The organism is Acinetobacter higginsii, from assembly GCF_000369525.1.
Taxonomy (GTDB): domain Bacteria; phylum Pseudomonadota; class Gammaproteobacteria; order Pseudomonadales; family Moraxellaceae; genus Acinetobacter; species Acinetobacter higginsii.
This window is the reverse complement of sequence record NZ_KB850072.1, coordinates 2217948-2413376: the sequence shown is the minus strand read 5'-3', so window position 1 is coordinate 2413376 and position 195429 is coordinate 2217948. Positions and strand designations below refer to the sequence as shown.

General features: G+C 41.0%; 177 protein-coding genes, 3 tRNA genes, 2 other RNA genes and 6 pseudogenes (1 of these 188 cut by a window edge). 128 read left to right on the top strand and 60 right to left on the bottom strand.

Going from position 1 to position 195429, the window contains the following annotated elements; genetic code table 11:
• Positions 1-18: 18 nt before the first annotated feature.
• The 4 genes from F902_RS17470 to F902_RS17455 form a co-directional block, all read right to left on the bottom strand.
• A tRNA-Gln gene (locus tag F902_RS17470) sits at positions 19-93 on the bottom strand.
• A complete protein-coding gene (gene ispE / locus F902_RS17465) occupies positions 92-925 on the bottom strand; it encodes a 4-(cytidine 5'-diphospho)-2-C-methyl-D-erythritol kinase (protein WP_005205485.1) in 834 nt (277 codons plus the stop codon). Before ispE ends, F902_RS17470 begins: the two co-directional genes overlap by 2 nt.
• A 14-nt stretch (positions 926-939) precedes the next feature.
• Positions 940-1521 carry a lipoprotein insertase outer membrane protein LolB gene (gene lolB / locus F902_RS17460; protein WP_005205483.1) on the bottom strand — a complete coding sequence of 194 codons (582 nt, stop codon included), beginning with the start codon at positions 1519-1521 and terminating at the stop codon, positions 940-942.
• Between the two features lie 4 nt (positions 1522-1525).
• Complete coding sequence (locus F902_RS17455) at positions 1526-3244, bottom strand: tetratricopeptide repeat protein (protein ID WP_005205482.1); 1719 nt, start codon at positions 3242-3244, stop codon at positions 1526-1528.
• 79 nt (positions 3245-3323) lie between these two features.
• On the opposite strand from F902_RS17455, the gene hemA reads away from it, so the two are divergent.
• The gene (gene hemA, locus F902_RS17450; RefSeq protein WP_004804973.1) at positions 3324-4607 is read left to right on the top strand and encodes a glutamyl-tRNA reductase; all 1284 of its coding nucleotides are present in this window, start codon (positions 3324-3326) and stop codon (positions 4605-4607) included.
• A gap of 7 nt (positions 4608-4614) precedes the next feature.
• Here hemA and F902_RS17445 read toward each other — a convergent pair whose 3' ends face one another.
• Positions 4615-6507: a DNA primase gene (locus tag F902_RS17445; protein ID WP_005205480.1), complete on the bottom strand. Its 1893-nt coding sequence runs from the start codon at positions 6505-6507 to the stop codon at positions 4615-4617.
• A 128-nt stretch (positions 6508-6635) separates the two neighbouring features.
• Positions 6636-7733 (bottom strand): outer membrane protein assembly factor BamD, encoded by a 1098-nt coding sequence (locus F902_RS17440; RefSeq protein ID WP_005205478.1) that lies wholly within the window; start codon positions 7731-7733, stop codon positions 6636-6638.
• Positions 7734-7804: 71 nt separating this feature from the next.
• Between F902_RS17440 and rluD the strand changes: the two genes are divergently transcribed.
• The 3 genes from rluD to F902_RS17425 all read left to right on the top strand — a co-directional run bounded on the left by rluD (position 7805) and on the right by F902_RS17425 (position 10323).
• The gene (gene rluD / locus F902_RS17435; protein WP_026057564.1) at positions 7805-8854 is read left to right on the top strand and encodes a 23S rRNA pseudouridine(1911/1915/1917) synthase RluD; all 1050 of its coding nucleotides are present in this window, start codon (positions 7805-7807) and stop codon (positions 8852-8854) included.
• Positions 8855-8926: 72 nt separating this feature from the next.
• On the top strand, positions 8927-9667 hold the full coding sequence (gene pgeF / locus F902_RS17430; RefSeq protein ID WP_005205476.1) for a peptidoglycan editing factor PgeF: 741 nt from the start codon (positions 8927-8929) through the stop codon (positions 9665-9667).
• A gap of 83 nt (positions 9668-9750) precedes the next feature.
• The gene (locus F902_RS17425; protein WP_005205470.1) at positions 9751-10323 is read left to right on the top strand and encodes a flavodoxin family protein; all 573 of its coding nucleotides are present in this window, start codon (positions 9751-9753) and stop codon (positions 10321-10323) included.
• Between the two features lie 39 nt (positions 10324-10362).
• On the opposite strand, the gene smpB is transcribed toward F902_RS17425, so the two are convergent.
• Entirely contained in the window at positions 10363-10839 is a 477-nt protein-coding gene (gene smpB / locus F902_RS17420; RefSeq protein ID WP_005190982.1) for an SsrA-binding protein SmpB, read from the bottom strand.
• Between the two features lie 129 nt (positions 10840-10968).
• Between smpB and coaD the strand changes: the two genes are divergently transcribed.
• From coaD to F902_RS17400, 5 genes are all read left to right on the top strand, one after another.
• A complete protein-coding gene (gene coaD, locus F902_RS17415) occupies positions 10969-11460 on the top strand; it encodes a pantetheine-phosphate adenylyltransferase (RefSeq protein WP_004805114.1) in 492 nt (163 codons plus the stop codon).
• A gap of 1 nt (position 11461) precedes the next feature.
• On the top strand, positions 11462-11725 hold the full coding sequence (locus tag F902_RS17410; RefSeq protein ID WP_004805118.1) for a YfhL family 4Fe-4S dicluster ferredoxin: 264 nt from the start codon (positions 11462-11464) through the stop codon (positions 11723-11725).
• A 26-nt stretch (positions 11726-11751) separates the two neighbouring features.
• Positions 11752-12107, top strand: an RNA gene (gene rnpB / locus F902_RS21890) — RNase P RNA component class A.
• Positions 12108-12168: 61 nt separating this feature from the next.
• Positions 12169-12245, top strand: a tRNA-Met gene (locus tag F902_RS17405).
• A gap of 263 nt (positions 12246-12508) precedes the next feature.
• A tRNA-Met gene (locus F902_RS17400) sits at positions 12509-12585 on the top strand.
• A 112-nt stretch (positions 12586-12697) separates the two neighbouring features.
• Here F902_RS17400 and F902_RS17395 read toward each other — a convergent pair.
• Together F902_RS17395 and F902_RS17390 are read right to left on the bottom strand one after the other, a co-directional pair.
• Positions 12698-13729, bottom strand: coding sequence for a hypothetical protein (locus tag F902_RS17395; protein ID WP_005205467.1), 1032 nt, complete (start codon positions 13727-13729; stop codon positions 12698-12700).
• Positions 13722-15347, bottom strand: a complete 1626-nt coding sequence (locus F902_RS17390) for an NAD+ synthase (RefSeq protein WP_005205464.1) — start codon at positions 15345-15347, stop codon at positions 13722-13724. The genes F902_RS17395 and F902_RS17390 overlap by 8 nt, the downstream gene beginning before the upstream one ends.
• Before the next feature lie 722 nt (positions 15348-16069).
• Between F902_RS17390 and F902_RS22745 the strand changes: the two genes are divergently transcribed.
• A complete protein-coding gene (locus F902_RS22745) occupies positions 16070-16231 on the top strand; it encodes a hypothetical protein (protein ID WP_004805126.1) in 162 nt (53 codons plus the stop codon).
• A gap of 44 nt (positions 16232-16275) precedes the next feature.
• Here F902_RS22745 and F902_RS17385 read toward each other — a convergent pair whose 3' ends face one another.
• On the bottom strand, positions 16276-16812 hold the full coding sequence (locus F902_RS17385) for a hypothetical protein (protein WP_017402376.1): 537 nt from the start codon (positions 16810-16812) through the stop codon (positions 16276-16278).
• A gap of 77 nt (positions 16813-16889) precedes the next feature.
• Between F902_RS17385 and F902_RS17380 the strand changes: the two genes are divergently transcribed.
• Positions 16890-17639, top strand: coding sequence for a tetratricopeptide repeat protein (locus F902_RS17380; RefSeq protein WP_050553372.1), 750 nt, complete (start codon positions 16890-16892; stop codon positions 17637-17639).
• A 30-nt stretch (positions 17640-17669) separates the two neighbouring features.
• On the top strand, positions 17670-18065 hold the full coding sequence (locus F902_RS17375; RefSeq protein ID WP_005205457.1) for a hypothetical protein: 396 nt from the start codon (positions 17670-17672) through the stop codon (positions 18063-18065).
• A gap of 79 nt (positions 18066-18144) precedes the next feature.
• Here the strand turns inward: F902_RS17375 and hemJ are convergent, their stop codons facing one another.
• Together hemJ and F902_RS17365 are read right to left on the bottom strand one after the other, a co-directional pair.
• A complete protein-coding gene (hemJ, locus tag F902_RS17370) occupies positions 18145-18597 on the bottom strand; it encodes a protoporphyrinogen oxidase HemJ (RefSeq protein WP_004805133.1) in 453 nt (150 codons plus the stop codon).
• A 21-nt stretch (positions 18598-18618) separates the two neighbouring features.
• Entirely contained in the window at positions 18619-19848 is a 1230-nt protein-coding gene (locus tag F902_RS17365; RefSeq protein WP_004805136.1) for a beta-ketoacyl-ACP synthase II, read from the bottom strand.
• Positions 19849-20139: 291 nt separating this feature from the next.
• Between F902_RS17365 and F902_RS17360 the strand changes: the two genes are divergently transcribed.
• The 9 genes from F902_RS17360 (at position 20140) to rimI (ending at position 29711) form a co-directional block, all read left to right on the top strand.
• Positions 20140-21471 (top strand): EcsC family protein, encoded by a 1332-nt coding sequence (locus F902_RS17360; protein ID WP_005205456.1) that lies wholly within the window; start codon positions 20140-20142, stop codon positions 21469-21471.
• 160 nt (positions 21472-21631) lie between these two features.
• On the top strand, positions 21632-22006 hold the full coding sequence (rpsL, locus tag F902_RS17355; protein ID WP_004648013.1) for a 30S ribosomal protein S12: 375 nt from the start codon (positions 21632-21634) through the stop codon (positions 22004-22006).
• A 159-nt stretch (positions 22007-22165) separates the two neighbouring features.
• Entirely contained in the window at positions 22166-22636 is a 471-nt protein-coding gene (gene rpsG, locus F902_RS17350) for a 30S ribosomal protein S7 (protein WP_004655203.1), read from the top strand.
• Positions 22637-22813: 177 nt separating this feature from the next.
• The gene (fusA, locus tag F902_RS17345) at positions 22814-24952 is read left to right on the top strand and encodes an elongation factor G (RefSeq protein ID WP_005205454.1); all 2139 of its coding nucleotides are present in this window, start codon (positions 22814-22816) and stop codon (positions 24950-24952) included.
• A gap of 92 nt (positions 24953-25044) precedes the next feature.
• The gene (gene tuf, locus F902_RS17340) at positions 25045-26235 is read left to right on the top strand and encodes an elongation factor Tu (RefSeq protein ID WP_004802222.1); all 1191 of its coding nucleotides are present in this window, start codon (positions 25045-25047) and stop codon (positions 26233-26235) included.
• Positions 26236-26288: 53 nt separating this feature from the next.
• On the top strand, positions 26289-27014 hold the full coding sequence (locus F902_RS17335) for a hypothetical protein (RefSeq protein ID WP_005205452.1): 726 nt from the start codon (positions 26289-26291) through the stop codon (positions 27012-27014).
• A gap of 153 nt (positions 27015-27167) precedes the next feature.
• Entirely contained in the window at positions 27168-28049 is an 882-nt protein-coding gene (locus F902_RS17330; protein WP_005205449.1) for a metal-dependent hydrolase, read from the top strand.
• A gap of 222 nt (positions 28050-28271) precedes the next feature.
• Positions 28272-29156: a metal-dependent hydrolase gene (locus F902_RS17325; protein WP_005205446.1), complete on the top strand. Its 885-nt coding sequence runs from the start codon at positions 28272-28274 to the stop codon at positions 29154-29156.
• 93 nt (positions 29157-29249) lie between these two features.
• Positions 29250-29711 (top strand): ribosomal protein S18-alanine N-acetyltransferase, encoded by a 462-nt coding sequence (gene rimI, locus F902_RS17320; RefSeq protein ID WP_212749913.1) that lies wholly within the window; start codon positions 29250-29252, stop codon positions 29709-29711.
• Here the strand turns inward: rimI and F902_RS17315 are convergent.
• From F902_RS17315 to trxB, 4 genes are all read right to left on the bottom strand, one after another.
• Positions 29697-30512, bottom strand: coding sequence for an arginyltransferase (locus F902_RS17315; protein ID WP_005205443.1), 816 nt, complete (start codon positions 30510-30512; stop codon positions 29697-29699). The genes rimI and F902_RS17315 overlap by 15 nt on opposite strands.
• Before the next feature lie 28 nt (positions 30513-30540).
• Complete coding sequence (gene aat, locus F902_RS17310; RefSeq protein WP_005205442.1) at positions 30541-31275, bottom strand: leucyl/phenylalanyl-tRNA--protein transferase; 735 nt, start codon at positions 31273-31275, stop codon at positions 30541-30543.
• 86 nt (positions 31276-31361) lie between these two features.
• Entirely contained in the window at positions 31362-32918 is a 1557-nt protein-coding gene (locus F902_RS17305; RefSeq protein ID WP_005205441.1) for a methyltransferase regulatory domain-containing protein, read from the bottom strand.
• A gap of 116 nt (positions 32919-33034) precedes the next feature.
• The gene (gene trxB / locus F902_RS17300; protein WP_004805153.1) at positions 33035-33985 is read right to left on the bottom strand and encodes a thioredoxin-disulfide reductase; all 951 of its coding nucleotides are present in this window, start codon (positions 33983-33985) and stop codon (positions 33035-33037) included.
• Positions 33986-34237: 252 nt separating this feature from the next.
• Between trxB and F902_RS17295 the strand changes: the two genes are divergently transcribed.
• Entirely contained in the window at positions 34238-37327 is a 3090-nt protein-coding gene (locus F902_RS17295; RefSeq protein WP_005205439.1) for a DNA translocase FtsK, read from the top strand.
• Between the two features lie 65 nt (positions 37328-37392).
• Here F902_RS17295 and F902_RS17290 read toward each other — a convergent pair whose 3' ends face one another.
• The 7 genes from F902_RS17290 to F902_RS17260 form a co-directional block, all read right to left on the bottom strand.
• Positions 37393-37926 carry a hypothetical protein gene (locus F902_RS17290; RefSeq protein WP_026057513.1) on the bottom strand — a complete coding sequence of 178 codons (534 nt, stop codon included), beginning with the start codon at positions 37924-37926 and terminating at the stop codon, positions 37393-37395.
• A 148-nt stretch (positions 37927-38074) separates the two neighbouring features.
• A complete protein-coding gene (locus F902_RS17285; RefSeq protein ID WP_005150979.1) occupies positions 38075-38362 on the bottom strand; it encodes a PA4642 family protein in 288 nt (95 codons plus the stop codon).
• Positions 38363-38484: 122 nt separating this feature from the next.
• Positions 38485-38757, bottom strand: a complete 273-nt coding sequence (minE, locus tag F902_RS17280) for a cell division topological specificity factor MinE (protein WP_004655180.1) — start codon at positions 38755-38757, stop codon at positions 38485-38487.
• 2 nt (positions 38758-38759) lie between these two features.
• Complete coding sequence (gene minD, locus F902_RS17275; RefSeq protein WP_004805162.1) at positions 38760-39572, bottom strand: septum site-determining protein MinD; 813 nt, start codon at positions 39570-39572, stop codon at positions 38760-38762.
• A gap of 74 nt (positions 39573-39646) precedes the next feature.
• Positions 39647-40366: a septum site-determining protein MinC gene (gene minC / locus F902_RS17270; RefSeq protein WP_004805164.1), complete on the bottom strand. Its 720-nt coding sequence runs from the start codon at positions 40364-40366 to the stop codon at positions 39647-39649.
• A 117-nt stretch (positions 40367-40483) separates the two neighbouring features.
• Positions 40484-41542: a hypothetical protein gene (locus F902_RS17265; RefSeq protein ID WP_005205434.1), complete on the bottom strand. Its 1059-nt coding sequence runs from the start codon at positions 41540-41542 to the stop codon at positions 40484-40486.
• 27 nt (positions 41543-41569) lie between these two features.
• The gene (locus F902_RS17260; protein WP_005205432.1) at positions 41570-42484 is read right to left on the bottom strand and encodes an acyltransferase; all 915 of its coding nucleotides are present in this window, start codon (positions 42482-42484) and stop codon (positions 41570-41572) included.
• Positions 42485-42874: 390 nt separating this feature from the next.
• Here F902_RS17260 and F902_RS17255 point away from each other — a divergent pair, with 390 nt between their 5' ends.
• From F902_RS17255 to F902_RS17205, 11 genes are all read left to right on the top strand, one after another.
• Entirely contained in the window at positions 42875-43528 is a 654-nt protein-coding gene (locus tag F902_RS17255; protein ID WP_004805169.1) for a YiaD family glycine zipper/OmpA-like lipoprotein, read from the top strand.
• Positions 43529-43725: 197 nt separating this feature from the next.
• Positions 43726-45765 carry a DNA helicase Rep gene (gene rep, locus F902_RS17250; protein WP_004805171.1) on the top strand — a complete coding sequence of 680 codons (2040 nt, stop codon included), beginning with the start codon at positions 43726-43728 and terminating at the stop codon, positions 45763-45765.
• A 23-nt stretch (positions 45766-45788) separates the two neighbouring features.
• A complete protein-coding gene (dut, locus tag F902_RS17245) occupies positions 45789-46241 on the top strand; it encodes a dUTP diphosphatase (RefSeq protein WP_005205429.1) in 453 nt (150 codons plus the stop codon).
• Positions 46242-46436: 195 nt separating this feature from the next.
• Positions 46437-47858 (top strand): phosphomannomutase/phosphoglucomutase, encoded by a 1422-nt coding sequence (locus tag F902_RS17240; protein ID WP_005205428.1) that lies wholly within the window; start codon positions 46437-46439, stop codon positions 47856-47858.
• 12 nt (positions 47859-47870) lie between these two features.
• Positions 47871-48770 (top strand): acetylglutamate kinase, encoded by a 900-nt coding sequence (gene argB, locus F902_RS17235; RefSeq protein WP_004655163.1) that lies wholly within the window; start codon positions 47871-47873, stop codon positions 48768-48770.
• Positions 48771-48897: 127 nt separating this feature from the next.
• Positions 48898-49674 carry a GNAT family N-acetyltransferase gene (locus F902_RS17230; protein WP_005205426.1) on the top strand — a complete coding sequence of 259 codons (777 nt, stop codon included), beginning with the start codon at positions 48898-48900 and terminating at the stop codon, positions 49672-49674.
• Positions 49675-50037: 363 nt separating this feature from the next.
• Entirely contained in the window at positions 50038-50886 is an 849-nt protein-coding gene (locus F902_RS17225; RefSeq protein ID WP_026057514.1) for a class II glutamine amidotransferase, read from the top strand.
• A 9-nt stretch (positions 50887-50895) separates the two neighbouring features.
• The gene (locus F902_RS17220; protein WP_005205424.1) at positions 50896-51300 is read left to right on the top strand and encodes a hypothetical protein; all 405 of its coding nucleotides are present in this window, start codon (positions 50896-50898) and stop codon (positions 51298-51300) included.
• Positions 51301-51550: 250 nt separating this feature from the next.
• Positions 51551-52006 carry a bacteriohemerythrin gene (locus tag F902_RS17215; RefSeq protein ID WP_004655155.1) on the top strand — a complete coding sequence of 152 codons (456 nt, stop codon included), beginning with the start codon at positions 51551-51553 and terminating at the stop codon, positions 52004-52006.
• Between the two features lie 244 nt (positions 52007-52250).
• On the top strand, positions 52251-53333 hold the full coding sequence (locus F902_RS17210; RefSeq protein ID WP_005205421.1) for an SLC5/6 family protein: 1083 nt from the start codon (positions 52251-52253) through the stop codon (positions 53331-53333).
• Complete coding sequence (locus tag F902_RS17205; RefSeq protein WP_004805187.1) at positions 53333-53647, top strand: RnfH family protein; 315 nt, start codon at positions 53333-53335, stop codon at positions 53645-53647. The genes F902_RS17210 and F902_RS17205 overlap by 1 nt, the downstream gene beginning before the upstream one ends.
• A 62-nt stretch (positions 53648-53709) precedes the next feature.
• Here F902_RS17205 and F902_RS17200 read toward each other — a convergent pair whose 3' ends face one another.
• Positions 53710-54108 carry an outer membrane protein assembly factor BamE gene (locus tag F902_RS17200; protein WP_004805189.1) on the bottom strand — a complete coding sequence of 133 codons (399 nt, stop codon included), beginning with the start codon at positions 54106-54108 and terminating at the stop codon, positions 53710-53712.
• A 111-nt stretch (positions 54109-54219) separates the two neighbouring features.
• Between F902_RS17200 and fur the strand changes: the two genes are divergently transcribed.
• The gene (gene fur, locus F902_RS17195; RefSeq protein WP_004655147.1) at positions 54220-54657 is read left to right on the top strand and encodes a ferric iron uptake transcriptional regulator; all 438 of its coding nucleotides are present in this window, start codon (positions 54220-54222) and stop codon (positions 54655-54657) included.
• Between the two features lie 97 nt (positions 54658-54754).
• Here fur and F902_RS17190 read toward each other — a convergent pair whose 3' ends face one another.
• Both F902_RS17190 and F902_RS17185 read right to left on the bottom strand, forming a co-directional pair.
• Positions 54755-55873 (bottom strand): PilT/PilU family type 4a pilus ATPase, encoded by a 1119-nt coding sequence (locus F902_RS17190; RefSeq protein WP_004805191.1) that lies wholly within the window; start codon positions 55871-55873, stop codon positions 54755-54757.
• Between the two features lie 24 nt (positions 55874-55897).
• On the bottom strand, positions 55898-56935 hold the full coding sequence (locus F902_RS17185) for a type IV pilus twitching motility protein PilT (RefSeq protein WP_004770978.1): 1038 nt from the start codon (positions 56933-56935) through the stop codon (positions 55898-55900).
• A 125-nt stretch (positions 56936-57060) separates the two neighbouring features.
• Here F902_RS17185 and F902_RS17180 point away from each other — a divergent pair, with 125 nt between their 5' ends.
• Both F902_RS17180 and F902_RS17175 read left to right on the top strand, forming a co-directional pair.
• A complete protein-coding gene (locus F902_RS17180; protein ID WP_005205418.1) occupies positions 57061-57747 on the top strand; it encodes a YggS family pyridoxal phosphate-dependent enzyme in 687 nt (228 codons plus the stop codon).
• A gap of 188 nt (positions 57748-57935) precedes the next feature.
• Complete coding sequence (locus F902_RS17175) at positions 57936-58676, top strand: hypothetical protein (RefSeq protein ID WP_005205417.1); 741 nt, start codon at positions 57936-57938, stop codon at positions 58674-58676.
• A gap of 60 nt (positions 58677-58736) precedes the next feature.
• Here F902_RS17175 and F902_RS17170 read toward each other — a convergent pair whose 3' ends face one another.
• The 3 genes from F902_RS17170 to F902_RS17160 are packed head-to-tail and all read right to left on the bottom strand — an operon-like array spanning position 58737 to position 64301.
• Positions 58737-59405 (bottom strand): HAD family hydrolase, encoded by a 669-nt coding sequence (locus tag F902_RS17170; protein WP_005205416.1) that lies wholly within the window; start codon positions 59403-59405, stop codon positions 58737-58739.
• 39 nt (positions 59406-59444) lie between these two features.
• The gene (locus F902_RS17165) at positions 59445-63041 is read right to left on the bottom strand and encodes an AAA family ATPase (RefSeq protein ID WP_005205415.1); all 3597 of its coding nucleotides are present in this window, start codon (positions 63039-63041) and stop codon (positions 59445-59447) included.
• A 9-nt stretch (positions 63042-63050) separates the two neighbouring features.
• Entirely contained in the window at positions 63051-64301 is a 1251-nt protein-coding gene (locus tag F902_RS17160) for an exonuclease SbcCD subunit D (RefSeq protein WP_005205404.1), read from the bottom strand.
• 163 nt (positions 64302-64464) lie between these two features.
• On the opposite strand from F902_RS17160, the gene F902_RS17155 reads away from it, so the two are divergent.
• Positions 64465-65247 (top strand): crotonase/enoyl-CoA hydratase family protein, encoded by a 783-nt coding sequence (locus tag F902_RS17155; RefSeq protein ID WP_005205402.1) that lies wholly within the window; start codon positions 64465-64467, stop codon positions 65245-65247.
• A gap of 29 nt (positions 65248-65276) precedes the next feature.
• Here the strand turns inward: F902_RS17155 and F902_RS17150 are convergent, their stop codons facing one another.
• Entirely contained in the window at positions 65277-65654 is a 378-nt protein-coding gene (locus tag F902_RS17150) for a VOC family protein (RefSeq protein ID WP_005205400.1), read from the bottom strand.
• 157 nt (positions 65655-65811) lie between these two features.
• On the opposite strand from F902_RS17150, the gene F902_RS17145 reads away from it, so the two are divergent.
• From F902_RS17145 to F902_RS17135, 3 genes are all read left to right on the top strand, one after another.
• The gene (locus F902_RS17145; RefSeq protein ID WP_005205399.1) at positions 65812-66264 is read left to right on the top strand and encodes a GNAT family N-acetyltransferase; all 453 of its coding nucleotides are present in this window, start codon (positions 65812-65814) and stop codon (positions 66262-66264) included.
• Positions 66265-66554: 290 nt separating this feature from the next.
• Positions 66555-67001 (top strand): ABZJ_00895 family protein, encoded by a 447-nt coding sequence (locus F902_RS17140; protein WP_005205396.1) that lies wholly within the window; start codon positions 66555-66557, stop codon positions 66999-67001.
• A gap of 85 nt (positions 67002-67086) precedes the next feature.
• Entirely contained in the window at positions 67087-67992 is a 906-nt protein-coding gene (locus F902_RS17135; RefSeq protein ID WP_005205393.1) for a TIGR01777 family oxidoreductase, read from the top strand.
• Here the strand turns inward: F902_RS17135 and thiO are convergent.
• Both thiO and hemB read right to left on the bottom strand, forming a co-directional pair.
• A complete protein-coding gene (gene thiO / locus F902_RS17130) occupies positions 67978-69099 on the bottom strand; it encodes a glycine oxidase ThiO (RefSeq protein WP_005205391.1) in 1122 nt (373 codons plus the stop codon). The genes F902_RS17135 and thiO overlap by 15 nt on opposite strands.
• 283 nt (positions 69100-69382) lie before the next feature.
• Positions 69383-70396, bottom strand: coding sequence for a porphobilinogen synthase (gene hemB, locus F902_RS17125; protein ID WP_005205389.1), 1014 nt, complete (start codon positions 70394-70396; stop codon positions 69383-69385).
• A gap of 170 nt (positions 70397-70566) precedes the next feature.
• Between hemB and F902_RS17120 the strand changes: the two genes are divergently transcribed.
• From F902_RS17120 to F902_RS17095, 6 genes are all read left to right on the top strand, one after another.
• Positions 70567-71064: a thioesterase family protein gene (locus F902_RS17120; protein ID WP_005205387.1), complete on the top strand. Its 498-nt coding sequence runs from the start codon at positions 70567-70569 to the stop codon at positions 71062-71064.
• A 126-nt stretch (positions 71065-71190) separates the two neighbouring features.
• Positions 71191-71988, top strand: a complete 798-nt coding sequence (locus F902_RS17115) for a class I SAM-dependent methyltransferase (RefSeq protein WP_005205385.1) — start codon at positions 71191-71193, stop codon at positions 71986-71988.
• A 200-nt stretch (positions 71989-72188) separates the two neighbouring features.
• A complete protein-coding gene (antA, locus tag F902_RS17110) occupies positions 72189-73604 on the top strand; it encodes an anthranilate 1,2-dioxygenase large subunit (RefSeq protein WP_005205383.1) in 1416 nt (471 codons plus the stop codon).
• A 3-nt stretch (positions 73605-73607) separates the two neighbouring features.
• Positions 73608-74099 carry an anthranilate 1,2-dioxygenase small subunit gene (gene antB, locus F902_RS17105; protein ID WP_005205381.1) on the top strand — a complete coding sequence of 164 codons (492 nt, stop codon included), beginning with the start codon at positions 73608-73610 and terminating at the stop codon, positions 74097-74099.
• Positions 74100-74105: 6 nt separating this feature from the next.
• The gene (gene antC, locus F902_RS17100; protein WP_085942823.1) at positions 74106-75155 is read left to right on the top strand and encodes an anthranilate 1,2-dioxygenase electron transfer component AntC; all 1050 of its coding nucleotides are present in this window, start codon (positions 74106-74108) and stop codon (positions 75153-75155) included.
• Between the two features lie 183 nt (positions 75156-75338).
• Positions 75339-76673, top strand: coding sequence for an MFS transporter (locus F902_RS17095; protein ID WP_005205378.1), 1335 nt, complete (start codon positions 75339-75341; stop codon positions 76671-76673).
• Between the two features lie 48 nt (positions 76674-76721).
• On the opposite strand, the gene F902_RS17090 is transcribed toward F902_RS17095, so the two are convergent.
• Positions 76722-77708, bottom strand: coding sequence for an AraC family transcriptional regulator (locus F902_RS17090; RefSeq protein WP_005205376.1), 987 nt, complete (start codon positions 77706-77708; stop codon positions 76722-76724).
• A 474-nt stretch (positions 77709-78182) separates the two neighbouring features.
• Between F902_RS17090 and F902_RS17085 the strand changes: the two genes are divergently transcribed.
• The 5 genes and pseudogenes from F902_RS17085 to F902_RS17070 all read left to right on the top strand — a co-directional run.
• Positions 78183-79331 carry an HlyD family efflux transporter periplasmic adaptor subunit gene (locus F902_RS17085; RefSeq protein WP_005205374.1) on the top strand — a complete coding sequence of 383 codons (1149 nt, stop codon included), beginning with the start codon at positions 78183-78185 and terminating at the stop codon, positions 79329-79331.
• A 6-nt stretch (positions 79332-79337) separates the two neighbouring features.
• Positions 79338-80864: a DHA2 family efflux MFS transporter permease subunit gene (locus F902_RS17080; RefSeq protein ID WP_005205372.1), complete on the top strand. Its 1527-nt coding sequence runs from the start codon at positions 79338-79340 to the stop codon at positions 80862-80864.
• 307 nt (positions 80865-81171) lie between these two features.
• The gene (gene ggt / locus F902_RS17075) at positions 81172-83166 is read left to right on the top strand and encodes a gamma-glutamyltransferase (RefSeq protein WP_005205369.1); all 1995 of its coding nucleotides are present in this window, start codon (positions 81172-81174) and stop codon (positions 83164-83166) included.
• A gap of 158 nt (positions 83167-83324) precedes the next feature.
• Positions 83325-83683, top strand: a transfer-messenger RNA (tmRNA) gene (gene ssrA / locus F902_RS22215).
• 183 nt (positions 83684-83866) lie between these two features.
• Positions 83867-84286, top strand: a pseudogene (locus F902_RS17070) (Arm DNA-binding domain-containing protein); the annotation flags it as partial.
• Here F902_RS17070 and F902_RS17065 read toward each other — a convergent pair.
• Positions 84276-85178, bottom strand: coding sequence for a LysR substrate-binding domain-containing protein (locus tag F902_RS17065; RefSeq protein ID WP_005205366.1), 903 nt, complete (start codon positions 85176-85178; stop codon positions 84276-84278). The pseudogene F902_RS17070 and the gene F902_RS17065 overlap by 11 nt on opposite strands.
• 157 nt (positions 85179-85335) lie before the next feature.
• Between F902_RS17065 and F902_RS17060 the strand changes: the two genes are divergently transcribed.
• From F902_RS17060 to F902_RS17050, 3 genes are read left to right on the top strand one after another with little or no spacing between them, the layout of a single operon-like run.
• Positions 85336-86346: an aldo/keto reductase gene (locus F902_RS17060; RefSeq protein WP_005205364.1), complete on the top strand. Its 1011-nt coding sequence runs from the start codon at positions 85336-85338 to the stop codon at positions 86344-86346.
• A 42-nt stretch (positions 86347-86388) separates the two neighbouring features.
• Positions 86389-87183 carry an SDR family NAD(P)-dependent oxidoreductase gene (locus F902_RS17055; RefSeq protein ID WP_005205362.1) on the top strand — a complete coding sequence of 265 codons (795 nt, stop codon included), beginning with the start codon at positions 86389-86391 and terminating at the stop codon, positions 87181-87183.
• A 38-nt stretch (positions 87184-87221) separates the two neighbouring features.
• A complete protein-coding gene (locus F902_RS17050; protein ID WP_005205361.1) occupies positions 87222-87632 on the top strand; it encodes an SRPBCC family protein in 411 nt (136 codons plus the stop codon).
• A gap of 685 nt (positions 87633-88317) precedes the next feature.
• Here the strand turns inward: F902_RS17050 and F902_RS17045 are convergent.
• Both F902_RS17045 and F902_RS17040 read right to left on the bottom strand, forming a co-directional pair.
• Positions 88318-88923 carry a nitroreductase family protein gene (locus F902_RS17045; protein ID WP_005205358.1) on the bottom strand — a complete coding sequence of 202 codons (606 nt, stop codon included), beginning with the start codon at positions 88921-88923 and terminating at the stop codon, positions 88318-88320.
• Between the two features lie 29 nt (positions 88924-88952).
• Positions 88953-89738 (bottom strand): SDR family NAD(P)-dependent oxidoreductase, encoded by a 786-nt coding sequence (locus F902_RS17040; RefSeq protein WP_005205356.1) that lies wholly within the window; start codon positions 89736-89738, stop codon positions 88953-88955.
• Between the two features lie 106 nt (positions 89739-89844).
• On the opposite strand from F902_RS17040, the gene F902_RS17035 reads away from it, so the two are divergent.
• Positions 89845-90414, top strand: a complete 570-nt coding sequence (locus tag F902_RS17035; protein WP_004805236.1) for a TetR/AcrR family transcriptional regulator — start codon at positions 89845-89847, stop codon at positions 90412-90414.
• A gap of 1 nt (position 90415) precedes the next feature.
• The gene (locus F902_RS23075; protein WP_157188074.1) at positions 90416-90541 is read left to right on the top strand and encodes a YHYH domain-containing protein; all 126 of its coding nucleotides are present in this window, start codon (positions 90416-90418) and stop codon (positions 90539-90541) included.
• Positions 90542-90597: 56 nt separating this feature from the next.
• Here the strand turns inward: F902_RS23075 and chrA are convergent, their stop codons facing one another.
• Positions 90598-91950 (bottom strand): chromate efflux transporter, encoded by a 1353-nt coding sequence (gene chrA, locus F902_RS17030; RefSeq protein ID WP_005205353.1) that lies wholly within the window; start codon positions 91948-91950, stop codon positions 90598-90600.
• A 2-nt stretch (positions 91951-91952) separates the two neighbouring features.
• A complete protein-coding gene (locus tag F902_RS17025; protein WP_005205351.1) occupies positions 91953-92873 on the bottom strand; it encodes a chromate resistance protein ChrB domain-containing protein in 921 nt (306 codons plus the stop codon).
• Positions 92874-93146: 273 nt separating this feature from the next.
• Between F902_RS17025 and F902_RS17020 the strand changes: the two genes are divergently transcribed.
• From F902_RS17020 to F902_RS16995, 6 genes and pseudogenes are all read left to right on the top strand, one after another.
• Positions 93147-94208, top strand: coding sequence for an ABC transporter substrate-binding protein (locus tag F902_RS17020; RefSeq protein ID WP_005205350.1), 1062 nt, complete (start codon positions 93147-93149; stop codon positions 94206-94208).
• Between the two features lie 13 nt (positions 94209-94221).
• Entirely contained in the window at positions 94222-94932 is a 711-nt protein-coding gene (locus F902_RS17015) for a class II aldolase/adducin family protein (RefSeq protein ID WP_004805243.1), read from the top strand.
• Positions 94933-94965: 33 nt separating this feature from the next.
• Positions 94966-96159: an LLM class flavin-dependent oxidoreductase gene (locus F902_RS17010; RefSeq protein ID WP_005205349.1), complete on the top strand. Its 1194-nt coding sequence runs from the start codon at positions 94966-94968 to the stop codon at positions 96157-96159.
• A 10-nt stretch (positions 96160-96169) separates the two neighbouring features.
• Positions 96170-97744: an ABC transporter substrate-binding protein gene (locus F902_RS17005; protein ID WP_005205347.1), complete on the top strand. Its 1575-nt coding sequence runs from the start codon at positions 96170-96172 to the stop codon at positions 97742-97744.
• Between the two features lie 5 nt (positions 97745-97749).
• Positions 97750-98901 carry an ABC transporter permease gene (locus tag F902_RS17000; RefSeq protein ID WP_005205345.1) on the top strand — a complete coding sequence of 384 codons (1152 nt, stop codon included), beginning with the start codon at positions 97750-97752 and terminating at the stop codon, positions 98899-98901.
• Positions 98898-99251 (top strand): annotated as a pseudogene (locus F902_RS16995) (ABC transporter permease); the annotation flags it as partial. The gene F902_RS17000 and the pseudogene F902_RS16995, both read left to right, overlap by 4 nt.
• On the opposite strand, the pseudogene F902_RS22210 reads toward F902_RS16995, so the two are convergent.
• The 7 genes and pseudogenes from F902_RS22210 to F902_RS16965 form a co-directional block, all read right to left on the bottom strand.
• A pseudogene (locus tag F902_RS22210) lies at positions 99245-99382 on the bottom strand (twin-arginine translocase subunit TatC); the annotation flags it as partial. The pseudogenes F902_RS16995 and F902_RS22210 overlap by 7 nt on opposite strands.
• Positions 99379-99795: a Sec-independent protein translocase protein TatB gene (gene tatB, locus F902_RS16990; RefSeq protein ID WP_005205340.1), complete on the bottom strand. Its 417-nt coding sequence runs from the start codon at positions 99793-99795 to the stop codon at positions 99379-99381. The pseudogene F902_RS22210 and the gene tatB, both read right to left, overlap by 4 nt.
• Before the next feature lie 13 nt (positions 99796-99808).
• Positions 99809-100024 carry a Sec-independent protein translocase subunit TatA gene (locus tag F902_RS16985; protein WP_004655037.1) on the bottom strand — a complete coding sequence of 72 codons (216 nt, stop codon included), beginning with the start codon at positions 100022-100024 and terminating at the stop codon, positions 99809-99811.
• 95 nt (positions 100025-100119) lie between these two features.
• Entirely contained in the window at positions 100120-100875 is a 756-nt protein-coding gene (locus F902_RS16980) for an ABC transporter ATP-binding protein (RefSeq protein WP_005205339.1), read from the bottom strand.
• A 36-nt stretch (positions 100876-100911) separates the two neighbouring features.
• The gene (locus F902_RS16975) at positions 100912-101700 is read right to left on the bottom strand and encodes an ABC transporter permease (RefSeq protein ID WP_005205338.1); all 789 of its coding nucleotides are present in this window, start codon (positions 101698-101700) and stop codon (positions 100912-100914) included.
• The gene (locus F902_RS16970) at positions 101700-102539 is read right to left on the bottom strand and encodes an ABC transporter permease (RefSeq protein WP_005205337.1); all 840 of its coding nucleotides are present in this window, start codon (positions 102537-102539) and stop codon (positions 101700-101702) included. The genes F902_RS16975 and F902_RS16970 overlap by 1 nt, the downstream gene beginning before the upstream one ends.
• A gap of 3 nt (positions 102540-102542) precedes the next feature.
• On the bottom strand, positions 102543-103616 hold the full coding sequence (locus tag F902_RS16965; protein WP_005205336.1) for an ABC transporter substrate-binding protein: 1074 nt from the start codon (positions 103614-103616) through the stop codon (positions 102543-102545).
• 313 nt (positions 103617-103929) lie between these two features.
• On the opposite strand from F902_RS16965, the gene F902_RS16960 reads away from it, so the two are divergent.
• From F902_RS16960 to F902_RS16945, 4 genes are all read left to right on the top strand, one after another.
• The gene (locus F902_RS16960) at positions 103930-105063 is read left to right on the top strand and encodes an LLM class flavin-dependent oxidoreductase (RefSeq protein ID WP_005205335.1); all 1134 of its coding nucleotides are present in this window, start codon (positions 103930-103932) and stop codon (positions 105061-105063) included.
• 190 nt (positions 105064-105253) lie between these two features.
• Entirely contained in the window at positions 105254-106069 is an 816-nt protein-coding gene (locus F902_RS16955) for an energy transducer TonB (protein WP_005205334.1), read from the top strand.
• A 31-nt stretch (positions 106070-106100) separates the two neighbouring features.
• Positions 106101-106838, top strand: coding sequence for a MotA/TolQ/ExbB proton channel family protein (locus F902_RS16950; RefSeq protein ID WP_004660922.1), 738 nt, complete (start codon positions 106101-106103; stop codon positions 106836-106838).
• The gene (locus tag F902_RS16945) at positions 106838-107242 is read left to right on the top strand and encodes an ExbD/TolR family protein (protein ID WP_005205333.1); all 405 of its coding nucleotides are present in this window, start codon (positions 106838-106840) and stop codon (positions 107240-107242) included. The genes F902_RS16950 and F902_RS16945 overlap by 1 nt, the downstream gene beginning before the upstream one ends.
• A gap of 106 nt (positions 107243-107348) precedes the next feature.
• Here the strand turns inward: F902_RS16945 and F902_RS16940 are convergent, their stop codons facing one another.
• Positions 107349-108932 carry an ABC transporter substrate-binding protein gene (locus tag F902_RS16940; protein WP_005205332.1) on the bottom strand — a complete coding sequence of 528 codons (1584 nt, stop codon included), beginning with the start codon at positions 108930-108932 and terminating at the stop codon, positions 107349-107351.
• A gap of 275 nt (positions 108933-109207) precedes the next feature.
• On the opposite strand from F902_RS16940, the gene F902_RS16935 reads away from it, so the two are divergent.
• The 5 genes from F902_RS16935 to F902_RS16915 all read left to right on the top strand — a co-directional run bounded on the left by F902_RS16935 (position 109208) and on the right by F902_RS16915 (position 118920).
• Positions 109208-111820, top strand: a complete 2613-nt coding sequence (locus F902_RS16935) for a TonB-dependent receptor (protein ID WP_005205331.1) — start codon at positions 109208-109210, stop codon at positions 111818-111820.
• A gap of 239 nt (positions 111821-112059) precedes the next feature.
• Positions 112060-114393 (top strand): TonB-dependent receptor, encoded by a 2334-nt coding sequence (locus F902_RS16930; protein ID WP_005205329.1) that lies wholly within the window; start codon positions 112060-112062, stop codon positions 114391-114393.
• Between the two features lie 19 nt (positions 114394-114412).
• Complete coding sequence (locus F902_RS16925; protein WP_005205327.1) at positions 114413-115606, top strand: LLM class flavin-dependent oxidoreductase; 1194 nt, start codon at positions 114413-114415, stop codon at positions 115604-115606.
• 93 nt (positions 115607-115699) lie between these two features.
• Positions 115700-116422: an FMN reductase gene (msuE, locus tag F902_RS16920; RefSeq protein WP_004805290.1), complete on the top strand. Its 723-nt coding sequence runs from the start codon at positions 115700-115702 to the stop codon at positions 116420-116422.
• Between the two features lie 668 nt (positions 116423-117090).
• Positions 117091-118920: a GmrSD restriction endonuclease domain-containing protein gene (locus F902_RS16915; protein ID WP_005205324.1), complete on the top strand. Its 1830-nt coding sequence runs from the start codon at positions 117091-117093 to the stop codon at positions 118918-118920.
• 438 nt (positions 118921-119358) lie between these two features.
• Here F902_RS16915 and F902_RS16910 read toward each other — a convergent pair whose 3' ends face one another.
• Positions 119359-119820 carry a winged helix-turn-helix transcriptional regulator gene (locus tag F902_RS16910; protein WP_005205323.1) on the bottom strand — a complete coding sequence of 154 codons (462 nt, stop codon included), beginning with the start codon at positions 119818-119820 and terminating at the stop codon, positions 119359-119361.
• 164 nt (positions 119821-119984) lie between these two features.
• Between F902_RS16910 and F902_RS16905 the strand changes: the two genes are divergently transcribed.
• The 4 genes from F902_RS16905 (at position 119985) to F902_RS16890 (ending at position 123115) form a co-directional block, all read left to right on the top strand.
• Positions 119985-120851 (top strand): metal-dependent hydrolase, encoded by an 867-nt coding sequence (locus F902_RS16905; protein ID WP_005190682.1) that lies wholly within the window; start codon positions 119985-119987, stop codon positions 120849-120851.
• A gap of 128 nt (positions 120852-120979) precedes the next feature.
• Positions 120980-121660, top strand: coding sequence for a glutathione S-transferase family protein (locus F902_RS16900; protein WP_005205320.1), 681 nt, complete (start codon positions 120980-120982; stop codon positions 121658-121660).
• Positions 121657-122424 (top strand): SDR family NAD(P)-dependent oxidoreductase, encoded by a 768-nt coding sequence (locus F902_RS16895; RefSeq protein WP_005205318.1) that lies wholly within the window; start codon positions 121657-121659, stop codon positions 122422-122424. The genes F902_RS16900 and F902_RS16895 overlap by 4 nt, the downstream gene beginning before the upstream one ends.
• Position 122425: 1 nt before the next feature.
• Positions 122426-123115 carry an SDR family NAD(P)-dependent oxidoreductase gene (locus tag F902_RS16890; protein WP_005205316.1) on the top strand — a complete coding sequence of 230 codons (690 nt, stop codon included), beginning with the start codon at positions 122426-122428 and terminating at the stop codon, positions 123113-123115.
• A 12-nt stretch (positions 123116-123127) separates the two neighbouring features.
• Here F902_RS16890 and pdxR read toward each other — a convergent pair whose 3' ends face one another.
• Entirely contained in the window at positions 123128-124633 is a 1506-nt protein-coding gene (gene pdxR, locus F902_RS16885) for a MocR-like pyridoxine biosynthesis transcription factor PdxR (protein ID WP_005205314.1), read from the bottom strand.
• 38 nt (positions 124634-124671) lie between these two features.
• Between pdxR and F902_RS16880 the strand changes: the two genes are divergently transcribed.
• A complete protein-coding gene (locus F902_RS16880; RefSeq protein ID WP_005205311.1) occupies positions 124672-125451 on the top strand; it encodes an aldolase in 780 nt (259 codons plus the stop codon).
• Between the two features lie 5 nt (positions 125452-125456).
• Complete coding sequence (locus F902_RS16875) at positions 125457-126338, top strand: dihydrodipicolinate synthase family protein (protein ID WP_005205309.1); 882 nt, start codon at positions 125457-125459, stop codon at positions 126336-126338.
• 56 nt (positions 126339-126394) lie between these two features.
• On the opposite strand, the gene F902_RS16870 is transcribed toward F902_RS16875, so the two are convergent.
• Entirely contained in the window at positions 126395-127444 is a 1050-nt protein-coding gene (locus tag F902_RS16870) for a helix-turn-helix transcriptional regulator (RefSeq protein WP_005205307.1), read from the bottom strand.
• A 111-nt stretch (positions 127445-127555) separates the two neighbouring features.
• Between F902_RS16870 and F902_RS16865 the strand changes: the two genes are divergently transcribed.
• The 4 genes from F902_RS16865 to F902_RS16850 all read left to right on the top strand — a co-directional run bounded on the left by F902_RS16865 (position 127556) and on the right by F902_RS16850 (position 131335).
• Positions 127556-128359 (top strand): SDR family NAD(P)-dependent oxidoreductase, encoded by an 804-nt coding sequence (locus F902_RS16865; protein ID WP_005205305.1) that lies wholly within the window; start codon positions 127556-127558, stop codon positions 128357-128359.
• Positions 128356-129102: an acetoacetate decarboxylase family protein gene (locus F902_RS16860; RefSeq protein ID WP_005205302.1), complete on the top strand. Its 747-nt coding sequence runs from the start codon at positions 128356-128358 to the stop codon at positions 129100-129102. Before F902_RS16865 ends, F902_RS16860 begins: the two co-directional genes overlap by 4 nt.
• A 95-nt stretch (positions 129103-129197) precedes the next feature.
• Positions 129198-130427, top strand: coding sequence for an NADH:flavin oxidoreductase/NADH oxidase family protein (locus tag F902_RS16855; RefSeq protein WP_005205299.1), 1230 nt, complete (start codon positions 129198-129200; stop codon positions 130425-130427).
• A 32-nt stretch (positions 130428-130459) separates the two neighbouring features.
• A complete protein-coding gene (locus tag F902_RS16850) occupies positions 130460-131335 on the top strand; it encodes a metal-dependent hydrolase (RefSeq protein WP_005205296.1) in 876 nt (291 codons plus the stop codon).
• A 21-nt stretch (positions 131336-131356) separates the two neighbouring features.
• Here F902_RS16850 and F902_RS16845 read toward each other — a convergent pair whose 3' ends face one another.
• A complete protein-coding gene (locus F902_RS16845) occupies positions 131357-131983 on the bottom strand; it encodes a TetR/AcrR family transcriptional regulator (protein WP_004805327.1) in 627 nt (208 codons plus the stop codon).
• Between the two features lie 127 nt (positions 131984-132110).
• Here F902_RS16845 and F902_RS16840 point away from each other — a divergent pair, with 127 nt between their 5' ends.
• From F902_RS16840 to F902_RS16830, 3 genes are read left to right on the top strand one after another with little or no spacing between them, the layout of a single operon-like run.
• Entirely contained in the window at positions 132111-132950 is an 840-nt protein-coding gene (locus tag F902_RS16840; RefSeq protein WP_004805328.1) for an SDR family oxidoreductase, read from the top strand.
• Positions 132951-132962: 12 nt separating this feature from the next.
• Positions 132963-134450: a flavin-containing monooxygenase gene (locus tag F902_RS16835; RefSeq protein WP_005205294.1), complete on the top strand. Its 1488-nt coding sequence runs from the start codon at positions 132963-132965 to the stop codon at positions 134448-134450.
• Between the two features lie 36 nt (positions 134451-134486).
• A complete protein-coding gene (locus F902_RS16830; RefSeq protein ID WP_005205292.1) occupies positions 134487-135410 on the top strand; it encodes an alpha/beta hydrolase in 924 nt (307 codons plus the stop codon).
• A gap of 227 nt (positions 135411-135637) precedes the next feature.
• On the opposite strand, the gene adeC is transcribed toward F902_RS16830, so the two are convergent.
• From adeC to F902_RS16810, 4 genes are read right to left on the bottom strand one after another with little or no spacing between them, the layout of a single operon-like run.
• On the bottom strand, positions 135638-137071 hold the full coding sequence (gene adeC, locus F902_RS16825) for an AdeC/AdeK/OprM family multidrug efflux complex outer membrane factor (RefSeq protein ID WP_005205290.1): 1434 nt from the start codon (positions 137069-137071) through the stop codon (positions 135638-135640).
• Positions 137068-140151 carry a MexW/MexI family multidrug efflux RND transporter permease subunit gene (locus F902_RS16820; RefSeq protein WP_005205288.1) on the bottom strand — a complete coding sequence of 1028 codons (3084 nt, stop codon included), beginning with the start codon at positions 140149-140151 and terminating at the stop codon, positions 137068-137070. Before F902_RS16820 ends, adeC begins: the two co-directional genes overlap by 4 nt.
• A gap of 12 nt (positions 140152-140163) precedes the next feature.
• Positions 140164-141267 (bottom strand): efflux RND transporter periplasmic adaptor subunit, encoded by a 1104-nt coding sequence (locus tag F902_RS16815; protein WP_005205286.1) that lies wholly within the window; start codon positions 141265-141267, stop codon positions 140164-140166.
• Positions 141264-141692 carry a DoxX family protein gene (locus F902_RS16810; RefSeq protein WP_005205285.1) on the bottom strand — a complete coding sequence of 143 codons (429 nt, stop codon included), beginning with the start codon at positions 141690-141692 and terminating at the stop codon, positions 141264-141266. Before F902_RS16810 ends, F902_RS16815 begins: the two co-directional genes overlap by 4 nt.
• A gap of 319 nt (positions 141693-142011) precedes the next feature.
• Between F902_RS16810 and soxR the strand changes: the two genes are divergently transcribed.
• The 27 genes and pseudogenes from soxR (at position 142012) to F902_RS16680 (ending at position 165122) form a co-directional block, all read left to right on the top strand.
• Positions 142012-142494: a redox-sensitive transcriptional activator SoxR gene (gene soxR, locus F902_RS16805; RefSeq protein ID WP_005205283.1), complete on the top strand. Its 483-nt coding sequence runs from the start codon at positions 142012-142014 to the stop codon at positions 142492-142494.
• Between the two features lie 278 nt (positions 142495-142772).
• On the top strand, positions 142773-145013 hold the full coding sequence (locus tag F902_RS16795) for a TonB-dependent siderophore receptor (protein WP_005205282.1): 2241 nt from the start codon (positions 142773-142775) through the stop codon (positions 145011-145013).
• 311 nt (positions 145014-145324) lie between these two features.
• Positions 145325-148519 (top strand): type VI secretion system Vgr family protein, encoded by a 3195-nt coding sequence (locus F902_RS16790; protein ID WP_005205281.1) that lies wholly within the window; start codon positions 145325-145327, stop codon positions 148517-148519.
• Positions 148520-148538: 19 nt separating this feature from the next.
• Entirely contained in the window at positions 148539-153575 is a 5037-nt protein-coding gene (locus F902_RS16785; RefSeq protein WP_005205279.1) for an RHS repeat-associated core domain-containing protein, read from the top strand.
• Positions 153565-153981 carry a hypothetical protein gene (locus F902_RS16780; protein ID WP_004805350.1) on the top strand — a complete coding sequence of 139 codons (417 nt, stop codon included), beginning with the start codon at positions 153565-153567 and terminating at the stop codon, positions 153979-153981. Before F902_RS16785 ends, F902_RS16780 begins: the two co-directional genes overlap by 11 nt.
• Before the next feature lie 31 nt (positions 153982-154012).
• Positions 154013-155137, top strand: a pseudogene (locus F902_RS16775) (RHS repeat-associated core domain-containing protein); the annotation flags it as partial.
• Positions 155127-155558, top strand: a complete 432-nt coding sequence (locus F902_RS16770) for a hypothetical protein (RefSeq protein ID WP_005205275.1) — start codon at positions 155127-155129, stop codon at positions 155556-155558. The pseudogene F902_RS16775 and the gene F902_RS16770, both read left to right, overlap by 11 nt.
• Before the next feature lie 51 nt (positions 155559-155609).
• Positions 155610-156122 (top strand): RHS repeat-associated core domain-containing protein, encoded by a 513-nt coding sequence (locus F902_RS22200; protein WP_005205273.1) that lies wholly within the window; start codon positions 155610-155612, stop codon positions 156120-156122.
• The gene (locus F902_RS16760; protein ID WP_005205271.1) at positions 156122-156391 is read left to right on the top strand and encodes a DUF7660 family protein; all 270 of its coding nucleotides are present in this window, start codon (positions 156122-156124) and stop codon (positions 156389-156391) included. Before F902_RS22200 ends, F902_RS16760 begins: the two co-directional genes overlap by 1 nt.
• A gap of 177 nt (positions 156392-156568) precedes the next feature.
• Positions 156569-156884, top strand: a pseudogene (locus F902_RS23130) (RHS repeat-associated core domain-containing protein); the annotation flags it as partial.
• 302 nt (positions 156885-157186) lie between these two features.
• On the top strand, positions 157187-157525 hold the full coding sequence (locus F902_RS16750) for a hypothetical protein (RefSeq protein ID WP_005205268.1): 339 nt from the start codon (positions 157187-157189) through the stop codon (positions 157523-157525).
• Positions 157526-157790: 265 nt separating this feature from the next.
• A pseudogene (locus F902_RS22500) lies at positions 157791-158186 on the top strand (RHS repeat-associated core domain-containing protein); the annotation flags it as partial.
• Positions 158186-158551: a hypothetical protein gene (locus F902_RS16740; protein WP_005205263.1), complete on the top strand. Its 366-nt coding sequence runs from the start codon at positions 158186-158188 to the stop codon at positions 158549-158551. The pseudogene F902_RS22500 and the gene F902_RS16740, both read left to right, overlap by 1 nt.
• Before the next feature lie 12 nt (positions 158552-158563).
• The gene (locus tag F902_RS23005) at positions 158564-158695 is read left to right on the top strand and encodes a hypothetical protein (RefSeq protein WP_005205261.1); all 132 of its coding nucleotides are present in this window, start codon (positions 158564-158566) and stop codon (positions 158693-158695) included.
• A 26-nt stretch (positions 158696-158721) separates the two neighbouring features.
• A complete protein-coding gene (locus F902_RS22735) occupies positions 158722-158892 on the top strand; it encodes a hypothetical protein (protein ID WP_005205260.1) in 171 nt (56 codons plus the stop codon).
• A gap of 12 nt (positions 158893-158904) precedes the next feature.
• Positions 158905-159075, top strand: coding sequence for a hypothetical protein (locus F902_RS22920; RefSeq protein ID WP_228129746.1), 171 nt, complete (start codon positions 158905-158907; stop codon positions 159073-159075).
• A gap of 31 nt (positions 159076-159106) precedes the next feature.
• Complete coding sequence (locus F902_RS22915) at positions 159107-159280, top strand: hypothetical protein (RefSeq protein WP_228129745.1); 174 nt, start codon at positions 159107-159109, stop codon at positions 159278-159280.
• Between the two features lie 499 nt (positions 159281-159779).
• On the top strand, positions 159780-160217 hold the full coding sequence (locus F902_RS16725) for an SMI1/KNR4 family protein (RefSeq protein ID WP_017402145.1): 438 nt from the start codon (positions 159780-159782) through the stop codon (positions 160215-160217).
• 84 nt (positions 160218-160301) lie between these two features.
• Complete coding sequence (locus tag F902_RS16720) at positions 160302-160667, top strand: hypothetical protein (RefSeq protein WP_228129744.1); 366 nt, start codon at positions 160302-160304, stop codon at positions 160665-160667.
• Between the two features lie 311 nt (positions 160668-160978).
• Positions 160979-161599: a suppressor of fused domain protein gene (locus tag F902_RS16715; RefSeq protein WP_005205252.1), complete on the top strand. Its 621-nt coding sequence runs from the start codon at positions 160979-160981 to the stop codon at positions 161597-161599.
• A gap of 65 nt (positions 161600-161664) precedes the next feature.
• On the top strand, positions 161665-162138 hold the full coding sequence (locus F902_RS16710) for a DUF4265 domain-containing protein (RefSeq protein WP_005205250.1): 474 nt from the start codon (positions 161665-161667) through the stop codon (positions 162136-162138).
• A gap of 159 nt (positions 162139-162297) precedes the next feature.
• A complete protein-coding gene (locus F902_RS16705) occupies positions 162298-162933 on the top strand; it encodes a hypothetical protein (RefSeq protein WP_005205249.1) in 636 nt (211 codons plus the stop codon).
• 85 nt (positions 162934-163018) lie between these two features.
• Positions 163019-163621 carry a hypothetical protein gene (locus tag F902_RS16700; protein ID WP_005205246.1) on the top strand — a complete coding sequence of 201 codons (603 nt, stop codon included), beginning with the start codon at positions 163019-163021 and terminating at the stop codon, positions 163619-163621.
• 51 nt (positions 163622-163672) lie between these two features.
• On the top strand, positions 163673-163963 hold the full coding sequence (locus F902_RS16695; RefSeq protein WP_005205245.1) for a MafI2 family immunity protein: 291 nt from the start codon (positions 163673-163675) through the stop codon (positions 163961-163963).
• A gap of 22 nt (positions 163964-163985) precedes the next feature.
• On the top strand, positions 163986-164297 hold the full coding sequence (locus F902_RS16690) for a hypothetical protein (RefSeq protein WP_005205242.1): 312 nt from the start codon (positions 163986-163988) through the stop codon (positions 164295-164297).
• The gene (locus F902_RS16685; RefSeq protein WP_005205241.1) at positions 164287-164568 is read left to right on the top strand and encodes a hypothetical protein; all 282 of its coding nucleotides are present in this window, start codon (positions 164287-164289) and stop codon (positions 164566-164568) included. Before F902_RS16690 ends, F902_RS16685 begins: the two co-directional genes overlap by 11 nt.
• A gap of 44 nt (positions 164569-164612) precedes the next feature.
• Positions 164613-165122: an SMI1/KNR4 family protein gene (locus tag F902_RS16680; RefSeq protein ID WP_005205239.1), complete on the top strand. Its 510-nt coding sequence runs from the start codon at positions 164613-164615 to the stop codon at positions 165120-165122.
• A gap of 109 nt (positions 165123-165231) precedes the next feature.
• Here F902_RS16680 and F902_RS16675 read toward each other — a convergent pair whose 3' ends face one another.
• From F902_RS16675 to F902_RS16665, 3 genes are read right to left on the bottom strand one after another with little or no spacing between them, the layout of a single operon-like run.
• The gene (locus tag F902_RS16675) at positions 165232-166704 is read right to left on the bottom strand and encodes an efflux transporter outer membrane subunit (protein ID WP_005205235.1); all 1473 of its coding nucleotides are present in this window, start codon (positions 166702-166704) and stop codon (positions 165232-165234) included.
• A 10-nt stretch (positions 166705-166714) separates the two neighbouring features.
• Positions 166715-169894 carry a multidrug efflux RND transporter permease subunit AdeG gene (adeG, locus tag F902_RS16670; RefSeq protein ID WP_005205233.1) on the bottom strand — a complete coding sequence of 1060 codons (3180 nt, stop codon included), beginning with the start codon at positions 169892-169894 and terminating at the stop codon, positions 166715-166717.
• A 5-nt stretch (positions 169895-169899) separates the two neighbouring features.
• Positions 169900-171123 (bottom strand): efflux RND transporter periplasmic adaptor subunit, encoded by a 1224-nt coding sequence (locus tag F902_RS16665; RefSeq protein WP_005205230.1) that lies wholly within the window; start codon positions 171121-171123, stop codon positions 169900-169902.
• Between the two features lie 196 nt (positions 171124-171319).
• Here F902_RS16665 and F902_RS16660 point away from each other — a divergent pair, with 196 nt between their 5' ends.
• The 3 genes from F902_RS16660 (at position 171320) to F902_RS16650 (ending at position 177593) form a co-directional block, all read left to right on the top strand.
• On the top strand, positions 171320-172351 hold the full coding sequence (locus F902_RS16660) for a LysR family transcriptional regulator (RefSeq protein ID WP_004654891.1): 1032 nt from the start codon (positions 171320-171322) through the stop codon (positions 172349-172351).
• 196 nt (positions 172352-172547) lie between these two features.
• A complete protein-coding gene (locus F902_RS16655; RefSeq protein ID WP_005205227.1) occupies positions 172548-176054 on the top strand; it encodes a two-partner secretion domain-containing protein in 3507 nt (1168 codons plus the stop codon).
• A gap of 171 nt (positions 176055-176225) precedes the next feature.
• A complete protein-coding gene (locus F902_RS16650; protein ID WP_005205226.1) occupies positions 176226-177593 on the top strand; it encodes a PQQ-dependent sugar dehydrogenase in 1368 nt (455 codons plus the stop codon).
• A gap of 358 nt (positions 177594-177951) precedes the next feature.
• Here F902_RS16650 and F902_RS16645 read toward each other — a convergent pair whose 3' ends face one another.
• Positions 177952-178311, bottom strand: a complete 360-nt coding sequence (locus F902_RS16645; RefSeq protein ID WP_004805381.1) for a hypothetical protein — start codon at positions 178309-178311, stop codon at positions 177952-177954.
• Between the two features lie 367 nt (positions 178312-178678).
• Positions 178679-179071 (bottom strand): hypothetical protein, encoded by a 393-nt coding sequence (locus F902_RS16640; RefSeq protein ID WP_004805383.1) that lies wholly within the window; start codon positions 179069-179071, stop codon positions 178679-178681.
• Positions 179072-179442: 371 nt separating this feature from the next.
• Here F902_RS16640 and F902_RS16635 point away from each other — a divergent pair, with 371 nt between their 5' ends.
• The 4 genes from F902_RS16635 (at position 179443) to F902_RS16620 (ending at position 184068) form a co-directional block, all read left to right on the top strand.
• The gene (locus F902_RS16635) at positions 179443-180786 is read left to right on the top strand and encodes a spinster family MFS transporter (RefSeq protein WP_005205223.1); all 1344 of its coding nucleotides are present in this window, start codon (positions 179443-179445) and stop codon (positions 180784-180786) included.
• Positions 180787-180875: 89 nt separating this feature from the next.
• A complete protein-coding gene (locus F902_RS16630; RefSeq protein WP_005205220.1) occupies positions 180876-181886 on the top strand; it encodes an AraC family transcriptional regulator in 1011 nt (336 codons plus the stop codon).
• Between the two features lie 84 nt (positions 181887-181970).
• Positions 181971-183077, top strand: a complete 1107-nt coding sequence (locus tag F902_RS16625; protein ID WP_005205218.1) for an NAD/NADP-dependent octopine/nopaline dehydrogenase family protein — start codon at positions 181971-181973, stop codon at positions 183075-183077.
• A 1-nt stretch (position 183078) separates the two neighbouring features.
• Positions 183079-184068 carry a 3-hydroxybutyryl-CoA dehydrogenase gene (locus F902_RS16620; protein WP_005205215.1) on the top strand — a complete coding sequence of 330 codons (990 nt, stop codon included), beginning with the start codon at positions 183079-183081 and terminating at the stop codon, positions 184066-184068.
• Positions 184069-184125: 57 nt separating this feature from the next.
• On the opposite strand, the gene F902_RS16615 is transcribed toward F902_RS16620, so the two are convergent.
• Complete coding sequence (locus F902_RS16615; protein ID WP_032811936.1) at positions 184126-184593, bottom strand: MarR family winged helix-turn-helix transcriptional regulator; 468 nt, start codon at positions 184591-184593, stop codon at positions 184126-184128.
• Positions 184594-184741: 148 nt separating this feature from the next.
• Here F902_RS16615 and F902_RS16610 point away from each other — a divergent pair, with 148 nt between their 5' ends.
• From F902_RS16610 to tynA, 10 genes are all read left to right on the top strand, one after another.
• Entirely contained in the window at positions 184742-185854 is a 1113-nt protein-coding gene (locus tag F902_RS16610) for an amidase (protein ID WP_005205213.1), read from the top strand.
• An 18-nt stretch (positions 185855-185872) separates the two neighbouring features.
• Positions 185873-187039: an acyl-CoA dehydrogenase family protein gene (locus F902_RS16605; RefSeq protein WP_026057516.1), complete on the top strand. Its 1167-nt coding sequence runs from the start codon at positions 185873-185875 to the stop codon at positions 187037-187039.
• Positions 187040-187080: 41 nt separating this feature from the next.
• Positions 187081-187608: a nuclear transport factor 2 family protein gene (locus tag F902_RS16600; RefSeq protein ID WP_005205211.1), complete on the top strand. Its 528-nt coding sequence runs from the start codon at positions 187081-187083 to the stop codon at positions 187606-187608.
• 30 nt (positions 187609-187638) lie between these two features.
• Positions 187639-188916 carry an aromatic ring-hydroxylating oxygenase subunit alpha gene (locus tag F902_RS16595; RefSeq protein ID WP_005205210.1) on the top strand — a complete coding sequence of 426 codons (1278 nt, stop codon included), beginning with the start codon at positions 187639-187641 and terminating at the stop codon, positions 188914-188916.
• A 10-nt stretch (positions 188917-188926) separates the two neighbouring features.
• On the top strand, positions 188927-189412 hold the full coding sequence (locus F902_RS16590) for an aromatic-ring-hydroxylating dioxygenase subunit beta (RefSeq protein ID WP_005205209.1): 486 nt from the start codon (positions 188927-188929) through the stop codon (positions 189410-189412).
• 10 nt (positions 189413-189422) lie between these two features.
• The gene (locus tag F902_RS16585) at positions 189423-190160 is read left to right on the top strand and encodes an SDR family NAD(P)-dependent oxidoreductase (protein ID WP_005205208.1); all 738 of its coding nucleotides are present in this window, start codon (positions 189423-189425) and stop codon (positions 190158-190160) included.
• 34 nt (positions 190161-190194) lie between these two features.
• Complete coding sequence (locus F902_RS16580) at positions 190195-191148, top strand: PDR/VanB family oxidoreductase (protein WP_005205207.1); 954 nt, start codon at positions 190195-190197, stop codon at positions 191146-191148.
• 62 nt (positions 191149-191210) lie between these two features.
• A complete protein-coding gene (locus F902_RS16575) occupies positions 191211-192170 on the top strand; it encodes a p-hydroxyphenylacetate 3-hydroxylase reductase component (protein ID WP_171061097.1) in 960 nt (319 codons plus the stop codon).
• A gap of 198 nt (positions 192171-192368) precedes the next feature.
• Entirely contained in the window at positions 192369-193286 is a 918-nt protein-coding gene (feaR, locus tag F902_RS16570) for a transcriptional regulator FeaR (RefSeq protein ID WP_005205201.1), read from the top strand.
• 203 nt (positions 193287-193489) lie between these two features.
• On the top strand, positions 193490-195429 hold the 5' portion of the coding sequence (gene tynA / locus F902_RS16565) for a primary-amine oxidase (RefSeq protein ID WP_171061098.1). The gene runs 376 nt beyond the window's last position; the window shows 1940 of its 2316 coding nt (coding positions 1-1940); the start codon lies at positions 193490-193492; its stop codon lies off the right edge, out of view.

The window sequence follows — 195429 nt, the reverse complement described above, 5'->3', positions numbered from 1 at the left end:
GTATCTACAGATGAAAATTGGCAGGGGCGGCTGGATTCGAACCAACGGATGCCGAGATCAAAACCCGGTGCCTTACCACTTGGCGACGCCCCTAACAGGTAACTTCAAAATGTCTTAGAGGTGATTCTGCTAAACTGTTGACCAAGTAAGCTTTACAAGGCGCGTTTTGCAAAATTTGCTCTATATCCATTTCATCGGTTACTTCAGTAAAAACACAAGCACCTGTACCTGTAAGCTTTGCTAGACCAAATTGATCTAAATATTGCATTGCTTCATCTACTTCAGGGTATAACTGTCGAGCCAGAGGTTCAAAGTTATTTCCAAAATTAGAAGGTTGTAACTGATAGGCGCAAAATGTAGTGATCTTAGAATCTCTTGTCAATGTTTTTTGCGAAAAAAGCTGTTGAGTGCTGATAAAACAGTCAGGTTTTAAGATTATGAATTTTTTTTGAGCTAAGTCTATGAATGATAAATGTTCACCGATCCCTTCTGCCCATGCATTACGGCCTAAAACAAAGATCGGAACATCCGCCCCAAGCTGTACGCCATAATCGGCTAATTGCTGTTCATTTAAGCCGCATTGCCAGAGCTGATTCAGTACAATCAGTGTGGTTGCTGCATTGGATGAACCACCACCGAGACCAGCACCCATTGGAATATTTTTTTCAATGCTGATAGTTAGCCCACAGATTTTTTTTGCATGTGGGCGTAATAATTGTGCAGCACGATAGATTAAGTTTTGTTCAAGAGTGACTTCGTTCAGACCCTCAATTTGAATGATTTGCTCTGAGCATTGCTCAAAAGTCATCCAGTCATATAGATCAATCAGTTGAAAAATAGTCTGTAATTCATGATAACCATTGTCACGACGACCTGTAATATGCAGAAACAAGTTCAATTTTGCAGGGGAAGGCACTCTAATCATAAAAACAATCTAAATCATCGGTTTTGAATCACCATTGTAATACGGTTTTCTTTGTTATCGGCAAGTGCTTGCTTCAATAAAAGTTTATTGGGAAGGGTTTGCGCATCGTTATAGCTAAAATCAACCGTCCAGCCATCTTCAACTAACTGCTTTAGACGATTACTTTCATCTTTATTCACTTGTGCATTTTGAGTCGCGGGCTTAGCTTGTACCCAATAAGCGAGATGCATAATCGGTGCTTGCCAACCAGTTGCTTTCTCAAGTAACTCTTCAGGTGTTTCAGCCGTAATTAGACCTGTTTTGGCACTGTTTAATGTCACTTCACCCGGTTTACCTTCGATCTGGGTTTTACCAACTCCTAAAATTCCAGTGAGTTCAATATCAAACTGATCCTGTTGTTGAACCCATGTGAAAAAAGCACTGCCAGATTGTTGTGGTGTGCGGACACCGATTTTACCTTGTAAGCTAAAATTATTTTCATCTTGAACTTGTGGTGATGCAATCACTTTATTTGGCTGACTTAAATGTTGGCAACCAGTTAAAAATAGAACACTACTACTACAAACGGTGATGCATAATTTTGAAAACAAGCGCATGAATTTAACTCTTTTTTACGGTGATGGGTAAGATTAAGCTATCAAGTTGTTGTAATTGTGGGGCATTGGCATGTTTTTGTTTCAATTGCTGTAACACCTCGCTAAATTGCGTGAGTGCGCCTTGCATATATAGGGCTTTGGCATAACGAATACCAATATTGACATTCTCACTCAACGAATACGCTTGGCCCAAGACTTTGGATGCGGTATCAAAATCATTTTGTAAAAAGGCGATATAGCCTAAGGTGTCTAGGATAGATGCCTGTTCTGGGGCAAAATCTAGCGCTAGTTCTGCATATTTACGTGCTTCTTTAAGGCGACGGTTTTGTAGTGCCAGTGTATAGGCATAAGCATTGAGATAGGTTGGGCTGTTGGGCTCAATTATTAAGAGTTGCTTTAATGTTTTGTCTAATTTATCTCGATCGGTATATGGATCGAGTAATAATACTTCGGCATAGATCAATTCTGGATCATCAGGCAAACTCTTAATTGCTTCATCCAGTAAAGCAAGAGCTGCTTTTTTATTATCCATCTTCTTTAAAATATCGGCCTGTGCTTGATATAAGAAACTGGCATGTTGTGGATAATTCACCCGTTCTTGGGTCAAGAAGCGTAAGGCATCATTCAGTTGACCTTGTTTTTCAAAGATCGCAATCATATTGCGTCGAGAAACGATATATAAACTACCATCGACTAGGCGATAGTATGCTTTTGCAGTTTCATAATGTTGTTTTCGTTGTGCATTGATCGCAAGGTAATAATAAGCCTCATTTTGGTATTTTGCCGATGAGCGCAATTCAACCAGATATTGTTCGGCTTTTTCGTATTGCTTTAAGTCAATACTGGTCAAGCCTGCAATAAAAAGCGCTTCTTCTGCCTTGGGATGATCTTTAATAATATCTTCAAGTTTATCCAAGGCTTCTTGTTGCTGATTAATTTGAATGTAATAGCGCGCTTCCGCCATTCGTACATCAATATTATTCTTATTTTTGCGACTGGCTTGAGCAAACCATTTTTGAGTTTCCTCATCATTGCGCAAAGCCATCAATAAATTAGCTTTCATTAAAATGAAACTGGTTGATTTTGAACGTTTGCGTAATGCACGATTAATATTATTCAGTGCTTGTTCATACAAACCATCTTGCGCTTCTAAACCTGCAATTAAAGCGAGAATAGAGGGATTGTTGCGCTCCTCACTGGCACGGAGCGCATTGAGTAGAATCTCACGATCCTGTGCCTGTTCAGGTGCAATACCCGCCAGAATCTGTTCAAGATCGGCAGTAGGATCAATATTGAGAATCTTATCCAGCGTCTTGGCTGCTAACTCATATTCATGTGTTTTTAACGCGATATGAGACAAATAGAACAGGGCTGGAACATCTTTGGGTTCTTGTTCAACCCAATGTGTGGCAATATTTAAAGCAGCTTGTAAATCATTGTATTCTAAAGCAATGTCTAAGGCACGTTGTTTAATGGTGGTTGAGTTACTACGAATCGCAAGCACAGTATAATTATGTAGTGCCGTTGCAATATCGTCATAAGCAAGAGAAAATTCAGCAATCATGCTCTGTTGCAGTGCATGCTCAAAGCTCTTATCTGCATACATGTCGTGTATTGCTTGTGCAGAGACATAAGAGCTCATGCTACCTAACAACAAGATTGTGGTAGAATACCGTCTAATCGTCTTGCCGCTAAAAAGGGTACGGCGATATAGCTGACGCAATTTTTATTGATCCAAAGTAATGCTTTTTATGACACCGATGTTGCACAATAACATAAATTTAGCGAAATGATGATCTGATATGTCTTTCTTTGCATTGGGCGTCAACCATCAAACAGCCTCTGTTGAACTTCGCGAACAAATTGCTTTCAATGCAGAGCGATTAGCTGCGCTATTGCTTGAACAAAACCAACATGCATCACTGAATGATTTAGTGGTGGTGTCGACCTGCAATCGTACCGAAGTGTATGCCATGACTGAAGATGCGGATAGCGTCCTGAGTTGGCTGGCCCAAGTGAATAATATTGATGTAAAACAGTTAATTCATCATGTTTATCGTTACGAAAATGCCCAAGCGGTTACACATTTAATGCGTGTTGCCAGTGGTTTAGACTCACTGATGCTGGGTGAGCCGCAAATTTTAGGGCAAGTGAAAAGTGCATTGGCGCTGTCAAAAGATGCAGAAACTGTTTCGCCTGAATTGAATAGTGTCTTTGAATATGCCTTTTATGCAGCAAAGCGCGTCCGTTCTGAAACCTCGGTAGGAAGTCATGCTGTTTCGATGGGTTATGCGGTTGCGCAACTGGCCTCACAAGTGTTTAGCCACACCGAAAAACTCACCGTGATGGTGGTCGCGGCAGGCGAGATGAACACCTTGGTTGCCAAACATTTGGCCGAAATGGGGGTTGCTAAAATCCTGATTTGTAACCGTAGCCGCGAACGTGCAGATCTGTTGGCACAAGAAATTGCCCATCAAGTTGATGTGGAAATTATTCCCTTTGCTGAGCTTGCACAAAACTTGCATAGAGCGGATGTCGTCTCTAGCTGTACAGGTAGTTTGCATCAAGTGATTGAATATTCAGACGTTAAAGCTGCATTGAAAAAGCGTCGCTATCAACAGATGTTGATGGTCGATTTAGCCGTTCCACGTGATATTGATCCTAAAGTTGAATCATTGGATAACGTGTATTTGTATGGTGTTGATGATTTACAAAGCGTGATTGATGAGAACTTGGCGCAACGTCGTCAGGCCGCAGTTGAAGCTGAAATCATGGTCAATCAATTGGCGACCCAATTGATGACCCAACAAAAGGTTAAAGAGGCGAGTGGTACCATTCAAGCTTATCGTCAACATAGTGAAGAAGTCAGTCAAAAAGAATTGGCGCATGCTTTAGAATCGTTGCAACATGGAAATACTGCTGAACAGGTCTTACAAGAGTTTGCACATCGCTTGACCCAAAAGTTGATGCACCCAACCTCAATTTTACTTAGAGAAGCAGCTAAAGCTGAAAATCCAGATTACTTTGAATGGCTACAGCAACATCTACAAGATGTGTTTGAACATGAGCGTAAGCCACGCCAGTAATGGACAATTAAGACAATAAACGCAAACTAATCTGTTTGGTCAATTCATTCAGTTGTTGACGTAAATTACGCGATTCAATTAAAGAAATTGGCGATTTGAGCTTTAAGCGCAAATACTTCTCTTGTAGCCCTAGCGCATATTCTTTTGCAAGTTTATCGGCAACTTCAGGTGCTTGGGTTAAGGATTGGATATTGGTACGCTGCATAATATCCGCCAGTTCATGGCTATAACTACTACAAGCGCCCAGTACATAATAGGTTGCAAGTTCCTGATCATCAGGAAGATCATCAAATACAATATTCAGTGCCGCTAAAATCTTCGCCAAGAGTTCATTTTGATCAATCACCGCACGGAGCTCTTCAAAATGAATATACAGGAAGGGGTGATGCATTAAGATTGCAACCGCAAAGTCTTCATCTTTGGTCTGAATATTAAATGATAAAGAGGCATCATGGCTGATTTGTGGGGTGAAACGTTTTCCGAGACCAAGCTTTTCACGAAAAGACTGCGTTAACAAATAACGGAATGAGCCATGTTTAGGTAATAATTCAGTCAATTCGCGCAGTTCGCCCATGACCAGACTTTTGCCTTCAGGCGAACTGATATCATGTTGTCCAGTTAGATGTGCAAATACGAAGTCTGATAATAACGGTGCTTGCTGTAATAGTTTTTGGAAGTTTTCTAAGCCTTCGCGACGGATTAAAGAGTCAGGATCGTGTTCATTCGGAAGCACAAAGAATTTTAACTCACGACCATCATTGAGTAGCGGAAGCGCAATTTCTAAAGTACGTCGTGCTGCTTTCTGCCCTGCAGCATCACCATCAAAAGCGATGGTGATTCGAGAATTTTGTTTAAATAGCGTGGTTAAATGATCGGCATTACTGGCCGTTCCCAGTGTCGCCACTGCACCATTAATGCCATATTGCTGTAAGGCGATTACATCCATATAACCTTCAACCATCAACCAGTCATTGGCCTTGAGTTTACGGCCTTCATATAGGCCATAAAGCAATTGATTTTTATGGAATACTTCTGAATCAGGGGAGTTGATATATTTGGGTTTGATCTCATCGTTTAAAGCACGGCCGCCGAAGCCAACTACTCGACCTTTATGATCGCGAATTGGAAAGATCACTCGTTCACGCAATAAGTCAAAGTCTCGGCCACTGTCACTAGAACGAATAAGGCCGATTTGTTTTAAACCTTCAATATCTTGTGGGAAAGCTTTTTCTAAATGTTGCCAATCTTCTGGCGCATAACCTAAACGCCAAAATTGAATGGTCTGTGCAGATAAACCACGCTGTTTGAAATAGTTTTGTGCTTTCTGGCTATTGGGGAGTTGACGTTCATAAAATTGGGCAACATTTTCCAATAGGTCATAAAGGTTGCCTTCTTGTACCTGCTCTTCAATATTGAATGAAGGATCAAACTGTGCAAAAGGATCATCTATAAAGCGCTCCATATCGACAAAATGATCGTCCAGTGCTTCATGAATAGACTGGGACTGGGCTGGTGCGATTGGCTGCTCTTGCTGTGGTTGTGGTTTTTGCGGAGCTACAGCCTGTTGGGGACTACGCTTATAAGAAAGTTTTTTATTGTCGTGATTATCTTTGGGTAATTCGATGCCTGTCTGATTAGATAAATCTTTCATTACATCGACAAAGTTACGACTGTCAATGTCCATTAAAAAGCGAATGGCATTACCATTGGCTTGGCAACCGAAACAATGATAGTACTGCTTATCTCGATAAACATGGAATGAAGGGGACTTTTCCTGATGGAAAGGACAGCAACCCGAATAGGTTCGCCCAGTCTTTTTTAACTTCACACGCTGACCGATCAAATCGACAATGTCGGTCCGATCTAGGATTTGATCAATCGTATGTTGTGGAATAGCCATGCGTGTTTAACCATCTAAAACAGGGGGAGAACATCCTTGCTCGGCAAAAATGTCAGAAATCATTGTTGCATAAAATGAAAAACAGGCAAGGGGATACTTGCCTGTTTTGTGAATCAGAAGATTGCAAATTAATTTGCAGCATCATCCTCAGCCGTTTTTTCAGCTTCTGGTTTGTCTAATAGACCAAAGCTTAAACGGTTTTTCCAACTCGGTTTATTTTCCGTTGCTGCTGGTGCTTCAGGCGCTGCAACTGGGGCAGGTGTTGCTTGTTCCGTTTCAGGTTTATCAAACAAACCGAAGCTTAAGCGGTTGGTTAAGCTACGTTGTTCAGTATCGCTTTTCGCTTCGTCTTTGACTTGATTGGTTTTAGATTCACGACCCAGCAAACCTAAAGTTGCACGATTCACCCAGCTACCTTCTTTACGTGCAGCACGTAAATTCACTTCGCCATTCGATTTTACTAAGTTCGGATAGTTCAGTTTTAAGATATCAATATATTGTTGCGAGGTCGCTTTATCACCAAGCTGTTGATAGCTATAGGCTAGAGTCGCTAACGCTTCAGGGGTTTGTGGTGTTTGTGGATAATGTTCAATGACCCATTGCGCACGTTCAGCAGCAGCAAGCCATGCTTTACGTTGAATATTGAAACGTGCTGCATTCATTTCACTTTCTGCAAGTTCTTGACCAATAAACTTCATGCGCTGTGCTGCATCAACTGAATATTGGCTACTTGGGAAACGACGAATCAGATCAACAAAATTTTGATACGCGACTTTTACATAGCTCACATCACGGTGTGATTGCTGTAAAGATGTATAACGAATTAAGCTGTCGTAATTCATTTCCATATTCGCTACGCCACGGACATAGTAAGCGTAATCTACATTTGGATGCTGCGGATTTAAACGAATGAAACGATCTGCAAGCGCAATTGTGCCTTCATAATCTTTTTGTTTGAATTTCGCGTAAAGAAGCTCTAGTTGAGCTTGTTGTGTGTATTGCCCAGTCGGATAGTAAGTATCTAAAGCTTCAAGTGACTTTACAGCATCGGTATATTGATTGCGTTCAAGCGATTTTATTGCTTTTTCAAAATAAACTTGTTCACTTGATTGTGGTCCTTTATCCACCACATCTTTCTTACTTGGATTGCTGCTACAGCCCACAAATGCAGACGCTACACCTAAAGATAGTGCAAGCACCGTAATTTTATAACGTGGTAGCGACATAAAAACTCCTCTGTTATTCTGGGCAATGAGCTACAATGGTGCTATTAAACCATTTTTGTACCGATCATCAAATGACTTCAGCACAATCTTCCAATTCAAACATCTCTGAAACAGATTTCTTACTCGAAGATTCTGTGGATGCAGATAATCATAATTCCGACTCAACTGCAACACGTTTATCGTTGCAAATTCAACTTGATGAAAACTATTTAGGTCAACGTATTGATCAGGTTGCCGCATTGGTTTGGAGCGAGTTTTCTCGTGAAAAACTCAAGCAATGGATGAAAGACGGTCATCTGTTGGTAAATGGTAACATTGTTAAACCGAAGTACCGTTGTGAAGGCAATGAGCTGCTTACGCTTGAAGTTGAACTTGAGACACAAACTTCAAGCCAACCTGAAAATATTCCATTAAATATTGTCTATGAAGATGACGATATTATTGTAATCAATAAAGAAGTGGGGATGGTCGTTCATCCAGGCGCAGGCAATCCAACTGGAACCTTAGTGAATGCGTTACTTTATCATGCGCCAAAATTGGCAGAGCTGTCTCGTGCAGGCTTGGTACACCGTATTGATAAAGACACCAGTGGCCTATTGGTGGTTGCAAAAAATCTGGAAGCTCAATTTTCTCTGAGCAAGCAGTTAGCCAAGAAAACCGTTTATCGCGTTTATGATTTAGTTGTGTATGGTAATGTCATTGCGGGTGGCACCATTGATGAACCGATTAAGCGTCATCCTGTAGACCGTGTCAAAATGGCGATATTACCGGGCGGACGTGATGCAGTAACACATTATAATGTGAAAGAACGCTTCCGTGACTTTACCCGTATTCAGGCACAACTTGAAACAGGACGTACCCATCAAATCCGTGTGCACTTTAGCTATCTTGGGCATGGTTTGGTTGGCGATCCTGTTTATGTCAATCGTGTGCGTTTCCCAGCAGGTGCATCAGAAACATTAACCGATAAGTTACGTAGCTTTAAGCGTCAAGCGCTGCATGCAGCCAAACTTGGTTTGGTACATCCGCGTACGGGTGAAGAAATGATGTTTGAAGCACCTTGGCCTGAAGATTTTACTCAGTTGCTTGAAGTCCTCCGTAGTGAAAATGAAGCCTATTAAGTAAAGTTCCTTTTTAATAAAGGATGATTTGTTCAGCTCCTCCCTTTGAAAAGGGAGGTTGGGAGGGATTTTATGGAATTTGTAAAAGGTCTGCCTAATGGTGTTTATGTTGGGCAAACACGAATTGAACATGCTCAAACCATTGCAACAGCAAATGAAAATCTGTCTGGGTTTAATCTGGCGTTGCATGTCAATGATGATGCACAACGTGTTCAGCAGCATCGAATGGTCTTGTTGAATCAGTTATCTGCATTTGGTGTAGATAAAATTACATGGATGACGCAAACCCATAGCACGATTTGTCATACCGTAAATGAACAAATTCCATTTATTGCGCTTGAAGGCGATGGCTTGGTTACGCAAAAAGCAGGTCATGCTTTAATGATGATGACTGCTGATTGCCTACCTGTAGTCTTGGGTAATGCCGAAGGGACTGAGGTTGCCAATTTGCATGCCGGTTGGCGTGGTTTAGCCAATGGGATTATTGAAAATACTGTCACTGAAATGCAGTCTCAGCCTGCTTGGGCATGGCTAGGTGCAGCAATTAGCCAACCGTGTTTTGAAATAGGTGCCGAAGTTAAAGCCGTATTTTGTGAAAAATATCCTGAACTCGAAACTGCTTTTGTTGCGGGTCAAGTGGTGGGTAAATATCATGCGGATCTTTATGCGATTGCACGCTTTATTTTAAACCGTTTGGGCGTGGAAACTGTTTTAGGCGGAGATCAGTGCTCTTATCAACAAGCCGAAGATTATTTTTCTTATCGTCGTGATGCAAAAACAGGACGAATGGCAACTTTTGTATTCATGCAATAAATTGCATCCCTTGTGTTGTTGATTCGCCATGTCGTAGTGAAAATGTTAAACTTGATCTAATTCATTGGTTTTTAAAATTCTCCATGTCTGTTATTGAGCAAATTATTCCCCAAGTTAAAGTTTGTGTGGTTTATCACAGTCCTTATGGGCATACAGCCAAAGTTGCGCAATATATTACTCAGGGTGCCGAGCAGGCAGGTGCAGAGGTGCATCTCATTTCCGTGGCTGCGCCACAGTGGGACTTATTAGACCAAGCAGATGTGATCGTTATTGGTTGTCCAACCTATATGGGCAGTCTCACAGCTGCATTGAAACAGTTTATGGAAGATTCGTCTAAACGCTGGTTGGCGCGGGCATGGCAAGGCAAACTGGCTGCTGGTTTTACCAATGGGGGCGGTCTTAGTGGCGACAAATTGGCGGTATTGCAGCAGATTAATTTATTTGCGATGCAACATGGCATGGTGTGGGCTGGTTTGCCATTTATGCCGACGGGAAGAAGTGCTTTAGATATTAACCGTATGTCGAGCTTTCTGGGCTTAATGACCCAGTCGGATAATGCCAGTGTTGAAATTACTCCACCAGAAGGTGATCTGGAAACTGCACGTAAGTTTGGAAAATATTTAGCTGAATTAAGATTGACACATCTCCCAGTTTAATCTTGAGCGAAAAAAACCTCCAATTATTGGAGGTTTTTTTTATTTATATAGCAGACGAGATTTATCACGTTGCCAGTCACGGTCTTTTTCTGTAGCACGTTTGTCGTGTAATTGCTTACCTTTCACCAGTGCAATTTCTAACTTAACCAAGCGGCCTTTCCAGTAACAAGCCAATGGTACACATGAATAGCCTTTTTGGTTCACTGCACCCAAAAGTTTTTCTAGCTCACGACGAGAGAGTAGCAACTTACGCGTACGCGTTGCTTCTGGAACGACATGGGTCGATGCAGACAATAAAGGCTGAATTTGTGAGCCCAGTAAAAAAGCTTCGCCATTTTTAAAAACCACATAGCTTTCAGTGAGCGTCATACGTCCTGCACGCAAAGACTTTACTTCCCAGCCTTGGAGGGACATGCCTGCTTCAAATTTTTCTTCGATAAAGTAATCGTGACGCGCTCTTTTGTTTTGAGCAATCGTGCCACCATTATGTTTTTTTACAACTGTTGCTTGCGCCATAATTCAAACTTCCACAATTACAGCTATTGTGCCGTAAAACGCAACCTTTTTCCAATGTTTAGGAATTTCGCGTTTAGAGCCAAGATTTGTTAAAATACGCTCCTTATCTCATTAACTAGAGTACAACGCATGTCTAAAACACGTGTGATTTATCCGGGGACTTTTGATCCAATTACCAATGGACATGTTGATTTGGTTGCAAGAGCATCAAAAATGTTTGATGAAGTTGTGGTTGCAATCGCGATTGGTCATCATAAGAATCCTGTGTTTAGTTTAGAAGAGCGTGTTGAATTAGCCAAAGCATCATTGAGTCATTTGACCAATGTTGAGTTTGTTGGTTTTGATGGTTTACTGGTTAATTTCTTCCGTGAACAGCGTGCAACAGCCGTACTCCGTGGTTTAAGAGCAATTTCTGATTTTGAATATGAATTTCAACTGGCGAATATGAACCGTCAACTTGATCCACATTTTGAATCAGTCTTTTTAACTCCCTCTGAGCAATATTCATTTATCTCATCAACATTGGTAAGAGAAATTGCTCGTTTAAAAGGTGATGTGACCAAATTTGTGCCTGCCATTGTGGTTGAGGCCTTTGAACGTAAACATCAACAAGGTTGGTAGCGTGTCTTTATATATTACAGATGAATGCATTAACTGTGATGTCTGTGAACCTGTTTGTCCCAATGAAGCCATTTATATGGGTGAGCTGATTTATGAGATCGATCCTGCACTCTGTACAGAATGCATCGGTCATCATGATCAGCCACAGTGTCAGTTGTTTTGTCCCGTTGATTGTATTCCGCTCGATCCGCAACATGTCGAATCGCATGATGACTTGATGGCGAAATACAAAAAGTTAACTGGGCAAAAAAATGCGAGCAATTAACGTCGATCTTTGATAAGATGCGCCACGAAGTGGGCTGGACGGTCGCTGCTGTGGAGGTCTCCGTGACTGAAACAGGGGAGGAAAGTCCGGGCTTCATAGGGCAAGGTGCCAGGTAACGCCTGGGCGGCGAAAGCCGACGGCAAGTGCAGCAGAGAGTAGACCGCCTCATTCGTGAGGTAAGGGTGAAAGGGTGCGGTAAGAGCGCACCGCGTGTCTGGTAACAGTTCACGGCAAGGTAAACCCCACCAGAAGCAAGACCAAATAGGAATCCTGAGGCACGGCCCGTGCTGGATTCGGGTAGGTCGCTTGAGCGTATGAGTGATTGTACGCCTAGAGGAATGATCGTCCTCGACAGAACCCGGCTTATAGGCCCACTTCTCAAATTTTTTAAAATTGTGCTTGACGTGTGTATTGAAAGTTAAGATAATGCGCCCACAGTTTTCGGCTATGTAGCTCAGTTGGTTAGAGCACCGCACTCATAATGCGGGGGTCACAAGTTCAAGTCTCGTCATAGCCACCATTTTATAGACCACGCTCCTGCGTGGTCTCTTTTTGTCTGTAGTTTTTGTAATCTTCAAAACAATCTTTTGACACTAGGTTCTCTGGTTATTTTTAATTGAATAAAAGCTTATTCATGACTCAATTTTGTCGTTGACGCAGAGATCTGTTGAAATTTGATCAATTGATGGCTGATAGCATAAAAACTGTTCATATGTTCTATATTTTCAAGGTCATAGACTTGACCAACTGAATCGAAAACTAGATAATGCGCACACAGTTTACGGCTATGTAGCTCAGTTGGTTAGAGCACCGCACTCATAATGCGGGGGTCACAAGTTCAAGTCTCGTCATAGCCACCATTTTAAAAACCACGCTCCTGCGTGGTTTCTTTTTATCTGCTTATTACGTAAAAATAATTCATCAGATGTGCAAAAGCCTGTAAATAACTCATTTATTTACAGGCTTTGTTTTTTATAAATGTTTTTCGATGGTCGCTAAAGTTTGAGGACTTTCATAAAACGGTTTTAAAATGAGGGTAATGATCGGCTCGAGTACATCATGTTCATCTAAAGCCACCACGACTTTAGGATAGAAGCGTACCGCTTCATTGAGTAGATCTGTTTCTTCTATACCGATTGCAGCAAAAACATCTTCCAAACTTTCATCTTTATAGAAGTCATAAAACACTTTCACGCCGTATAAGATTAGATCTTGTATAAAAGAGGATTGGCGTAACTCTTTCCAATACTCATAGATCATCACAAAGAATTCTTCCACATCCAGTGGCGTGACTTGCTTGGTATATTCAGATAAAGGCTGGGCTTTGTTGTCGTCCCAGATATTGCGCGCAAGGCTCTCAAGGTCATCATTTGAAAGCAAGCTGAGATCAACTAGTTGTTCTTGAATGAATCGACCAATACTTTCTTCAATCTTTTGTTCAATACGCTGCTGTTGGCGATGCGAAAAGCTTTTTAGTTTTTGTTGCCATTCGTATTTGCTTTCAGAAATATGCGCTTCATCTGACTGAGCAAATAATTTTGGTAATTTGTTTTGTAGTGTTGTGGTGGCGATGTATTGGCACAACTGCTGAATCGAAGGGCTTTCTTTTAAAAACTGATTTAAATAATGGCGAATATTTTCCAGCTCTAAAAACTTGGATAGCCACATTTCAAACTGGTGATCTGAGAATACGTCTTGTAACTGTGCAGATGACTGTAAAGAAAAGACATGCAGTCTTTGTGCAATTTCTCCAATAAATTCTAATAGACCTGCACCGAGTTGCATTTCAAATGCATAGCGTTTTACAACCGCCTGAATTTGTTCTAATTCAACCACTTCCTTGAGCTGAATATTAGGTGCATGTTGGAGAAAAAGTTGAATAAATTGCTGGAAAAAATCAGCAGAAAGTTGAGTGGTGAGTTGATTTTTATAAAATGAAACTTGCTCAAGCATTAAAGCTTGAGCAAGTAATTGTGACTTTTCAGAAACAATTTTTTCAGTCATTCGCGGTCCATCCATTGACGATCGGGTAGCGTCGCTCACGACTGAAGGCACGTGAACTAATACGTGGTCCAATCGCGCCCTGACGACGCTTGTATTCATTACGATCTACCAAGCGAATGACTTTTTCGACCACTTCAGCTTCGTAGCCTTTGGCGATAATATCTGCTTGGCTGAGATCTTCTTCAATATAAGCATATAAGATGGCATCAAGTACATCATAAGCAGGTAATGAATCTTGATCTTTTTGATCTGGACGAAGTTCTGCTGATGGTGGACGAGTAATCACACGTTTTGGAATCACAGGTGTTTCTTCAAGCGTGTTACGGTATTTTGCTAATTCAAATACAATGGTTTTATACACGTCTTTCAGCACTGAAAAACCACCAACCATATCGCCATAGAGGGTGCAATAGCCTACCGAGATTTCAGACTTGTTGCCTGTAGATAGCACGAGATTACCAAATTTATTAGATAAACCCATCAGTAAAGTACCGCGAGTACGTGCTTGTAAATTTTCTTCAGTTGCATCAGCAGGGGTATTACCAAAGAATGGGAACAAGGTTTGCATGAAGCTATTTACGATTGGGTGAATCTCGGCAATACCAAAGGTGACGCCCATACGACGTGCTTGTTCAGTTGCGTCTTCTACACTCATTTGTGAGGTGTAGGTATAGGGCATCATCACAGCCTGTACTTTATCTGCACCAATGGCATCAACCGCAATGGCCAATGTTAAAGCTGAATCGATTCCGCCAGATAAGCCAAGAATCACACCTGGGAAGCCAGAGCGTTGCACGTAGTCACGTGTTGCCATCACTAAAGCTTGATAAATCTCGGCAAAAGTTTCTAATGTAGGAATCGCATCAGTTGCTTTGAACTGTTTTTGTTCTGCATCATATTCAGCGTAAGCAAGTGCTTCTTGAAAGCTTGGTACTTGCAGTGCAAGTTGGCCGCTATTATTGCTGACAAAGCTTGAACCATCAAAAATAAGGTCGTCTTGTCCACCCACTTGGTTGACATAGACAATATTTAGACTCAATTGTTTTGCAAGTTCATTGAGGGTTTGGATGCGGTGTTGTGGTTTGCCCACTTCATACGGTGAAGCATTTAAGACCAGAACTGTTTCAACATTCAATTGACTGAGTTGTTTAACGGTATTCAGTGACCAAACATCTTCACAAATCAAGACACCGAATTTATGGCCTAGATATTCAAAAACAAGATGTTGATGACCTTCTTGGAAATAGCGTTTCTCATCGAACACGCCATAATTTGGCAGGTTTTGTTTGTTGTAAACACCTAAAACTTGCCCGTCTTTCATGACAGCAGCAGAGTTATAGCGATGACCATCCTCAGTTTGGTGCACAAAACCGAATACCATCAAGATATCTTTTACTTCGCTTAATTGGGCAAACGCTTTTTGAGTGCGCTTTTGTAGATTTGGGCGGAGTAATAGGTCTTCAGCAGGGTAACCAAGCGTAGAAAGTTCAGGGAAGATGATCAAATCAGCCTGTTGTTGTTTCGCTAAATTTGCTTGCTCAACCATCTTTTGAGTATTTGCATCAATATTGCCAATGTGCGGAGAGAATTGAGCAAGGGCAACTTTAAAATTTTTCATTCAAACCTAATCCTAAGTCTTAACAAGTTCTGATATACAAGTTGTTGATTTATATGGGTATAATTATTTAAAACAAGTGTATATCATGGCGCCAAACATTTTATATCTTAAAGAAAAATGACAAGTTTACTAATATATACTAAATGCACATTTTTCTGCGTAAAAATAACAAGTTTTTCTGTATAAAACAGCAACATTTCTCAATGTTTGCGTGATTATGGTGCATGATTATAAATAAATTGAATAGAGTCATATAAAGTTTTTTTCATGTCATTTTCGCATGTAAGCATGACACCCTAATTACAAGATCTACAAACAATAAAAAATTGAGAAAAAAGAACAACTTTAGGCTTTTACTTTACATTTAAAAAATATTTAAAACAGTTGTACTTTTTTTAAAAATGTTATTTTTCAATAATTTAAAATTATATTGTGTGTTTTTTATACCGTTTGTCGGGAATATCTTTGCGACACTTGAGTGTACATTTGTGCACTGCTATTATCCTAATTAATGTGAACGGATGTGCACTTTGATACTCATCAAGTGTAACCAAGCACGTAAAATGAAGAGGTAACAACAATGTCAGTTTTATTATTTCCGGTAATTGCTTTTGGTTTAGCTGTGGTTGTTGGTCGTATTGGAACAGTAATGTTTCGCGAACAAGATCAGCAGGCCTAACCTAGTTTTTAAATAGTCATTTTAAATAAAGAGGTGCGAAATTATGACTTCAACAATTTTATTGCCTGTAATCGCCTTGGTATTCGCTATTGGTGTTGGGCGTATTGGTACCATTGTTAAGGATGCGATGCGTGTAGATTTTACGACTGATATGGATGATAGTCATGAACTTAATACTGAAACTCAAAAAGGCACTGCTGCATAATTTTTCTTGCACAATGCTTACTTAAAAAGCTCTGTAGTTAAAACTTACAGGGCTTTTTTATTTTTTAGAATAATGTTGGGGATTTTGTGGAAAAACACATCTCGTGCAATATCACCTTGTTGTTCGATGTTATAACTAGAAAAGGCTTTGTTTTTTATAAATTGATATCGATATGGATTGTATTGCTTAAAACTGAGGTAATAGCCAACTTGAAGGATTGCACCTTTAACAACCACATTGATTCCTTGCTGAAACTGTAAAATATGCGCTAGTTCGTGAATAAAGATTCCCTGCAAGGATGTGGAGCATGTTGAATAGTCAGGGCTAAAGTATTTCTGATGCACAAATAGATTGCCATTGGGTGCCATAAAAATATTAGTAGGTTGCCAAGGTAGGTAGGGAATATTAAAAATCTTTATTTGTGCATAATCGATAAGATCGCCAAAGACAGGGCGTGCCATTTCGATTTCACCAGACGTCAAACCACGATATTGAAATTGATTCATTTGGAGGTAAAAGATTAGGCTGGCAATGAATCGAGCTTTCAATTTTGGTAGAGCATGCTGTATTGGTTTGTTCATCTGAACTAGGCATCTGAAAAACGTGAAGATCTGGTTTATTCTAGAATAAAAGCAAACTAAACAGGGTGAATTTTGGTATGCGAAGCATTAAATTAATGGTTTTTTCACTCTGTTGGATGAGCTGCGCAGCTTTTGCAAATTTAGACATACAGCACTATACAAATTGTACGGGATCACCATTGAAAGCGTTACAAGCTAATAGCACGCTTTTTTTCTTAACTATTGATGCTTATAAAAATAATCAATATAACTATGCTGCAATCTTGGATGTATCTGAAACTGAAATGACGCAGTGTCTTATTGTTGATCAAAACCGAAACGTGATTTTAGATACCATACCCAGCATGATTTCTAACAGTTGCAGTGGACAATGGGATAAACAAAGTCATACACCGGTTTGGATGGCTGATATTGGTGGGGGAAAAGATGGGGTTAACTACTTTCACTACTTAGCTTCGGAACAGTTAAAGCAACTCAATAAAAGAGATGTTTCTGAGATACAGCAAATTGTTGGGAGCATTGATTGCCAATTATCTACCTATAGAAAACAGGATGCAGCAGAACTAAACGATTCTGCATTTTTCCTTTATCAATTGGGTTATTATGATGCTTCATTAAGATTGTTAAACCATGTCATAAAATTAGATCCGAATAGAACTGTGGCTTACTTAAATCGAGCGGATGCTTATTTAGCTTTAAAAAATATAGGTCAAGCCAGAAAAAATTACATGATTTATGCTGATCAAATGAAAAAGTTGGGCTTATCCAACAAAGTCCCGTTAAGAATAAAAAATATTTATGATCTGCTGGCGAGCGCAGAAATATAGATCAATCATTTGCAGCAAGAGATGAAATGAATGATGAAACAAACTTTATGGTTGTGCCTGTTTTTATCTGTGTGCGTACAGGCCTATGCAAGTAATGAATATTACTGTTTTGCTAATGGCAAAAAATCAATTTTATTGGTTTCACCACAATATCAAAAGACACAAACGATTAAGTATTATCCCTATCTCAAAGATATCAAGCTTTCTGAGCCAGTCTATATTGAAGAGGTTGAGATGGGTGAAGTCGCTCAGCCCGAAGTTTATAAGACCATGAATGAGCTGATTGATGGCAAAGTGACAGGGCAATATACCTTTGTGTCGCAAGGCTATATTCTTTATGGCGTAAGCTATCGTAATCTGAAAACAAAAAAAGAGACACATTTTGAGCAAGTGTCTTTGAATTTGACGGGGATAAGCTGTTTATAGTCTGGATGCCTAGATCGGAAACGAATGCTGTAATTGTTTTTGAAGAAAATTACAGCATTAGAAAACAAGACTTGTTGTCTTAGAACTGAGGTTTTACTACGACTAAAATCACCACTGCAAATAAGATCAAGGTCGGCATCTCATTAAAGAAGCGCCAAAACTTGTGTGATTTATAGTGAGCATTGCCAATCAGTTTTTTACGGTAATAACCACAAACAAAATGGTAAATCACCAATAAACCGACTAGACCGACTTTAAGGTAGAACCATAAAGCTTCATGATAATGTCGGGTTGCATCGCCCCAATCAACCAGAAAGTGGGCGGTAATAAGTGTGGCAATCATAGACGGCCACATAATACCGCGATACAACTTACGTTCCATGACTTCAAAGCGTTGATGGCTAACTGCATCTTCACTCATGGCATGGTAGACATAAAGGCGTGGTAAGTAGAACAATGCAGCGAACCAGCAAACCACAGCAATAATATGTAATGCTTTTACCCATAAGAAAGCATCAGAAGGTGCATCCATCGATAATCCTGCTAAATGGGATTATGCGTCCCACTTCTTGAAAATAAGGCAGGCGTTAACACCGCCAAAGCCAAAACTGTTACTCATGACAGTATTCAGTTTTGCATCACGTTTTTCAAGTACAATATCGAAACCTTGTGCGCCTTCATCAAGCTCAGTCACGTTGATGTTTGGCGCAATAAAGTCATTTTGCATCATCAAGACAGAATAAATTGCTTCCTGAACGCCCGCAGCACCTAAGCTATGACCCGTCATCGATTTGGTCGAGCTGAGTGGTGGAACTTGTCCTTCACCAAATGCACGTTCCATTGCTTTAAGCTCAGTTACGTCACCCGCTGGTGTTGAAGTACCGTGTGTGTTGACATAGTCAATTTGCTCTACACCATGCTGTTTTGCTTCATCCAATGCCATGATGATACAACGTGTTGCACCTTCACCACTTGGCGCAACCATGTCAGCACCATCACTGTTTGCAGCATAGCCAATCACTTCAGCGAGGATATTCGCGCCACGCGCTTGCGCATGTTCAAGTGATTCAAGCACCACGAAACCACCACCACCAGCAATGACGAAACCGTCACGGTCTTTTGAATATGGACGTGAAGCAGTTTCTGGTGTGTCATTATATTTTGAACATAATGCACCCATTGCATCAAACAATAAACTTTGTGACCAGTGATCTTCTTCACCACCGCCAGCAAGCATTAAATCTTGTTTACCCAATTGAATCAGGTTGTAGGCATAACCAATTGCATCGGCAGACGTTGCACATGCACTGGTAATCGAGTGCGCTACGCCTTGCAGTTTAAATGCAACACCAACATTGGCGGTAATGGTGTTACTCATATTACGAGGTACAAAGAAAGGACCGATTTTACGCGCGCCTTTTTCCTCTAATAGTTTGATCATTTCTGCAACAGATGCAGTTGAGTTACCACCAGAACCGCCAGCGATACCGTAACGTGGATTGTTTGCCAAATCTTCTTGTTTCAGTCCAGCATGTTCAACAGCTGCGACAGCTGCGTTATACGCATACATCGCACAGACGCCCATAAAGCGTTTCAGTTTGCGATCAATACCATCAAAATCCTGTTCAGCTGCAGCGCTGACATGGCTTTTGAAATTCAGTTCTGCATAAGTTGGATTTAAACGTGTGCCTGAGATTCCATTTTTTAAAGAATGAGTGACCTCTTCTAAAGAGTTACCGATACATGAGTTAATGCCCATACCAGTGATTACAACACGTTTCATTTACAGATCCCTTTTATGGTAATACTTAAGCCCTGTGCATCTCGCTATGAATACAGATCAGGAGAAAAATAACGATTAAAATGGCTTATGAGTGAATGACACCATGATAGCAGAAAGGTTTTTTATTTCTTATGGCAAATCTTATGCCTATTTCCAGTTGTGTAAATATTCGTAAATATTCGCGATGTTGTGACGAAACGTAAAGAAAGAACACAGATAAAAGTTGAGATAAATCTGCATTCAACCTAGTATTTACCTAGAAATGCACAGATTACACAACAGAGGTACTTGATGACAAAATCTAAAAACAAGCAATCTTCAGGTTTATTTGCACAAGCCTTTGGAGTGGCTAAAAAGCTCAGTTCAGAATTGCAGAAATTTCAAGTTGCCCCAACCACATCGGGTGCGGAACTCGCGAATTCATCCAATATTGTTGAAGGAAAAGCACGTTTCAAAAGTCCATTTGAGGTCGAAAAATACGAAAATCCTCAGCAAATGCTACGTCAACAATTTCCAAAACTATCTCATCAATTGTTAGGTCGTCATTATAACCGAGTGAATAGTGTGGCTTCGTTTGTATCACCAGATTTGGGCGATAAGGTCTCAGACTATTTATTCCAATGGTTAAATGAGTTTAGTTCAAATAGTTCTTTGACTGAAAAAATCCTTGAGGAAGCAGGGGTCAAAGATATTATGGAACTGACCACAGATACCGGACGTTCACAGCGCCTAAGTCAGGCATTAATTGAGCAAAATAAATTATTGGCTGCAGTACAAGGAGCGATTACAGGTGCAACGGGAGTCTGGGGTGCAGCGATCGATATTCCAGCATCTATTGTTTTGACCTTGAGAACGATTTATCAAACTGGTCGTTCACATGGTTTTGATTTATCTGAGGATACAGATCAAGAAATTGTTGCTTTCATCTTTAAAGAAATTGATTTGAGTTTAGTTGCGGAAAAACAAACCTTGTTAGTTGCGTTAAAAGCGTTGAAATCCATGTTGGAAACGCATGATTTGCAACAGTTTCAGCAATTGTTAGGTTCAAATAATGATATTGAGTTGGTGAAAAAATGGTTAGTGGATGAAAGTGGTGAGTTTAAATGGAACTGGCTCAATCGGATTCCTCAAGCTTCTGTGCTTAGTAAATTGACACCTGTTGCAGGTGCAGCGCTAGGTGGTTTCTATAGTTGGAGACTATTAGAGGATGTTGGGCACAAATCGCAATCTATTTTTGGTGCAGCTCGCTTCTATATTAATGAACATCCCCATGAAAAAATTTCGCCACTAGATGCATATTTTAAGGCGGAAGCTTTATTGAAAAAGGCGAGCCCACGTTTATTAAGTGCAGCGGCAGAAGCCAACAAAACCACAGCATCAGATGAACAGAATGATGTGATTACTAAAGTGACGGTTCAAGTGAAAGCAAATAAAGCTTCGACAGTCGCTGTGGGTGACAAGGTAGAAGAGGGAATTCAGCAGCTTGCAGAACAGCATGTGGTTGAACATCCCCATGCGGAACAACAGCCAGCATTAAAAGTACAGCAAGATGAAACTTTTGAGGATATTGAGGCTGAGCAAAAATCAATTGATATAGAACCTGCCTCAACAAAACATAGCTAAATCTGGCTGTAATGTTTTAGACATAAAAAACACAACAAACATCAGAAATGGTCGACACTTCAAATGTTGACCATTTTTACTTCTTAGCTTACAATTATGTGCCCTTAAAAAGAGGTTCTTTCCTTTTTTTAAGGTTGTTTAATAACGGGAGAATTGCCAAATGGCAACAACAAATCAGTTGATCCGTAAGGGTCGTACAACTTTGATTGAAAAATCTAAAGTTCCTGCGTTGAAGGCTTGTCCACAACGTCGTGGTGTATGTACACGTGTTTATACTACTACACCTAAAAAACCTAACTCAGCAATGCGTAAGGTTTGCCGTGTTCGCTTAACTTCAGGTTTTGAAGTATCTAGCTATATCGGTGGTGAAGGTCATAACCTACAAGAGCACAGTGTTGTTCTTATCCGTGGTGGTCGTGTTAAAGACTTACCAGGTGTACGTTACCATACCGTTCGTGGTTCTTTAGACTGTGCTGGCGTTAAAGATCGTAACCAGTCACGTTCTAAATACGGTACTAAGCGTCCTAAGAAGTAATTCTAGGAAACTAGTCCAAACAACCCTTTAGCGTTTCGCTTGTTTGAATTCTTCATAGTTTTGTAATTCAAGCGACGTATAGTAAGGCCAGCGAAAGTACATGACACTCGTACAAACTGCTGGATTATCCTGAAGTGTCATATTATTAGGTGTATTAAAATGCCAAGACGTCGCGTAGTCGCTGCTCGTGAGATCCTTCCAGATCCAAAATTTAGCAGCCAAACAATCGCTAAATTCATGAACCACGTAATGCAAGATGGTAAAAAATCTATTGCTGAAAGTATCGTTTACGGTGCTTTAGACCGCGTTCAAGAAAAAAACAAAGTAGACCCAGTTGAATTTTTCGAGACTACTCTTGAAAAAGTTCGTCCTATGGTTGAAGTAAAAGCACGCCGTGTTGGTGGTGCTACTTATCAAGTACCTATGGAAGTACGCCCATCCCGTCGTACTGCTCTAGCTATGCGTTGGTTAGTAGATGCTGCTGCTAAGCGTTCTGAAAAAACGATGGCTTTACGTCTTGCTGGTGAGTTGCTTGATGCAGCTGAAGGTAAAGGTGCAGCGATCAAAAAACGTGAAGACGTGCATCGTATGGCTGAAGCCAACAAAGCCTTCTCTCACTACCGTTTCTAAGCGGATAAAACAGTCCCTAATCAGGAGAATATTCATGCGTACCGCGGCTCGATTCAACATCGCTCTTTACCAAAGTGGGGGCTTTGCGGGTATTTAAGTTGCCTGCTTGGATATTCGTGCGCATCAATTTAATTGGTGCGTCCTGTTTTAAATATAACATTTAGGAATGTAGACATCATGGCTCGCCAAACCCCAATTAGTAATTACCGTAACATCGGTATTTCTGCGCACATTGACGCAGGTAAAACAACTACAACTGAACGTATTTTGTTCTACACAGGTGTATCTCACAAAATTGGTGAAGTACACGATGGTGCAGCAACAATGGACTGGATGGAACAAGAGCAAGAGCGTGGTATTACAATTACCTCTGCTGCTACAACTTGTTTCTGGTCTGGTATGGCTAACCAATTCCAACAACACCGTATCAACGTAATTGATACACCGGGACACGTAGACTTCACAATCGAAGTTGAACGTTCTATGCGTGTTCTTGACGGTGCGTGCATGGTTTACTGTGCAGTTGGTGGTGTACAGCCTCAGTCTGAAACTGTATGGCGTCAAGCGAACAAATATAAAGTGCCTCGTTTAGCATTCGTGAACAAGATGGACCGTACTGGTGCAAACTTCTTCCGTGCTGTTGAGCAAGTTAAAACTCGTTTAGGTGGTAATCCTGTGCCTATCGTTGTGCCAATCGGTGCAGAAGATACGTTCACAGGTGTTGTTGACCTTATCGAAATGAAAGCGATTATCTGGGATGAAGCATCTCAAGGTATGAAGTTCGAATACGGTGATATTCCTGCTGACCTCGTTGAGATTTCTCAAGAATGGCGTACTAAGATGGTTGAAGCTGCGGCTGAAGCATCTGAAGAGCTAATGGACAAGTACTTGGAAGAAGGTGATCTTTCTAAAGAAGAAATCATCGCTGGTCTTCGTACACGTACATTGGCTTCTGAAATCCAAGTTATGCTTTGTGGTTCAGCGTTCAAGAACAAAGGTGTTCAACGTATGTTGGATGCTGTAATTCAATTCTTGCCTTCTCCTACAGAAGTTAAAGCGATTGAAGGTATTCTTGACGACAAAGATGAAACTAAAGCATCTCGTGAAGCATCTGACGAAGCGCCGTTCTCTGCACTTGCGTTCAAAATCATGAACGATAAGTTCGTAGGTAACTTAACATTCGTACGTGTTTATTCTGGTGTTCTTAAACAAGGTGATCCGGTTTATAACCCAGTTAAATCTAAGCGTGAACGTATCGGTCGTATCGTGCAAATGCACGCGAACGAACGTCAAGATCTTGAAGAAATCCGTGCAGGTGATATCGCAGCGTGTGTAGGTCTTAAAGACGTTACTACGGGTGATACATTATGTGATGAGAAAAACATCATTACTCTTGAGCGTATGGAATTCCCAGAGCCAGTAATTTCATTGGCTGTTGAACCAAAAACTAAAGCTGACCAAGAAAAAATGTCAATTGCTTTAGGTCGTTTGGCGAAAGAAGATCCATCGTTCCGCGTTCGTACAGACGAAGAATCTGGTCAAACAATTATTGCTGGTATGGGTGAGCTTCACCTTGACATCATCGTTGACCGTATGAAGCGTGAATTCGGTGTTGAAGCGAACATTGGTAAACCAATGGTTGCTTACCGTGAAACGATCAAAAAGTCTGTTGAGCAAGAAGGTAAGTTTGTTCGTCAAACAGGTGGTAAAGGTAAATTCGGTCATGTATATGTTCGTTTAGAGCCTATGGATGTTGAAGAAGCTGGTAAAGAATACCAATTCGCTGAAGAAGTTGTCGGCGGTACAGTACCTAAAGAATTCTTTGGTGCGGTTGATAAAGGTATTCAAGAACGTATGAAGAATGGTGTATTGGCTGGTTACCCTGTTGTGGGTATCAAAGCGACATTATTTGATGGTTCTTACCACGATGTCGACTCTGACGAATTGTCGTTCAAAATGGCTGGTTCATACGCTTTCCGTGACGGTTTCATGAAAGCTGATCCTATCCTTCTTGAACCAATCATGAAAGTTGAAGTAGAAACTCCAGAAGACTACATGGGCGATATCATGGGTGACTTAAACCGTCGTCGTGGTATGGTTCAAGGTATGGACGATCTTCCTGGTGGAACAAAAGCAATTAAAGCAGAAGTTCCATTGGCTGAGATGTTTGGTTACGCGACTCAAATGCGTTCTATGTCTCAAGGTCGTGCGACTTATTCTATGGAATTCGCTAAATACGCTGAAACACCACGTAACGTGGCTGAAGGCATCATCGCTAAGTTCCAAGCTGGCGGTAAAAAAGGTGACGACGAGTAATCTTTCGATTACTATATTACCCAACTAAATTTAGTTAAAAAACCAAGTGCTCATGGGCGACCCTCATGAGCAGTTTATAAAGGAAGATCATCATGGCTAAAGCCAAGTTTGAACGTAATAAACCACACGTAAACGTGGGTACAATTGGTCACGTTGACCATGGTAAAACAACTTTAACTGCTGCGATTGCAACTATCTGTGCAAAAACTTACGGCGGTGAAGCGAAAGATTACTCACAAATCGACTCAGCTCCTGAAGAAAAAGCACGTGGTATTACAATTAATACTTCACACGTAGAATACGATTCTCCAATCCGTCACTACGCTCACGTAGACTGCCCGGGCCACGCCGATTATGTTAAAAACATGATTACTGGTGCTGCTCAGATGGACGGCGCGATCCTTGTATGTGCTGCGACTGATGGTCCAATGCCACAAACTCGTGAACACATCCTTCTTTCACGTCAGGTTGGTGTACCTTACATCATCGTATTCTTGAACAAGTGTGACCTTGTTGATGATGAAGAGTTACTTGAATTAGTAGAAATGGAAGTTCGTGAACTTCTTTCTACTTATGACTTCCCAGGTGATGACACTCCAATCATCCGTGGTTCAGCGCTTCAAGCATTAAACGGTAACGATGGTCCTTATGGCGAGAAAGCTGTAATTGACTTAGTTGCAGCACTTGACTCTTACATCCCAGAGCCAGAACGTGCTATCGATAAAGCATTCTTGATGCCAATCGAAGACGTATTCTCTATCTCAGGCCGTGGTACAGTTGTAACTGGTCGTGTAGAAGCTGGTATCGTAAAAGTTGGTGAAGAAGTTGAAATCGTAGGTATCAAAGATACGGTTAAGACTACTGTAACTGGCGTAGAAATGTTCCGTAAATTGCTTGACGAAGGTCGTGCAGGCGAGAACTGTGGTGTTCTTCTTCGTGGTACTAAGCGTGAAGACGTACAACGTGGTCAAGTACTTGCTAAGCCAGGTACAATCAAGCCGCACACTAAATTCGATGCAGAAGTATATGTACTTTCTAAAGAAGAAGGTGGTCGTCATACTCCATTCCTTAACGGTTACCGTCCACAGTTCTACTTCCGTACAACTGACGTAACTGGCGCGATCAAATTACAAGATGGCGTAGAAATGGTAATGCCTGGTGACAACGTTGAGATGTCAGTAGAGTTAATCCACCCGATCGCAATGGACCCAGGTCTACGTTTTGCGATCCGTGAAGGTGGTCGTACTGTAGGCGCTGGTGTTGTTGCTAAAGTAACTGCATAATCGCTTAGAGTGATAAAAAAACACCCCTCTGGGGTGTTTTTTTTGGAAAAAATATGAATACAGTAAAATCTATACCCAATAAGAAAATAACCTATTGTTTACGTGTAGTTTATTTCGTTTTATTTACATGTTTTATTAATATAATGATCATGTTGCCCATCATTTTTTATAAATCACATCAATGGCTTGAAACATATTTCTTACTTATTATCATATTGTCTTTTGGATTAAGTACTTTGATTTTGTGGTATGTTTTTAAAGTTGTAAGCGCAAGAATCCTCTTTAAGAACCAAATTTGCAGCTACTCAATTGATGATTTTGGGTTTCATTATCATTTATTCAGTGGAGGGAAAAGATCAATTTTATTCAGCCAACTAAGTCATGATTCAAATAGATCACATCCTGATATTTATCTTGTTAATTATTCCAACTTACCAATTTCGCTGTATGTTTATATCAATACTGCAAATACAAATAAAGTTATCGTCGAACAATTATATTTTCAATTAGGTGGATTTCTTGGCGAATATATAATTAAAAACTCACATGAACTTGCTTGTGAGTTCTTTAAGCGCGTGCGTCAACAGCGACCTGATATTACCGTCTCTCCAGAGATTTACTATCAACTTAATATACATCCCGAACAATTCAATTTTGATCACGATGTTGAACATCGGAAAAAGAGGAATAGAAGGTGGGTGTTTGGAATAGTGGCTATATTTTTGATTGGTATTTGTTTATTTATATACTATAAGCATCGTTTTATACACGGAGGTTAGATTGTCTGATAATTTTCGCTAAAAGCTGTCCCAAACTGATACTACGCTGTCCTAAACTGCACTTAATTGATTCGCATAAAACCGTAATATAAAACTCAAGAAAACGAACAAAAGTGCTCAGTGGAGATATTCCACTGAAAAGGAGTAGGCAGCATGAATGCTAAAGTGAATGTTTCAAATCGTGCAGGTGCAAGTTTCCCAGTACGTCGTATGAATTTTGATTTTAATGAAGTTCCTGAATATTGGGTCAGTGGTTCTGCTGGATTAACTCATTTTATGACAGGTTTATCTGCACTATTTCCAGATGGTGAAAAGCTCTTTATCGATTCAGTGCGTGCTGTACGTTATCACCCAGCCATTAAAGACAATGAAAAACTGCAAAAAGAAATCAGTGCTTTTATTGGTCAAGAGGCGATGCATACCCAAGAGCATGTCAACTTTAATGCTTCAGCTCAGAAATATGGTCATGATGTCGAAACACTTGAACGAAGAACAGGTGTCGTGATTCAAACAGGCCGTAAATTATTTGCTAAATTGGTTAAGCCATTTGGCATGACGCAAGAAATGGTCGATTTGACTGCAACTACAGCACTCGAACATTTTACTGCAACCATTGCATCAGAATTATTGCGTAATCCGCATATTCAAGAGTTAATGCAAGACAAGACCATGGAATATATGTGGTTATGGCATGCAGTAGAAGAAAATGAACATAAGGCGGTTGCTTATGATGTGTATGAAGAAATTTTTGGTCGTGGTGTAAAAGCCTACGCATTACGCAATACTGCACTGGTCGTTTCGATGGTTGCAATTTTCTTGACTCAATCTTCATTCGTATTGAAATTATTGAAAGATGATGGAAAATTAAATTTCAAAGAGCTCGGTATGATTTATGAATACGCCTATAGTCCGTCGAAAGGGATTATCTCTGGAATGGCGGGTGAAATGTTGGCCTACTTCAAGCCTGGTTTCCATCCAAATGATTTAGATACCGTACAATTATTGCAAGATTGGAAGGCAAAATTAGGTCTGTAAACGCTGTTTATTTTAGCCTCGTAATTCCTGAAAAGGGACAATAAGTATTGTCCCTTTTTTATTTTAATCTTTCATTTCATACAGAATTTTGAGCAAGCTGACATGTCCTAAGATGATGCTTTTCTGACCTTATCTGCACTTATTTCATGCACTGAAAAGGGCGTATAAATAAAGTATAGAAAATGATCGATAAAGCGTATTCATCGTATAGGAGAACAGGGTATGAATGCTAAAGTTAATATTTCAAACCGTGCTGGCGCCAGCTTTCCCGTACGCCGAATGGATTTTGAATTTGGTGAGGTACCACGTTATTGGGCCAATGGTGATGCTGCTTTAACTCATTTTATGACTGCGCTTTCGGCACTGTTTCCAGAAGGTGAGCAATTCTTTGTGAACAGCACCCGTGCAGTACGGAATGATCCCAAACTCGCAGATGAGCGACTTCAGAAAGAGATCAGTGCCTTTATTGGTCAAGAAGCCATGCATTCAAAAGAGCATCTTGCATTTAATGCTTCAGCAGAGGCCTATGGTTACGATGTTCGTAAAATGGAAGGGCAAACAGGTCGTTTAATCAACCGTACCATTGGAATGACAGCAAAACTCTTAAAACCTTTCGGTTTCACCAAAGAAATGATTGGTTTGACGGGAACCTGTGCCTTGGAGCACTTTACTTCAACCATTGCAGAAGAACTATTAAGTAATCCTGACATTCAAGCGATGTTTATGGATGAAACCATGTACCATTTATGGATGTGGCATGCAGTTGAAGAAAACGAGCATAAAGCGGTTGCTTTTGATGTCTATGAAGCGATGTATGGTCAAGGCCCTAAAGCGTATTTTATGCGTTCATTGGCCTTAGTTATTGCAATGGGGCTCATCTTTATTACCCAATCTTATTTTACCGCCAAGCTTCTACAAACAGATGGCAAATTGACATGGCGTGATACCAAATACATGATCAAATTTATGTATGGCTATAAAGGTTTTATGACCCGCCAAATCCCGACCTTGTTAGATTTTTTAAGACCGAAATTTCATCCGAATGATGAAGATACCACAGCACTTTTGAATAAATGGCGTGCTGAATTGGGTTTTAATCTAAGTTAACTTCAATGGGCAGTCAAAACTGCCCATTTTTTTATTCAAATTTTGCTTTAAATTGCTGATAATCTGCACCAGTATTTTATAGAGTGATAGATCGTGATTCGATTGATGCAAGAAAATGACTTAGAAAGTGTGGCGGGGATTGAGCGATTGGTGCAAACCCATCCCTGGTCAAAGCAGCAGTTTCAGGAGTCTTTCGCCTCGTATCAATGTACGGTGTATGAACAAGCCAATCAAGTAGTGGGATTCTGTATTCTGCAGCCCGTTTTGGATGAAGCAAATTTATTGTTGATGGCGATTCACCCAAGCCAACAGGGTAAAGGACTGGGTTATGAATTATTAGAAAGCTCAATCCAGCAATTAAAAAACAATCCAATTCAGATTTTTTTAGAAGTTCGTGAAAGTAATGCAGCTGCGATTCGTTTGTATGAAAAAACAGGTTTTCATCAAATTGACTTACGTAAAAATTATTATCCAAACCCCGATGGTTCAAGAGAGCATGCTGTGATTATGGTCAAAACATGCACTGATGATTTTGCAGCGTTATTTAATAATTAAATTATTCCACTCTGAAGGTAGCGTACTCATCAATGAATTTCCAAGCTGATGGATTTCATTTTCAGAGAGTGGACGATTAAGTCGACGCCATTGCCCATCAAGCAATAATTCGAGTGGCGTATATTGCGATTTATAATTCATTTTGGATGAATGCGGTACCCAATAACCGAGATAGAGATAATCCAGATTCAGTGTACGTACATATTCGATTTGTTTAAGGATCGCAAACACACCTAAAGAACGGCGTTGTTCATCTGGATCAAAGAAGGTATAGACTGCTGACAGCCCATCGTCCATCAAATCACAGGTTGAAACACCAATCAGTTTTTGGTCTTTCCAAAGTTCAATAAAGAAACTTTCTGTGCAGCTATGTACCAGAAATTTTTCAAACTGATCTAGACTGGCAGGGTACATATCACCATCTGAGTGACGTTCATTGATATAACGTTCATATAAGTCGTAGTGTTGTTGAGTGGCTTGCGAGGTCGGCAAAATACTCATTTGCAAATCTTGATTGCGTTTCCATGCCTTTTTTTGGCTGCTGTTCATTTTAAATTCTTGAACGGGAACACGGCAAGATAAGCATTGGCGACATAAGTGACATTCAGGGCGATAGACAAAATCACCACTACGACGAAAACCAACACGAGAAAGTTCTGACAACGTCACCACATCGATACGGTGAATTGGATCTAGGAACACCATTCGGGCTGATTTGTTATCAAGATAACTGCAGTCGTGCGGTGGCGTAATATAGTACTGTAAGTCATTTAAAAGGGACTTGGGTTGATATGATTTCATTAATCTGTCCCTCCAAGGTGTTAATCCGTTAACCGTCTAATTTTGCAAAAACTGCTATTCTTTTACTTGAAAATACACGTTCTTGATAACTTTTCCAATTGATAGAGGGGGCAATAATTACATCTTGTAACGATTTAAGGTAGGCTTGGCGAGAAAGTGTACTCGCACCGAGGCTTAAAAGGTGATCATTGACCAATTGGCAATCAATCCATGGCAACTGATTTTCTTGTCCAATCAGCATTAAAGTATAGAAAGCCATTTTAGAAACATCTGTTTCAGTACTAAACATGGATTCTCCAAAACAGCCTTTACCGATACTGACACCATAGAGTCCGCCAACCAAGTTATCCTGCTGCTGCCAGACTTCAACACTGTACGCATATCCTGCTTGGAATAAGGCGCAATAGCCTGAAATGATATCTTCACTAATCCAGGTTTCATTGGCATAGCTCCGCGGCAATGAACAAGAACGAATCACGTCTTCAAAAGCATGGTTAATGGTAATTCGATAATCATGCTTTTTCATATTTCGAATTAAAGATTTACTTGGTTTGTAGGCATGTGGCTCGATAATGCATCGCGGTTCAGGACTCCACCAGCAAATTGGCTCGTCTTCATTGAACCAAGGGAACAGCCCATGTGTGTAGGCTTCAAATAAAGTAGAAGGGGATAGGTCTGCACCAATACAAATAAATCCTTGTCCTTCAGGATCAGCTTCGATTGGATTCGGGAAAATATATTGCGAGGGTGGGAGTTGTTGCATAGCATAAAAAATTAATAAGATTAATTCTAAGCTAACTGAAGTTATAGGGAATGGCAATCATTGGCAGAGCCATTCCCTATACGAGATTAATCAAACAAACGTAAATGTTTAGCAATTTCTAATTTTTTACTGTCGAGGAAAAATTGTGCTTTAGTTTGAATAATTTCAAGACTCTTGGCTTGGTCAGAGACGGTTTTGCCATCTTTATCTAAGACCAGCCAATTGAGTTGGCTGATCACAGCTTGTACATATTGCGCAAATTCACTTGCTGATGCTAAACCATCAATGAAATGTGCACGATAGAACAGTTGATGGAAATGCTCAGTTGGAATACCGATTCCTGTAATTGGGCTAATCAGGACATTATAGTTTTGATGAAAACTCGCTTGCTTTAATAAGTAGTGATTTAAACGTTGGGATTGCTCTAAAGTTTGTTGCTTCGGGTCTAAGTTTTGACACGGTTGAGCTAAACCGAGGTGAGATAGAATGACTAAAGCATTGAGAATTTTTGCATAGTTGAGATCTGGCAAACTTTGTTCCAGTTCAAAAATGGTCAGTGGTTGATAGTTTTCCTTTGCAAATTTATCGCCAATGGGCAGATAAATTTCTTCAATTAAATTAAAGGTGCCTAATAACCCACTGATACTGGTTGGTAGCTGTTCCTTGGCTGTCAGTAACACAAAGGCCGTGTTGCGCAGCCGTTCTTGTGCCTGTAATGGGGTTAAGTTATTTTTACCTCGAATAAACAAGTCTCGTCTAAATTGCGTGTTAGCAAAATAGTCGCGGCATTGTTCTTTAAAAATAGGGTGCTCAATGGCATTCAAAAAAGCTTGGTGCTGTTCTGAAAAATTGATGTTATCGAGGTGTGTATTTAAATCGGTTGAACCTGCATAGGACAGTTTGATTTCATCCAGAATACGCACAATTTGCTGGAAGGAAAAACATTGCCAATCTTGATTGAGATATTCATGAATCAAGTAGTTTGGATTTTGCTGTTTTAAATCAGCGACTTTTTGTACGGCATTGGGATTGCGTTGGGCAAAAATTGGATTTTGCTTAAGTAAGTCTTCACTGAAGGTGAGGGCTTCATTGACCTTTTGCAGAGGATTGGTACTTTTGCTATTAAACTTAAAATGGCTATGAAATAACTCGCGAATTGGCATATTCGCTGCCCAACCAGTAACGCAGTTATAGCTGATATAGACAATACCGTTGGGTTTTAAGAATTTACGAATAAATTTGAGAATAATGTGCTGATTTTCATAGCTGATCCAGCTCCAAATCCCGTGTAGGCTGATCGAATCAAACATCGGAAGATCAGAACGATTAAGCAACTCTTCAAAACTATCATCATAGAAGTAATGTTCGGTTTTGCTCTGCTCAGCCAGTTGATTGGCATGTGCTGCATGTGCTGGATTGAAATCTGTACCGTAGAATGCAGCTTCATTACAGGTTGCGTGAATATTAATACTGACACCTTGACCAAAGCCAAGTTCACAATGATTATGATTTTCCTGAAAATCTGGACTATCGATGCCATTTAAAAGTAAGCAAAACTTTTGGAAATTCGGGCTGAGGTCTCGATAATAACCGTAGGTATAATTTACTTCAGTTTGGTAGCCATTCGTCCAGGTCGTTGTCATTGATATATCCTATAGACTGATTGTTGATATGTTTAAAAAGCCGTCAATTTTTCGATTGTATGGATACTCGCAAAAAAAAACCACCAAAGATTGGTGGTTTTTCAATATTGGCCTAATTAGTTTAGATTATCGAGATATTTCTCTGCATCTAATGCTGCCATACAGCCTGAGCCCGCTGAAGTAATCGCTTGGCGATAGATACTATCTGCCACATCACCTGCAGCAAATACGCCTTCAATAGAGGCAGCAGTTGCATTACCCGCAGTGCCGCTATGCACTTGGATATAGCCATCACGCAGATTTAACTGGCCATCAAACATGCCTGTATTCGGTTTATGTCCGATCGCAACAAACAAACCTTGAACTTGCACATCTTGCGTGCTTGAATCTTGGGTTGATTGAATACGAACAGCCGTTACGCCTGTTTTGTCACCCAATACTTCATCCACTTGATGGTTCCAGATAATACTGATTTTGCCTTCTTTTTCTTTGGCAAAAAGATGGTCTTGTAAAATCTTTTCAGAACGTAAGCTGTCACGACGGTGAACAAGGGTCACATGCGCTGCAATATTAGAAAGATAAAGTGCTTCTTCGACTGCTGTGTTACCACCACCCACAACCATGACATTTTGGTTCTTATAGAAGAAACCATCACAGGTTGCACATGCGCTTACACCTTGACCCATAAACGCAGCTTCAGATTCAAGACCTAGGTACTGTGCAGTTGCACCTGTTGCAATAATCAACGCATCACACGTGTACTCTTCCATATCGCCTTTGAGTACGAATGGACGAGTTTTAAGATCTACTTCATTGATATGATCGTAGACAATTTCTGTACCAAAACGTTCTGCATGAGCTTGCATACGTTCCATAAGTACAGGACCAGTTAAGCCTTCTGGGTCACCTGGCCAGTTGTCAACTTCAGTGGTCGTTGTTAATTGACCACCGAGTTGCAAACCCGCAATCAGTGTTGGCTTGAGGTTAGCACGTGCAGCATAGACTGCTGCGCTATAGCCTGCAGGACCAGAACCCAAAATAATTAACCGTGAGTGACGAGCGCTCATTAAAGAACATCCTTTTTATATCAAAACTGCTAAAATTATACGTGAATCCAGAGCGGAGTGGTTTAAATCCATCGGGATAATATTGATTAACTCAATCGAATTGAGCTATATCCGAGCAGGATGTTAACAACAACAGTAAACAATCGTGCATCTTTTTTGTAAGAACGAGTGCATAATATAAAACTTATTGATTAAGGCATTTTAGGCCTTGAAAGATACTAACAAATAACGAATTGGGTTACAGGACTGTATATGACTGCGGTGTCAAGTGTTTATGCACAACGCTTTTTAATGACATTATTTTTGATTTCTTTTGGCATTTATTTATTTCTTGCCACAGTAACCTATACACCATTTGATCCGGGCTGGATGCATATTTCCAGTGATACCCAGCAGGTTTCAAACGCCAGCGGTGTAGCAGGCGCTTGGATCGCAGATTTACTGTTTGGTTTCTTGGGATGGGCAAGTTTGCTGATTCCACTGTTCTTGTTTATTGAAGCCATTCAAGTCTGGTGGCCAAGAAGCTTTTTAAATCGCCCATTTCGTTATGCTGCACAGTTTTTCTTGATCCTGTCCATTTCTAGTTTGTTGTATCTGCATTGGAATACACCTGCAGATACTTTGGATAATGCAGCGGGTGGTATTATTGGTTATGAGTTGGGGCAGAGTTTATCCCAATTATTGACCATCTATGGCGCAACTTTATTCTTATTGGCTTTTAGTATCTTATTGCTGACTTTAGCCTTTGGCATTCAGTGGAACAAAACGTGGATCACACTGAAAAATACACCTGCTTATTTACAAGATTTATTCTACAAGAATGTCCCACAGAATGAATCTGCATATGATCTGACTGAGCAATTAGCCGCTGCTGATACACCTGCAATTAAGAATAAAGTACAAACTGAGTCTGATCTTGTAGCAGATACGAGTGAAGCTAAAGCGAATCAAGTTCAAGCAAAACTGATTAAAATTGATGATTCGCATCATCAGTTGATGGCTGAAAAATTGTTTGCCGATGTGCTTGCAAAAGAACAGCAGCAAGGTAGTCAGCCAGTACAAACTGAGCAGATTGAAGATTTTGAACAGACTTTACAACGTGCCCATCAGTTTGAAACCGAAAGCCAACGTTTGGTTCAAACAGGTGAAGTATGGCGTGCTTTACAGCGTGATGATGCGAGCCATAAGCAAGAAATTGATGCATTATTAAGAGCTGCGGATGACGCTCCTCATGCTCCAGCACAGTATGCATCTACCGCACATGTGGCAACCGCAACGCAGACATCCAGTCACAGCAATCTAGATTGGAATGATGACCAAATCTTTGATGAATTGTTGGCTGCTGTTCCAAACAGTAAGACGGCAACAGATTTACATACCCCATTTACGCAAGAGCCTCTGGCGCATTCAGCCCCTCAGGTTGCTGAGGTCGAATTTGAGGCAGATATTGAAGCATTGATTAATGAATCTGCAAGACCAGCAGCTGTACAGCCAGAGACTGCACCGATTCAAAATGCAATACATCCTATCCAAGAGGATGTTCATCGCATAGCTGAGCAGCAAGTAGATGATTTTAATGATCTTCTGGTCGAAGAAGAGCGTGAACAGGCTTCACCACGAACGACCAGTTATGCGCAATCCTCTGCTTTTGTAAAAGCACCGATTGAAGTTTCAACACCAACACAAAAAGAAACACTGTCTAAAGAAGCCTTTATCGAAGCATGGCAAGAAACAGCAGGTAAAGCTGACCCAGATGCAGATTTTGATATTGAAGATGATTTTGATCTGGATGCGCCTTTAACGGATGCATTTGGTCGTCCAATGTCACGCGCCATGCAAGTTGCACAAAAACGCCGTGATCTACCGACTTTACCGGGTCTGGAATTGCTGGATGAAGTTGATCCAAACAAAAAGGTCAATTTTACCGCTGAGCAATTAGCACGTCTTTCTGAGCTGTTAGAGATCAAACTACAAGAGTTTAATGTGAAGGCTCAGGTGGTCGAAGCCCAGCCGGGACCAGTCGTAACACGCTTTGAACTGGATCTTGCACCAGGTGTAAAAGCCTCTAAAGTGACCAATATTTCACGCGATTTGGCACGTTCAATGTCGATGGCTTCGGTTCGTGTGGTTGAAGTGATTGCAGGAAAACCATATATCGGAATTGAAGTGCCGAATAGTAGCCGTGAAATGGTACGCTTGATTGAGTTATTGAAAACGCCAGCTTTTGAAGACCCTGCGGGTTTGCTCTCTATGGCGATGGGTAAGGACATTTCAGGTAATCCTGTAATTACTGACCTCGGTAAAGCGCCACATATGTTGGTTGCGGGGACCACAGGTTCTGGTAAGTCGGTTGCAGTGAACTCGATGATTTTATCGATGTTACTGAAATATACACCCGACCAGTTACGCTTGATTTTGATCGATCCAAAACAGCTTGAATTGGCTAACTATAATGATATTCCACACTTGTTAACACCTGTTGTGACGGATATGAAAGATGCCGTCAGCGCGCTAAATTGGTGTGTCAATGAAATGGAACGCCGTTATAAGCTGATGTCATTCCTGAAAATTCGTAAGTTAAGTGACTATAACCGTAAGGTCGAAGAAGCGATTGCCAATGGTGAAGATCTTATTGATCCAACATGGAAAGCCAGTGATTCAGTTGTGGGGGAGCGAGCACCGCGTTTAGCGCCATTACCATCGATTGTAATTGTCGCCGATGAGTTTGCTGACATGATCATGCAAGTCGGTAAAAAAGCCGAAGAAATGATTACTCGTTTAGCGCAGAAATCGCGTGCAGCAGGAATTCATTTACTGCTAGCAACACAACGTCCGTCGGTCGACGTAATTACAGGTTTGATTAAAGCCAATATTCCAACCCGTGTTGCATTACGTGTAAACAGTAAAATTGACTCACGTACCATTCTCGATGCAGGTGGTGCAGAAGACTTACTTGGTCATGGTGATATGTTGTTCCTAGGGCCAGGTAAAATCGAGCCTGAGCGTGTGCATGGTGCCTTTATTAGCGATGATGAAGTGAACCGTATTTGTGATGCTTGGCGTGAACGTGGTGAGCCGGATTATGTTGATGAAATCCTGACGCCATTTGATGAGGAGCCAAGCTCACGTGGTTTTGAAGATGGGGATGGTGATCCAAGTCGTGATGCGCTGTATGATCAATGTGTATCGTTCGTTTTAGAGACACGTAAAGCATCGACTTCATCGCTACAGCGTAAATTTAGCTTGGGCTATAACCGTGCCGCTCGTATTATCGACCAAATGGAAGAGAATGGCATTGTCAGCTCAATGGGCGCCAATGGTAAGCGAGATATTCTAGTTTAAAATTATCTGCTAAAAAAAGCCTCTATTGATAGAGGCTTTTTTTATTTGTAAAAGAACTGGGGGGATTAGACCCGAGTAAAAAGACCAATTAAGATGAATAGCCAAAACAAAGAACCAATTGCAACGACAATGATATGTCCAGCCCCGAGTTTTTCTTGACGAATTGCATTGAGGTCTGTGGATTGGATTTTTGCATAATTCAATGCGACAAAAGCAGGGATTAAGAAAATGAAATCGAATAGGGTAATCAACCAATAAGGATCAGGCAGATAGTAGGCAAATATTATGAGTAGATAGCCAACGAACATCCATGCTGATGAAAATGACCGGGTATAGCCATTTGCTTGGGCATAGTTTTGAATCTTGTTAAACAGCGAATATAAAAAGAAAATTGAAAAAATGGCACGTGCGGCAGGCATAATATTTAAATTATCTTTGATCGCAAAAAAACGCCATGCTTTAAACATCCACCAGATTTGATATAAACCAAATGAAGTGATGGATAAGATGATAAACCGTTTCATACTGATAATTCTCAGATCAGCAAGATGGTGGTTTATTGGAGGTGATTCAATTAAATGATGGTTCGTGTTTGTCATTGTCTTTCTTGGAAAATAGAGTTGTTTTTGGTTTTATTTTAATAAATTACAGCGAATTGGTAACACGGCGGTTTTACATAATGCCACATCATTAAGATCTGATAACAATAGCACAGATAAATCATATGGCATTATTGGGGGAAAGCAATTAAGCAAATTTTGCCAAGACTTCCAAGAAACCATCTTTTTGGCGTGGGAACTGTGCAATCACATCATGAATGCGCTGTCCTTCAGGGTTGGTTGCATTCAAGTCACGACCATCTGCCAAAAACTGGGTAATCAAGCGCTCATAGTCATTTGGACGCATATGTTTGAATGCATGATAAAGCACATGAAAGTCAGCATTTACGCCAGTTGGAGGAAGTTGGTTAAGGTAGGCAAACACACGCTCATCTGACCACTCTTCATTGAAAGTTGCTGGCTGTGATAATGCCATGACAATCTCCTCAGTCTTATAAAATAATAAAGGCAAAATACTTGAAGTGGGGAAAGTCCTACTTTCCAAATCCACCCGCGTATTCTGCCTTTATTTGCGAAAAATCGCTAATGAAAAAACTTCTATCGATCTTCAGGTAAATTGATATTCATTTCTAACATTTCGATATTTGCTTCTGAACGAACCTGCATTTGAATATGCTGTTCATCCACACCACGAACATAACGACTCACCACCTGCATGATTTCTTTTTTCATCTGGTCGATTTTGTCCTGGCCTAGGCGACGGCCTAAACCTTGTTCAGAGGCAACAATTACCTTTAAACGATCTTTGGCAGTTTGTGCACTTGATGGCTTTTCATCACTGCTAAAAAGTTTACTCCAGAATCCTGCCATAATTACGCTCCAAATAGTCTAGCTAACCAACCTTTTGGCTGTACTGCAATGTGTCGATAAGGACGGTCTTCGCCAAGGAAGCGAGCCACTAAGTCATCATAAGCTTGGCCAGCTTTTTCTTCTGTATACAGAATCACTGGTTTACCTTCGTTTGATGCTTGAAGTACGCTCGGACACTCAGGGATGACACCCAAAGTTGGCACACGTAAAATATCTTTCGAAATATCATCGATTGTAAGCATTTCTTGTTTATCAGCACGCTCTGGGTTAAAACGTGTAATACATAAGTGCTTACGGATACGACCTTCGTTTTGTTCAACTTTTTTGGTCTTGCTGTCCAGCATACCAATAATACGATCTGAGTCACGTACAGATGAAATTTCAGGGTTAGTTACAATGATGGCTTCATCAGCATGATACATTGCTAAAATCGCACCACGTTCAATACCTGCAGGAGAGTCGCAGATAATGTAATCAAACTCTTGAGAAAGTTCATCAATCACACGTGCAACACCTTCATCACTCAAGGCATCTTTATCACGGGTTTGTGATGCAGGGAGAATGTATAAGTTTTCAATCTCTTTATCACGGATCAGCGCTTGCTGTAAACGTGCTTCATTATTAATAACATTAACGAAATCATAAACTACGCGGCGTTCGCAGCCCATGATCAAATCTAGATTACGTAAACCTACATCGAAATCAATCACAACAGTTTTATGACCACGTAGGGCTAAACCTGTTGCAAAAGATGCGCTTGTTGTAGTTTTACCTACACCACCTTTGCCTGACGTTACGACAACAATTTTGGCCACCGAATCCACTCCTATTTATGGTCATACGCCCCTAAAAGGGCTTATTTGGTGCTTTTAAAACTCAATTCAATAAATTAAAACTGCAAGGCTTCAAATTCAAGTTCTTGCTTGTTATTTAAATAAATATGTACAGGCTTTTTGATCATATCTTTGGGAATATCATCTGCTACACAATAAGTCCCTGCAATAGAGATTAATTCTGCTTCGAGCGAATGGCAGAAAATACGTGCCGCAGCTTGCCCACCTGCACCTGCAATGACTCTACCACGAGCATTGCCATAAATGTGAATATTTCCAGATGCAATCACTTCTGATCCACTATTCATGCCCGCATTTAAGATAATATCGCCTTGATCTTGGACCAAACATTGGCCTGTACGCAAAATCTCATCATGATAAGAGGTGATATATGCATTCGATGTGTTTTTTTGTGGTGTTTGTATTGCAGCATTATCCGCTGTTTTTACAGGAGCATGATCAACCACTTGTTCTTTAGATGCCTTGATGCGTTGTAAGGGCTGGTCGGCAGGGAGAACAGGGAATTGAATCGCCCGAGCTTCATCACCCAAAATGCCATCAATGACGGCCATCGGTTGTAAACCTAAATCAATTAAAAGCTGAATTAACGCAATCAGCTCTTGTTCAACGGTACTGTCAATAATGACGAGTGTACCGATATAAGAACCTTCATTCAGTGTATCGCTAAGTTGCTGTCGGATTGCATTATGGTCATTTGTGTCGAAAGTCAGTCGACTAAAATTCACCATTCTGCCCGTAATCCGTATATCAGCCATAATTTATCCTTCAGGGCTTTTTAAGCGCTCTATTGTGTTGAAGCGTGTTGTAAATAAAAGCAAATGCTAGAACAAATTACACGAATTCTCTAGCTTGATTGGTAATTTTTCTTGTAATCATTCTGCTTTTTTATCCAATTGATCAGATTCTTGCAAAGTTTGCTGCCATTGTTTGACTTTTACCTGTTTTCTAATCGCTTCGAGGCTTTCAAATACAACAGATTCGACTAATTCCTCCAAGTAGTGATTGTCAATATTCAGCTCACTGACTTGCTCTGCAATAAACTGATAGTTTTCATTTGGTCTTTGTACTGAACCTGCTGTAAAGGGTTCAATCAGACCTGCGCTGATATTTTCCCCTAATCGTTGCCCAATACTTTGTATTTGTTGTTCAATACGACCACCCACAATCGGGATTAGACGCAATAACTGCGTCAGTTCAGGGGTATCTTCTATGGCTTGATTGACGATAATACCAACTTTTTGGGTGATCACCGGTTGCTGTTGTTGTAGGGCGGTGGCCAAAGATTCTTGCAACATTGAAGTCAGCGTCACAGTAAACAGTTGCCGATGATGATCAACCAGATCATGAATAATTTTTTTATGACTAGAGCTGGTTTGCAATTCGTGTCGAATGCCATCAATCACAGTAATGACGACACGATCAGACAGCTCTTCCATCACCACGCGATAATAGAATAGAGCTTTGATACGTATGCCATCTGGCACAACCTTATAACCAAGTTCATGTAGTCGGTAGGCGATAATTCCTGCACGGAATAAACGCAGGAAACGTAAATGCGGAATGATGGCTAAGATTTCATACCAGTGAATAAAGGGGAAAAACCACCAACGGGCATGATGTTTTTGTGCAATTGAGATGATCCAGCGCACAACCAGTTCAACAATCAGAAAGATAATGAACCATGCTTCAGTGGTAATCACCCAAGGGTGTAAATGGGTACGATAAAAATCCAGCACACTGGAGAGATGGATGAAATTAAAAAACCATGCCCCGATATTACTCATCAGGAAAAAGTTCATACCTAGGCAGAACAAGTTAAAAACAATAATAAACACCATGAAAATGTCATAGACGAGGAACAGTTTGAAAAACACACTGTTCGGATTGACATAGTTATATTTAGAGTTTTGTCCTGAGTCCTGCTGGGTCATGTCTTTACTCAATTCCTGATGAGAATATTAATTATATTTTGCTTTCATTTGTGAAATCAGCTGGTCTTTTTCAGTCCAGATTTGATCAACCCATTTTTGGAAACGTTCACGATAGACAGGGTCATCCTCATAGTTACCGCCGAGTACCCAGTCTGGAATTTCTATTTTACGCAAATCGACAGCGATACGTGACACATCTCCCAACCAGAATTCGCCATAACCGGGTGCACCATCAGGATACACAATTGTCATATCGACTAATGCATCAATTTGATCCCCCAGAATACTGAGCGCCAAGGCCAAACCACCCGCTTTGGGTTTGAGGAGGTTTTGAAAAGGGGATTGCTGTGCAGCATGTTTTTCAGCAGTAAAGCGAGTGCCTTCTAAATAATTTAATAAGGTAAAAGGTTGGCTAAGCAACTGTTCACAGGCTTTACGCGCTTCCAGCATATCGCGTGATTTTAGCTCTGGATTTTTAGCAATCTGCTCTTTACTATGCCGTTTCATCATTGGGAAACCCAATATTTTGAAAGCTTGTCCTACAAAGGGAATAAAAATAAGTTCCCACTTGGTAAAGAAGCGAGTAAGTGGCATACGGGTTAAACCGAAATACTGATTCACAGTGGTATCGACCCAACTTTGATGATTACACATCATCAAGTATCGCCCCTGCAAATTCAGATCAAGTTGTTCATCAATACTGATGTCCCATTGTAAATTTGGCAGAACATGGTCAATTAACCAGTTATTTACCCCTAACCAACTGTTGGTAATTTGAATATTTGTTTCATCTACTTTTGCAGATTGTTTAAATAATTTGGTGAGGCCTAAAGCAAGTACTGGTGGTCCATGAAAGAAGGTACTGCCTGTAATCACAGAACTAACGGTTAATCCTTTACTGACTTTTTGCAATAGGGATGCTTTTTTATTAGCGGTAGCCATAAATCGAACCTTGAGTGCATATGTTTGAAAAAGAGATGTTCCAACTATAAACAACAGATGTTGAAATACAACTGTATATTTTAAGTTATTGACATTTTTTATATATTCAAATGCGTACATCGGTTTTTATTGGTCAAAGGTCGAGATGATCTTGTCAAGTTTGCTTGTAAATTGCATGTTTTTTATTTTGTGATTTATTTCTCATTTTGTGTTTGTTATGAGATGGGTATAACAATGGAGAAATTGTGTTGCTTGAATCAAGTAAAATGCATCAAAATATTACAAAACTACAAATAAAGTGTTTATTATTAACAAAAAATCAATGGTCTAGCACCATTTTCTCATTCATCATTTGTCCAGACAACAAAATACATAGACAGGAGCAACGCAATGCGTGCATTAGTAATTTCAACACTCGTAGGGGCTGGCTTGGTACTTTCTGGTTGCCAAACGACTGGTAATAACATTGGTGGCGTAGAATACGATAAAGCAGCTTTAGGTGCATTAATCGGTGCTGCTGCAGGTTATGGTGTTTCTAAGGGTAACGCAAATACGAGTAAGCAAAACAACCGTGCTGCGGCAATTGGTGCAATTCTTGGTAGTGCTGGTGGTTTGTATCTCGATAATAAAGAGAAAAAATTACGTGAGCAAATGGCGGGTACTGGTGTAGAAGTAGGCCGTAACCCAGATGGTTCTGTACAATTAATCATGCCTGGTAGCATTACGTTTGATACGAACAAATCGAACATCAAACCGAACTTCTACGGTACTTTAAACAAAGTAGCGCAGACTTTAGGTGAAGATAACAAGAGTGCGATCCTTGTAACGGGTTATACAGATAACACGGGTAATGACTCAATCAACATCCCATTATCTCAAGCGCGTGCTCAATCAGTGAAAAACTACTTAGCTGGTCAAGGCATTTCTGGTAGCCGTATCGATGCACAAGGTTTAGGTTCAGCGAACCCGATTGCTTCAAACGCGACTGCTGCTGGTAAAGAGCAAAACCGCCGTGTAGAAATCAGCATTTATGCTAAACAGTAATTTTTACTGATTTCAAAAAAGCCACCTTCGGGTGGTTTTTTTATTGCAGATCAAAATAGACGACAAGCTACGGCGTGTTATTTGGATAAGGCATCATAATTTATACATATCCCTAGATTTACTATTGGGATTCTAAAACAGAGATGTCTATAATTGTGCTCGAAAAATCAGGCTCGGAAACGAGAGAGGTATAACCGATGTCATCTGCCAGTCAACTTAATGACAAGCAACTTGAGGCCATGAAATATGTTCAGGGGCCATTGTTGGTACTTGCAGGGGCAGGTTCAGGTAAAACCTCTGTAATTACCCGAAAAGTTGCTTTCTTGGTACAACAGTGTGGTATTCCTGCCTATCGTATCACCGCAATGACTTTTACCAATAAAGCGGCGCGTGAAATGAAAGAGCGTGTGGGTAAGTTACTCTCACGTGAAGAAGCCAAAGGGCTTTCGGTCTCGACCTTCCATACTTTTGGGTTAAATTTACTCCGCCTCGAATTAAAACATTTACCACTTAAAAACAATTTTTCGATTTTAGATGCCGATGACTGTAAACGAATCTTGATGGATTTGATGCAGCGTGACAATTTATCAGGTGCGGAGAGCAAAGAGCTGCTCGCCAAGGCGATGAAGAAAATTTCAGACTGGAAAAATGATCTGATCGTCCCTGAACAAGCTCACTCAACTTGTGAAACGGTTGAGGATGTCCAGTTTGCACATCTGTATCAGCTCTACGAGCGTAATTTGCGTGCCTATAATGCCGTAGACTTTGATGACTTGATCGTGATGCCAACACGTTTACTTCAGGAAAATGCCGAAGTGCGTGACAAATGGCAAAACCGTGTTCGTTATTTATTAGTGGATGAATATCAAGACACCAACACTGCGCAATATACCCTCGTTAAGCTTTTAGTTGGGGTGATGGGACAGTTTACCGCTGTAGGTGATGATGACCAATCTATTTACGCTTGGCGTGGTGCAAAGCCTGAAAACATGGCCTTGTTAAAAGATGATTTCCACAATCTTAAAGTGATTAAGCTGGAGCAGAACTATCGCTCGACCAGCCGTATCTTAAAAGCGGCCAATGCTGTAATTGAAAATAATCCGCATATTTTCGATAAGAAACTATGGAGTGATAAAGGTCACGGTGAAACCATTCGTGTGATCACTTGTTTAAATGATGATGATGAAGCAGAACGTGTGGTTAAAGATCTGATCACGCATAAGCTGATGAATGGTAAAAACTGGAAAGATTATGCAGTGCTGTATCGCGGTAACTTTCAAGCCCGTGTGATTGAAACTCAGCTTCGTCAGATGCAAATTCCGTATAAGTTATCAGGTGGACAGTCTTTCTTCGCGCGTGCCGAAATTAAGGATGTGATGAGCTATTTACGCCTCATCATTAACCCTGAAGATGACAGTGCCTTCTTACGTATTATCAATACGCCTAAGCGTGCCATTGGCCCAGTGACGTTAGAGAAACTCGGTTTATTTGCTCAAGAAAATACCTTGTCTTTATTAACTGCATCGTCAGACCAACGTTTAAGCATGGTGTTACCGAAGAAAGCAGCAACACAATTACATGAGTTTGCTGATTTTATCGCGACATTTACCCGTGAATTGCTTGATGATGATGAGCCAATGCCGAAAGTTCGTCAGATGATCAACGAAGCAGGCTATATCGATTATATCCGTGAGCAGGCAGCAACCCCTGCACAAGAGAAAACCAAGCTCGACAGTATTGAAAGCTTGTATAGCAGTATTCAAAATTTGTTGAATCGTACTGATGATGTCGATGAGAAAAATATTGAAAGTGTGATTCGAAAATTGGTACTGCTAGATATGCTTGAGCAGCAGCAGGAAGAAGAAGATACCGATAAAGTGAACTTACTAACCTTGCATGCCGCCAAAGGTTTAGAATTCCCTTATGTGTATATGATTGGCTTGGAAGAAGAGCTATTACCACATAAGAACTCGATTGCATCGGAAACGGTCGAAGAGGAACGCCGCTTGATGTATGTAGGCATTACTCGTGCCCGTCAAGGCTTAACACTGACCCTTGCTGAGCAGCGTAAGAATGGTGGACAAATGCGTCAAATGACGCCAAGCCGCTTCTTGGACGAGATGCCACAAGATGATTTGGAGTGGCATGGTCGTAAAAAGAAACTGGCACCCAATGTTGATCCAAAAGAACAAGCTCAGCAGTACCTTGCCAACTTAAAAGCATTGTTGAAACGTTAAGAAATTGTAAGTAGGAAATTTTAATGAAAGTTCAAGTTAAAGTATTAGATGCACGTTTAGGTCAAGAGTGGGCTTTGCCTTCTTACGCAACGACTGGTTCAGCAGGTTTAGATTTACGCGCATGTTTAGATGAAGCGATTGAGATTGCTGCGGGTGAAACCGTTTTAGTGAAAACAGGTTTGGCGATTTATATCGAAGATCCAAACTTTGCAGGTTTAATTCTACCGCGTTCAGGTTTAGGCCATAAACATGGTATTGTGTTAGGTAACTTGGTGGGGTTGATTGATTCTGATTACCAAGGTGAACTCATGGTATCGGTTTGGAATCGTGGACAAAATAGCTTCCGTTTAGAACCTGGTGAGCGTTTAGCACAATATGTATTGGTTCCAGTGGTACAGGCTGAGTTCGAACAAGTGAGCGAATTCGTTGCGACTGAGCGTGGCGCAGGTGGTTTTGGTCATACTGGAAAACAATAAGCTTTTTCAGTAGTTATCACTTTAAATGCAATGTTTTTCTGAAAAACGTTGCATTTTTCATATTGATTGTTGCCTTGATATATATTACAAAGCAGCTGACTAATTATTTTAATTTTTCTGAATAAGGGTTAATTAATTTCTTAATAGTTTCTGCTTTTTTTATGGATCAAATGATTATAAAAATAGGGGCTTACAGTGAATATACAACATACATTTCCGCTGAATATTTTCCGTGCTTACGATATTCGCGGAAAGCTAAGTAATTTAACGCCAAATATTATTAGCCTAATTGCTTATGCTTTAGCTTCGCAATATAAAAATGCTGAACAGACACACGTGGTGATTGGTTATGATGCACGTTTAACCAGTCCGACTTATGCCAATATCATCCAAAATATATTCGAAAAACAAGGTTTACAAGTCACTAATATTGGTTGTTGTTCATCACCGATGATGTATTACATTGCCCGTGATTTTGGTGGCAATGGTATTATGGTGACCGCAAGTCATAATCCGAAATCGGATAATGGCATTAAATGGATTTTAAAAGGTGAGCCACCAACACCAGAAACCATTCAACAGGTGGGGCAATATGCACAGACCTCTTTGAGCAATATTGAGGATTTCTTGCATTCAGAAAATACCGCACACCAAATTGTTGCTCCGTATTGTTTGCAGTATCAGCATTCCTTAATCAGTGATATACAGTTAGCGCGACCATTAAAAATCGTTCTCGATGGATTACATGGTTCTGCAGGGCGTTGTGCCAAATTGGTTTTAGAAAAACTAGGCTGTGATGTGATTGCTTTACGTTGTGAAGCCAATGGACATTTCCCTGATCATGCGCCAGATCCATCTCATGCTGAGCATTTAAAGCAATTACAAGCCGCTATTGTTGCTGAGAAAGCCGATCTCGGTATTGCGTTGGATGGTGATGGGGATCGTGTGGTTTTACTCGATGAGAATGCACATATTATTAGTCCTGATCGCTTATTGTCTTTATTTGCGCAGATGTGCTTACAGCAGCATCCACATAAAGAAATCGTTTTTGATGTGAAGTGCTCACGTATGGTGGCGGATACCGTACAGGGGCTGGAAGGTCAAGCCAAAATGATTCGTACGGGCAGTAGCTTTTTACGTGCTTATTTATCGCAATCAAAGGGCACGGCTGTTTTTGGTGGTGAATATGCGGGTCACTATGTCTTTAATGATGGACGCGGTTTTGGCTATGACGATGGTTTATACGCAGCTTTGCGTGTGATGGAATATTTAACCCAATCCAAAGCAACAACCCTGTCTGAGTTATTGGCCGCTTACCCAGAACGTTATTGCACGGAAGACACCTATATCAGTACCCATGATGCCAATCCTCAGCAAGTTTTAAATGATATTGAAATTTTAAGTCATCGTTTAGGCGCGCGTTTAAGTAAAATTGATGGTGTAAGACTTGATTTTGACGATGGATTTGGCATTATTCGAGCATCAAATACTGGCGAATATTTTACCGTCCGTTTTGATGCTGATAATCAGAACCGATTAATTGAAATTCGTCAAAAGTTTGTTTCTATGTTGCAAGACCAATATCCAAAGATTGCACAAGAACTCGCACAGGCCTAAAAGGAGAGACGCATGCCACATGAGCATATCGGCATTGATAAAGCAAAAATTTTGATCGAAGCTTTGCCGTATATCCAACGTTTTGCAGGAAAAACGCTGGTTGTAAAATATGGTGGTAATGCGATGACTGATCCTGAATTGGAAAGTTCATTTGCCCGTGACATCGTATTGTTAAAAACGGTTGGCCTGAATCCAATCGTTGTGCATGGTGGTGGTCCACAAGTGGATTCATTGCTAAAACGCTTAGGACAAGAGTCTGATCGTATTGATGGCATGCGCGTGACCGACCAAGCAACCATGGAAGTGGTCGAAATGGTGTTGGGTGGTAGTGTCAATAAATCGATCGTGAATCTGATTAATAAACATGGCGGCCGTGCTATTGGTTTAACTGGTAAAGATGGCAATTTATTGCGTGCACGTAAATTGCTGATGGAAAAACAAGAAGCTGATGGCTCAATTTCGCAAATTGATTTGGGCATGGTGGGTGAAGTGACTGGCGTAAAAACTGATGTACTTGAAATGTTTACCCAAAGTGATTTCATTCCAGTAATTGCACCATTGGGTGTAGATGAAGAAGGCAATACCTATAACATCAATGCGGATCTTGTGGCGGGTAAAGTTGCAGAAGCACTTGGTGCTGAAAAGCTGATTTTACTCACCAATATCACAGGTGTATTGGACGAAAATAAAAATTTATTGACTGGTCTAAGCACACAAGAAGTGGATCGCCTGATTGAAACAGGCGTGATTTATGGCGGTATGATTCCAAAAGTGGGTTGTGCATTAGATGCCGTTAAAGGTGGTGTAGTGAGTGCACATATTGTTGATGGTCGCGTACCGCATGCAAGTTTATTAGAGATCTTCACTGATCATGGTGTGGGTACATTGATTACCAACCGCGCCAAACATTAATTCATCCTATTGATTTGAAAAGAGACCTCAAGTAGGTCTCTTTTTTTGTCATGACCTGTTCATGTTTTAGTCATCGCAATGTCATTTAAGCAATTTAAGGTAGGTCTAGTCATAAGGAGCTTTCATTATGCTAGAAAAATTAAATCAATATCGCCAGACATTGACTTTACCCTTACGCCACAAGCCAGCTCAAAATCAATTCCGTTTTGAATGGGTGGATAATTTAAAAGAATTACAAGAAGTACAACGCTTTAGAGCAACGCAATTTAGCCATCAATTTGGGATGCATTTTGAAGATGGTTTAGATCAAGACCTGTATGATTTCGGTTGTGAACACGCGGTGTTACGGGAAAAATGGACCGGTGAGATTGTCGCTTATACCCGTCTGAAATTGTTCCAAGGCCATGAAATTGGACAGAGTTATAGTGCTCAAGAATTTGAAATCGTTCCACAATTCTCTCATTTACCGAGTATTCTCGAAATTGGACGTACTTGTGTGCACCCTAAATTTCGTTCGGGTAAAGCCCTGTCAATGCTCTGGTTGAACCTGACCCCTAAAGTACTGTGGTCTATGCGTGCCAAGTATTTGATGGGTTGCGTTAGTATTCATTTAGAAGATAATTTGGCACGTGCTTATTACACCCATCGTCAGATTCAACAATTGGGTGAGCATCAGACGATTGATATTCGTTCAAAACGTAGCTTTGAACCAGAACGTCCTGACTATAGTTTCCCGCAAGATGAACGCATGCCAAAACTGTTTCAGACCTATCTAGGAATGCAGTCGAAACTGTCAAAACAAGCATTTTATGATGAAGATTTTAAATGCTTGGATTATTTCGTTTTCCTTGAAGTGAATAAGATTGCGACCTCTTTTGTGATGAACAAAATGGTGCAACGTTAGTAAGGTTTTGTTGATACTTCAACCATGCATTGCGTTATGAGCTAAAACAACATAATCAATGCATGAAATACCTACTATGATGGTCCTTATCAAGTTTCATACCGACGTTTAGAGCTGTTTTAGCCATAACCCTACGGGACAGGGATATTTTTTGCCGCTACGTCGTTATGTCTTGTTCATTTAGAGCCACTAAATTTTACAAGCCCTGCCTCGTATCAGCCAAAAATACCCTCTGCCGCAAGCATCTGTGTAATATCAACAGAACCTCTTATCATTCTTAATCTAATAGTGAGCACATATTGAGATTTACAAGCCATCTCTCCCTCATGCACAATAGGCGTAGATGTTTGATAGTTTAAAGATATGTGCCAGCTATTAGGAATGAATTGCGCCACCCCGACAGATATTACTTTTTCTTTTCGTGGGTTTTCACAACGCGCAGGGGTGACCTCTGATCATTGCGATGGTTTTGGGATCGCTTTTTTTGAAGATAAAGCTTGCCGCTTGTTTGTGGATAATCAATCTGCGGTTGAATCTCCTATTGCTGATCTGATTCGTAATTATCCGATCAAGTCTCGCAACGTCATTGCCCATATTCGTAAAGCCACTCAAGGTAAAATCAATCTCGAAAATTCACATCCCTTTTTGCGTGAGCTATGGGGGAGACATTGGATTTTTGCGCATAATGGCGATTTACATGATTTCAAACCTGAGTTAAGTGGCCGTTTCGAACCGGTAGGGAATACCGACAGTGAATTGGCATTTTGCTATTTACTGGATCAGATGGTTGAAGCTTTTGGTTATACCGAACCAAGTTTAGAAGAAATTTTCTCATTATTGGAACGTATTTCGCCACAAATTGCAGAGCATGGCACCTTTAATTTCTGTCTTTCCAATGGTAAGGCCTTATTTAGCTATGCGACGACGAAGTTGCATTGGCTCGTACGTGAGTATCCATTTCAACCTGCACATTTAATTGATCTCGATGTAGAAGTCGATTTTAGTCAAGTGACCACGCCAGAAGATCGTGTTGCAGTGATCACGACAGAGCCGTTAACCCATAATGAAGCATGGACAGCATATCAAGCAGGGGAAATGATTTTATTCCAGCACGGTAAACCGATTCAGCATGCCTTAACACGAGTTGAGCGCTTAATCCGCGAAGCAGAAAATCCAGCCTTAAAACGCGTGACCAAAGCGGATCAGTACTGACGTATTCAAATGGATAAAAGTGAACTCATCTCCCGATTAATTTCTTTAGATTTACCCAAAGATGAGTATGTGGTTGTTGGTGGCGGGGTATTAGCCGCACATTGTATCCGTGATACAGCAGATATTGATCTTGTGGTAAGCCCAGAGTTGTTTTGTCATTTACAAGCGACCTGGAACCAGAAAATTCGCCCAAATGGGAAAATAGGACTTTATCAGGGCTGTTTTGAAGCTTATCTAGATGTGAACTGTGGTGACAGTCAGGAAAGTTTTCAAACCCTATTGGCAAGTTCTGACGTGATTGCTGGAATACATTTTATGCATTTATCTATACTCGCTGCATTTAAACGAAATTATGGGAGGAAAAAGGATTTATCTGATTTAAATTTAATAGCAGCATTTCAAAACAATAAATAAGACTATTTTGCTTGGATTTTTTTAATTTTAAAATTATTTTTTATAAAAATTAGATAGATATTTTTTCTTGTTGGTTAAAAAATACTTGAGTGTTTTGATCGGTTAAAATATTTAAATAAATATAAAACAAGGGTTTAATTTGTTTTCTTTATCAATAGTTAAAATCTGACAAAAACGCTGTGTTTTTATTTAATTGCTTTGCCGATATTATATCCTTATTCAATAAATCAAATATGGTTTGGGGTTCGATATGGGTATGAAATGGTCTGTCGAATATAATACAGGAATCGAGGTGATCGATGATCAGCATCGTCGTATTCTAGATTATATTAATGAAATTGATGAATTAAATGAGGGTGATGATCGGGCAAAATTAAAAGGTATTTTGGATAATATCATTGATTATACCCAGTCTCATTTTACCTTTGAAGAAAGCTTACAAGAAGAAGCAAACTATAAATATCGTGTACCACATAAGCGTGTACATGACTTATTTATCAAAAAGATAGAGACTTATCGTCAACGTTTTGAGCTGGGGCAAGAAATTGATAGCGAGCTACATGAAGCACTATCAAAATGGTTGATCAACCATATCCGTCATGATGATGCAGATTATGTCGGTGCTGTAAAAGAAAATATGATCGGAATCATTAAAGAAAATGAAAAGAAAAAAGGGAAAAACTGGTTTTCTCGTTTCTTCTCATAATAATAAGACAATAATAAAAGACCCCTTATGATAAAAAATAATAAGGTGTGGTATGAGTGAACATAAGGGGTCTACTTAATAATATAATAATTCGTGCGCAGCAAATCATCGTAAGGTGATTTGCTTCTTTCTTTCGATATCTTTTGTTTTGATTTTCAGGCGTGAGAAAGGCAAAATAGATTGAATATTTCATTGCAAACTCCATAAAGCGCAATGAGTTCAAAGATTTTTCAAGGAATGCATTATGCAGGACACAACTCTGTCACGCTGGCTTGCACCAGTGATGGCGTTTTGCCTATCTTTTGTCATGATTACCACATTGGCACCCACCGTTGGAATCCAGATTGACCGTCAATTCGATTTCTGGCTGCTGTGGTTAGGCACCATGATTCTATTGGCATTACCCATCGGTTATCTTGAAATTGCTTTAGCAAAGCGTTCGCAGACCACGGCATTACAAGCACTTTCAACCTTAACACGGGATGCAGATGCTTCACCTAGATGGCGTATCGTGGGCTGGTTGGCTGTTATATTTGTTCCATTCTTTGCAGGCAGTATATTGACTGTCGTAACACATGTCGTGAGTCAGCAGCTTACGCTTGCTGTATCAGAGCAGATTGTTTTTGCAATCCTTGCCATAGCTGCACTTGGATTATCTTTTATCCCTCGCCAATTTTTAATTGCTTTGACAACGATTGGTGTGATTGCTGCATTTATTCTTGCTAATGCCATGGGAACTCATCTAACGGCTTGGCATTGGACAGGAATCGAGTTTAAAGAGTGGGGCAATGCAACAGTTCTTGCTTTGGTTGCAAGTGGTTTAGGGCTAGGCTTGTACTGGCAAAGTAGTTTAGTCGCAGTGAAAAAACAGGACGCCGCAACAAGTACTGCCTTGCCAATTTGGGTGGCGCAATTACTGGCTGTGATCGCCTTTGGCTTCTTCTCTGTGCAAGCACAGTTACCTGCATTGGCATGGGTGTTTGCTGCCATCATGTCAGCGGCACTCTTAATTCAATTTGCAAAAGAACAGTTGGCACAACGTCAGCTTGCGATCGTGATCCAATGGGCGATTTTACTTGCTGCTATTGCTGTTTGGGCTGTACCGCAAGTGGAACAAATCTTTAATAGCCTGCTCATGCTTTGGGGATTACTGATTTGCTTGATTTACGCAGTATTTGCTGGCTGGATTATGAAGATTAGTCATCTGCGTAAAGCAATGGGCTTTAGCAATGAGCTGTTTTATAACATTTGGCGTATTGCCATCCGTATCGTGTTACCACTTTCAATTGTCGTAGCAATCATTGCTGTGATTGGACAAGTGCTGTAATGGAGCAGGCTAAACAAGTATGGGTCGCTTTCTCAAGTCCTGAACAGCAATTCCATATTGCTGTCAGCTTTAGCGAGGGAATGACGGCCCAACAGGCAATTGATGCCAGTGGCTTAGCAGCACAGGCGGCACTACCAGAAGTTTTACAGTTAGGTGTATTTGGTAGCAGAATTGACGCGGATACAGTCCTGCAAGCAGGTGACCGTGTTGAAATCTATCGGGCACTTACCATTAACCCGAATGATATTCGGCGTAAGCGGGCAGCAAAGAACCCCGTTGGGCGATTTATCAAAGGTAATCGCTTTAAGGCATAAAGCTGATAAGTAAAACCCCTCATGATTGACTCGATGAGGGGTTTCTTTTTACTGGAAAGCCGTTATAGTGGTGGCGCAGTCAAAATAGCTTCTTTTGATGCCGGTAAACCAGGTTGTGATTCTGGAATCGTATCTAAACCTTCTAAGCGTTCTACGTTACCATTCGCATCAAAATAAACTTTTAAATGTTGACCGTGTGCCGCAGGTATTTTTGCTTTTTTCGCATAAGTACCTGGGATATAGTTGTAGATGTAGTCCCAACGTTGTGGGTTCAGTGGATCTGTCACTGTTGGACTACCAAGCAAGAAACGGACTTGCTGAAAGCTCATGCCCACTTGTACTTGAGAAGCTTGTGCTTTGGTTAATGGTGTTCCCTGTGGAATATCGACTTTATAAACACCAAAGACTGAACAACCGCTAAGTACTGTAGTGACGAACAACGCCAGCATGATTTTTTGCATTTTGCTACACTATCCTGATAAATGATGATGCATTTGAGTCAAGGATAGATCATACTGCATCTAAACTCTATTGCCTATTCCAACTTAAGATTTGTTGAGAGACCTTTTTTTATGCCGATTTCTAATCAAGACTTACGCAAAGCTGGACTTAAAGTTACCCTTCCTCGTATTAAGATTTTGGAATTATTAGAAAATTCAAAACAACATCATTTAAGTGCTGAAGATATTTATAAAACCTTGCTTGAACAAGGTGAAGATGTTGGCTTAGCGACAGTTTACCGTGTATTAACACAATTCGAAGCTGCGGGCATTATTCAGCGTCATCATTTTGAAAACAATCACTCTGTTTTCGAAATCATGCAGGAAGATCATCACGATCACCTTGTTTGCTTAAACTGTAATAAAGTTATTGAATTTACAAATGATATTATCGAGAAAGAGCAACATTCAGTTGCAGACCAACATGGTTTTGCCTTAACTGGACACTCTTTAAATCTATATGGCTACTGTAGTGATGCAGAATGCCAAGAGGCTTATCGTAAAAAATAAGTTGTATTGAGTAAAAAATCTAAGTGTTCACGAAAATTGAACAAATAAAAAAGGGAAGGTTACAAAAACCTTCCCTTTTTTAATGGCTTAATTTGAATTACTGACCATCAAAGGTGATGTTGCGGCTGGCACTCAATAACTGGTCTGCACCTTCTTCTGACAGTTTGATGGTGAGGCGTAAGTCGTTTGGCGAATCCGCATGTTTTAAAGCATCTTTATAGGTAATTTGCCCCGCTTTATAAAGATCAAATAAGGCTTGGTCAAAGGTTTGCATACCCAACTCACGTGAACGTTTCATCAGATCTTTAATCTCATGAATTTCACCCTTACGGATATAATCTGCCAAAAGTGGTGTATTGATCAAAATCTCAATCGCAGCACGACGTGAATTACCATCTGGTGTTGGAATCAACTGCTGAGCGACGAGTGCTTTTAAGTTCAGCGACAAATCCATATAAAGCTGGCTATGACGGTCTGCTTCAAAGAAGTGAATGATACGATCGAGGGCTTGGTTGGCGTTGTTGGCATGCAGGGTAGCGAGGACCAAGTGACCTGTTTCGGCGAAAGCGATGGCATAGTCCATGGTTTCACGTGAACGAATCTCACCAATCAAGATCACATCTGGTGCCTGACGTAGTGTATTCTTCAGTGCAATTTCAAATGAATCGGTATCAATCCCGACTTCACGCTGCGTCACAATACAGCCTGCATGTTGATGCACAAATTCGATCGGGTCTTCAATGGTGATGATATGACCTTTGGAATTTTGATTACGGAAACCAATCATTGACGCAAGAGAGGTCGATTTACCTGTCCCTGTTGCACCAACAAAGATAATGATGCCACGTTTGGTCATCGCCAATTCTTTCAGCACTTCTGGCAGTTTTAGATCATCCATGCTTGGAATATGGGTTTCGATCTTACGCAATACCATGCCTGGCATATCACGTTGTTGAAAAGCACTGACACGGAAACGCGCTGTCTTTTCACGATTCATGATCGCGAAGTTACATTCACGTGTCTCTGCAAATTCTTTACGCTGTTTGTCGGTCATAATGGATTGAACCAGTTGACCCACAATTTCCCCTGAAAGTTTCGATTTGGAAACAGGCACGATCTGCCCGTTAATTTTCATTGAGGGTTCAACATCCGCAGTGACAAATAAGTCCGATGCATTTTGTTGAATCATCAAGTTGAGTAAATCATTAAAATCCATGATATTTCTCTAATCCATTTATTCTTATAGGAATGATTCGGGTTGTTTTGCAACAGTACGAGCAGTTTGTGGGCTAATTAAGCCTTTAGACACCAGCGTTTTCAGGCTTTGATCCAAAGTGGTCATACCGTAGTTGGCACCTGTTTGGATCGCAGAATACATTTGTGCAACTTTGTTTTCACGCACAAGGTTACGAATCGCAGGAATACCGATCATGATTTCATGTGCAGCCACACGACCACCACCATTCTTTTTCAATAGTGTTTGAGAAATCACGGCTTGTAGAGATTCAGATAGCATGGCACGTACCATGTCTTTTTCTTCTGCTGGGAATACGTCGATAACACGGTCAATGGTTTTCGCCGCAGAGGTGGTATGCAGTGTACCAAACACCAAGTGACCTGTTTCCGCAGCGGTCAGTGCCAAGCGGATGGTTTCTAAGTCACGCATCTCACCGACCAGAATAATGTCAGGGTCTTCACGCAATGCTGAACGCAGTGCTGCATTAAAGCCGTGTGTATCGCGATGTACTTCACGTTGGTTGATTAGGCATTTTTTCGATTGGTGTACAAATTCAATTGGATCTTCGACGGTTAAAATATGGTCATAACGGTTTTCGTTAATATAGTCGATCATCGCTGCAAGTGTGGTGGATTTACCCGAACCCGTTGGGCCTGTGACGAGTACGATTCCACGAGGATAATCACAGATTTCTTTGAAAATTGTGCCGAGTCCTAAATCTTCCATGGTCAAAACTTTAGATGGAATGGTACGGAACACCGCACCTGCACCACGGTTTTGGTTGAATGCGTTAACACGGAAACGAGCAATATTCGGTACTTCAAATGAAAAGTCAGTTTCTAAATCTTCTTCAAAGTCACGACGTTGTTTATCATTCATAATGTCGTACACCAAGCGATGTACATCTTTATGTTCAAGTGCTGGTAAGTTAATACGACGAACTTCACCATCCACACGAATCATAGGAGGCATACCCGCTGAAAGGTGTAAATCGGAAGCACCGTTTTTAACTGAAAAGGCGAGTAATTCTGTAATATCCATAATTTCCCCGAAACAAACTAAAATGTCTCATTATTTTGTAGAATAATATAAGGCTTTCATTCGGGCTTACCAACACCTTAAAGAATGGAAAGCAAAAAAAGATTTCGTAAATGAGAACTGTGTCAATGAATCAATCGCAACAATCCCGCCAATCTGTTTTAAATCAAATAGAACAAGCCTGTCAGCGTGTTCAACGTGATCCTGCAACAGTGCAGTTGTTGGCGGTTTCCAAGACACATCCCAGTGCTAGCCTTCGCGAAATGTATGCAGTCGGGCAGCGCAGTTTTGGTGAAAACTATTTACAGGAAGCACTAGAAAAAATTGAGGAATTAAAAGAATTAGAGATCGAATGGCATTTTATTGGACATGTGCAGCGTAATAAAACCAAGCATCTGGCTGAGAAATTTGATTGGGTACATGGAGTTGACCGTTTGATTATTGCCGAGCGTTTATCTGGCCAGCGTTTAGAATCGCAAGCGCCGTTAAATATTTGTTTGCAAGTGAATATTGATGGGCAAGATTCAAAAGATGGTTGCCAGCCAAAAGAAGCCGCTGAACTGGTTCAGCAAATCAGCCAGCTTCCTAATATTCGTTTACGTGGTTTGATGGTCATTCCAGCGCCTGAAAATCATGCTGCATTTGCAGATGCCAAAGCATTATTTGATCAGGTGAAATCCCAGCATGCACAACTTCAAGATTGGGATACTTTAAGTATGGGGATGTCGGCTGATCTGGAAGCTGCGATTGCAGCGGGTTCAACCATGGTTAGAGTTGGGACAGCGCTATTTGGCGCGCGGGATTATTCAAATTAATCTAAAACTGTTTGAATAAAGATCCGCAGAAATAGAAAACAAATTACAATTATATAAAATATATTTGCTATTGAAAAAAACGGCATAAATTAAGATAACCTGTTTATTCATTTATATCGAACATTGGTATAAATGAATAACGATTATTTTTTACAAAGATAAAAATTGAATTTAGGATCATATTTAGAATGAAAAAACTGTATTTTTTAATCTCTTTTATTTTATGTTTATTTTTAGCAGCTTGCAGTAAAAAACAGAATGATGTGGCTGCAGAAGCGAGCGATAGTAATGCTCAAGTAGCTGTAGACGAAAAGCTTGGTACAAAATGGGGCGATGAGATTAGCTCGCATGTGACCGAGGTAAATTTAAGCCGTTTAACCGAGCAACCGATTGCTGAATCACAAGTTCGTTATGCCAATAAACAATATCAAGGCAAGACCGTTAACAGTATTTCGTTGGCAGCAGGGAAAATTAGTTTTTCTATTGTTGATGATGCTGATCAACCATTTGCCTTATCTCGTGACGGTCAAAACCATTATCTCTCAGCAAAAGATGGTCAAAGCTACCAATTAAAATATGAAAACCATACCGACAATACCTATGAAGTCGTAGCAAGTGTTGATGGGATAGATGTGTTAGACGGCAGTGCTGCTTCACGAAATAATGCAGGTTATGTGCTTCATCCCCACAGTGAAATTACAATAGAAGGCTTCCGTAAGAGTGACTCTGCTGTCGCTTCTTTTACCTTTAGTAAGCCTGAAGATGCGTATGCTGCAAACTCGGATAATGGTTCAATTCAGAATACAGGCATTATTGGAACAGCGATTTATCAAGTTGAATCACTGAAATCCGCTGATGCAGCCGCAGAAGAAAAGCCGTCTAAATATGCTCCTCCACCGAAGGCATTCCCCGCTGATAAGAATGAATAAGGGATGAAAACATCCCTAAAAGATTGGTTAGCTTGAAGGGATTATTATTCTCGAAGTGATTTAATCTAAGCCTTTTAATGCTTCTATGAAGTTTTTAAAATCATGAAGATTTTGATCAGCTATTGCTGAGGAAATCGCTGGATTGGGATGAAAGAAAATGGTTTTCATCCCGACAGACTTTGCACCTTGTATGTCTGCCAGTTCATTATCTCCAACAAAGATACAATCTTTTGGGTGAACACCAAGCTGCTGACAAGATAATAGAAAAATTGCGGGATCTGGTTTTCTAAGTCCGACTGCCTCGGAAACAATGGTGCTCGAAAAGAATTCAGTCAGCCCTAGTGCATAAAAATTATGTTCTTGAAAGGGCGTTCTGCCATTAGAGATTAATCCAATTAAATAGCCTTGCTGTTTTAATTGGATGATGATGTTTTTCACGTGTTCAAAGCAGCATGAAAATTTATTAAAATCATTGATATAACTGGCTAAAAGGATTTCTTTAGAATGATGTTGAATTGAAAATTCATGAATCAGATTTTCATAAACACGATCTTTCCAAACTTTGCCATTATCATCCAATTCAAGAAAGCGTTGGATAAATTTTTCTCTGTCATAGGCAGGCACCAATTGAAAGAAATTAACCTGCCACGTGAGAAATTTTATCAAGGATGTGGTTCGATCTAGTAAGGTCTGATCGAGGTCAAAAATAATCGCCTTATTCTGATTCATGTGATTTAAGTATTGTGATTATTTAATCATCATAATGCTTTAATCGACAATTTCAATCCGACTCGAACCTGATCCAATTGGCTGTACCTGAATCTGTACAGGAATACGCTCATGCATTTCCTGAATATGTGAAATCAATACGACTTTACGGCCTTGGCTTTGCAGCTGATCTAGCGCATTCATCACCATATGCAACGAAGAGGCATCCAACGTCCCAAAACCTTCATCAATAAACAGTGATTCGATTTTCATGGAACCCGAGGCCATATTGGCAATTGCCAAAGAAATTGCAAGGGCAGTGAGGAAGGACTCACCACCAGACAGAGAAGCCACTGAACGGGTTTCTCCATCCATATCATGGTCAATGATGGCTAGACTGAGAGAGTTCTCTAAACGTTTTAAGGTATAACGCTGTGACAACATGCTGAGTTGTTGATTGGCATATTCAAGCAGAATATCCAGATTATATTGCTGGGCTAAATCACGGAAATCTTTACCCTTAGAATCACCAATCAAACTGGAAATTTTATTCCAGCGATGTTCCTGTTGCTGAATCTGCTGGATCTGATCTGCAAATTGCTTTTGCTTGGCAACATTTTGCTGATGTAGTTCCAGTTTCAGTTTGAACTGATCACGTTGTTCAGCTTGCTGCTGTAATTTTTCATGATTGAGATGGATGTGCTCAAGCAACTGGGTGTGTTCGATGGGGGGCTGTTGTTGCTGATGTGTCTGTAATTGCTGTTGCAGCGTTTTCAATGCAGAGGCGGCCTCATTGAGCAAACGTTCTGCATGTTGTAGCGATGTTCGTATTTGCTGTTCTTGCTCAGCACGAATAGCAAGTAAATCAGCTAATTGATGCTCTTCAAATTCAGGATGCTGGTCTAACCAGGCTCGAATTTCAGTCTTAGATTGGGCAAGGGCAGATTGTTGTTGCTGCTGTTGGGCTTTGAGCTGTTCCAGTTCATTTTTCTGCTGTTCAAAGCTTTGACGAGCCTGTTCAAAATGCTGCTTGATCTGCTGATATTGATTTTGGAGTTGCTGACGCTGTTGATCGTGTTGGTTTAACCATTCATTGGCTTTGAGTTCGGTTAAACCTGTCATTGCCACAATCAATTGATGCGCTGATTCTGTGTTTTGTTTGCCTTTGAGTTCGGTGTCTTTGAGTTGCAGGCTAAACTCAGTATGTTGAGTGATCAAGCTGGTTAAATTGGACTTTAATAGATTCAGTTGCTGTTCAAGCTGCTGTTGTTGTTTGCTGAGTGTTTCAGCTTGTTCAAGCTGTTGAACACGTTGCTGTAAACGTTGTGCTAGCTGTTGGCTGTAGCCCAGCGTTTGCTGTTGCCATGAGTTTTGTTCATCGCTGCTCAGGCAATCTACAACATGTTGAATCTGTTGTTGTGACTGCTGTACGCTTTCGAGTTGATAGCGGATATTTTGAATCGTTTGAGTCAGGTGATAGTGGTCTTTATTGGACTGATGCAGTTGCTGTAATTCAATTTCAATCTGCTGTTTGAACTGGGTTGCCTCATTGATGTATTGCTGTTGAACTGTAGTGATTTCCGCATGCGATTGAGTTAAATCTAATAGCATCTCGAACTGTGCTGCATGTTTGACTAATTCCTGATGTTGCAGCTTAAATTTGTCATCTGCTTGTTGCATGGCAGATTGCAATTGCTTCAGTTCGGTACGAATCTGGGTAAATTGCTGCTGTGTATTTTGCCAAAGTTGAAAGCATTGTTGCTCTTTTTGGATGGCCTGTTGCTCTTGCTGTTGTTGCAGCTCATACAAGGCTTTGGAGAGCTGACTGGCATCATCACGGTAGGGGTGTTCGGTGCTGCCACAGACCAGACAGGCTTCGCCGTGTTTGAGTTCTGCACGGAGATGTTCAATATTTTCAGCATGTAATAAACGTTGTTGTTGCAACATTAGCTGCAACTTTTCCCGTTCATTTTTGGCAGATTGGAATGCGCCTTGGCTAGTTTGCAGTTGTTGGTCAAGCTGCTGATGTTGTTGCTGTGTGCTACTGAGCTTATCGCCTAGCTCATCACGTTCTTTTTTAAGCTCAAAATAATGCTGTAACTTTTGCTGAATCAGATCCAGTTGATTCAGTCGGGCTTGTTGCTGTTCTCTGAGTTTTTGTTTCTGTTCAAGCTGGCTTTCAATCTGTTGTGGTGTGCCAAATTTTTGAATGAGCTCATTCAACACGATCTGATCTTGTTCAAGCTTGGACTGAGCCTGTTGAATCGAACCTAAATTCTGTTCGACTTTTTGGTATTGTAGAATAAATTGCTTTAGCTGCTGAATATGTGCATTCAAGCCTTTATCTAAAGTAGAGAATTGTGCACTCTGTTGCAGTTGTACAGAACAGCTCTGTTGTTGTATGGATAGACTGTGGCGACTTTGTTCAAATTGCTGCTGTTGCTCAAGTAAAGGTTGTTGTTGCGCTTCGTTTTGGTTTAAGCGAACTTTGATTTTTTTATATTCATCGGCAATGTATTCACGTTCCTGTACATATTTACGCACTTGAGTGAGTTCATGCTGATGGTTTTGTTCAAAGCTTTGAAATTGATGTAAGGCCGTTTCAGCCTGCGTATAAGCTATTTTTTCTTGCTCAAATTGGGTGCTTAAAGCCGTAAAGTGCTGCTGCTTTTGTTGAATCTGTGGTTCAAGCTGTTGCAGTGCTTTTTCCAATTGTTGCTGTTGGAACACAATCGGACGAATGCCTGAAAAGGTTTCGAGTTGGCTGAGTCGATTGCGATCTGCGGCTAAAGCCTGATGTGCTTGAATTTGAATGTCATGCTGTTGTTGTTTCAGTGTGATTTCAGTTTCGAGTTTCTGTCGCTGTTTAAACCATTGTTGCTGTTGATTGAGCTGAACTTTGTCGGCTTCCAACTGTTGAACCTGTTGTTGTATCTGCTGAAATTGAGTCTGTAATTCGGCAACTTCTTCATCTGAACGGATTTCAATATGACCGAGCATATTTTCTAGTTGCTTGCGCTGATCAGCTATTTCTTTGGTCTTTGCATAAGCTAGTTGTCCAATCTTGGCAAAAATACTGGAATTGGTCAGATATTCGAGTAACTCACCACGCTCATTATCACGCGCTTTTAAAAATGCGGTGACTTCAGACTGTGCCAACAGTACCGCACGGGTGAATTGCTCAAAACTCAGTTGAGTAATCTGTTGAATATGCGCTTCAACCGCTTTGGTTTTATCTGCAATCACCACGCCATCGGTCAGGCATTTGAGTGAGCGTTGCACACTTTGCAGTTTACCACTGGCATTTTCACGGGCACGTTTAATCTCCCAACGTGCGAGGTAATGCTTTTGGTCTTGTGCCACAAAACACAGTTCGGCAAAACCATGTCCTGTGCCGCGACGTAAAACCGTTAAAGGGGAGTTGGTCAGTAGTTCCGAACCATCGACATCTAATAGTTTGCCGTCACTTTCTTTGAGGCGGGGAATTTTATTAAATAAGGCCAGACACATGGCATCTAAAATCGTAGATTTACCCGCACCTGTTTTTCCGACTATGGCAATCAGTCCAGCACTGGCCAAAGGCTCAGTTTCAAAATCAATAAAATGCTCATCTGCCAGAGATGCCAAATTTTTCAGTCGGATTGATAAAATTTTCATGGCAAGTCCTTAAACAGTCTGATCATCTTCAAGTTGCTTTTGCGCTTCTGCGACCAAACTCATAAAGTCCTGAGTGACTTCATCATCGGCGTGATAGCCCTTTTTCTCCCAAATTTGCTGAAATAGTTTTTCGGGTGTCGGTGGTTCTAAGCTAATACTCTGCTTGCTCTCAGCATTGCTTTCACTGGGTAGATATTGTCTGGAAATGCGCACCAGCCGATAACGATCTTTCGGCAAAGCATCTTCAAATTGTTGTCGTAGATTAGGTTGTGGTGGCGTCGTGGTGTGATATTCGATATCGACATATTCACGATGCTCGATATTTTCGATCGGTTCATTTGGCAGATTGCGAAGGTGTTGCATGACTACAGTGAGTTCATCTTTAATTTTATGCAGTTGAATACTTCGTGGTATCGCTAAAGCTTCAAAGCCAAACGAGTCTTCACTTTTTTTAGGATCAATGGTGACTTCAACCACTTGGTGCTTATAATTAATCTCGCTAAATGACAGCGGAATTGGTGAGCCGCTATAACGAATATGTGGATGCTGTACTTTTTGTGGTTTATGCAAATGTCCCAGTGCTACATAATCAATGCTATCGTCGAACAGAGCTGTAGATAGGGCTTCTTCATTACCAATAATAATCGGTCGTTCTGAATCCGAAGTTTCCCCACCTTGCATATGCGCATGTGACATCAGAATCAGGGCCTGATCATCAGTTTTACGACGTTTAGCTTCTTCAATTAATTGTTGGTGTAGATAAGCAATCGCATTTTGGCTATTGGTGGTGTGCTCATTAAAACCTGTGATTTCAGCAGAACGTAGGAATGGCAGGGCAATACACCATGCCACAATCTGTTTTTGTTCATTATAAATTGGCAAAATTAAACGTTCTAAATCCAATGTTTTATCTTGATTCCAGCGAATCACACCAACCGTTTTCGCATTGTATTTTTCTAATAAAGGCTCGACTTGTTCAATGCGATAACCTGAGTCATGATTACCAGCAATCATTAAGGTTTGCATGTGCGGGGCAAGTTCATGCGCATCGGCAAGGAATTGATACAGTTGTTTTTGTGCTTGTGAACTCGGATTAATTACATCAAAGATATCACCTGCAATGAGCAACGCATGCGGTTGTTTGGCTTTGATCTGCTCAAGTAACCATGCCAGAAATTGTTCATGTTCGTAGTGGCGGGAATGATTATAAAAAAACTGCCCCAAATGCCAGTCAGACGTATGAAAAAAACGCACGGTCATAAATGAATCTAAAAATAAAATAAACCAGAATAAGGTAGCACGTATTCAGGTGCAAGGGAGAGCCTTCATGAGCAGAAAAGCACTACAAGATGTGCCTTGATCATTTTTCAACGATCCTCTAGTTTGATTTGAATACCATTATTTTAACAATGAGGAAGATAAAATGAGCTTAGGTAAAGTAAGCCGTGAAATCATGGATCAGATCATGTTGATTGGTTTGGATCGTGTGGAAAAACGCAATGCTTTTGATAGTCATATGATTGCCGATTTATCTTTAGCTTTAACCGAATATGAAAACAATCCTGAATTACGCTGCGCCGTGATTTTTGCGCATGGTGATCACTTTACTGCGGGCTTAGATCTGGTGGAATTACAGTCCAAAATTTCACAAGGTATTTTTAATTTTGAGGGGGATCAGATTAATCCGTGGGGAACGGGCGGGCGACATCGAACCAAACCTGTGGTGGTGGCAGTCCAAGGGATTTGTTATACCGCTGGAGTCGAATTAATGCTGAATGCAGATGTGGTGATTGCCAGTGAAAATACAGTATTTGGTCAGCTCGAAGTGCAACGAGGGATTATGCCTTTTGGCGGTGCAACGGTACGTTTTGTACAAGCTGCCGGTTGGCAAAAAGCGATGCCTTATTTATTGACGGGTAAAACTTTTAATAGCAAAACGGCTTATGAGCTGAATCTCTTGTCTGAAGTGGTGGAATCAGGGCAACAACTTGAACGTGCCTTGGTAATTGCCAAAGAGATTTGTAGTGCCGCACCGTTGGCGGTGCAAGCTTTATTGGCATCTGCTACCGATGCAGTCGTGGAAGGCCAAACAGTTGCATTTGAAAAAATGAACAATTATTTGATGCCGCTGTTTGTATCCGAAGATGCTCAAGAAGGGGTTCGCGCCATGTTAGAAAAACGGTCACCGCAGTTTAAGGGGCGGTAATCATTTTAATTTAACTTGAATTTAGCAAGTTATTGCGCCTGTTCATCGATTTCGCAAATCCCAAAGGTATTATGATCGAGGTCGATGAAATAGCCTTGCCAGCAGCGGTTCGGAATCGCGAATTTATCCATGGCGATAATCCCACCTAAACTTAAAATTTTAGCTGCAGTTTCATCGAAATTTGCCACCTCTATACTACAGGTAAAGGCATTGGTTCCACATCCTGTTGCTGGTGTTGCTACAGGACGTTGTAATAAACCGCCATGAATTCCTGTTGTTGCGATACGATAATATTCAATCGGTAGGCCTTCTACTTTTTCAAATTGCCAGCCAAATACGGATTGATAAAAGTGAATGTCACGTTGTGGATCTGATGACTGAATTTCAAAATAAATAATGCTGTTCATTCAATCTGTCCTTAATTTTTATAGTCGTAGAATTATTCTAAAGAGATATGGAGTTGAAACACGAGAGATTTATGTAAGCAGGTGTGCATTTGGGTGTTTAATCATAAAATCGCGTTGAATACAATTGAGTAAGATATAAGAGGTTAATCCTGTATTGATGAATATTATTAAATTAGCGAATAATCCTGAATTACGAGAACAGGCTGCAATCTGGTTTTCAGATAAATGGGAGATTCCTGTTGAGGCCTATCGAGACAGCATACAAAGCTCGATTGAACAGCCAGAAGGAATTCCGCAATGGTATGTGATTCTGAACGAACATCAGCACATCATTGCTGGCACTGGAGTGATCGACAATGATTTCCATGAGCGCAAAGATCTCAGTCCAAACCTATGTGCTTTGTTTGTTGAGGAAACTTATCGAAAGCAAAATATCGCCAAACAGCTGCTAGATTTTGCCCGAATAGAAATGAAAAGTTTAGGATTTGAAAAGCTCTATCTGGTGACAGACCTAGATGATTTTTACGAAAGGTGTGGCTGGGCATTCTTAACCACGGTGACAGAAGATGAGGGTGGACTGATTAAAATGTATGTTGCCGATACGGTCTAATTAAAATACAAATTTCAGGCAAATAAAAACCGACGATTCGAGTGATGATAAATCGTCGGTCAAAATCTTTTTCAATGGTTCTGGCTGCTAACACAACCATTGTTAAAGATGGAGATTCATAATGAAAGGTCACCGAAAACATTGCGGATGCCGTGCAATGTACAATCGGTTGCTGCGACCTTGTACCTTATATAACGCTGCTGGTTGAGGATTGGTTGACATAAAAATGAAAAAAAAGTGAAAAAAATTTATAATTATTTTCTAAAGCCAGTCTAATTAGGTTTATCTTTATGATTTCATTGCGTTTGTACTATATCTGGTTTTTTATAATTTGTTTTACTGCAACATTGTTGGCAGGTGTACTGGCAGCTATTTTACCCAATAGTATTGGTGGCGTGTTGACTGCGGTTCCTTATTTAATTGCAATCATTGTTATTTTATTCAAATTTTTGAAGCAACAACGCCGTGCACCGACGCCACAGGAACGAAAACGTTTAAGCATCGGCTTTAGTCTGATCTTTTGGGGCTATAATGCATGTGGCTTACTCCTCGGTCTATTTATTTTTGCACGCAAAGATCCCGAAATTTGGCAGAACTTTTTACTCTATCTGAAACAGCCCCAATTTTTGCTAACGGTATTGGCGATGTGGTTTGTGATTGCTGTACCATTATTCTTAATTACCTATTGGTTTTATGGACCGCAAGCACAGAGAATGGCCAATAAAATGTTCAACTAGTTGAACAAAGTTCACTTGTAATTCACTTTCATTCTGCTAAGACTGAGATATAGAGCTGATCAATATCATGCAGGATGAGGGTGTAATGCAAAAACAGACAGTTTTAATCACAGGTGCAAGTGGCTTTATTGGCTCACATTTGTTGCCTTTTTTATTAGAACGACAATATCAAATCATTGCACTGACTAGACAGCCCAATCGGGTTTCTCAGCATTCAGAGTTAAGTTGGGTGAATGCTCTTGATCAAATTGAAACACAACAGATTGATTATGTGATTAATCTGGCTGGTGAAAATATTGGCGCAAAACGTTGGACTGAACAACGTAAGCAGCAATTAATACATAGCCGTGTTGCGGTGACAGAGCAACTGTATCAATGGCTGGAACAACGGCAAATTTTTCCGAAATGCATTATTTCTGGTTCTGCGATTGGTTATTACGGTATTGATCCACAAGAACAGTGGAAGCTTGTTTGTGATGAAAATACACCACCGCAAGCGATTTTTATGTCTGAGCTTTGCCAGAAGTGGGAACAAGCCGCTTTAAAATTTAGTCAACAAAATACCAAGATCATTCGTTTAGGTGTGGTTTTTGGACAGGGTGGGATTTTGCCACAAATGCTGTTACCGATTCGATTGAATGCGGTTGCAAAAATTGGCTCGGGGCAGCAACCAATGGTGTGGATTCATATCCAAGATGTACTGAATGCTATGGTTTTTCTATTGCAATCCAATCACAGTCAAAAGGTGTATAACCTTGTCGCACCTGAACAAATCAATCAACAACAATTTGCTCAAACGGCCGCTCACATTTTAAAGCGCAAACCTTTTATGCGAATGCCTAAGTGCGTATTTTCATCGATGCTTGGCGAGCAAGCACAACTTATTTTAAATGGTCAATATGTGGTGCCCAAGGCCTTGCTGGAACAGAGCTTTCAATTTCAATATCCAGATTTGAATGGAGCTTTGACCGAAATTCTAGCAAGAAATTAAATTCTGTTGCTTTAAGCGCGAAGGTGAATAAGCATTCGGATCAACCAGCGTCTCTTGTCCTAAAATGAGTTGACGGAGCAAGCGTGCTGAACCTGAGCCCATGCATAGACCATTGCGGAAATGTCCAAAATTGGCCCAAAGATTTTCCGGTTCAGGCATTGCACCGATATAGGGAATGCCTTGTGGAGAACTTGGACGTAAACCTGCCCAGCGTTTTACAATCGGGAATTGTGCTAATTCAGGCACCATCTCTAAACAAGCACTGAGAATATCCTGTTGGGTATGTTCATCCACCGCAGTACTAAAGCCTGTATCTGCCATACTTGAGCCACAGACAATGTGACCATCTTGACGTGGAATCAGATACATCACCTGATTCATACACATGGTCGGTAGCCAATTTTCAGGGGTTTTAAATAACAGCATTTGTCCTTGTACGGGATGCACGGGGATATTACGTTGGATTTGCTCGGCCCATTGCTGACTCCATGCACCAGACGTAATCACGACATGATCTGCGCTAAATTTCTGACCATCTTCAGTTTCAATCCCTTGAACTTTTTTATTTTGAATCATTAATTTTTCAACAGGACATTGTTCAAAGAAGCGCACGGCAGGGTGCTGTTTTAAGTAGCAAATTAACGATTGTAATAAACGTGGATTGCGGACATTCGACAGTTGTGGAAAATAGATGGCCTGTTGGAACTTTTCTGAAATATGAGCGTTAACTTGCTGGAGTTGAGTACGATCAAGCAGTTCACAGTGTTGCATCGGCTCTTGGTGTCGCGTGGCATAATTCAAACCGATATCGAAATCTTCCTGATCGAAAATCAGCATGCCCGTATCGTGGATTTGAAAATCAATGCCAGTAAGGGGCAGCAGTTTTTCATTCCATGTTTGGTAGAGCGGTCTGCCGTATTGGGCTAGCTGATTGACTTCGGGCGCATAACGCCAAGGATACATGGGGGAAAGGATACCTCCACCCGCCCATGAGGCAGCTTGACCTGCAAGTTGTTGGTCAAAAATATCGACAGAGCAGCCTTGTTCAGCAAGTTCCAATGCTGACATTAAGCCACTAATACCCGCACCAATGATGGCAATATGCATAACTTTAATTTAAGTGGTTTCGAAGATAAAACGTATCTTGAAATTTGCTACACGGAAGACGTCATTCGCAACCTGCGTGATATACGCTAAGAGAAGTCCTGTTATACATCCCCAATATCAGAAAAATGTAAGCAGTGAACAGGTTTTGCGAATGACAATGGTTTTGCCTACTTTTCCCGAAAGAAAAGTAGGTCGAGCCGAAGGCTAATCCAGAAATAAGGATGAGAGCTCAACAAGACTCTGGAGTAGATACTATCATTTTCAGATAGATGAAATATAACTTCTATCTCATCTCTTTTAATTTACGTGCTGCATCTTCAGCAAAATACGTCCAGATCCCATCTGCACCTGCACGACGGCAACACATCAACGATTCTAGAATCACGCTGTCAGAGAGCCAACCATTTTGAATCGCACCCGCAAGCATGGCATATTCGCCACTAACTTGATAAATGAATGTCGGAACGCCAAAAGTATCTTTAACTTCACGAACCACATCTAGATAAGGCATACCTGGTTTGACAATCACCATATCCGCACCTTCTTGCAGATCTAACGCAATTTCATGCAGTGCTTCGGCACGGTTGCCAATATCCATTTGGTAATTGTATTTATTGCCACCTTTCAGGTTGCTGGCAGAACCGACCGCATCACGGAAAGGACCGTAGAAGCTTGAGGCATATTTCGCTGAATAGGCCATGATGTTGGTGTAGATAAAATCATTTTGCTCAAGTGCTTGGCGAATCGCACCGATACGGCCATCCATCATGTCACTTGGCGCAATCACATCTGCACCAGCCGCAGCATGACTAAGTGCTTGTTTCACTAGGCATTCAACGGTTTCATCATTGAGTACATAACCCGTGTCATCAATAATACCGTCCTGACCATGCGTGGTATAAGGATCAAGCGCACCATCGGTAATCAAGACCATCTCTGGTAATTCTTTTTTAAGTAGGCGGCACGTCGCCTGAACCAAGCCATTGTCATCCCAAGCGGCTTCCGCTGTTAAGCTTTTATCTTGTTGTGGTGTGACAGGGAATAGGGCAAGTTTTGAAACCCCGAGTTCAAGTAAGGTTTCTGCTTTTTTTAGTAATAAGTCAGCCGATAAGCGCTGCACATTTGGCATGCTTGGAATGTCTTGGGTTTGTTGCTGTCCTGGTAATACAAACACTGGATAAATCAAATGATTCGCAGTTAAATGAGTTTCGCTGACCATGGCACGAAGTTGGTCATTTTTACGGATACGGCGCATGCGAGTCGCAGGAAAAGCTGGACGATTGAACGTATAAGTCATAACAATCTCGATGTTCAGTATTACACTATAGGAATAATTGAGGTATTAAGTCACGCTAGGGAGAGCTTGGTGCTGTTACCCAATTACAGAACCCCGCTATTGTAGCCCCATATTTTTAGATTTGTGCAAAATAATGGAAAGTTATTCTTTCCATTGAGTGTAGGCCGCGTATGAATGATGTAAAGAGAAACTGGACTGGGAATATTCAGCTAGGTGCCAAGGCAGACCACCAAGTGGTGTTGAAACAGCTGTGCAAGGCATTTAATGCCTGTCCATTTTTTAAATACAGTGGCATGGTCATGCGAGTGGTCGATGATCAGATTGAAGCGTATTTTGAGATGCAGCCAGAACTGGTGGGGAATGTTGCATTTCAGATTTTACATGGTGGCGTTGCTGCCACGATTCTGGACAGTATTGGTGGGGTGGTTGCGATGGAGCAGCTTTATCGCCGTGCCACACCAGAAGATTTACCTGATACCATCAAAAAAGTATCCCGTTTAGCGACGGTGGATATGCGGGTGGATTATCTGGCGCCAGGACGTGGCAAACATTTTATTGCTCGCGCTGAAACCTTACGCTTAGGTCGTAAAGGTTGCACCATGCGTATGACCATGGTCAATGATGACGGTAAAGCGATTGCGACTGCAATTGCCTCGTATGCCTATTAATTTAGATGGCACGACCTCAGCTGTCTTTTAGGCAGTAGTTTCTGTCCTGAACACCGCTTTCTTTTTTCGCATTGATATCGTATTTCTATCTTGAACGATTTAAGTGTCAGAAAAGGGAGCTTCATTGTGGCAAAGCCAATCCATCATTTCGATTTTCTCAGCCATAATCGTGCAGCTTGGGATCAGCAGGCGAGAGATCAGCAGGCTTGGTCACGTCCTGTCAGTCATGAACTGATTCGTGCAGCTCGTCATGGTGATTGGGAGCTACATATCACACCAAAGCCATTATCCAAAGCATGGCTCGGCGATATTGTCGGAAAAAACATCCTGTGCTTAGCCTCTGCAGGTGGTCAACAAGCACCTGTGTTGGTGGCTGCGGGTGCGAATGTCACGGTCTTTGATCTTTCTGATCAACAATTGCAGCAAGACCGAATGGTTGCTGAACGGGAAGGGCTTCAGCTCAAGACCGTGCAGGGAGATATGTGTGATTTGCAGGCATTTCAGGATGCTGAATTTGATCTGATTATCCAACCGATTTCAAACCTGTATGTTGCCGATGTTGAAGCGGTATGGCGGGAATGCTATCGGGTACTCAAACCGCAAGGGGTTTTAATCGCCAGTTTTTATAATCCAGTGGTTTTTATTGCAGATCGCAATCCTGAATATGCCAAACAGGGGCTGATTCACCCGATTTATAAATTACCTTATTCCGATCTTCAAGATCTAAGTGCAGAGGCGATCAATGCCAAGCTGCAAGCGGGTGAGGCAGTAGTGTTTGGACATAGCCTCACGGATTTAATTCAGGGGCAACTGGCCGCAGGTTTTTTTATTCAAAGCTTTTATGAAGATGATCAACCACAACCACGCTTTTTGGTGGATCAATTTATGCCAACCTTTTTGGCAACACGGGCAATTAAAAATTAACAGCCTATCTTGCTAAAACATCATTCGATGAGTCTAGTTGAGGTGCGAATATTTCCACCTCAATTGGCTTCATTATCTTGCAATAGTGCAATCCCAAAATAATTCTCAAACTGGATAGAGATCTGGAAAAAGTGGATAGAGTCCAGCCATAAATCAGGCTTCAATCATGAAAAGGTTTTTATGGATTGGAGGAGATAAAAATGGCTCCACGTAATATTGCAGAATGGCAAGATTTCATCACAGGATGTTTGGATTTTCGCCCGAAAGAGGGTGTATTCCGTATCGCACGCGAGATGTTCACAGAGGCTGAGCTTTTCGATTTGGAAATGGAATTGATCTTTGAAAAAGTATGGATTTATGCCTGTCACGAAAGTGAAATTCCCAATAATCATGATTTTTTAACTGTTCAGATTGGACGTCAACCGTTGATTATTAGCCGTGATGGCCAAGGTCAACTGCATGCCATGGTCAATGCCTGTGAGCATCGTGGTGCTACCTTAACCCGTGTGGCCAAAGGCAATCAATCCACCTTTACCTGTCCGTTCCATGCGTGGTGCTATAAATCAGATGGTCGTCTGGTCAAAGTCAAAGCGCCTGCCGAATATTGTGAAGATTTTGATAAGTCGAGTCGTGGTCTCAAACAAGGACGCATTGCCAGTTATCGTGGCTTTGTCTTTGTCAGTCTGGATACACAAGCCACAGATACCCTTGAAGACTTTTTGGGGGATGCCAAAGTATTCCTCGATTTAATGGTGGAACAGTCGCCAACAGGTGAGTTGGAAGTCTTGCAAGGCAAATCTGCTTATACCTTTGCAGGAAACTGGAAACTGCAAAATGAAAATGGTCTGGATGGCTATCACGTCAGTACTGTGCACTATAACTATGTCTCAACCGTACAGCATCGCCAACAGGTCAATGCGGCCAAAGGCGATGATCTGGATACCTTGGATTACAGCAAATTAGGTGCGGGTGATAACCAAACCGATGATGGCTGGTTTAGTTTTAAAAACGGTCACAGTGTTCTATTCAGTGACATGCCAAATCCCGCCGTGCGTCCTGGCTATGACACGGTGATGCCTTATCTGCTGGAAAAATATGGTGCTAAGCGTGCTGAATGGGCGATGCATCGGCTCAGAAACTTAAACCTCTATCCAAGCTTATTCTTCATGGATCAGATCAGTTCTCAATTGCGAATTGTGCGTCCAGTGGCATGGAATAAAACCGAAGTGATTAGCCAATGTCTGGCAGTAAAAGGCGAGTCGACTGAGGCACGTCGTAACCGCATTCGCCAGTTTGAAGACTTTTTCAATGTCTCTGGCTTAGGTACGCCTGATGATCTGGTGGAATTCCGTGAGCAGCAAAAAGGCTTCCAAGCACGTTTGGAGCGGTGGAGTGATATTTCTCGTGGACAGCATAAATGGTGTTATGAGCTGACGCAGAATGCACAGGATCTCGGGATTCAACCTGTGATCACGGGCCGTGAACTGACGCATGAAGGCCTATATGTCAATCAGCACGGTCAATGGCAGCGTTTAATGCTGGATGGCTTAAATCGCAAGGCCTTAAAAATGCAGGATATCACCTACCAGTTAGATACTGTGACAGAGGAGGTCTAAACCATGACTGCTGAATTACATTTTGCTGTTTCACAATTCCTTTATCAGAAATCAGAGCTATGTGACCGTTATGATTGGGATGCCTATCTAGAACTTTATGATGAAGATAGTGAATATCACATTCCGCAATGGATTGATGACCATCGATATGTCGAAGATCCGAATCAGGGGCTGTCTTATATCTATTATGCTGATCGCTCAGGTTTGGAAGATCGCGTGTTTCGTATCCGTACCGGCAAAGCGGCATCGGCGACACCCTTACCTCGCACTCAACACAGTATTCAAAATGTACAGGTGAAAACCCTGCCAGAGGGTTTGGTTGAAGCCAAAGTCGGTTGGAGCACTTTATATAACCGTCAAGGACTGGAAGGTTGTTTCTATGGATATGCCACTTATCTGTTAAGGCCCACAGCGGAAGGATTCCGTATTCGCCGTCAGCACACGATTTTGCTGAATGACAAAATTGATTCGGTCTTAGATTTTTATCATGTTTAAGGGAGCATCATGATGGGACATTCAGTTGCGCTTAATTTTGCCGATGGAAAAACCTTTTTTATTTCAGTTCAAGAGGATGAGTTACTGCTCAATGCTGCAATTCGTCAGGGCATTAATTTACCCTTGGATTGTCGTGAGGGCGTGTGCGGGACCTGTCAGGGCCAATGCGAAACAGGCAGCTATGAACAGGAATATGTGGATGAAGATGCACTGAGTGAACGTGATTTGGCTGAGCGTAAAATGCTGGCTTGCCAAACGCGGGTCAAATCCAATGCTGCCTTTTATTTTGACCATAGTTCCGAGATGTGTCATGCAGGTGAAACCTTAAAAATTGCCAGCAAAGTGACTCAGGTTGAACTGGTTTCAGAAACAACCGCCATCTTGCATGTCGATGCCAGTGCCCATGCTAAGCAACTTGAGTTTCTGCCGGGTCAATATGCCCGTTTGCAGATTCCAGAGACAGAGGATTGGCGTTCTTATTCCTTTGCCAATCGGCCTAATCCTGACAATCAACTGCAATTTTTAATTCGTTTATTGCCTGATGGGGTGATGAGTAATTATTTACGTGAACGCTGCCAAGTCGGTCAGACCATCATGATGGAAGCACCTTTGGGTAGTTTCTATTTGCGTGAAGTGCAACGACCACTGGTGTTTATTGCAGGTGGCACAGGTCTATCCGCCTTTTTAGGCATGTTAGACAATATTGCCGAGCAAGCCGATGCACCCGCGATTCAGTTGTATTACGGCGTCAATCAGGCAACCGACTTATGCGAACAGTCACGTTTACTGGCCTATGCAGAAAGGATGCCGAATTTTAACTATCAACCCATCGTCACCCAAGCTTCTGATAGGTGGACAGGCAAAACAGGTTATATCCATCAGCATCTGAATCGGGAGCAACTGGCAGAACAGGCTTTTGATATGTATTTATGCGGGCCACCGCCGATGATCGAAGCAGTTAAAAGCTGGCTGGATGATCAAGCATTAAGTAATTACCGTCTCTATAGCGAGAAGTTTTTACAAAGCAATAGCGTACGTACTGTGCTAAGCGCTTAACAGAGAAAAGGATGGAACATCGTAATGACCATCCTTTTTTCTCATCTAATCAAAAACACCATCCTCAGAATTTAAATATGGGATGTATGAAGTAAGACAATCCTAAAGGAGAGATTGGCTCAAGCTTTTTCATTTATCTAACAAACAGAAGTTTTAACAGAATTTGCTTTTAAGGGAATAAAGATGAAGACAGTTGATGTTAATACAGTAATCAATCGCGACAGTTTATCGCCGCTGCAATGGCTGGTATTTACACTGGGTTTCTTGGTGTTTTTTTGTGATGGTTTAGATACTGGGATTATTGGTTTTATTGCGCCCGCCTTATTGGATGATTGGGGCATCAGTAAACCCGAATTGGCACCCGTACTCAGTGCAGCACTGGTGGGGATGTCGATCGGTGCAATTATTTCAGGGCCATTGGCAGATCGGTTTGGACGTAAAGGGGTGATTGTGTTTACCACCTTATTATTTTCCGTATTTACCATCTTGTGTGGTTTTGCTTCTTCCACGCAGGACTTGATGATTTACCGCTTTATTACCGGTGTGGGCTTGGGTGCAGCGATGCCAAACATCAGTACCATCGTTTCTGAATATATGCCTGCGAAACGCAAAGCCTTTCTGACTGGTTTGGCGGGTTGTGGATTTATGTTAGGGATTTCCTGTGGCGGTTTGTTGTCTGCCTATTTGTTGGAAAATCTGGGTTGGGCCAAAGTGGTGATTTTGGGTGGCATTATTCCCTTGTTCCTCGTGGTGGTGTTATTACTGAAATTGCCAGAATCAGTCCCGTATCTGATTAAACGAGAGCAGCAAGCGAAAGCGCAACAGATTTTGGCAAAGATTCAAGGTCATGCATTTACCAACACCGTTAAAATCGAGTTGCCACACCTTGATGTAGATCGCAGTGAAAGCCCAGTCAAAACAGTTTTAGGCAAATATCTGTGGGGTTCTGTGATGTTATGGCTGTGCTGTTTTATGAGCCTTTTGGTGTTCTATCTGCTAACCAGCTGGATGCCAACCATTTTAAAAACCGCAGGGTTCAGTACACAACAGTTTAGTTTAATTGCCGCGATTTTCCCTTTTGGTGGGGTGATTGGTGCTGTCATCATGGGCTGGTATATGGATAAACTGAATCCAACTCTGGTGATTAAATATGCTTACCTGACTGCATTTATCATGTTTATTGTTGCAGGCTTCGTCAGTTCCAGCATCCTATTGCTTGGCATCAGTATTTTCCTGATTGGGGCATTGCTGACAGGGGCTCAATCATCATTGCTACCTTTGGCAGCATTATTTTATCCGTCGCAATGTCGTGCGGTTGGGGTATCGTGGATGCATGGGATTGGTCGCGTTGGTGCCATCTTTGGGGCATTCTTTGGTTCTTATATTTTTACTTACGAGATTAGCCTTGGCGGAATTTTCTATTTGCTGGCCTTGCCGACCTTTATTGCTTTCATTGCCTTGAGTTTAAAAGCTATGCGTCAGAACAACAAAGCCAAACCCGTGTTAAGCACCAGTTAAGTGATAAAAAAGCCCAGTACGCTGACTGGGCTTTTTATTTAAGGGTATTCACTCATGTTTATTTCGGGTTTCGCTCGGCTTCTCCCCAAATTCATCCTTATATTCCTGAGCGAAGCGGCTGAGATGATTAAAGCCCCAGTCATAAGCCAGTTTGGAGATGGAAATTTTTTGATGTTTGGCGGTATTACTCAATATTTTATAAATTTGTTGTAGGCGATATTTACGCAGATAGGTCATCGGACTCAGGCCATAATACTGCTGAAACTCGGCATAGAGTTTGGATTTAGACACACCTGCCAAAATGTGAAGGCTTTCGGCATTGAGGGCTTCATGGGCATGTTGAATGATAAAGTCTTTTACTTTGCGTAGATAAGCTGGCTCGCCTCGCTTGCAGCGTTCATGTAATGCCGCAGAATAATTATTTTCCTGAGACAGCAACAGGGCTTTAATCACAAAATTTTCATAGTCCTCAGAAAACATGGGTAGGCCGGAAAAGTCGGCATAGTGTGATTTTAACTGTAAAAAGTTTTCAATATTGTGCCACCATGCCTGCATCAAGCCAGTCATCGATAAGGAAATTTCAGGGTTAAAGACGATGGCTTCTTCAATCGGTTGATTCAGGAGTTCGGACAATACCAATTGCAGGCTGTTTTCAGGAATCACCACCTGAAATTTTTGACAGTCCTGATTGATGACCAAATCCTGTAAGTCCTGATTGGAGACAATTAAACCAGTTTGTGCATCGGATTGGTATTTTGCGCCACGGATACTCAGCGTTTGTTTGCCATGAAAGGGCAGGCTGATGCTATAAGCTTTCAGGTTGGCAATATTGATAGCGACATTGGCGCCATAACTAATGGTTCCGATCGCCATTTTTTTATGCGGTAAACGAATCCCGTCATAATGAAAATCGAGTGTTTCTCGACATAGGGTATCCAAGCGGTGTTCACCACAGATCATTGACATCAGATCTTGAGCAAAGTCGGCCTGATGCGAGTGATGGATAAGATCCATGTTTTGGCTGAGTGATGTCATCGTCCTTTCACCTAGCGAAGTGTTTGTTGTTTTAGCAGCAAGAAAAATGCCATTCTGATCCATAAATGACCGTGCTTTTCTCGCGTGGAAGAATGAATTGCCGCGCAAAAATCAATATTCCACCTAAGTTCATTAGAACAAATCCAGCCAAATACACAAGCCTATTCCACATATATCTTCATGCTTTATAGGTATGTTAAGGATTGCTGTATCAGAGAGGATTACGAAAATCTCTCGCTTAGAACCCAAACTTTAAGTTTCTTATCATCGTTAAAATATCAATTTATAAGAATTGAACGCATCAGTTATTTTTTTTAATCTCGCCATATGATTTTTTATCGTTAAAATGTGAAATGGTTTTTGTTCTTATTTTTCATTTTTGGTTTTTTTAACATTCAGTTAAGTTTTCAAAATTAAACTGATCGGCTGATTAAACCAAAAGTTAAAAATCTCTTTAATTTTCAGGAATAACTTATGACTGACGCTCAAGCCAACCTACAGGATGCTGCTTCAGATTCGGCATCAGATGATGCAATGAAAGCAAAACGTAAAAAATTCCTCGGATTTTTCGCACTCATTCTCATTCTCGCTGCAATTCTGTATGGCATTTGGGCGTTATTCTTTAATCATTCGGTCAGTACCGATAATGCTTATGTCGGTGCAGAAACTGCACAAATTACCTCAATGGTCAGTGGGCAAGTGGCTGAAGTCTTGGTCAAAGAGACTCAACAGGTCAAACAAGGCGATGTATTGGTACGTATTGATGAACGTGATGCCAAGATTCAATTGGCACAAGCGCAGGCAGAACTGGCTAAAGCGCAACGTCAATATAAACAAAGCCAAGCCAATAGCAGTTCTTTAAATTCTCAGGTTGTGGTTCGTAATGATGAAATCACCAGCGCACAGGCACAAGTGACCAAAGCACAAGCTGATTATGATCGTGCTGCATTGGAATTGAATCGCCGTAATGAACTGGCTGCATCGGGTGCAATCTCTAAAGAGGAATTAAGCAAGGCACAAAGTGCGGTTTCAACAGCAAAAGCAAGTCTGGATTTGGCTCAAGCAGGTTTGGCGCAAGCAACATCAAGCCGTAAAGCGGCTGAAAGTACTTTTGCTGCAAACGAAGCCTTGATTCAAGGGGTGAATGAAGCCTCAACGCCTGATGTATTGGTGGCGAAAGCACATGTGGAACAAGCCGCATTGGATTTAGAGCGTACGGTGATTCGTGCGCCTGTTGATGGTGTTATCGTGCGCCGTAATATTCAGATTGGGCAACGGGTTGCGCCTGGAACCGTGATGATGTCGGTGGTGCCTGTCTCTGCACTGTATGTCGATGCCAACTTCAAAGAAAGCCAATTGGCGAAAGTCAAAGCAGGGCAGAAAGTGACTTTACGCTCTGATTTATATGGTGATGACGTGGTTTATCACGGCGTGGTACAAGGTTTCTCAGGCGGAACAGGTGCAGCATTTGCCTTGATTCCTGCACAAAATGCCACAGGGAACTGGATTAAAGTGGTACAGCGTTTACCTGTGCGTATCAGCCTTGATCCAAAAGAACTTGCAGAACATCCATTGCGTGTAGGGTTGTCGATGCAAGCGGATATTGATCTCGCATCGAAGTAACTAGCCATGAAAACGCAAAATCCATTTGCAGAACTGAGTGGCGGGCGCTTACTACTTGCCGCGTTTGTGATCGCCCTTTCAAATTTTATGGTGGTCCTAGATACCACCATTGCCAACGTGTCTGTGCCTCATATTACAGGGAACCTTGCTGTTTCTAGTTCTCAAGGGACATGGGTCATTACCTCTTATGCCGTTGCAGAAGCGATCTGTGTCCCTTTAACAGGGTGGCTGGCAGGGCGCTTTGGTACGGTTCGCGTGTTTGTTTTTGGGCTGATTGGCTTTACCATCTTTTCATTCCTGTGTGGTTTGGCAACATCCTTAGAAATGCTGGTATTTTTCCGTATCGGACAAGGTCTCTGTGGTGGACCATTGATGCCACTGAGCCAAACGCTATTGATGCGGATTTTCCCACCTGAAAAACATGCGCAGGCAATGGGATTGTGGGCAATGACCACGGTGATTGGACCGATTCTTGGCCCGATCCTTGGCGGACTCATCAGTGACAATCTGTCTTGGCACTGGATTTTCTTTATCAATATTCCTGTAGGTATTTTCTGTGTTTTAGCAGCGATACGTTTGTTGTCTGTGGCTGAAACTAAAACTGAAAAACTGCGGATCGATGCGATTGGCTTAGGCCTGTTAGTGCTTTGGATTGGCGCACTGCAATTGATGCTCGATCTGGGACATGAACGTGATTGGTTTAATAGCAGCAGTATTATCATGCTGGCCTTGATTGCCGTAGTTGGTTTTATCGTGTTTATGATTTGGGAATTGACCGAAAAGCATCCTGTAGTCAATTTGTATGTGTTTCGACATCGGGGCTTCGCCGTGTCTGTACTGGCGTTGGCCTTTGGCTTTGGTTCCTTTTTTGGCAGTATTGTACTGATTCCGCAGTGGCTGCAAATCAATTTAGGTTATACCGCCACATGGGCAGGCTATCTCACCGCCACCATGGGCTTTGGTAGTCTGACCATGTCGCCCATTGTAGCGAAGCTATCGACTAAATATGACCCACGCGCCTTGGCCAGTTTTGGTTTGGCTCTGCTCGGTGTCGTGACCTTAATGCGTGCCTTCTGGGTGACTGATGCGGACTTTATGGCTTTGGCTTGGCCACAAATCTTGCAAGGCTTTGCTGTACCATTCTTCTTTATTCCATTGTCAAATATTGCAATGGGCTCGGTTTTACCACAGGAAATGGCATCGGCAGCAGGTTTGATGAACTTCTTGAGAACCATGGCAGGGGCGATTGGTGCTTCAATTGCAGTCACCATTTGGGATGATCATGCCAAAGTGGCACGTAGTGAAATGGTGAATAACTTACATCCGCAAGAAGTGCAAAATACCTTATTGCAGAATGGATTCTCCTCTGATGCGACACTCGCCACGATTGCCAATCTCGTCGATAAAGAGGCGATTACTATGTCTGCCAATCATGTATTTATGCTGTTGGCGATCGTGTTTGTGTTTGCCAGTGCTTTGATCTGGATGAGTCCAAAGCCAAAAGGCAATACAGGTGGTATGCCGACTCACTAAAAAATCTGAACTAAAAGCACCTCTAAGTAGGTGCTTTTTTTATGTATAAAAATAGTGTTTTGGCTTGGAATTGATAGATTTTGCCTATTTTTATACAGACAAAGCGTGCCAGAATCCAGTTCAAAGCGATAAAGGTTGCATTGTAATCACAAGGAGGAACATTACTGGGCATAGTAGATAAAGCCTATAATCATTGAATATTATTAAAAGTTTATTTTTATCAAATATTAAAACCTTCACACCTGAAAATAAAGAAACTAGCATGACATTTGCATGGATAGGCAGGTATATATAATGGAGTTATCACGTGAATCATAGATATTCATTTCTTTTCAGCAGCTTATTGGCTGTTGGTGTATTACAGGGATGTGAAAATGACGCCTCATCAGATCAATCAGGCAAAGATTCAAATACAGGACAACATTCAAAACCCAATCTGATTATTGATCAAGACCCTAGCAGTTGTAGCAAACTGGCACAGGATGGCTCGAGTGTCGTGGTGGGTTCCAATCAGAATGGTGATCCAGCAGCACCTGAAGGTGCGTCGGGTTATCGATTAAATAATACGGTGAAATATGCCGATAAATATATGGTGGTGGCGAACACGCCATTGGCAGTAAAGGCAGGCTGCGAAATTTTAAGGGCAGGTGGAAGTGCCGTCGATGCCGCAGTTGCTGTTCAAGCAGTATTGGGTTTAGTAGAACCACAATCCAGTACCATCGCGGGTAGCGGCTTTATGATGTATTACGATGCGAAAAGCAAAACCGTCACCGCATATGATGGGCGAGAGACTGCACCTGCTGCGGCCAATGAATATTATTTGATCCGACAAGATATACATGATCCTGCATCTCCAGTACCTGTGCCAAGTACCCGCCGTAGTGGACGTTCGATTGGGGTACCTGGGGTAATGCGTTTATTGGAACAGGCGCAGCAGGAACATGGCAAACTGAAATGGGATCAGTTGTTTAATCAAGCCATTGATTTGGCCGATCATGGTTTTCGTATTCCTGGACGTCTAGCCGATGCGATTGCAAGTAATGCAGGCCATTTGGCACTCGATGCAAATGCAGTCGCAACCTATTTTTATCCAGATGGTACACCGCGTAAAGTCGGTGAGACCATGACCAATAAAGCCTATGCAAAAACTCTTGAAGCACTGGCAACTCAAGGCGCAAAAGCCTTGTACAGTGGGCCGATAGCACAGAATATTGTGGCGAAGGCGGGTCAAACGGTTGGGGATGATGCAGCTCGTACACCAATTACCCCAAGTTTAATGACTTTACAGGACTTATCTAATTATCAAGTTAAAAAACGAACCCCAATTTGTAGCACTTACCGTGATCGTTACTATGTCTGTACCATGCCACCGCCATCATCAGGTGGAATTGCAGTTGCTCAAACGCTGGGTATTTTAGAAAATTTTGAGATGAGTAAATATCCACCCCAAAATCCAGAAAATGAGGGTGGGATCCCGGATGTTATGGGCGTGCATTTGGTTTCGGAAACAGAACGCTTGGCCTATGCAGACCGTGATAAATATGTTGCAGACACTGATTTTGTGCCATTACCAGCGAAAGGTATTGCGAGTCTGATTGATAAAAATTATTTAAAACAACGCGCTGCACTGATTAATCCGAACCAAAGTATGGGCGTCGCGCAGGCAGGTCAATTCGGCTCAAATGCAGGTGTTGATACGACAGTAGAGCATGGCACCACTCAGTTCACCATTGTTGATGCGTATGGCAATGTGGTTTCCATGACATCGACAGTTGAATCGAGTATGGGGTCATTCCATATGGTGGATGGCTTCTTGTTATCAAATCAATTAACTGATTTTAGTGCTAACCCTGTTGATCAAACAGGTGCATTGTTGGCGAATCGAGTCGAAGGTGGCAAACGCCCACGCAGTACCATGGCGCCCACTTTAGTGTTTAAAGGAACCACAGCAGATGAGTTTTATATGGCAACGGGTTCACCGGGTGGTGGGACCATTATCCAATATGTGGTCAAAACCTTGGTTGGTGCATTGGACTGGAACCTGAATGCACAGCAGGCGACTTCATTGGTGAACTTCGGTGCGACCAATAGCCCAAACACCAATATTGATAGCTCAAATGACCAGTTATCCTTGCTTGAACTGATTGAAGGTTTAAAGGCAAAAGGCCATGGTATTTCCAATACAGCACAAACCAGTGGTATTGCGACGATTATGAGAGTCAAAATTGATAATCAAAGCAAATACGCGGGTGGGGTCGATCCTCGCCGTGAAGGCATTGTGCTAGGTAATGGGGCTTTATAAGCCAAAATTAAGAAGCTGCCCTTGTGGCAGCTTTCTAAAACCAGCCCTTGAAAAAGTAAGTTCCGCAACAATATAGGGTTATAAGCGCATATTTTGCTCGATGCTTAGAAATTAAGATTTAAATTCTAGTCATCTATGCTATGATTGCGCTGTACTTTGGGGATGTTCCTGGCTTCGACGCTGGTGATGAAACTCATAGATGCATGCCGAGAGCGCATTTCCTCTCGTAAATCAAATTTGCATTTTTTAGTCGCAAACGACGAATCATACGCTCTAGCTGCCTAAGGGCAGCTTGTCCGCCTCTCTGAATACTTGTGGTTAGAGAGTCCGACTGAAGCGCACGCACACAAGTCCGTATAAAGCCAAGCCTCGGGGCTTTGTACTAAACTTAGAGGATCGCGATTTGTACCCTGTTCGTCGGGTCACAAAGAGTTAAAATAGTAGACGATATCTAAGCATGTAGTATTCTCGGGCGTAGTGCTGGCGGACGCGGGTTCGACTCCCGCCATCTCCACCAAAATATTATTCGGGATTGTTCGATCCGATATAAAAAAGCCTTTAAGTTCAATACTTAAAGGCTTTTTTATTTGCCTGTTTGTCCGATATTATCCGACTTGATTTGACCTTATTTTTGCCTTCTGTGGGTAATTATTGGGAAAATTTACCCAATTATTTGAGTCTCGATAAAGGGTAGATACAGATGAAGCTTACCGATACAGAATGCAGAAAAGCACAGCCAAAAGAAAAACGATATCGCCTTTCGGATGAGAATGGGCTATCACTTCTTGTGACACCATCCGAGCAAAAATACTGGAACATACGCTTTACTGTTCTTGGCGAGCGTAAGTCAGAGTCACTTGGTCCATATCCTGATATGAGTTTAAAGAACGCAAGGGAGCTTGCACTTGAACTGAAATACAAATATTCCAACTCAGTGTTGCACGAGGACATCAAGCCATTCTTTAAAGAGGTGGCTGAAGACTGGTTTGAGAACCAAAGAGAGACTTGGTCATCCAAACATATCAGTAATGTACGAGCATCTTTAGATGAGCTTTATATTGCTCTAGCCAATAAACGTATTAATCAAATTCAAGCACCTTTCAAAAAACTTAGTTCTCGATCGTTAATTTATCAGTCAACATTTGTCTAAAATGTACGACCAACGGCCGTAAATTAGCTTTATGCCAAACTGCCCAAAGTTGAGTGTTGTAGGACATCCATGGGAGTTCACGAAGTACCACACCATCAGGAACGTGATGTCTCAAACTGTGCTGAATTAAGGTGAGTCCTAAACCTGCTGCAACTAGACCTAAAGCAGTTAAAGGCGCCCCCGCTTCAAGTTTAATGTCTGGGGTAAAGCCAGCTTTGGCACAAGCACTAATAAAGTCATCACGTGAATGGGCATCTTCTTCATGAATGACAGAAATCCATGCAATACCATCAAGGTCACTTGCTTCCAGCTCAGTTTTATTTACTAACGGATGCTGTTCGGGTAAAGCAAGCAACATGCGATCATCTAAAACTTGGGTATAGCATAAATCTACATCAAGTTGGTCAGGTGGGTAATTAACCATCGCAATATCCAAACTACGTTGCTTTAATCCTTCAAACTGAGTTGAGCTAGTTTGATTATAGAGTGCAATATGTATATCAGGTCGAGAATCACGTAATGATTTCAAGGTATTTGACAGCACACCGGCATACATCGCATTTTCAATATAACCAATGCACAAACCCCCATCTTCACCACAACCTAAACGCCGCCCCAAGGATTCTAAGCGCTTGGCATGTGCTAATAACGCACGAGCTTCATCCAAGAAAATTTGCCCATCAGAAGTTAAACGAATACGCTGCTGATTTCGTTCAAATAGCATAAGCCCAAGCTTTTCTTCTAACTGAGCAATCTGACGGCTTAGTGGGGACTGGGAGATGTACAAGCGCTCAGCAGCACGGCCAACGTGTTCTTCTTCGGCAACCACCACAAAATACTTCAATTGGCGTAAATCAATCATGTAAGACCTTAAGGGACTCAAGTTAGTCGAATTATGTCCTATCATGTCAGAAGTGATCAAGTTATATTTTCCTCATCGCAAAGGCAGTCCGAAAAACTGCCACAGCTATTCGCTTAAGAACACTGTTCGAGAGCATAGATAAATTGAGGAAAATATCATGGCAATTAAACACTTACTTCCAGGAAAAATCGGGTTCGGTGGTGCACCACTAGGTAACATGTTCCGTAATATTCCTGAAGAAGAAGCTCAAGCAACAGTTCACGCCGCTTGGGACTTAGGTGTACGTTATTTTGATACCGCACCACTTTATGGTTCAGGTCTTTCAGAAATTCGTATGGGTGAAGCGCTATCTCAATACTCACGTGATGACTATGTACTGAGTACCAAAGTCGGCCGCATCATGTTGGATGAAGAAGAAGATACGGCATCACGTGACTTAGGCGATAAAGGTGGGATTTTTGAACATGGTTTAAAAAATAAAATCCTGAATGATTATTCAGCCGATGCAACTTACCGTTCAATTGAAGATAGCTTGAAGCGCTTAAAAACAGACCGTATTGATATTGTCTGGATTCATGATATCGCTCAAGACTTTTATGGTGATAGTTGGCTAGAACAATTCAACATTGCTCGTACAGGTGCTTTCCGAGTTCTAACCCGTTTACGCGAAGAAGGCGTCATTAAAGCATGGGGTTTAGGTGTTAACCGTGTTGAACCATGTGAATTGACTCTGGATTTAGCTGAAGCACAACCGGATGCATTCTTATTGGCAGGTCGTTATAGCTTGCTTGACCATGATCGTGCTTTACAACGTTTGATGCCAGAAGCATTCCACCAAAATGTAGATATTGTGGTTGGTGGTCCTTATAGCTCAGGTGTGTTGGCGGGCGGTGAACATTTTGAATATCAAAAAGCTTCATCAGAAATTTTGGATAAAGTTGCCAAGATTAACCAGATTGCACAACGTTATGGTGTAGATGTTAAAGCTGCTGCACTCCAGTTCTCTTTGGCAAACCCGGCTGTTGCTGCTGTGATTCCGGGTTCAAGCCGTCCAGGACGTATGGCAGAAGATTTAGCTGCGTTAGATCTACTTATTCCTGCTGCATTCTGGGATGAAATGCGTCGCCAAGGCCTTGTATCTGAATTTGCGCCTTTACCTATCCGTTAATTTATCAAGGAGGGCGATAGCCCTCCACAGTGAGTTTTTATCATGAAATTAGATCTTCAAAATAAGGTCGCCGTCGTAAGTGGTTCAACTTCTGGGATTGGTCTAGGTATTGCCAAAGGTCTAGCTTCTGCGGGTGCTACGGTTGTTATTGTTGGCCGTAAACAAGCTGGTGTAGATGAAGCAATTGCACATATTCGTCAAAGTATTCCAGAGGCAAGTCTACGTGGTGTTGAAGCAGATTTGACTACTGAACAAGGTACAGCAGCTTTATTTGCAGCTGAACCTCAGGCGGACATCGTAGTGAATAATCTGGGAATCTTTAATGATATTGATTTCTTTGAGGTGCCTGATGATGAGTGGATGCGCTTTTACCAAGTCAATGTCTTGTCTGGTGTACGCCTAGCCCGACATTATGCTTCATCAATGGTGAAGCAAGGTTGGGGCAGAATCATCTTTATTTCATCTGAGTCTGGCGTAGCCATACCAGGTGACATGATTAATTACGGCGTGACCAAAAGTGCCAATCTAGCAGTTTCACATGGTCTGGCTAAGCGTTTAGCAGGCACAGGAGTAACTGTAAATGCCATTTTGCCTGGGCCAACTTTTACTGACGGTCTAGAAAATATGCTGGCGGATGCCGCAGAAAAGGCAGGGCGTAGTACACGTGAACAAGCTGATGAGTTTGTTAAACAGTCTCGTCCAAGTTCAATTATTCAACGTGCAGCGGAAGTGGATGAAGTTGCCAACATGGTGGTCTATATAGCCTCACCACTTTCCTCTGCAACCTCGGGTGCCGCGTTACGCGTTGATGGCGGTGTGGTCGATACACTTGTTTAAGTTAACTAACTAATTTACTGAATATACGGAGAAAACTCATGGCTCATACTGTAGCTACTTTAGAAATCCCTGCTTCACCTGAACAAGTTTGGCAACTAATAGGTGGTTTTGACAGTCTGCCTGACTGGCTTCCATTTGTTGCAAAAAGTGAATTGAGCGAAGGCGCTCGTGTTCGTAGCTTGATTTTGGCAGATGGTGGCAATGTAATTGAACGTTTAGAGGCATTTAACCAACCAGAACGTACATACAGCTACTCAATTATTAAAGCACCTTTCCCAATTGTGGATTACCTATCGACAATCACTGTACTAGAAACAGATCGACCAAATGTTTCATTGGTAGAGTGGAAAGGGCAATTTACTCCTGTAAATGTAACTGATGAAGAAGTAATTGCTTTATTTACAAAAATTTATTCAGATGGTCTGAATGATTTAAGAAATAATTTCTAAGATTGTTAAATAAAATAAAGGGTCCAGAAGGTAGAAATTCTGGGCCCTATTTAATTTCCAATGACTTAGGATGGAAGTGGGTGACTTCACCTCAATTTAGATGAATTGGATGAGTTAAGGATTATTTATCTTTATACCCCTTGGCATTAATACTATCCGCACTTTATCGGCAAGGCTTTGTAACTTGCAGCTAAAGTGACCTGCGTATCGCAAACCAATATTTATTAAGTGGATTTGATATTACGAGATGGGATCAATTTGCAAGAGGCGATCAGGTGAGTCAAGCAAACGCATGACCTGAGCCGTGCTCAGGATACTCAGAAAGCCAAAGGGTTAAAATTGGATAAATTTAAATTGTATAAAAATAAAATCTAAATAAAACAATATTTTATTTGTTTTATTCAACTAATACCATCCCACCAAATACTTAGATCAAACTGAATCACATACGATCATAGTTGATAAAAAATAATTAAACTTTAATTGTTTAAATTTTATTTTCCTGTTTATCCGATATAATCTGACCTCATTTTTGCTTTTTAAGGGGCAGAATTGGAAATTTTGACTTTTAATATGCATATCTTGATTAAGATATAAACTCAAATCCTTTAGAATTTGAGTTTATTGATAACACCATCTGATCAATCTGAAGACAGAATGATAATCTAAAGATCATTAAAACAGACTAGAATGAATCAATCGTAATAAGGTTATCATAAGGCAATTTCCCAACTCTCGGGTAAGGTTGCGATGCTGATTTCCCAACAGCAATCATTAAACACACTACATGATCTTCAGGTAAGTTAATGAGCTTTGCCATCGCATCAAAGTCAAAACCATCCATAGGGCAACTGTCTAAACCATGTTCTTGAGCAAGTAACATCAAAGTTTGAGCAAAGATACCCGCACTACGCATAACTTCGTCACGTTGGGTTTGCGGGCGGTCACGGTAATATTGGTCAATTGCGCCAACCATAATATTTTGAACTTCTGGTGAAGCTCCATCCCATACATGTTTCGCATCAACTTCCCACGTACTGACTTTTGCACATAAAACAATCAATAATGATGATTCTGTAACTTGCGGCTGATCCCAGGCAATTGCTCTTATCTGCTTTCTTAATTCAACACTCTCAACCAACACAGGCCGCCAGTGCTGAAGGTTAAAGGCACTTGGTGCATTTTCCATGACACTGCTTAATAATTTCTTTTTATCTTCATCCAAGATTTTGAAATCTGGATCGAAGCGTTTAATGGCACGGCGTTGTTGAATTGCATCGATTACATTCATAAATTATATCCTTGAATTTTTTGGAAAAATTATTGGGATTGATAACGAAGTGCGACTTCGCTTGAGGAAAAGTTAGGTAAAAGTTTTAAACGTGAATTTTGATAAGTTTTCCACAAATTTTCATCTTTTAAAACAGGTATTGTTATTGTTTCTCGTTTATCAAAGCCAATCAACGCTGCATCAACAAGTTGATCCACATCCATCATTGGAGGCATTTGACTGATATCGGCACCTGAACGTTCCCATATTGCGGTTTTTGTCGCAGAGGGGAGCACAGCCTGAATATAAACATTGGTTTCTTTGAGTTCTAAGCTCAGGCTTTGACTAAAAAATTCAACAAATGATTTACTTGCACCGTAGACAGTCAGACCAAACTCTGGGGCAAGACCAACTACTGATCCAAGATTAATAATAGCACCCGTGTTTTGAGGGATTAATCTTTGTAGAATTGCGTGAGATAAGCGGACTAACGCTGAGATATTTAAAGAAATCAGTTTCTCAATTTGTTCTAAATCCTGTTCTAAAAACTGACCACTAACGCTAATTCCTGCGTTATTGACCAGTAGATTAATTTGAGGATCGGATTTGAGTCGGTTTTCAATTGATATTACATCTTCATTTTTAGATAAATCGACGGCCATCACTTCAACTTGGACGCCATATTGTTGTTGGATTTTTTGCGCGATTTGTTTCAATCGGCTTTGATCTCTTGCTACTAGAATTAAATCATACCCGCGTTTTGCCAGACGATCTGCATAAACTGCACCAATACCTGAAGATGCGCCTGTTACCAGTGCTTTAGAATGTTTATTCATAATTGCTTCTCTTTAGATTATGATCATAATCTAAACCTGTATTTTTTTGATGTCAATCATAATCAATGTATAATCGAATTATTGCTATCCATGTTGAGCATTGCCAATGAAAGTGACCAAGACTCAGGTTAAAGAAAATCGTGAGAAGATTGTGACTAAGGCGACTGAGCTATTTAAAAGCAAAGGTTATGATGGCATTGGAATTGCTGAATTGATGTCCAGTGCAGGTTTCACACATGGCGGTTTTTATAAGCATTTCAGTTCTAAACTAGACCTAATTCAAATTAGTGTAAAAAATGGTGTTGAACAAGTTTTAAAACAAATTGATGGGCTAAGCTTGAAACAATTTATTCAACTATATGTTTCTAAGCAGCATCGAGATCATGCTGATCAGGGCTGTACTTTGGCCGCTTTATCCTGTGATGCGGCAAGGCAACCTGAGGAAGTTAAACAAGAGTTTGAAAGTGGTATCGAACATTTACTGCAATTTATTATGGCTGAACTTGCTAAACATTCTACTGATGAAAATGCTGAGCTCCGGAAAAAAGCGATTTATATCTTATCTACGTCGGTTGGGGCAGTCGTATTGTCTCGGGCATGCCCCGATAATTCGAGTTTGTCAGATGAAATATTGTTAGACTGTAAAGAAGATTTAATAAAACTTATAGCTGAATAATATGAAGAAACTAATTTTAGTATGTTTAATGGGGCTGGCGGTAACCAATGCTTTTGCTCATTCAGGTGGTACTGATTCTTCAGGCTGCCATACGAATAGCAAGATAGGGGATCGTCATTGCCACTAATGGTACAAAAAAAGGAAGCTTAGCTTCCTTTTCTTTTAAACGCTAAAACACTAAGCTTATGCACCTATATATAAAATCAAGCCACAGAATGCAGAAGCAAAAATCACATACATGACTTTGACTTCAAAATGGAATAAGGCAACAAATGCTCCAATTGCTATGAATGCAGCTTCAAAGTTGAAAGGATGGTTGTATCCATTAGGCCATAAAACGTGATAACTGAAGAAGAGTGCTAAATTCAATATTACTCCTACAACAGCGGCGGTAATTGCTGTTAAAGGTGCAGTCAACTTTAACTCATTGTGAGTAGATTCAATCACTGGGGCGCCAGCTAGAATGAAAATGAAAGAAAATAGAAACGTGAACCAAGTAACAATGACAGCACCTAAGGCACCTGCTAAAAATACATGATCACTTCCTAAAAGTGCATGATTAAAGCCGCCTAGAAATCCGACAAATGCAACCACCATAATCAGTGGGCCGGGTGTACTTTCACCTAGTGCTAAACCATCGATCATTTGTGTTGGGCTCAACCAACCATAAAAATTTACAGCACCTTGATACACATAAGGCAATACCGCATAAGCTCCACCAAATGTTAGGAGTGCCGCTTTAGTAAAGAACCAAGCCATTTGTGTATAGGCATGATCCCATCCCAAGGTAAGAGTCAAACCAATAATGGGTGTAAACCATAAAATTGCACCGATAAATAAAATTTTTCCTAAGTGCTTCCAACTAAATATGGCATGTTCTGGGGTTGGAGTATCATCATCAATTAATGCTGGACCATAATCTTTTTTACCTTGCTGATGTGAACTTCCACCAGAAAAAAAGCTTGGATATTTTTTACTTGCCAAGTATCCAATGATTGCAGCGCTTAGAACAATTAAAGGAAACGGAAGGTTAAAGAAAAAGATAGCAACGAATGCAAGTGCAGCAATTGCCCATAAAAACTTATTCTTTAATGATCGGCTGCCAATCCGGTAAGTTGCATGAAAGACAATAGCAACTACAGCAGGTTTAATTCCATAAAAGAGCCCAGCAATAATAGGAACATCACCAAACTTTACATAGACCCATGAGAGCGCGATCAGGATAAATAAAGAGGGTAAAACGAATAAGACACCCGCAACAATACCACCTATAGTCCTATGCATTAACCAACCTATGTAGGTTGCTAATTGTTGAGCTTCAGGTCCGGGTAATAACATGCAGTAGTTGAGAGCATGTAAGAAACGTTTTTCAGAAATCCAACGTTTTTGTTCAACAAGCTCTTGGTGCATGACAGCGATTTGCCCCGCTGGCCCACCAAAACTAATAAATCCCAATTTAAGCCAAAATAAGAAGGCTTGCCAAAAATGAACTGGCTGTGCTGGCTCATCGGGTGCAGCGGCTTGTTCTTGTTCCATGATTATTCTCTTGATAGGTTGGCATATAAGCCATCGAAAATGTGATTCGATAATGCAAATAATTGATCATCGTCACTGATCTGACTTCGAATTCCTTGAATAACTTTTTCAATACCGATCGCTTCGGGAGGCTCAATTCCACCTACATCTAGGTAATGAACAATTTCAGCGATTTTCTTTAATGCGGGTGTTTCTAGATCAAAACTATGTAAAAGAACTTCGAAGGTCACCCAATGATTGATATGACTGAAAGTTGCACCATCAAAATCGAATCCAAATGCTTCTTTTGGGCAGTCACTTGGTGTTTCTAACCAAATGAATGTAGGTGAGGTATCAATAAATGTCTTTATTAGCCATGCAGAGGCTAAGCGATCAATCCAAGGTCTTTTACGAGTTGCCCAAATTCTATTTTGATAACTAGCTTTATCTAGAAGTTGAATGTGAGCTTGTATTGCTTGAGGCTCATTCACTTCACCAAGACGTGCAATTGAAAGTTCTAAAGAGGAAAGCTCATTTAAAACCTGTGCTTGAGTCTCATCGGGGTAGTAGTCAATTTCTACAAGCGCATCGATACTTTTTCTTAATTTCCGGATTTGCTTGAGCAGCTCTTTCTTTTCATCTTTGGTTTGCCGATCTCTTAATTCAGACAGTTGTTTATAGAGCGCATCGTATTCTTCTTTCCGACTGAAAAAAGGAGCAAGCTCAAGATTTAAGGGTTGCTCTGCATGAAAGATATAAGCAGTTCCTTGTTCTGAAATAACATCATTAGCAATAGGTTCAAACTTTGCACTATGAGTAATAGGGAGCAAATAGACGCCATCTCTTAGAATTGCTGCGCCGCTTGCTTTGAGAGATCGCCAGACTCTCATACGAGTGGTTGTGTTCTGCGTAGGCAATGAGGATATGAGTAAGGATATTTTCATGTTATATACTCAACTTATTTGTTTAATATATTACACATAAAAACTTAAAACATATATACGAAGAATAGATTTCTAAGTTTGAAAAATGATTAAGCAAAGTCATTTCTTTATTAGGTGTTGTGAAAACAACACTGATTTAAAAAAATGATGAAATATAAACAATAAATCGATCACTATTTTTATTAAGTTATTGAAATATATTGGTAATTAATATTGGCATAAAAGCTGCTCAATACAAGTGATATGAAATTGGAAATAACCTAAGGAATACCTATGTCACTTGTTATCGATAAAAAAGAAAATTCTAAAGAATTTGTGAAAAGCACTTTATCTGAAATCTGGGTCACTCGATGTCCAGTCCCAACGGCAACAGGGATCTCACTTAAACGTGGGACACTGATTGAAAAGTTTGAACAGCATGGTATTGATGTTGCTGTTTTACAAGATGCCCGCAAAGGTCTATCCGTTCATCATTTTGATCATCAGCTGCCAGCATTATTTCGAGAAGGTGGAAATGTTCCAGCATTAGCTGCTCGTTCTGAAGGTGCTCCAAGTCGACTCATTGGTTTGACATGGATTGATGAATGGCAGGTAATTATTGTTCGCCCTGATTCTGAAATCAGCAAGCCAGAACATTTAAAGAATGTAAAAGTTGCTTTACCAGAATATGCAGACAAGCGGGCTGGTAGTATTTTTAGAGCGATGTCTTTACAAGGGATTCGCGGTGCTTTGCAACTCGCAAATTTAACCTTCCGTGATGTGGATTTTATTGAAGTCCCTGAAAGAGCGGAATCGAATACACAACAACGTGATGCCAGTACCTATTGGTCTGGATTAGATGCGTTAGTCACCGGTGAAGTTGATGCTGTTTATGTAAAAGGAGCATCTGCTGTTGAAGCAGCGACAAAACGTGGTTTAAAAGTTGGGATTGATTTGGATCAATTTGAAGATGTGACCTCCCGTGTAAACAATGGTACGCCTCGTCCAATTACCGTACATGAAGATTTGTTAAAAGATCACTTTGATGTCGTCGTTGATTTTCTGGAAGAGCTGTTTGATACCGCAGATTGGGCTCAAGATCATTTAGATGAAGTGCTGGTTATTCTTGAAGATGAAACGATTGCAGGTGCAGAGAGTGTCGCGACAGCCTACCGTAATAATTTTCATAAGTCTTTACATCCATCATTAAGTGAAGAACGTTTAGAGCTTTTAAAACAACAAAAAGATTTCCTTTGGTTACATGGTTTTCTCGAGCGTGATGTCGATATTAATACTTGGGTCGACCACCGTCCTTTGCTCGAAGTTTTAAAGCGCCGCCAAAATAAGCAATTTTAATAGGATATCGATCATGACAACACTTATTCAAACTCCACTGTCTCCTGAACTCAATGACTTTATCGAATTAAATCGTGAAAAAGCTGAATTTGCTTTTGAAGTATTCCGTGAAACAAGAACAATCACGGCAAATGGAACGGTTAATTTTGTTGAGCGTGGACCTGATAATACCTTAGTCACTTTTAACTATGCAGGACCTTGGTCTAAAGATAAAAAAAGCAAAGTACTTGTGGAGACAATTGATGGTGAAGTTTTATTGGGAAGAAAAAATGCAGGTGGGCGTTATAACAAACTTTTTCGCGAGCATGCAGATGTCACCACAATATCTCATGTACACGCGCCGAATTTAGGGGCTTGGGCGCAAACCCATCGTACCTTACCGATTCGTTATGTGCCTGTTCAGCGCTTTCATTTATTTAAAGAACTACCAATTTATATTGATCGCCGTCAGGCAGAAGTAGATTTCATTTTAGATCAACTCAAAGTTGATATCGAACATCGAGCAATTTTAGAAGCCAACGGTGGGGCAACCGTATGGGGACGTCAGGGATTACAAGAAACAGCTGAATTTATCTTGTTACTTGAGGAAGGTGCGCAGATTCAGCTACTTGCTGAATTAGCTGGGGGAAGCCGTGAATACGGACAGGGGGTTTTACACCAGCAGTGGCGAATGAGTGGTTTAACCGATAAAGCGAAGTCGCTTGGATTACTTCCACTTCATTAGAAATCTTATTCAAATATAAATATAGAGAATACTATGGCTGTAAAACTTTTATGGTATCTCACTTCTCCCGATGGACCATATCCTTGGTTGGAATCTGGGCGGTGGGATACCGATTATGAACACTTGCAACAGATTGCGATTACTGCGGATCGACTTGGTTTTTACGGTTCACTTATGGGTACCAGCGAGTATGAAACACTTGCTGTTGCTGCAAGTTTAATCCCATTTACTGAACGTTTAAAGTTTCTGGTTGCCCAACATCCTGGAGAAGTCCAGCCAGCAGTATTGGCAAAATATGCGCAAACTTTTGATGCATTTTCTAAAGGGCGTTTGTTATTTAATGTCGTCAATGGAAATGATCAGGGTTTGGCAGCTTTAGGTATTCACTATACTCATGATGAGCGTTATGACTTTAGCAAGGAATACTGGACAGCATTTCAGCAAAACTATTTAGGAGATAGGTTTGGATTTGAGGGGGAATTTATTCAAATTGCTCCACGTCTAGAAAGTGGATCTCCTATGTCCAAATGGAGTGGTCCAACTCAAAAGCAGGGTGTTCCTTTATGGGGAGCTGGAACTTCTGCCAAAGGCGTTCAGCATTCTGTTGAATTACTCGATGTGTATTTAAGTTTTGCGAATACGCCACCGCTGCTTGGAGAAAAGTTTAGCAAAGTTGCCGCTGAGGCGGCAAAAATTGGGCGTACTTTAGAGTTTGGTACTCGATTGCAAATTATTGTTCGAGAAACAGAAGAAGAGGCTTGGCAGTATGCTCAGTCATTACTCGACAAGATTGATTTAAATTATGCAATCGAAGCTGTTAAACGGCAGCTTCCTCCCAATGAAACTTTTGAGAGTTATCAAAGCCCAAATCCAATCGTTCAAAGGAATCTCACTTTGTTACGACATGGGGTATTACCTCGTGCAAAAGACTTTGAAATTTATCCTAATGTTTGGACTGGGCCATCTTTATTTGGTTTTGATATTTTAAACCCAGCAGCAGGTACTGCCTTGGTCGGTAGTGCTGAAAATATTGCTGAACGGATTAAAGAATACGAAAGCTATGGTGTATCTGCCTTTATCTTATCTGGTTTCCCTTTAATTGGAGAAGCCTATCGCGTAGCTGATTTATTGTTCCCGTTATTAGAGCTCGATCATGGTTTTGAGTTACCTAAGCTCAATAAAAATTCATCCATTGATTCTCTCTTGAATCAAGAAATCGTAGTTTAAGGGAGAGAACATGAACAAAATTACACGTCGAGAACTGATTAAGCAGACTGGATTGGGGGTTGGAGCTGTTGCTGCAATTAGCCTAATAGGATGTTCTAAAACTGACTCTCCATCTTCTGAGAGTGCTAATCCTAGTAATACTCAAAATGATATTCCGAAAAAAGGCGGTGTGATCAAAATTGGAGTAATCAATGGCAATCAAGCAGGTAATTTAGACGCGCACAAGCCTATTGGTATGTCCAGTGCATTCAGAGGTTGGCCTTTATATGCAAAATTATGGGAATGGGGTAGAGATATCCAGCCCAAACTCGCACTTGCTGAATTTGCGGAGCCGAATAATGATGGGACGAAATGGACCATTCGCTTAAAAAAAGGACTCGAATTTCATCATGGTAAAACGATTACTGCTGATGATGTTATTTTCTCCTTACGCCGTTTGACGGACCCTAAACTCGCTTCTCCATTTGCAGCCTATCTTTATTCTTTGCAAAGGAATGAGATTAAAAAGCGAGATGAATACACAGTTGAGATTCCTTTTACTCAAGGAAAAGGGTTGGTTGCTTTACCTGAGGCATGGATGAGTTGGGGAGGCATCGTTCCTACAGATTATGACCCAGTTAAAAATGTCGTAGGAGCAGGTCCCTTTAAGCTTGACAGTTTTACACCAGGCCAGCGTTCACGCTTTGTCCGTTTTGAAAATTACTGGAAAGAAAATAGGCCTTATGCTGATGCAATAGAAATCATTGATTTTAAAGATCAGACAGGGCGTCTTGCTGCTTTGCAATCTGGTCAAATTGACATTGCTTCAGGTGTAAGTGCCGAGCATATTTCTTTAATTCAAGCCAATAAACGATTGAATCTAGTTTCTTCTGAAACAGATGCTTGGCAATCTTTTGATATGAATATCTCAAAAGCACCTTTCAATGATCCTCGAGTACGTCAAGCTTTTAGATTGATTGCCAATAGAGATGATTTGGTTAAAAGGGCTTTAGCTGGTCAAGGACGAGTTGCAAATGATCTCTATTCCTTTAGTGATCCCGTGTATGACCACAGTATTCTACAGCGTAAGCAAGATTTAAATAAAGCTAAGGCATTGTTGAAAGAAGCTGGTTTTAGCAATAGCTTGGCGGTTGATTTGTATACAGGTCCAGATAGCAATGCCGCATTGGTTTTTGCTCAGCATGCGGCTCAGGCTGGTGTTATCGTTAATGTTAAACAGGTTGAAGCTGCCACCTTTGCTGATGCTGTAAAACAAGATTGGGCATTTAGTACAGGTTCAAATGTTTCACGACCTTTTTTATTAACCGTTTTGCAAATTGATGGGCCTGGTGCGGCAAATAATAAAACTCGATTTAACAATAAACGTTTTACTGAATTGGTTCATACAGCATTACAACAGCCTGATTTGGAAAAACGCAAAGTTCTCATTCATGAAGCACAACACATTCAACATGAGCAAGGTGGTTTGCTCATTTGGGGTTTTAATAATGTACTCGATGCACATTCTGGCCAAATTGGTGGAGTAACACCCGATCGCACAGGCTTTTCTGCGTGGCGTACAGATGAATTTTGGCGTAGGGGGTGACCGCTATGACAACGCAATCCAGCAATATAGAGACAGCTATTTCACATCAAACAATAACGAGATCATTTGAAATACCAGCATGGTTACCTTGGTTTTTCACACGGTTGTTGTCAGGTGTATTGGTTGTATTTGTGATTAGTCTCATTGTATTTATTGCCACACAAGCACTCCCATCTGATCCGGCTCGCGTCATTTTGGGCCCAGAAGCACCGGAAGCGACGGTTCAAATACTTCGTGAACAATTGGGCCTGAACGATCCAATATTGATTCAATACTGGCATTGGCTGAGTCAATTATTGCAAGGTAATTTTGGCCGTTCGATTGATTCAAATGTACCTGTTGTGCAGATTGTTCAGAATTATTTTGGTAACACCGTTGCATTAACGATCTTAGTTATTGTCATTACAGTACCACTTTCTGTGGTACTGGGAGTGTGGTTGTCACTCCGTCGAGATAGCAAACTAGATCGTATTATTGTTTCTAGCTCTATTCTATTCAAGGCTGTTCCAGGATTTGTGATTGCAATCTGGTTAATGATGTTTTTCTCAACCTCAATCCTGCACATATTGCCAGCTGCATCCTTGTTGATTCCAGAGCAGTCAGCTTTTAGCCAAATAGAGTTTTTAGTTTTACCGATTTTAACTTTGGCCTTATCGCTTATTCCATATTTGATGCGTTTAGTTCGTGGTTCCATGATTGATGCACTTGAGTCGGACTATGTGACCTCTGCACGATTACGTGGTATTCCTGAGCGACGGATCATATGGAAACATGTTTTACCAAATGCATTGGTGCCCGTGGTGCAGGGAACAGCATTAACGATACGGGTTTTGCTGAGCGGTGCTCTCATTATTGAAGTGGTTTTCAGTTATCCCGGTATTGGTAATGCACTCAATGCTGCAATTGAATTAAGAGATATCCCGACCATTCAAGCAATTGTTTTATTGCTGACCATTTGTGTAGTAGTCGTTAATTTAATTGCAGATTTAATCACGACCTTACTCACACCAAAAATACGAACAGCCAAAAGACATAAAGCTCGTTCGCCAGGCCGTCGTCAGGCATTACGTTTATGGAAGTCGGGTCGACCAATTACGGTAAAACCTGTTGACCGCCGTAATGCGTTAAAGAACATTCAGCAAGGAGGTGGGAAATGAGCTCACTTCATTGGTACCAAAGAACTTTTTTTCAAACATTAATTCGTGAAAGACAAGTACGTTTTGGATTTGTAGTCACGACCTTAGTGTTGATTTTTGCACTGGTTGGACCAGTCTTGGTTCCCTTTGAGCCCACTGCTTTAATCGGCATGACATATGGTCCGCCTCAAGGAAAATCGTTCCTTGGATATGATTATATTGGTCATGATGTGTGGTCGCGTGTACTTTCTGGTGGGGCTTCTATTATCTGGATGACACTGGCTGCCAGTTTGGTTGCATTAATTATTGGCTCTAGTTTAGGCATATTCGCTGCTTTTGCTCGAAATAAGATTGATCAGTTCTTTTGTTGGGCAAGCGGGAGAAGCACTAAAAAAATGGTAACAACCGCACCAATGCTATAGATCAAACGCTTTCTTAACTCTTTCAGGTGTTCGCTATATTTCATTTCAGTGAGGTTTTCACTGACGAGATGTTCAGTCATGCGGCTTGATCCTCATTGAATTTATTTACTGTTTTAAAATGAGTTAAAAATGGCGTCCTTAACTTGTCATGTGATTGGATATAGACATAATCCGTGGTGTATGTTGCTTTGGTTCTTTGTTCCAAAGAAACAGTGGATTGTACATTTTCAATTTCTTGTTGCATGAGCGCGAGTTGTTGTTTGAGCTGTTCTTCATTTTGTTTTATTTTTTGCAGCTCTTCTTGCATGATCCTTTTTAGTTCAATCAATTCCAGTTCATTTTCTAGATCATTCTGGATTTTATTGAGGTGGTTTTTAATTGCTCTATATTTGAATAGTACCGTTCTTAATGTTTGAGGAAGCTTTTCAGGCCCTAAAATGATGAGGGCAATAATGCCAAAAGCAAATAGTTCCCCAAAACTGATATTAAACATGGCAATATATCACTTATAGCTTGGTCTGCTTCTCGCTATTTGATTCTAACGAATTAATATCTTTGTATTGTTGATTCTGTATTAATTTTGGATCATCAGGGTTAACAGAGTCTTTAAAGTCTTTAATTGCACCACCCAAATCTTTTCCTAGGTTTTTTAGCTTTGAAGTGCCAAATAATAAAATAACGATAACGGCAAATAATAGAATATGCCAAATTGATAAACCCATGCTAAAACTCCTGATTAATATATAATAAAGACTATTAATATCACGACATCGTCTGTTTTCTAAATCATATTAATATCGATCAATATTCGATTTAATTATGCGGTATGATCCAGTAGATGAAGTGCTTGATTACGAAAATTGAATAAGTTTTCACTGTCTTTATGTCTTGGATGGGCTAAAGGAATAGGTATAATTTCCTTGATTTTCCCTGGTCGAGCTGACATCACAATCACACGATCTCCAAGATAGACTGCTTCTTCAATATCATGCGTCACAAGAATCATGGTGATTTTTTCATGTTGCCAGATACGTTGCAGTTCAGCCTGTAAATGACTCCGGGTCATAGCATCCAATGCGCCAAACGGTTCATCTAAAAGTAAAATATCAGGTTTATTGACCAACCCACGTGCAATGGCAACCCGCTGCGCCATACCACCAGACAATTCGTGAGGGTAGGCATTCTCGAATCCAGTAAGTCCAACAATTTCGATATGCTCTTTCACACGTGCATTTTTTTCTGAACGGCTTAACCCCGTTTCTTCCAGCGCCAAATGGATGTTTTCGGAAACGGTGAGCCAAGGCAGTAAGCGATGCTCCTGAAAAATTAAGCCTCGTTTTAAATCTGTCCCTTGGATAGGAATTTTATTGAGCAAAATTTCACCCTGATAGTCTGAGTCTAGTCCTGCAATTAGACGGAGTAGCGTCGATTTTCCACAACCACTGCTGCCGACAATGGAGATAAATTCGCCTTGCTCAATGTCGAGATGAATACCGTCTAAAACAGTTAAGTTGTTCTGATCACGTTGGAATGATTTATTGAGTTTTTTAATCGAGAGTAAAGGAAAAGACATTTTGAAATCCTGATTGTATTTTTAAATTAGAGGCTACTAAGCTCGCCATTGCAGCAGACGTTTTGAAATGAAGTGGATACATGTGGTCATCAAAATACCGCTCATCGTGACGGTCATTGCGCACACCAATAGGATGTCCATTTCGGCATTAATTTCAGCTTTCATCATGAGATTGCCCAAGCCGGCACCTGCATTGAATAGCAACTCACTTGCTGTGGTGGTGATCCAGGTAAAAGGGACCGCTAAATTTAACCCCGTTAAAATATGTGACAAGGCTTGTGGCAGGCGGATTCTTTTAAATTCACGCCAAAATGAAAACTGATACATTCGTGCGACTTCACTGTATTTTTCATCATAGTGGCTGAGCCCTTGAAAGGTATTAATGACCAAGGGGAAAAAAGAAGCCAGTGCAATAATAAAGATCTTGGCTTCTTCACCATTGCCAAACCATAAAGCAATTAATGGGGTTAGACCGAGGAGTGGAACTTGTCGGATACTGTTAAACAGTGGCGAAACGAGCGCATTAAAAACTTTTGAATAGGCGAGTAACGCGCCTAAAATTAGTCCAGCTGTTGAACCAAATAAAAAGCCTAATCCCGCTTTCTTCAGACTACCCCATGTATTCACCCATAATTCACCTGTTTCCAGTAGTTGAAGAGAAGCAGAATAAATATTCTGTAAAGGGACAAATGCATAGGCATGACTAGAGCCTAGTCCTGAGTTGTATTGCCATAACGCTAGTAATATTGCTGGAAGTACGAGACCTTGTAAGAGGACCACAGGCTGTTGTAATGCACCTTTCAAAGTAAGTGATAGTGACGACATTATTTCCCCCTTGAACTGAGAGCAGGTGATATAAAGCGTTGTTCGACCAAACGTAAAAGTTTATCGAGGCTAAAACCAATCATGCCTGTGATAAATACCCCGACCATCACCACATCCAGACGAAGCATTTGCCGTCCAAGCTCCATCATCTGACCAATGCCAGTACCTGCTGCAAGTAATTCAACGGCAACTAAAATCAACCATGCTCGGCCTAATGCAATTCGTAGTCCACTGATCAAGGGAGGGAATGTTGAGGGGATGACGATGTACCTAAGCCACGCTCGCGTTTTAAGTTTGTAGATTTGACCGAGTTCAATATATTGTTTAGGAATATTTTTCACTGCATCTGCTGTTGCCAAAGCAATTGGGAAAAAACAGGCTTTGATAATAAGTAAAATTTTAAAGAGTTCGCCAATCCCAAAAACGAGAATAAAAATAGGAATAAGAACAAAGATCGGAATTTGGTAAAGCAAATTAAATAAGATATAAGTGTAATTACGGAATGTGGTGATTGAACCATAGGCAATTCCAAAAGCAATGGCACTGAGTGCTGCAATAGAAAATCCAAAAAATAATCGAGCAAGACTATCCTTTAAGTGCAGTTGTAGTTCACCACTTTGCAATAAACTCATAAATGTATTCCAGACCGTTGCGGGTGGCACCAGAATTTGAGTTGGAAAAATTTGTAAAGAGCAAATAAATTGCCAAGTAAGTAAAGCCAATATGGGGGAAATCAGCGAGAGCAACCCATACAACTGCTCAGCAGAAATCCTCCTCCATAACGGCGATCTATCTACAACGATATTCTTTTCAAGTGGGGGATTCACGAGCGCTTTCATCGCTTAGTCTCCCTGTTTCTTCTGCTGATCGTTTGCATGTAAATTTTGAATTGCTTGCTCGGCAAATTTTGGATTTAACAGCTCATCTGCTTTTAAAGGCGTTTGAATCAACTGGTTTTTCACAGCATGATTAATGACTTTGGCATAGTGTTGTTTAAGGAAATCAACTTTGTATTCAGGTGACCAATCCTGTTGCCATGTACTTGCACTATTTTGGCTTTCACGTTGAATCACAGACAAAGGTTGTCCAAACTTGGTTTGACTCTGCTGAAATTCATCTTTGTGTTGGGATATCCAGTTCATTGCCCTAACTGTTGCATCAGCAAGTAATTGAGTGGTCTCTGGATATTGTTCAATATAGTTTTTACGTCCCCATAATTCCGCACGCATTTTCCAGTCAGCAGGCAAGTATTGAGATGACCATATAATTTTACCGAGATGGCGGTCTTGTAAAGTCAGCGCATCACTTAAAGTAAAAAATGCATCCACACTTTTGGCAGATAAAGCTGCTGCACCTGCTTGAGGGTTTAGGTTAATAATTTGAAAGTCTTTGAGGTTTAAACCTTTGCTTTGTATCAGTTGGCCAAAATTGATTTCCCAAGGACGGCCACGATGTAAAGCAATTTTTTTACCTTTTAAGTCCTCAATACTTTTTACCTGTGAATCAGGTGGCACAATCAGATAGACATTATTACCAATCCCCCCAGGCACAACAATTTGTGTTTTTACCCCAGTTGCATTTAGTACGACAGCTGGTAGGTTGCCATAAAAAGCAAAATCAATTTTATTGTTCAGGAAACTTTCATTGACTAAAGTCGCTACAGCAGCAGTTGTTACTGGCTCCCATTTCAACTCAATATGTTGTTGCTTTAAGGCCTTGAGAAAAATAGGGTCTTGAGAGATGAGTTGTGGTACGCCAATAAAGTCCAGACTACCTGATGTGCCATTTGCTACGACAGCAATACGCAACTGTTGCTGAGATGGTTTACTCTCAGATGCTTGTTCGTTTTGTTTTGCATCGCAAGCGACGAGTCCTAAAAGACTAAAACTTAAAAATAAGCTAGGAAGAATACGCATATCATCATAAGAATTAAAAAATATAGAGGAATAGAGCAAGAACTAAGCCAAAATAATTAATATATAAAAATCAATTATTTATTATTTTTTATGCTGACTATTGTTTTTGAGTCAGTCATGTATGCTGTGAAACAGACATTTAAATGTATAGAAGTGTTGAAATTTCAACACTATGTTTTGGTAGGTTTTTATAAAGTTTAAATAAAACAATAGTATATGTTAAAAAAATATCGAATAAAAAGCGGCATGATTTCTGCTCATGACATAGCTAACGAACACGATGTCGTGAAATTTTTAATTATTGAGAACTATTATGTCAGTTGAGTTTTTATGGAGAATTCCTGTTCATGGGGATGGTCGTCGAGCACATCAGTTACATACCCGTGGTGAATGGAATCAGTTAAATCCAGCAATTAATTCTCCACAACGCGTGGCACCGCAGCATGAAGATCAGTTGTTTGCCTACTATGATTATGTACAACAAGTGGCAAAAGCGGCTGATATTGTTGGTTTTCATGGCGCATTGATTCCCGCTTTTCCTCATACTGAAGAGCCTTGGGTATTGGCTTCAGCATTAGCAAGGGAAACCAAACGACTTCGACTGTTGATTGCGATTCAGCCGTGGTTTATTCATCCAGCCTATGCCAGTCAAATGGCTGCCAGTTTACAGCGTTTAAGTCAGGGGCGAGTTGAGTGGAATGTCATTTCAGGTGGAGGCGGTGCGCAGCAACGTGCTTACGGTGATTTTATTGAGCATGACCAGCGCTATGCACGGACCAACGAGTTTTTGGAGTTTGTAAAAGGTTATTCACATCATGCTCCATTTGACTATGATGGCAAGTTTTTTCATGTTGAGCAGGGTGGGTTGAGATACCCAATGAATCAATATGATGTACCTCGGTTATGGTTGGCTGGTGCGAGTGATGCCGCCTTACAAGTCGCAGGACGTCATGCTGATATTCACTTAACTTGGGGTGAACCTGTTGAGCAGCAGAAAAAAGTCATTGAACAGGCGCGAGTATTTTTTGAACAAAACTCGCCTGATCGTAAAGTTAAATTTGGTATGCGTATTGATATATTGGCACGGCCTACACAAGAGCAAGCTTTTCAGGAGCTTAAACAGATGTATGAAACCATTGCTGTTGATGGTCATGCCTTTGAACGAAAAGATACTGAGTCGGTCGGTGCAAAACGTCAGCAGGCTTTGGCGCAGGGCAATCGTTTCGAAGACTTATTTGTAAGTCCGAACGTTTGGGCGGGTATGTCCAATGTACGTGGCGGACCTAACTGTATTTTAGTGGGTAGCTATGAACAGGTTGCAGAGCGTTTGCAAGAATATATTGATATTGGTGTTGGTCATTTCATTTTAGCCAGTAACCCTCATTTGGAAGAAGCCTATCGGGTAGCAGAAGAGGTCTTACCACTGGTTGGATATAAATTAAAATAATAAATTTAGATCCCTTTGAGATATCAAAGGGATCTTGTTGTTTGAACAGCATAACACTGTCTGAAAACCAACATGTTGAATATCAATTAATTAAAAAAAAGTGATTAAAAATATAGAAATCAAATACTTGTTCTTTTGGCATGACTTGTGCAATTTTTTATTCAATATTTTATTTTTCGTTTAAAACCCTATGAGTGAACTAATATTTAACTCGCATAAACGGGCGTTGCTATTTGAACAATATGCACCTGAAGCTAGTTCAAACAACATAGCAGATCCGTTTACACGGCATTCCTTGGAGCTTACGCAACCATCTCCACCACGCTTGAATAAAGTGTTGATTGCGATTATTGCAGTTGCTTCTGCGCATTTAGGAATTTGGTATATCGCAAAACACTTGCCTACACCTACTTTGGACATTCATAAGCCAGAACCCGTGGTGATTGAAATTGTAAAACCTGAAGAACCACCCAAAGTGATTGAACCTAAAATTCCTCCTGTCACAGAGAAACCTAAAATTCCACCGGTTGTGGAAAAGCCAAAACCAATAGTTAAACAGGTTGAACAACCCAAACCTGTACAGAAAGCGGTAGAGCAACCTAAAGCAGTTACTCAGCCTACGCCACAAAAAGTGGAAGAGGCTGTCGTGACCAAAGAGGTGGCTCCTGCACCTGTTCAGAAAGTGGTTGAACCTGTGAAGTCGGTCGATGACAACTTACCTGTGACGGAAGCGAAAGGATATGCCGGCTATCTGAGTAATCCTGCACCCGAATATCCAGAACAGGCACTCGAACGTGGTTGGGAGGGTTCTGTGATTTTAAGGGTCAAAGTATTAGCAAATGGTAGCCCTGATACGGTCAGTGTCAAGCAAAGTAGTGGCAAAAAACTTTTAGATAGCGCTGCTGTAAGAACAGTAAAGCAATGGAAATTTTCACCCGCTTTAAAAGGTAAAACCCCTGTAGAAGGTTGGGTCGATGTTCCAATTCATTATCAATTACCGAAATAAATTTAATTTTATAGATTAAGAGGATATTCACATGACTGACATTAATTCATTGATCCATGACGGCACTATCTGGTTATTAGTTGCTTTCTCAATTGTGACTTGGGCACTGGTTGTAATCAAAATAGTTCAGACTCAAAGAGCATCAAAACAAGATAAACGTTTTGTAGAGGCGTTTTGGAAAGCAAAAAATTTATCTGACGCCGTAACTAAATCTGAATCGGGTCAAGGACCAGCAGCACGTGTTGCAAATGCGGGTTTTAAAACACTGATAGAAGCAGATGAAAAAACACACCATGACTTGCAAAACAGCTGGAGCCGTCAGGACCTATTGGAACGTCACTTACGCAAACAAATTCTAACTGAACGTCGTCAATTGGAGAAAGGGTCAGCGCTATTGGCATCTATTGGTAACAATGCACCCTTTATTGGTTTGTTTGGCACAGTATTCGGAATCATTCATGCATTACAGGCGATTGCCCATTCTGGTAATGCAAGTATGGATGTTGTTGCTGGACCGATTGGAGAGGCATTGATTGCAACAGGAATTGGTATCGCTGTTGCTGTACCTGCTGTGCTTGCCTATAACTACTTTGTACGTAAAGTTAAAGCGATTGGTGCAGACTTAGATGATTTTGCAACAGATTTTGTCAGTTTAAATCAAAAGGCTGGTTTTCAATTGCCGACTGCTAAAACCAAAAATACAGCAGAGAGTACGATTCTGAATGATGCTTCAACAAAAGAAGTGAAAGAGAAAGGAGTATTTGCATAATGGCAATTTCTACCTCTCAAGACGATGATGTGGTGAGTGAAATCAACATTACACCGCTGGTGGATGTGATGTTGGTTTTGCTGATTGTCTTTATCGTCACAGCACCTTTGCTGACCAATACGGTGAAAGTCAATTTACCTAAGGCCGCACCGACTCAATCCACTGATCAGAATAAAGCTGTCGTGATTAGTGTTAATCCACAGGGTGAGATATTTTTGGATAAGGACAAAGTGTCACTTGCAAGTTTTGAACAAGAAATTCAGTCACGCAAGAATAGCAACCCGAAGCTGGCTTTGAACCTGAATGCGGATGAAACTGTTCCTTATGGGACAGTGGTAAAATTATTGGCAAGTATTGAACGAGTCGGCGTAGATAAATTATCGGTGATCACTGTTCCTCAATAATCCTAGCCACATCTTAAATAGCTGCTTCGGCAGCTTTTTTAATTTATTCTGGCAGCAGAATAAAAATCCCCTCATAAAGAGGGGAAGCAAAGTTAAACGGATGTGCTTAAGCCTTCCATAATTTCTCAAAACGCCACGTTGGAAAAATAGTATGTTCTGGGGCTAAGCCTCCAATATTTTTTGTGGCTGCATCAATGGTGTGGCTAAATCCCCAGATCAGCATTCCACCACGTTCGTGTTGAATTTTTTGTGCTTGGGTCAAATACACTTTTCGCTTTGCTAAATCTGGTTCGGCAAGCGCCTTATAAAACAACTCACTATATTCAGGATCTTTAAAATTGATTTTATTGGTTGTTGAAATCGGTGCATCATTGACAACAGCAGTAGATAAATAGGGCGTACCGACATTGGTTGCGTTACTCGACAATTGCCATTTATTACGGTCTGGTCCATTAAATGTTGCGGCATCGACTTGTTTGACTCGTATATTCACATTGGCATGTTTTGCTTGTTCTGCAAAGATCAGTGCAGGTTGGGCGCTGCCAGCAGGCGCAACAAGTTCAACATTTAACCCATCTTTAAAACCAGCTTGTGCCAATAATTTTTTTGCTTCCTCGATATTTTGCTGACGTTGGGGGAGGTTAAGAAAAGCAGGGTCCTGTGGTGAGTAGAGATCATTGGCAATACGCCCCTGACCATTTAACCCACGTTGTACAAGCTCCTCACGATTGGCAATTAAACGAAATGCCTGACGGACTTTAGGATCATTAAAAGGGGCTTGTTGCGTATTAAAGTCAAAACCATTATGGGTATTCGTTTCAGAACGAATGGTTTGAATATTTTTCGCCTGCTCTAGAATTTTAATGTATTCAGGTGAAATGGCATTGGCGATATCAATTTGTCCTGCTAATAAGGCATTTAAACGCGAGACTTGATCTTTAAAATCAATCACCTCAAAACTGTCTGCATAAGGTAGATCGGCTTTAAAATAGTTTTCAAAACGGGTGAAGACAGAACGTTGACCAGGGATAAACTGTTTCACTTTATAGGGGCCTGCACCGACTGGGTTATGGATTGGATCAAAGTCAGTAGGTACGATTCCACCAAAATTCACCCAAGTTTCAGGTAGCGCAACGAAACCGGCAATTGAATTGATAAAAGGAATACGAACGGTATATTCATCTAATTTTTGAATGCGATCCCGATCAATCCATTGCACCAGATTTCGAAACGGTGAGGCAAGCTTTGGATCAGTTAAACGCTTGACTGAGAAAATCACATCATCAGCAGTAATTGTTTTACCGTGATGGAATTCTAGACCTTTACGTAGACGAATGGTCCATTCACTCGCATTATGATTGGGTTCAGCAAATTCAGCCAAGGCAAGACGTGGGAGCATATTTTCATCCCATTCCCATAGCTTGTTATATATGGCAAAACCTCGGGTAATTCCTGCGCTTGACGTAGACAGATGTGGATCTAAACTGCCTGACTGTTGTCCACCAATTAGACCCAATCGAATCGTTCCACCATGTTTGGGAGTGAGTGAAGATGGGCTCTGTACGTCAGTACCCGTTTGTGGTGATTGATCGCAGCCAGACAAGCTCCCGATTAAAGAAACACCACCTACTGCGGTAAGACTTTGTGCTAAAAACTTTCGACGTGACAATAGAATTGATCGACTTGTCATTATAGATACTCATATTGGATAGTCATCTTTATGGACTTGCAGAATAAATGCCAATAATTTATTTATATTTATCAGTATCTTATTTTATTTTGGTTTTTGTTTACTGTCTTTATTTCAACATATCTGTTGAAAATATAAACATTTATAAAGCTGATATCTAAATATATAAAAATTAAAAACTATTAAATCAATATCTTGGGTGTTGTTTTGAGGCTGTTTAATGATTGGCATAGGCCTTGCGTAACGTACTGTAAATTTACTTTACTGAGTATGATATGAAGCAGCCTTATCAATTAAAACCTTTAGTGATTGCCTTAGCTTTTTCGGGGGCATCTTTACCCATACATGTTTTTGCCGAAGAAACCCAAAATACATCGGCAAATACTGAAAGTGATGTGATTACTTTGGCAGATGTCGTGGTGACTGGTGCAAATAAAAAACAAACTGTTGTTCCCAAACGTAAAGTGACTTCAATCTATGGAACGGATAGCTCTGTATTAGACACACCTCGTGTAGTGTCCCAAGTATCGGAACAACAATTTCGTGAAGATGTGATTCGTAGTGCAGATGATCTTGTTAAATATGCGCCAAGTATTACCCGAGGCGGGGGACAAAATGCCAATTTCGCACCGCAGATACGGGGGCAAAATTCAGAGGTCTTTCAAGATAGCCAACGAATTTATAGTACCCGTCATCCGACTAATTTAAATGCCTATGAAGCGGCTGATATTGTTGCAGGGCCGACGGGAGTAATTTTTGCGCCTACTTCGGGTTCAGGTGGATATATTAATTATCTCACTAAAAAACCTAACTTTAATAAAGCAGAAACAACGATTTCTGGCTCAGTTGGTTCAATCTATGCAGGAAAAGGTACAGAACCTAATTTTTCTGTCAGTATTGATCATACCGCCCCGATCTCCAAAGATCTTGCATTTCGTGTCAGTGCAACAGCCCAAAAAACTGATGATTATTATGACAATGTGAAAAATAATTTTAATGCATTCTATGGTGCATTAGCTTGGCGTCCAGATGATAGTCTACGTGTCGACTGGAATATAAGTTATGACGATTATTATGATTTTAACGTGACACATGGTTGGAATAGGGCAACACAACAATCTGTTGATAACCGTCAGTATTACAAAGGTAGGGCTACGCCAATTATTCAAAATGGTTCAGCTTTCTGGTCACCTGTATTTGAATCTGGAGCTGCAAATTCAAAAGTAATTGGTTGGCAGAATCGACAAAAGAATGATAAAAACCAATATATTGCTGTAGGCCCAATTCAAACAACACCTTTACCTAATGCAACAGCAAATCAGGCTGGAACGATTCGAGGTTGGGTCTATGATCCATCTATACCTGGTAATGGATTGGTCAAACTAGACGATAATATTTCTGGTCGAAGTGAAGATAAAAATAGTGCCAAACGATTCAGCACCCAATTAAAATTAGTTAAAGATTTGAATACGCATTGGTCTGTTTCTAATAGTACGCTTTATCAAAATAGCAAGGATTTAGGTGATTCGGTTGGAAGTTTCTTTACTGATTTGGAACATGAGTTATTTGATAATCGCCTAGAATTCCTCGCAGATTATGATTTCGAGTTGTTTGGGCTTAAGGTGAATAATAAAGGCAGTACAGGAGGCGCTTATCGCCGTGAGGAGTTTACTTCTTTAGCGGCAAATAATAGTTTTAATATTAATCCTTATGATCTGACCAATGATCCTTCTCAAAAAAATCCAGGGGATTTACTTGGGTTGGTCAATAATAGCAGTTCAACAGGAGGCTGGATTGGACAAGCCGGTGTTCCTCAATATTCTCAGTACTTTGGTTATTTAAATCTACCAAGAATGTATCCAGTCGGCCATGGCTTATATGCTGAAAAAGGTGGTTTCCCTCCCAATGGTGGTGGTGCTGTTTATACAGGAACGGGATCTTGGGATACGTGGAGTGTGTTTACTCAGCAGAATTTTACTTTTAATGATGTGTTTGGCATTAATCTTGGGATTAATCATAGTTCAATCAAAGCCAAACTGGAAAACCCGTTGGTCTTAGTGCCGACAGATGTCCGTTCAGATCGTAATAAGTATAGTTTGCTCAGTTATCAAGCCAGTACATTTATCAAGCCAACAGAAAAAACTACACTGTATTTTACCTATGATAAGAGCACTGCACTCAACACAGGTGTTTTTGGCCCATTTTTAATTTGGGGGGCAGGCAATCAACTGAATCCTTTAGCGTTTGACAGTCAAAGTGAATTAAAGGAATTAGGATTTAAATATGAGCCGATCATTGATCAACTATTTCTCACATTAAGCGGATTTGAGCAGAAGCGAGATTTATCACCTGATACAAATGGCAATATGGCACGCTTTGAAGTCAAAGGGATTGAATCTTCACTACGCTGGCAGCTACAAAAAAATATTGCAATAGGTGGTAACTTAACCTATTTGAATGCTGAATATAGCTCAATTATTCCAGCAGGATTTTCTCCCTTTGGCTTCCATGCAGACAATGCGACTGTCTGGGGGGACAGTAATGGATTAAACCAGCGTAAAGCAGGTCGTTATGATGCGGCGGGTATTCCAAAATACTCTGCCAGTGCTTATGTGGATTATCAACATCAGTCAGGTTTTGGTGTAAATCTTTCAGGGTGGTGGACAAGTGACTGGTATACCAATTTAAGCCAGACGGTTAAAGTTCCAAATAACTATAATTTAGATTTGGGATTATATTATCGACAACCACAATGGACTGTGGGTTTAAATATTCTGAATTTAACCAATGAACGTAATTTTGTGAATGGTTTAGCCGGTGCAAATAGTGAATTCTTACAACCAATGCGTCCACTCACGGTACAGGGACAATTTAGTTATAAATTTTAAATACATGAAATATTTTTAATTCTAAATAGCCATACAGTTGTATGGCTATTTTTTTCTTTCATTTTTCAAAAACAAACAATGTTGGAATAACAACAACAACATAGGGAAAAATGTTTATCTATCAGCAAAATCTAATCATGAGTTTTATTTTTGTTTTTTAAGGTATTGAAATTTATAAAATAAATTAAGTGGCATAGAAGTTGCCAATATAAGAATAGATTTATTTAAATGGAGTCACCATGTTTAAGGTCACAAAAATTAGGCAGAGTATTTTAACTGCTATGTGGGGAGTAACAGCGAGTGTTTCGACATTGGCTTTGGCAAATGAAGAGATCGATACAGGCATCACAGCTGAGCAACAGGCGCAGGTGGTCAATGCAAAAGATGTCAAAAAGTTAAGTGATGTGATTGTAACCGCACAATATCGAGCACAAAATATTCAAAAAGTTCCAACCGCGATTACGGCTGTTTCTGGTAAAGATTTGGCTGCCAAGGGCTCAACCTTTATTGGTGATGTTTTAACCTATACACCAAATGCAGCAGCGGAAAATCCAGATGGTGATAGCCGACCACGTTGGTATATCCGTGGTTTGGGTACAGGGGATGTTGCTGCATCGACTGTATTTCCAGTCGGTATTTATGCAGATGGTGTGTATTTGAATGCTCCCGTTGCTGGTGCAGGAGACTTATTCGATCTAGAGCGGATCGAGGTTTTACGTGGGCCACAAGGGACGCTCTACGGTAAAAATACTACAGCAGGTGCAGTTAATTATATTTCCAAAAGACCAACTTTCTCAGAAAAACCAAATGGCTATGCAACGATAGGTGTAGGTGATCATAACCTACGTACTTTCGAGGGGGCTGCCAATGGCAAAGTCTCAGACAATATTGCAGTACGGGGCGCTTTTTACTCTGAAGATCGTGATGGCTATTCAAAGAATTTAGCGAATGGCGAAGATTATGGCGATGTTGATAAGAAATCTTTCCGTTTCCAGATTTTAGGTAAAGTGAATGACCAATGGAATGCATTAGTTAACTTACATAGCCAGACCTACAATGGTTTAGGAAACAATGGTTCCTTAAGTATTGGGAAATATTGGGGCGTTTATGAAAGACCAGAGGGACGTAATACCAATTTAGATTTAGATGAAAGTAATAAAATTCAGCATGATGGTGCTTCATTCACTTTAAATGGAGATTTAGGAGGGGGCCATAGCTTTACCTCAATCACGGCTTTTGACAAGACCACACAAAAGTCAATTTCAGATGGTGATTACACCCCTTATGACGTTGCGCGAAGTTATAGCGATAATGAATGGCGTCAATATAGCCAAGAGTTTCGAATTTCATCCGATGCGAACAAACGTTTAAGCTGGATTGCAGGATTACATTATTTTAACGAAGATCTAGATTCTAAGGGTGTGAGTGCACGGGTCAAGAAAACTTTGCCAAATGGTGCGCCTGCACAGACGGCATCCACTCCTGCATTTAGAGACATTACTTATAATCAGGCTACACAAAGCTTTGCCGTGTTTGGAAATAGTACCTATAAATTTACAGATAAATTTAAGGTGACGGGTGGATTACGCTGGACCAGTGAAGAAAAAGATATTGATCTCGATCTGACTCAGATTACAACAGGCGACTACACCAAAGGAAGTTGGTGGAAAAAAGATGGGTATAGCAACGCCGTCTATAACCCAACTGCAAATGCGAACGGTTCAACCAGTCGTAAGAAAACATGGAATGAGTTGACCTATGACATTACACCAGAATATGAAATTACCCCTGATTTAAATACTTATTTCAGATTTGCACGTGGTTTCCGTTCTGGTGGTTTTAATACAGGTCTATCTAGTAGCCTAACCCAACTTGCGGATGTTAACCCTGAATATTTAAACAGTTACGAGCTCGGTTTGAAATCTAGCTTACTGGGTGGGGATTTAGTCGCAAATGCCAATATTTTCTATTACGACTATAAAGATATCCAGACCAATTTATTAGTTGCAACAGAGGGGCAAGGGGGCGGTGTTACTTCAGTTTTAGCCAATGGGCCAAAAGCAGAAGTGAAAGGTGCAGAGTTAGAGCTTGATTATTTAGCCACTGAAAATCTACGTTTACGTTTTGCAGGTGCTTATTTAGATAGTGAATATACTGACTTCGTTGACAAGAACCCGGTAACCAATGTGGTCAATGCCGACAATACTGGGAACAGTTTAGTCCGTTCACCCAAATATACCATCGGTGTTGGTGGTGAATATACCTTCAATTTAAATGATGGCGCTCGTATCGTTGTGGGTACTGACGCAAGCTATCGTGACCGTGAATATTTCTTGGTGAATCGTCAAGACTATTCAGTTGATCCAATCCTAAGCCAAAAATCTTATACCTTGTGGAATGCCAATATTGGTTATCACAGCGCAAATAATAAATATCAGGTCAATACCTATGTTAAGAATTTGCTGAATGAAGAATATCAGGTACATGGTCGTCCAAATGGCCCAGCAGGACAATATGTTTTAACCTACGGAAACCCACGCCAAGTTGGTGTTTCTCTCACAGCCAAATTCTAACTGTTATACGGAGAACATCATGGGAATTGAATTTTTTACTCGCCTACCTTTGCATGGTGAAGCTGAATTTTTAGCAGGCGATCCTCGTAATCGTGGTGATTGGGCGCGCGTATCTGGCGTTGAAAATACTGGAGCAACATCCAACTATCAAGTGGGTGATGACTTTACTTATATTGACTATTTAGCACAGGTGGCACGCGCAGCAGAAATCAATGGTTTCGCAGGTGCATTGATGGTCAATGCACCAACAGGAGAGGAACCTTGGACTGTTTGTTCGCTATTGGCCAGAGAAACCAAGCGACTGAATTTTGTGACGGCATTCCAGCCTTATCACTTTAGTCCATACAATGCGGTACAAAGTGCTGCAACCTACCAACGTGCAACAGGCAATCGCTTGGTGTGGAATATCATTAATGGTGGATCCGAGGTGATTCAACGTCAGGTTGGAGATGCCACGCCTCATGATGACCGTTATATCCGCGCAACTGAGTTTCTCGATGTTGTAAAAGGTTATTGGTATAACGAATCATTCCATTACCAAGGCAAATATTATTCTGCTGAGGGCGGCGGATTAAAGTATCCACTCAATAAAGCTGAGTTACCCATCATTTGTACAGCTGGCTCTTCTGAAGCCGCACGTGAGTTTGGCGCAAAGCACGCAGATTATTATTTAATGCGTGCTGAAAAACCAAGTGAGATTGCCGCATTGATTGCAGATGTACGTAAACGTGCTACGAAGTATGGTCGGGACAATATTAAGTTTGGTTTATCCATTGATACAATTGCTCGACGTAGCGAACAGGAAGCTTTGGCAGAGGCGCAACGTTATTTAGATGAAGCAGCAGAGAAGCAACGTTTGCATGCTTCAGCTGCTCATGCAGGACTCAGATCAGCGCGAGTACTCAGTTTTGAAAAAGAATATGCGGATAAAGATGGTAGCAAAAATGTGAATGATTTCTTCATTCATCCTAATGTTTGGTCTGGCTTTGGCTACATTGGTATCCCTCCAGGTGTTGCTTTGGTGGGTAGCTACCAACAAATTGTTGAACGCATTAAGGAATATAACAGTATTGGAATCGACTTGTTCTTCCTTGCCGGTTATCCGCATTTAGAAGAAGCTTATCGCTTAGGTGAACATGTTCTGCCACATTTTAAAAACCAACGTCAGGCATTACAGCGTATACCAGAAGAATCAAAGTATCGTATTGCTTAGAATCGTTCTCAATCCTATTCAACCAAGACTTTAACTAGAAGTCTTGGTTTGTTCCATATAAGTCAAAGTATTAATTTTTCTAAAGGCCAAGTCATGTCATATTCAAATGATAAACCACTCAACATTGTCGCAGTTTCAGGTGGGCTTAACAGCCCATCAAAAACTGAAAGTTTGATTCAAACGATTTTGGATGAATTAGCGCAAGCAATCGAAATAAATGTGAGATTTGTAAAACTCAGTGAGATTGGTCCTTTATTGGGTGGTGCAATTTATCGGAGTCAGTTACCCAAACAAGTACAAGATGATTTGGCTGCTATTGAAGCGGCTGATGCCTTGATTGTTGGTACGCCAGTTTATCGTGCTTCTTTTACGGGGCTGTTTAAACACTTATTTGATTTTGTCGAGCAGACCGCTTTAGTGGATGTTCCAGTATTACTTGCTGCATCTGGTGGGAGTGATCGCCACGCTTTGGTACTTGAGCATCAACTTCGTCCTTTGTTCAGCTTTTTCCAAGCACAGACTTTACCTATAGGTGTTTATGCAACAGATCGAGACTTTACTCCTGAATATACAGTCAAAAGTGAAGCATTGAATGACCGTATCTTACTTGCTGTTGCTCGAGCTTTACCTATTTTACAATGGGCACCAGCTAAAGGATTGCGTGAGCAAAAGGTTAAGGCTAAATCAGAAAAGGCCAATCAGGACTTAAGTATCAATAAACAAGTTGAACAGGATTCTATACTGCCATCTGTTGAAGTACCTGATTTAGATGTTGCTGAGGCAAGACTACATCATAAAAAGACCATCGCTGTGTAGAGTGTTAAACTCAGTTTTATATATCCTAGGTAATAAAATTCAAGAGGGTACATGTGTTCCCTCTCATTTTATTGGGTTCAGAATTTTTAACCCATTAAAAAATGTACAAAAAGCTAATGGGTCAAAATTGGGTAAATTTGAGTTGTATAAAAATAAAATATAGATAAAACATAAGGTTATTGATCTGGTTCAACTGACGCCATCTCCACCAAAATATTATTCGGGATTGTTTGATCCGATATAAAAAAGCCTTTAAGTTCAATACTTAAAGGCTTTTTTATTTGCTTGTTTGTCCGATATCATCCGACTTGATTTGACTTTATTTTGCCTTTAGTGGGGAATCATTGGGAAAATTTACCCAATTATTTTTAGTCTAGATAAAGGGTAAATTACATTTCTTCATGAACAAAAAAATAAATAAAACATATGGTTATTTATTTGGTCAACTGCTGCATTATTTGGCGTATAAGCAGCCTATGTATGAAGGTATAGTAAGATTTTGATCTACTTTTTTATTTATATGGACACGCGAAGTAAGGAAATACCCTAAGAACATGTATAACACATGGTATGGTTAAAAAATAGCAATATATCGATGTAATTTATTGATAATTTTTTTATGTCATGTATTTTAAGCTCAAACATCGATAATACGTGATTTCTTATAAATGAGTAATTTTGACAGTACTAAAGAAAACTTAAGTGACATTTTAAAAAAAATTGTTGAAGGTAAATTACAGCTCCCTGACTTTCAGCGTGGATGGGTATGGGATGATGCTCATATCAAATCATTATTAGTAAGTATTGCAAGGACGTTTCCTGTAGGTGCTGTGATGCTTCTAGAAACAGGGGGAGATGTAAAGTTTCAAGTACGTCCAATTGAAAATGTAGAGCTTGCCAAAAAGGATATAGAACCTGAAGAGTTGATTTTAGATGGTCAGCAACGTTTGACCTCTTTAACGCAGGTATTGAAACTCGATAAACCTGTTAAGACATTTGATGAAAAAGGAAGAGTGATTAAGCGTCATTATTATATTGATATTGAAATGGCATTGAGCGGTAATTTAGAGGATGCGTTCATATCGGTAGATGAAGATAAAATTGTTAAAACAAATTTTGGCCGAGATATTAAGAAAATAGTAAATTCGCACAGTAAAGAAATAGCATTAGATTTTTCTACTACAGAAAAAGAGTGCGAGGCATTCTTTTTTCCATGTAATCGTATTTTCAATGCCAATGAATGGGAAGTTGTTCTATTTAGAAATCATACGAATAGAATTCAAGAATATATGGACTTTAGAGAAAAAATTCTTGAAAGTTTTAGACAGTATGCAGTACCTGTTATCAGATTAAATAAAGAAAACTCTAAAGAAGCGGTGTGTTTAGTATTTGAAAAAGTAAATACAGGTGGTGTCCCTTTATCTGTCTTTGAACTTGTCACAGCGACATTTGCTGCTGAGGGGTATAACCTCCGAGATGATTGGTATGGACATCCTGAGCGCAATCCAATTGGTCGTGCTAAAAGATTAAGTGATAAAGAATCTATATTAAAACTGGTAGAGCCGACGGATTACTTACAAGCCATAAGCTTATTGAGTACATTGGAACAGAGAAAAGCAGATATTGCTGCCGATAAAACTGGCAAATTTATTTCCGCAGTAAGTGCAAAGCGTGCAGCAATATTGGGAATGTCATTGAATGATTATGAAAAATGGTCGAATGATGTTGAAGCGGGGTTTTTATTGGTAGCCAAGTTTTTGCGTAAAGAGTGTTTTTTCTTTACTAAAGATTTACCATACCGCACGCAGTTAGTACCTCTTGCCGCAATTTTAACTTTGCTAAAAGAAAGATGGTTAGAGCCCAAAATCTACGAAAAATTAAGTCAATGGTTCTGGTGTGGTGTGCTTGGTGAGCTTTATGGTGGTGCTGTTGACACACGTATTGCCAATGATCTGGAGGACTTTAGTAATTGGGTTCTAAAGCCAGATCATGAGATTAGAACAATTCAAGAAGCATCATTTCAGGCGCAACGTCTGAAAACGCTAAGATCTCGTTTGAGTGCTGCATATAAGGGCCTAAATACGTTGGTATTAAGAGAAGGGGCACAAGACTTCTTTTGGAAAGAATCTATTCAAAATTTAGATGTCGAAGAAGTTGCTTTGGATATTCACCATATTTTCCCAAAAAAATGGTGTGAAGATCATGGGAAACCTTCCAAAATATATGATTCTATTCTGAATAAAACGCCAATTTCGTATAAAGCGAATCGAATGATAGGCGGTAAAGCACCATCGAAGTATCTTTATGATTTGCAAAATCATAAGACTGTGTTGATGGACGATTTTAATATGAACCAGATATTAGCAACGCATTTTATTGAACCTGATTTGTTAAGAGCTGATGATTTTGAAGCTTTTATTAATGCGCGCCAACAGCAGTTGCTTAAGATTATTTCTAAGGTGATGGGTAAAACGCTATCTGATGATAATATTGTTTAGTGAGTTGTAAAGGGAGCTTCAGCTCCCTTATTTTTAGGATTTATATTTTTAAATATATTTATGAAAACGATAGATTATTACAGCCAATATACGGATAAATTTATACAATCCATATTACATGTGGATATGCAAAGCTTGTACTAGCCATTTTTTAGCAAAGTTGCAAGAATATGCTCATATTTGTGATGTGGGTTGTGGATTTTGGCGTGACACATTACCTTTAGTCGAAACCGCTTGAGATATGAATTTATCTAAGCATTTGGTTCAGATTGAGCATGATGTCAGAGGGATTCTGGTCACTAACAATAAAATAAGACGGGTGAATGTTACTTCAGCAAAATAAGCTTTAAATGGTTTTCAAAAGAGTCGAAGTTTCTATTATTTTGCACCGATTACAATCTAATAGCTATTTGAATATTCTCCAGATGGGGGAATATATTATTCCCCATCCTCATCAGTCACATAAACAGGCGACATTTCTCTCGCATCAAGAGGCTGCTTGCAACAATCACAAGTTAGGCTTGGGCTGGTCACATGCCCACAGCTTTTGTGCAGATAACGCAATTCGGGAAACTGCTTATTTTCATTCTGCCAGATATTGCCCCATGTACTCATGGTGACAATAATCGGGTACAGCGCTAACCCCTTTTCAGTCAGCTTATACTCATAACGCTTCGGTGCTTCATGATAGAGCACTTTTTCAAAAATCTTGTGTTCGACCAAGCGGTTAATACGTTCGGTCAGCAAATGACGGGTGATGCCCAACTGTTTTTGAAAATCATCAAAACGACGGGTTTTCATAAAGGCATTACGAATAATCAGCAGGGTCCAACGGTCGCCAAAAATCGACAAAGTCCGTGCAATTGGACAATTCATTTCACCGAGTTCATGCCATTTCATCGCAATACCATCTATATGTCTTTACAGGAAGCAGGCTGTCATTTTAGGACAACTTGAACGATTAAGATATCCGCTTTATTGACAACTTATCAAGGCAGCTATATTTTTCATATAAGTTCTTTTTTGGAACTTAATGTTTTTGAGATCTATTCTTGAGGTGAGTTATGTCTGCGTCAGCGTTAAAAGAAAAATCAAAGCAAAAGATACCTGCATCATTTCCAGTCCGCCGTATGGATTATGAATTTCAGGATATGCCCAAATACTGGTGTAATGATGAACCAACCTTTACCCATTATTTCACGGGACTTTCCACTCTATTTCCAGAAGGAGAGTCTTACTTTGTCCGTTCAGTCAGGGCTTTACGAGATCAAGTCAAAAGCAACCCGCAATTGGATCGTGATATTGGTGCATTTATTGGTCAGGAAGCCATGCATTCCAAGGAGCATCATGCCTTTCATGTCAGTGCACAACAATATGGCCTAGACCCCGAATCACTGGAAAAAGTGACAGGTATTATCCTTAAAGCGATTGAACGAACTTTTCCGAAAAAGTGGAATCTCTTGGTGACAGTTGGTTTGGAACATTACACCGCAGTACTGGTGGTGGAGATGATGAAAAACGTCAATGAATTAATGACTGATACCACTATTCGGAATCTATGGTTATGGCACAGTGTGGAAGAAACCGAACACAAGGCAGTTGCCTATGATATGTATGAATATCTCTATGGCAAAGGTCTCGATGCCTATATCCCACGGGTTGCGATTTTTAGCCTGAGTTTGGTCCTCATCACGACCTTCTCAAATGTCTACCAAGTGGTATTGATGTCCAGAGATAAGCAATTACTGAATTTAAAATCGTGGGCTAAATTTGCAGGCTTTACTGTGCAGGCCTATCGAAAATTGGTGCCACAATTTTTTTCTTATTATCGTCGTGACTTCCATCCCAATGATACCGATGAGTCTGACATTGTGGCAAAAACCAAAATCAAAATTGGTTTGTCTCCAGAGCAGTCGACTTTCGTGCATTAATAAATTGTAGAGAAAATCATCTACATGAATGCATCGCCAAAGGGACAAATATCTGTAAGATAAGTTGAGTGAGCACCAAGCTGCTCGCTTATCACCGAGATGAATTCAATAAAAATGGATAGATAACAATGAGTACAGTGGTCTTACATCAATGGGAAATTTCACCATTCTGCAAAAAAGTCGCACGGATGTTAGCGTTTAAAGGCATTCCATTTGAAACCGTGAATTATAACGGGGTATTGGGGGCCAAAGTCCCAATGTTGAGTAAAGTGGGCAAAGTCCCTGTGCTGGACATCAACGGACAACGCATTCAGGACAGTACCCGCATTGCCCGTTATTTGGATGAAGCGTATCCAGATTTGCCACGTTTATATCCATTTGACCCATTACAAAAAGCCTATGTTGAATTGTGGGAAGACTGGTCGGACGAGTTGTTATATTTCTATGAAGTGTATTTTCGGGTCAGTGATGCTGATGCTTTGAATCATGCGGTGGCAATCAGTGCGGAAGGTCGTCCTAAGCATGAGGTTGTACTGATGAAACCTTTGCTCAAGGCAGCTCTGAATATGCAAGTGAAGATGCAAGGTACAGGGCGTATGGCAAAGGCTGATATCGAAGCAGAATTTACACGACACTTAGAGCGTATTGAATTGGTGTTAGGTCAAACGGGCTGGTTGGTCGGTGAAGCCAAAACCATTGCCGATATTGCAGTCGGTTCTCAACTATTAGAGGTAATACGTACCAGTAAAATCTGGGAGCCAAAAATTAACAGCTATCCGCATATTCAGCACTGGATACAACAATTATGAGTCAGGTCAATCAAGCCCCGAACCAACCCACCGCGATCGTAGTGGTGATTGGTGTTGGGGCAGAACAGGGCATTGGTGCAGCGGTGTGTCGCCGTTTTGCCCATGAGCAATTCAAAGTCTACGTGGTGGGGCGAACGCTCAATAAAGTTGAAAAGGTGGCTGCAACAATTAATGCTCAAGGTGGGCAGGCAGTGGCCTATGCACTGGATGCTGAAAATGAGCAACAGGTTCAGGCTTTGTTTGAGCATTTAAATGATCAGCCAGAAGCATTGGCAGCCGTGATCCATAATGTCGGTGGCAATATTCCTTCGATCTTTTTACAGAGCAGTTTAAAGTTTTTTAGCCAAATGTGGCGTTCGACCTTTTTATCTGCGGTACTCGTGGCGCAGCGTAGTTTGCCCATTTTTCAAGAACAGCAGCAGGGCACCTTGATTTTTACTGGTGCCAGTGCCTCATTGCGCGGGAAACCTTTTTTTGCTGCATTTACCATGGGTAAGTCTGCGCTGAGAAGCTACGCCTTAAATTTGGCAGCGCTATATCGCCCTCAAAATATCCATGTAGCGCATGTGGTGGTGGATGGCATGGTCGATGGTGATCGTGTCAATAAAGCCTTATGGGGCTTGGGACGGCTGGCGCGGTTAACTCGTGGCACAGGTGGTTTAAATATTGAGGCAATTGCCGAAAATTATTGGATGCTCTATCAGCAAAATGTTGATTTATGGACGCATGAACTGGACCTACGTCCTTATCAGGAGAAATTCTAAGATGAGTAAGTTGTTGCCACAATGGTTTAAATCCAAACAAAAAACCAAGGGCTGTATGGTGATCGTGGGCAATCATGTCCAGCAACTGAGTCAACTTTTTGTTGGGCAAGTTCACTACGATGCTATGCCTGTTTATCAACTGCAGCATGATGCGACAAAAATACAACCACAGATCGAGGCTCAAGCGGAAGGGCTGACCGCTGTTCGACTCAATCTACTTGATGCTGCTGCGCTAAAAAGTGTTATACAGCAGATTCAGAAAGCAGGGCATTTTGTCGATTTATGTATTTTTCAACCTGACTTTGTGCTGCCCGAAAATAGCCATGTATTGTCTGCTGAACAGCTTGAGGACTATTGGCAAAACACAGGTTTAACGGCGGTCAGTATTGCCCAGGCCGTAATTCGGCAGATGCTGCCTAAACAGCAAGGTACCTTGATTTTTCTAGGGACTCAGCAACCAGTCGAATCGGAGCAGGATTTATTCAGTCAAAGCATGTCTGCCAGTATTCGCGCTTTAGCACAGTCCTTAGCCAGAGAGTTCCACCCTAAGGGCATTCATGTGGTGTATTGTGTAGTGCCACATTGGCAAACTGCACAGCATGAATTGATGCAATCACTGCAACAGACTTGCTGGCATCTGTACCAACAACCTAAGTCAACATGGAGTCAGGAGTTGCGCTTAGGATTATAAAATTATGCGCATTCAATCGTTGAGTTGAAATGCCTCATAGAGCAAGCGGATGATGTTTGAAATTTCAGTTTCATTAATGGCGGCATACCCAAAGCGGATATGAAAATGCTCATTGGATTGCTGACTTTGCTCGGCAAAATGCGCTTCGGCATCAATATGTAGTTGATTCAGTAGCTCGGCATATTCAGCACGATAGGGAAATTTAAATTTGACCCATAAGGCCATACCCCCCAACGGTGAGTTGATTTCGACCTGATCTTTAAATACCGCTTGCAAGTGACCCAGCGCAAAGTCACGCCGTTGTTGATAAACCTTGCGCATCTTGCGGATATGGCGTTTGATTTCTCCCTGTTGCATCAGTTCTGCCATTGCCAATTCAGTGATGATATTGCCTTGTTTATCGATCAATAAAATATCCTGATTCATGGCATGGATGATGTCTCGATTGGCGACCACATAACCAATTCGTAGACTTGGGGCAAACACCTTGGACAGCGAACCAATATGAATAACTTTTTCTGCATGCGGTAGGCTGATCAGCGGTGGAATCGGACGGCTGTCATAGTGAAACTCATGGTCATAGTCATCTTCAATAATATAAAAATCATACGTTTTCGACAGTTCCAATAGTTTTAGGCGTCGATCCATGGCCATGGTCACGGTAGTGGGATATTGATGATGTGGTGTGGTATAGATTGCAGCTACAGCATACTTTTCTAATATTTTTTCCAGATGTTCAATATCAAGACCCTGTTGATCTAGTCGAACCCGAACGATGTGATAATGATGCGATAAAAAGGTTTCGACAGCAGGAGGATAAGACCAGTGTTCCACCACAATCACTTTGCGTGGTGAGCTTTGTTTTGCCAGCACACGAGCCGCTAAAAAAATCCCCATTTGGCTGCCACGAACCACACAGATATTGTCAATTGTGGTTTTAATAAAACGTTCCATCGACAGCATTTGCAGCAATGCCTGACGTAACTCAATACTGCCTTGTGGATCGCCATAGCCCATGATCTGAGAACGGGTCACTTGAATCAGGGCGTGTCGATAGGCGCGGGAAAATAATTCATAAGGGATTAGACGCGTATCTGGAATGCCATCATTCTTAATTGCTACTGGACTTGTTGTACTCGGCGATGAATTGGGTTCTATCGCCGCATCGATCTTTTTATGTTTTAACTCGGGCAGATTCTCCGCCACAAAAGTACCTTGGCGTGGCTTAGAGATCAACCAACCTTGTGCCTCTAAATCCTCATAAACCGACTGTACGGTTTTACGATTAATTCTTAATTCATCGGCAAGCGAGCGCGAGCCAGACAGGCGCGAACCTGAACTGAGCCGCCCAGACAGAATCTCTTCAATAATCTGATTGGCCAACTTCAGAAAGATGGTTTTTTCCTCTCGGTCTTCAAGATGAAGACGAATCTTCCATGGCTGCTGCATGCTGATCTGGACCATATAAGTTTTAGAAACTGGATATTTTAACTCATCCACTGACTTCGTATTCTGCATCTGTCCCATCCACAAATCAACCGTAGCGAGGTGGTCTTATGCAAACCGCATTACTCAGCAAACAGCAATTGATGCAAACTGCGCAGCAGAATATGAATTTGATTCAAGAGGTCAATTACAGTGATCGACAGAAGTTGGCTTTGACCTGTCGTATTTTATTTGATCATGGTCATGATGCAGGCTTGGCAGGGCAAATTACCTGTCGTGCCGAGCAAGAAAATAGCTTTATTACGCAACGTTTTGGTTTGGGTTTTGATGAAATTACCGCCGCCAATTTGTTGGTCGTGGATCAAGACCTCAAACCTTTAGATCAGCAAGGCATGGCCAATCCAGCCAACCGTTTCCATACTTGGATTTATCAGCAGCATCCTGAAGTGAATTGCATTATCCATACCCATCCCACTCATATTGCAGCCTTGTCGATGCTACGTGTACCACTGGCCATCTCGCAAATGGATACCTGTGCCTTGTATGAGGATTGTTCCTTTGTCGGTGAATGGCCAGGAGTGCCAGTAGGTAATGAAGAAGGCATTTTTATTTCCGAAGCCTTGGGAAAAAATCGGGCGGTATTGTTGTCTCATCATGGCCAATTGGTGGCAGGCAAGAGCATTGAAGAAGCTTGTAATTTGGCACTGCTGATTGAACGTGCCGCACGTTTGCAACTGTTAGCCATGTCGGCAGGGCAGATTCAACCGATTCCGCATGAACTGGCAAAAGAAGCCCATGACTGGCTGTCTACAGATAAGCGTAACAAAGTCAATTTTGCCTATTATGCACGTAAGGCATTGAAAAACCATAAAAAGTGTATCGAGGAGTAAAGCACATGAAAATTGAAGGCATTATTGCTTATCCCGTCACGCCATTTAAAGCAGACGGCCAACAGCTTGATCTTGACGCCCTGAGCATCAGTTTAAATGCGCTGCTTGAATCACAATGTGATGCGATTGCACCTTTAGGCAGTGCAGGAGAAAGTGCCTATTTAACTTGGCAAGAATGGCAGCAGGTGGCACAAACCACAATTGCAGTGGTGAATCAGCGTGTTCCGGTGATTGTTGGGATTTCTGAGCTGACCACTGCCATAGCGATTCAGAAAGCCAAAAAAGCGGAAGAATTGGGTGCAGATGTGATTATGGTGATTCCCGTCTCTTACTGGAAACTCACTGATCAGGAAATCTATGATTATTATCAGCAGATTGCCGCATCGGTAAAATTGCCGATCATGGTCTATAACAATCCTGCCACCAGCGGTATTGATATGACACCTGAATTGATTGTGAAGATGTTTAATGAGATCGACAATATTTGCATGGTCAAAGACAGCACTGGTGATATTCAGCGCATGCATAAATTTCATGCATTGAGCCGAGGAAAGTTGCCATTTTATAACGGTTCTAATCCATTGGCGCTAGAAGCCTTCTGTGCTGGAGCAACAGGTTGGTGTACTGCTGCGCCGAATTTGTTGGGTCATCTGCCAAAGCAATTGTATCAAGCGATTCAACAAGGTGATCTGCCAAAAGCGCAGGCGATATTTTATCAGCAATTACCTGTGCTGAGCTTTATTGTCAAAGGTGGCTTACCGAAAACAGTAAAATCGGGACTCAACTTATTGGGCTTCTCGGTTGGTTCGCCAAGATCGCCTTTGCAAGCTGCGACAGGGGCTGAAATTGAGCAGTTAAAAGGCTTGATACAAGCGGCTGTAAAATAATTATGTTGGCGTCAGGTCGAGATGCACCGACCTGACCTAAATATATTCTGGGCAGCTTAAGTTTGAGTTTGACGAAATTGACTGGGTGTAAGCCCACTCCATTTCTTAAATGCACGGGCAAAGTTGGCCGGTTGTAGATAGCCTAAGTACAGTGCAATATCCTGTACTTCCATGTGTGGATTGAGTAACAGCTGTTTTGCCTGTTGATATCTGACTTCATCTAATAACCCCAGATAAGAATAACCTGCTTGATCTAACTTTCGTCTTAGGGTTCTGCTGGAGGTATGCAAGCGTTCGGCAATGCTATCTAAACTCGGGTAGCCTTTTTGTGGAGTGAGCTGCAACTCGGTTTTGACCCTGAGTCCAATATCTTGAATGGTTTCGGAAAAACGGATTTGTTCGGCTTCACATTGGGCCAAGGCCTGTTGAAAAGCCGTTGGATCTGCCATTTTGGTGCAGAGGTTAAGGATGGCAGCAGGATAACGAATTTGATTGTGAGTTTGATTAAAGCGAATGCTTGGAAGTTGGGGCTGAAATTTTTGATGGTAGGGCGGTTCAGCCCAGTCGACATGCAGTTCAACATCCGAAAAATCATGCTCAGCTAAGGCCTGTGCTGTGTGAACCACGCCAATCATCAGGCATTCATAAAAGAAACGTCTCAGTATCTCTGCCTGCACAAGCTGCTGACTGACCACGGGATGGGTTTGTTGAATTTCAATAATTGAAACGAGATTTTCTTGGTAACAATCAATGCGATAATCTTTCAGCCGCATATTAAAAAATTGACTGGCCAAGGCAATAGCATGTTTGAGTGAGGGGCTGCTCATTAGGGCATAACCCATTGGACCATGCGCAGTTAAACGAAGTTTCAGCCCATATTCATATCCCAGACCACAGTCTTGCGCCAGCCCTAAACTGACCCATGCCAATTTTGACCATTGGATTGGAGTAATACGGGCATCGACTTGATGCAGAAGTGCTGACGGTATTTTGCTTTGGTATAGAATTTCGGAAGCAGAAAAACCTTTTTCAACCATGATTTCTAATAATAAATGTGCATATGAAATCGGGATACTGGCTTTAGACAAGCCATAGGGATCTTTCATTTTTTTATTTTATGCTGGCCGAAAATGATTAGCAGTATGGCTGAATTACCGCTCACGCTCAAGTTTTAGCTCTCTGATACTAGGCTTATTCTATTGATCTGAGTATTGGTAATGAGTTTACCTCTTCCTATTAAAGATTCCCCCGTTGTGATTACTGGCGCATCGTCTGGTATTGGTGAAGAACTGGCAAAACAATTCGCTGCACGTGGCTATTCGCTTGTTCTGGTGGCACGACGAGTCGATAAGCTTGAGGCTTTGGCGCTGCATTTAGGTCAAAAATATCAAGTTGAGGTGATGTTACGTCCTTGTGATCTCGCGGATCGTGAGGCAAGAACTCAATTCCGTCAGGAACTCGAGCAGCTGGATGTCGCGATTTTATGCAATAACGCAGGCTTTGCCACTTTTGGACGATTGCAGCACTTAGATGCTGACCGTGAACGTGAACAGACCGAGCTAAATGTAGTGGCTGTACAGGATCTGACATTGGCAGTATTGCCCAATATGATTCAGAAACGACGGGGTGCCATTCTGATTGTTGGATCTACCTCAGGTCATCAACCCACACCAGCCAATGCCACTTATGCGGCAAGCAAAGCCTTTGCCAATTCTTTTGCCGAATCACTGCATAGTGAACTGAGCGGTACTGGGGTGAGCTGTACCTTATTGGCACCTGGTCCCACCATCACAGGTTTTAATGAAGTTGCTGGCATAACAAAAATTAATGGTGTAGGTGGCAGTTTGGTTTGGGTAACTGCAGAACGTGTAGCTAAAGAAGCCATTCAAGGTATGGAATGTAATCGCCGTATTGTGATTCCAGGTTTGATTGCACAGGCACAAACTTTGGGCGGACGTTATACCCCGCGCATCATTTTATTGCCGATTTTAAAGCAGGTGTTTTCGAGATTAAAAGCATGAGACAGTTGATCCAAGATTTACGCACGCCTATCGGTATCGCAAATATCGGGAATAAGCTCTATCACAATGCCCAATATTTAACTGTGGTGGTTGAGGTCGATGAGAAGCGAATGGCGCGTTGGTTGCCCGCAGGAATGAAGTTGACGAAACCAGCCAGAGCGGATTTATTTTGTGCCTATTTCCCTGAAAATGTGTATACGGGGGCCTATCACGAAGCGGGACTCTTTGTACATATTCAGGTCGGCAATAAAACCGGCATCTTTTGCCCGTGGATGATACTGGATGATGATCGCGCCATGATTATTGGGCGTGAGTTGCTGGGTTATCCGAAAAAAATTGGGGAAATCAGTTGGGATAATGATGGTTCACACATCATCAGCCAAGCATCACGTCGTGGGACGGTGCTGATTGAAATGGATGCCAAACTAGGTGAGGTGCTACAGGATGCACCGCCCATTTTAGGTTTGCCACATCGCAATATCACAGGTGGTTTGGGGTTAGGTTTACCTCGAGAAGTTCGATTCACCCCGAAAGAGCATGTTGTTGAGGTCCGTCGTGTGGAGATGAAATTACGTTTTACTGGAACGGTAAATGATCCTTTGCATGAAATGGGCTTAGGCAAAGTGGTGGATGCGCGCTTACATCGGGTGGATTTATCGGGTGGCTTGATCCCACCGATTCAGATTCCTCGATTACGCACCCCGTTGTTTTTATTGCGTCAATTTAATCCACGGGTTTTATAGAGGATAAGCCCAGATTGAATTAAAGATTTACTCAGAAAAATGAATAAAACAGATGACATCGATCTATATCGATCAGAGTTTGAGGAACAGTAAAAATGACACAATCAAATGTTAGCAATTCACCTTTACAACAACCATTAGCTTTGGCATGTGGCATCACTATCCCGAACCGAATTGCAAAGTCTGCCATGAGTGAACAATTGGCTGATCGACATGGCTCGCCCACCACAGATTTACAGCAACTCTATGCGGCATGGGCCAGAGGCGGTACGGGTTTGTTAATAACAGGCAATGTCATGGTTGACCATCGTGCCTTTGTTGAGCCACGAAATGTGGTGTTGGAAGATGAACAATTCTTGCAAGCGCATAAACTTTGGGCCCAAGCAGCGCAGGCCAATGGCAGCAAGATCATGATGCAAATTAATCATTCAGGTCGGGTTGCGGTGCTACCTTTATTTAAAAAGCCGATTGCACCTTCAGCAGTAGGCTTAGATTTACCCGCAATGAATTTGATTCGTGTCCCGCGGTCCATGACTGAAACAGAAATTTTAGAACAAATACAGCGTTTTGCCAGCACAGCGGCATTGGCGGTGCAGGCAGGCTTTGATGGTGTACAAGTCCATGCGGCACATGGCTATTTGTTATCTCAATTTTTATCGCCTTTGGCCAATACCCGTACCGATCAATGGGGAGGCAACCCAGAAAATCGTCGTCGTATCTTGATTGAAACGGTTCGAGCTGTGCGACGGGCAATTGGCAAGAATAAAATCCTCAGTGTCAAATTGAATTCTGCCGATTTCCAAAAAGGTGGGCTGAGTCAGGAGGAATCACTGCACGTTGCTCTAGCATTAGCAGCTGAGGGTATAGATTTATTGGAAGTGTCTGGAGGTAATTATGAATCTCCTGCGCAACTGGGCTATGCCCCTGATCGTCAGGTTCAGCGCGATGCTTATTTTCTGGATTATGCCACGGCATTGCGCCAACAAAGTCAAATGCCGCTAATGCTGACAGGTGGGCTACGCGATGTAGAGGTGATGAATCGATTGGTGAGCGATGGCACGGTGGATGTCGTCGGTTTGGCTCGTCCTTTTGCTTTACAGCCCGATTTAGCCAAACAGCTCTTGGCTGGGAAATCTGTCACCGAAGCTGCAAAAATTCCTGTAGTTGGCTATAAGCCTATCGATGCTTATTTGCAATTGGCTTGGCATGCAGCTCAATTCCGCCGCATTAGTAGTGGTCAGAAACCAAAGGCAATTAAAGGGCTGATTCGAACATTAGTGGCATTTGGACCACGGATGGGTTTTAACATTTTGACGCAGGATTAATACCCAAGGTCTTGTAGATAAGGAGTTCTTTTATGCGCGGATTCATCAAACAAAACCATCACATTGTTCCTCGACGTCCCGTATTTGATTTTACAGAAACACCGAGCCATTGGATTTATGATGATCCTTTGGCATCGCAGATTCTTAATGTCATCAACCCAATTACCCCCGCACCTGAACGCTGGTTCTGTCAGACCTTCAGAGATGCACTGCCACTAATCCAGGATGAACAGTTAAAAGCAGCAGTCATGGCTTTTATTAAACAGGAAGGGGCACACAGTCATGGCCATACCTTGGGCACGCGACATATTGAGGCCTTGGGGATTGATCTGAGTCAATATAGTCAACTGATGAACTGGATCTTTCATGACATGCTGGGGCAGAAGCCATTTGGTTATGAACTGCGTCACTCTACTTTGAAATTGAGATGGTTACAGACTCGTCTTGCCATGGTTGCCGCTGCAGAACATCTCACGGGCGTATTAGGGCATTGGGTACTCAATGCACAAGGTTTACAACAAGCACCTGTCGATGAGGAAATGCTACGTCTATTGCAATGGCATGGTGCCGAAGAAGTAGAGCATCGTGAAGTCGCCGATGCCATGTTTCGGCATCTCAGTAATAATATGCTGCTGCGAACAGCGACGGCTGCTGTTACCTTTCCTTTATTTATTGTATTGGCCTATGTGGCTGTGGAAACCTTGGTTGCCAAAGATCCACAATTACCGCAGCGTTTTCGTTTTAAAGATTATTTGCGTGCTGCCCGACAGGATCGCGTACCGCGTGTGGGTGATGTCTTGGCTGCTTGCTTACGCTATTTTAATCCCAAACATAGTCCATTACATGAAGGGTCAACACAACAGGCATTGGCCTATTTAAATCAAATGCCAGCATTTAAGCCAGCATAAATCACAAGCCAAAGTTGAGTTTTAAGCGATGCCCGCCATCATCATTTGAATTGCAGCATCGCTATATTTTTTTAACAGATTGGCATCTTCAGGTGCAGATAAGAACTTAAATGCGCCAGCGATAATCATGCCGACAATGGCATGTCCTGTCATTTCAGTATCCAGATCAGCTTTTAAATAACCGCACTTCACTCCATTTTTTAAATAGTCTGCAGTGAGTAGCCCCCCAAGGTGCAGCAGGTTATGCACTTGGGCGGTCATTTCTTTATCAATTGAGGTCGCTTCAAGCAAAATCAAACGAACCGCACGTGGATTGTCTTTGGCAAATTCCTGAAATTTACTGGAAATCCTTTCGCATTGGATGCGATAAGCCTCCAGTGTGGATACCGCATCTGGCGCATTTTCATCGGCCAATAAGGCGGTTATTTTGAACATAGTATCGACAATGACTTTATCCAGAATGTCTCTTTTATTCTCAAAATGACGATAGAAGGTGCCATGACCAATACCCAGTCTTTTGGCAATGTCAGAGATCGCAGTTTGATGATAACCGCGTTCAGAAAACTCCAAAAAAGCAGCTTCAATAATTTCTGCTTGTAATTGAATACGTTGGCGTTCAGCACGCGAGAGAGTTGTTTGATCATTCATGCTAAAAATTTTATCAGAACTTTATCGGAAATACGATAAAACAAAATCAACTAAAATTGACACTTCATTCCGTAAGTGACATTATGTTCCGAATTGATGGTTTTTTGACTGGCGAAAGGAACTGGACATGGGAAAAAAATACAGTTTTTTAAACAAAGTGGTGTTAATTACAGGTGGCGGGCGAGGGATTGGTTTAGCCACTGCCGTTGCCTTTAGAAAACTCGGCGCCAAAGTGGCAATTGGCGATATTGATCTGGAGTTGGCTCAGCAAGCTGCCACAAAAGTGCAAGGCTTTGGCGGCTATTTGGATGTACGTTCACAGAACTCATTTCATGACCTCATTGCGCAGATTGAAAAGCAATTGGGTCCCATCGATATCTTGGTCAACAACGCTGGCATTATGCCAATGGGGGCGATGGTCGAGGAAAGCCAAGCCATTACCGATGCGCAAATTGATATCAATTTACGTGGAGTGATTCATGGTATGAAAGCGGTATTGCCCAAAATGCTGGAGCGACAAACAGGGCATATCGTCAATGTGGCTTCGCTAGCAGGTAAATATCCGATTCCGGGTGCCAGTATTTATTGCGCGACCAAATTTGCTGTGGTGGGTTTAACCGCATCGATGCAACAAGAGCTGAGAGACACGCCGATTGGCTTATCGGCAGTGCTACCATCCAAAGTCTTGACTGAGTTGTCGTCTGGAACTGGAGACAGTTTGCCGATTCCGACGGTAGAACCCCAAGATGTGGCGAATGCGATTATTCAAGCCATCGCACATAATCTGGCTGAAATTGCGGTGCCGAATTATTTAACCCATACCCCGAAAGCCTATGGATTGGTCCCGCATTGGCTGAATACCGGCTTCCGAAAACTGATTGGGGATGACCGTATTTTAAAAGGCTTGGATCAGAATGATCGCAAAGCATATAGCCAACGTTTAAGCCAATTGGCACAGACAAAATAAGGATTAAAACTCATGGCGAAGATTGAAAAATTTCATGTGGTGATTATCGGGGCTGGCTTTGCAGGGATTGGAGCCGCCATCAAACTACAACAAGCGGGTTTCACGGATTTTGTGGTCTTGGAAAAAGCCAATGAAATTGGCGGTGTCTGGCGTGCCAACACCTATCCGGGGTGTGCTTGTGATGTGCCCTCGGCGTTATATTCCTATTCTTTTGCACCGAATCCACAATGGAGTCGGGTGTTTGCGCAGCAGCAAGAAATTAAGACCTATATACAAAATGTTGCACGCCAATTTGATGTGAAAAAGTATGTGCGCTTTGGCTATGAAATGCTGGAAAGTGCTTGGGATGATCAGGCCAAACATTGGGTGGTGAAAACCAATCAAGGTCTCATTCATGCCCGTTTTGCGATTATGGCGGGTGGGCCAATGCATCAACCTGTATTGCCTAGGATTAAAGGTTTAGAGACATTTAAAGGGGCTCAGTTCCACTCGGCAGAATGGAATCATGATGTTGACTTAAATGGTAAAAAGGTTGCCGTTGTTGGTGCAGGTGCATCTGCAATTCAATTTGTACCTGAGATTCAAGCCCAAGTGGAGAAACTCACTTTACTGCAGCGGACCCCACAATGGGTATTGCCAAAAATGGATCAAAGCCTACCAAAACTTGCTCAGGCACTGTTTAAAGTACTTCCAGTCACTCAGCGTTTGACCCGTTATGGCGTTTATGGCGTATTTGAATCCTTAAATTCCAGTATGCACCATCCAAAACTGGTCAGCCAGATTGAACGCTTAGCCAAATTGAATATTCGCTTAGGGGTGAAAGATCCTGCGCTACGAGAAAAACTATTGCCTGACTTTACCATCGGTTGCAAACGGGTATTACAGTCCAATCAATGGTATCCAGCATTGGCAAAGTCGAATGTAGAGGTATTGCGTTGTGGGGTGGAAGAAGTGCATGGCAATACTTTGATCGCCAGTGATGGATCGCAACATGAGGTCGATGCGATTATTTTTGGTACAGGCTTTGAAGTCAGTAATCCGCCAATTGCCAAACAGATTCGTAATAAACATGGTAAAAGCATGGACGAAGTATGGCAAGGCAGTGCCCAAGGCTACCTTGGTACGGTGGTCGAAAGCTGCCCAAATGCCTTTGTCATGTTTGGTCCTAATATTGCGGTCAGCTCATCGGCACTCATCATCATTGAAGCACAATTGGCATATATCTTGGATATGCTGAAAAAAGTACAGGCGCAGCAGATTGAAACTGTTGAAATTCGTGCTGAGGTATTGCAGCAATACAATGATGAAATCCAAGCGGCATTAACGAATACGGTGTGGAATACCGGTGGATGCAGCAGCTACTTTATCGATCGGAATGGTCGTAACAGTACTTTATGGCCATGGACCACCTTTGAGATGCGTGCTCGCTTGGCACAATGCGATCTGAATGATTATGTACTTGGTTTTACTGAGTCTGAATCTGAGAAAAAAGCCAGTTAAATGATGACTCGGTGATGCCATGAGTAGGAGGGCAGGATGCAGCAACAGATAATCGAAACAGGCGTGAAATTGGGCTTGCGATTGAGTTTTAAGTTGGCCAGTGGTTTGGCTTTACCTTTTCCGATCTTGCGTGGCGCAATGGAGCTTGGCTCGCGTATTTTTAAACCCAGAGCCGATGTTTCTATACAACAGATCAAATTGATAGATGCACGGGATCAACGTATTGTTCCCGTCGAAGTGGCAAGGCCTGCGGGTGAGGTGCAAGGGGTATTATTGCATTGTCATGGAGGCGCTTTTTTTGCAGGTTCATCACGAACCCATCGCGCACTGTCTACCGAATTGGTTGCACGGGCCAAGGTCAAAGTATATATGCTGGATTATCGACGTGCGCCTGAACATCCTTATCCTGCGGCATTGGAGGATGTGAGGTCGGTCTATCAACATTTACTGAGTGATGGCTGGACGCCTGAGCAAATTATTTTGGGTGGAGATTCTGGTGGATGTGCTTTGGCCTTAGCATTCGCGGTGGAATTAAGAGAGGCAGGGCAGATTTTACCTGCTGGGATGATCATGATTTCGCCCTATGTGGATATTACTTTGAGTTCAGCTTCGGTATTTAAAAATGCCAAACGAGATCCGATGATTCGTGCTTATGCTTTAAAACGGGGTGGGGATGGATATCGCGGGCAATTACGATCTAATGATCCACGTATTTCACCTATTTTTGCTGATTTAAATAGTCTTCCACCGCTATTGATTCAAGCAGGCAGCGAAGAGATTCTCGTGGATGATGCGATCAATCTGGCTGAGCGTGCCCAACAATCAGGTGTGCAGGTTCATCTGCATGTCTATGAAAATATGTGGCATAACTTTCAGATGTTTAATCGCTTTGTGCAAAAATCTGAACAGGCATTAGATGAGATTGGTGACTTTATTCAAGCGACATTGGCAAAGACATAAGCTTCACGTTCTAGACTTTTGAAACGGTTCATTTTAATTTTTAACATTTATATAAATTGCTGATTGATCTTAAAAATAGGCAGTCGTACAAGTATAAGAAATAAAACATTAGCTCAATTGGTTTATATGCTGCTCTTTTTTGTTCTGGTTGTTCGCCAAGTTTATCTTTGTTTGGTTGGATGAGGTTTTAACAACAGCCATAGCCATTCTTAAAACCCCTGTGATGATTATTGTGTTAAGCCTCCACCCAATACTTTGTATAGCTCAATCTGATTGTTGAGCCGTGCCTGTTCCAGTAATAACAAACTTTGCTCAGCAGCATAATGAGAGCGTTGTGCATCCAAGACACTTAAATAACTATCAATCCCTGCACGAAAGCGGGTATTAGACAGTTTATAGTTCCGATTGGTCGCATCGACTAAGCGTTGTTGTGCAGTAATCCGTTCATCCATATAGGCACGTGCGGCAAGGCTGTCATTGACTTCTCTAAAAGCAGATTGAATGGATTTTTCATAATTCGATAGTGCGATTTGCTGCTCGATTTTTGAAATCTTAAGATTGGCCTGACGGGTGCCCCAGTCAAAGATCGGTAGATCCAGACTCGGGCCAATCGACCAGACTGCATGACCAGATTTAAACAGATCACTGAGTTGAGTCGATGCATAACCCGCTGAGCCTATTAATCGAATGCTAGGAAATAAGGCCGCTTTGGCAACCGCAATATTGGCACCTGCTTCGTGCAATTGATATTCAGCGAGTTTGAGGTCAGGGCGATGATTCAGTAACTCACTGCTTAAACCTGTGCTTAAAACTGCGTTGGTACTGATGTTTTTAACGGGTTGTTGTGGCAAGAGGTCTACAGGAAGCTGTTGTCCCACCAACAGATTAACTAAATTTTGTGCCTGCATCACCCGCGTTTGGTAGTTGGCCGCATCATGACGTGCAGTTTCGACCGAGATCTGTGCCTGACGCAGAGGAATTTCACTGTCAGTGCCCGCATTGAAACGTTTTTGATTGAGCTGATAGGCATTCAATTGTGTTGAAAGGGTCTGTTGGGCAAGTTTTAACTGTGCATGGGCAAAGGCATAATCCAACCAAGCTTGGCTGACTTGACTCACCAAACTGATTTGCATGGCATCACGCGCACTTTGGGTCGCCAGATAACGATCTAGTGCTGCATCTTTCAAATTGCGAACCCGTCCCAAAAAATCCAGCTCATAAGCCGTCAAGCCGAGACCAACTTGCAAGCTTGAACTGGGGTTGTTTGGATCTAAGGTGGGCGAGACTTGGCGAAGCAGCTCTGCACGGCCAGCAATCATTGGAAACTGATCATTTTTCCTGATTTGATAGTATTGCTGTGCGCGCTGAATATTCAGGCTGGCGCTGCGTAAATCACGGTTATGATTGAGGGCTAGTTCAATTACCTGCACCAAACGTGGATCAGCAAGAAACTGCTGATAGCCTTGGGATGCAATGGAACTGCCTTGAATCGAATGATCATAACTGTTCGGAATATCAACACTGACGATCGGTAGTTGTGGTTTAAGGTTTTGGCAACCACTCAGTGACATGGCCAAAGCTGCCATGATGAGTCCAGTGCTGATCATCTGCTTGTATGAATGATGCTGGGAGCTTTTGGTGAAGACTGGATCGTTATTCATGCTTGAGACTCCATCGCATCAATTTTCTGTAGTTCCTGTACACGGGCCGAACTTTGGTTATGTTGACGTGCCAGCAGACTATAAATGGTGGGCAATACAAACAGGGTGAAGAATGTGCCAATCAACATACCGCACACAATCACCAATCCAAGACCAAAACGGCTATGTGCGCCCGCACCTGTGGCAAACAGTAGTGGAATAAGACCAAACACCATCGCTGCCGTGGTCATCAGAATCGGGCGTAAGCGAATTTGCGCTGCTTTAAGAATGGCGGCCTGTTTATTCAGTCCTTCATGCAGCTGCAACTCATTGGCAAATTCAACCATGAGGATGCCATGCTTACTAATCAAACCGATCAGGGTCACCAGACCAATTTGGGTATAGATATTGACGGTGGCATAACCGAGTGCCAGAGGAATCAAGGCGCCGCAAATTGACAGGGGCACAGTAATTAAGATAATGAACGGGTCGACCAGACTTTCATATTGCGCGGCCAAGACCAGATAAATCACCACCAATGCCGCCAAAAATGCAAACAACAGCGTATTGCCTTCCTGCATATACTGACGCGCATCGGCTTGCCAGTCATGGCTGAAACCTGTCGGTAACTCAGTCGTGACTTGTTCAAGGAACGCTAAAGCTTGGCCGAGAGAAACACCAGGCGCAGGAATGGCTTGGAAAGTTGCGGCGTTCTGTTGGTTAAACTGCGTGAGTTTATTTGGCTCGACCTGTTCATTCAGACGGACCACAGTAGACAATGGAATCAATGTTCCCTGATCGGTGCGTACAAATTGCTGGGTCAACGCTTGTGGGACCAGACGCTGGCTTTTGATACTTTGTGGAATCACATCATAAGCACGGCCTAACATACTAAAACGATTGACATAGTTTTCACCTACGAGGGTCGCCAGTGCTTCGCCGATGTCCTGCATACGGATACCCAAGCTATTGGCTTTGGCACGATCGACTTCAATTTTCAGCATTGGATTATTGAAATCCAGATCACTGTCTACCACCACAAACAAGCCACTTTCACGAGCTTTTTGTTTGATATTTTCCATGGTTTGATAAATGGTGGCATAGTCTTGGGCACTACGCAGCACCATTTGTACAGGTAAGCCACCTGTTGAACCGGGCAAAGCTGGATTTTGGAATACGAAAATACTGGTACCTTCAACAGCACCGACCTTGGCTTGCAGCTCCTGTTGAAGTTCATCGGCAGAGCGCGTACGTTCAGCCCAGGTGGATAAGGTAGTGCCCCCGAAACTGGCTGCTGGGCCATCCGTACCATTAATAATCCATGTGGTGCTGGTTTCAGGCAGCCTCCAGAACACTTTATCCAACTCATAGTTGAAGTGTTCGGCATAGTTTAAGTTGGCATGTTGTGGTGCCTTAATTGCGGTCAGAACACTGGCTTGATCTTCCAGTGGGGCCAATTCTTTTTGTGGGAGTTGATACAGAAAAGGCAGGCTGGCAAAAACAGCAATGGCAAAGACCACCGTCATCCAGCGATGCTGTAATGAAAATTGCAGTAAGCGGTGATAGATATGGGTTAAACGTTCAAAGAACCATTCAGCAGCTTTGGCCATTCGGCCTTCTTCCTGCTTGGATTGCAGCAGATAAGAACTCATTACAGGGGAGAGGGTGAGGGCAATAATCCCTGAGACCAAAACTGCACCCGCCAAGGTCAGTGCAAACTCCTTAAATAATGAACCCGTTAGTCCGCCCATCAGACCAATCGGCGCATAGACCGCAGCAAGGGTAATGGTCATGGCAATCACGGGACCTGCGACTTCGCGTGCACCGACCAGCGCAGCAGCGATGGGCGATAAGCCTTCTTCAATATGGCGGTGTACATTTTCCACCACTACAATGGCATCATCCACCACCAGTCCAATGGCCAGTACCATCGCCAATAAGGTCAGTAAGTTAATGCTAAAGCCAAAAATCAGCATCAGGCCTAAAGCGCCCAGCATTGACAGTGGAATTGTCACCACAGGAATCAAGACACTACGGAGTGAACCTAAGCACAGATAGATCACAGCAATGACAATGATCAGGGCTTCGATAAAGGTATGTAGTACTTCATCAATCGAAGCATCAATAAAACGTGCCGTTTCATAGGCTAGATTGGCTTTGACACTCGGCGGTAAGTTTTTTTGTATCTCAGGCAATTTATCCTTAATACCTTGAACAATGACGAGTGGATTGCCTGTTGGAGTCGCCTGTAAACCAATAAAAATTGCGGGTTGCCCGTCCATCGAGGCACTGGTTTCGGTAGATGCTGCACCGAGTTCAACCGTGGCGACATCCTGCAAGCGAATCAGGTTCTGCCCATCATTACGGATCACCAGATTTTTAAAGTCCTGAATACTGGTTAGCTCGGTTGACACGTTGACATTGGAAACCACCAATTCACCTTTGATTTGGCCGGGCGCGGCTTGGTAGTTGTTTTGACGAATCGCACTGGCAACATCGGCAGCGGTCACACCCCGACTGGCCAAACGGTCTGCATCTAGCCAGATTCGCATGGCAAGGCGTTGGCTACCATAGGTCTGAACTTTTGCCACGCCTTCAATGGTGGATAGCATGGGTTCGACCACCCGTGATAGATAGTCGGTCAGCTCGGGCATAGACAGCTGTTCACTGGAAAAGCCGATATAGGCCACGTCGGTCGATTCGCCTGAGGAGCGTTCAATCACAGGGTCAAATGCCTGTTCTGGCAATTTGTAGCGAACTTGATTGACCTTGGCCATGACTTCGGTCAGGGCTTGAGTGGAGTCTCGGTTGAGTTGCATACGTAAGGTAATGACACTGCGGCCTTGTACTGAGGACGAACTGAGGTAATCAATACCTTCAACCGAAGAGACCGCTTGGGCAATTGGTTGCGTGACAAAACCTTGCATCAATTCAGCTGATGCACCCGGATATTCAGTACTGATACTGATGGTTGAACTTTCTAATAAGGGATACTGACGAATCGGCAGTTTATTCAGTGAGAATAAACCTGCCAATAAAATCAGGGTGCTGACTACAAGAGCCAGTACAGGGCGTTTTACAAAAAGATCGGTAAATTTCATCTGAGTGTCTCCCTAAAGCTTGGCTTTGGCTTGGGAAGATGAAGTTTGCTCTAGGCTATTCACCGTCGGTTCGATTTGCATGCCATCACTAAGTCGAACTTGACCTGAAACCACCACTTGGTCACCAGCTTTAATACCCGATTGTACTTCGACCCAACCTTGATGACGTTCGCCGAGTTCGACCGCAACACGTTGTACCGTTTGTTTTTGTGGCTCATGTTTCACCAGAAAAACGGTGTTGCCATAGGCGGTATAAGTAATTGCAGTTTCAGGGATGACCAAACTGGGTAGATTGGCTTCCTGTATTTCTATTTTTGCGTACATGCCTGGTTTTAACTGTTGATGTTGATTATTGAGCAGTGCCTGTCCGGTCATGGTTCTGGATTTACTCACCATCGGATCAATCGCATTCACTACGGCAGAGAAACTTTGTTCGGGAAAGGCATCTATTTTCAGTTGAACGGCTTGGCCGGTTTTTAAGCGCGCCGCCAGTTGTTCATCCAGTGTGAAATTGGCAAGCAGTTGCTGTGTATCGACCAGATTGGCAATACTGGTGCCTGCTTCAAGATATTGCCCTTGATGCACTTGGCGAATCCCGATCACGCCAGAGAAGGGTGCACGAATGGATTTCTGTTCAATCAGTGCTTGCAGTTGCTGGATTTCTGCACGGGTCATATCTCGGTCGGCCAAGGCTGTATCCATTTCAGCGCGTGAAATCGCATTGCTATCAATCAGTTGTTTGGTACGGTGATAGGCCATTTCTGCCTGTTTTAACTTGGCTTGTAGCCGTCCTAAATTGCCTTGCTCGACATTGGTTTTCAGTTGAACCAGTAATTGTCCCTTTTTGACGGATTGTCCTGATTGAAAATAAATCTGTTCAATCACGCCAGTCGTTTCAGCAGAGACTTGAACTTGTCTTATCGCTTCCAACTCGCCAATACTGGACAGAATACGCGGTGTGACTTGTTGTTTGACTGTTGTCAGCGCGACTTTGACGGGTGGATAACTGTAGCTGGAAGCATTCTCTGTGGAGCGGGATTTAAAATAAACATAAGCGGCTACAGCAATCACAATTAAAATACTGATAATCAGCAAAATACGCAGTTTGGTTCTCATGCGATCACTCCAACCTCTTGCAGCTGTTGACGAAAATGGCTGGCAATAGCCGTACCGATTAAGCCACCAATCACTGAAATGTGTTCAAGTGCAAAATACAGCGCGATTTGTGCTTGTCCCCCAGACATATTCCAAAAAGTATGTACCAGTACAATCGTAACCCCTAAAAAAACAGAGAGCAGTGCTGCACCCAACCAAAGGTAGCGATCAAACAGAATGCTATAAGCACCCGCAAGTAAAATCAGTGCCGAGGCATAATTAAACAGCCATGCAGGTTCTAAGCCTGCAGCTTGCATTTCCTGAAAGCCTGCATCGACATCCAGCACTTTGCTCAGACCCGAGCTAAAAAATAACAGTGCCAGACAACACCGACTAATGATCCATAACCATTGGCTTTCTAAACTTAATTTAATGAAGTACGGCATAGGCGTATTTCCTGAGTAGATTCAGACTGACTGCTGAAAAACATTAAAAATGAATTGCTTAATTGCATTTGATAATGCAGTGCCAAGCAGTCTAAAACCTCAAGTTATATTGAGGTCAATGGGGTGAACTCGAAAATTAAAGTGTGGAAACAGGCATTTTTAGCAGGAGTGTCAGCACAATTTCTGTCGATACTTCTGTATTTTTTATGAGGCTGGATTTAAGCAAATGGCTTGTTTTGACTCATGCTACAAGGCTTTAAATTGACAAATCGTGTTGCCATACACTATAAAACCTAAAGTAATCTTGAGATATTGAACCATGACACTCGAACGAAAAATTGATATCAATCGGATGCTGACGGTTGGGGAAGTTGCCAAGCGAAGTGGTGTCGCGGTTTCAACCTTGCATTTTTATGAGTCTAAAGGATTGATTAAAAGTATTCGAACCAATGGCAATCAACGTCGTTATCCTTTGGCTGTACTGCGCTATATCGGAATTATTAAGGTTGCGCAAAAAGTTGGGATTTCGTTGGAGGAGATTAAAAAAGCGTTGAGTGTTTACCCGATAGGCAGCAAGTTAACGGCTGAGCAGTGGGCAGAGTTATCCACTTGTTGGCGTAAGGACTTGGATGAGCGAATCCAGAAGCTGACTCGTTTAAGAGATGAAATGGACTGGTGCATTGGCTGCGGGTGTTTGTCTTTGGAACAATGTCGTTTGCGTAATCCAGAAGATATTCTGGCAGAGCAAGGCTCAGGTCCACGTATTCTAGAGCGCGAGGATGATTCAATAATAGAATTTTAAGTAATTGAAAAATAATAATTATAAATAGTATTTAAGCTTAGCTCCATTTAAGACTTTCAAGCTGCTTTTGTGTTGCGCGTTGTCGTGCTTGAAAAAATGCAAGTACGCTATTTATGCATACTTCTTGATCTATCAATAAAATGATCAATGACAGCCATCGAGGCTTGCGCCAATTTTTACCTGAAATCAAATAAATATTAAGCAATTGTGAATTCTGCATTTATTTTTGTATTGATATTGATAATAATAATGATTCTTATTTAATTAATTGCAGCATTATGAACAATCAGCTTAAACAATCTGCTTTAAATATTGCGATAAAATCGATTCTGATTTTCGGGGCATTTTCACATCACGCTTGGGCGCAAGAACAGGGCGCAAACGTACTCCCAACCATCAAAGTTGCAGCCGAGGATGAAAAAACAGAAGGTAGCGAAAGCTTTCAAGCGAAATCATCTCGTACATCATCCAAGCTAAAACTTTCCTTAAAAGAAACACCACAATCCGTCAGTGTCATTACGCGGGAACAGATTGAGCAACGGAATCTGAATATTATTGATGATGTGCTTGCGGCCACGCCAGGGGTCACAGTCACTAAAAATGATAGTGAACGCTCAAATTATTCTGCGCGAGGCTATGCGATTAGCAACCGTCAAATTGATGGCATGCCAATTGGCGAGAATAGCCCACGGGTCGATAGTTTTTTCTTTGACCGTATTGAAGTCGTGAAGGGGGCAACAGGTTTAACAGGATCTACGGGAAATCCATCTGCCACCATTAATATGATTCGGAAACGTCCTGCAAAGGAACTGACAGGCTCGGTTGCCACCTCATTTAGTCGCTGGAATACCATTCGCAATGAGGCGGATGTTTCAATCCCTTTGACGGCTGATGGCAGTGTGCGCAGCCGTGTGATGGCCGCACGTCGAGAGGGAGAATCCTATATGGATTATTACTCTCTGGAAACCTTGGCGGCGATGGCGATGGTTGAAGCCGATATCACGGACAAATTAACAGGCAGTATTGGTTTTCAATATCAAGACAACCAACCACGTGGTTCAACGTGGGGGACCGTTCCCTATTGGAATCAGGACGGTTCGCTGGCCAATTTACCGCGCAATTTCAGCTTGGCCAATCGCTGGAATACCATTAGCCAAAGTGACAAAACCGTATTTGCTGATTTGACCTATAAATTTGAGAATGACTGGATGATTAAGGCAGCAGCCTCACATTCATTATCCAAAAGTTTTTGGTTGATGTCTTATGGCGGTTCTGGTTTTCCTAATCAAAATGATGGAACTGGCGTTGGGGTTTGGTCAACAGTATATCCAACATCTGATTCTAAAAAGACCAGCTTAGAGTTATTCGCCAGTGGGCCGTTTAAATTATTTAATCGTGAGCATGAATTGGTGATTGGTGGAAATGGCTTTGATCGTTCTACAGATAGCCCGGGTGGAGCTATTGACGGTATTGCCAGTAATCAATTGACTTGTACCAAGAAAGTGAACGGGGTAACGCTACCTTCTAATAATATTGGTGATACTTGTGTGATTAATGATTGGCGTACATGGAATGGTAATACAACACCTAAACCAGGCTACACGGTTATTCCTTCGACTAAAGATGCAAAACAACGTAATTATGGTGCATACAGTACCTTAAAGCTAAACCTAACAGATGATCTAAAATTGATTGTCGGGGGACGTTATAGTGATTATTCGGCAACGAATGGTACCAAGAGTGATGTGAAAACCGATGCTTTCACACCTTACTTTGGTACCACTTATGCGATTAACGATATTGTCACTGCCTATGCCAGTTATACCGATATGTTTAATCCAAGCAGCCAGAAAGACCGCAATAACAGTTTCCTAGATCCTGAAACCGGTAAAAGTTATGAGGTGGGTTTAAAAGCCAGTTTATTGGATGACCAACTTTTGGCAACCGCTGCTGCGTTCTGGTCGAAAAAGGAGAATGTTGCAGTTCGTGATGAAGAGGCGATTGCAGCAGGTATTAAAACCGATGATGGCGGTGACCCAATGAAAGCTTCGGGTGAAGGCCTAAAAATTGAAGGCTTTGAGCTGGAAGCCATCGGTCGAATCACACCGACTTGGAATATTACGGCAGGTTATACCTATGTGAACAGTATTAGTTCAGAAACTGTGAAGGCTTCAACAACCCTTCCTCAGAATCAAGTCAAAATTTACACCAATTTCAAACTCCCTGAACAGCTCTGGGACGGCGCCAATAAGTTCAATATTGGCTTTGGTGTGAATTGGCAAAGTGAGGTAGTAAGTAAGTCGACCAGTGCACCTAAAAACTCTGATGGCTTTGTACGACAAGATGCTTACTTCTTGGCAAGTGCCAATATGGGCTATACCTTCAACGAGTCATTCAGTGCAAACTTACAAGTGAATAACTTATTTGATGAAAAATACTATCAACAGGTCGGTTTCTACAATGGTGTTTATTGGGGCGAACCACGTAACGTAACTTTATCGTTACGTGCCAAATTCTAAACCGCAGAAAATAAACTTTTAATCGTGAATAAAGGCCTAACGATCAGAATAGGCCTTTATTCAAAAGATTTTTTAGATGCCATAGGTGCAAGTTGCAGCAACGCTTATTATAAAAATAGCTAAAGTGAATCAAAGTATTTTAAGTAAAAAACAATCTAACTCAAAAGTATAAATTTAATCGCTCCGATTCAGTAATATAAAGCGAACAAAAATGTGACGTAAATTGTCATAAATAGACGGTTCTGTATGGACAGTAAAACGATATTTTGAGTAAAATGCGCTAAATTTAAGCAGATAATCTATAAAAAAAGATGGCGAATAATATCTTTCAAGCTTTAGAAAGCTTGGGCCTGACAGCACAAAAACGTGCGATTCACGCTCAATTTTCAAACACATCTTTAAATAATCAAGTTTTCTTACAGCGTATTGAGGGTCTGCATCAGCTCAATCATGGCCTTGACCTACAATTACTCTGTCTTTCGACCAATGCAGTCATTCCTTTAAAAAGCTTTATTGGCAGTCAGGTTGCCATTGATATTGTGACCGATAAAGCAGAGTTAACACGTATCTCAGGGATTATTACCCAAGCCGATATCGGCGCCAGTGACGGTTCGCTGACTATTTATCGTTTAGGTGTACAAGACCCGACCGCCTTGTGGAAGCAGCGTCGTAATAGCCGTGTTTTTATGGCGAAATCTGTTGTGGATGTTGTGCAGACTATTTTTTCTGAATGGCAGCAACGGAGCCCTTTATTTGCTTCCAGTCTAACTCTCGATAAAAGCGGACTTACTAAGGACTACGACGTCAGGCCGTTCATCATGCAACATAATGAACGAGATTTTGACTTTATTCAAAGGCTTTTGGCTTCGGAAGGCATTAGTACTTTAATTGATGAAGCACAGCTGAAAGTATCCAGTTCAAGTGAACAGATTCAGCCGCAGAAACTCAGACTCATCGATGACAATAATCAATATAAAGCCCTAGAGCGCCGTCATATCCGCTTTCATCGCAGCAGTGCAACCGAAACACAGGACAGCATTACGGCATTTGTGGCACAGCGTTCTCTGCAACCAAGTGCGGTACATGTACAGCGTTGGCAAGCCGATGCCTTAGAACAAGAAGAAGGCGCAGGCAGTGTTCAGAGTAAACATCAGCATAGCGATCTACATGATAACCAACAGCTTGCATTAGAACAGGCGTGGCATTTTTCCCCTGCTTGGATTCAGGATTTAAAGGGGGAGGATGGCGCCACCAAATCGGGCAATGCTCAAATTGAAAAACTGAATCAGAACTTAAGCCAGTATCATGATTCACAGGCCAAGCAGTTTATTGCGACATCGACTGTTCGCGATACCCCAGTGGGCTATTGGTTTGAACTGAATGAACACCCTGAAATTGATCAGCATGATGGCGCAGACAAAGAGTTTCTGATCAGCTCAAAAACGTTCTATAACCAAAATAATCTACCTAAAGATTTAACGGATCAAGTTGCAGCTTTGCTTCAACAAAGTAATTGGCAAAGTAGTCCTTTTCAGCATGCGGTCTCTGATGAACGTCAAGCCAATCAACTGACATTGCAACGACGTAATATTGGTTTGGTTCCTGAGTATAACCCGTTACAACATCGACCTGTGACACATCCACAACGTGCCAAAGTGGTGGGGCCAAGCGGTGACGAAATTTATGTGGATGAATGGGGGCGGATTAAAGTTCGCTTCCTGTTTACCCGAGCAGATGACCACAGTCATGATAGTGGGGCAGGTGCCAATGACAATGATACTGACTCTGCATGGGTGGACGTATTAACGCCGTGGGCAGGTGAAGGCTACGGTGCACGATTCTTGCCGCGGATTGGTGAAATCGTAGTGATTGATTTCTTTGATGGCGATATTGATCGGCCCTTTGTGGTTGGGCGGATTCATGAAGCACAGCGTAGTCCGACCAAGTTTGATGACGCAGGCAAGTTACCTGATACCAAGAAACTGGCAGGCATTAAATCCAAAGAATACCAAGGTGACGGTTTTAACCAACTACGTTTTGATGACACCACGGGACAAATCAGTGCGCAACTACAAAGTAGTCATGCCGCCACTCAACTGAATCTGGGTAAACTCAGCCATCCAAAAGATAAAGCTGAAAGCGAAGATCGGGGTGAGGGCTTTGAACTACGGACCGATCAATGGGGTGCAGTGCGTGCAGGCAAAGGTTTACTACTTAGTACCCAAAAGCAGGATCAGGCCCAAGGGGAGCATCTTGATGCCGAACCTGCCAAGCAACAGCTAGAAGGCAATCAAAACAATGCTAAGGCTTTAAGTGAAGTCGCCAAAAATCAACAAACTGATGAAATTGAGTCTTTAGAACAGTTAAAAGAATTTGCAGAACAGATTGAAGCAAAGATTGCCAAATTTAATAAAGCGTTGTTGTTGCTTCATTCGCCAGCAGGTATTGGTCTAAGCAGCAATGAAGATATTCATGTGTCTGCAGATGGGCAAATTAATCAGATTGCAGGCGATAGTATTAACCTAAGCACGCAAAAGAATCTGATTGGCCATGCGCAAAATCGAATCAGCCTGTTTGCTGCTCAGAATGGGATTAAGCAAGTGGCTGCCAAAGGCAAGTTTGAGGTTCAGGCTCAGTCAGATGGGTTGGATTTGCTCGCCAAACAAGGCATCCAGATCATTTCTACTGAAAGTCAAATTCAAATTAGCAGCCCGAAAGAAATTGTGATTACCGCAGGCGGTTCTCAAATCAAGCTGAATGGCTCAGGTATTTTTCCTGTGACGGGAGGCAAGTTTGAGGTGAAGGCGGGGCAGCATTTGTTTATGAGCGGCTCAAGTGTTAGTACTCAATCCAGTTTGCCACCGCCACCAAAACGTGGACAAGGGGTACTGGAGTTGCTTCACGATTACAAACATGGCGAATTTGTGAAACAGGGTGGCTATCAGGTCATTGATTCACTGGGGCAGCAGTTTTCTGGTCAGTTGGATGATAAAGGTTTTGTACGGGTTTCTGGACTGGCAACGGGTGCAGCAAAAGTTGTATTTGAAGATGATAAACGTGATCCGTGGGCGGAATCCAGTGACTTTAAACGCCCGCCAATGTGGCCAAATGAAAATGACCCTGATGCACAAACCTTATTGGGCAAAGCAGAAACAGGTCTAAAAAATGCAGTTAGCAGCGCCAAGAATGCTTTAGGTCAATCCTTTACCAGTCCTTCTTCAGTGTTAAAAACGCTTGAGACTGCAAAGCAGTTGAAGGAGGGTGGAGCAAAGGCTTTATTGCCAATGCTACAGCAGGGAGTGGAATCGCAGTTAATAGATCAAGTTACTGGGCTGACCTCAAAAGGGTTTAGCAACACTCAGCAAACAGGCCAAGCTGTAATCAATGGACTCAAGAACACTATTTCAGAACAACCTATTAATCCATTACGTCAGTATATTCGAGCAAAAGATACCGAGACTGATCAAAATCGTAAATTAGATACGATGAATATGACGTTTAAATAAGTTTAGAGAATTACAAAGAATGACGACCGCATCTAGAAATACTGGAAATACATCTACACAGAATAAAAGCACGAGAACAGGCACTGGGAAAGTGGCTATTGCTCCTGTTAATACAATTAAGCTAGCTGACGTTAATGCTGGAACTCAAAAAATCAACCAATGGCTGAAAAAAAACACTGGCGATATGGTTGATTTAGATACACTTAAAATGGTTGCAGGATCATTACCTGTAATTGGTAACATTATTGCACTTACAGATGCAGTTTATGATGTTATCGAGATTACAGGGAAAGCAAATCCTGGTTTTCCAGATTGGTTAAATTTAGGGATTGATTTAGTTGGAGTGATTCCTCTTCCACCTGGATTAGCCGCTTCTCGTATGGCATTAAGACCTGCGTTAAAAACTTTGAAATCAAAAAATCTAGCTAAGCAGATTCCAGACACGATAATTGAATTGCTGACAATTCATGTAAATGAGCGCGTAGCAGGGGAATTGAGTCAGTTTGCTGAAAAAGCACAGCCTCTTGTAAAAAAAACGGTTGATGACTGTGGTAATAAAGCCAAAGAGTTAGGAAATAACTTTGCTGATGGTATGAGCAAAATATTGACAGGAAAGCTATTTAGCACAGGTCAAGATATTAAAAATGCAAAATCAAGTTTATCTAAAGTAGGGGAAAATGCTTTAAGAAATCCATTTAAAGCATTTTCTCATGGCGTTGATTTTCTAGCCAGCGTAGGTTCAGCAGGAGCAAAAGAATATGGAAATATGGGAGCAAAAGTTGCCACCTCATTTTTAGATTCTAAAACAAAAAATCAGGTTAATAAACAAATCGGTAATTTCAGAAAGTTTAGTAATACTGTACCAACTAGACTTGCCCCTTTAGCAGATCCTAGTACTGCCATGAGTTTTTCATGGTTATTACAAAACTTAATGGTTGCTGCAAAAAAATATAAATCAAAGCAAAAGCATACAGTCCCAATTAAAGATAAGCAGGTTACTAGTAAAGAGAAAAAAAGAGCAAATGGGGAGCTGGAGACAATACAAAATCAGAAAAAGCCAAATAATAATCCAAATACCAGTTGTGAATTAAACACAAACGGCGCTAAAGCTAATCCAGCTAAAAAAGTAAGCAAAACGTCGAACAGTATTACTTATGCTTTGGGAACTGAGTTTCTGACTCATATTGATGCATATGAGTCCTCAATATCTAGTTTTGTACTATCAAGAACTTACGCCTCCAATTTATATCAACTTGATCATGGTGAATTTGGTGCTAGATGGCTAACACCATTCACCACTCGGATTATTCCAAAAACAGAATATGTAGAGGGTTCAGAAGAGCAGCAAGGGTATATTAAAGAATTAAAAGGATTTCAATACATTGGTACTGATGCAAGACCAATTGCATTACCTGATATTAAAGTTGGAGAGAGTATTCACGATCAACAAGAAGGGTTTTACTACAGTATTATCTCTGACAATCTAAAAATGATTTCTTTTGGCTTAGATGAAAAACATTTATTCGAAAAATATCTGGATGGCTATCGATTATCAGTAATTGAATATAAAAATGGGGTGACTGCTGCTATCCGTTATGACCATAAAATTGAAGAAAAATCATATATTTCTGACATTTTAATCAAGCATAAAGATCAACAGTTATTGCATGTTGCTTTCGGGGTTGATTCTGATGGACGTATTATAGATGTTTGGACTGTTGAAAATGGGCAGTTAAAGCGACCATTAGCTAGCTATAACTATAATGAAAAAGGCGAGTTAGTAGAGGCAATTACTGAAAATGGTTCAGCTTATAAATATCAATATGATCATCATTTACTAACAAGATATACCGACTTAACTGGTCGAGGCATGAATCTTGAATATGATGGTATAGAACCTATTTCTAAAGCCTTTCATGAATGGGCAGATGATGGTAGTTCTGATGTACGTTTAGAATGGGATGAAAATATTCGTTTGACCTATGTGATTGATGCCTATGGGAATGAGACCGAATATTATTATGATATTGAAGGGTATACTTATCGAATTGTCTACCCTGATGATTTAGAAGAATGGTATTTCAGAGACGAATGTAATCGTGTTGTCCGCCATATCGATACTGATGCTGCAACGACTGAATACGAATTTGATGATAATGGTAATTTAATAACAGTTACTCAAGCTGATGGAGCAACTGTTTATTATGATTATGATGATAAAGATCAAATGATTGGTATGGTTGATGCTGTAGAGGGACGGTGGTTTAGAGAATATGATGGACAAGGTAATATTGTCAAAGCAATTGACCCATTAAAAAGAGAAACCACGTATAGCTACAATGCTATGGGCCTACCAACTCAAATCACTGATGCAAAAGGTGGTACGAAAAAACTTAAATATGACAATTCAGGTAATTTAGTCAGTTATACAGACTGTTCAGGTAAGGAAACCAAATGGGAATATGATTCGCGTGGACGTGTGAAGTCTGTAGAAAATGCTTTAAAGGATAAAGTTGAATACTTTTATAGTGAATTTACAACTGAAGAGCGTCGACCTAGACTGAAAGGATTACCTTTGAATGCTTTTGGCCAGTTAGACAAAATTAAGTATAGTGATAGTTCAGAAGAATATTTTATTCATGACGCAGAAGGCCGGTTACTGGCTCATATTGACTCGAATGGTCTGCAAACAAAATATGAGTATGATGCTGCCGGTTTAATTTCATTACGTATAGACCCGCAGAATTATAAAATTAAATATCAATGGGATAAATTAGGTCGTCTTAAACGTTTAACCAATGAAAATGGTGCTCATTTTGAGTTTTTCTATGATGTTGTGGGTCGATTGATAAAAGAAATTGACTTTGATGGAAAAGAAACTATTTATGAATATGAAGAAACGAATGGTCAGTTAAAAACAAGTATTGAAGTTGCGATGAGTTATGGCCAAAGTCTGACTGATAGAGCGGTTTCAAAAGATCGTATTCAACAATTTGTGCTGGATCGTATGGGGCGATTAGAACAACGTATTTCTGGCTACGGGCATGTTGGTCAACAATTAGAAGATATTCAGGTTGAAGAGTTTGCTTTTAATAGCCATGATCAAATTTTACTAGCAAAAAATTCGGATAGTAAAGTTGAGTGGTTCTATGATCTCGCTGGAAATTTGGTAAGAGAACATATTCAAGATTCTAAGACAGGTAAAACGGCAGTATGGAAACATGGCTATGACGAGTTGAATGATCGTGTTAAGACCGTTAGGCCAGATGGACAAAAAATTAGCTGGTTAACTTATGGTACAGGACATGTATATGGCTTAGTCTTAAACGGCAAAGATATTGTTAGCTTTGAACGAGATGATTTACACCGTGAAATTGCTCGACATTATGCAAATAGTTTAAGTCAATCTGAACATTATGATGAATTAGGAAGGTTAAGCAGCCAAATTATTGTAAATGACCACGAAAATGGTTATAGCGTATCTGATAGTCAAAAAAATAATGCATTGAAAGAAACTCAGCAGTTATTAAGTCGTATTTATCAGTATGATAAAACTGGTCATTTATCTCAAATTCATGATACACGACGTGGCGATATTCATTATAAATATGACCCGTTAGGGCGATTGCTTGAAGCAACAAGTAAATTGGGTAAAGAAATATTTAGTTTTGATCCTGCAAGTAATATTCTGAATCCTTTCAATCAGAAATTCGACGATAACTTCACTGGATCATATCAAGTAACGACAGACGGTTATCGACACAATCATTTAGTAAACAATGTTGTTAAAGATTATTTAGAACAGCAATACCAATATGACGCTTATGGGCAACTCATTAAACAAAAAACAAGAACAGGTGATCTAAGCCTTGTTTGGGATGTCTTAGGACGTTTAATAAAAAGTCGCAATACACAGTTTACAGCTGAATATCGTTATGATGCGATGGGAAGGCGTCTAACCAAGCAAAGTAAACATCACCATACAGGGCATGAACAACATATTGTTTATGGATGGGATGGAGACACACTTGCTTATGAATCAGATGGAAATGCTACTCGACACTATATTTATGAAAAAGATAGTTTTATTCCTCTGATTCAAGCCGTGCATACTGGAGATATTCAATTACATTCTACTCCTGTGTGGAATGATAAATATAGTTTTAATCGAGACCCTCTATGGACGAGTAATCAGCAAAGCCAAGGTTTTAATGATATTTGGTTTTATCATTGTGATCATTTAGGTACCCCTCAGGAGATGAGTGATTCACAAGGTCAGATGATCTGGAAAGCTCAATATAAAGCATGGGGTGAATGCAAAGCAGAAAAGTCAGAATCTAACTTTTTTGAAAATAGTGAAATCATTACAAACAATATTCGCTTTCAAGGGCAATATTATGATGAGGAAACTGGTCTCCACTACAATCGACATCGTTACTATTCGCCTTATGTAGGCCGATTTATTTCTAAGGATCCTATTGGTTTACTCGGAGGACATAATGTCTATGCTTATGCCCCGAATCCAGTGGAATGGGTAGATCCGAGAGGATTAACGAAAAGAAAAAGTGGTAAAACTACGGGAAGTGGAGGTGCTTCTAAGAAAACTCACCCATGTCCGAAAAAAACAGATCCTTGTGATGGTAAAGATCCTTCAAAAACAGCTCGATCATGGCAAGGATCAAAACCTTATACTGGTATTGATGCATATAAAAATGTAGTAGTAAAAAAAGGTACTGTACTGTACACGTTATATCCGCATGGCGATGCTCCAGGAAATTATCTTGCTACATCACCTGATGTATTAAAAGCAGGTACTGCTAGAGGTTATAATGATGCTGTTCAAGTTGCGCATAAAGGAAATTGGAGTGACCCTAGAGCAAGAGATATGCGAACACAACTACATGCTTTTATTGTTACTAAAGATACGTGTGTGGCTAAAGGTAGAACAGCTGCAAATCCTCATTTAGGCGCAGGAGGCGGAACGCAATACTTTATCGAAAACTCAGATAAAAAGAACTTGCTTTCTACTGGGAAAATTATTAAATATGATAGGTAATAAGTTGAATTTAAATATTTTATTTGATCGAAAGATTATAAAAGGTGATAATTTTTCCCTTGATTTTGATGTTGAAAATGAGAGGGGGAAGATTAGTTCTAATTTAGGAAATGAAGATGCTTTAGATAGTCTTATCTATTTAAGTGATAAAGTATATGTGAAAATACTTAGTGAACAAGAAAGAACTATTTATATTTTATTTAATACGCCTGAGTTCTTTGAGGCTAATTTACTTCACTCAAAAATTTTAAAAAGATTTAAGAAGAAGTATAAATTTAATGATGAAGATTTTATTGTTATTCATCCTGCGAGAGTTGCTTTGAAGCAAGATAAAACGAAATGGAATAAAGTTGAATTCACTTATGATCCCAAGCAGGGAGATATATCTTTAATACTTGAATATTAAATTTTATCTGTGAATAGAGTGTAAATTTGTTCAGTACGATGCTTATGGTCAATTGGTGCGCCAAAAGTCATCTAAAGGTGACTTGTACCTTGAGTGGGATGCTTGTGGGCGGTTAATCAAGAGTCGTAATACAGAATACACTGCGGAGTTTCGTTATGATGCTTTAGGGCGGCGTATTCAAAAACGTAGTAAACACCATCATACAGGTGAAGAGCAGAATGTGATTTATGGCTGGGATGGCAATACTTTGGCCTTTGAATCCAATGATCAGATCACCAAGCATTATGTGTATGAGAAGGATAGTTTTGTCCCTCTATTGCAAGCAATCTATCGTGAACCGATTGAGCTTGTACAAACACCTGATTGGACAGATCAGCCTTATCATATTGCCAAAGATCCTTTATGGCGTAAGACTGCACCAGCAAAATCTTTAGATAATATTTGTTTCTATCATTGTGATCATTTGGGTACACCTCAGGAGATGAGCGATGCCCAAGGTCAAATGGTCTGGAAAGCTGAATATAAGGCGTGGGGTGAACGTGTATCAGCAAAGTCAGCATCTAGCTTTTTTGAAAATTCAGAAATCGTCACCAATAATATCCGCTTCCAAGGGCAGTATTTTGATGAAGAAACAGGTTTACATTACAACCGTTATCGATATTATTCGCCTTATGTAGGACGTTTTATCTCTAAAGATCCAATTGGGTTGTTGGGTGGTAATAACGTTTATGCTTACGCGCCAAATCCTGTAAGTTGGATTGATCCCTTAGGTTTAAACCGTAAGAAAACGCCAGCACAATTAACAGCAGATAGAGCTAGATCTGAACTAGGTAAGACATCAGGTGCGGCAGCTGATTTACAAGTTGGAAGTATTAATATTAGTGGTATAAGTGGAAGAGTAGATAAAAATGTTCATCCACAATTAAAGAAAGCACTTAATAACGTTCCTGAAGAAGAACAGGCTCCATGGCATGGTAATTGTGCGGAGGTAGATGCAATTAATAAAGCATTAAAGAAGGGTATAAATGTTGAAGGTGCTACAATTGATGTTGTAAATATTAATAGTAATGATAAACGCCATGGTACACATAAACCAGCGTGTAGTAGTTGTAATAATGTTTTAAAGCAATTTGGAGTTAATAGTAGTGAAAAGTAATCAAGAAATAGCAAGCTTGATAGAAAAAATAGAAGATATGGAGTTGGAAAAAGCATATTTTGTATACATAAAGTTTTGCTATAAAATAATTCCTTTGTTGAATAGTGTACATTTAGATTATGTCGCTGAATCTATTGAAGACGCTAAACTATTTTGGTTTTATGGCGAAAGCTATGTTGCTGAGTCAGAAATAATTGATAGAAGGGTTAAGATACTAAAATGTATGAAAGAAAAAAATATTTCATATGATGTTAATGTTCAGCCAGAGTTAAAGTTTTCAATTTTGCCTTTATGGACTAAACCTCCGTCAAGTGAGATTGGTGATAGTTTAGATTGGGCTTTTACACTGCTTAAAGTAATAGGAATATCTGATGAAACTATTAAGACTAAATTATCTGAGGCATTATGTGATATATTTTAGAAAAATAATAAGTTTTTAAGAATTTAGAAAAAGACTGAGCGGTGCTCAGTCATGATCAAAATAAATTGTTTAATTCATTCCAGCTACTCTATACCTCATTTAGGGCGTTTCATTTCTAAAGATCCGATTGGGTTGTTGGGTGGGTTTAATGTCTATGCTTATGGACTAAATACAACAGGATGGACTGATCCACTTGGATTGAGTAGTAACTGTCCATTGAATTGTCCTTCTGGAACTATAGATCCTTCAAGCGTTCATTTTATGCAAAGTAGTGCTAAGAATCAGACAGGTGATTATACTGTTTTAGGAAATGCTGAATCCCTTAAGAATGGAACGTTAGATGCAAATGTATTGAGAGCTAAAGTATGGAAAGATAATTCAGGTAAAATTTGGACATTAGATCATAGGCGCCTTGCTGCTTTTAAATTGGCGAAGAAATGTATGCCAATTACTTGGGCTTCTGCTCAAGAAGTAGACCAGCAAATGTGGAAAATGTCTACTAAAAACGGTGGGACTTCAATGAAATTAAAATTAGGTAATGGTCAATCTACGGTGGTGAAATAATGAACAAGCTGAATGAAACAGTTGAAAAAATCAATACTAAAGAGGATTTTTTAGAATTTACACAAATATTAATAGAGGACTTTTCATTAAATAAATGGGAGAATAATAATTTAGCAGATTATCTTGAAGGTATTAATAGTTGGGTGGATGATATGGATGGGTATTTTGAGAATATGAAAGATTTTGATGCATTAGAAAAAATTAAAAAAAATCAACTTGATTGGAAAATTTTAGCTAAAATTTTATTAGCAGCAACTATGTATGAATAATTAAACTATCATAGATAAGTATTTGGAGTTATCTTTATTTTAATTGTGGATAACTTTAAGTTCTTATTTGTATTAATATTTTTGTATTATGATTTAATTTTTGAAACAGACAATCAAAAACATAGAGTTATTTGGAATAGTGAATTATCTTTCAGGGGAGGAGTATAAACCTGAAAAGCCAAGTCTAATTTATTTAAAACTCAGAAATTATTTCAAATAATATTCGTTTCCAAGGTGCATGTGCAAAGACAGAGCATTGCTCTGTCGGAAGCGCAAGGATCAAGAAACAGGTTTACATTACAACCGTTATCGATATTATTCGCCTTATGTAGGACGTTTTATCTCTAAAGATCCGATTGGGTTGTTGGGTGGTAATAATATATATCAATATGCTCCTAACCCCATAATTTGGGTCGACCCATTAGGTTTAACAAATAATAATTGTGCGCCTACAGAGCAACAATATCTGTATCGAGGAGTTCATGCGGAACATCCAGAGTTGGAGAATGCTAAAAAAGGTATTGTTAACCCTGGAAAATTAGATGGAACAGCTAGTGCAGATGCACATAATGCTGGTGGTGTACAATCAAATAGCCCATATACTTCTTGGTCAAGATCTAAGGAAGTAGCCGAAGATTTTGGTAAGAGTAAAGGTGAAGGTGGGGTCTTACTTAGAGTACCAGTTGGGGCTCCGAAAGAAAATGACAAATGGAAATGAGAATACTCACCAGATATTTGGGGAGAACAAGAGGTTTTAATGAAAGGAACTCGAAAAGGTGTTGAGGTGTTTAATTTATGAGTTTAAAAAATGAGATTTATGAATATATTGAAAGCAATAGAATTTTAATGAAAAATATTCCTGAATTTTCGCAAATTAATTTAAATGAAGTCCATTCTTTTGAATATTATGATTTGTTGGATTGTGAATATTTGGAGAATATTTTAATAATGAGGAAGAAGAATTTTGATGAGAAAGAAATTGAATATTTTCATTTGAAAGAGTGTATAAATGATCTCAAGAAGCGGGAGGGTGTAAAAGTAAAATGGATACCAATAAAGTTTAATGAAGCTTATGTGGTATTTGTTTTTAATCAAAAAAAAGAGATTTTAACTTTTTTTGGATTTAAGCCATAAGTTTAAACGAATGTAGATAATTTGTTATTGTAATCAAGGTTGGTCAAATATATTGAGATGTTGATTTAGATAATATTATCCTAAAAAGTATACTTTTCGGGAGGGCAGGACGAGAGCTATACTCGAAGTAGCAAAGTACAAAAGGAGTAATCTAAATATTTTTAAAATAGTGAACTCATTACAAAATATTTTCTTGTAAAGGTAATATTATGATGAGGAAACTGGTCTCCACTACAACCGTTATCGATATTATTCGCCTTATGTAGGACGTTTTATCTCTAAAGATCCGATTGGGTTGTTGGGCGGATTTAATGGTTATGCCTATGCACCTAATCCAATAGGTTGGATTGATCCTTACGGTATAAATAATAATCCTCTTGTAGGAATAGATTTATCAAATAAAAGTAGGAGTGAAATAGAAAATATTTTAAGTAATTCTAGTGAGGTAAGTTATAAAGGTGGTTCTCCTGATAAAAAATTCATGCAATGGAAATGGAATGATAACGGTGAAACAGCAGTAAGACTAGATCCACCAGATAAAGTTACATTATATGATCATGCCCATTTATATGATAAAAATGGAAATCCATTAGATAAAGATGGAAATATAGTTCCTCGTGAATCCCCTGATGCACATATTCCTATTGGAGGTTGTAAGTAATGAAGCTGGAACAAATTGAAACTGCAGATATGGATATAAAAAGTATAAAGATTTATGGTGATAAGTTTTATATTTTATTTTCAGCAGTTTATGATATATGTTTAAAACAATATGTGGAAAATGTAGAGTTGGTTTTTTTTAATTGGACTTCATTCAATGTTGAAATGTATGATAGTAGTATTGAAGAATACAAACAACTTGATTTACTTGAAATGAATAAAGGTAAAGATTTATTTACTTTAATTCAGGTTGTAAATATCTCTGATGATAAGGTTGAGTTAGAGGGCTTTAATGACGATGGTGCGTGGAATAAGGTTGTCTTTTTCAATACTTCTTATAGTTTGAATGTTATTGATATTGCTTGATTAGAAGTAAATATGAGTGTATTAAATTTTAAAAATAAAATAGTTTGGCTATTAGAAAATAATGGTAGTGATGAGGATGTTGATAATGTATTAAATGACTACATTAATGAAGGGGGACGTGAAATGAAGTTTATAAATCTTTAAATTAAATTTTTTTGATGGAAGAAAGTATGATTCAAAAAAATATAAAATTACAAGATCAATTCGATTATTTGGGTGAGTTACAAACAACAATCACAGGATATTGTTCACCTAATTCTATTGTAAAATTTAAAAATGAACCTACCACTAATATGGAGGATTTTTTAAGTTGTGTTCGAGGTGAAAAATGGAAGGTTTAAAATGGTATGTGAATGATAAATAATAACATTTTTTTAAAAAAACTTTATCCTTCTGGTATTGTTTTTCCTGTAAGAATAGGTCGCTTTAGTGTTGATCTATCTGGGTATTGTGATATCGATTTTCATGTTAGTGAACGACCAGGTATAGATATTAAAAAATATGGTTTATGGGGGGGGTTATAATACTGTTATTATAAAGCTTAAAGGACGATTGGTGGGGAGTATATATATTGAAAATTGGATTAAAAATAGTTTTGGTGAGTTGGTTTTTGAAGATAAAGGGAAGTATTTTGTTTTAAAAGTGCATAAAGATGATTTTGTTTTTTCTATTGAAATAGAAGGTTTGATATTTCAAGAATTGTCTGTTTATTTTGATGGTGTTGAATGATTTAATTAATTTGAGTTGGGGTGTATAAAAATTCCATTAAATAAGTTGGTGTTTTAGGGGGTGAGGTGAAGTTTAATATCCTTGATAAGTTAAATAGGCTTATGGGAGATTCTTTAAGTACAGCTTCTTTATTTGAGGAACTAGGTGAGATTTCAGATCTGTTTTCTCCTTATTTGAATGAGAAAATATTTGAAAATGATGTTTTAATCAAATTATGGGATGTTTTAGTATATATATATATATTAATAATCCACTGAAGGAAAATAGATCGGATGCTCTATCTGTTATTTATGATGTTTATATTTATGCTGTGAATATAGGTTTTTCTATAGATAAGAAAGAACTGATTAAACATTATCTGGAGTTGAGTGGTAACGATAAATTAGATCAAGAATCTAAAGAAATTTTAGAAGAAATTTTATTTGATATTTAATAATTTTAAAAGTTTGCTTAATTGAGGTTTAGTGATAAATAGCCTGTAATCGAAGAGGGGGCTGTGGTGGACGCCTATTTATTGGATAGATTATCAAAGTTCTATAAAGATAACCAAGAAATGAAAGGGGTTCCATTAACTTTGGATGATATTAATAATGTGGAAAATATCTTAAAAATAAAGCTTCCAGAGGACTATAAGCTATTTGTTAGTACATATGGTGGTTCATACGCAGGTTTAGCTATATATGGTTTGAAAAATGCTGAGATGATGGGGGATGAAACTGTTATTGAATTAACTAATAGAGCAAGAAAACTTTTAGATGATTTGAAAGTTGATAACTATATTTTAAAATCAGTAGTAGTTTCGGATGATGGTGCAGGTAACCCTATTTTTATAAATGTAAATGGAGAAGTATATATTTATTATGTAGATAATGGTGAGTATAATAAGTTGGGGGATTCTTTGGGTGATGTAATAGAAGAAAATTTCCATGAGTGGTAACTATTGAAGAGAAACTATATATGTGTAAGATTATGGGATGCAGGTTGTGTTAAATATTGAAAAATGAGTATAAATGAGAAAAAATTGTTAGATGTATATCAGTTGATAAATCAGTTCTTAGATTATTTAAATCAAAAGGATCAGCATCAACTTGAAGAAAAGTTTGAGTTGTCATCAGCAATGTATGAAGAAATTATTGAGGAATTAGAACGGAACTTTGATAATAATTCGTATGTTTTATCGTTGATACCCTTTAGCGAAATAGAAAGTGTAAAAGTAAAATCTCCTAATAGACCTATTTTTGAAATAGAGGATACCGATGAGGATGGCGAGTTTATTGTTGAGTGTAATATATACAACAAATCAAAAATAACTGATTTAATTTTGCAAGGTTATCTTGAATACGAGGATGGAATATTGAAATTTACATTGCCATTATTTAGGTCTTGATCTTAAAAAGCAAAAACTCAGAATAAGTTACTGGGTTTTTGTTTAATACAACATAGATATCGTTTATGATCTTGTAGAGTAAATTACCCTTAAATATTACAATGAAGTATCGGGTAGTGAGATATTTATACTTGTCAAAGAAATTATAGGCTATAACACTGATCAAAAAGTAGAAATTAACTGTATAACTTAATGACAACGGAAATTAATTTTTAGAGTGCCAGAGATCAGAAGGCGGTCAATTAAGTCATACTCAAACATATCGAGCAGACATTGGTTTAAACTATGAGGTAAAAGCCAAGAGGGAAAAAATGAAGTTTGATAGCAAAGAAAGCTTGATATTAGATATATATCGTTCCCAAATTTTATCTTTGTATATTAAAGAGTGGGGGCAGCCAGAGAATAGATGGATTTTTAAAAAAGAAAATGATATTCCATTAGAAATATATTTTTTCCCTAGGAAAGATAATGATTCTATATCTCGTATAGCAACAATTGGTATAGGGCTTATTAGTCAATTCAAGAAGCAAAAATTTAATTTTGAGTATCTTTTTGCCTTACCATATGGTTTTGTAGAGAAAAATGAAGAGATGATTGTGAAATACTTATTAGATATAGCGCTGCATCTTTCTAAGTCAGAGGCAGAAAGTGATATTAGAGTTATTTCAGAGATTAATGTTGCACCGAATTGTTTTTTGCAAAAATCAATTCTTGTTGATGAGGCAAGAGGAGAAGCAGAAGAACTTGCTGATATCTTTATAGCAGAAAAATTTAATAACGTTGCTTTGCGATGGGTAATCCCAGTCTATAAGGATGAAGCAGATTTTATATTGAAAAATGGAATAGAGGAATTTGATTGTTTAGAATCGAGTAGTAATCTTAGTCTAGTTGATATTAATAGAAATTCATTTTTAGATACTCTTATATATTGAAAATTACTGAAATATTTTATTATTTTAATTGTGTGGTTGAAGGTGTTTGATAAGTGAGGGATAGCTTGAAATTATTAAATGTTTATGCAGGAAAAACTAGCTCTGGTAATACTAAAGCAGAGGAAGTTCTTGTAGAAGATATAGATGTAAACACTTATAAGCTACTATCTGCCCCAGGCTTAGCTCTAAATTTAGCAAAAGGTGATATTTTTAAATTTTTTAATAGCGAAGAACCCGTAAAGGTTATACATCGAGGTGGGAATTTTAATATACATATTTATGAGGCGAATTTAACTCTTGAGGATTATGAAGATTTTAAGAATGAACTTTTAGACTATTTAGAAGGAACTATAGATGGTTTGAGTGGGAATAATATGGCTATTACTGTTTCCTCAACTCAAGGTATCCAAAGAGTAAATAGTTTTTTTGTAAAATTCAGTGAAATATCAGGTAATAACTGGGCTTTTACTAATATTTATAAAAATTATGAAGATTTTGATGATGAAACATTACTGGATTTGTGGGATAAAAAGTGTTAGTTATAAATTTTTAATCAGTGAATTTTTTGAATAATTAGCTTTTTGTAGTTTAATGGTAAGTGATGAGGAGCTGTAACTTAAATTTGATAAACTGGCTTGGAGTATTTTTAGAAAATAAATAACTTTATAGTGTTGGATTAATTTTTGAGATGAATGTGAATGCTAAAATTTTATTTTGATACTGTTCCAGATTTTATCGATATACCCGATAATTTTAGAAGTAACTCTGGAGTTATTATTATTGGTGAGAAGGATGATTTGTTTAATTTTTTTGATTTAGAAATTAATGAATATTTTTTGAAAGAAAATTTTTTAGTTAATTATTCTGTAAAAATTAGTGATTTTGATTTTTTGGAAAAAATTTTGGATTTTAAAGGTGCTTTTGGTCAAAATAAATATTTGAATTACAATAAAAGTAAATTTTACAGTGAAAAGTTTTATATTGATAAGAGTCTTTATTATTATGATGTTTCAAAGTATGAAGATTTTTTTGATGAAAACCTAAATTTATTCAGAAGTGGTTTTTCTGGTTTTTGTTTTTTTTCAGATAAAATGGTTGGTGATAAGGTTAAATATGTTTTTCCTTTGGATTTTGTAAATAATTATTACGGAAATATATATCTTAATTTCCCTGAGAATTTCTTGGATAATTGTAACCTAGTTAAAAGGGTTGATGGTTTTCTAATTAAAAAGGAATATTTGAATGGAACAGGAAAGATGCTAGGGATTGATTTTTATGCAAAGTATTTGATGGTCGATCGAAATGAGGTGATGGTGGTTAAAAGTTTAAGTTGATTTTTATACAATTTTTTATAAATACGGCTATTTAATTGTTGGTTAATTAAAAAATAAATTCTTTTTTATTTTAAGGAGGATTGTAGTGGAGGTCGGCGAGAAGGGAATTCTGCACTTAATTGATAAAAATATATGTGAATACAGTGAGCTTCAATATGCAATTTTAAATGGTGATGATAATATTCTTTCTGAAGGTTATTCTATATTTTCGCATAGAATAGGAAAGTATTATGAAAATTCTAAAATATTAGCGAATAGATTAACTTGTGATAATTATCTTTCTCTTTTAAATGATAAAAGTAAAGACGTAAGGTGTTCTGTTTTGACTCTTATTAGGGATAGTTTTACATTGTATGATTCTAATGTAAGTTTGATGGAGTGTATTTTAAATATTTCTGTTGATGGTAGTGATGAGGAAAGAGTGATAGTTAATACGATACTAACTAAAGAAGTAGTGAATTTTTATAAAAAAGAAGTTGATCGTATTTTGGTTGGTTTTGTTGAAAACTCTGGAGGTAAATGTTTTCTTGACTACTATACATTTAATTATTTGTATGAGTTGTTGGTTAGATTTGAGAGGAAGGATTTAATAGAAAGACTGCTCATGATAGGGAAGGATAGTAATATAAGTAGTATCAAAGAAGCATGCGAAGAAATAATTGAGAATTTAATAATAAAAAATATATGAAAATGATGTTTTTTGATTTTAAAGGTTTTTATTTATGATTGATTTTTTGAAATGAATGCTAATAACCTAAAGTTGATCGTGTTTACAAGCTTTCTAGGTGCTATTGCAAATAATGTAAGAGCAGTAGCATTCGACTTTAATAATGAAACTATATTTATTTATGGCTATTTAGATGTAGAACCCAAAGATGAAGATTATGAAATAATTGATATTGCTGTTACAGAAATAATGGCAGCTTATCCACAGTTTTTAAAACAAAAAATTTCTTTAGAAAAGTCAGAAACGCCAATAGGCAAGTTGCTTTCATATAAAGGTTGGGTTTTTTGCCGATATGAAGAGTAGAACTTTCTTTAAAGGAGGTATTATGTTGAAAGTTAATAAAACCTTAACTTATTCAGGTGATGAAATGGTAGAGGTCTTAAAAGAGATAGAGTATATACTAATTTCACTGCATAAGATGGGGTCCCATTATGCTGAAACCTTACCTGACTCTTATGTTGAGTATGCAAATGAAACTACTAAATTTATAGATGATAATAATATTTGTGAAAGACTATCAGGTATTAGAAAAATTTTGTCTAGCAAATTTGATACTAGTTTAGGAGAAGATGATATGGATGATTTAGAAAGAGCTTGTGAAGATATAGAGTATTGGATTCCGAAGAATGAACTTTAAGATCAAAAAATATATAGAAAGTTATTTGAAAAGTTTGAACGAATACGAAAATATAACGCTTTTTTTTATTTTTTTAATAGAAGTAAAAGATGATAATTTTTTAGATAAAAATGGTTTGTACAATATTCTTTTAGGATTGTCTAAAGAGATAGAGCAAGAATCCATTTTTTATGCAATATTAACAGATACGATGGACTATTTTGTTGGTTTTCATCCAGAATTGTTGGAGGGTAGTGATGAATACTGTTTTGTTAAAAGTTTAAACACTTAAAAAATTGGTAAGCTATGTTGAAAGGCGAAGCAAGGCTATTGACGATGAGTTTAGGTCAAGCGATTGAAGAAAATTTGGAAAAAAGAAATCAAATCATAAAAAGAATGAATCATGTCTTAACGCTCGATAAAGACTATATTGAGTTTTTGGAGAAGTTTAAAAACAATGAAATTATTCCCGATATTATCATTTGGGGATATGAAGAATCTTTAAAAGAGAATCACCATCTCCAAGAAAAATATCCAAAAATTGCCCAACAGCTGTGGGGGATAGGTTGCACTGGTCAAGGTGACAAGTGGTTCTTAGATAAAGAAGAAAGTCCAACAGTATTGTTTTATGATCACAATCAAGGGGAGTATCAGAGTATTGATCAATTTTTAAGTTTGAATATCAACTTTAAAGATTTTTTGACAATGGCGTTTCACTATCAAGCACTTGAACAAGAACTAGATAAAAATGAAAGTTTAAGCAAAGACGAACAAGAAAAATTTAAGCAAACAATGAGTACGATATCTAAAGATTTATATGCTTTGTATCCATTCAAATATTTCTAACAAATCATTTTCTTGAGTAGATGCGGATTGAGGAAGGTTGAGATAAAATTTAACTTGCCCAATATAACCGAGAAAATCTACATCCATGTATATTTTCCCAATTTAAACTTTATTGCCTTACCAGCTCCACTTGCCCAGTATGCCAACCACCACCTAAAGCCCGAATAAGATCTACACTAGCAATCATTCGACTGCCATGAAGCTGTGCAGCCAATTGCTCTTGCTGCAAAATGCTCCGATCCGAATCAATCACATCCAGATAACTAATGCTGCCTTCACGATAACACAAATGTGAAAGCTGATTGGCATGTCGGGATGACGCAAGTGCTTGCCCCTGTGCCTGTATTTGCTGATCCAGAATACGCTGATCAGACAAACCATTTTCAACTTCACGGAACGCATTCAGCACGGTCTGCCGATAATTAGCCACACTCTGCTCATAGCCTGCACGTGCCTGAGCAACGCCTGCCTTACGTTGCCCACCATCAAATAACGGTAAAGACAAAATTGTGCCCGCAACAGGGCCGAGTAAAAAAGTTCGACTCGACCATTTACCCAAATCGCCTAAACTTGCTGATTCATAACCTAGCGCACCAGTGAGATCCAGTTTTGGGAAAAAGGCAGCACGGGCAATACCGATGCGTGCATTATCAGCGGCCATAGCCCGTTCAGCAGCAGCGATATCGGGACGACGTTCAAGCAAGCTCGAAGGCAAACCCGCAGGCAGGCGAATCGCAGTAGCAGACAAGGGTTGAATGGCTAAGCTAAATTCAGCAGGCGCTTTCCCGAGTAATACTGCCAATGCATGTTCGGTATTGGCTCGATTCCGTGTAATGCTGAGTGCAGTGCTTTGGGCGGTCGAGAGTTCAGTTTGCGCACGTGAAACATCCAGATCACTGACGAGGCCATTGCGATAACGTGCTTGAATCAAATTTTGATTCTCAGTCAGTAATTTGATGTTTTGCGCATAGATGGCTTGTTCAGCATCGAATTGGCGAATCAGAAAGTAAGCCTGTGCCACGTCAGCTTGTAAGGCTAGCAGTGCAGAATGATACAACGCTTCCTGTTGCTGCACATCTGCGGTTGCTGCATTGACACTGCTAGCAATCCGTCCAAATAGGTCCAGTTCATAAGAGGCATTGGCTTGTGCCCGCCATAAGGTACGTGCAGATGTGGATGCATCCGAATCAAGTCCTAAAGAAGCGGGTGAGGGCTTTTGACGGGTTGGCCCAAAACCTGCACCAATACTGGGTAAACGTTCAGCTTGTGTAGCAGACCTTAAAGCTCTTGAGGCCTGAATATTGGCTGCTGCCGCCTTTAGATTTTGGTTACCAGCAATGGCCTGCTGTTCCAGATCATTCAGTTGCGGATCATTAAAAATACGCCACCATTCACCGCGAGACTGCGCATCGGCAGGTTGCGCAATGGTCCAATTGGGATCGTTCAACTTAGCATCGGCTTCCTTAAATTGCAGTGGAATAACCAGCTTGGCAGGCTGATATTCAGGTGCCAATGAGCAGCCTGCAAGCAGCAGGCTTCCCATCAGTGAGGAGAGTATCCAGTGGGGTTTGAATCCTGTCATGTCCTGCTCCTTAGTGATCGTGTGAACTGTGCAGTGGTGCTTCATGTACCGCTGCTGAATGCAGTTTATGTTTGCTGTTCAGGGTACGAATCAATACATAGAAGGCAGGCGTCAGGAACAAACCAAAGAAGGTTACTCCGATCATACCAAAGAACACCGCAACGCCCATGGCATGGCGCATTTCAGCACCAGCACCTGTAGATGTGACCAGTGGAACCACACCCATAATGAAGGCGATTGAAGTCATCAAGATCGGACGCAAACGTAAACGGCTGGCTTCAACCGCAGCATTGAATGCGGTCGCGCCTTGCATTTCCAGTTCTCGAGCAAATTCGACGATCAAGATGGCATTCTTACAGGCCAGCCCGACCAGTACCATCAAGCCGATTTGGGTAAAGATGTTGTTATCACCGCCTGTGAGCCAAACCCCGGTCAGTGCCGCCAAGATACCCATTGGCACAATCAGAATCACGGCTAATGGCAAGGTCAGGCTTTCATATTGCGCCGCCAAGACCAAGAACACCAACAGCACACTGATCGGGAACACCCACAATCCGGCATTACCTGCCAAGATCTTTTGATAGGTCAGATCGGTCCATTCAAATTTTACCCCACGTGGCAAGGTTTCAGCGGCAATGCGCTCAACCGCAGCTTCGGCTTGGCTGGATGAATAACCCGGTGCAGGACCACCATTAATATCGGCAGCGGTATAGCCGTTATAGCGCACCACCATTTCTGGGCCATAGGTTTGAGTCACATTGACCAGCGAAGACAGCGGCACCATTTGCCCTGCATTGTTACGGGTTTTAAGCTGTAAAATATCTTCAGGATTGGCACGGAACGGCGCATCGGCTTGGGCACGTACCTGATAGACACGACCAAAACGGTTAAAGTCATTCACGTATTGTGAACCGAGATAAATCTGCATGGTATTAAATACATCGGTCACAGCAACGCCTTGTTGTTTGGCTTTGACTCGATCCAGATCAACATTTAGTTGAGGTACATTGATTTGATAACTGGAGAACATTGGCCCCAATTCAGGTGCAGATTGTGCCGCTTTCATAAAGGATTGGGCTGCGTTATTTAACTCGGCATAGCCTAAAGCACCGCGATCTTCGAGCTGGAGTTTAAAGCCACCCATGGTGCCGAGACCCATCACCGGTGGTGGCGGGAATACTGCAATATAAGCATCTTGAATCGCGGCGTATTTCTGATTTAAAGCACCTGCAATGGCATTGGCAGAAAGATCGGCTGCTTTACGTTCAGCGAAAGGTTTTAAGGTGACAAATACAATCCCTGCGCTAGAGCTGTTGGTAAAGCCATTAATCGATAAGCCGGGGAAAGCCACTGCACTTTCTACGCCGGGTTGTTTCAGCGCGGCATCGCTCATTTTACGAATCACGGTTTCGGTTCGATCCAGTGAGGCACCATTCGGTAATTGGGCAAAGCTGATCAGGTATTGCTTATCTTGTGCAGGCACAAAACCACCCGGAACGATATAAGAAATCCCAATGGTCAGACCGAGTAGTACTGCATAGACACCCATCGCTGAGGTTTTATGCGAAATCACCCGACTAACGCCACGACCATATTGATCCGATGCGCGTGAGAATACGCGGTTAAACAGGGCAAAGAAGCGTCCGAAGACACGGTTCATCACGCGGGTCAGGAAGTCAGGTTTGGCATCATGACCTTTGAGTAACATGGCGGCCAAAGCTGGAGACAGGGTGAGTGAGTTGAATGCCGAAATCACGGTGGAGATGGCAATGGTCATGGCAAATTGTTTATAGAATTGGCCTGTTAAGCCGGTCATAAAAGCGAGAGGGACGAACACGGCAACCAGTGTCAATGCAATCGCGATAATCGGTCCACTGACTTCACGCATGGCACGGTAGGTGGCATCTCTTGGACTGAGTCCTGCTTCAATATTCCGCTCGACATTCTCCACCACCACGATGGCATCATCGACCACGATCCCGATGGCGAGCACCATCCCGAACAGGGATAGCGCATTGATGGAATAACCAAAGGCCAGCATTAAGGCGAAGGTACCAATGATTGAAACAGGCACTGCCAGTAGAGGAATAATCGAGGCACGCCATGTTTGTAAGAACAGGATCACCACCACAACCACCAGTGCAATCGCTTCAAGCAAGGTATGAATCACCGCTTTGATACTTGAGCGTACGAATTGGGTTGGGTCGTAAACGATATCGTATTTAATGGATGCTGGAAAATCTTTGGACAGTTCCGCCATGGTGCTACGCACTTGGTCCGAGACCTGTAAGGCATTGGCACCCGGTGCTTGGAAAATTGGAATCGCCACCGCCTGTTTATTGTCCAGTAATGAACGTAAGCCATATTGTGAAGCGGCCAGTTCAACACGGGCCACATCACCCAAGCGCGTTACTGCACCATCTGCTGCTGTTTTTAAAATAATATCGGCAAATTCCTGTTCGGTACTTAAACGGCCTTGTGCATTCACCGAGAGCTGTAAAGGTGAATTGTTTGGCGCTGCACCGATGGTTCCTGCGGCAACTTGAATATTTTGCTCACGGATGGCATTGACGATTTCAGTGGCCGTGAGATTACGTTGAGCCACTTTTTGTGGATCTAACCATACACGCATGGCGTAATCACCCGAACCAAACAGACCAACTTCACCTACACCCTGTAGGCGTGCCAGACGGTCTTTGACATTGAGTACGGCATAGTTACGCAAGTAGGTCATATCATAGCGATTATCCGGTGAGGTCAGATGCACCACCATGGTTAAGGTTGGTGAGCTTTTTAGCGTGGTCACACCGAGACGTTGTACATCTTCTGGCAAACGCGGCAGGGCTTGAGAAACTCGGTTCTGAACCAGTTGCTGGGCTTTATCGGGATCAATTCCGAGCTTGAAATTGACGGTAATGGTCAGGTTGCCATCGCTGTTGGCTTGAGACTGCATATACAGCATGTTCTCTACGCCGTTGATGGATTCTTCCAGTGGAGAAGCAACGGTTTCAGCAATGACTTTGGGGTTAGCACCCGGATATTGGGCACGCACCACGACAGAGGGTGGCACCACTTCTGGATATTCAGAAATGGGCAGTTGGAAAAGGGAGAGTAAGCCCGCCAGTAGAATCAGGACGGACAGCACCCCAGCAAAGATCGGACGATCAATAAAAAATTTAGAAATATTCATGAGGATTAACCTTTTGCCGAAGTTGGGGTTTTATCTGTAGGCTGAGGTTGTTGTGCTGTGTTATCGGTGATGATTTGAGGATTCGGCATAGGAACGAGTTGAGGTTTGACAGGATCACCCGGACGGATACGTTGTAAACCATTCACCACGATGCGGTCACCGACTTGCAGGCCGCTATTGATGATTTGTAGGCCGTCTTGTTGTGCGCCGAGTTTTACTTCACGGTATGCAGTTTGGTTTTTCGCATCGACTACCACGACAAAGCGTTTGTCCTGATCGACACCAATTGCCGTTGGGCTAATCAGAATCGCTGCGCGAGGTTGTCCACCGCCCAGACGAATGCGGGCATACAGTCCAGGGAGCATCACACCTTTGGGATTATCAAAGGTGGCACGAACCCGGATGGTGCCTGAGGTGGTATTTAAATTATTGTCGATCGAGCTGATATAACCTTCACGGCTAAAACCAGATTCATTGGCAAGACCTAAATAGACAGGAACTTGAGCCGAATTGCGTTGATTGCTGATGTATTTTAAATAAGTCTGTTCATCGACATCGAAAGAAGCATATAGACGTGACACCGAAACCAAACTGGTCAGCACCTGTGCGCCATTGCCTGCGGAGACCACGTTACCAACCGTGACTTCTGCACGGGAAATACGCCCACTGACAGGGGCAGTAATACGGGTATATTCCAGATTCAAACGGGCGGTTTCCACTGCGGCTTTAGCGGCTTGCAAGTTGGCATTGGCTGAGCGGGCTTCATTTTCCGCTTGATCGAGTTCTTGATGGGCAATCGCATTACTTTGGATTAAACTCTGGTTGCGGCCTAAGTTAGCTGAAGAGTAAGTCACTTGCGCTTCAGCCGAAGCCAGTTGTGCTTTGGCGCGATTCAGTTCTGCTTCAAAAGGCCGAGGGTCAATGGTAAACAGCAGGTCGCCTTTGTTAACTAAACTGCCATCTTTAAAATGCACGGCAATCAGTTTTCCTGAGACTTGAGGGCGAACATCAACCTGATCAATCGCTTCGAGACGTCCTGAATATTCTTGCCAGTCGGTAATGGTCTGACTGACCACACTGGCGACATCAACGGTTGCAGCAGGTGCTGCACTTGCTGTTGGAGTGGCTTTCGCATCTGCATTTTCTTGGAAGAGAATAAAACTGCCACCCGTTGCAAAAATAGCAAGAATGACGGCAGACAGCGTTAGCTGTTTGCGAGAAAGTGACATGGGATGCTCCTGGTTATTTGAATCCCTGTTTTCAGACTTTTTGTTGTGGTCTGTATGGGAGAAACAGGTTTATGGAATGAAAGGAGCATAAAAGTTTGTCAATTACGAATAAATATACTAAATTTGATAACACTATTCGTATTTTTATAATAATTGTTGTGTGAAACTGGAAAAATACAACAATGGGAGTGGGCCTGTGGATCTATTTCATGCAATGAGAGTCTTTAATAAAGTGGTTGAAACCAACAGCTTTAGTCTGGCTGCAGACAGTCTTGGGCTACCGCGTGCTTCGGTGACCACGACCATTCAGGGTTTAGAAAAACATTTACAGGTTCGTTTACTGAATCGTACCACGCGTAAACTAAGTTTAACGCCCGATGGTGCGGTGTATTATGACCGTAGCTTGAGAATTTTGGCGGATGTTGAAGATATCGAGGCCTCTTTTCATGACGAGGAACGAGGGCCACGAGGCCGTTTACGGATTGATGTGCCTGTGTCGATTGGTCGCTTGATTTTAATTCCAAGGTTAAGAGAGTTTCATCATCGTTATCCCGATATTGATTTGGTGATTGGCATGAATGATCGGCCTGTGGACTTGGTAGGCGAGGCGGTGGATTGTGCGATTCGGGTGGGAGAGCTACAAGACTCGAGCTTGATTGCTCGCCGTATTGGGACGTTTCAGTGTGCAACAGCAGCATCGGCATGCTATTTAGAAAAATATGGTGAACCGAAGACACTTGAAGATTTACAAAAAAATCATCAAGCCATTCATTTTTTCTCCAGTCGTACAGGACGTAATTTTGACTGGGATTTTGTGGTTGATGACCTGATTCAGAGTGTCAGTGTAAATGGACAGGTTTCTGTTAATGATGGCGATGCTTATATCGATTTGGCCTTGCAAGGCTTTGGCCTGATTCAAGGACCACGCTATATGTTGACCAATCATTTTGAAGCGGGAACTTTAAAGGAAGTGTTACCACAATGGACGCCTGCACCGATGCCAATTTCGGTGGTGTATTTGCAAAGTCGGCATCTATCCCACAAAGTTAGAGTCTTTGTCGACTGGGTGGCTGAACTGTTTGCAGGATGTCCATTATTAGGCGGTAGTGCTTTGCCGTTGGATCAGAAATGTGAGTTTGCCTGTGACCAAAAAACCAATCATGAATATACCATTCGGACTTTGGTGGAGCAGCATAATATTGCTGAGGCACGTGCTTTAAAGACTTAAAGTTCAGTGATGCAGTTACGAACTTAGTCATCACTGAATCTATAAAAATGCGTAAAAAGGAGATCAAAATGCGACGATCTTCTGCATGCGCTTTATCCGAAAAATGATAAAAGATAATCAAAAAAATAAAATATATGGTAAAAAAAACGCTCAACAAAAAGTTGAAATAATATTAAAAATCAAAGGGGAAATATAAGTGAATAAAATTTATAGAATTGTTTGGAATGCGACACATCTTTGCTGGCAAGCCGTGAGTGAGAAGGCCAAAGGTGGCGTTGTTGCAACGCAATCAACAACAAAAATCAAATCTAAAACCGCAGTTGCTCATACAGCAAAACTAGCAGCATTCTTTGCGATGAATGTACTGAGTGCAAGTATTGTATTTGCAGGACCAACAGGTGGCGTGGTTAGCTCTGGAACAGCGAGCATTTCAACCGCAGGTACCACCACCACGATTAACCAGTCCACCGCAAAAGCTGCAATTGACTGGAGCAGCTTTTCGACCAATAGCAATGAAATTGTGAATTTCGTGCAACCGAATAGCAGCTCGATTACCTTAAACCGCGTCACAGGTACAAGTGCATCCAACTTAAACGGTCAGTTAAATGCCAATGGACAAGTGTTTATTATTAACCCGAATGGGGTGCTATTTGGCAGTACCTCACAGGTGAATACCGCGGGTTTAGTGGCATCGACCTTAAACTTGAGTAATGCTGATTTTAATAACAATCTATTTAATTTTAACAACCCTACCAATAACAAAACTGTTGAGAACCGCGGCAAAATCACGGTACCTACAGGCGGTACGGTTGCCTTAATTGCGCCAACAGTAAAACAGACAGGTACGATCAAAGCACTGCAGGGTAATGTATTATTGGCAGCAGGCGGTGATATTACCCTGAATTTAAATAATGGTAGTTTGTTGGGTTACACCATTAATCAAGGTAAAGCACAGGCCTTGATTAACTCAGGTGGAATGATTCAGGCCGATGGCGGTAAAGTGATCCTTACTGCAAAAGGGATTGATGAATTAAGTAATGCGGTGGTGAATAGTGTTGGGGTGATCCAAGCACAAACGGTGAATAATGTTCGTGGCGTGATTGAGCTTGGCAGTGATTTAAGCAGTGGTACCGTGAATGTGAGCGGTACCTTAGATGCATCAGCCCCAAATGGTGGTAATGGTGGGCAGATTAAAACTTCTGCGGCAGAGGTTAATATCAATTCTGGTACGAATATCACGACACAGCGAAATAGTACCAGCAGCTTACCGCCGACCACCAGTGGCTGGGAACTGAAAGCTAAAAATATCGATGTCGATTTCTTTGGTGGTAGTGTCAGCAGTACCACTTTGGGTGATGCTTTAAATAAAGGCAATGTCACTTTGAATGCGATGGGTACAGCAGAAGGTCAAGGCAATATTAATATCAATGACGCAACCAGTTGGAATGCCAATACTGCACTGACACTAACCGCAACTAAAGATATTAACTTTAATAGTGATTTGGACTTAAGTGGAGATAAAGCCAAGCTTGCCATGAACTATGGTGCAGGCTCGGATTACAACTTAAATAATGGTGCCAAGATTAATATTAGTGGTTCATCCCCGACGTTGTTGATCAATGGAAGTTCTTACATTGTGATCAATGACCTAGGCGAAGAAGGTGATGCCAATATCAATACCTTGCAGGGGATGAACAATAACCTGACTGGGAATTATGTCCTGGGAAGTAATATTGATGCATCAGATACGGTGAATTGGAATGATGGGAAAGGCTTTGATCCCATTGGTAGTTTTGGCATCATCGTTACGATATTGAATGATCCAAATAATCCAGGTGGAATAACTGCAACTCAAACAACGATTGATAAACCTTTTACAGGGGAGTTTCATGGACTTGGGCATACGGTTAATGGACTCTATATAAACAGGCCTAGTCCACTACTGTATGAAATTCCGACACAGCTACCAGCAATTTTTGATGCTTATTCAGTGGGTTTATTTGGTGCAACGACAAATACGCTGAGGGATGTTGGAACGATTGAAGGAATGGTAAGCGGTACTAGTAATGTGGGGAGCTTGATCGGGTTCCAAAAATCTGGTGTCGTTAAACATGTATTTAGTTCCAATGCAGTGCAAGGAACCTCAGGAATAGGTGGACTCATCGGTGTAAGTGGCTACCGAGATGAAAATCATCAACAAAGCACAGCTTCTATTTTGAACTCTTATGCGACGGGTGAAATTACCCTGTTAAGTCTCCCTGATCCGCTTATTGGAACCAATGCTGGTGGATTGGTCGGTAAAAGCTATAGTTTAATTAAAGAGAGTTATGCGACGGGAAATATTCATTCAGAACAAAGCAACTCCTCAACAGTTGGTGGACTGGTTGGGCAGCAAATAAATAATGACATTATTCAGAGTTATGCAACAGGCAATATTTCTGGAAACATTGACAGCTTAGGCGGTCTAGTGGGTTCGTTATTATTTTCTCAAGGAAATACCAAAATTTTGCAAAGTAATGCCACAGGAAACTTGAATGGAAAATCTGCGGTCGGTGGCTTAGTAGGTTCGATTGGTCTTGAGGCTGTTTACAATAATCCGACGCGTGATATCAATGCGATTGCTTCCATTGAGGACAGCTTTGCCGCAGGTAAAGTAACAGCTACTGATGATAGCTATCTGTCATCAGCAGGAGGGTTAATTGCTTCAGTTAATGGTGTTGTCAAAGTTAAAAATAGTTACTCTACTGGAGAGGTGATTGGGACATCTAAAACTGGAGGTCTCGTTGGTTCAATCAGTAATAGTTTCCCAAGTTTGCAGAATAAGACTGAAATTGAAAATAGCTATGCAACAGGGAAAGTCACTGGAACCGAGTATACAGGCGGTTTGGTCGGCTTTAATTTATCTGAAAGTATTATCAAAAATAGCTCTGCTCAAGGCGATGTTCAGGGAACAAACAGTGTAGGTGGTTTAGTTGGATTTAATGCCACAGAAATTTTGAATAGTTCAGCTCAGGGGCATGTCACTGGGGAAAAAGATGTGGGTGGTTTAGTCGGGAAAAATTTACAGGGGGTAAACAATAGCTTTGCGACAGGCAATGTAACTGGAACCGAGAATGTTGGTGGCCTCGTCGGCTATAATGAAAAGTGGGCAAATGCTGAAGAGGGTGTAATTTTTCGTAGTTATGCCACTGGTTCGATTAACGGAAGTACCAGTGTCGGCGGTTTAATTGGCCTGAATAATTTAGGGCTTGTGTCCTCAAGTTATGCAACTGGCAATGTGAAGGGATATCAATATACGGGTGGCTTAGTTGGGAATACGCAAGGAGGGCATCTTCTCAATACCTATGCTTTGGGTAATGTTATTGGGCAAAACTCTACTGGTGGATTACTTGGAGGTAGAACAACGAATTACTTACCAAAAGTTGAAAATAGCTTTTCTTCTGGTTCTGTCAGTGGCGTAACGAATACAGGCGGACTGATTGGCAATACCAACGGAATCACGATTGATGTAAATAGCTATTGGAATAAAGAGACCTCTGGACAAAGCCAAAGTGCTGGCGGGTATGGAAAAACCACGGCTGAACTGCAACAAATTCAGACTTTTGCAGGTTGGGATATTGCTGATGTTTCAGATCCAAATTCAACTTCGACGTGGGTAATTGATGAGAATAATAGCACCCCATGGTTGCGCTATAATCACTAGTATTCAAAACAAGAATGCGTTGATAAAACAAGAGGTTTCGACCTCTTGTTTTGATGAATTGTTTATTTAAACGATGATTTCACCTGAATACTCATCGATTAAACACGTTGTATTCCAATGCTGCATCGGATTATGCTTTTGATAATGAAAAAATAAAACATAAGGTAAGCGATGTCGACTCAACTAAAATGGTTCATGTTCGGAACCAGTATTGTTCTCGTACTTGCAGGCTGTAGCGCCGCATCTAAATATCCGATTTCAGCAAGTTATGGCCCTCAACCCGTATTGCCCAAACCTCAATCGAGTTTAGTGCCTACTGTTAATATTGCTCCTGCTAAAGGTTGGCCGAAGGGAGTGATGCCGACGCCAGCAGAAGGTTTAAAAGTTCAGGCATACGCGCAAGGGCTAGACCATCCAAGATGGCTCTATGTATTACCAAATGGTGATGTGTTGGTAGCTGAAACCGATGCACCACCTAAGCCCGATGATAGCAAAGGGATTCGTGGAAAAATTGCGAAAAAGGTGATGCAACGTGCAGGGGCATCTTTTCCAAGTGCCAATCGTATTCGTTTACTGCGTGATACCAATGGCGATGGGATTGCTGATAAAAATACGGTTTTCCTCGAAAACTTAAATTCGCCGTTTGGTATGACTTTGGTGGGGAATACACTTTATGTCGCCAATACGGATGCCTTGATGCGTTTTCCTTATCAGGATGGTGCGACAAAAATTACGGCGCAGGGAACGAAAGTTTTGGAACTACCCGCAGGAAAACTCAATCATCATTGGACGAAGAATGTGATTGCAAATCCAGAGGGTACCAAACTATATCTCTCTGTTGGGTCGAATAGTAATGTGGCTGAGAATGGACTGGATAAGGAAGTTGGTCGAGCGCAGATTTTAGAGTTTGATATTGCCACTGGCAAAGCCAGACCTTTTGCGACAGGACTGCGGAATCCGAACGGAATGGGTTGGCAACCACAAGGTGGTCAGCTCTGGACGGTCGTAAATGAGCGTGATGAGTTAGGTAGTGATTTAGTGCCTGACTATATGACCTCAGTCAAAGACGGGGCATTTTATGGTTGGCCCTATAGCTATTACGGTCAGCACGTCGATACGCGAGTAAAACCACAAAATCCTGAGATGGTGGCCCGTGCACTTAAACCTGATTATGCTTTGGGAAATCATACTGCATCTTTAGGATTGGCCTTTTATGCAACGGAATTAATGCCACAGTATCGAGGTGGCGCATTCATTGGTCAGCATGGTTCATGGAATCGTAAACCGCATAGTGGTTATAAAGTGATTTTTGTGCCGTTTAGAAGTGGTCAGCCGTATGGGCAACCACAAGATGTATTGACTGGCTTCTTAAATGACAAAGGTGAGGCATATGGAAGACCTGTTGGCGTTGCGATTGATTTTTCTGGCGCACTTTTAGTGGCTGATGATGTTGGGGATGTGATTTGGCGTGTATCGCCTATCGCTCAAACCACGTACGAAAGTCCCATGCAAGAGCCTAAAAGCAGTCATTTAAAATAGTAAATGTTTAAAATAAAAATATGCTTAAAGCTTTAGTTTGAAGCTGGGTGTTGAAAGTCTTAGATAGACAGTTATGTATTGTTTTTGTGATTAGTTATGCATTTTTATTGTATTTGGTGATATAAATAACGCATTCGCGATAAGCTTCTCTGTGGAATGTCTATATCGTAATCTCATTCTCTTCCCCAAGGGTTTGAGATTTTTTTTGTTTGAAAAATATAGATCAATTATATTTAGACATGAAATGGAGGTTGTAAAACAGCCGATCAGCCTTATTGAACAAGGATTTGATTTAGATGCATTTGGAGAACTGATTTAAAATCTGTTCCCCAATTGATTTGGAATAATAAATGGGGGCTTATTTCTTTTGTTTAAAACGATATTTGCACTTTAAGCAACGATAATCCTGAAAAATATTCTTATCGACCATCACACCCGCTTTTTTTCCAAAAATATTACCAACGACGCCCCCCGTAACACCTGCACTGATTGCACCGACAAAAGTGCCTACCGTACCACCGACAATCACACCAAGAGGTCCAGCAACCGTACCAATTGCTGCACCTATGGATGCACCACCTGCAGCACCACCGACTGTACCCGCAGTCGTACCTGCGGCCGTCAGTAATACACCGCCCGTAGTTCTCAATAATTTGTCATGATTACGTGTTTCAATTTCAGTCGAACCACATTTAGGGCATTCGATAGGTTTTTCCATAAAACGATTTATCCTGTATTTCTTTATTGAGTCGCACAGTCGATTTTGCTCAATAACATGAGTGAGTCAATATCATACTTTGGAAGAAGATATGTTCTGATGAGAGAAATCAGCGACATCACTTTTTCAGTTTTGATTTTAGCGGAACAATGGCATAAGTATTTATGGTTCATGTAAATACTTGTACTTTAATAATTATCCAGATATCGAAGTCAGGATATCAGGGCAGAGCAGCATTTGCTGCGCACCTGATTCATTGATTTTAAGCTAAGGGTTAAACTTGAAGGGAGAGCATTGTTATAGTCGATTTTAGATCTGTTTGGTATGTAAAAACTCTTGTTTTTACAAGAATTTTTACATGATTTATTTAGGCTAAAAATGTTTCTTGCAAATAGCTCCAGACCATTTTTCCGTTAATTTCTTCAATTAAAGCGCATGAGCGTCGAATTAAAATACCTGTGTCTTTGGTGTGCTTTTCGGTATAGGTCAGAACAATTGCATCTTGTTTTTGCATTAAGACTTGCTCGTCATAGATTTCAATTTTGATATCAGGCATTTTCCCTTGATTGTTGCTAAATAAGCCTTTGACATCTTCAAGTGAAAAACGTTTTCCTGCTGCACCGACCATTTCAAAATGATCAGCAAAATAATTAATCAGTAGGGGAAGGTCTTGTTCAGCATGTTTTCCATTAAAAATTTTCTCAATCAGGACATGCATGCTATGAATGCTTTCGATTGCTTGTTCTTTGATAAGTGCCATATTCATTTCCATTGAAAATCGAGTATCTCGCTTTATTTTAAACCAAAAATAAATGTAAAATTCAATATAATTTTAAAATAAAATAAGCATCAGTATTTTTCACGATTCAGGAAACTTTGATGCAATATTTTAAAAATTATATTATATCAAACATTTAAACCATAAGTAATCATTTAGCCAAACGTTTAAGTCGCCAAGATCGCAAAAAAGGTATAACTTTATACCTGAAATATTATGGAAAATTCCATGTAAAAATAATAAATATAGAGAAGGATGATTTACCTTATTGAAGACAGAGCAGAAACGGATTCTGCTCATATTGTCTCTAATAAGAAGACGCATTAGAAAAATGGCATGGACAAGGAAGCAAAATGGATACGCAATCTACTGAGCCCAAACAAGCTCAATCAAATCTTTATGCATGGTATGTGGTACTACTGTGCATGTTGGCCTATATCTTTTCATTTATTGATCGACAAATACTGGCGCTGATGATCGAGCCGATTAAAGCGGATCTCGGGCTTTCAGACACGCAATTTAGTTTATTACACGGTTTAGCCTTTTCTCTGTTTTATGCCTTTATGGGCTTACCCTTGGCATATCTGGCAGATCGTTTCTCCCGTCCAAAAATTATTGCCATCGGGGTGGTATTTTGGAGTATTGCGACGGCATTTTGTGGGTTAAGTAAAAACTTTCTGCAACTGTTTTTGAGTCGTATGGGCGTGGGTGTGGGCGAAGCTGCTTTGTCACCCGCAGCTTACTCGATGTTTAGCGATATGTTTAGTAAGGATAAATTAGGACGTGCTGTTGCGGTTTATTCGATTGGTTCTTTTGTCGGTGGCGGGATTGCTTTTCTGGTCGGTGGCTATGTGATTGGCTTACTCAAAAATATGGATAGCATCATGGTTCCAGTTTTTGGTGCACTTAAGGCATGGCAAGCGGCATTTATTATTGTCGGGCTACCTGGTGTCTTTATTGGTCTATTGGTTTTACTCACCGTGAGAGAACCTCAGCGTAAGGGTCAGCGTCTCAATGCACAGGGGCAAGTAGAAAAAACCAGTATGAAGGATGCATTCAAGTTTATTAAAAAGCATGGTCGTACCTTCAAATGTCACTATTTAGGTTTTACTTTTTATGCAATGGCTTTGTATTGCTTGATCAGTTGGTCGCCTGCATTCTATATGCGCAAGTTTGGTCTTACCCCAACTGAAGCGGGCTATATGCTGGGCAGTGTGTTACTGGTGGCGAATATCCTAGGCGTATTTTGTGCGGGTTGGCTGAATGACTGGTTTATTCAAAAAGGTCGTAAAGATGCGCCGATGATTACAGGTGTGATTGGGATTGTGGGTTTGATCATTCCGATGATGGTATTTACGCAAGTGAATGAGTTATGGTTATCCGTGGTGTTCTTAGTGCCTGCAATGTTCTTTGCTTCATTCCCGATGCCGATTTCAACGACTGCTATGCAAATGTTGGCACCGAATCAGTTACGCGCACAAATCTCAGCGGTGTTTTTATTGATCAGTAATCTGGTTGCGGTTGGGATTGGGACGACATTGGTGGCTTTGATTACCGATAAAGTTTTTGAAAATCCACTGATGGTCGGAATGTCTTTGTCGATCGTGGGTACGATTTCCTGTGTATTGGCTTTTATCCTATTGAAAAAAGGCTGTCAGGCATTTAGTGACAGTATGCAGCAGGAACATGGATCTTGATTTGATGTTGCACTGAGGATGTCGCAGGCCCATTCTTCGTAATGGGCTTTGTGCTTTGTCAGTGAAATCTTTAGCAAGGGAGTGACGTGATGCAAGCGAGTTTTAAACTGGATCATTTGCATTATCTGGATGAATTTTTATTATTTAAATCTAATGATTATCAAACCATTAAAGATCAAATCAGTCACTATCTCTGCCCGCATCGTTTTGATGTCGAAGTACGAGAACCTCTAAATACGCGTTTGAATGGCTTTAGCTTTGGTAATGGCGCGCTGTACGATCTGAAATATAGTGCGCCAGTCATGATTAACATTGAGGATAGTGCTGACTTTTATTTATTTAGAATCACGCTGGAAGGACAATGTGAGCTCAAATTTGATCGGCAGCAGATCGTGCAATCTGCAGGAATCATGTCGGTCACCCATCCGCATACCCGACAGCAGATCATCACCAATCAGCATTGCCGTAATATTATTTTAAAATTGGCGCAACAGGATATCGAAACTCAATTATTCAACATGTTGGGATGTCGTAGCCAAGAACCGTTGCGCTTTAATTCTTCATTATCCTGTAGTTTGGAAGGGATCGATGCGATTATTGAAACACTGAATTATCTGTGTCATGCTTATTATAATATTCACAACTGGAGCTTTATTTCAGCCAGTTTTAGCCAGTATTTGATCGAGCTGATTTTGCTTAAAATCCCGAATAATTATACCGAACGGTTGAATGCTCAACGGCAACAACTACTGCCAAGCTATATGAAAAGAGCACAGCAATACATTCAGAAACATGTACAACTGACCATTTCCTTAGCTGATTTAAGCCAGTATTGCGATGTGTCGATACGAACCTTGCAAAAAGGTTTTAGCCAGTATTTACAGCAAACCCCAGTGGAATATATCCGTGAGCAGCGCTTGGAACGGGTGCATTTGGCTTTACAACAAGCACTATCTCATGAAACTGTCACCGATATTTTACTAGATCATGGCATCCAAAGTTTTGGGCATTTTTCCAGCCTATATAAAAAACGTTATGGCTGCTTGCCTTCGCATACTTTAAAAAAAGATGCCGTGCCAGTTCATCAAATGCGTGCGTAAATGGAATAACGCTTGCGTATTTGGATAAGCCACAGGTCGTGCTCTCTTTTATGCTGAATTGAAAATTAATCAGCAGGAAAGCAAATGAAAATTACAGTACTCGGTGGCGGACACGGATGTTATGCCGCAGCAGCAGAGATGGCGGAAAAAGGCCACGATGTAGTGTTATGGCGTCGTGACCATGAAGCCTTGCAACAGTTGGCTGCTACAGGTGAGCTTAAAATCAAAGATTATCAGGGTGAGCGCACAGTGAGTGTTGGCTTTAAAAACAGCCAGATTAATCTTTCGGATCATTTAGAAAAAGCCATCCGGCATGCCCAGTTGATTATTATTCCTTTACCCGCAACCACGCATCTGGATTTGGCTCAGCAGGCCGCGCCTTTCTTTCAAGCGGGTCAGGTGGTGTATTTACCGCCTGCAACCTTCGGTAGCTTTGTCTTTGCCAAAGCCATGCGCGAAGCAGGTAACACAGCTCAAGTGGCTTTTGCCGAAACAGGCACACTGCCTTATCTGGTGCGTAAGCATGGGGTCAATCAGATCGTGGTCAGTGGTTATGCGACTCGTTTACCGACTGGGGTTTTGCCAAGCAGCTTGTCCGAGCATGCATTTCAAATTTTAAAACAGGCGTACCCAAGTGTTGAGCCAATTGAGGACAGTTTAAGTGGTGCATTAATGAATGCGGGACCGATTATTCATCCACCGTTGATTTTGATGAATGCGGGACCACTCGAACATTTCGAAGCGTGGGATATTCATAATGAAGGGACACAATCGTCAATTCGCCGTGTCACCAATCAGCTTGACGCAGAGCGTATGCGTGTAAGGGAAGCATTGGGCTATGCTGCACCGCATTTTCCTCTAGCTGATCATTACAATAAAGACGGTGAGGGTGATGAATGGATGTATGGCCGTGGGGCACATGGCAAATTAACCGATAGTGGAGACTGGCGTGAAGATATCGACTTACAGACGCATCGTTATATGCTGGAAGATACGCGTCTAGGATTATCCTTTCTGGTTTCGGTCGGTCGTTGGGTGGGTGTCGCGACACCTGTGGCAGAAGGGCTACTGAATATTGCTTCTGCGGTGACAGGAAAGGATTTGTATCAGGAAGGACGGACTTTTGAGAACCTAGGGCTAGCCGATAAAAGTAAGGCTGAGTTGCAAGCGATCTTGCAGCAAGGAGTCTAAGATGAATCCAATTCAACAAGTTACGGTACTGGGTGCTGGTCGTATGGGTAAAGCCATTGCGCTTGCCTTTGCTTATGCTGGACTCAAAGTGGCTTTAATCGATGCCCGACAACGCACGGAGGCTGAGTTTGAGCAATATCAGGCTCAGGTCCAAACTGACTTAAAACAAGAATTGCAATTGCTGGAAAGTATCCAGTTTATTCAATCTGAACAAACAGCTTTTATTTTGGATCTGGTTAAGGTTCTAAGTCGCACGGCTTCAATATCAGTCTTAGCCCATTGTGATCTAGTTATGGAAGGTGTACCCGAGCTCAGGCAAGCCAAAGAAGATATTTTTACTTGGCTGGATCAATATATTACGCCGACTTGTATTGTTGCATCGACGACGTCAACCTTTCTGGTCACTGATATTGCGCACATGATTTCTCACCCAGAACGGGTGGTGAATGCGCATTGGCTCAATCCTGCCTATCTGATTCCGCTGGTTGAGTTAAGTCGTTCTGAGCAAACTTCAGATGAGGCAGTAAATACCTTGAAAAGCTTCTTACAGGCAATTGGCAAAGTTCCTGTGGTGTGTCATGCCAAAGCGGGTTATATCGTGCCACGGATTCAGGCCTTGGCAATGAATGAAGCGGCACGGATGGTAGAAGAAGGTGTGGCTTCCGCAGAAGATATTGATATCGCGATTCGGACTGGGTTTGGTTTACGTTTTTCGGTGTTGGGCTTGCTGGAATTTATTGACTGGGGTGGTGGCGATATTTTGTATTACGCTTCACAATATTTACAAAAGGAGCTAGGCGAACGTTATCGCACGCCTGAAATTATTGCCGAGAATATGCGACAGCAACGCAATGGCTTACGCGAGCAGCAGGGTTTTTATAATTATCAGCAGATCGATATTGCTGCTTATAAACAACGGGTTTTACAGACATTTTCAGATCGGATTACCGCAAATCAGCTTAAACCGCCGTTTAATATTTTAAATCAGTAATCAGCTTGGTCCACACTTTTGCCCATCTCTGCATAGACATGGGCTTTTGTCGTTGCTTTAGCTTGAGGGCATTAAATCAAACAGCTTTTTTAATTGACCATTCAACTGATGCAGTTCAGCATCATCAAAGGCATTCAGAATCCCAGATAGGGTGACCTGACTGATCTGGTTAATTTGTTCAACCATTTCTTTACCTTTATCGGTCAGTTTCACCATGGAGATACGTTCATCCGATTCGGATGAAAACACCTGCACAATATCATCTTCAACCAAGCGATAAACGGCTTTGGTTGCCGTGGTCAGCTTGAGGGTAGAGAGGTTGGCAATCTCGGTAATACTGGCTTGTTCAAGCGCATTGGTGCTTAAAATAATTTTACGACGTGTATTGTCGATACCTAGTTTTTTAATTGATTTTTCAATAAGTTGTGTGTATTTACCATTCACTTGAGAGATCCAGAAAAAAGGATAGCTCTGTAAGCTGCTCGGTTCATTGTTGGGTAGAAATTGTTCTAAATGAGTAAGCATAGCCAAGTCATTACTTTTATAAAAATGGACATTCAGCATTATACAAAAATTAGAAACATTTTCTTTGTTCTTAATCATGAAAAATACTTGACAATTACATTACTTTTTCCGATATTTGTAATAAGTATAAAAATACATGGAAAAGTGAATGAATATTATTGTACAAGAGGTACAAAAAGGAGCAGGTGCTTTGAAAGTCATGGTGAAAGATTCCATTGATATTCAAGGTATGCAGACCATGGCAGGCAGCAAAGCCTTAATGCACAGCCAACCTGCAAGTACAAACGCGGAAGTGGTAAATCGTATTCTCGCTGCGGATTGCCAAATTACGGCAAAGACCAATCTGCATGAATTGGCTTTTGGGATCACAGGGATTAACCATGCCTTTGGTACGGCACTTAATCCGAAATATCCTGAGCTTATTCCAGGCGGTTCTTCAAGTGGTTCAGCAGCAGCAGTTGCGGCAGGCCTAGCTGATTTTACTTTAGGCACGGATACCGGTGGTTCGATTCGTATGCCCGCAGCATGTTGTGGGGTTTACGGTTTAAAACCGACCTTTGGCCGTGTCAGCCGTGCAGGTGTACATCCAGCAACAAGTTCATTGGATTGCGTTGGCCCTTTTGCAAATTCAGTCAAGATGATTGAAACCGCCATGCAAATCATTGATCCCACTTTCCATCAATCTACTGAATTGACTCAGGTACCGAAACTGGCGTGGCTCAATGTCGTTGCTGATTCAGTCGTCATTGATACGATCCAGCATTTTCTGACTCAAGCCAATCTGACAGTATCAGCTGTGACTTTGAAAGGCTTTGAAGCTGCTTTTAATGCAGGGATGCAGATCATTAATTACGAAAATTGGCAAGCCTACGGTGAGTTGACTGAAACAGGCTTGCTGGGTACTGACGTCAATGGGCGCTTGCTGAAAGCAGCCGACACCACATTGGCCCAAGTCAAACAGGCGGAGCAGGTGAAAGCAGATTTTACCGCCGAGCTTGATGCCTTACTGACTCATTACGATGCCTTGATCTTACCAACCTTACCGCAGATTCCACCTAAAGTTGCTGATGCTGAAAATACTGTGGCTTTTTTAAATCTTACTGGTCTGGTTCGACCTTTTAATCTTTCTGGACACCCTGCGATTTCAATCCCACTACAAACGAGTGAAGGATTACCTATGGGCTTACAAATCGTGGCGAAACACAATGCCGATGAATATTTATGTGCTGTTGCGAAATATATCGTGAGTGCAGCGCAATAACCGAAAAGGAATGAGGGAATGAATAACTTATCGATAAAGGAATTTGTCATGGGCACAACCACAACGGAATTAGAGCGCTTGTGTCAAGAAATTCGTGAACGTGCCTGCACAGGGGAGTTCGATAACCAAGCTTATGTCAGTCAGGATATCATTGAAAAACTCAAACAGATTGGCGTTTACCGTGCTTTGGTGCCGAAACGTTTTGGTGGCAATGAATGGTCACCGAAACAGTTTTGTGAATTGATTGAACAACTCTCTAAAGCAGATGGCTCAGTCGGTTGGGTGGCAAGTTTTGGTATGAGTCCGGCCTATTTGGGCAGTTTGCCTGAAGCAACGCTTGCGCAACTGTATAAAGACAGTCCAGACATTGTGTTCGCTGGTGGCATTTTCCCTCCACAACCTGCGGAAATTACGGATGATGGTGTGGTGGTGAGTGGACGTTGGAAGTTTTCCAGTGGTTGTATGGGCGCAGATATTGTCGGTGTCGGGATTTCACCACAAAAGGACAACGAAGCCCAAGGTTTACCGCGCATGGCAGTGATGCCAGCCAATAAAGCTCAAATCGACATGACCTGGGACACGGTCGGTCTGAAAGGTACAGGCAGCCATGATTTGGTGGTGAAAGATGTGCTAGTCGCGAAGGAGTGGACTTTTGTTCGTGGTGAACCTTCTAAACTGCCTGAGCCATTTTTTAAATATCCATCTTTGTCTTTAGCCACTCAGGTCTTAACCGTGGTCGGGATTGGTGTTGCTGCCGCAGCGATCGAAGAATTTCAAAAACTGGCACCGGGCAAGTCTTCAATTACTGGTGGTGCGGAAATTGCCAGCCGACCTGTAACCCAATATGAATTTGCCCAAGTCGAAGCAGAGTTTAAGGCTGCACGTGTGTGGTTCTACGACACCATGCAGATTGTCTGGAATGAAGTGCTTGCAGGACGTACGCCAACTGCAGAACAAATCAGTGACATGCGTTTGTCTTGTACTCATGTGGCACGAGTTTGTGCCCGTGTCACTCGCAAAATCCAGATGCTGGCAGGCATGACTGCGATTTATACCCACAATCCATTTAGCCGCTTTGTCAATGACACCAATGTGGTGACGCAGCATGCCTTTATGGGCGATGCCACTTTACAGAATGCAGGTTTGGTCAGCTTTGGCATGAAACCAGCACCCGGTTATTTATAAGTCTGATTGGATTAAAGATTGGAATGGCAAGGATGAATGACATGAATGCGCCAATGGATTTAACGGAACTGTTACAACGCCTGCAACAGCTTGAAGCCCAAAATGCGATCCGTAACTGTATCAATCGTTATATGGAAATTTGTGATGCCTTGAATGCCGATACTGACCTGAATGAATTGATGGATTTATTTGATCCGAACAGCATTTGGGAAGGGATTGGCGAGAAATATGCTCAGTCTTTTGGTCGCTATGCGTCTTGGCAAGCCATTTATGACATGTTCAAAAGCTATACCCAAAAGCAGTCGCATTTTGTCATGAATGCGCATTTTGTCAGCTCAGAGCAAATTTATATCGAAGCAGATCAGGCCAATGCCAGCTGGTTGATGTTGCAAACCTCAACCTTCCGTGATGGTCGTAGCCATTTAAATGCCGCCAAACTCACGGTGCAGTTTAAACAGCAACCCGATGGTCGCTGGAAGATCAAACATTTTCAGACTGAAAATGTTTTCAGTCGCCCCGTATCTCACTGGGACAGCATAGCCGCATTGCCAGTGCCGTCTCAGCAATAACCAATGGATAAACCGAAAAGGATCGTGGATATGAACAGTATTATTCCAATGCACAACATTGAGATGGATTACAACGAATTGGTGCAAAGTGATCGTGCCCATACCTCATTGTATAAGGACGAAAAAATCTTTGAAGATGAGATGGAAAAGATTTATTACAGCACATGGGTGTGGGTAGCACATGCTAGCGAGATTCCAGATGGTGGTAGCTATAAGACCATCAATATTGGCAAGCAACCTGTGGTTGTGGTGCGTGATCGTAAGAAAAAAGTGCATGTTCTGCTGAACCGTTGTCGTCATCGTGCTGCAACGGTCTGCGAACATAAAAAAGGTAAAACCAACAGTTTTGTCTGTCCATACCATGGTTGGAGCTATGCATTAGATGGCTCATTACGTGGTGTGCCTTCACCTGAAAGCTATGGCGAATGTTTAGATAAATCTGAGTTTCCATTGATTAGCCTGCGCGTTGAAGAATACAACGGCATGATTTTCGCCACCTTTAAACAGGACATTGAGCCTTTAGAAGATTTCTTGGGTGCTGCGAAAAAATGGATCGACTTGTTTATGAAACAAGGGGCTGGTTATCCAATCAAGGTCTTGGGTGAACATCGTTTCCGTTTTCCGGGTAACTGGAAAATCCAATTGGAAAATACGACCGATGCTTACCACTTCCCATTGGTGCACAAGTCATTCTTAAGTTCAGTCGATGAAAAAACCGAAGAACTGTTTAACTTTGAAAATCAGCCGGGCTATGTCGAAGACTTAGGCAATGGTCACAGTGTGATGGTGATGATTCCTGAACTGGTTGATTTAGATGAAGAGTTGATGGAACGTCCAATTCAGGAACGTTTTGAAGACTTGGCTCAAGCCTTGCGTGATGAAGGACATGAAGAACTGGAAGTGCGCCGTATTGTGCGTGCAGTGGGTGGTTCTGGTTTCAACCTGAACCTGTTCCCGAACATTGCCTGTTCAATGGCGTTCTTCCGCGTGATGCAACCGATTTCTGTCAATGAAACAGAGATTCATCATTCCGTCATTACTATGGATGGCGGTCCACAAATTGCCAACCAATATCGTTTACGTTTGCATGAACATTTCCAAGGGCCGTTTGGCTTCGGTACACCAGATGATTCAGAAGCATGGGAGCGTGTACAACATGGTGCCAATGCTGGTAATGATTTATGGATCATGCTGAATCGCGGTCTGCCAGGTGAAGTCAAAACTGAAGATGGCCTAAAGAGTGATGTCAGTGCTGAAACAGGGATGCGCGCTGCCTATCAGCAGTGGAAAAAGATGATGACGGCTTAAGGAGAGCGCCATGAAAATCGATTTAAATTTACTGAATGAAGTGACCGCTTTTATCTGGGCAGAAGCCGATATGCTGGACCATTCTGAGCATGATACTTGGTTGGACCTTTGGAATGAAAAAGGTGTGTATATCATCCCGATTGATCCGAAACTGACCGATTATGAAAATAATTTGAACTATGCCTATGACGACCATCATATGCGTAAGTTACGGGTACAGCGTCTGGAAAATGGTGAGGCGATTTCAACTGCACCTAAAGCCAATACCGTGCGTAGTGTTTCGCGTATCCGTATCGTTCAAGATCAAGAGGGTGAAATCATTTTGCGTTGTGCGCAGAACTTGCGTGAATTCCGTAAAGAAAACCTCAAGCATTATACCGCTGATGTGACTTTCCATTTGGTTCGTGATGCGGAACAAGGCTTTAAGATCAATCGTAAAATTATCAATTTAGTTAACTCAACCGATACCTTGGCGGGTATCAGCTACATTCTCTAGGAGCGAAAAAATGCAACAGGTTGTTTTAGTCACAGGTGCCGCTTCGGGTCTAGGAAATGTCATTGCCGAATATTTTGCAGCACAAGGGCATCAGGTGATCTTGTCTGCCAGTACTTTAGAGAAAGCAGAGCAAGCCAAAGCACGCAGTGCATATGCAGAGAATCTATTTCCACTGAAATTGGATATCTCGGTTGAGGCTGATTTTCATGCCGCTGTGCAGTGGATTCAGCAGACATTCTCAAAACTGGATGTGTTAATCAACAATGCCACCATGACCAAAGCAACGCCTGTCTTAGAGATTAGCGCAGCGGATTTTGACATGATCACGCAAGTGAATCAGCGTGGCACGTTTCAGTCTTGCCAGATCATTGGTAAATATATGGCTGATCAAGGTTATGGCCGTATCGTCAATATGGCATCTTTAGCGGGACAAAATGGCGGTACTGCAACGGGTGCACATTATGCGTCCACCAAAGGCGCAATTATTACCCTAACCAAAATCTTTGCCAAAGAGTTTGCAGCCAAAGGCGTGACGGTGAATGCGATTGCGCCTGGGCCAATGGAATCACCAATTGTACACAGCGTCGTGTCTAACGAAAAAATGGCGCAATTTATTCAAAATATCCCCGTCAAAGCTTTGGGCAGCATGGAATTTATTGCCGAAACCTGTGCGTTATTGGCCAGTCCAAGTGCAGCTTTCGTAACAGGGGCAACATGGGATATTAACGGTGGATTATTTATGCGTTAAGCCTTAGGCGAGATGCATATCAGGGAGAGAAATCATGACGATACTGTATAACGTGGTGGTAAAAAACCGTCATGTCGAAGGTGGGAATGTTGCAGTCATGGAGTTTGAATCTGCAAATTCGACCGTATTACCCAAAATTGAAGCAGGTGCGCATATTGATGTGCACCTTCCGAATGGCATGGTGCGTCAGTACTCATTGTGCCAGAACCCGAATGATGTCGGTAAGTTTCGACTCGGCATTCTACGTGATCCCGAATCACGTGGTGGTTCAGTATCGGCCTTTGATGAGTTAAAGGATGGCATGCAGATTCAGGTCAGTGAACCGAAAAACCTGTTTCCTTTAGTCAAATCCAAACATGCGGTACTGGTGGGTGGTGGTATTGGAATTACCCCCCTAATTACCATGGCCTATCAATTGGCACAGGAAGGCACTTCTTTTGAACTGCATTACTGCGGTGCAAGCCCAGAACGCTGTGCTTTTGTCGATGAAATCAAAAATGGCATCTTGGCGCCTTTCACGACCTTTCATTTTAAATCGGAAGGGGCGAGTCACCGTGAGTTTTTCCAATCCGCTATTCAAGACATTGATCAAGACAGCCATATCTATACCTGTGGCCCGAATGGATTTATGGATTGGGTGATCAATCTAGCCCTGACTCAAAACTTTCCTGAACAGCAGATTCATAAGGAATATTTTCAGGTTGAAGTTGAAACAGGTGGTGATGCATTTGAAGTGGTGGCACAGCAAAGTGGCAAGATCATTCTGGTCAATGCCGAAGAAACCATTTTGCAGGCCTTGGCACGTGAAGGCATTGAGATTGAAATGTCGTGTGAACAAGGCGTGTGTGGTACTTGCATGTGCGATGTGATTGAGGGGGAACCAGACCATCGCGATGTCTATTTTACCGATGAAGAAAAGGCCAGTAATGAGCAGATTCTGGTGTGCTGTTCACGTTCCAAGTCTGCACGGTTGGTGCTTGATATTTAATTGATTCGAGCAGCAGGCCAGTCTGGTGATTGGCCTCAATAGGATAAAAGATTCAGGAGAGAATAATGAATTCACTAAAATCAATGGATGAAATCACAATAGATCCAATGCAGTTCAGACGTGCTTTGGGCAATTTTGCCACAGGTGTCACCATTGTGACCGCGCAAAATGAACAAGGTGAAAAGGTGGGCGTGACTGCCAATAGTTTTAATTCAGTGTCTTTAGATCCACCGCTAATTTTATGGAGTATTGATAAAAACTCATCCAGTTTTCCTGTGTTTGAACAGGCCTCACATTTTGCAGTGAATATTCTATCGGGCTCGCAGATTGAGTTATCCAATAAATTTTCACGCCGTAATATCGATAAGTATGAAGGCACCAGTTATCAGACGGGTTCGGGTCAAGCGCCTATTTTAGACCACTGTTCTGCGGTATTTGAATGTGAACGCCATGAGATTATTGAAGGTGGAGATCACTGGATTATTATTGGTAAAGTGGTACGTTTTCGTGATGAAGGACGCAGTCCGCTGGTGTATCACCAAGGGGCTTATTCGGGCGTGATTCCACATCCGTTATTGCAGTTAAAAGACACCGTTGAAGCTGAAGATATTGGTGAAATGCATCAAGGGCATTTATATAGCAATGTCTGTTATCTGATGAGTCGGGCTTTTAAATTCTATCAAACTGATTATATTCCCAAGCAGCTAGTGACAGGATTCCGCACCAGTGAAGCACGTTTATTATTGGTACTGGGCAGTGGTACTGCGTCGAATAAAGCAGATTTGCCGCGTGATATTGCCATGCCGATGCGTGAAGTGGAGCAGGCAGCGACCATTCTGAAAAAAGATGGTTTGCTGATTGAGAGTGACGGCTTTTTCAAACTCACCGAAAAAGGCAAGAAAACTGCGCATTATCTATTTGATATCGCGGATAGCCATCAAAATGAGGTGTTTGAAAAATATTCTGATGAGCAAAAGGAGACCTTTATCACCATGCTGAGAGACTTTGCTGGTGTAGCATAAGCGGAGTGAAGCTGATAAATTGAGTTCCATTTATCAGCTTTGGACCGAGCTGATTCTAATCAAAAAAGAATTCCAAGGATGAGGAATTTTTGGCACGCAACTTGTTTATTGATCAAACATGATTGCATACAAGCCAAAACAGAGCAGCAGTGCTAAACAACAAACTTTAGCAATTGTGCAGCACAGGGGAGCGAAGGGATGAACCAATATGTGAGTGATGCACTGTTAATGTGGACACATCATATCAAGAATGTGTGCGGCAATTTTGAAACAGATTTTGATGGCACACGGAATTTATTTATTGGTGAAGTGCAATGTTTTTTACTGGGTGATACCGAGATTGCCTTTATTAAAAATAATGCCAATAAAATCGTCCGAAAGGCGGATGAAATCGATCGGGTCAATAATCGTTTCTGTTTTTTGATTTTGCAGAATTCGGGCAAGATGTTGCTGCAATATAAAAATGAAACTTTGACCTTAAATGAGGGTGATATTGTCTTGGTTGATCCCGTCGAAACCATTTCGATGTTTCCACAAGGTTTAGTCAGTCAAATTTCAGTGCATCTGTCACGGGAAAAGTTGCTGAAAGAGAATATTAGTTCTGAATATTTTGGTAAGTTGATCACCCAAAATATGAGTGGTTTTTTGCTTAAGAATATTTTGAAAAATATGTCGCCTGAAAATATCAAGCTTTGGTATGCATCGGAAGATGGTAATGCCTTTGAAGATGCGTTGATTGCCCTCATCAAACCGACCATTAATTATAAAAACATCAATAATAATCAGAATCATCTTTTGGAAAAAGCCGAGCGCTATATTATTGAAAATCTGACAAAACCTGATCTCTCTCCAAAGTTGATTGCTGCACATATCGGGGTATCGTTACGGCATCTGTATCGATTATTTGTGCAAGAAAACCTATCAATTAATAAATACATACAGATCAAACGACTCGAGAAGGTCAAAACAGATCTGTTGGATAAAAGAAACAAGCAGAGTTCGATCACTCAAATCGCGCTGAAATGGGGCTTTTGGGATGGTGCTCATTTTTCAAAGATCTTCAAAAAAACCTATGGCATCTCTCCGAAAGAATTTAGAGAAACGATGTTGGCTTAAACATTTTAGATGTCATTTTTAGACAAGTTCCGCGTCATTCTTGGACAAGCTAGACCCATGCAACTGTGTTGAAATTAAACCAATAAGGGAAGATTAAAGCGCTTCAATCGGCTTGAAATATGAAGTTGATTTTAGCCGCTGCACACAGAGCAAAGAGCATTTTAACGATCTGATACAGATCGCTCAGGGATAGATAAAAAAGGATCAACGTGATGCGTAAACAAAGATTATTCAAAGAGATACAAAAAATACTGGCGTTTAACCTATCCATCGCTGCGAGTTTATGTGGTGTTCATAGCGCCGCTTATGCGCATGGTGAGGCTGCCGAATTGGTGCCACTCTATCAAAACATGAGTGAGCAGGGTGCCAAAGTGGTCAAGGATGACTTCACTAATAGCTATACCATCTCCAAAGGTTCTATAGTGGTCAGAGCCAAACCCAATTCAGATCAGGTCTTGGTGAATGGAAAACCCTTAAAGCTGAGCGTCCCAGTATTAATCCAAGACGGTAAACCTGTTATTGGGAAAGATTTTTTCAATGAAGTATTCCAGTCGGGTTTAGATCAAACCTTTAAAATTGAAAATACCTTTCATCCGCTCAATAGCCTAAATATGGCAGAAATCAAAAAGACCTTTGACGTCATTAATCGCTCAAAATATGCCTATAAAAATATGCGTTTTGCCGAGTTGAAGCTGAAAGAGCCAGAAAAGGCCAAAGTCTGGGATTTCTTTATTAATCATAAAGAGTATAAAGATGACCGTGTGGCGTCATTCATTTTATTGAAAGGCAATCAGGCAATTGAAGGTGAAGTGAACCTGACGACGCAACAGGTTAGCAAATGGAATGTATTAAAAGACACGCATGGCATGGTGTTACTGGACAACTTTGAGACCGTACAGCGTGTGATTGAGGCCAGCAAAGAATATCAGGACGCTTTGCGTAAACGTGGTATCACCGATGTGAAGAAAGTGATTACCAATCCATTAACTGTCGGCTATTTTGGCGGTAAAGATGGTTTAGATAAACAACTGAATGTCTTAAAAGTCGTATCTTATCTGGATACAGGAGATGGTAACTATTGGGCGCATCCGATTGAGAATTTGGTCGCAGTGGTGGATTTAGATAAAGAAAAAATTATTAAAATTGAAGAAGGAGCGATGATTCCTGTACCGATGACAGATCGGCCTTATGCCACCAAGAATACCCAGCCACCGAAAATCAAACCTCTCGATATCAGTGAACCTGAAGGCAAGAACTTTACCATTACAGGACAAACCGTACATTGGGGGAATTGGTGTTTCCATGTCGCACTAGACTCTCGTGTTGGCCTGCAACTTTCAACCGTGACCTATAAAGATAAAGGTGTAAAACGCAAGGTCATGTATGAAGGTAATCTGGGCGGCATGGTGGTTCCTTATGGCGACCCAGATATGGGCTGGTACTTTAAATCTTATCTGGATTCAGGCGAGTATGGCATGGGAACCCTAACCTCAAATATTCAACTGGGTACCGATGCACCAGAAAATGCGGTGTTACTGGATGCAGTGATTGCCGACTACAAAGGCCAGCCACAAATTATTCCAAATGCCATCGCCATTTTTGAGCGTTATGCAGGACCTGAGTACAAACACCAAGAAATTTTTGGTGATCAAGACGCAAGTGAAGCACGCCGTGAACTTGTCGTGCGTTGGATTAGCACAGTGGGTAATTACGATTACATGTTTGACTGGGTCTTTGCCCAAAATGGCGTGATTGGCATTAATGCAGGTGCAACGGGTATTGAAGCGGTGAAAGGCGTTAAAGCACGAACTATGCATGACAGTACCGCTAAAGAAGACACCAAATATGGCACCTTGATTGACCATAATATTGTCGGAACCACGCATCAACATATCTATAACTTCCGCTTAGATATGGATGTAGATGGAGAAAATAATAGCTTTATGCATATGGACCCTGTGGTGAAGGCCAATGACCGAGGTGGTGTTCGTACAAGTTCGATGCAAATTGACAGTAAAGTGATTAGCAATGAGCAAAACGCGGCTGAAAAATTTGATCCATCGACTATTCGTTTACTCACCAATTTCAACAAGGAAAATAAATTAGGCAATCCGGTTTCTTACCAATTGATTCCGTTTGCGGG

Bases quoted from the DNA above. Each gene is read 5' to 3' on its own strand.
- F902_RS16955 (WP_005205334.1), top strand. From the start codon at position 105,254: ATGAGTGAACTAATATTTAACTCGCATAAACGGGCGTTGCTATTTGAA.
- F902_RS17010 (WP_005205349.1), top strand. From the start codon at position 94,966: ATGGCTGTAAAACTTTTATGGTATCTCACTTCTCCCGATGGACCATAT.
- rpsG (WP_004655203.1), top strand. From the start codon at position 22,166: ATGCCAAGACGTCGCGTAGTCGCTGCTCGTGAGATCCTTCCAGATCCA.
- F902_RS16740 (WP_005205263.1), top strand. From the start codon at position 158,186: ATGAAGCTGGAACAAATTGAAACTGCAGATATGGATATAAAAAGTATA.
- F902_RS16705 (WP_005205249.1), top strand. From the start codon at position 162,298: ATGCTAAAATTTTATTTTGATACTGTTCCAGATTTTATCGATATACCC.
- F902_RS17140 (WP_005205396.1), top strand. From the start codon at position 66,555: ATGATTTCATTGCGTTTGTACTATATCTGGTTTTTTATAATTTGTTTT.
- F902_RS16640 (WP_004805383.1), bottom strand. From the start codon at position 179,071: ATGGCACTTATCAAAGAACAAGCAATCGAAAGCATTCATAGCATGCAT.
- aat (WP_005205442.1), bottom strand. From the start codon at position 31,275: ATGCAACAACTCCCACCCTCGCAATATATTTTCCCGAATCCAATCGAA.
- pdxR (WP_005205314.1), bottom strand. From the start codon at position 124,633: ATGCAGAATACGAAGTCAGTGGATGAGTTAAAATATCCAGTTTCTAAA.
- hemA (WP_004804973.1), top strand. From the start codon at position 3,324: ATGTCTTTCTTTGCATTGGGCGTCAACCATCAAACAGCCTCTGTTGAA.
- chrA (WP_005205353.1), bottom strand. From the start codon at position 91,950: ATGGAACAAGAACAAGCCGCTGCACCCGATGAGCCAGCACAGCCAGTT.
- F902_RS16985 (WP_004655037.1), bottom strand. From the start codon at position 100,024: ATGGGTTTATCAATTTGGCATATTCTATTATTTGCCGTTATCGTTATT.
- soxR (WP_005205283.1), top strand. From the start codon at position 142,012: ATGACACTCGAACGAAAAATTGATATCAATCGGATGCTGACGGTTGGG.
- F902_RS16650 (WP_005205226.1), top strand. From the start codon at position 176,226: ATGTCGACTCAACTAAAATGGTTCATGTTCGGAACCAGTATTGTTCTC.
- F902_RS16975 (WP_005205338.1), bottom strand. From the start codon at position 101,700: ATGTCGTCACTATCACTTACTTTGAAAGGTGCATTACAACAGCCTGTG.
- hemB (WP_005205389.1), bottom strand. From the start codon at position 70,396: ATGACTTATACGTTCAATCGTCCAGCTTTTCCTGCGACTCGCATGCGC.
- F902_RS16785 (WP_005205279.1), top strand. From the start codon at position 148,539: ATGACGACCGCATCTAGAAATACTGGAAATACATCTACACAGAATAAA.
- F902_RS17120 (WP_005205387.1), top strand. From the start codon at position 70,567: ATGAATGATGTAAAGAGAAACTGGACTGGGAATATTCAGCTAGGTGCC.
- F902_RS17180 (WP_005205418.1), top strand. From the start codon at position 57,061: ATGAATCAATCGCAACAATCCCGCCAATCTGTTTTAAATCAAATAGAA.
- F902_RS16970 (WP_005205337.1), bottom strand. From the start codon at position 102,539: ATGAAAGCGCTCGTGAATCCCCCACTTGAAAAGAATATCGTTGTAGAT.
- F902_RS16590 (WP_005205209.1), top strand. From the start codon at position 188,927: ATGAAAATCGATTTAAATTTACTGAATGAAGTGACCGCTTTTATCTGG.
- F902_RS16910 (WP_005205323.1), bottom strand. From the start codon at position 119,820: ATGAAATGGCATGAACTCGGTGAAATGAATTGTCCAATTGCACGGACT.
- F902_RS17045 (WP_005205358.1), bottom strand. From the start codon at position 88,923: ATGAATGTAATCGATGCAATTCAACAACGCCGTGCCATTAAACGCTTC.
- F902_RS16675 (WP_005205235.1), bottom strand. From the start codon at position 166,704: ATGACAGGATTCAAACCCCACTGGATACTCTCCTCACTGATGGGAAGC.
- F902_RS16645 (WP_004805381.1), bottom strand. From the start codon at position 178,311: ATGGAAAAACCTATCGAATGCCCTAAATGTGGTTCGACTGAAATTGAA.
- F902_RS16595 (WP_005205210.1), top strand. From the start codon at position 187,639: ATGAACAGTATTATTCCAATGCACAACATTGAGATGGATTACAACGAA.
- fusA (WP_005205454.1), top strand. From the start codon at position 22,814: ATGGCTCGCCAAACCCCAATTAGTAATTACCGTAACATCGGTATTTCT.
- F902_RS16830 (WP_005205292.1), top strand. From the start codon at position 134,487: ATGCAGCAACAGATAATCGAAACAGGCGTGAAATTGGGCTTGCGATTG.
- F902_RS23075 (WP_157188074.1), top strand. From the start codon at position 90,416: ATGAAGAAACTAATTTTAGTATGTTTAATGGGGCTGGCGGTAACCAAT.
- F902_RS17135 (WP_005205393.1), top strand. From the start codon at position 67,087: ATGCAAAAACAGACAGTTTTAATCACAGGTGCAAGTGGCTTTATTGGC.
- F902_RS17025 (WP_005205351.1), bottom strand. From the start codon at position 92,873: ATGAAAATATCCTTACTCATATCCTCATTGCCTACGCAGAACACAACC.
- F902_RS16780 (WP_004805350.1), top strand. From the start codon at position 153,565: ATGATAGGTAATAAGTTGAATTTAAATATTTTATTTGATCGAAAGATT.
- F902_RS16820 (WP_005205288.1), bottom strand. From the start codon at position 140,151: ATGAAATTTACCGATCTTTTTGTAAAACGCCCTGTACTGGCTCTTGTA.
- rluD (WP_026057564.1), top strand. From the start codon at position 7,805: ATGACTTCAGCACAATCTTCCAATTCAAACATCTCTGAAACAGATTTC.
- F902_RS17285 (WP_005150979.1), bottom strand. From the start codon at position 38,362: ATGGCATTATCACAGCCAGCAACTTTCAATGAAGAGTGGTCAGATGAG.
- pgeF (WP_005205476.1), top strand. From the start codon at position 8,927: ATGGAATTTGTAAAAGGTCTGCCTAATGGTGTTTATGTTGGGCAAACA.
- F902_RS17090 (WP_005205376.1), bottom strand. From the start codon at position 77,708: ATGACATCACTCAGCCAAAACATGGATCTTATCCATCACTCGCATCAG.
- F902_RS17360 (WP_005205456.1), top strand. From the start codon at position 20,140: ATGACAAAATCTAAAAACAAGCAATCTTCAGGTTTATTTGCACAAGCC.
- F902_RS17365 (WP_004805136.1), bottom strand. From the start codon at position 19,848: ATGAAACGTGTTGTAATCACTGGTATGGGCATTAACTCATGTATCGGT.
- F902_RS16840 (WP_004805328.1), top strand. From the start codon at position 132,111: ATGGGAAAAAAATACAGTTTTTTAAACAAAGTGGTGTTAATTACAGGT.
- F902_RS17175 (WP_005205417.1), top strand. From the start codon at position 57,936: ATGAAAAAACTGTATTTTTTAATCTCTTTTATTTTATGTTTATTTTTA.
- F902_RS16980 (WP_005205339.1), bottom strand. From the start codon at position 100,875: ATGTCTTTTCCTTTACTCTCGATTAAAAAACTCAATAAATCATTCCAA.
- F902_RS16610 (WP_005205213.1), top strand. From the start codon at position 184,742: ATGAATATTATTGTACAAGAGGTACAAAAAGGAGCAGGTGCTTTGAAA.
- F902_RS16690 (WP_005205242.1), top strand. From the start codon at position 163,986: ATGTTGAAAGTTAATAAAACCTTAACTTATTCAGGTGATGAAATGGTA.
- F902_RS16665 (WP_005205230.1), bottom strand. From the start codon at position 171,123: ATGTCACTTTCTCGCAAACAGCTAACGCTGTCTGCCGTCATTCTTGCT.
- F902_RS16925 (WP_005205327.1), top strand. From the start codon at position 114,413: ATGGGAATTGAATTTTTTACTCGCCTACCTTTGCATGGTGAAGCTGAA.
- F902_RS16685 (WP_005205241.1), top strand. From the start codon at position 164,287: ATGAACTTTAAGATCAAAAAATATATAGAAAGTTATTTGAAAAGTTTG.
- adeC (WP_005205290.1), bottom strand. From the start codon at position 137,071: ATGAATAACGATCCAGTCTTCACCAAAAGCTCCCAGCATCATTCATAC.
- F902_RS16620 (WP_005205215.1), top strand. From the start codon at position 183,079: ATGAATCCAATTCAACAAGTTACGGTACTGGGTGCTGGTCGTATGGGT.
- F902_RS16875 (WP_005205309.1), top strand. From the start codon at position 125,457: ATGAAAATTGAAGGCATTATTGCTTATCCCGTCACGCCATTTAAAGCA.
- F902_RS16790 (WP_005205281.1), top strand. From the start codon at position 145,325: ATGGCGAATAATATCTTTCAAGCTTTAGAAAGCTTGGGCCTGACAGCA.
- F902_RS16855 (WP_005205299.1), top strand. From the start codon at position 129,198: ATGACACAATCAAATGTTAGCAATTCACCTTTACAACAACCATTAGCT.
- F902_RS16895 (WP_005205318.1), top strand. From the start codon at position 121,657: ATGAGTCAGGTCAATCAAGCCCCGAACCAACCCACCGCGATCGTAGTG.
- F902_RS16580 (WP_005205207.1), top strand. From the start codon at position 190,195: ATGACGATACTGTATAACGTGGTGGTAAAAAACCGTCATGTCGAAGGT.
- ispE (WP_005205485.1), bottom strand. From the start codon at position 925: ATGATTAGAGTGCCTTCCCCTGCAAAATTGAACTTGTTTCTGCATATT.
- F902_RS17085 (WP_005205374.1), top strand. From the start codon at position 78,183: ATGACTGACGCTCAAGCCAACCTACAGGATGCTGCTTCAGATTCGGCA.
- F902_RS17290 (WP_026057513.1), bottom strand. From the start codon at position 37,926: ATGACAAACACGAACCATCATTTAATTGAATCACCTCCAATAAACCAC.
- F902_RS17330 (WP_005205449.1), top strand. From the start codon at position 27,168: ATGAATGCTAAAGTGAATGTTTCAAATCGTGCAGGTGCAAGTTTCCCA.
- F902_RS16815 (WP_005205286.1), bottom strand. From the start codon at position 141,267: ATGAGAACCAAACTGCGTATTTTGCTGATTATCAGTATTTTAATTGTG.
- F902_RS17080 (WP_005205372.1), top strand. From the start codon at position 79,338: ATGAAAACGCAAAATCCATTTGCAGAACTGAGTGGCGGGCGCTTACTA.
- F902_RS16950 (WP_004660922.1), top strand. From the start codon at position 106,101: ATGACTGACATTAATTCATTGATCCATGACGGCACTATCTGGTTATTA.
- dut (WP_005205429.1), top strand. From the start codon at position 45,789: ATGAAAGTTCAAGTTAAAGTATTAGATGCACGTTTAGGTCAAGAGTGG.
- F902_RS17265 (WP_005205434.1), bottom strand. From the start codon at position 41,542: ATGACCCAGCAGGACTCAGGACAAAACTCTAAATATAACTATGTCAAT.
- F902_RS16935 (WP_005205331.1), top strand. From the start codon at position 109,208: ATGAAGCAGCCTTATCAATTAAAACCTTTAGTGATTGCCTTAGCTTTT.
- F902_RS17185 (WP_004770978.1), bottom strand. From the start codon at position 56,935: ATGGATATTACAGAATTACTCGCCTTTTCAGTTAAAAACGGTGCTTCC.
- F902_RS22735 (WP_005205260.1), top strand. From the start codon at position 158,722: ATGATTCAAAAAAATATAAAATTACAAGATCAATTCGATTATTTGGGT.
- F902_RS16870 (WP_005205307.1), bottom strand. From the start codon at position 127,444: ATGAAAGATCCCTATGGCTTGTCTAAAGCCAGTATCCCGATTTCATAT.
- F902_RS17040 (WP_005205356.1), bottom strand. From the start codon at position 89,738: ATGAATAAACATTCTAAAGCACTGGTAACAGGCGCATCTTCAGGTATT.
- F902_RS16845 (WP_004805327.1), bottom strand. From the start codon at position 131,983: ATGAATGATCAAACAACTCTCTCGCGTGCTGAACGCCAACGTATTCAA.
- F902_RS22920 (WP_228129746.1), top strand. From the start codon at position 158,905: ATGATAAATAATAACATTTTTTTAAAAAAACTTTATCCTTCTGGTATT.
- F902_RS17060 (WP_005205364.1), top strand. From the start codon at position 85,336: ATGGCAATTAAACACTTACTTCCAGGAAAAATCGGGTTCGGTGGTGCA.
- F902_RS16605 (WP_026057516.1), top strand. From the start codon at position 185,873: ATGAATAACTTATCGATAAAGGAATTTGTCATGGGCACAACCACAACG.
- F902_RS17440 (WP_005205478.1), bottom strand. From the start codon at position 7,733: ATGTCGCTACCACGTTATAAAATTACGGTGCTTGCACTATCTTTAGGT.
- F902_RS17395 (WP_005205467.1), bottom strand. From the start codon at position 13,729: ATGACTGAAAAAATTGTTTCTGAAAAGTCACAATTACTTGCTCAAGCT.
- F902_RS17380 (WP_050553372.1), top strand. From the start codon at position 16,890: ATGCGAAGCATTAAATTAATGGTTTTTTCACTCTGTTGGATGAGCTGC.
- F902_RS16585 (WP_005205208.1), top strand. From the start codon at position 189,423: ATGCAACAGGTTGTTTTAGTCACAGGTGCCGCTTCGGGTCTAGGAAAT.
- F902_RS23005 (WP_005205261.1), top strand. From the start codon at position 158,564: ATGAGTGTATTAAATTTTAAAAATAAAATAGTTTGGCTATTAGAAAAT.
- hemJ (WP_004805133.1), bottom strand. From the start codon at position 18,597: ATGGATGCACCTTCTGATGCTTTCTTATGGGTAAAAGCATTACATATT.
- F902_RS16795 (WP_005205282.1), top strand. From the start codon at position 142,773: ATGAACAATCAGCTTAAACAATCTGCTTTAAATATTGCGATAAAATCG.
- minC (WP_004805164.1), bottom strand. From the start codon at position 40,366: ATGGCTGATATACGGATTACGGGCAGAATGGTGAATTTTAGTCGACTG.
- F902_RS16715 (WP_005205252.1), top strand. From the start codon at position 160,979: ATGAAGTTTGATAGCAAAGAAAGCTTGATATTAGATATATATCGTTCC.
- coaD (WP_004805114.1), top strand. From the start codon at position 10,969: ATGTCTAAAACACGTGTGATTTATCCGGGGACTTTTGATCCAATTACC.
- tatB (WP_005205340.1), bottom strand. From the start codon at position 99,795: ATGTTTAATATCAGTTTTGGGGAACTATTTGCTTTTGGCATTATTGCC.
- F902_RS17315 (WP_005205443.1), bottom strand. From the start codon at position 30,512: ATGAAATCATATCAACCCAAGTCCCTTTTAAATGACTTACAGTACTAT.
- F902_RS16835 (WP_005205294.1), top strand. From the start codon at position 132,963: ATGGCGAAGATTGAAAAATTTCATGTGGTGATTATCGGGGCTGGCTTT.
- F902_RS22200 (WP_005205273.1), top strand. From the start codon at position 155,610: ATGATCAAAATAAATTGTTTAATTCATTCCAGCTACTCTATACCTCAT.
- F902_RS16615 (WP_032811936.1), bottom strand. From the start codon at position 184,593: ATGCTTACTCATTTAGAACAATTTCTACCCAACAATGAACCGAGCAGC.
- F902_RS16905 (WP_005190682.1), top strand. From the start codon at position 119,985: ATGTCTGCGTCAGCGTTAAAAGAAAAATCAAAGCAAAAGATACCTGCA.
- F902_RS17230 (WP_005205426.1), top strand. From the start codon at position 48,898: ATGCTAGAAAAATTAAATCAATATCGCCAGACATTGACTTTACCCTTA.
- minE (WP_004655180.1), bottom strand. From the start codon at position 38,757: ATGGCAGGATTCTGGAGTAAACTTTTTAGCAGTGATGAAAAGCCATCA.
- F902_RS16600 (WP_005205211.1), top strand. From the start codon at position 187,081: ATGAATGCGCCAATGGATTTAACGGAACTGTTACAACGCCTGCAACAG.
- F902_RS16865 (WP_005205305.1), top strand. From the start codon at position 127,556: ATGAGTTTACCTCTTCCTATTAAAGATTCCCCCGTTGTGATTACTGGC.
- adeG (WP_005205233.1), bottom strand. From the start codon at position 169,894: ATGAATATTTCTAAATTTTTTATTGATCGTCCGATCTTTGCTGGGGTG.
- feaR (WP_005205201.1), top strand. From the start codon at position 192,369: ATGAACCAATATGTGAGTGATGCACTGTTAATGTGGACACATCATATC.
- F902_RS17160 (WP_005205404.1), bottom strand. From the start codon at position 64,301: ATGACCGTGCGTTTTTTTCATACGTCTGACTGGCATTTGGGGCAGTTT.
- F902_RS16695 (WP_005205245.1), top strand. From the start codon at position 163,673: ATGAATGCTAATAACCTAAAGTTGATCGTGTTTACAAGCTTTCTAGGT.
- tuf (WP_004802222.1), top strand. From the start codon at position 25,045: ATGGCTAAAGCCAAGTTTGAACGTAATAAACCACACGTAAACGTGGGT.
- F902_RS17065 (WP_005205366.1), bottom strand. From the start codon at position 85,178: ATGATTGATTTACGCCAATTGAAGTATTTTGTGGTGGTTGCCGAAGAA.
- lolB (WP_005205483.1), bottom strand. From the start codon at position 1,521: ATGCGCTTGTTTTCAAAATTATGCATCACCGTTTGTAGTAGTAGTGTT.
- F902_RS17165 (WP_005205415.1), bottom strand. From the start codon at position 63,041: ATGAAAATTTTATCAATCCGACTGAAAAATTTGGCATCTCTGGCAGAT.
- F902_RS16760 (WP_005205271.1), top strand. From the start codon at position 156,122: ATGAACAAGCTGAATGAAACAGTTGAAAAAATCAATACTAAAGAGGAT.
- F902_RS17305 (WP_005205441.1), bottom strand. From the start codon at position 32,918: ATGACAACGACCTGGACGAATGGCTACCAAACTGAAGTAAATTATACC.
- F902_RS17095 (WP_005205378.1), top strand. From the start codon at position 75,339: ATGAAGACAGTTGATGTTAATACAGTAATCAATCGCGACAGTTTATCG.
- thiO (WP_005205391.1), bottom strand. From the start codon at position 69,099: ATGCATATTGCCATCATTGGTGCGGGTATTAGTGGCTTAATGTCAGCA.
- F902_RS16680 (WP_005205239.1), top strand. From the start codon at position 164,613: ATGAGTTTAGGTCAAGCGATTGAAGAAAATTTGGAAAAAAGAAATCAA.
- F902_RS16630 (WP_005205220.1), top strand. From the start codon at position 180,876: ATGCAAGCGAGTTTTAAACTGGATCATTTGCATTATCTGGATGAATTT.
- F902_RS17225 (WP_026057514.1), top strand. From the start codon at position 50,038: ATGTGCCAGCTATTAGGAATGAATTGCGCCACCCCGACAGATATTACT.
- F902_RS17385 (WP_017402376.1), bottom strand. From the start codon at position 16,812: ATGAACAAACCAATACAGCATGCTCTACCAAAATTGAAAGCTCGATTC.
- F902_RS17375 (WP_005205457.1), top strand. From the start codon at position 17,670: ATGATGAAACAAACTTTATGGTTGTGCCTGTTTTTATCTGTGTGCGTA.
- F902_RS17005 (WP_005205347.1), top strand. From the start codon at position 96,170: ATGAACAAAATTACACGTCGAGAACTGATTAAGCAGACTGGATTGGGG.
- F902_RS16635 (WP_005205223.1), top strand. From the start codon at position 179,443: ATGGATACGCAATCTACTGAGCCCAAACAAGCTCAATCAAATCTTTAT.
- F902_RS16915 (WP_005205324.1), top strand. From the start codon at position 117,091: ATGAGTAATTTTGACAGTACTAAAGAAAACTTAAGTGACATTTTAAAA.
- F902_RS16860 (WP_005205302.1), top strand. From the start codon at position 128,356: ATGAGACAGTTGATCCAAGATTTACGCACGCCTATCGGTATCGCAAAT.
- smpB (WP_005190982.1), bottom strand. From the start codon at position 10,839: ATGGCGCAAGCAACAGTTGTAAAAAAACATAATGGTGGCACGATTGCT.
- F902_RS17200 (WP_004805189.1), bottom strand. From the start codon at position 54,108: ATGCAAAAAATCATGCTGGCGTTGTTCGTCACTACAGTACTTAGCGGT.
- F902_RS16625 (WP_005205218.1), top strand. From the start codon at position 181,971: ATGAAAATTACAGTACTCGGTGGCGGACACGGATGTTATGCCGCAGCA.
- F902_RS16945 (WP_005205333.1), top strand. From the start codon at position 106,838: ATGGCAATTTCTACCTCTCAAGACGATGATGTGGTGAGTGAAATCAAC.
- F902_RS16890 (WP_005205316.1), top strand. From the start codon at position 122,426: ATGAGTAAGTTGTTGCCACAATGGTTTAAATCCAAACAAAAAACCAAG.
- F902_RS17390 (WP_005205464.1), bottom strand. From the start codon at position 15,347: ATGAAAAATTTTAAAGTTGCCCTTGCTCAATTCTCTCCGCACATTGGC.
- F902_RS17335 (WP_005205452.1), top strand. From the start codon at position 26,289: ATGAATACAGTAAAATCTATACCCAATAAGAAAATAACCTATTGTTTA.
- F902_RS16940 (WP_005205332.1), bottom strand. From the start codon at position 108,932: ATGACAAGTCGATCAATTCTATTGTCACGTCGAAAGTTTTTAGCACAA.
- msuE (WP_004805290.1), top strand. From the start codon at position 115,700: ATGTCATATTCAAATGATAAACCACTCAACATTGTCGCAGTTTCAGGT.
- F902_RS17260 (WP_005205432.1), bottom strand. From the start codon at position 42,484: ATGGCTACCGCTAATAAAAAAGCATCCCTATTGCAAAAAGTCAGTAAA.
- F902_RS17155 (WP_005205402.1), top strand. From the start codon at position 64,465: ATGAGCTTAGGTAAAGTAAGCCGTGAAATCATGGATCAGATCATGTTG.
- F902_RS17170 (WP_005205416.1), bottom strand. From the start codon at position 59,405: ATGAATCAGAATAAGGCGATTATTTTTGACCTCGATCAGACCTTACTA.
- argB (WP_004655163.1), top strand. From the start codon at position 47,871: ATGCCACATGAGCATATCGGCATTGATAAAGCAAAAATTTTGATCGAA.
- F902_RS16880 (WP_005205311.1), top strand. From the start codon at position 124,672: ATGCAAACCGCATTACTCAGCAAACAGCAATTGATGCAAACTGCGCAG.
- F902_RS16965 (WP_005205336.1), bottom strand. From the start codon at position 103,616: ATGCGTATTCTTCCTAGCTTATTTTTAAGTTTTAGTCTTTTAGGACTC.
- F902_RS17205 (WP_004805187.1), top strand. From the start codon at position 53,333: ATGGAGCAGGCTAAACAAGTATGGGTCGCTTTCTCAAGTCCTGAACAG.
- F902_RS17325 (WP_005205446.1), top strand. From the start codon at position 28,272: ATGAATGCTAAAGTTAATATTTCAAACCGTGCTGGCGCCAGCTTTCCC.
- F902_RS16960 (WP_005205335.1), top strand. From the start codon at position 103,930: ATGTCAGTTGAGTTTTTATGGAGAATTCCTGTTCATGGGGATGGTCGT.
- F902_RS17150 (WP_005205400.1), bottom strand. From the start codon at position 65,654: ATGAACAGCATTATTTATTTTGAAATTCAGTCATCAGATCCACAACGT.
- F902_RS17000 (WP_005205345.1), top strand. From the start codon at position 97,750: ATGACAACGCAATCCAGCAATATAGAGACAGCTATTTCACATCAAACA.
- F902_RS17020 (WP_005205350.1), top strand. From the start codon at position 93,147: ATGTCACTTGTTATCGATAAAAAAGAAAATTCTAAAGAATTTGTGAAA.
- F902_RS17145 (WP_005205399.1), top strand. From the start codon at position 65,812: ATGAATATTATTAAATTAGCGAATAATCCTGAATTACGAGAACAGGCT.
- F902_RS17295 (WP_005205439.1), top strand. From the start codon at position 34,238: ATGACTGCGGTGTCAAGTGTTTATGCACAACGCTTTTTAATGACATTA.
- F902_RS17190 (WP_004805191.1), bottom strand. From the start codon at position 55,873: ATGGATTTTAATGATTTACTCAACTTGATGATTCAACAAAATGCATCG.
- F902_RS17425 (WP_005205470.1), top strand. From the start codon at position 9,751: ATGTCTGTTATTGAGCAAATTATTCCCCAAGTTAAAGTTTGTGTGGTT.
- F902_RS16810 (WP_005205285.1), bottom strand. From the start codon at position 141,692: ATGCCGTACTTCATTAAATTAAGTTTAGAAAGCCAATGGTTATGGATC.
- F902_RS17055 (WP_005205362.1), top strand. From the start codon at position 86,389: ATGAAATTAGATCTTCAAAATAAGGTCGCCGTCGTAAGTGGTTCAACT.
- rep (WP_004805171.1), top strand. From the start codon at position 43,726: ATGTCATCTGCCAGTCAACTTAATGACAAGCAACTTGAGGCCATGAAA.
- F902_RS17445 (WP_005205480.1), bottom strand. From the start codon at position 6,507: ATGGCTATTCCACAACATACGATTGATCAAATCCTAGATCGGACCGAC.
- F902_RS17255 (WP_004805169.1), top strand. From the start codon at position 42,875: ATGCGTGCATTAGTAATTTCAACACTCGTAGGGGCTGGCTTGGTACTT.
- F902_RS17220 (WP_005205424.1), top strand. From the start codon at position 50,896: ATGGATAAAAGTGAACTCATCTCCCGATTAATTTCTTTAGATTTACCC.
- F902_RS17035 (WP_004805236.1), top strand. From the start codon at position 89,845: ATGAAAGTGACCAAGACTCAGGTTAAAGAAAATCGTGAGAAGATTGTG.
- F902_RS16930 (WP_005205329.1), top strand. From the start codon at position 112,060: ATGTTTAAGGTCACAAAAATTAGGCAGAGTATTTTAACTGCTATGTGG.
- trxB (WP_004805153.1), bottom strand. From the start codon at position 33,985: ATGAGCGCTCGTCACTCACGGTTAATTATTTTGGGTTCTGGTCCTGCA.
- antB (WP_005205381.1), top strand. From the start codon at position 73,608: ATGACTGCTGAATTACATTTTGCTGTTTCACAATTCCTTTATCAGAAA.
- antA (WP_005205383.1), top strand. From the start codon at position 72,189: ATGGCTCCACGTAATATTGCAGAATGGCAAGATTTCATCACAGGATGT.
- F902_RS22745 (WP_004805126.1), top strand. From the start codon at position 16,070: ATGACTTCAACAATTTTATTGCCTGTAATCGCCTTGGTATTCGCTATT.
- F902_RS16750 (WP_005205268.1), top strand. From the start codon at position 157,187: ATGAGTTTAAAAAATGAGATTTATGAATATATTGAAAGCAATAGAATT.
- fur (WP_004655147.1), top strand. From the start codon at position 54,220: ATGCCGATTTCTAATCAAGACTTACGCAAAGCTGGACTTAAAGTTACC.
- F902_RS17050 (WP_005205361.1), top strand. From the start codon at position 87,222: ATGGCTCATACTGTAGCTACTTTAGAAATCCCTGCTTCACCTGAACAA.
- rpsL (WP_004648013.1), top strand. From the start codon at position 21,632: ATGGCAACAACAAATCAGTTGATCCGTAAGGGTCGTACAACTTTGATT.
- F902_RS17015 (WP_004805243.1), top strand. From the start codon at position 94,222: ATGACAACACTTATTCAAACTCCACTGTCTCCTGAACTCAATGACTTT.
- F902_RS16900 (WP_005205320.1), top strand. From the start codon at position 120,980: ATGAGTACAGTGGTCTTACATCAATGGGAAATTTCACCATTCTGCAAA.
- F902_RS16850 (WP_005205296.1), top strand. From the start codon at position 130,460: ATGCGCGGATTCATCAAACAAAACCATCACATTGTTCCTCGACGTCCC.
- F902_RS17215 (WP_004655155.1), top strand. From the start codon at position 51,551: ATGGGTATGAAATGGTCTGTCGAATATAATACAGGAATCGAGGTGATC.
- F902_RS17210 (WP_005205421.1), top strand. From the start codon at position 52,251: ATGCAGGACACAACTCTGTCACGCTGGCTTGCACCAGTGATGGCGTTT.